Raw genomic sequence first — 230686 nt, 5'->3', positions numbered from 1 at the left:
ACTGTTTCCCCAGCGTGTCGATCGCGCGTCCTGGGACTTACCGCGTGGGAATTACATCTGTGCGACTCGCAACACCTTGTGTTGTTCCAATCTGTCGGCCACTAGGTGTAGTGTCTTCGGTACTGGAACACGGTGTGAAGCCACCACTGATCGGGCCCAAGGGAAGGGGTTACGAGCAGGGCTTTCTTCGCCAGATCCAGGAGTTTGCGCAGCATCACCGTTCGTGCACTGCATACGGATCACAGGCTGTGGATCAGGCATAGGAGAGGGAGAACCTAGATGACCGTCACCGTGTACACCAAGCCCGCTTGCGTCCAGTGCAATGCCACCTACAAGGCCCTCGACAAGGCCGGGGTGGACTACGAGATCATCGACATCTCCGAGAACGCCGAGGCGCGCGATTACGTCATGGCGCTCGGGTACCTGCAGGCTCCGGTCGTCGTCGCCGGTGAGGATCACTGGTCGGGCTTCCGTCCCGACCGCATCAAGTCGCTCGCCGTCGCGGCCGCCTAGGACTTCGCCGGAAGGAGGCGCCCATGCCCGAGCGGATCACTCCGGGCGGGCTGGTCTACTTCTCCAGCGCTTCGGAGAACACTCGTCGTTTCGTCGAGAAGCTGGGACTCCCGGCTACTCGGCTACCACTGCACACCGCTGAATCGCTGCGCGTCGACGAACCCTACGTGCTGATCACTCCCACCTACGGGGGTGGTCGGCACGTCATGGGGGGACAACGGTCCGACAAGGACCTCGTACCGCGGCAGGTCGCCAAGTTCCTCAACGACCCGCACAACCGCGCCCTGCTGCGCGGGGTGATCGCGGCCGGCAACACGAACTTCGGCGATACCTATTGCGCTGCGGGCGACATCATCTCGCGCAAATGCGGGGTGCCGTACCTGTATCGCTTCGAACTCATGGGAACCGCTGAGGACGTCGCGCGCGTCCGAGAGGGATTGGGATTGTTTTGGCAACAGCAACCACAGCACCGACCGGCAAGACTGCCCGCCTAGAGCAGTCCGCGGTGCGCGGCGAGGCAGGCGAGGTCCTCGACTACCACGCCCTCAACGCGATGCTGAACCTGTACGGCGCCGACGGCAAGATCCAGTTCGACAAGGATCGCGAGGCCGCGCACCAGTACTTCCTCCAGCACGTCAACCAGAACACCGTCTTCTTCCACAATCTCGACGAGAAGCTGGACTACCTGGTCAAGGAGAACTACTACGAGACCGAGGTGCTCGAGCAGTACTCCCGTGAGTACATCAAGGGCCTGTTCCAGCAGGCCTACGCCAAGAAGTTCCGGTTCCCCACCTTCCTCGGCGCGTTCAAGTACTACACCTCGTACACGCTGAAGACCTTCGACGGCAAGCGCTACCTGGAGCGGTTCGAGGACCGTGTGGTCATGGTCGCGCTGACGCTGGCCGCCGGCGACGAGGTGCTGGCGAGCAAGCTGGTCGACGAGATCATCGACGGCCGTTTCCAGCCCGCCACCCCCACCTTCCTCAACTCCGGCAAGAAGCAGCGCGGCGAGCCCGTGTCCTGCTTCCTGCTGCGCATCGAGGACAACATGGAGTCCATCGGGCGCTCCATCAACTCCGCGCTGCAGCTGTCCAAGCGCGGCGGCGGTGTCGCCCTGCTGCTGAGCAACATCCGTGAGCACGGCGCCCCGATCAAGAAGATCGAGAACCAGAGCTCGGGTGTCATCCCGATCATGAAGCTGCTCGAGGACTCGTTCTCCTACGCCAACCAGCTCGGCGCGCGCCAGGGCGCGGGCGCGGTGTACCTGCACGCGCACCACCCCGACATCTACCGCTTCCTCGACACCAAGCGCGAGAACGCGGACGAGAAGATCCGCATCAAGACGCTCTCGCTGGGCGTGGTGATCCCCGACATCACCTTCGAGCTGGCGAAGAAGAACGAGGACATGTACCTGTTCTCGCCCTACGACGTGGAGCGCATCTACGGCAAGCCGTTCGCCGATGTCGACGTCACCGAGAAGTACTACGAGATGGTCGACGACAAGCGCATCCGCAAGTCGAAGATCAAGGCGCGCGAGTTCTTCCAGACCATCGCCGAGCTGCAGTTCGAGTCGGGCTACCCGTACATCATGTTCGAGGACACGGTGAACCGGGCCAACCCGATCAAGGGCAAGATCACCCACTCGAACCTGTGCTCGGAGATCCTGCAGGTCTCCACCCCGTCGGAGTTCAACGACGACCTCTCGTACTCGAAGGTCGGCAAGGACATCTCCTGCAACCTGGGTTCGCTCAACATCGCCAAGGCGATGGACTCGCCCGACTTCGGGCAGACCATCGAGACCTCGATCCGCGCGCTGACCGCCGTCTCGGACCAGACCCACATCTACTCGGTGCCCTCGATCGAGCAGGGCAACAACGAGTCCCACGCCATCGGCCTCGGGCAGATGAACCTGCACGGCTACCTGGCGCGCGAGCGGGTCCACTACGGCTCCGAAGAGGGCGTCGACTTCACCAACATCTACTTCTACACCGTGGTCTACCACGCGATCCGGGCCTCGAACCTGATCGCCAAGGAGCGCGGCAGCGCCTTCGGAGGTTTCGCGGAGTCCAAGTACGCCAGTGGTGAGTACTTCGACAAGTACACCGACCAGGCGTGGGAACCCAAGACCGACAAGGTCGCCCAGCTGTTCGCCGACGCCGGCGTGCACATCCCGACCCAGGACGACTGGCGCGAACTCAAGGCCTCGGTCCAGGAGTTCGGCATCTACAACCAGAACCTGCAGGCCGTCCCGCCGACCGGCTCGATCTCCTACATCAACCACTCCACCAGCTCGATCCACCCGGTGGCGTCGAAGATCGAGATCCGCAAGGAAGGCAAGATCGGCCGCGTCTACTACCCGGCCCCGTATCTCACCAACGACAACCTCGAGTACTACGAGGACGCCTACGAGATCGGCTACGAGAAGATCATCGACACCTACGCCGCGGCCACCCAGCACGTGGACCAGGGCCTGTCGCTGACCCTGTTCTTCAAGGACACCGCCACCACCCGCGACATCAACAAGGCGCAAATCTACGCGTGGCGCAAGGGAATCAAGACGCTCTATTACATCCGCCTGCGCCAAATGGCCTTGCAGGGGACCGAAATCGAGAATTGCGTCAGCTGCATGCTATGAGCTGAGCACGTGACGAAAGGGCGGTCTCCTCGGGGAGGCCGCCCTTTCGTTTCATCCGATGCTGCCGAAGATGTCGAAGCAGCACCAGCCGCCGCGGAACCACTGGCGGATCAGTTGCCACAGGGACGGGTAGGTGCCGTCGGCGTGGCGCAGGCGCAGGCCGAACGAACACTTGCCGATCGTCGTGCGGGTGTACCGCTGGACCACGGTGCGGTGCAGGAAAGACGCGCCGAGCCAGGCGGCGATGCCGTAGAGGACGGCGGTGGTGCCGGTGGCGACGTACCAGGCGGTGACGCCGATCGCGGCGTGCAGCGCCATGTCGATGAGGAAGGCGGGGATCACCCCGGTCTCGCCGTCGTCGGAAGTGCGTCCGGTGAGCGGGAATTCGTCCCGGGGGCGCTGCGGAAGCGCGCCGTCGGCACGGACGAAGGTCAGTCGACCGTCGGCGTCGCGCTCGTAGCCGCCGGTCCGCTCGGAGCGCCGGGTGGGTGTCGTCGTGCTCATGTGGCCCAGCGTGGCCGACCCCGCTTAACAACCACCGGGTGCCGGCCTTGCCGTGGACGTTCTACCGCTGGGGGCTGCGAATCTGGCGTCCCACCCGCACATCGGCATCGGGTGCACGCTCAACTGGTGGCGGCGATCGCCGACGGCACGATCGAGGCGCACGATGTCGGCTGGGTCTGAGCCCGCCGGTGGGCACCACCGGCCCGCTACCGGGGAAGGGCAGCGGGCCGGTGACGCGTTCAGCCCGCTGATCCGGTGGACCAGGGGAATCCCGAGGCGGAGCCGCTGCCACCGTCGGCGGGCAGCTCGGCGCCGGCGGATCCGGGCCGGTGGACGCGGACGGTGACCGGCGCGGTGCCGTCGGCCACCACGGTGACCACCCTGGCCCCGGCGGGCGAGGTGACGTGACCGCCGGTGACCCGCACGTCGTAGCCGTCGGGCATGGCCAGGTCGGACACGTAGATCTCGGTGGGCGCCGACGCCGTGCCGGGGCGGTAGCGGTAGGCGAAATCGCCTGTCGCCGAGTCGAACACCATCGCCTCCGGGGTACCCGCGGTGGCGCGCGGGTACGTGCGGACCAGTTCGCGGCCGAGCTCACCCCGGAACGGATCGCCGTCGGTGCCGCGGTAGTGCCAGTAGTGCCAGCCGACGAAGCGTTCGTCGGCGCGGGTGGTGGTGTTGCGCAGCACCGCCGGGTCGCCGTCGCCGAATTCGGTGACCATCGTGGGGATGTCGGTGCGGCCGGTGAACGCGTCGATGTTCGACCAGGTCTTGTCCTGCTGCACCGGGCACACCGCGCGCAGTTCCTCGGGCAGGCCGAGGTAGATGGCCAGCTGGCTGGGGATGCAGTAGTCGTGTGGGGAGAACACGATGTTCGGGCTGGTGATCGGCGGATTCTTGCCGAGGTGACTCGGCATGGTCTCGTTCCAGGTGACATTCGGCTCCCAGAACACCGGCACCGCGCCGTTGCGGGCCCGCACCGCGTCGGTCAGCCGCTGCAGGGCGCGCTGGTACTTGGCGTCGAAGTCGGGACAGCCGTTCGGGAAGCAGGTGAGAAACGCTGTGCCGGGCCAGGGTTCGTTGAGCAGTTCGATGCCGAGCACGCCCGCGCGCCCGTTCATCCGCTCGGCGAGCGCGCCCAGCGCCGTGCCGAGATGGTCGAGGACGCCGTAGGTGTTGTTCCAGACCTCGTCCCACCCGGCGTTCATGCTCGGCATCAGGTAGTACAGCGGGAAGCCGGGATTCGGCTCACCCTCACCCGGCCTGGCCCGGATGGCCCATTCGGGAAACCCGTTGCCGTGCCAGATCTCGGACAATCCGTCCTGGTGATTGTCGAGCAGGGTGTAGATCCCGTGCGCGGCAAGGGTATCCACCACCGTCTCCACGCGATCGAGGTAGGCCGTGTCGACGACGCCCTTGGTCGGCATCAGGGCGTCGAAGGACACCCCGAGCCGCACGGTGTTGAATCCGTGCCGGGCGAGCAGTGCCGCCGCGTCGTCGTCGAGCGCGAAACCGTCACCGGCCTGCAGGTACGGCGCGTCCTTGTCGACGGTGTTCACCCCGTGCAGCAGCACCGTTCGCCCGTACCCGTCGACCAGCGCGGCCCCCTGCGCGCGCAGCGGTGTGAGCCCGGGCTCGGCCGCCACCGCTCCCTGCGCACCCCCGACCATCATGCCCAGGACCAGCGCCACGGCGACACCTACCCGCCCGGCTCGCAGCGATCGCCCGAGCCGCCGAATCCCCGCTACCGCCATGCGTTTCCCTCGATCCCGCGAAGTGGACAGGTGTTCATTTGAACGCTTGTCCAGGTCTTGGCGGGAGACCATAGCGGCACCACCCGGATGTGGTCAAGGACACAGATCCGGGTGGTCGCACCCGTATGGCGGCGGTCAGCGCAGGGCGGGGACGACCTCGCGTTCGAAGAGCTCGATGCCGGAGGTGTCGTAGGCGGCTTCGGGGAAGTTGAGGATGGCGTAGTCGAGGCCGAGATCCTTGACCGCGCCGAGGCGTTCGATGATCTGTTCGGGGGTGCCGACGGCGGCGCTGGTGCCGAACTGCTCGTGCACGCGGGCCTTGGCCTCGTCGGCGCCGAGGAAGGGGGTGTAGCGGTCGATCACGGCGGAAAGGCGTTCCTGGACTTCGGTTTCGGTGCTGCCGACCACCGCGTTGAAATTGGAGGTGCGGGTGATGGCGCTGAAATCGGTGCCCACCTCGGCGCAGTGCTCGCGCAGGATTTCCGACTTGTGGGTGAACTCCTCGGGGACGCCGCTGAAGTTGGTGTAGTCGGCGTACTTCGCCGCGATGCGCAGGGTCTTCTTCTCGCCGCCGCCCGCGATCCAGATCGGGATGCCGTTCTCCTGCAACGGCTTCGGGTGCACGATGGCGTCGTCGACCTGGTAGTACCTCCCGTCCAGGGTGGCCCGGCCGGTTCGCCACGCCTGCCGGAAGATCTGCACGCCCTCGTCGAGCCTGCCCAGCCGCTCACCGGCCGACGGGAACCCGTAACCGTAGGCGCGCCACTCGTGTTCGTACCAGCCGCCGCCGATGCCCATCTCCACCCGGCCGCCGGAGATCAGGTCGACGGTGGCGGCGACTTTGGCCAGGTAGGCGGGGTTTCGGTAGCTCATGGCAGTACACATCTGGCCGAGCCGGACGCGGGTGGTGCTGGCCGCGAACGCCGACATGAGCGTCCACGCCTCGTGGGTGGCCTCGTTCGTCGGCACCGGCACGGTGTGGAAGTGGTCGTAGACCCAGATCGACTCCCAATCGCTGCCCGTGTCGAACCGCTGGGCCAGTTCGCGCATCACCGCCCACTGGTCCGCCGGTTCGATGCCGACCAGGTCGAGCCGCCAGCCCTGGGGGACGAAGATGCCGAACCGCACGTGATTCTCCTCAGTGTGTCGATCGAACCGAATGTCGCGGCACCTCGCACCGCGGCTGCCCTGCCCACTTTCCCGACTGCCGCGCACCGAGGCAAGCATTGGACGCGCGCCGCGCTGAATCCTGGACCGGCGGATATTCGCTTGTCACCGACCACCGTCACGGTCATGCTGGCACGGGTATGAACGATATTCGACGACCACGCCTCGGCGTGGATTTCGGCCGGGTCATCCAGGGGGCGGCGCTCACGCCGGGTACCGCGGACACGGTCTTCCTCTCCGGCGGTTACGCCGAGGCCATGCGCACACCACCGACGCCCGGCGCCTTCGAGGTGCTGGCCCGGCTCGTGCCCCGCTTCGGCGGGCAGGCCTGGGTGATCTCCAAGTGCGGCCCACGGATCGAGGAACGCACCAGGCAGTGGCTCGACCACCACGACTTCGCCGCCCGCACCGGCATTCCCCGCGAGAATCTGCGCTTCTGCCGCACCCGCGCCGACAAGGCGCCGCACTGCGCGGAACTGGGCATCACCCACATGATCGACGACCGGCCCGACGTGCACCGGGCGCTGCGCGCGGTGGTGCCGCGGCTGTACCTGTTCGGCGCGCAGGCCGAACCGGCGCCGGACTGGCTGTGCCACACGCCCGACTGGCCTGCCGTCGAACGGATGATCGGCGCCGATCTGGACGCGGCCGGTCAGGCGCCCGGTTCGCCGTAGCTGGCGGCGATGTCCTTCGAGCTCGGCCACCGGCTGTAGGTCGGCGACTGCGGCCAGCCCTCGGGGCTGTCCTGCCATTCCTCCTGGCGGCCGTAGGGGAGCGCGTCGATCAGGCCGAAGGTGTAGGCGAGCTGTTCGGTGCCGCGGCCGTCGGTGTGCCAGCTGCGGTAGACGGTGTCGCCGTCGCGCAGGAAGGTGTTCACCGCGAAACCGGCGCCGGGGCCCGCGCCCATGTCGGCGCCGAACGGGCTGTCGTGGGTGGAGTACCAGGTCATGGTGTTGCCGACCCGCCGCTTGTAGGCGAGGGCCTCCTCGATCGGGCCCTGGGTGACGATCACGAACCGCGCGTCGTAGGCGGCGAGGAAGTCCAGCCGGGCGTATTGCGCGGTGAGGCCGGTGCAGCCGGGGCACTGCCAGGTGTTCCCGTCGGTCCACATGTGGTGATAGGTGATCAGCTGGCTGTGCCCGTCGAAGACCTCGGCCAGCGAGACATCGCCGCCGTCTTCGGCTTTCAGGGTGTAGGGCGGCAGTTCCACGGCAGGCAGGCGGCGGCGCTGCGCGGCGACCGCGTCGAGTTCGCGGGTCGCGGCCTTCTCGCGGATCCGGAGCTTGTCGAGTTCGGCCTGCCAGGTGTCGCGGTCGACGATGGCCGGGAGTGCGGTCATGGTGGTCCCCTCAATGTGTACGGCGTGCACATCTGCTATGTTCACACCGTAGACTTCAGCGGACGGGAGTGCAAGGGTTGGCCTACCATCACGGCGATCTCGCCGCGGCGCTGATCGATGCCGGGCTGGAGATGACCAGGTCCGGCGGCCCCGAAGCGCTCACGATCCGTGCCGTCACCCGCAGCGTCGGCGTCACCCCCAATGCCGCCTACCGGCACTTTCCCGACCGGCTGGCGCTGCTGCGCGCGGTGTCGGCCGCCATCGAGGCCACTATGGCCGCGGGCATGGCCGCCGGCCGCGAACCCGCGGCGCCGCGCGAGAGCTTGCGCGCGGTGGGGCTGGGCTATATCGCGTTCGCGCTGGCCGAGCCGGGCTGGTTCGCGGTGGCCTTCTTCGGTGCGGGTGACACCTCGCCGGACTCGGTTCGCGACTCGCCCGCCTATCTCGCCCTGGCCGACGCGCTCGACATGATGGTCCACGTCGGCGAGCTGGACCCGGCGGCGCGCGCGGCCGCCACCTGGAGCTGCTGGTCGACCGTGCACGGGTTCGCCGAGCTCGCGCTGCGCGGCCCGCTGCGGCATCTGGAGCGCGCCGAACTGTGGCGGCTGGCCGAGCGGGCGGTCGACACCGTCATCGCCGGACTGCCACGCGAGGTGTGATCGAGATCACTGTGACCAGTGGTACGCCTGCGTCGAGATGAAACCTCTGGGCTTCGCATGTATTCTGCAGGTGGAAGGGTGTGCCCGGTCGGGTACTCCGAGCGATCTGCACGGCGATGGCCTGCAGCGGCGACGAGGAGGTGGTGTTGCGATGCGCAGCGAACCCCCCAGTCGAAGGCCGCGCGGCGTCGCCCCTTCGTCCTCTCACTGAATTCCGGCCGATCCGAGTCGGCTGTGCGTGACGGTCGTGGCGGTGGACGCCCGCGGTGTGCACCACCGTTTCCCGATCCACTCTCGTAGCATCCCCGCGGTCTTGCCGCGGGCATGCGCGTTGTCGCGCCAGAGGACTGTCCCATGTCGCAGATCGACCTCGTCGAAGCCCGTCACGTAACCGCCGATTCCGCTGTGCCCGAAGCGGATTCGCCGCGCCTCGACACGAACAAGGGCGTCGAGGACCATGCGGTGACCGAGGCGCTGGAGATCCTGGCGGAATCGGTGCGCCACCTCGTCGAGACCCACCGGGTCGACGGCGCCATGAACTGGCTCGACAACCGCCCGCCGCACGTCATCGCCGACGCGCTGGCCCGGATGGACGCCGTGCAGGCCGGTGTCGTGTTCCGCCTGCTCGACAAGGATCGCGCGATCACCGTCTTCGAGGAGCTCGAGCCGGTCGACCAGCAGCAGATCCTGCAGGGCCTGCGCGAGAAGAGCTTTCGCGACCTGGTCGAGGCGATGGACCCCGACGACCGGGCCCGCATGTTGCACGAGGCGCCGGCCAAGGTGGCCAAGAAGGTGCTGGCCGGGCTGAGCCCGCGCGAGCGCCGGATGACCGCCGCGCTGCTCGGCTACCCCGAGGGCTCGGTCGGTCAGTACATGACGCCGGAAGTCGTCGCGCTGCCGGACAACCTGACCGTGGCCCAGGCGCTGAGCTGGGTGCGCGCCAAGGGCGGCAACGCCGAGACGGTGTACACGCTGCCCGTGGTCGACCGCGGTCGCAGGCTCACCGGCATCGTCGAGCTGCGGGAGCTGGTGCTGCACGCCCCCGACGCCATGGTGTCCGAATTGGTCGTCACCGAACCGGCTTTCGTGCGCGCCACCGACTCCGCGGAGAAGGCCGCCCGCCTGATGAGCTCCACCAACGACATCAACCTGGTCGTGGTGGACAGCGAGGACCGGGTGGTCGGGCTGCTCACCATCGACGACGCGATGGAGGTGCTGGAGGCGGCCGACAGCGAGGACGTCGCCAAGCAGGCGGGCTCGGCGCCCTGGGAGGGCCACTACATGGCCGCCAAGGTGTTCCAGCTCGCGCGCTACCGGGCGCTGTGGCTGATGCTGCTGCTGTTCGCCGCCACGCTCACCGTGAGCGTCACCGACATCTTCTCGGCGACGCTCGAGCAGGCCGCCAGCCTGGCGCTGTTCATCCCGCTGCTGATCGGCGCGGGCGGCAACGCGGGCGCGCAGGCCGCGACCGCGTGCGTGCGCGCGCTGGCCGTCGGCGAGGTGCGGGTCTCGGACCTGTTCAAGGTGATCTGGCGCGAATGCCGGGTCGGCCTGGTGCTGGGCAGCATGCTCGCCGCGGCGGGTCTGCTGATCGGCACGCTGTTCGTCGGACCCAAGGTGGCCGTGGTCGTGGCGATCACGCTGGTGATCATCTGTGGCTGGGCCGCCACCATCGGCGGCACGATGCCGTTGCTGGCCAAGAAGTTCCGCATCGACCCGGCCGTGGTGTCGGCGCCGATGGTGACCACCCTGGTCGACGCGACCGGGCTGATCATCTACTTCACCACCGCCAAGCTCGTGCTCGGAATCTGAGCGTGCCCCGAGCGTGCCTCCGCTGGCCTGGCCGAACAGGGTCCGGACCGGCCGGTCGGCTGGTATCGTCACGCCGCGATTGATTCGGCGAGCGGTCGAGGCGGATGGGGGCGCGATGATGTGGTCGAGGGTGTTCGGCGCCGGCGCCGGTGTACTGGCGGTGACGGCCGTCCTGGTGCTGGCGCCGGGGACGGCCTCTGCCGGACCCGCCGATTCGTCGTCTGGCGCGACCACCTGGCTGTGTCACCCCGCCGCGGGCGGCGACCCGTGTGATCTGCCGCTCGACACCACCGACCTCGGCACCGGCGAGGTCAGCGCGCCCGCTTCGGTCGCCGAGGCCGACAAGCCGGTCGACTGCTTCTACCTGTATCCCACGGTCAGCAATCAGGTCGCCCTCAACCAGGATCCGGTGGCCCAGCCCGAGGTACGGTCGATCGCGACATATCAGGCGGCCCGGTTCTCGAACCTGTGCCGGGTGTTCGCGCCGGTCTACCGGCAGGCGACCCTGCCCGCGCTGCCGCTCGCACTGGCGACTGGTGTCGATCTCACCCAGCCCGGGTACCAGGACATCGAGAACGCGTGGAACGAGTACCTCGCGACGGAGAACCACGGTCGCGGCGTTGTCATCATCAGTCATTCCCAGGGCACGCTGATGGCGCGCAGGCTCATCCGTGAGCACATCGATGGTGATCCCGCCCGGCGGTCGCTGTTGGTGGGTGCCCTGCTCATGGGTGGCAATGTGACCACAGCGCGGGGGAGTACCACGGGCGGGGACTTCACCACGATCCCGGTGTGTTCGCGGCGCGGTGAGTACGGCTGCGTCGTTGCCTATTCGGTGGCCCAGCAGGATCCGCTGTTGTCGTTCTTCGGCAATGCCGAGTTGAGCTTGATCTCGATGCGGTGGGGGTTGCCGTACGGGCCGGGCTACCAGGTCGCCTGTACCGACCCAGGTCTGCTCAGTGGTGACTACGGGCCACAACCCGTCACGGTGCCGACGGCACCGTACGCCTTCGGCATCATCTCGATCCTGCTGGGGTACACCACTCTCCCCGCGGCGCCGCCGCACTCGGATTCGTCGTGGACCTCGACCGCGACTCGCGGCACCGGGCAGTGCCGGGAACGCGGCGGATACAACTTCTACCAGCTCACCACTGCCGGCCCGGATCGGGTGAACGAGATCCCGCTGTTCGAATCGCATCTCGTCGACATCAATTTCGGCTACGACCGGCTGGTCGCCATCGCCGCCGAGCAGGCAGGGAACTGGGCCGCGGCGAACTAGGCGCCGGTTCAGGGGAACAGCGTCAGCGCCCGCGCCATCACGTCCCGGGCGACGTCGTCGGTCGACGCGACCACCTCCACGATGGGGACGCGCCGGCCGAACGCGGTCGATTCGGCGGGCAGCTCGGGGCCCACGGCGGCGGTGTAGATGGGAATCCTGCTGTCGTACACCGAGACCGAGCGATGTACGGTGCGGCCGTCGAGGTGTTCCTCGGTGCTGTTCGCGGCCAGGTACTCGGGCACCCGGTACTCGTAGCCGACAGTGATCTTCTCGCCCCGGTAGCCGAACAGGCACTGGGTCAGGCGCTGCTCGTCGCCGGGTACGGCGCCGTCGAGTTTCGCGCGGACGGTGCACGGGTCGGCGCCGAGCAGCACGGTGGGGACGGTGTCGGGGGAGGTGCCCTGCGGCGGGGACTGGCGCCAGCGGTCGATCATGCCGGGCATCAGCTCGTCGGCGACGGTGCACGGGTTGCGGCCCGGGGTGGACAGGCCGAGGTAGAAGGCGGCCCCGGCCGGGAAGGCGGCGGTCGCGCCGCAGGCGCGGGGTTCACCCGCGTCGCGGTCGGGGACCAGGCGCACGGTGACGTCGCCGAGCTGCCTGGTCACCCCGCGCCCGCCCGGCGTCAATCCGGGCAACAGGGTGGCGTGCCAGGTGAGCGTGCTGCCCTCGCCCGGGGTGGCGCTGCCGAGGATCGCCCGGCACGAATCGAGGCCGACGGTGACGCCGGTGACCTCACCCAGCGGCGCCAGCGCGTCGCGCGGCAGCACGGCGCACACGTCCACCTGACGGGTCGCCTGGGCCACCGCGTCGCGCCCGGCCTGGTCGCCGGGCACCTGCGACCAGAATTCCGGTGGCGGGGCGGGCATCAGCGGGGCCGGTGGGGGCGGGAGTGTGGCGTAGTCCGGGCTCGTGCCCTCGTCGTCGCCGCAGGCGGCGCAGAGCAGCAGCGCGGTGGCGGCCAGTGCGATCCTGCGGTCCATGAGCACCCCTGTCCTCGATCGAACCGGGCCCGGACGCACGCCCGACCACCGAGTCTGCCCGGGAGGGCAACCCGGCCGCAAACATCTCGTGCCGGTCGTTCCCAGAACGTTGTGACCGTCTCGGCCTCAGCGCAGCAGGGGCAGCGTCTCGCGCATGACGAGCTCCGCGACGGCCGAGTCGGCGGTGACCGAGACGGTCGGTACCCGCGGGCCGAGCAGGGCGTCGGCCGGGTCGGCGGCGAGCGCGGGACCGACCACCGCGGACAGCGAGGCGATGCCCGGCTGGGCGCCCGCGGTGTCGAATCGGTAGACCTGTCTGGCGCCGACCGTGAAGGCGGGCAGGTCGTCGCGGATGGAGCTCTCGGTGCTGTAGTCGTAGGTGATGATCGCCTCGTGGTCCCGCACGGTCAGCAGACAGGTGGTGACCCGCTGGCCTGCCACCGGCACCGTGACCCCGAGCAGCGGTGCCACCGCGCACGGGTCGGCCCCGGTGACGACGGTGCGGTCGGAATCGGGCGAGGTGCCCCGCGCCGGTTCCCCGCGCCACTCCACCAGCGCGATCCGCAGCAGCGCTTCGGCCGTAACACACGCGTCCTGTGGCGCCCGCACGCTCAGCGACAGGTCGGCGCCGGAGACGAACCGCGCCCAGGCCTGGCAGCTGCCGCGGACCTGCGGATCGGCCGAGGCCGGTGACTCGTCGTCGAACAGCACCCGCACATCGCCCATGGCCTGCTCGGTGACCGGCCCGTCCGTGATCGGCTCCGTGGTGAAGGCCACCCCGGTCGCCCAGGTCGCGTCGATGCCGGTGAGGTGCCCCTCGACGTCGATTCCGGCCCGGCACTGATGCGGGTCGGTGTTGTCGATCTCGCGCACCGTGCCCAGGCCCGCCAGCGCGGCGCGCGGCAGCAGCGCGCACACGTCGAGGGCGCGCACCTTCCGCAGCACCGCCAGCTTCTCCTGATCGGAGATCGCCGCGGTGGACCAGAACCCGCCCGTCGGCATCGAATCGGGCGCCTGGGCGCGCTGGCAGGCGGCCACGGTGACGGCCGCGAGGGCGAGCAGGATCAACCGGCGCACGTGATTCCTCCGGGAACAGGTCGGTGGCGGCGCGCGGCACGGTCTCGACCGCGGCCCGGTCCCTGCCGAACACCTCGATGGTGGGGACCTCGGGACCGAATGTAGCCGAGCCGCCGAAAGCGGCTGTCGCCGTGCGGGTCCGGAGACGGCGCACCGGCATGGACGAACCCCATGACCCGGGCGCCTGTCCGGAGATGGCCGCAGTTCGCCGGGTGTCCGGAGCGAAAGCGGAGCCGGGTGCGCGGTGGTCCGGTTCACGTCGCGGGATCGGCGCGGTGCGCATGGGGCGAATCACTGGCGATGCGATGGTGGCCGTGCGGCGCGCGTGCCGCACAATAGGGGCCGCGCGCGTGTGCGGTCGTCCGGTCGATCCGGGCGGGTTCGGCACGCCGCAACACAAGCTGTTGTGTTGGCGGGAGTTGTCACCCACTACGAGTAGTGTTCACGGTGAACGGGCTCGCGCACTGCGGCGGTGCGGGTAAACGGTGGAGGCAGAAAGGTGTGGAGGCGGAATGAAGCTCATCGATCGGGTAAGCGCCATCAACTGGAATCGGGTGCCCGATGAGAAGGACGCCGAGGTCTGGGACCGCCTGACCGGCAACTTCTGGCTGCCGGAGAAGGTGCCGGTGTCCAACGACATCCCCTCCTGGAACACCCTGACCCCCGACGAGAAGCAGCTCACCATGCGGGTCTTCACCGGCCTGACGCTGCTCGACACCATCCAGGGCACCGTCGGCGCGGTCTCGCTGATCCCCGACGCGCTCACCCCGCACGAGGAGGCGGTGTACACCAACATCGCGTTCATGGAGTCGGTGCACGCCAAGAGCTACAGCTCCATCTTCTCCACCCTGTGCTCGTCGAAGGAGATCGACGAGGCGTTCCGCTGGTCGGAGGAGAACCGCAACCTGCAGCGCAAGGCCGAGATCGTCCTGTCGTACTACAACGGCGAGGACCCGCTCAAGCGCAAGGTGGCCTCCACGCTGCTGGAGAGCTTCCTGTTCTACTCCGGCTTCTATCTGCCGATGCACTGGTCCTCTCGGGCCAAGCTCACCAACACCGCCGACATGATCCGCCTGATCATCCGGGACGAGGCCGTGCACGGCTACTACATCGGCTACAAGTACCAGAAGGGCCTGGAGCTGGTCTCCCAGGCCGAGCGCGACGAGCTCAAGAACTACACCTTCGAGCTGCTGTTCGAGCTCTACGACAACGAGGTCGACTACACCCAGGACCTCTACGACGAGGTCGGCCTCACCGAGGACGTCAAGAAGTTCCTGCGCTACAACGCGAACAAGGCGCTGATGAACCTCGGTTACGAGGGTCTGTTCCCGAAGGACGAGTGCGAGGTGAACCCGGCGATCCTGTCGGCCCTGTCGCCCAACGCCGACGAGAACCATGACTTCTTCTCCGGCTCGGGTTCCAGCTACGTCATCGGCAAGGCGGTCAACACCGAGGACGAGGACTGGGAGTTCTGACCGGATCGCATCCCGACGACGGCGGCGCACCCTGTTCGGGTGTGCCGCCGTCGCTCATTGCCCCCGTTTGCGCCAGCGCAGCGGCGGCATGCCGTAGCGGCGGTGGAAGGCGCGGTTGAACGCGGCCTCGGAGTGATAGCCGACCGCGCCCGCGATCCGGCCCACCGGTTCCGCGGTGGCGGCGAGCAGGTGGGCGGCGTGTTCGAGGCGGCGGTCGGCGACATAGGCGCCGGGTGGCTGACCGAGCAGCCTGCTGAACCGGTCGGTGAAGGCCGAGCGGGAGAGCCGGGCCAGCGCCGCCAGTTCGGCGACCTGCCACGGGTGGTCCGGGCGGTTGTGGATCGCGGTGAGGACCGGACCGAAGGCGGGGTCCAGCGCCGCGGTGAGCCAGCCGGGGACGGGCGTGTCACCGGCCGACCAGGCGCGCAGCGCGTGGATGAACAGCAGGTCGAGGATGCGTGAGATCATCACGCCCGCACCGGGTCTGGCGTCGGTCACCTCGACCACGAGCAGGTGCAGGCTCACCGTCAGCCAGTCGCGCTCGGCGCCGGCCCGGATCAGCACCACCGGCGGCAACACCGATAGCAGCGGGTCGGCGATCACCTCCTCCACGTCGAAGGTGCCGGTGATCCAGCGCGGTGCCGCCGGATCGGCCAGTTCGGCGACGCGGCGGAAGGTGTCGGCGGTGCTGAGCCCGCGTTCGGCGGGCACCGGCGTGCCCGCGCCGAGCACGTGCCGGTCACCACGCGCCAGCAGCGCCATATCGCCCTGGCGCAGGGTGTGGGTGTCACCGTCGACGTGGAGGTCGACGTCGCCGCGTTCGGCGATGTGCAGCAGCCGCAGACCGGGCGGAACGGCGATCGCGAAGGGCACGGGCGGAGCGCAGCGGACGAGCCGGTCGCCGCGCAGGCGCACGGTGTGCAGGATGTCGGACCATCTCATGGCTGCGAAGCCGACAGTTGTTCTGGTCCATGGTTTCTGGGGTGGTGCCGCGCACTGGGCGAAGGTGATCGTGGAGTTGGACCGGCGCGGGTACCCGGCGCTGCACGCGGTGGAGAATCCGCTCACCTCGCTGGCCGACGACGCCGAACGGACCAGGAAGATGGTGGCGCAGGTGGACGGCCCGGTGCTGCTGGTCGGCCATTCCTACGGTGGCGCCGTGATCACCGAGGCCGGTGACCTGCCCAATGTCGCGGGACTGGTGTACGTCGCGGCCTTCGCGCCCGACGCGGGGGAGAGTCCCGGCGCGATCAGCGAGCAGCACCCGCCCGCCGCGTTCGCGAACATCGCGCCCGATTCGGACGGCTACCTGTGGATCGCGCGGGACAAGTTCCACGAAAGCTTCTGCCAGGACCTGACTTCCGAGGAGGCGCTGGTGATGGCGGTGACGCAGAAGGCGCCGCTGGGCTCGACCTTCGGCGACACCGTCACCGCGCCCGCGTGGAAGGTCAAGCCCACCTGGTACCAGGTGTCGACCGAGGACCGGATGATCCATCCGGACAACGAGCGGCGGATGGCCGCGCGGATGAACCCGCGCAAGATCGTCGAACTCGACGCGAGCCACGCCTCGCTGGCCTCCCAGCCGGGCGCGATCGCCGACCTGATCGACACGGCGGCACTCGACGTCGCGAGCTGACCCGGCTACCCACCCCGGCGGCGAGCGCGAGAAAACCGGGCCGGGGCGGGACGGGGTCCGTAGCGTCGGTGCCATGAGCGACGAGATCTTCCCGTTCCGTATCGAAGTCGACGCGGCCGAACTGGCCGAGCTACGGCGCAGGCTGGCCGACACGCGCTGGCCCGCGCAGCAGCCGGGCGCCGAGTGGAGTCGCGGGGTGCCGGTGGCCTATCTGCGGGACCTGGCCGAATACTGGCGCACCGGCTACGACTGGCGGGCCGCGGAGGCCGAGCTGAACGGGTATCCGCAGTTCGTCACCGAGATCGACGGGCAGCGTGTGCATTTCCTGCATGTGCGCTCGGCGCGGCCGGACGCGACGCCGCTGCTGCTCACCCACGGCTGGCCGGGGTCGGTCGTCGAATTCCTCGACGTCATCGGCCCGCTCACCGATCCGGGCGCGCACGGCGGCGATCCCGCCGACGCGTTCCACCTGGTGATTCCGTCGCTGCCCGGCTTCGGCTTCTCCGGGCCGGTGCGCGAAACCGGTTGGGACGCGGCCAGAATCGGCCGGGCCTGGGTCGAGCTGATGCGGCGGCTCGGCTACGAGCGCTACGGCGCGCAGGGCGGCGACTGGGGCGCGTTCATCACCCCGGAGGTGGCGCGCGCCGGGGGCGACCGGGTGATCGGCGTGCACGTCAACGCCGCGACATTCGGTTTCCTGCCGTTCGGTCCGGTATCGGACGCGGACAAGGCCACCATGACCCCGGCCGAGCTGGCCCGGCTGGACCGGCTCGCGCTGTTCAAGGGCGAGGGCAACGGCTACTTCCGGATCCAGTCGACCCGCCCGCAGACACTGTCCTACGGGCTGCACGATTCGCCGGTCGGGCAGCTGGCGTGGATCGTCGAGAAGTTCAAGGAATGGACGTTCCCGGCCGACGGGCTGCCCGAGGCGGCGGTGGATCGGGATCGGCTGCTCACCAATGTGATGTTCTACTGGCTCACCGGCACCGCCGGATCGTCGGCGGCGCTGTACTACGAGTCGATGCACTCCCGGTCCTGGCCGAGCACCCCGCTGACGACGCCGACGGGGGTCGCGGTCTTCGCCGAGGATCTCGCGATCCGGCGCTACGCCGAGCCCAACGCGCACATCGTGCACTGGTCGGAGTTCGACCGGGGCGGCCACTTCGCGGCGATGGAGGCACCGGACCTGCTGGTCGGCGACATCAGGGCGTTCTTCCGCGCGCTGGGCTGAGTCAGCGGTCCCACGGGGCGCGCAGGCCCGGGTCGTCGAAGGCCGCCGCGGCCGCCCGGTACAGCCGGGAGATCCGGTGCTCGACGGTGGTGCGGTCGGCTTCGGTCAGGTCGGCCTGATCGAGGCGGGCCGCGGCATTGGCGACGGCGTGGAACACCAGTGTCGGCGTGCCGTCGATGATGTCGGCGACCGGGAATTTGTAGTCGGCCTCGGTGGCGGGATTGCCGCCGGGGCGCCGGTAGAGGTAGACGCTGGCGAGCTTGCGCGGGTCGCCCTTGGCCCATTCGAGGGCGTCGTGCTCGGCCCGGTGCCCGGTCCACTCGCGATCGCGCGGCGCCCACGGCAGATCCAGGTCGGCGGCGTTGTCGGATTCTGGAGCCATGTTCCCTCCTACGGTGGCGCCGTAGCGACGGCGCCCGAGTCGTGGAGCAGTGCCAGCCATGATAGCAATGGGCCTGCTACCAGCGGTTTGCCCAAGGAAATCGGGGTTTCCGAGCCGACGGCTTCCCGATGTAATCGGTGCATGACCGCGATCGGACAGCAGGCCACCCTCGGGACGATCCTCGGTCGCGGTGGCCCCGGACTCGCCCTGGTGGACGGGGACGAGCGCTGGACCTACGACGACCTGTCCGCCACGGCCAATCAGCTCGCCCGCGAGCTGATCACCCACGGGGTGGGCCCGGAGACCGTGGTGGTGCTGGCCCTGCCACGGTCGGCGCGGCTGGTGCGCGCGGTCTGCGCGGTCGCGGCGACCGGGGCGGCGATCCTGCCGGTGGACCTGCGGCAGCCGCAGGCCCGGCGGCGCTACCTGCTGGCCGACGCGGGCGCCGCGATCGGCATCACCACGCGGGCCCTGCTCGCCGATCTGCCCGCGTGGATCACCTGGCTGGTGCTGGACGATCCGGAGCTGACGGATCGCTGCGCGGGCCGCTCGCCGGCCGCGCTCACCGACGCCGACCGGCTGCGCCCCACCCACCTGGATCAGCTCGCCTACGTGCTCTACACCTCCGGGTCGACCGGTGCGCCCAAGTCGGTCGCGGTGACCCATCGCGGCCTGGCGCCGCTGGTCGCCGAGATCTCGGCGCGGCTGGGTGTCCTCGACGGCGCCCGCGTATTGCAGGTCGCCTCAACGGGTTTCGACCTGTTCGTGCAGGAGCTGCTGCTGACCTTCGCGCACGGGGCGACCGCGGTGATCGTGCCGCCGGAGATCACCGGCGGCGGTGAGCTCGACGAGCTGATCGCGGGACAGCGGGTGACGCACGCGGTGCTCACCCCCGGTGTGCTGGCCACGCTCGAGCCGACGCGGCACGCCGGCCTGCGCGGGGTGGTCGTCGGCGGTGACGTCTCGGATCCCGCGCTGGTGGCGCGCTGGGCGCCGGGCCGGACCTACGTCAACAGCTACGGCCCGACCGAGACCACGGTGTTCGTGTCGGGCGCCGTGCTGGACGCGGACGGGCCGGTCGTGCTCGGCTCGGTCTTCGACGGCTGGACCGCGCTGGTCCTCGACGATCGGTTGCGTCCGGTACCGGTGGGCGAACCCGGTGAGCTGTATCTGGCCGGACCCGGTGTCGCGCGCGGCTACCGGAACCGGGCGGGGGCGAGTGCCGCGCGCTTCGTCGCGGCACCGTGCGGTCCGCCGGGCACGCGGATGTATCGCACCGGCGACCTGGTGCGGCTGCGCCGCGGCGCGGCGGAGTCACTGGAGTTCCTGGGGCGCACCGACTTTCAGCTCAAGGTGCGTGGCATCCGGCTCGAGCCGGGCGAGGTCGACGCGGTGCTCACCGGGCACGAGACGGTGCGGTCGGCGATCACCGTCGGCCGGGAGAACCCCGCGGGCGCGCTGGTGCCGGTGAGCTATGTGTCGGCGGAACCCGGCCACGTGATCGACCTCGCCGCGCTGCTGACCCACGCCCGGGTCAGGCTCGCGGCGCACGCCGTCCCGGCGGCGGTGGTCGTACTCGACGCCTTGCCGTTGACGCCGGTCGGCAAGGTCGACCGGGCGGCGCTGCCCGCACCCGTCTTCGCCACGGGATCGGCTGCGGCACCGACGGATTCGACGGAACGCCTGATCGCCACCATCGTCGGCGGCCTGCTCGGCATGCCCTCGGTGGGCCCCGACGACGACTTCTTCGCCCTCGGCGGGAACTCGCTGCTCGCCGCCCAGCTGGGCGCCCGGCTCGCGGCGGCGACCGGTAAGCAGGTGCCGGTGCGCACCGTGTTCGACGCGCCGACCGTGGCCCGGCTCGCGGTGGCGGTGCGCGGCCTGTCGAAGGCCGCGCCGTGGCCGCCGGTGACTCGCCGGACCCGGCCGGATCCGCTGCCGCTCGCCCCGGCGCAGCGGCGGCTGTGGGTGGTGAACCGGATCGACACCCGGTCGCCGGCGGACAATATCGTGCTGGCGGTGCGGTTGCGCGGACCGCTGTCGGCCGACGCGCTGCGGGCCGCGTTCGACGATGTGGTCGAGCGGCACGAGCCGCTGCGGACGCGGTATCCCGACCGCGACGGGACCGGCGTCCAGCACGTGGTGCCTGTCGAGGAGGCGCGCACCGCCCTCGTCCCGATTTCGCTCCGGCCCGCAGCGCTGTCCGGCGCGCTGGCCGACTTCGGTGCGGCCGGTTTCGATCTCACCACCGAACTGCCGCTACGGACCGGGCTGTTCCGGCTCGGCGAGCAGGAGTACGTGCTCGCTGTCGTCGTGCACCACATCAGCGCCGACGGTTGGTCGCTGCGCCCGCTGCTGCGTGATCTGCTCGGCGCGTACACCGCCCGGCGCGACGGCACCCCGCCCGCGTTGCCGCCACTGCCGGTGGCCTACGCGGATTACGCACTGGCACAGCGGGATCAGCTCGCCGACGAGGCCGCCACCTTCGACGGTCAGCTGCGGTACTGGCGCGCCCGGCTGGCCGGGTCGGCGCCGCGGATGGAGCTGCCGGTCGACCGCCCGCATCCGGCGGTGGCCTCGGGACGCGGTGCGGTGGTCGGGTTCTCGTTCGACGCCGAGCTCAGCGCCGCCCTGCGCCGGCTCGCGGTGTCGCACGGCGCGACCCAGTTCATGGTGGTGCACGCGGTGTTCGCCGTCGCGCTGGCGCGGTCCGGCGCGGGGGAGGACGTCGTCATCGGCACCCCGGTGGCCGGGCGCGGCGGTCCCGAACTGGACGACCTGGTCGGCATGTTCGTCAACATGGTGGTGTTGCGCACGAGTGTCGGTCTCGCCCAGTCGTTCTCGGCGCTGCTCAGCCGGGTCCGCGATCTCGACCTCGGCGCACTCGCCCACGCCGACCTCCCGTTCGAACGGGTGGTGGAGGCGCTCGACCCACCGCGCACCCGGGCGCATCATCCGCTGTTCCAGGTGGTTCTCACGGCGGCCACCGAGGCGGGGCCCCTCGAGGCGGCCGGACTCCTCGTCGAGCCGCTCGAACCCGCCGATACACCGGCGAAATTCGACCTCCAGCTCACCCTGTCCGACCCTGCGGCCGACACCATCGGCTTGGCACTCACCTATGCGACGGACCTGTTCGATCGGGCGACCATCGTCCGGATCGCCGACACCCTCGCGCGGATCGCGCGCGCCGTCGCCGTCGACCAGTCGGCACCGGTGGGCGACATCGCCCTGGTCGACCCGGCCGGCACGGTCCCGCCCTCCACCCGTCCGGACCACCGGACCCTCGACGACCTGTTCGGCATCGCCGCGCACCGGCATCGGAACGCGGTGGCGGTGCGCGCGGGCGAAACCACCCTCACCTACGCGGAACTCGATGCCCGCAGTGCCGCGCTGGCCGCGGAACTCCGCGCCTACGGTGCCGGCCCGGAGCGGCGGGTGGCCGTTCTCGTCCCGCGCTCGGCCGAGCTGGTGGTGGCGATCGTCGCGGCGGTGCGCAGTGGTGCGGCCTATGTGCCGGTCGATCCCGGATATCCGCGCGAACGGATCGACTATCTGCTGGGTGATGCGCGGCCCGTCTGTGTCATCACCGAGGGGCTGAATGTCCAGCGGTGCGGCGAGATATTGAGCACCTCGCGGAGCGCTGAGGTACGGAGCGGCCCGGGCAGTGCTGAGGGGGTGGTCGGCATCGGCCGCTTGTCCGGAGTTCGCGCCGAGAACGTCGCGTACGTCATCTACACCTCCGGTTCCACCGGCGCACCGAAAGGTGTCGCGGTGGAACACCGACAGATCGTCGCGCTTCTCGAACGAACCCGGCGCCTGCTGTCGGTGCGTGCCGACGACGTGTGGGCGCTGTTCCACTCGGCGGCCTTCGACTTCTCCGTCTGGGAGCTGTGGGGCGCGCTGACCACCGGTGCCACCCTGGTCGTCGTCGATCATGACACCGCCCGCGCCCCCGAACAACTCCGCGAGCTCCTGGTCCGCGAACGAGTGACGATCCTCGGCCAAACCCCCTCGGCCTTCGCCGGACTCGATGAAGCCGATGACCGCACCATCGGCGGCGCCCGCGCCACCAGCGAGTCCGGTGACGCTCGTGCCTCTTATCGTGCCGACGAGACCGGCGAGGGCGGCGAGGCGGTTGGTGTCCTCGACACTGCCGCCACCCACGTCACGGACGGCGTTCGGAAGGCCGGTCATGCTCGTGTCTCCGGTGGTAGCCGGGTTCACGGCGGCGCACTTGCGCTGCGGTGCATCGTGTTTGGTGGTGAGGCTCTCGAGCCGCGTAGGCTCGCGGGCTGGCTGGAGCGGTATGGGGCCGAGGGGCCGCGGCTGGTCAATATGTTCGGGATCACCGAGACGGCTGTGCATGTCACTGCGGCGGCCATGACCGAGGTGGCGGGTGTGCGGGTGGGGAGTCCGATCGGGCGGCCGCTCGATGGGCTGGATGTGCAAATTCTCGATCGGCGGTTGCGGCCGGTGCCGGTGGGTGTCGTCGGTGAGATCTATGTGGCGGGTGCCCAGGTGAGCCGGGGCTATCTGGATCGACCCGGGCTCACCGCCGCGCGGTTCGTCGCGGACCCGGACGTGCGGGGTGGGGTGCGGTACCGGTCGGGGGATCTCGGGCGGTGGAACGCCGAGGGCACTCTCGAGTATTTCGGGCGGGCTGATCGGCAGGTCAAGATTCGCGGGTATCGCATCGAACCGGCGGAAGTCGAAGTGGCGCTGCTGGATTGCCCCGGTGTGCGGGCGGCGGCCGTGGTCGTTCGCGACGACGCGGCGACCGGTCGTCAGCTGATCGGGTATGTGGTGCCCGGTGACGAGACGGTGACCGGGCCCGAGGTGCGGGCGCGACTGCGGGACCGGCTGCCCGATCATCAGGTGCCCGCCGCGGTCGTCGTCATCGACGGGCTGCCGTTGACCGCCAACGGCAAGCTGGACCTCGCCACCCTGCCGGACCCGGACTTCGGGTCGACGGCGTATCGGGCGCCGCGGGGTGCGGTCGAGCAGCGCATCGCGGCGGTGTTCGCCGAGCTGCTCGGGCGCGAGCGGGTCGGCGCGGACGACTCGTTCTTCGATCTGGGCGGCAACTCGATGATCGCGACGCGGCTGGTGGCGCGCCTGCGGGACGAGCTCGCCGCCGAGATCGCCCTGGTGTGGCTGTTCACCGACCCGACTCCGGCGGGATTGGCCCGGCACCTGGCCACCGAGACCGCCGACGACGAATCCGCACTGGCGCCGGTGCTGGCACTGCGCGGCCACGGCAGCGGCGCGCCCCTGTTCTGTGTGCACCCGGTGGTCGGGTTGGCCTGGAGTTTCGCCGGGCTGTCCGGCGCGCTGGACTGCCCGCTCTACGGCATCCAGTCACCCGCGATCGGGGAAGATCTGGCGCAGCCGGAATCGCTGGACGCGCTGGCCGCCGACTACGTGGCGCGGATCAGGGCGGTGCAGCCGCACGGACCGTACCGGCTGCTCGGCTGGTGTGTGGGCGGCGTCATCGCGCACGCCATGGCGGTGCGCCTGCGGGACCTGGGTGAGCGGGTGGAACTGCTGGCCATGCTCGACTCCTTCGTCGGCGATGTGGGCTACCGCAACGACGTGCCGGTCACCGTCGGCGATCTGCTCGGCCAGTTCGGCACCGAGCACGAACTCGATACGCCCGTCACCGATTTCACGGCCGACGACGCCGTCGCCCTGGTGTCCACGCTGCCCGGCCCGTTCACCGTGCTCACCGAGGAGCGCGTGCGCCGGATGTTCGCCGGCATCCTGCACGCGCAGATCATCGGTGCCACCCACCGCCCCCGCGTCTTCGACGGCGACCTGTTGTTCTTCACCGCGGGCCGCGACGACCGCGGCGCGGGCCGGGCGGCGAGCGGATGGCGCCACCACATCGCGGGCACCATCACCGACATCGCCGTCGACGCCACCCACTGGGACATCACCGGCGCCCGCGCCCTGGAGACCGTCGGCCCCGCGCTGGCGGCCGCTCTCGCCGACCCGCCGCAGCGACGGGCGTGCTGACGATGGTCACGACCAGCCTGCGAGACCGTCGGCCCCGCCTTGGCCGCCGCCCTCGTCGACCCGCCGCAGCGACGGGCGTGCTGACGATGGTCACGACTCCTCATCGAGCGCGCGCTGCGGTGAGGGGAGACTGATGGTGGCGGAGGCCTTCGACGGGCCGGTGCCGCGCCAGCGGACAGGCTGACGGTGGCGGCGACCCCTCGTCGCCGCCACCATTGTCAGCCCAGTGCCGCGAGTCCGCGGCGGTCGATCTTGCCGGTGGGGGTGCGCGGCAGCTCGTCGACGAACACCACGTCGCGCGGGGCCTTGAAGCGGGCCAGCGCGGACTTCACGTAGGCGCGCACGGTGTCGGCGTCGAGGTCCCCGGCGCGGACGACGAACGCGGCCAGCCGCTGTCCGAACTCCGCGTCGGGCACGCCGATCACCGCCGCCTCGATGATGGCGGGGTGGGTGTAGAGCAGGTCCTCGACTTCGCCGGGGAAGACGTTCTCGCCGCCGGAGACGATCATGTCGTCGTCGCGTCCGTCGATGAAAAGCCTGCCGCCGGCGTCGAAATGGCCGAGGTCGCCGGTGCTCATCAAACCGCCCCTGAGCTGTTTGGAGCCGCCGCCGGAGTAGCCGTGGAAGGCGATCGAGTTGCCGACGTGCACGGTGCCAACCACTCCCGGCTCGGTGACCTCGGTGTCGCCGTCGAACAGCGCCACCGTGATCCCGACCGGCGCCTTGCCCACCGTGCCGGGCGCCGCGCGCCAATCCTGGGGTGTGGCGATCGTGGCGGTGCCGGTCTCGGTGCAGCCGTAGAAGTTGTAGATCACCGGGCCGAACGTCTCGATGGCCCGGGTGCCCAGGGCCGAGGGCAGCGCGGCACCCGCCGTGAAGACGATGCGCAGCGAGCCGGTGTCGGTGGCGGACAACGCTTCCGGGCCGAGATCGAGAATCCGCCGCAGCATGGTGGGGACCAGCACGATCATGTCGGCCCGGTGCTCGGCGATCTGGGCCAGGGCGCGGGCCGCGTCGAACTTGCCGTGCAGCACGACTGTCGAGCCCAGATTCAGCGCCAGGATGAACTGAGAGAGGGCGGTGCCGTGGAACAGCGGCGCGCACAGCAGCACGGTCTGGCCGCGCCGCAGCGGCACCCGGTCGACGAATTGCGCTCCGGCCAAGGGTGATTCGACCCGACGCGGCGCCCCCTTCGGCGTGCCGGTGGTGCCGCCGGTGAGCAGGACGAAACCGCCCTGCCGGGCCGGGACGGGTGCGCGTGCGCCGAGTTCGGCGCCGGCGGTGTCCAGCAGCGTGATGTCACCGAGGTCGCCGACGCGGGCGGCCAGTTCCGGATCGACGACCAGCGCGTCGACCTGTTCCCTGGCGAGCACATCGCGGAGTTGTGCCGCACCGAACCCGGTGTTCAGCAGGACCAGCCGCGCGCCGAGTTTCGCCGCCGCGGCGATGGTTTCGACCAGCCGGAGTCCGTCGGGGCACAGCACGCCGATGGTGTCGCGCGCGGTGTGTCCGTCGGCGTGCCAGCGGGCCGCGATCGCGTCGGTGCGCCGGTCGAGGTCGCGATAACTGACCCCCAAGTCGCCGTCGACGAGCGCGATGCGGTGCGGTGTGCGCCGGGCCGCGGTGCGGATACCGCCCGCGATCGGGCCGAAGACGCGCATCGCGCGGGCGGTGCGCACGAGTTCGTCGGGGCGGCGCAGGTCGACGAGCCCGGCGCGCTGCATGGCACGCAGCTGGCCGGTCATCGTCGCCGCGCGCCGCCGGAGCGCGGACGCCATCGTGACACTTCCTCGGGTCAGCACAGTGTCGGTCCCGGATCGGCGCCGGCGGTCACCGCGAGCAGCCAGGCGACGGTGCCGATCTCGGGCACGATCTCGGCGCTGATGTGCTCGGAGAACGGCACCCGGAACATGCGCAGGTTCGCCCCGCGCGCGCAGTAGCCCGCGACGATATCGTCGATGGCCAGCTCGGCGGGCAGCAACTGGTCGGTGGTGGAATGCCACATGAGCAGCGGGATGTCGGGGGTGTTCTCCGGTTTGCCGAAGCTCGCGGCGGACAGGCCCGCGTGCGCGGCGGCCAGTGCGGCGGCCGGGTCGGTGAGGTAGTCGGCGACCGGCCGCAGCAGGGTGGTGCCCACGGCGGTGTAGAGGCACCGGTCGGACAGGTCGGCGGCGACCTGCTTGCCCTCCGGCGTGAGGTAGGTCTGCAGGGCCTGGTCGAACTCGGGGTACTCGCGGGCCAGGCCGAGGATCGCCAGCCAGCCGGTGAAGTTGGCCTGCGGCTGCTGTCCCGAGATCGCGAACGGCGCGATGGCCACCTTGTCGCCCGGGATGCCGCCCTGCGCGCTGCCGCGAATATCCAGCTCGGGCGCGTAATGCTGCCGCTGCTCGGCGGCCGACGCCGAGGAGTTGCCGCCGCCCGAATACCCCCACAGACCCACCGGCGACGCCGCGAGGCCGAGCCCGCCACGCTGGGCGGCCCTGATGCCGTCGAGCACCATCCGGCCCTCGCTGGGCGACATAATCGTGTTGCGCTTGCCGTCGAAATCGGTGACGACCACCGCCGCGCCCGCGCTGAGGAACTGGGCCATCAGCGCGACCTCCTTCTGGATGCCCGCGCGCAGCGTGTACGAGGGGTTGCACTGCTGACCCAGGCTGTCGATCGCCTCCTGATACGAGATCAGCGGGCGCGCACCGGGTCCCAGCCACGGGATGCCCGGCATCAGCACGGTCGTCGCGGTGGCGATGGGGTTGTCGCGGGCGTCGGTGCTGCGCAGCAGCAGCTGGGTGGTGTGCACCGGGACCGGGATGCCCAGCGCGTAGGTCTGCACGACGCGGCTGCGGATCACGTCCCCGGGAGCGTAGGCGGCGAGGTCGGCGGGATCGTCGTACCAGGGGTCCTGCTGCGGAGTCGGCAGCGGCACGACCGCCGGATACACCTGTGCCTCGTTCGGCAACGGGGGGAGCTGGAAATCCTCGGCTCCGGCGGGACCGGCGGTCATCGCCAGCACGACGGCCAGCAGGGCGGGCACGCCGAAGCGCCGGGATCGGGGGGTGGCCGTGCTGCGCTGCATGGCATCTCCTTCGGTAGGTGATCCCGATTACAGCAGGTTCTCTTGTTAGTAACAAGAGGTCTTGTTCATATTGCGCGATCGGTAGGCTGAGCTGCGTGACGTCGACCGAGAAGAGTCCTGTGCGCTCCCGCCGCATCCAGGGGCTGGACGCCGAGCAGCGCCGCGCCCGCAGGCGTGAGCAGATCCTGGCCGCCGCGTTCGAGCTGATCGCCGCCGACGGCTACGTCAACACCGCGATCGAGCAGATCTGCCAGACCGCCTTCGTGGGCAACAAGGCCTTCTACGAGCTGTTCGACAGCAAGGAGGACTGCTACCTGGCGCTGCTGCAGCAGCTCACGGGCCGGGCGCAGACGCAGGTCGCCACCGCGCTGGCCGAATGCGAGGGCGGGCGCGAGGAAGTGGTGTCGACCGTCCTCGCGGCCTTCGCGCACTCGCTCGTGGACGATCCCCGCGTCGCCCAGGTGACCTTCGGTGAGGCCAGTGGCATATCGGCCAAGGTGGAACAGCAGCGCCGCGCCAACCGCCGCTGGGCCGCCCAGTTCCTCGAAACCCTCTGGCGCGACTACGCATTCGTCCCCGCCGACGGCATCGGCATCGACCTGCGCGCCCTCGCCGTCTCCACCATCGGCGGCCTGTTCGACACCGTCGCCGACTGGCTGCACCAAACCACCGCGGGCACCACCGGCGACATCGACACCCTCATCCGCGACCTCACCGCCTTCACCGACATCGTCCACCTCGGCCTCGCCGCCGCCGCGACCCGCTCGAAGGGCTAGGCGCACCGACGCGTCAGCCGAAGACGACGGTGGCGCAGGCGGTGAGGAAGAGGGCCTGGAGGGCGGTGCGGGCGGGGAGGGGCATGGATTTGATGCCGAGGTCGGCGTGGGCGGCGCGGATGTTGGCGGGGAACATCGTCAGCAGGAGGGTGAAGAGGCAGGCGGCCGCGACGGGGGCGGTGGCGGGGATGAGCAGGCCCGCGGCGCCTGCCAGCTCGAGGACGCCGGTGAGGGTGACCAGGGCGGCGGGGTTCGGCAGGCGGGGCGGGACCATGGCGATCAGGGCCGTGCGGCGGGGTTCGGTGAAGTGGGCGCTCGCCGTGAGGGCGAACATGGCGGCCAGGCCGATCGCGATGGCGCGGGGCCAGGAATCCAGCCACGCGAGGTCGGTGAGGTAGCCGATCAGCCTGGTCAGGGCGGTGATGACGACGAGAACGATGAAGGGGGCCATGGGGAACTCCTCGGGCGGTGCCGACTGGCCTGCTGCCAATCTTGACACTGACTAGATTGGCACCGGCGGGGGAACTTGTCAATGACAAGTTCGTCCGTCAGGATCGAGGCATGACCAAGACGGGGTATCACCACGGGGATCTGCGGGCCGCGCTGCTGGACTCGGCGGCCGAGCAGATCGCGGCCGAGGGCATCGAGGCGGTGTCGCTGCGCGCCCTGGCCCGCCGCGCCGGGGTCTCGCACGCCGCGCCCGCGCATCACTTCGGTGATCGGGCGGGCCTGTTCACGGCGCTGGCGATCGAGGGATTCGACCTGCTGGCAACGGAGTTGGCGGCGGCGGGCGAGGACATGCGCGAGGTCGCGGTCGCCTACATCCGCTTCGCGCTGGCCAATCCCGGCCGCTTCGACATCATGTACCGGCGGGAGGTGCTGCGCGCCGACGACCCCGACCTGGCGGCGGCCAGGGCGCGCTCGGGGGCGGCGCTGCGGGCGGGGATCGCCGAGTTGCAGTCCGGGCGGTCGGCCGATCGGCAGCGGTCCACCCGGCTCGCGGCCTGGTCGCTGGTGCACGGTTTCGCGACGCTGTGGCGGGAGGGTGCGCTCGACGGGTCGGAGCTGGCGTCGTCGGCGGATCCCGAACAGCTCGCGCGCGAGATGCTCGCTACGGTGCAGTTCGACTGAGCGTGAACCGCTTTCGCGCGGGCGGACGGCGGCGCGGTCCGCCCGCGCGGAATCTCCGGTCTACCGGGGCGGCGTCGCACCGGGACCCTGGCCACCGGGCGGCGGCGAGCCCGCGGGGCCACCACCGGGCGGCGAACCGGCGGGACCACCGGCGGGCGGCTGCCCCGGGGACTGGGTGTTCTGCGCCTTCGCCGCGACGCCGATGGTCAGCGCCACCGCCATCCCGGTGGCGGGAGTGCCGGTGACCGTCGCCAGTTCGGCGTCCCAGCCGTCGCCGAAGACAGTGTCCGAGGACAGCGACACCCCGGACATGTTCCGGACGCTGGCCGCGTACCCGGAGTCGGCGGCGAAGACGGACTCGCAGGCGTCTTGGGGCAGGGCGATCTGGGAGGTGAGGCGCGCATTGTCGCCCGCCACCGCGGTGGCCAGGGAGTCGTAGACCTCGAAGTGGATGTGCGGCCAGCGCCCGGCGTAGCAGGCCGGGAAGATCGAGGTGAAGCGGACCGTGCCCGCGTCGTCGGCCACCTGGACGCCGCGCAGATAGTTCTGGTCGGTGACGCCCTCGCTGTAGAGCGAGTAGCGGCCCTCCCGATCGCAGTGCCAGACGTAGACGGCCATGCCCGCACCGGCGGCACCGGCGGTCAGGTCGCGCAGGTTCAGCGTCAGGGTCATCGGAACGCCTTGGGCCACACCGGAGTACGCGCCGAAACTGGTGGTGAGATCGGAGCGCACCACCCCCGACTCGATCAGCACATTGGGGCCGTTGGACCCGTCACCGGGGTAGGGGCCCGCGGTTTCCTGCGGCGCCGCGGCCGGGGTGGCAGTCGCGGTCGCCGAACTCGTGCCCGCGTCGGTGACGCCCGAGTCCGTCGCGGACGCGCACGCCGCCGCGGCGGTCGCCACGCCCGCGACGCCGAGGACGCCCAGCATCCGCCGCCGCGACATCACCCGCAGGTCGTGTCCCAAACCCCGATCGTGGTCGTCCATCACCGCTCCTTCGCTCGTACCGTGTCGTCGACGACGCTAGGCGCGGGCACTGCGGTGGAACTGGGAACACGCTGGGTGTTCGCTGGGAACGGTTCAGTCGGTGACGTAGCCGTTGAGGCTGTTGCGCAGATCGGTGACGACGGCGCGGGCGGCGGTGAGGCCGCTGGTGTGCCAGACGCTGTCGTCGACGGCGAACACGCGCCGGTCGGTGGACGCGCCGAGCGCCTCGAACTGGTCGGACTTCAGCACCTGCTTGCCGTGGTCCTCACCGGCCTCGCCCGCGAACATCACGTAGATGATGTCGCCCTCGGCCTTGGTGGCCAGGTCGTCGGTGGTGATGTCGTAGGAGGTGCCGCGCTGCGCGGTCGGGCGCTGCACCCCGACGTCGGACAGGATCTGGGCGGCGAAGGTGTCGGTGCCCTGGACCTGGGTGGTGTCGGCGGTGAAGCGCAGCACCGAGGCCTGCGACTGGCGCGCGTTGATCGCGGTCCCCACGTCGCGGGCTTCGGTGAGGTAGTTCGTGAGCGCGGTGTCGGCCGCGCCGCGGCGGCCCATGCCCGAGGCGTAGGCGGCGAAGTCGGACTGCCAGCTGCCGCCGGAGCCGATCAGCACGGTTGGGGCGATGGCGCTGAGCGCCTCGTAGCCACCGGCGGCGGGGGCGACGTCGCCGAGGATCAGGTCGGGCTTCAGTTCGGCGATCCGCGCGGGATCGGGCTGCCCGATCGGGCCCACGCTGGGCACCTTCAGCACGCCGTAGCCCAGGTACATCGGCTGCGGCCGCTCACCGTCGAGGGTGACCGCGCCGGCGACCCGTTCCCACAGGCCCACCGCGCAGGCGGCGTCGAGCGCGGAACTGGTGAGCACCACGATGCGCTGCGGGTCGGCCGGGACCTCGGTGACCCCGGCGGCGTGGGTCACGCTGCGGGTCGCGCCCGCGGCCGGGTCGGGCGCGCTGGGCAGCGGGCACGCGGTGGCGGTGTCGCGCGCGACCCCGACGACGCCGGCGCCCGCGATATTGGTGGTGGTCCGCACGATCGTGCTCGCGTCGTCGTGCTTGTCCGCGCAGCCCGCGCTGACCACGGCGACGCACAGCAGCGCCGCGGCGGCGACGATGCCGCGCGAGCGGGCCGGGCGGCCCTGCTCGGCGGTGCGGCGGAATCGGGTGCGTACTCGGGCGCTCACCGGCATGCGCACGAGGGTACTGCGTGGCCGGTGCCGTGGGCGCCGCGGGTTGGCGGGCCGAACTCAGCGCCTGCTGGCGCGCCGGAACCCGATGGCGGCGGGGACCGCGAACAGCACGATCGCCCCCGCGCACCACAGCAGCGTGAGGGTGAGCGGGCGGGCGATCGGCCCGTGGTCGGACAGGCCGCGCATGGCGTCCACGGCCACCGACATGGGCTGGTTGCGCACGATCGGCTGGATCCAGGTCGGGAAGGCGACCAGCGGGACGAAACCGGTGCTGAAGAACATCATCAGCGAGGTCAGGATCGTGATGCCCTCCACCAGCGTGGCTTTCGCGGTGTAGACGGCGACGGCGGTGACGATGGTGGCGAAGGCCAACCCGAACAGCACCGGGATCACCAGGAACGCGATCGTGGCCAGCGGTCCCTGATGGAAGCGGAACCCGAGCACGAAACCGACGAGCACCACGGCGATGGTGCCGAGCACGATGCGGCAGCCCTCGGCCAGGATGCGCGAGGCCAGGCCCGAGGCGCGGTGCACCGGCAGCACCCAGAACCGGGCCAGCAGGCCGGCGTCGCGTTCGCGGCCGAGCAGGACACCGCTGGCCACGGCGCCCGAGAGCGCGCCGACGATGGCGACCATCGGCACCGACCCGTAGAGGGCGTCCTCGCCGGTGAACTTCGCGATCTGCCCGCCGACGACGATGTCGAGCATGATCAGCAGCAGGCACGGGATGAGCAGGGTTTCCAGCAGCGTCACCGGGTTGCGGGCCCAGCGCACCAGCAGCCGCTGGGTCTGGATCAGGGTGTGCCGGACGAGCGAGCCGAGCGAGGTCTCCGACCCGGTGACCTCGGTCCTGGTGCTGAGCAGTGCCATCACGCCCTCCTCGCGCTGAGCCGGATGGCCAGTGGGGCGCAGATCGCGAGCATGCCCGCCAGCCACAGCAGCGTCGGTCCCATCAGCGACCAGCTCACCGTGCCCGCGTTGCCCCCGGTGTCGCCCGCCAGCGCGCGCAACGCGGTCGCGAACTGCGAGACCGGCTGATTGCGCACGAACCACTGGATCCAGGTGGGGAACTGGCTCGCCGGCGCCAGCCCGGTGGACAGCATGCCGAAGATCAACGGCGGCAGCACCAGTGCCTGCGAGGTCGCTTCGGGACTGCGCGAGACGGTGCCGATGACATCGGCACCGAGGGTGAACGCGATCCCGATGACCAGCCCGAGCACCAGGAACCCGAGCGTGTGCAGCGCGTCGAGCCGGAACCGGAAACCGATCACATAGCCCGCCGCGACCGCGCCCGTCAACGCGATGACCAGCCGGAAGACGTTGGCCGACATCCGCGCCGCCACCGGGACCAGCGGCCGCAACGGCATCGCCCCGAAACGGCGGTTCAACCCCGCCACCGAGTCGGTGGCCGCGCGGAACGCCGCCGAGATGGCGGTGAACGCGGCGGCCTGCAACACCACCAGCGGCATCATGTACTGGGCGTAGCTGCTGAAGCCATTGCCGGAGAACATCATCACGGTCTTGAGCGGGATGTAGAAGCTGGCGGTGAACGCCGCGGGCGCCACGATCGAGGCCAGGATCTCCCCGGACTTGACCGAGGGGATGATCAGGCGCGTGGTCAGCACCCACCACTGCTGCACCGTGTCCGGTGCGGCACGGACGGTGGTGTGCCAGGTCGTGGCCGTCATGACACGGCCTGCGAGGGCTGCTCGGTGGAGGCCAGATGCCCGGTCAGCTGGAGGAACACGTCGTCGAGGGAGGGGCGGCGCAGCGCGATGTCGACCAGTTCGACCGAGGCGCTGTCGAGCCGGCGCAGCGCCTCGGCCAGCGTCTTGGCGCCGTCGGGGGCGGGGATGGTGATGCGATCGGATTCCGGGGTGAGCGCGGCCAGGTTCTCCGCGGGCAGCAGCGGCCCGAGCGCCGCGACGATGGCGGGCAGCTCCTCGAGATCCAGCGGCACGACCTCGCAATAGCTGCCGCCGGTGCGGTGTTTCAGCTCGTCGGCGGTGCCGGAGGCGATGACGACGCCGTGGTCGATGACGATGATCTGATCGCTGAGCGCATCGGCCTCCTCCAGGTACTGGGTGGTGAGCAGCGTGGTGATGCCCGCGTTCTTGAAGCCGCGCACCAGATCCCAGACGCCCTGGCGGCTCCGGGGGTCGAGGCCGGTGGTCGGCTCGTCGAGGAAGACCACGTCGGGCCGCACCACCAGCCCGCAGGCGATGTCGATGCGCCGCCGCATCCCGCCGGAGTAGGTGCCCACCCGCCGGTCGGCGGCCCGGTCCAGGTCGAATTCGGTGATCAGCTCCCTGGCCCTGGCCTGGGCGGCGGGTTTGCGCAGGCCCATCAGCCTGCCGAACATGACGAGATTCTCGTAACCGCTGAGCATGTCGTCGAGCGCGGCGTACTGCCCGGTCAGCATGATCGACCTGCGGACCGCGGCCGGATCCGCGACGACATCGTGCCCGGCGACGATCGCGCGGCCCGAATCCGGCGTGATGAGCGTGGACAAGACATTGACCATGGTGGTCTTGCCCGCGCCGTTGGGGCCGAGGATGCCGAGCACCTGCCCGGGCGCGGCCACGAAGTCGACGCCGCGCAGCGCGTGCACGTCGCCGAAGGATTTCGTGATCCCCTCGACCACCACACCCTCGGTGGCGGTCGGGGTCGGATGCGGGGCAACAGTGCGTTCGACGCTCATATCCGGTCTCCTGCTTCCATGTGGTCGTCCAGCACCGGCGCGATGACCGACAGTGCGTAGGGATTGGTCAGCTCGTCGTGCGTCACGGCCACGTCGTGGTTGACGATCGCGCCGGTCACGTAGGGGCGCCAGCCGTCGGGGCCCATCCATTCGCCCGGGTCGACCGCGGCCCGGAAGTAGAGGACGTCACCGTCGTAGACGGGGCGCTGGTAGCCGGTCCTGGTGCCTGCGGAGGCGTTGTAGGAGCCCGCCATGCGTTCGATGGTGCCCGCGTCGACGAGTTCGACGCCGCCGAGTTTCGCGGTGATCGCCTCGGCCGCTTCCTGTGCGGTGGCCGAGGCGGGGACGTCGTCGATGCCGAAGATCGAGCCGAAGGTGTTGATGAACGCGCCGGGGGTCAGGCGTTCGATGGTGTCGCCGTCGATGTCGGCGGTGTCGGTGTCCAGCAGCGCCACCACACCGACCTGTTCCCCGGCCGCCGCCAGCCGCACCGCCATGGCCTGGACGATCAGGCCGCCGAAGGACCAGCCCAGCAGGTGGTAGGGCCCGGACGGCTGGACGGCGCGGATCTCGCGCACGTACCGGCTCGCGAACTCCTCGATCGACCGCGCCGACGGTTCCTGACCGCTCAGGTCGGGGGCCTGCAGGCCGTAGATCGGCCGACCCGGTCGCAGTTGTTCGGCGAAACCCAGGTAGCTCCACGACATTCCGGAGGAGGAGTGCACGCAGAACAGGGCGGGTTTGTCGCCGCCGAGCCGGATCGGCAGCAGCACGTCGAGGCCGAGACCGGTCGGCGCGTTCGCGGGGGTGGCCGCGGCGGCCGCGCGGGCCGCCATGACCGCGGCTTCCTCGGCCGCGGCGCTCTCGGCGGCCGGGGTCGACGCGAAAGCCGCTGCCGCGCCGAGTGCTTCGACCCAGAGTCCGGCCAGCTCGGCGACCTCGGCACGGTCGAGCAGCCGGTCCGGATAGCCGAAGTCGGCGTGCAGGCGGTCGCCGAGGACCAGGGCGTTGATATCGATGGCCGCCTGCACCGGCACCGCGGCGTGCTCGCCCGCGTCGAGTTCACCGAACTCGTCGGTGGGCAGCCAGCCGAGACCTTCCAGACCGGCGGGGGTTTCGGCCGCGGTGTGCTTGCCGAGGTAGTTGACGCAGATCTGGCCGGGCAGCCGGGCGGGCAGCTCGGCCGCGGTCTCGGGGTTCAGGTAGCGCAGCAGACCGAAACCGATGCCCTTGTCGGGGACGCCGAGCAGGTCGTGCTTGGCCGCGCGGATGGCGGCGCCCATCGCCGGGCCGCCCGCGAACGCGTCGTCCACGTCGACACCGGCGAGGTCGAGCCGTACCGGGTACAGGTTGGTGAACCAGCCGATGGTGCGCGACAGGTCGGCGCCGGGCACCACTTCCTCCTGCCTGCCGTGGCCCTCGAGCCGCAGCAGCGCCGCGGATTCGGTCACGCCGCGGCGGGCCCGCCAGCGCACCAGGGCCAGCGCCAAGGTGGCCAGCAGCGCGTCGGTGACGCTGCCGTGGAACAGCCGCGGCAGGGTGGTGAGCAGGGCCGTGGTGACCTGTTCGTCGACCTCGATGTCGACGCGGCGCACGGTGTCGGCCCGGTCGATCGCGGGGTCGAGGTGGCGGTCGCCGAGCAGCGGGTCCGGTGTTTCGGCCACCTCGCGCCAGTAGCCGAGTTCGGCGCGCCGCCGCTCGCTGTGCGCGGCCTCGGTCAGCGCGTGCGACCAGCGCCGCATGGAGGTGCCGGTCTCGGCCAGCACGGGGGTCGCGCCCGCGGCGACCTGCGCCCACGCGCCGATCAGGTCCTGCACCAGGATGCGCCAGGAGACACTGTCGATGGCGAGATGATGCGCGACGACGATCAGCCTGCCGGGCCTGGTCCGCGTGCCGGCGGTGCCGACGGGATCGAGCCAGACGAACTGCAGCACGGTGCCCGCGGCGGGGTCGAGCCGGTTCATCGCGGAATCCAGTTCGATCTGGGCGTATTCGCGGACCTCCACCGGGTCGGCCGCGGCGTCGACCTCGGTGCGGTGCACCAGCGAGTCGACATCGATCGAGCCGGGCTCGGCGACCCGCAACCGCCAGCCGTCCGGATCCGTCCACAACCGCGCGCGCAGCATGTCGTGGCGGTCGATCACGGCGGCCAGGGTGGCGACGAGCTGGGCGCGGTCGATGGCGACCGGCAGTTCCAGCACCGCGGTCTGGGCGAAACGGTCGAAGTCGCCGCCGCGCTCGATCATGTACCGGACGATCGGGGTCAGCGGCAGCTCGCCGACTCCGCCGCCGGGCAGCTCCTCGAGTGCCACGACCGTCTCGGCCGCGTCGATCGCGGCGCCCAGCGCGGCCACCGTGCGGTGTTCGAACACCTGCAGCGGGGTGCAGTGCACGCCACGCAGTTTGGCCTGGGTGACCAGCTGGATCGCCAGGATGCTGTCACCGCCGAGCGCGAAGAACGAGTCGTCGACGCCGACCTGGTCGCGGCCGAGCAACTCGGCGTACACCGCGGCCAGTACCTCCTCGGTCGGGGTCGCCGGGGCGCGGTAGGGCATCTCCTCGGTGGCGAACACCGGTTCCGGCAACGCTTTCCGGTCGAGCTTGCCGACGGCGTTGACCGGGATGGCGTCCAGCACGACGAACGCGGCGGGCACCATGTAGCCGGGCAGGGTGTCCGCGGCGACGGCGCGCACGTGATCGAGGTCGAGCTCGGCGCCCGGCATGCGCACCAGGTAGGCCGCCAGCGCGGTCGCCCCGGTCGGGCCCGGCACGCCCAGGGTCACCGCGAGATCCACGCCGTCGATGCCGCCCAGCACCGCGTCGATCTCGCCGAGCTCGATGCGCTGGCCGCGGACCTTCACCTGGAAATCGGTGCGGCCCAGGTACTCCAGCGTCAGCGCGCCGGTGTGCGCGCGGGTCCAGCGCACCAGATCGCCGGTGCGATAGAGGCGTTCGCCGGGGGCGCCGTAGGGATCGGCGACGAAGCGGGCCGCGGTCAGACCCGGCCGGGCGTGGTAGGCGCGCGCGGTGGCGGTACCCGCCAGGTACAGCTCACCCGCGACGCCGACGGGGACCGGACGCAGCCGGTCGTCCAGGACGAGTGCCGCCGCGCCCCGGATCGGGGAGCCGATGGTGACCGGTTCCGACGCGGACAGCGGCGCCGAACCCGTTGCCCAGATGGTGTATTCGGTCGGGCCGTACAGATTCACCATGGTGCGGCCGACCGCGCCGCCGCACCAGCGGGCGACCAGATCGGGGCCGACCGCCTCGCCCGCCACCGCCAGGACCCGCACGCTCGACACCTCGGCGGGGTCGATGGTGGCCAGCGCCGACGGGGTGATCACCATGTGGGTGACCGACTCGGCGGCGATCAGTTCGGCCAGCGGCGAGCCACCGAAGACGTCCGGCGGCGCGATCACCGCGGCGGCGCCACAGCCGTAGGCCATCAGCGCCTCGAAGATCGACGCGTCGAAACTGGGCGAGGCCACCTGCAGCACCCGCGCCCGGTAGTCCAGTGCCAGGTCGGCCCGCTGGGCGGCGACCAGATCGGCCAGCCCGCGATGCGAGACCGTCACACCCTTCGGGGTACCGGTGGAGCCGGAGGTGTAGATCATCCAGGCCGGATTGCGCAGCCGGATCGGGGCGGGCAGGTCGGCGTCGGTGATCGCGCCCGCCGCGCTCGCCCGCAGCCGGGCGCCGATCTCGGGATCGTCGAGCACGAGCCACTCGGTGGTGTCGGGCAGGTGCGGCCGGTAGGCGGCGAGGGTGATCCCCACCGTGGCACCCGAGTCGGTGAGCATGTGGTCGATCCGGTCGGCCGGATGCTTCGGGTCCACCGGCAGGAACGCGGCACCGGCCTTGGCGGCGGCCCAGATCCCGATGTGCAGCGCGGCACAGCGCGGGAGACCCAGCGCGACAACCGTTTCGGTGCGCGCGCCGGCGCCGATCAGCAGGCGGGCCAGCTGGTTGGAGCGCGCGTCGAGCTCGCGGTAGGTGGTCGTGGTGTCGGTGACCAGGGCCGGGCGGTCGGGATGGGTGGCGGCGGTGCGGGTGAGCAGGCCGGCCAGGGTGGTCGCGCCCGCGGTGGCCGGACCGCGCACCGGGACCAGCTCCGCGCGTTCGGCGTCGTCGAGCAGGTCGATGTCGGCGACCCGCACGTCGATGTCGGCGACGACGGCCGCGAGCACCCGCTGCCACCGAGTCGCGAAGGCCGCCATGGTCGCCGGGTCGAACAGGTCGGTCGCGTAGGTCAGCACCGCCTCGATCCCGGCCGGGCCCGCGTCGGCGAATCGTTCGCGCAGGTCGAGGGTGAGGTCGAAGGCCGAGGAGCTGCGGTCCACGTCCTCCACCTCGAATCGCAGGCCCGGCAGTTCGAGCACCGGTTCGACGAAGTTCTGCAGCGACAGCGACACCTGGAAGATCGGGTGCTGCGCGGTCGAGCGGGTGGGATCGAGGGCGCCCACCAGCTGCTCGAACGGCACGTCGGCGTGCGCGAACGCGTCCAGGTCGGTGGAGCGCACCTCGGCCAGGACGGTGCGGAAGTCGGCGCCGGGGGCGATCGGGGTGCGCAGGGCCAGGGTGTTGACGAACATGCCGACCAGCTCGTCCAGTGCCGCGTCACCACGGCCGGCGACGGGGGTGCCGACGACGATGTCGCCGGTGCCGCCGAGCCGGGCCAGCAGCACCGCCAGCGCGGCGTGCACCACCATGAACACGCTCACCGAGTGCGCGGCGGCGAAGTCGACCAGCGCCCGGTGCAGTTCGGCGTCGAGCGCGAAGACGAGGTCGTCGCTGCGCATCGACTGCACGGCGGGCCGGGGCCGATCGCTGGGCAGCTCCAGGGCGTCGGGCGCCCCGGCGAGGGTGGCACGCCAGAACCGGATCTGCTGTGCCGCCAGGGAATCGGGGTCGGTGGCGCTGCCGAGCAGTTCGCGATGCCACAGGGCGAAATCGGCGTACTGCACGGTCAGCGGAGCGCGCGCCGGCGCGTGACCGGCGACCCGGGCCGAATAGGCGGCGACCAGATCGCCCGCCAGCGGCGCCATCGACGCGCCGTCGGCGCTGATGTGGTGCACCACCAGCACCACGACGTGCACCGGCGCGGCCTCGGCCGGCCGGTCCAGCCGGAACAGCGCGACCCGCAGCGGCGCTTCCCGGGTGAGATCGAAGCCGGTGGCCGCGAGGTCGGCGATCCGGGCCCGCAGCGCCGCACCGTCTTCGGTGTCGAGCAGCGGCAGCGCCGGAGCGGCGGTGTCGAGGCCGACGACCACCTGGCGCGGCCCGTCGGCGTCGGCCGGGTAGCGGGTGCGCAGGGTCTCCTGCCGGTCGACCACGTCGGCGAGCGCCTGCCGCATCGCCTCGACATCGAGGTCGCCGGTGAGGCGCAGCGCGATCGCGATGTTGTAGGCGGCCGAGCCCGGATCGAGCTGATTGAGCACCCACATGCGCTGCTGCGCGGGCGAGAGCGGGATCCGGTCGGGACGGATCCGCGACGCGAGCGCCGGGCGCCCGGTACCGCCGCCTTCGACCGGAACCACCCGGGCGGACAGCTGGGCCACCGTCGGCGCGTCGAACAGGTCGCGCAGCGCGATGGTGGAGCCCAGCGCCGAATTGACCCGCGCCACCACCTTGGTCGCGCTCAGCGAGTTGCCGCCGAGCTCGAAGAAGGACTGGTCCACGCTCACCCGATCGGTGCCGATCACCTCGGCGAACACCCCGGCGACGACCTGTTCGGTGGGGGTGCGCGGCGCCAGGTAGGGGCGCTGGGCGGCGGCGAAATCGGGCACCGGCAGTGCCTTGCGGTCCAGCTTGCCGACGGGGGTCAGCGGGATCTCGTCGAGCACCACGACATAGCCGGGCACCATGTAGCCGGGCAGTTCCGCGGCCACGGCGGCCCGCACCCGCTCGGTGTCCAATGCCACGCCCGGCGCGGGCAGCACATACGACACCAGCACGGTCGCGCCCGCGGGCCCGGCCCGGCCGATGGTCACCGCGTACTCGATCTCCGGGTCGCGCGAGAGCACCGCGTCGATCTCGCCGAGCTCGATCCGCAGGCCGCGGATCTTCACCTGGAAATCGCTGCGCCCCAGATATTCCAGCGCGAGGGTGCCCGCGTCCTCGACCCAGCGGACCATGTCGCCGGTGCGGTACATGCGCTCGCCGGGTCCCCCGTACGGGTCGGCGACGAACCGGCTCGCGGTCATCTCGAACCGGTTGAAATAGCCGCGGGCCAGCGCGGGCCCGGCCAGATACAGCTCACCCTGCACACCCACGGGCACCGGCCGCAGCCAGCCGTCCAGCACCACCACGGCCGCGCCGCGGATCGGGCCGCCGATGGTGACCGGTTCGCCGGGCACCAGCTCGGCCGGGCCGGTGGCCCAGATGCTGAATTCGGTGGGGCCGTACAGGTTCACCATCCGCCTGCCCACCGCCCACTTCTCGATCAGCTCGGGCGTGGCCGCCTCACCGGCGACCGAGAGCACTCGCAGCTCGGTGAGCTCGGTGGGTTCCATCGTCGCCAGCGCCGACGGGGTGATCACCGCGTGGGTGACCCGTTCGGTGCGCAGCAGCTGTTCGAGCTCGCCGCCGCCGTACACCTCCGGCGGCGACACCACCAGGCGGCCACCGGCCGAATGCGCGGTGAGCATCTCGAACACCGAGGCGTCGAAACTGGGCGAGGCGACCTGCAGGGCACTGGCCGACGGGTCGAGGGCCAGCGTCTCGCGTTGCGCGGTGGTGAGATTCGCGATGCCGCGATGGCTGAGCAGCACCGCCTTCGGCTTGCCGGTGGAACCGGAGGTGTAGATGAGATAGGCGGTGTGGTCGAGGTCGATGGGGCTGCCGCGTTCGGCGTCGGTGATCGGCGCGTCGGAGACCAGCATGGCCCGGCGCAGCGTGTTCAGGTCGTCGAGCAGCAGCCAGTCGATGGTGCCGGGCAGGGTCTCGCCCGTGGCCGTCACGGTGACGCCGATGGGCGCCTTGGAATCGGCGAGCATGTGCTCGATCCGCTCCACCGGATAGCTCGGGTCCAGCGGGACGAACGCGGCGCCGGTCTTGGCCAGTGCCCACACCGCCACCACCGATTCCAGCGAACGGGTCAGCGCGAGCACCACGAACACCTCGGGTCCCACCCCGCGCCCGAGCAGCACCCGGGCGAATCGGTTGGACCAGGCGTCGAGTTCGCCGTAGCTCATCCGCAGCTCGCCCGCGCTCACCGCGACGGCGTCGGGATCGATGCGGGCGCCCGCCGCCAGGATCTCGGGCAGGGTGCGCATCGGGACCGGCAGGTCGCCGCGGACCGGGGCGAGCGTCGCCAGTTCGGTGTCGTCGCAGTACTGCACCTGCGACACCAGGTCGTGCGGGTGGTCGGCGAGCTGCCCGAGCAGCCGGACGAACCGGTCCAGCAGGGACTGCGCGGCGGCGGTGCCGAGTTGATCGGCCATGAACTTCACCGTGATCCGCAGGGCGTCACCGGCCCCGGCTTCCCCGCGCAGCGGAATCACCATGAGGTTCAACGGGTATGGCGTCGCGTCGGTGCCCTCCACGTCCAGCACCCGCATCCCGGCGATATCGAGCGCCTGCGACAGGGCCTCGCGGTCGATCGGATACGACTCGAACACCGTGAGCGTGTCGAACAGTTCGGCCAGGCCCACCGCGCGGTGGATCGCGGCCAGGCCCACGTGCTGGTGATCCATCAGCCGGGCCTGTTCGGCCTGTACCCGGCCCAGCAGATCGGTGACCTTCTCCGCCGGATCCAGGGTCACCCGCACCGGGACGGTGTTGATGAACAGACCCACCATCTCCTCGACGCCGGGCAGCTCGGGCGGCCTGCCCGAGACCGTGCTGCCGAACACCACGTCGGTGCGCCCGGTGAGCATGGCCAGCAGCATCGACCAGGACACCTGGACGAGGGTGTTCACCGTGGCCCCCGCCGCCCTCGCGGCGGCTTCCAGGCGCGCCACGGCCTCGGCGGGCAGGTCGTGCGAGATCATGGCGGTCTCGGTGGAGGTGATGCCCGCCAGGGTGGGGACCGCGCGGGTAGGGGTGTCGACCCCGGCCAGGTACTGCTGCCAGGCCGCCAGCGACGCGTCCGGGTCCTGCTCGGCGAGCCAGGACAGGAAGTCGCGGTAGGAGCGGGCGGGCGGCAGCGCGGCGGCGTCGCCCGCGGTGACGTAGAGGGCCAGCAGCTCGCGCACCAGCAGCGGGGTGGACCAGCCGTCGAGCACCAGGTGGTGGTTGGTCATGATCAGCCGGAACTCTCCGGGCGCGGTCCGCACCAGGGTGAACCGGACCAGCGGGGGACGGGTGAGTTCGAAGCGGGTCAGGGCGTCGAGGGCCAGGATCCGGCTCAACTCGTCGGCCCGCTGCCCGGGGTCGGCGATCCCGGTGAGATCGATGTCCTCCCAGCGGATCTCGGCCGCGGCGAGCACCAGCTGACGCGGCCCGTCGTCGGTCTCGACGAACGCGACCCGCAGGTTCTCGTGCCGATCGATCAGCCCCTGGGCGGCGGCGCGCAGCCGGGCGGCGTCGACGGTGCCCGCGAGGGTGAGCACCGACTGCACCGTGTAGCCGTCGGCGGTGTCGGAGTCGTAGAGCGCGTGGAACAGCAGGCCGTACTGCAGCGGCGAGAGCGGCCACACGTCGGCGAGGGTGGGGTAGGCGGTCTCCCAGCGGTCGATCTGGGGCTGATCGACCGCGACGAGGGCGAAGTCCGACGGGGTGCGCCCGCCCGCGCCCGCGGTGCGGGCATGGGTGGCGAGCGCGTCCAGGGCGGCCGACCACAGGGCGGCCAGCTCGTCGACCTCGGCGGCGGTGAGCAGCCGTCCCGCGTAGGCCCAGGTGACCTCGAGACCCGCGTCGGTCAGGACGGCGTTGATGTCGACGACGGCGGCCAGCGGCGCCCGGTCGTCGTCGGTGGCGGCGAAACGCCGGGGCAGCCACGGACCCTCGCCGCCGGTGCCCGCCCGGCCGAGGTAGTTGAAACTCAGCTGGGGCGTGGGGGTGTCGGCCAGCGCCGCGGCGGTCTCGTCGTCCAGGTAGCGCAGGATGCCGAAGCCGACACCGCGGTCGGGCAGCGCGCGCAGCTGTTCCTTGGTGGCCTTGATCGCCGAACCAGCCGCGGCGCCGCCGGCGAACGCGTCGTCGAGATCGATCCCGGCCAGCTCGACCGCCACCGGGTACACGCTGGTGAACCAGCCCACCGTGCGGCTCACGTCGGCGCCGGGCAGCAGGGATTCGCTGCGGCCGTGCCCCTCCAGGGTCAGCAGCGCGCCGGTACGTTCCCGCCAGCGGCACACGGCCAGGGTGAGCGCGGCGAGCAGCACATCGTCGGCGCCGCAATGGAATCGCTCCGGCACGGTGGTGACGACGGCGTGCGCGAGCTCCGCGGGCACCGTGGTCTGGACCTGCGCCATGGTCGACACCACGTCGCGGGCGGGGTCGAAGGTGTCCGAGCCCAGCGCCGGGTCCGGGGTGGCGGCGATGCGCTGCCACAGCGGCAGCTCGGCGGACCTGCTGCTCGCCTGGTCGGCCTGTCCGTGCGCCCAGCGCCGGAACGAGGTGCCGACCGGCGCGAGCGCGCCACCGAAGGCGGCGGTCGCCAAGTCCGGCAACAGGATCCGCCAGGAGACACCGTCGGTGACCAGGTGGTGCAGCACCAGCCAGCACTGCGGATCGCCGTCGGCGCGGTCGAGCAGGACGACGCGGACGACCGCGCCCGCGGTGGGATCCAGCTGATCCGCGGCATCCTGGAGCGCGCGCTCGACATCGTCCGCGCCGTCGGCCCGCACCACATCGATCAGAGTGTCGGCATCCACCGAACCCGGTTCTGCCACCAGCCATTCCCAGTCGTCGCCGACGCGGCGCAGCGAGCAGCGGAGCAGGTCGTGGTGATCGAGCAGCACCTGCACCGCCGCCGCCAGCGCCGCCCGGTCGAAGCCGGCGGGCAGATCGATCAGGACGGCCTGGCCGTAGCGGCCCCAGCTGTCGCCGCGATCGAGCATGGCGTGCACGATCGGGGTCAGGGCCACCGCGCCGACCCCACCGCCGGGCAGCTCGTGCACGATGTCGACGGCCGACTCGCTCGCCACCGCCGCCAGCGCGGCGACGGTCTTGCGCTCGAACACATCCCTGGCGCTGAACACCAGACCCGCGGCCTTGGCCCGCGAGACCAGCTGGATGGAGACGATGCTGTCACCGCCGAGGGCGAAGAAGCTCTCGTCCACGCCGACCGCGTCCAGTCCCAGCACCTCGGCGAACAGCGTCGCCAGGACCTCCTCGCGCGGTGTCGACGGAGCCCGCCGCTCGACCGCGCGCGCGGTGAAATCCGGTGCGGGCAGGGCCTTGCGGTCCACCTTGCCCAGCGGGGTGAGCGGCATGCGGTCCAGCACAGTCACCACCGACGGCACCATGTAGGCCGGAAGACGTTCGCCGACAGCCGCTTTCACGGCCTCGGGATGGATGTCGGCGCCCGGTTCGGTGGTCAGGTAGGTCACCAGCGCGGTCGCACCGGTCGGAGTCTCCACCCCGAGGGTGAGGGCGAAGTCGATACCGGGCAGCGCCTGCACCGCCGCGTCGATCTCGCCGAGTTCGATGCGGAAGCCGCGCACCTTCACCTGGAAGTCGCTGCGGCCCTGGTACTCCAGGGTGACCAGGCCGTCCCGCTCGGTCCACCGGACCAGATCGCCGGTGCGGTACATCCGCGCGCCGGGGGTGTGCGGATCGGCGACGAACCGGCTCGCGGTCAGCCCCGTGCGGCGGTGATAGCCGCGCGCGACACCGGGCCCGGCCAGATACAGCTCGCCCACACTACCCGCGGCGACCGGCCGCAGCCACGGGTCCAGCACCAGGCCGGTGACACCGCGGGTGAGACTGCCGATCGTCACCGGCGCGCCCGGCACCAGCGGTGCGCTCAGGGTGGTGGTGATGGTGGTCTCGGTGGGGCCGTACCCGTTGAGCAGCGTGCGCCCCGCCCACTTCGCCACCAGCTCCGGCGGGCAGGCGTCACCGCCGACCACGATCGTGCGCAGCGCGGGCAGCGTCGCCGGATCCAGCGAACCGACGACGGCCGGGGTGACATTGAGATGGGTCACCCCGTGCGCGCGCAGCACCTGCGCGAGATCCTCACCCGCGTACGCCGAGGGCGGCACCACCGCCAGGCACGCGCCGCGCGTGAGCGCCACCAGGATCTCCTCCACCGAGATGTCGAAACTCGGCGAGACGGCATGGGCGACAACCGAACCGGTGTCGACCCCGAAACCGTCGCCCGAGCTCGCGACCAGGTTGGCCAGCCCGCGATGCGAGACCAGCACGCCCTTGGGCAGGCCGGTGGACCCGGAGGTGTAGATGACATAGGCCACCTGGTCCGGGCGCACCCGCGCGTTCCGGTCGCGGTCGGTGATCGGTTCGGCGCTCTGCGCGGCCACCCCGGCCACGGTGGCCTCGTCGTCGAGGACCAGCCAGTCCACCTGGTCCGGCAGGGATTTGCGGGCCTGCGCGTCGGTCAGGCCGGTGACCACACCGCTGTCGGTGACCATGTGTTCGATCCGGTCCGCCGGATAGGTGGGATCGATCGGGACGAACGGCGCTCCGGTCTTGGCCACCGCGATCGTCGCCATCACCGACTCCGCCGAGCGGGGAATCGACAGCGCGACACCGTGTTCGGGGCCTGCGCCCGCCGCGATCAGCAGCCGGGCCAGCCGGTTGGTGTACTCGTCGACCTCGCGATAGGTCGCCGACTCCGCCGCATCCCAGCGCAGCGCCACCGCGTCGGGGTCGAGCGCGGTCCCGGCGGCGAGAAGTTCCGGCAGCGTGCGGGTTTCACGCGATTCGGGGCCGCGGGCGGGCACCGTCAGCGCGGCTTCGGCGGGGGAGAGCACGGGCACCGTGGACAGCTCCGCGTCCGGGCCCGCCACCAGGAAACGGTGCAGGAACATCAGGAAGCGGGCATGGTGGGCGGCCAGGTCGGCCTCGCTGTAGAGGTTGCCGTTGCCCTGCAGATCGATGTGGGTGCTCTCGCCGCCGACACCGGGATACAGGTTGACGAACAGGTCGTCGATCAGCCCCGAGGTGAGTACGTGCAGCCGCCCCACCACCGGGCCGAGCGCGATCCGGGTGTCCACCATCATCAGGTTCACGGCCGGGCCGAACGAGGCCGCCTCGTCCATCGCCCAGCCCAGGTCGCGGACGATGTCCTCCTGGCGGTACCGCTGCCTGCGCAGCGCGCCGGTCAGCTCACCCTGCACCGCGCGGATCACCGCGCCGACCGTGGTCGTCGGGTCCATCCGCACCCGCAGCGGGACGACATTGGCGAGCATGCCGCCCGACCGGCGCAGCGTCGCCGAGGTGCGCGCCGACACCGGCAGGCTCAGCACCACCTCGGGCGCACCGGTCATCGCGGCCAGATAGGCGCCGAACGCCGCCACCACCGTGGGCGCCACGCCGGAGTTCACCGCGGCCGCCACCGTGTCCAGCAGTTCGGCGGTCTCGGCGGGCAGGGCACCGGAGACCCGGGCCGGATGTCCGTCGACCTCGGCGTCGCGGCCCGCCAGGTTCACCGGATCGGCCATCGCGGCCAGGTGCTCGCGCCAGTACTCCCGATCGGCGGCGAAGCGGTCGGAGCTGCGGTAGGCCAGGTCGGCCTCGACGATCTTCTCCAGCGGCTCCGCCTTGGCTCGCGGCGCCTCCCGGCCCTCGACCGCCGCGTTGTACAGCTCGCCCGCACGCTGCACCAGCGCCAGCGCGCCCATCCCGTCCAGCACGATGTGATGCATCCGCGAATACCAGAACCAGCGGTCTTCCCCCACCCGGAGCATGGCCAACCGGACCAATCGGTCGCGCATCATGTCCAGCGGGGCGGAGTACTCCGCGCGCATCCAGGCGTGCGCGGCGGCCACCGGATCGGGCTCGGACCGGAAGTCCAGCTCGTCCATGTCGTCGTCGAGGGTCAGGTCGACCAGCTGCTGCGGACCGCCGTCGACCTCGATCAGCCGCAGGTAGCCGGTGCCGAACTCGCGGCCGGTCCGGCGGACCGCGTCGACCAGCGCATCGTGGTCGATCGCGCCGGTCAGCTCGACGTACTGGGCGATGGAGATGGGCGTGTCACCCGCGATGTGCTGGGCGAACCAGATGCCGCGCTGAGCCGCGGACAGGGGGAAGGCGCCTGTGGGTGCCGCGGCATCCGGCACCCGCGAGGAAGACTGGGTCATGAGCAGACCTGCGTTCTCATGTCTGGAGCTCGGTATTCACCATGTGTCCCCGACCGGTCGAGCAGCTACCTGGTGGGTGGTAGTACTCGCCGCTGCGTACTCACAAGCTCCATTCTGAACCTGTGGGGGACCCGACGGGAACAGGTTCAGGAAGCCGCGCGCAGATCCGCGATGGACAGCGGCGCGTCCGAGCTGACCAGATACCGCTGTAGCGTCCAGCGGTCGTCGAGAACCAGCCAGTCGATCGCGTCGGTCAGTTCGGGCCTGCGGTCGGAGGTGGTGATGCCGTAACGGGCGTCCTGGGCGGTCGACGCGCCCTCGGACACGGACACGGGGGTCGCGCCGATCTTGCGCACCGCGGCCGCGGCGACGATCGCCTCGACATCGGCGTCGATCGCCAGCGCGATCCGGTCACCGATGGCGGCGCCCCGGGTGAGCAGCAGCCGGGCCAGCCGGTTGGCCCAGCGGTCCAGGTCGGCGTCGGCGAGATGTCCGTCGGCGACCGGAGCGCCGGACTGCCTGCGCGGCAGCTGGATGACATTGTCGGCGGCGGTGACCAGAGTGCTCATCGGATGTCTCCTCGAAGGCGAGTCGGCGGTGCTTTTCGGTACCTCTCCAATCTCGTCTCCGCGCGGCTCTTCCGACAGGAACCCCAGCGTTGGGGTGGGGACTCCCAGGGGGCGCGATTCCCACCCCAAGGTGGTGAACCCGGACGGGCGTCAGCCGAAGCCGATGATCTCGATGTCCTCGCCGTCGTGATCCATCGCGATCAGCAGGAGGGCGCCCGGAACGGTGGTGAAGCGCAGATACCTGGCCTCCGGTGCCACGGTGATCGGTCGGAACTGTGCCGCGCGGCCGGTCCGGTCCCAGGTGCGCAGCCCGTAGCCGTCGGAGTGGGTGACGCCGACTATCTCGCCGGGGAGCATCGCGGCCGCCTGGACGGACCGCCCCGATCCATCGGGTGTGGTCATGTCGAGCTGGGTCGGCACGGCGCCGTCGGCCGCGGGCAGGATCTCCCAGCGGCCGGGGATCGCCCGGCCGTCCGGGCCATCGGAGCTGACCAGGGCGTCGTCGTCCGCCGCCGGTACGGCACTGTTCGTGCGGCTCGAATCCGCCACGGCCGAGGTCAGCGGGCGGTTCGGCGGCAGGAAGAGTTCGGTGACGTCGCGGTCATGCCAGGCTTTGATCCAGACGAAGCCGCTGTCGAGAACATGGACATCGACAGGAATCGCCGATCGCAGCCGCGGCGTGGGGAATTCCCGCTGATCGCGCAACTCACCGGACTGCGGGTCGTAGGCGGTGACGACAACGGTCTGCGCGTCCGCCTCGCCGCACACCGCCGTTCGGTAGATCGCGGTCGAGATGGCAACGACCTGCGTGTTCGAGGAGGCGCACCCCGCCGCTTCGCGTGGGGTGATCCACATGATGCCGCCGGTCCTGGCGTTGTATCGGGTCACCTCTGCGAGGCTTGATGCTGTGGCGAGCAAGTTCCCGTGGACGGTGAAGTTCCGGTCGCGGGTGAAATCCGATTCGGTCCACAGGAGTTCGCCGGTGAACGCGTCGAACGCCATCCAGCCGCGCTTGCTCCAATAGGTCAGCACGACATCCTCGCCGCGCAGGGAAAGGGTCTTCGCCGGCACGTTGTCCACGGCGTAGCCGATGCGCCGGTAGTGCCAGCGTTCGGCACCCGTCGCCCCGTCGTGGAGCGTGATTCCGGCGCTGGTCGAGACCAGGAATCCGGTTCCGGCGGGGAGGACACGGACATCCTGGTCGGCCACGCGTGGGAGCTGCAGCCGGAACTTCTCCGGACCCAGGGCGGTGGGCACGGTGCTCACCGAGCTCCGCTCGGCCGTCACGTGATCGACCGCGCCGGTGTCGTCGCCCAGCGCGACCGCGATCCCGGCGGCGCCCAGCACCGGCACAGTGCCGACGAGCAGCGCCACCGCCATCGCCGGCCACCGGGGGAGGGCAGTCGGCTGATCCGCGCCCACCTCGACACGGCGACGCGGTCGCGCGGGCTCAGAGCCGGCGTCGGCGATCTCGACGCCGTGGCCGCCGGTGGGACGACCCACGCACCCGCTGATGCGCGTTGTCAGGCGCCACAGCACTCCGGCCACCAGCATCAGCGCCGACCCGAGAAGGACGAGCCCCAGCGCGGCTACCGCGGCCGGTACCCGCGGCGTGGCAACGAATTCCGTGGTCAGGTGCTGATACGTCGAGGGAATGTGCGAGGTCACCGCGAAACCGATCCCGACGATCAGCACACCGGCCAAGATGAGCGCGCCGTCCGTCGTGCTGTGCGCGCCGTTGCGGCGTCCACGAACCAGGAACACCACGCCGATCATGGTGAACGCAGCGGCGAAAACCAGTGCGCCGTAGGCCAATCGGGCCGGAAAGTCGCGGTCTTCCGCAGAGCTGTCGAACGGCACCGGGATCGGTGCGGCGACGAACTGGCTGTACAGCGCCAGTGCCACACCCCCGGCGAGGAGCGCGGCACCCGCCAGGCCCACGAGGATCGGCCACGGCCGGTGCGAAGGCGCGCGCTCAGAGGACTGGACGTCGGACATGTTCCCCCCGAAGAGAATTCGCTCGACGCCGCTACCCACTGGGCGTCGGGATCGACCCTAACCGAGCGACGGCGACACGAAAGTCGCACCGCCACCGTGCTGATCGCGTGGCACCGGTGCTCGCTGGGTCAGCCGAAGCCGATGATCTCGATATCGCGGTCGTCGCCGTCGGTCGTGATCACGAGCAGGGAACCCGCGGTGGCGGTGAGGCGCACGGTCGTTGCGCCGGGTCCGAACGTGACCGGGGTGGACGGTCCGGTGTGGCTGGTCATCCGGTCCCAGGTGCGGAGCGTGTGACCCTGATCCTGGACGCGCACGGTGTACCCGTAGTCGCCGGTGAGGATGACGACCTGGTCGGCGAGCAGTGCGGCCGCATCGGCGTGCTGCGAGTATCCGTCCGCCGCCCTCATGTCGTAATCGGTCGCGTCGATGCCCTCGGCCATCGTCAGCACCTCCCACCGATCGGCCCACCCCGGCCATATGGCCGGCGCGCTGCCCTGATCATCGGAGCTGACCAGTGCGGCGTCGTCCGCTGCGCGCACCTCGGCGTTCGTACGGCTCGAATCGGCGACGGCCGAGCTCAACGGCTGGTCGGGCGGCAGGTAGACGACGGTTTCGGCGACACTGAACCGGCATCGCACCCACGCGAAGCCGCTGTCGAACACGGCGATCTCGACCGGAGTTTTGAGATGCAGCCCGGGTGCGAGAAAACCGCGCTGGTCGCGAATGTCTCCGGAGCGAGGATCGAGTTCGGTGACATTCACCGCCGTACCGCAGTTCGCGGCGCGGTAGATCGCGGTCATGGTGGCGACGACGCTGTGCTTGCTCGTGGTGCATTCGGCCGGTCCGGCTGGGGTGGTCCACAGGGCGTGTCCGGATCGCGGGTCATAGCGCGTCACCCGTCCGTCCTCGGTGACGGAGGCCAGCAGGTGTCCGCTGACAACGAACCCCCTGTAGTTGCCGAAATCCGCATCGGCCCAGAGCGATTCGCCGGTGTCGGCGTCGAAGGCCAGCCATCCGCGCTTCTCCCAGAAGGTCAGCACCACACCGTCGCCCCGCAGCGAGATCGTCTTGGCCGCCAGGTTCCCCACCGTGTCGGAGCTGACCCCGAGGCGCCGGTAGTGCCAGCGTTCGGCGCCTGTCGCGCCGTCGTACGCGGTGATGCCGACCCTGGTCGAGACGAGGAATCCCGTGTCGGTGCGGAGCACTCGTGTGCCCTGGTCGGGTTCGACCGGCAGCTGGATACGGAACTTCTCCCGACCGAGAGTCGTGGGTACGTCGGAAATCGGGCCGCGCACGGCCGTCACGTGATCGACAGCGCCGCTGTCGTCGCCGAGCAGGACCGCGACACCCGTGCCGCCCAGCACCGAGACGACTCCGACGAGGACGGCCAGAACGATCGCACCGCGGCGGGGAGCCGAACCTGCCGGCTTCGCCACGAACCCGAAGACGAGCACCGCGCCGAGGGTGACGAGGCCGAGGGCGGCGATCGCGGACGGCACCCGCGTCGTCACGACGAAGACCGACGTCAGCCGCTGATAGGTCGAGGGGATGTGCGCGGTCACCGCGAACACGATGCCGCCGAACAGCACCGCCAGCAGCGCGAGCACCGCGCCCGCGGTGACGCTCGCGGCCCGCTCGTCGCCGCGGCGCCCCCAGCGCAGCACCACCACGCCGACCAGCGCCACCGCGCCGGCCAACACCAGCGTTCCCCGGACGAGGCGGAAGGGGAAATCGCCGGTTTCCGGGTAGCTGTCGAGCGGCACCGGAATCGGCGCGGCGACGAACTGGCTGTACAGCGCCAGCGCGACGCCACCGGCGAGGAGCACGGCGCCGATCACTCCGGCGACGATCGGCCAAGGCTTCTGTGGACGCGCGCGCTCGGTCGACTGATTGTCGGACATGTTCCCCCCCGCAAAGCACTGAATCGACACCGCCCCCACCGGGCGTCGGTCGAGACTAGCGCCAAGTGTGGCGGCGGGAAAACACGCCGCCACACCGCTCAGCGCGCGTTGCCGCCGATGCTGAAGTGGGCGCCGGTGGGGTCGGTGAGGCCGGCCAGGCGGCCGTAGGGGGTGTCCATCGGGTCGAAGACGACGGCGCCGCCGAGGGCGACGGCCTGGGCGGCGGTCTTGTCGACGTCGTCGGCGCCGAAGTAGGCCGTCCACGCGCCGGGGATGCCTTCGGGGAGGTGGCCGGTGGCGTCCATGACGCCGCCGAGCATGGGGGAGGTGGCGTGGATGGTGGTGTAGCGGAATTCGGGTGTGTCGGCGACGGCGAAGGTGTCGGTCCAGCCGAAGACCTCGCGGTAGAAGGTCAGCGACGGTTCGTAGGCGCGGGTCATCAGCTCGAACCAGGACGGCACGCCGTCGTGGTCGCGCCAGGTGCCGTCGGCCACGTAGCCGATCGCTTCGAACCCGGGGAACTCCCCGGCCTGCCACACGCCGACCCCGACGCCGCCGACATCGGCCAGCACCGCCATCGTGCCCAGATCGCCGACCGCCATCGGCGCGACGAACACGTTCGCGCCGGCGGCGCTCGCCTTCGCGGTGGTGGCGGCGGCGTCCTCGGACGCCAGGTAGACGGTCCAGCGGTCGGGGAACGGATCGCCGTCGTCGGGGACGCGGTTCATCGCGCCGGCGACGGCCTTGCCGTCCTTGCACAAGGTGGTGTAGCCACCGAATTCCTCGCCACCGCGTTCGGCGGTCCAGCCGAACAGCTCGCCGTAGAAGGCGATGGCGCGATCGAGATCGGCGGTGTACAGATCGACCCAGGTGGGATCACCGGGCTTGACGACGACGGACATGACGACTCCTCGGCTGCGGGGGAATAGCTCGACAGAGACGGTGGCGGGCGTGCCCACCGTCATCGATCATGACGCCTCGCCGGGCGAAAAGTCATCGCCGACAACCGTTGCACCCGCCCGACCTGCGGAGGAAGATCGACAGCGGTGCCGGTCCGGCGCGCCGCGGCTCGTCTACGGCGCGCTGAATACGACACAGAGTAGGACCCGCGCGGAATGCTGCGGCAGCACGGTTTACGATTCACTCCAACGCATGCTGACCGTCGTGTGTCTGGTGACGAGGACGGCGAGCCTGCGAGTGACGTACAGGCATCTTCAGGAGGATCAGTGACTGCGGTAGAGCCCAGGCCAGTCCCTCAGTTGGAAGCGACTCGACCGTATCCTGCTCGGACCGGGCCCAAGGGCTCGTTCCTGTACAAGGCGGTCACCACCACCGACCCCAAGGTGCTCGGCACCATGTACCTGGTGACGGCGATCAGCTTCTTCCTGGTCGGCGGTCTCATGGCGCTGCTCATGCGCGCCGAGCTGGCGCGCCCGGGTCTGCAGTTCCTCTCGCCCGAGCAGTTCAACCAGCTGTTCACCATGCACGGCACGATCATGCTGCTGTTCTACGCGACGGCGATCGTGTTCGGCTTCGCCAACATCATCCTGCCGCTGCAGATCGGCGCCCCCGACGTCGCCTTCCCGCGACTGAACGCGTTCAGCTACTGGCTGTACCTGTTCGGCGGCACCATGGCGACCGCGGGCTTCGTGACCCCCGGCGGCGCGGCGGACTTCGGCTGGACGGCGTACGTGCCGCTGACCGACATCCTGCACTCGCCCGGCGTCGGCACCGACCTGTGGATCCTGGGCCTGGCCGTGTCCGGTCTGGGCACCATCCTGGGTGGCGTCAACATGCTCACCACCGTGGTCTGCCTGCGCGCGCCCGGTATGACCATGTTCCGCATGCCGATCTTCACCTGGAACATCGCGGTGACCTCGGTCCTGGTGCTGCTGGCCTTCCCGCTGCTGACCGCGGCGCTGTTCGGTCTGGCCTACGACCGCCACCTGGGCGGCCACATCTACGACCCGGCCACCGGCGGCATCCTGCTCTACCAGCACCTGTTCTGGTTCTTCGGCCACCCCGAGGTCTACATCATCGCGCTGCCGTTCTTCGGCATCGTGTCCGAGATCTTCCCGGTCTTCAGCCGTAAGCCGATCTTCGGTTACACCACGCTGGTCTACGCGACCCTCGGTATCGCGGCGCTGTCGATCGCGGTGTGGGCGCACCACATGTACGCCACCGGCGCCGTGCTGCTGCCGTACTTCTCCTTCATGACCTTCCTCATCGCGGTCCCGACCGGTGTGAAGTTCTTCAACTGGATCGGCACCATGTGGCGCGGTCAGCTGACGTTCGAATCACCGATGCTGTGGTCGATCGGCTTCCTGGTGACCTTCCTCTTCGGTGGTCTGTCGGGCGTCATCCTGGCCTCGCCGCCGCTGGACTTCCACGTCACCGACTCGTACTTCGTCGTCGCGCACTTCCACTACGTTCTCTTCGGCACCATCGTGTTCGCCACCTTCGCGGGTATCTACTTCTGGTTCCCGAAGATCACCGGCCGCATGATGGACGAGCGCCTGGCCAAGTGGCACTTCTGGACCACCTTCGTCGGCTTCCACACCACCTTCCTGGTGCAGCACTGGCTGGGCGCCGAGGGCATGCCGCGTCGCTACGCCGACTACCTGCCCAGCGACGGCTTCACCACGCTGAACACGATCTCCACCATCGGTGCCTTCATCCTGGGCTCGTCGATGCTGCCGTTCGTGTGGAACACCTTCAAGAGCTACCGCTACGGCGAGGTCGTCACGGTGGACGACCCGTGGGGCTACGGCAACTCCCTCGAGTGGGCCACCACCTGCCCGCCGCCGCGGCACAACTTCTACGAGCTGCCGCGCATCCGCTCGGAGCGCCCGGCGTTCGAGCTGCACTACCCGCACATGGTCGACCGCATGAAGGCGGAGGCGCACGTGGGCTGGGGCTCGGGTAAGCACGCCACGCACGTCACCGAAGGCGCGCTGGCCAAGAAGTAAGAAACACCGGAAGACCAAGGGTGTGCACCTGCTGGGTGACCAGCAGGTGCACACTCTTTTTGTGGGTAATCGAACGGAGCAGATCGACTTGGCCGACACCACAGTTCTCGTGACCGTCACCGGCCCCGACCGACCCGGCGTCACGTCCGTGCTGCTGACGGCGCTGTCCAAGCATCAGGTGAGCCTGCTGGACGTGGAACAGGTCGTCATCAGGGGTCGCCTCACCCTGGGCGTGCTGGTGTCGTGCCCCAACGACGCCGAGGCGTTGCAGGACGACCTCGAAGAGGCGATGAACACCGTCGGCATGCAGGTCGACGTCTCGGTCGACGCGCAGATCGGCAAGCCGCCGATGTCGACGCACGCCGTCGTCGTGCTCGGCGCGCCCGTCACCGCGCACGCGTTCAGCGCGATCTCGCGGATCCTGGCCGCCCTCGGCGCCAATATCGACACCATCCGGGGCATCGCCGATTACCCGGTGACCGGCATGGAACTGATGGTCACCGCGACCGACACCGGCGCCGACACCGACTCCCGGCTGCGCACCGCGCTGGCCGACGTGGCCGTCGCCGAGCAGGTCGACATCGCCGTGGAACGGGCGGGCCTGGCCCGTCGGGCCAAGCGGCTCATCGTGTTCGACGTGGACTCCACCCTCATCCAGGGCGAGGTCATCGAGATGCTGGCCGCGCACGCCGGCGTCGAGGAGCAGGTCCGCGAGGTCACCGAGGCGGCCATGCGCGGCGAGCTCGACTTCGCCGAATCGCTGCGGCAGCGGGTGGCCACCCTCGAAGGGCTCGACGCCTCGGTGATCGACGAGGTCGCCGACCGCATCGAACTCACCCCCGGCGCCCGCACCACCATCCGCACGCTGCGCCGCATCGGCTTCCGCTGCGGTGTGGTCTCCGGCGGGTTCCGGCAGGTCATCGAGCCGCTCGCGCACGAGCTGGAACTGGACTTTGTGCAGGCCAACACCCTCGAGATCGTCGACGGCAAGCTCACCGGCCGGGTGGTCGGCGAGATCGTCGACCGGGCGTTCAAGGCCACCGCGCTGCGCAAGTTCGCGGCCGATGCCGGGGTGCCGATGGAGCAGACCGTCGCGGTCGGCGACGGCGCCAACGACATCGACATGCTCAACGCCGCGGGACTGGGCGTGGCGTTCAACGCCAAGCCCGCGCTGCGCGAGGTCGCCGACACGGCGCTGTCGCATCCGTACCTGGACGCGGTGCTGTTCATCCTCGGCGTCACCCGTGACGAGGTGGAGGCCGCCGACGCCCGCGACGGCGGGGTGCGCCGGGTTCCGCTGCTCGGCCGGTAGTGCCGCGCGTCGTCCCCGAAAGGGGACGGCGCGGCGTTAGCCTCCAGCGCAGGAGTCCTTCGGCGTTGGGAGAGTTCCGTGCTGCAGTGCGCATCGGTCCGCAAGTCCTCGGTCGTCCTGCTCGTCGTCGCGGGCCTGCTCAGCGGGTGCGGTGACGACGACGATGACGACGCCTACCTCTCCTCGACGACCATCACCCTGCCGACCACGGCGACCCCGGCGGCCGTCGGCCCGGTGGAGGTCGACCAGGGTTTCACCGGCAGCACGGTCGGCGTCGAGCTCGGGCAGGTCCTGCTGGTCCGGTTGCCGCAGAATCCCGACGATCACGGGCAGTGGACGCCGGTGAACGTGGAAGAGGGCGTGCTGCACGCCGAACCGCCGCAGTCCGAGGGGCTCAGCACGGTGTACCCGTTCCGTGCGGTCGGCCCCGGCACGGCCACCCTCCAGTTCGCCTACGGTCCCGCCGCCGAACCGCCGCTCGCGCCGGGACCGGAGTTCATCCTGTACGTGCAGGTCGACTAGCGGACCCCGGCCCGGCGCGGCGTCGTCGCTAGGCTGGGCGGGTTGACGGCGTCGGATGATCGGGTGTTGTGGGATGGGCAGCGCGGAGCTGAGCAGGGTGGAGACCGAGGAGCAGGTCCGGGACGATCCGGCCGCGTTCGCGGCGCGGCACGCCGAACTGGCGCGCGGCTACGGCGGTGGCGGCGATCCCGAGGATCCCGCGCTGGTCCAGGCGATGCAGATGGTCCTGCACATCCCCAAGGCCGACCCGCCCCCCCGCAGCGCGCTGCTGGAGGCCGCCGCCGCTGCGGCCGTCGCGGTCTGCCTCGACCCGCGCTCCGGCCCGGGCGGGGAGTGGGAGCCGCGGTATCTGGCGTGGAAGCGTTCCCGGATCAGGAAGGTGGCCCGGCGTGCCCGCGGCGCCCAGTGGCTGGCCGCGGGCGAGGTCGACGGGGTGACCGTGGAGGTCGACGGCGCCCAGGCCCGCGCCTTCGTCCCCGGCCCGGTCGGCGCGATCGATCAGCGCGTCCGCAAGCTGCAGATCGGCGGCACCGACCTCGAGCACGACGAGCCCGGCCCAGTCGACCCGACGTTGCCGGTGCTGTGGGTGAACGCCGCGCTGGAGATGTCGGTGGGCAAGGCCGCGGCCCAGGTCGGGCACGCGAGCATGCTGCTGGCCGGCGCGCTGCCGGTGGCGGCCGCCGCGGATTGGGCCGAGCGCGAGTTCCGGTGCGCCGTGCGCGATGCCGGTGCGCGGCAGTGGGCCGAGCTGGTCGCCGAGGTGAACGCGGGCCGTGCGGTGGCCGTGCGTGACGCGGGCTTCACCGAGGTGGCGCCCGGCTCGATGACCGTGATCGCGGTGCCCGCGACGACCACCTGACACGTCGTCGAATCCCGCGGTTCCGCTACGTATTTCGCGACCCGCCGTCGCGGTCGCGTGTATCCGATGCACCCTGGGGGTATACAAACCGTCGACCGTACGCATCGAGGCGCAGGGAGGATCCGCGATGATGACGACGATTGTGGTGATCCTGATCGGGTGGGTGCTGCTGTCGGTGCCGATCTCGCTCGTGGCCGCGCGGATGCTGCGTTCGGAGCCCGCACCGCGCCGTCATCCGGTGCCGACCAGCGAGGACGAAACCCACCCGGGCCGGTCGCTGCGCTGAGGGCGCCCGTGGTCCAAGATGGAGCGCGTGTCGCAACCCGATCCCGATCTGCTCATCGACTTCTCCGACGTGACCATCCGCCGCTCGGGCCGAACGCTCGTAGGCCCGGTCACCTGGCAGGTCGAACTCGACGAACGCTGGGTGGTGCTCGGCCCCAACGGCGCGGGCAAGACCTCGCTGCTGAGAATGGCCGCCGCCGAACTCCATCCGACCTCCGGCGCGGCGAATTTACTGGGCGAGACGCTCGGCCGCGTCGACGTCACCGAACTGCGACCGCGCATCGGTCTGTCCTCCGCGGCGGTGGCCAGCCGCATCCCGGTCGACGAGAAGGTCAGCGACCTGGTGGTCTCGGCCGGCTACGCGGTGCTGGGCCGGTGGCGGGAACGCTACGACGACATCGACACCGACCGCGCCGTCGACATGCTGGAAACCCTGGGCGCCGAACATCTTTCCGACCGCACCTACGGCACCCTGTCCGAGGGTGAGCGCAAGCGGGTGCTGATCGCGCGCGCCCTGATGACCGACCCGGAACTGCTGCTGCTCGACGAACCCGCCGCGGGCCTGGACCTGGGCGGCCGCGAGGAACTGGTGGAGCGGCTGGGCAACCTGGCCGCCGACCCCGACGCGCCCGCCATGGTCCTGGTGACCCACCACGTGGAGGAGATCCCGCCGGGCTTCACCCACGCCCTGCTGCTCAAGGAGGGCGAGGTGGTCGGGCAGGGCCTGCTCGAGGACGTGCTCACCGCCGCGAACCTCAGCGCGGCGTTCAGCCAGTCCATCGCGCTGGACCGGGTCGACGGCCGGTGGTTCGCCCGCCGGGCCCGGCGGGCGGGTCAGCACCGCCGCGCCTGATCCCGCCGCAGCGCCGACCAAGCAGGCGTTAGGGTGCAGAGGAGGGCGCCGGTCTGATCGGCGCTCTCCGGGCCATCCAGCGTGGTGCCCGACGGTGTGGTGGAGAGGGATCGGTATGAGTGAGTCCGTGGCGCCGGCCAAAGACGCGTCGACGGTGATTCTGGTGCGCGACGGCGCGGACGGCATCGAGGTCTTCCTGCAGCGCCGCGTCACCGGCATGGCCTTCGCCGGCGGGATGACGGTCTTCCCCGGCGGCGGTGTGGACCGCGCCGACGGCACCGCCGACATCGCCTGGACCGGACCCGAGCCCGCCTGGTGGGCCGAACGCCTGGCCACCACCGAACCGGCCGCGCAGGCCCTCGTCGCCGCCGCGGTGCGCGAGACCTTCGAGGAATGCGGTGTGCTGCTGGCAGGCCCCACGGCCGACACCGTCGTCGGCGACTCGTCGGTCTATCACGAGGCGCGCGGCAAGCTGGAGCGCCGCGAACTCTCGCTGGCGCAGTTCCTGACCGCCGAGGGCCTGGTGCTGCGCGCGGACCTGCTGCGGCCGTGGGCCAACTGGATCACCCCGAAGGCCGAGCCCCGCCGCTACGACACCCGTTTCTTCGTCGCCGTGCTGCCGCAGGGCCAGGACGCCGACGGCGCCACCACCGAGGCCGCGCAGGTGCTGTGGCGCACCCCGGCCGACGCGCTGGACAGCTGGCGGGCCGGTGAACATGTGCTGCTGCCGCCCACGTGGTCCCAGCTCGACGGCCTGCGCGGATTCGCCGACACCGCCGCGGTGCTGGCCGCCGAACGCGCGATCACCCCGATCATGCCGACCTACACCCCGACCACCGACGGCCCGCCGCTCACGGACTTCCCCGACAACGAGCGGTATTTCGCGGAGCTGCCGCAGCGGAGCGCACTGGGCGGCCGGTAGGTTTGGCCGCATGGCCGAATTCGTCACCCTCGAGCTGCCCGCCGAGCCCGCCGCTCGCGGCGTCGCGCTGCTGCGCATCGATCGTCCGCCGCTGAACCTGGTCGACGCCCAGCTGGCCCGCGAGGTGGCCGCGGCGGCGGCCACGGTGGCTGAGCACCCCGGGGTGGCCGCGCTCGTCGTCTACGGCGACGAGCGGGTGTTCAGCGCGGGCGACGAGATGCGCGAACTCGCCGAGCTCGACGCGGGCCAGGCCGCCGCGATGGCGGCCGATCTGCAGGCGGCGCTGGGCTGCCTCACCCGGGTGCCGCAGCCGACGGTCGCCGCGATCACCGGCTACTGCCTGGGCGCGGGTCTGGAGCTGGCGCTGGGCGCCGATCACCGGATCGTGGGCGACAACGTCAAGCTCGGCCTGCCCCAGATCAAGGCGGGCCTGATCCCGCTGTCCGGGATCCGCAGGCTCTCGCTGCTGATCGGCGCGAGCCGGGCCAAGGACCTCGTCTACACCGGTCGTTTCGTCGACGCCGAGGAGGCCGCCACGCTGGGTCTGGTCGACGAGGTCGTCGCCCCCGACGATGTCCTGGCCGCCGCGCGCCGCTGGGCCGAGCAGTTCGTCACGGCCGCGCCGCGCGCCCTGGCCGCCGCCAAGGCGGTCTTCGAGGCGGGCCCGCACGCGCACTCCACCGCGGTCACCGAATGGTCGGCGCTGTTCGACACCGACGACGCCCGCACCGGCACCCGCGCCTTCGCCGCCGAGGGCCCCAACAGCGCGGTTTTCACCGGGCGCTGACGGTCGGTCCGGTCGGACGACCAGTTGGAACGGCCGGAAACAAGACCGCCGATTGCGTGCTCAGGGTCTCCTATTACTCTTGGCGGTTATGACGGTTCACCCCGATGACCCGGCGCCGAACCCGCACGCCACCGAGGCCGAGGTCGAAGCAGCGCTGAAGGACACCAAGCTCGCCCAGGTCCTGTATCACGACTGGGAAGCGGAGACGTACGACGACAAGTGGTCGATCTCCTATGACGAACGCTGTATCGCGTATGCCCGCGGCCGGTTCGACCTCGCGGTCGGCCCCGCCCCGCTGCCCTACGAGCGGGCGCTCGAGCTCGGCTGCGGCACGGGGTTCTTCCTGCTGAACCTCATGCAGGGCGGCATCGCGAAGTCCGGCTCGGTCACCGACCTCTCGCCCGGCATGGTCAAGGTCGCGCTGCGCAACGCCGAGCACCTGGGCCTGGACGTGGACGGCCGCGTCGCCGACGCCGAGACCATCCCGTACGAGGACGACACCTTCGACCTGGTGTGCGGCCACGCCGTGCTGCACCACATCCCCGATGTGGAGCTCGCGCTCAAGGAGTGCCTGCGGGTGCTCAAGCCGGGCGGGCGTTTCGTCTTCGCCGGTGAGCCGACCACCGTGGGCAACTTCTACGCGCGCAAGCTGGGCCAGGCCACCTGGAAGGTGACCACCGAGATCACCAAGCTGCCGTTCCTGTCGGGCTGGCGCCGTCCGCAGACCGAGCTGGACGAGTCCTCCCGGGCCGCCGCGCTCGAGGCCGTGGTGGACCTGCACACCTTCGATCCGAGCGATCTGGAGAAGATGGCGAAGTCGGCCGGCGCGGTCGACGTGAAGGCCACCACCGAGGAATTCGCCGCCGCCCTGTGGGGCTGGCCGGTGCGCACCTTCGAGGCCGCCGTTCCCGACGAGAAGCTCACCATGGGCTACCGCATGGCGCAGTACCGCGCCTGGCTGGGCCTGAGCTGGCTCGACGAGAACGTGCTGCGCAAGGTCGTCCCGCGCGAGTTCTTCTACAACGCGATGATCACCGGCGTGAAGCCGGGCGCGGCGCAGAAGTAGGTGGGCTACCGCTTCGGCCGCGACGATGTCGCCTACCTGGGCAGCGCGGCGGGGATCGCCGCGCTCGCCGAGGTCGACCGGCTGGAGCTGACCTCCGCGACGCACCTGCGTGACATCGAGCAGGTGCGTCGCGCGCACGCCGAGCACGCGGCCGCGCTGATCGAGACGGTGCGGTTGCGGCGCAAGGCCGCGGCGAAGCTGCCCGGATCCGGCAGCTGGTTGTTCACCGACGACGCGCTGCAGCAGGCCACGCCCGCCCTGGTCGCCCGGCACCGGGCCGGTCGGCTCGCGGGCCGCGCGGTCCACGATGTCACCTGTTCGATCGGCGCCGAGCTGGCCGAACTCGTGCGCACGTGCCCGGCGGTACTCGGCAGCGATCTCGATGACGTCCGCCTCGCGATCGCCGCGCACAACCTCGGTGTCGCCCCGGTGCAGGCGCCCGATCCCGGCCTGTCGCCGGATGACCCCGCAGCCCCCGGTTCCGCGTCCGGCGCACCGGATCGCCTCTCGGTCACCGCTGCCGGGGCGGGTGGCCGGGCGTTCGATGGCCTCGGGCCCGGTGCTGTCGCGCTGGCCAGGGCCGACGCCCTCACCCCTACCTCTCGCGACACCGTGATCATCGCCGATCCGGCCCGGCGCGCGGACGGCCGCCGCACCTACGATCCCGCGAAACTCCAGCCGCCGCTGCCGGATCTGCTGGCCGCGTACGCGGGCCGCGACATCGCCGTGAAGTCGGCGCCCGGCCTGGATTTCGACCGCCTCGGCTGGGCGGGCGAGATCGAGATCGTCTCGCTCGACGGCGCCGTCCGCGAAGCCTGCCTCTGGTCACCCGGACTGGCCGAACCCGGCGTCACCCGCCGGGCGACCGTCCTCGATTCCCGGGGCGGTGCGACCATGCTCACCGACACCGCGCCCGACGACATCCCCGAGCGCGCCCCGGGCGAATGGATCGTGGACCCGGACGGCGCGGTGGTGCGCGCGGGCCTGGTGCGCCACTACGCCGCGAAACACGGCCTCTGGCAACTCGATCCACAGATCGCCTACCTGACCGGCGACACCGTCCCCCCGGGGATGCGCGGGTTCCGCATCGAAGACCGCTTCGAGCTGCGCGAGAAGACCCTGCGCCAGGAACTCGCCCGCCGCGACTGTGGTGCGCTGGAGATCCTGGTGCGCGGCATCGACATCGACCCCGACGCCCTGCGCAAGAAGCTCAAGCCGCGGGGTTCGACGCCGTACACGCTGGTGATCACCCGTGTCGGCCGCGCGGGTGTGGTCTTCCTCTGCACGGCGGTCGCGCCGACCGCCTGAGCTCAGGCTTCCATCTTCTTCACCACGCGCTGCACCGTGAGCCAGGTGCGGGTGGTGATGTCCTTGCCGTAGGTCTTCTCCAGGCGGGCCATGAAATCGGGGGTGGCGCCGGTGCTGTTGTCGATGACGGTGAGGAAGGCGCGCGCGTCGCGGTCATAGCCGATGACCTCGGTGAGCGGGTCGTCGGTGAAGGCGGTGGTGTCCGCGGCGCGCATCCGGTCTTTGAAGAAGGTGACCGTCAAATAGGAGCCGCGTTCGTGCGGACGGCCCTCGAACGGGTCGCGGTCGAGCAGCGCGCGCAGTTCCGGATGGCTGCGGATGATCGTGCCGCCGGGGATGCCCAGCTCGGCGGCCAGCGCTTCCTGGATGCGGTCCTCCAGACCGGCGGGCTCGTCGCCGGTGCGGAACACCAGATTGCCGCTGGTGAGCACCGAGGAGACCTTCTCGAACCCGAGCCCCTCGAGCACCCCGCGCAGTTTCTCGTTCCGCATGTTCGGGTTGGTGGGCATGATGCCCCGCAGCAGCGCCGCATAGCTCTCCACGCCGCCGACCGTACCGCCTGCCACCGACAGGCGGTACGGGACGGACTCAGGCCTGAGCGGTGGCGTTCTTCTTGCGCTCGATGTCGGCCAGGGCCGCGGCGTAGGCGGCGCGCTGGTCGGCGGTGGAGTCCCAGGCGACCTTGCGGTTCTTCACGACCTTGGCGGGCGCGCCGACGGCGATGCTGTAGTCGGGGACGTCGCCGCGCACCACCGCGTGCGCGCCCAGCACACAGCCGCGCCCGACCCGGGTGTCGCGCAGCACGGTGACCTTGGCGGCGATCCAGGTGTCGGGGCCGATCCGGACCGGGCTCTTCACGATGCCCTGGTCCTTGATGGGCAGGGTGATGTCGTCCATCCGGTGGTCGAAGTCGCAGATGTAGCACCAGTCCGCGACCAGGGTGGACTCGCCGATCTCGATGTCGAGGTAGGTGTTGACGACGTTGTCCTTGCCGAAGACCACCTTGTCGCCGATGCGCAGCGAGCCCTCGTGGCAGCGCAGGGCGTTGCCGTCACCGATGTGCACCCAGCGGCCGATCTCCATGCGGGCCAGTTCCGGGGTCGCGTGGATCTCCACATTGCGGCCCAGGAACACCATGCCGCGCAGCACGATGTGCGGGTTGGCCAGGCGGAATTTGAACAGCCGGTAGTACCGCACCAGGTACCACGGGGTGTAGGCGCGATTGGCGAGCACCCAGCGCAGCGAGTCCCTGGTCAGAAAACGGGCCTGCTGCGGATCGCGGCGGCGCGAACCGCGCCAGCGCGCGCTCAGCGGCGCGCCCCACATGCTCGTCACGAACTACTCTCCCGTCGTGATCGCACCGGGCCAGCCCCGGGGATTCGGTCATCGGTAACACAGAGTACTTTCGGAGCGCACGCCTACCGTGCGATACCCCGATCATCGGCTCTATTGAACAGGGAGATCAGCAGGTGCGAACTCGGACTCGCGTCGTGGCCTCGCTCGCTGCCGCCGGTGTGGTGGCCCTGGCGGGATGTGGCACCGATGTCGACGACATCACCGTCGGCTCCGGAAAGGGCTGGCCCGCAGTCCATCACGACGGGCGCAACGGTGGCGCGAGCCCCGTGGCCGGCGCGGAGTCGATGACCCTGAGCTGGTCGCGCCCGGTCGGCGGCCCGATCGCCCAGCCGCTGACCATCGGCCCCGAGGGCCAGATGTTCGTCACCACCAGCACCGGCAACTGCGCGATCTTCTCGTTCCAGATGCGCACCGGCCGCAAACGCTTCTGCAACCCGCTCGGCCCGTCGACGATCGAGGCGCCGACCGTGGTCGACGCGGTCAGCAACGTCTACGTGGGCGACGACGGCGCGGTGAACTCCTTCAACTACCTGGGCCAGCCGCGCTGGCGCACCCCGGTGGCCGGGGTACCGGTGGCCATCCAGTTCACCGGCGACGGCCGCGTCCTGACGGTGACCCAGTCCGGCCAGGTCGACGTCCTGAGCAGGCAGACCGGCGGCCGCGAGGTCCCGACGCTGCAGCTGCTCGGCGAACCCGACTTCCTGCGGCTGCCCGGCCTCACCCGGCCCGCCTCCGGCGACGGCCTCGACGACTGCCACACCGGCGGCCCGCGCTGCGCGGTCGCCAACACCACCGCCGTCGATCCCGAGACCGGCCGGTTCTTCGTCACCGTCTGGGAGCCCGGCAAGACCGCCGCCTCGCTGCGGGCGATGCGCTACGCCGACGGCAAGGTCGCCCAGGAGTGGAGCGCCGACATGCTCACCGGCGGCAGCGCCACCAGCCCCACCCTGTCCGGCGACGGCGACACGGTCTACGTCGGCGACAACAGCGGCCGCCTGATCGCGGTGAACGCCGAGGACGGCAGCACCCGTTGGACCCACGCCCTGGGCTGGATCCCCAGCGGCGGCATCTCCGTGGTCGACGACGTGCTCGTCCCCGCGGGCGACGAGGGCCACCTGACGGCCCTGCGTGACAGCGGCGACCGCGCCGACCTCGTCTGGGAACGCAAGGACCTCGCCCTGCGCGGCATCCCTGTCCAGACCGCGGGCGGCATCGGCTACACCGTCGCCGCCATCGGCGCGGGCCTGAGCCTGATCACCTTCGACACCGCCACCGGCAACACCGTCGACTCCGACGCCCTGACCGGCGCCACCGGCACCACCGTCGGCACCTCCGTCGGCCCGGAGGGCGAGGTCGTCGTGGCCACCCGCGTCGGCGAGATCTTCACCTTCACCCCCGACGCCTGACCTCAGTACGGGTGGGCGCGGTCGGCCCAGCGTGGGTCGAGTTCCCCGGTGAGGTGGCGGGGGAAGGAGACCCGGGTGGGGTCGCCGTCGGCGGTGTAGCGCTGGTCGGGGTGGGCGGCCAGCCAGTCCAGCCAGTGGGCCGAGTCGAACGCGACCGTGCCCCGGCCCGAGCGGATGCGCGGGACGCCGCCGGGGTCGACGGTGGCGAACGGGGCGGGGGCCGGATTCGAGCCGACCAGCATCACGGCGTCGAAGCGGTAGGCGGTGCCGTCCCAGCTGCCCGCGGCGGCCAGCGCGCGATCACGCGGGTGGATGCCCAGGGGGAGCGCCATCGTGCGCATCGTGACGCCCGGCGCGGCGTCGGTCACCGCGCGCACGTTCCGCACCAGTTCGCGCTGCACGCCGTCGGCGTCCAGGCTCGCGAGGTTCGCGTGATCGGCGGTGTGCGCGCCGATCTCGTGGCCGTGCGCGGCCAGCCAGGGCAGGGCCCGCGGATCGCCGCCGAAGGGCTCGTTGTTGACGTAGAAGGTGGCGACCGGGCGGAAATCCGGGTAGCGCGAACCGAATTCGGCCAGGATGCCCGCGGCGCTGTCGGGAACGACGTCGCCGGTGTCGGTGAAGGCGAGCTGGCTGCGGGTGGAATCGTCGAAGGTGAGCACCACCGGATGGGTGCCCGCGGGCAGCCCGATCTCGCCCGCGATGTACTGCGCGGCGGTCACCGGACGATAGCCCTCGCGGTAGAGCCGTTCCAGTTCGTCCCGGAATTCGCCTGGGGTCTGGTCGTATTCGCCTGCCGGGTGCGGTGTGATCTGGTGATACATCAGGACCGGAACCGAACCCAGTTCGTTGGCGGCGACCGCGGCCGGATCCGGTGGCGTCGGCGCCTGCGTGGTCACGGCGGGTGGCGTGGCGGGAGCGGGCGTTTCGGTCGTGCACGCGGTGAGCGCCGCGGCCAGCAGTAATCCCGGCAGGAGCCGGATCGTCGCGTCGGAACCAGCCACCATCGCGGCAATGTTACGCGGCGGCACAGGTTTTCCCTCGATCTTGCGATAACCGGCCGCCGCCGCCGTGACTGGGCCATAGTGACCTGGCAACCGGAGTGGAAAGTGGTGCGGGCGTTGGGATTGCGGATCCGGTCGGGTGAGCGGCGAGGATGGGCGACGATCGCCTCGGGGGCGGTCCTCGCGGCGGTGGTGGTGGCACTGGTGGCGGGTTTCGCGCTGAGCCGCTCCGGTGAGCAGGCCGCGGCCGACACCGTGGCGCCGGTACTGGAGGTGGCGCCGCCCGATCTCGTTCGCTCCTATCGCGCGCCGATCGTGGTGCGTGGTAAGGCCGTCGACGCGGTCACGGTGTCCATCGGCACGGACACCGTGGCACCGGCACCGGACGGCGCCTTCGAACTCTCGGTGCCGTGGGCGCCCGCCGTCGAGGTCGTCGCGGTCGACGCCGCGGGCAATCGCAGCAGCAGTACCGTCGTGACGGCGCTGGCGTTGCCGCGCATGCGGGCCGTGCATGTCACCGCGCACGCGTGGTCGCACGAGGGCCTGCGCGAGGCCGTGCTGGAGCTCGCCCGCGAGGGCCGGATCGACACCGTGCAGCTCGACATCAAGGACGAGGACGGCGTCGTCGGCTACGACTCACAGGTGCCGCTGGCCCGCGAATCCGGCGCTGTCGCCGCCATCTACGACGCGCCGTCGGCGCTGCGCCAACTGCACGACCTGGGCCTGCAGGTGGTCGGGCGCATCGTCGCGTTCCGCGATCCGACGCTGGCCGCGTGGGCCTGGCACAGCGGCAGGCCCGACTGGGTGATCCAGAACCCGTCCGGGCAGCCCTATTCCAGCCACTACGGTCCCATCGCGTTCACCAATGTGGGCCAGGCCGAGGTCCGCGGCTACAACATCGATCTCGCGGTGGAGGCCGCGCGGCTCGGCTTCGACGGTGTCATGTACGACTACGTCCGCCGCCCCGACGGCAGCCTGTCGAGCATGCGTTTCGCCGGGCTCACCGGGAGTCCCACCGACGCGGTCGCCGGTTTCCTCGCCGAGAGCCGCTACCCCGTGCACGTGGCCGGCGCGCACCTGAGCGCTGCCGTCTACGGCATCGCCTCCACCCGCCCCGAGGAGATCGCGCAGGACATTCCACGCATGGCCCGCCACCTCGACTTCGTGGCCCCCATGATCTACCCCTCGCACTGGAACGCCGGCGAATACGGCGTCGCGAACCCCAACGCCCAGCCCTACGACATCGTCTTCCGTTCCCTCCAGGACTTCCGCACGGTCACCGCGGGCACCGGCGCGAAAGTCATCCCCTGGCTCCAGGACTTCAGCCTCGGCGTCACCTACGGCGACACCGAACTCCGCGCCCAGATCGACGCCACCCGCGACGCGGGCATAGACGGCTTCTTCCTCTGGAACGCCGCCACCCGCTACCACAACAACGGCATACCCCCGGCCTGAGGTGGGGAGAGACACCGTCTCTACGAAATCCTCCCCGACCTCGAAACGCTGTGCTCTCGACTGACGCGACGTAATGCGGACTAGCGGTTGGCCTGTGCCCAAGCATCAAAGCCGTTCAGCAAGTCCTGGTAGAACTTCTCGTTGGGTACAGCGCCTGGATTCTGGCCGACATTGTAGAAGGCGGCATTGCCGAATCTGGCTGATGTGGAGGAGTTGAGATTCTTGAAGAATGCCAGCTTGCCCCGGCCGAACCCGACGAATATCCAGAAGACGCCGAGTGCGGCACTGTTCTGAAGCAATGTCCGGACCGCGGCTTTGTCGTCGGGCTCGTTTCCGACCTGCACGATCACCAATGCGGGATCGGATGCCATTGATTCCTGGTAGTGGTTGATCACGCAGCGCATTGCCTCATCGACCTGTCCCCATCCCCAGTCGACTTGCGTATGGAGTTGGGCGATCCGCCCGCGATAATTGTCGAGTCGCATCTCCTCGACGAACGGAGTCCTCTCGCCTGAGAAGACAATCGGCACCGTGCCGTCGTCATCGAGGTTCGCCGAGAGTGCGAGCACACGTTCCGCGAAAGCCTGAACAGCGAACGACTCGTACATCTCCTTCATTTCGTAGCTGTGGTCGAGAACCAGGTAGACGGCTGCGCGCTTGCCGCCGAGACCGGCGCTCATCAAGGCTTCGCCCGCCGAGCGCGCGACGGGCAGCAGCGCCGGTGCTCGACTGCCGATCTTCGTCAGATCTGGGCCGGCAGCAAGGGGTACCGGCGCATCGTCCTCGACGTCGACGCCGTAATCCGCGGCCAAGCCGGCCAGACCGGCAGCGTAGCCCTGCCCGATCGCCCGAACCTTCCACTCACCGTTTCTCCGGTACACCTCCGCAAGCACGACCACCGTCTCACGATCGGCGAAGTCCGGCGCTTGGAACTCGACAGAAGCACCGTCGGCGCCGGTCACCGTCAGCCGTGGGGATTTGGTGAAGACGGCGCCCGGGTGCAACGGGTCCGCGCTCGCGACCAGGACGACCTTGTCGACATCGACCGGGATGCTGTGCAGCGCGATGTCGATGGACGATCCAGCCAGGACGACACCGTCGTGGGACGGATTGTTGTAGAAGACCAGATCGGCGTCCGAGCGAACCTTGCGAGCGCTGCCGAGTAGTAGCGCTGAGACATCGATCGCGATCGTGGTGACGCCGACCGATAGCGTCACCTTGCCGCTGGTCAGAGTTGTGTTTTCGCCTTTGCTCAAGACAACGCCAGGCAACGTGGAACCCTTCGTGATCGTCATTGGGTCGGTAAGTGGTTACTCGCCGGGTTCGGCGGGGGTGATGTCGGTTTGGACCGGGGCCGCGGGAACCCATTCGCGCAGCGGCTGGACCACGCTGCCGTAGAACGCATCGGTCGCCGACGTCACGCTGGAGATGAAGCTGGCGGCGGTGCCGGAGCGTTTGCTGCCCATCGGAAAGGTCTGTTCGAGGGTGAACGAGACGATCGGGGTGGTGCGTCCTTCGGTGAGGGACTTCGGGTTCGCGCGGACTGTGTCGAGCAGTTCGCAGGTCTCGTTGCCGCGTTCGGCGAAGACGGCTTCGATCTGGAGGCGGCCGGGGGCGTCGGTGAGTTGCCTGGTCAGCCAGGAGACGCGGCGGGCCGCGGTGCCTTCGTCCGGTGCGGCGATCGTGGTGCGGCAGCGGACCTTGTTGGTGCGGATGTCGGCGACGACGGTCAGGTCGCCCGCGGTGTCGGGGATGCGCAACACGGCCTCGAACGAGCCGTCGGTGGCCAGCCGCTCGGCGACAGCGGCCGCGCGGGCCGCCGGATCGGTCCGGTGCTTGCGGGCCAGGATGTGTTTGACCTCGACACCGAGTTCGGCGGTCAGTCGCAGGGCGAGGTGCCTGCTCAGCGAGACCCATGTGTCGGCCACCGCGAAGGCCTTCTGATCACCCGCCCGCAGCGTGCCCGCCGTGACGGCGTCGCGCACCGTCACCCAGTGCCTGCCCATGTCGACGAATTCCGCGGCGCCCGAGCGCGGATGGTCGAGGAACCGCAGGAACTCGGCCAGGATCCAGGACTGCAACGGGTCGTCGATCCCGCCGTGGGACAGCAGCATCCTCGCCTCGTGGGCGATCTCGGCCCAGGACAGGTGGCGCAGGGCGACCTTCGTCAGCTTGCGGCGGTCCACCTGCACGGGCAGCTCACCCGGGCTCGCAGGAATGTCGTTGGACAGGCTGACGACGACGTCGTACTTCTTCCGCCGTGCGATATCGAGGTAGCTCTCGAGCTGGTCCTTCCTGAGCTTGCCCGTGCCCGTCTTCACTTCGAGCAGCCCGGTCCACTGCCGGGCTCCCCGGCTCACCTTCAGGACAGCGTCCGGGACGACCTTGGAATCACCCGCCTCGTACTGGACCTCGATGTACCCCTCGAAAGCGCCTGCGGGCGCGCCCATCCTGGCGCAGACCGCCCGGGCGAACGGTCGCACCGCCTGCATGGTCGCGATCAGCGCCGACGTCGTGCGCCGTTCCTGTTCCTCGCCCGCGCCCACACCGATGACCGAGAACAGCCGTGCGGGTTGCCAGCCCTCCGCCTCGGCCTGCCGGAATTCGATGGGCTTGGCCTTGCGGACCGGGCGCTTGGCGGTCCGGACGCCGGCGGCCCGCGTCGGTTCCGGCGTCGTTTCCGGTGGCGTCGGTTCGATCGGTGCTTCCTCCGGTGCTGGTTCGGCGTCGTCGATCGAGACACCGAAGTCCGTTGCCAGCCCGCTCAGCCCCGAATCCCAGCCCTGGCCGACCGCACGGACCTTCCACCCGCCGTCACGGCGATAGACCTCGCCGAAGACGAAGGCCGATTCGGTGTCGGCGTCGGCGGTCAGATACTCGGCCAGCGAGCCGCCTGCCGGATCGATGACGTGGAGAGCGAGTTTGCCGAGGTCGCCGAAGGTGCCCGAACCGACGCTGCCGGCCAGCGCGATGGTGTGCACCCGGTCGGGGACGGCGGAGAGGTCCAGGGCGATTCTGGCCTGCATGCCTTCCTCGGTCGCGCTCGTGCCGAGGAATCGCACCGAGCCGTCCGGGGATTCGGGCTGGTTGTAGAAGACGAAGTCCGCGTCCGAGCCGACCCGCCGGTCCGGGCCGAGCAGCAGCGCCGAGGCGTCGACCTCGATCGCCGGCTCGGGCCAGCCGATCAGGATGTCGATACGGTCGACATCCTCCGGCAGTGCGATGTTCTGGCCCTTGGACAACAGCGGAGACGACACAGCGGCAGCTCACCCTTCGAGACTCGGCACGACAATCACCCGCAAGGTGATGCAGCCGACCCGCTCGCTGACCCCCTTGCCGCACACCGCGATTCAGCGGCGATGCCGAGGATTGTCGGTACCGGGGACGGAGGTGTTACGCAGCTCACGTTTGAATCGTGGAAGCTACCGTGACCAGCTACGTCAACCCACCCAGGCCAGTGCGTCGCTTTCCGCCGACACCGGGAACACCCGGACTTCGGCGGGGATGAGGAAGCCGAAGAGGTGGACGGCTTCGCCGAGGGTTTTGTGGTCGGTGACCAGGGCGATGCGGCCCCAGGCGCTGCGGGGGACGCGGGCCAGTTTCATGTCCTGCCACATGGCGTCGAGGGAGTAGCGGTCGAAGTCGGGGCCGAGGACGTAGACGATGTTGACCGGCTGCTGGTGTCGCAGGGCCGCTTCGATGGCCGGGTCGAGGACCTGGGTGTAGTCCTCGGCGGTGACGGTTCCGGAGGCGCGGAAGCCGATGGTCGCGGCGGGCAGGTCGGGAATCGGCTGCAGGGGCATGGACGGCTCCTTCGTCGTGGTGTCGGCACCAGTGACGGTAGGGGCGGGCCGCGACGGCGGCGTCATGCGTTGTGGGTGAACTCGAGCTCGGCGCGCGCCGTCGGGACGGTCGCGCGTCGAGCGGCGCCTGCTACTTCGGGTCGCGCTCCGGTAGCGGCCGTTCCACGATGTCGGGGCGGCCCAGCGAGGTCCGCACCCGGCGTTTCGCCGCCGAGTACACCTGCGCGGTCTCCGCGGCGACCACGTCCCAGGCGAAGTCGGCGGTGAGGCGCTCGCGGGCGTTGTAGGCCCGGTCCTGCGCGGTGGCCGGATCGTCGAGGACGGCGCGGGCCGCGTCGACGAGCCCGTCCACGTCGGCCGGTTCGAACGACGCGCCGGTGACGCCATCGATCACGGCCTCACCCAGCCCACCGGCGGTGGAGGCGATCAGCGGCACGCCGGCGGCCGCGGCTTCGAGCGCGACGATGCCGAACGGTTCGTAGCGGCTCGGCAGCACGATCGCGTCCGCGCCGTGCAGCCAGCCCAGCAGTTCCTCGTGCCCGAGACTGCCCACGAACTGGACCGCCCTGGCCACCCGGTGCACCCGGGCGCGCTCGCGCAACCAGTCGAACTGGGTGCCCACGCCGGCCACGGTCAGCGTGGTGCCCGGGTGCGCGCGGCGGATGCGCGGCAGTGCCGCGATGGCGTCCTGCACGCCCTTCTCGTACTCGAGCCTGCCCACATACAGCAGCTTCGGCGGACCCGAGCGCGGCGCGCGCGGCCGGAAGGTCCACGCGCCGACATCGATGCCGTTGCGGATCACCGTGATCGGCGCGAGTTCGGGCCCGTACAGCCGCTCGACCTCGTCCTGCATCGACGACGAGCAGGTGATGAGCTGGTCGGCCTCGTTGGTCAGCCACCACTCCACCGAGTGGACCTGCTTGTTGACCCGGCCCGACACCCAGCCGCTGTGCCTGCCCGCCTCGGTGGCGTGGATGGTCGCCACCAGCGGCACGTCGTAGAACTCGGCCAGCGCGATCGAGGGGTGCGCCACGAGCCAGTCGTGCGCGTGCACCACATCGGGAGTCCAGCCCTCGCCGACGCCCGGTTTGCCGAGCGCCACACCGGCCCGGACCATGGCGTGGCCCATGGCCAGCGTCCAGGCGAGCATGTCCTCGCCGAAGTCGAAGCACGGCGGGTCCTCGGCCACCGCCACGACGAGCACACCGTCGGCGATGTAGGAGTGCGTGGGATGGGTGACCGAGTCGGTGCCCGTGGGCCTGCGGGCCAGCACGACGACCTCGTGCCCGGCCGCGGCCAGTTCCACCGCCAGGTGGTGGACGTGCCGGCCGAGTCCGCCGACCACCACCGGCGGGTACTCCCACGACACCATCAAAATCTTCATACGAATCCTTCAGCGGCGGCCGACGGGACAGCGGTCGGCAACCGCCGCGCGTCCAGACCTGGGAAGAATCCGTCGGCCGCGTTCCATCCTGCCGCGAGCCGGGCCGCTTTGGCGAACTGGCCGGCCCCGATGGCCTCGGCGAGTTCGCGCACCGCGTGCGCGTGCTCGTGCGCGCGGTCCCTGGCGTACCCGGCCGCGGAGTCCTTGCTCACCATGAACGCCCAGTCGCTGGAGACCGTCAGGATCGCCTCGCGCAGCAATTGGTCGGCGACCGGGTCGCGCAGCGCCGGGCCGGTGCCGCGGACTTTGTCGAGGGTGTCCAGAGCCAGCCGGACCACGTCGGCGTTGAGCTCGACGAGGTCGGCGACCTGGTCTCCCGCCCAGACCCGCCAGTCCTTGCCCGAGCCCCACGACGAGTCGGTGAGCTGCACAGGTTCGCCGACGAAGCCGTTGTCGCGGGCGTCGGCCAGGGTGCCGACGGTGACGCCGGCCTCGGGCAGCGCGCGCAGCACCTGCTCGAGCCATTCCGGGCCCTCGTGCCACCAGTGACCGAACAGTTCGGTGTCGAAGGCGGCCACGACGAGGGCGGGCCTGCCGATCCGCGCGGACTCCTCGATCAGCCGCGCGCGCACCGTCTCGACGAAGTCGGCGACGTCGCGGGTGACCGCCGCGGCGGCGAGTTCCGGATCGTAAGGGGCCTTGTCAGGACCGGCCACGGTTTTGCCGGTCACCCGCGACGGTTTGAGACCGGTCGCGTGGTCGTAGTGATGGAAATCGCGGTAGGCCGCCTGGCCCGGGTAGCCCTGTTTCGGCGACCAGACCCGGTAGCTCACCTGGAGGTCACGCCCGAAGGCGAGCACCTCGGAGTCGCGCACCGGCCGTCCGAGGGTCGTGTCGCCGCGCAGCGAGGGCCCGTCGACCATGAAATGCGTCACACCCGCGGCGTCGTAGCCGCGCTCCATGCCGGGGGTGTAGCCGCACTCGGGCGCCCAGATGCCGGTGGGGGTGGTGCCCCAGCGCAGCCGCGCGTCGGCCAGGCCCTCGGTGAGCTGGAACTGGCGCAGCCGCGCGTCGAGCAGCGGCTGGAACGGATGGGCCAGCGGGCCGCCGAGCAGCTCGATCGCGTCGGCGTCGATCAGCGAGCGCCACACCGGCGCGCTGCCGTGCCGCCAGTCGCGCTCGAACTCGGTCAGCGCCGTTGCGGCGAGCCGATGTTCGTGCCTGCCCAGCGCCACATTGCCCGACATCGCGGCCTCGTCGGCGCGCAGCTGCCAGTTGCCCAGCCAGTGGTGCATGCCCGCCAGCGAGTGCGGATCGTCGAGCTGGGCCGCCAGCACGGGAGTGATGCCCAGGCTCAGCAGATGCGTACGGCCTTCGGCGGCAAGGGTTTTCAAGACCCGTACCAGGGGCAGGTAGGACGCGGCCCAGGACTGGTACAGCCATTCCTCGCCCACCGGCCAGCGGCCGTGATGGGCCAGCCAGGGCAGGTGGGAATGCAGGACGAGCGTGAACTGACCCGGCACGGAGCCGGGCCGGGCGGAGCGAGAATCGGTCAACGCCGTGCCTTTTCGGCGATCGCGACGAGGTCCAGGCTCGCGTCGATGTCGCCGGCGCGCAGGTCGAAATCGTCGATGGTGACGGCGGCGACGTCGGCGGTGAGATCGGCGGGCCACGGCTCACCGGCCAGCGCGCGCTCGATCTGGGCGTCGATGAAGGACCCACCGTGCTTGGCGTCCAACGCTTTCAGGCTCGCGCCGTGGTGCACGCCGAGCATCTCGGCGACGGTGAAGCCCGCCTCCACCAGCAGCTCGGTCAGCTCGGCCGCGTTGAGTTCGCGGGTGTGGAACGGGTTGAGCGGGGTGTCGCGGCCGGGGGAGAAGGTGATCCGGTTCGGCGTGCTGATCAGCAGCTGCCCACCCGGGCGCAGCACTCGCAGGCATTCGCGCAGGAACTGCGCCTGATCCCACAGATGCTCGATGACCTGGAAATTCACCACCACATCGACGGATTCGTCGTCGAGCGGCAGCGCGGCGAGGTTGCCCTGGATCATCTCCACGCGCGGGTAGCGCGCGCGGACGTGCGCGACGGCGCCCTCGTCGTAGTCCACGCCGACGACACGCGCGGCCACGCCGGCGATCATGTCCGCGCCGTAGCCCTCGCCCGAACCCGCCTCGAGCACGGTCTTGCCTGCGCATCGGTCCAGCAGGCGGGCGTAGGCGATCTCGTGCCTGCGGAACCAGTAGTTCTCCTCCGCGATGCCGGGCACGGTCCGCTCACCGGTCAACGGCAGTGGTTCATGTGTGGCGGCCACGGGTGCGGCAGGGATCACAGCCTCGCTCATTGGTCCGACGTTACTGGTACCGCCGGTTCGCGCAGGTGCCGGGGACCGGTTGGGAACCCCTTGTGCATGTAGGTTACCCACGAGTAACTTAGCGTAGGGTAGTGTTCCGCTCTGAGCTACTCACACGGACGTACGGCCCAGCTCGTGCGGCCCACCACACACGTGTATCCAGAAGGAGGTCGACGAAGACCGATGCCGAACATCGTCGTACTCATCAAGCAGGTCCCCGACACCTGGTCCGAGCGCAAGCTCTCCGATGGTGACTACACCCTCGACCGCGAGGCCGCCGACGCCGTGCTGGACGAGATCAACGAGCGCGCCGTCGAGGAAGCGCTGCTGATCAAGGAGGCGCAGGGCGGCGAGGTCACCGTGCTGGCCGCCGGTCCGGATCGCGCCACCGAGGCCATCCGCAAGGCGCTGTCCATGGGCGCCGACAAGGCCATCCACATCAACGACCCGGCGATCCACGGCTCCGACGCCGTGCAGACCGCGTGGGTCCTCGCCGGCGCGCTCGGCCAGGTCGAGGGCGTCGAGCTGGTCATCGCCGGTAACGAGGCCACCGACGGTCGCGCCGGTGCCGTGCCCGCGATCATCGCCGAGTACCTGGGCATCCCGCAGCTCACCCACCTGCGCAAGCTCACCGTCGACGGCGAGAAGATCACCGGCGAGCGCGAGACCGACGAGGGCGTCTTCAAGCTCGAGGCGTCCCTGCCCGCGATCGTCTCGGTCACCGAGAAGATCAACGAGCCGCGCTTCCCGTCCTTCAAGGGCATCATGGCCGCGAAGAAGAAGGAAGTTCAGGTCTTCACCCTGGCCGATCTGGGCATCGACCCGTCGACCGTGGGCGTCGCCAACGCCGGCACCCAGGTCACCGGTGCCACCCCGAAGCCCGCGCGCACCGCGGGCGAGAAGATCGCGGACGAGGGCGAGGGCGGCAACCAGATCGCCACGTACCTCATCGGTCAGAAGATCATCTGATTCGGCCCGTCCGAGACTTCCCAAGGAGAAAGAACAATGGCTGAAGTACTTGTGCTCGTCGAGCACGCCGACGGTGCCGTGAAGAAGGTCAGCACCGAACTGCTCACCGCCGCCCGCACCCTGGGCGAGCCCGCCGCCGTCGTCACCGGCCCGGCCGGTAGCGCCGACAAGCTGGCCGCCGCGCTGGCCGCCGCGGGCGCCGAGAAGATCTACGTCGCCGAGTCCGACGACGTCGAGGGCTTCCTGGTCACCCCGAAGGTCGACGTGCTCGCCGGTCTGGTCGAGTCCGCCTCGCCGGCCGCCGTGCTGGTCGCCGCCTCCGCCGAGGGCAAGGAGGTGTCGGGCCGCCTCGCCGCGCGCATCGGCTCCGGTCTGCTCGTCGACGTCATCGGCGTCAACGGCGACGGCTCGGCCGTGCACTCCATCTTCGGTGGCGCGTTCACCGTCGACGCCAAGGCCACCGGCGACGTGCCGGTGATCTCGATCCGCCCGGGCGCCGTCGAGGCGGTCGCGCAGGCCGGCGCCGGCGAGCAGGTCGTCGTCGAGGTGCCCGCCCAGGAAGAGGGCGTCGTCAAGGTCACCGCGCGTGAGCCGATCGTCGGCGGCGACCGTCCGGAGCTCACCGAGGCGAGCATCGTCGTCTCCGGTGGCCGTGGTGTCGGTTCCGCCGACAACTTCGCGGTCGTCGAGGCGCTGGCCGACTCGCTCGGTGCCGCCGTCGGCGCCTCGCGTGCCGCGGTCGACTCGGGCTACTACCCGGGCCAGTTCCAGGTGGGTCAGACCGGTAAGACGGTCTCCCCGCAGCTCTACATCGCCCTGGGCATCTCCGGCGCCATCCAGCACCGCGCCGGCATGCAGACCTCGAAGACCATCGTCGCGGTCAACAAGGACGAAGAGGCCCCGATCTTCGAGATCGCGGACTACGGCATCGTGGGCGACCTGTTCAACGTCGCCCCCCAGCTGACCGAGGCCGTCAAGTCCCACAAGGGCTAGCGGCTCAGCCGGTACCCGGTGAGTTACCCCTGACTCGCCAGATCTGTCGTCGCGAGACGCGGATCTGGCGAGTTTCGGCGTTTCCGGACCGGTATGCCGGTCGCCTCGGTTCGATTGCCGGACGGAGAATCCGCAGGTCGTGGGTAGCATGATGGGCATGGCCATGCCCGGTGTCGAGCGTCCCGACCTCCCCGCGATGATGACGTGGGAGGAATTGGAGAGTCTGCCCGAGGAGGTCGCCGCTCAAATCGAGCTCTGGGACCGCCGGGTGGTGTGGGTGCGGCGCGGGCCGGGTGAACATCAGACCGCTATGCGACGGGTGACCAACGAAATCGAACGGAGTGCCGGGCGGGACACCGCCTCGCGGCCTGAAAGGTGCTGGCGAGTCAATCTCGAAACCAACGTCTTCTTCGGTCACAGCGGCAAGTCCGATTTCGTCACCCCCGACTTCCTCGTGCACCGCTGCCTCGCGCCAGGTGCCGATGTGCGCGCCGGCGACGCGATCCTCGTCGGCGAGGTGCTGTCCCCGTCGAACACGCTGACCGAGATCGAAGCGAAGAAGGCGCGCTACGCGGGCGCGGGCATTCCGTCGTACTGGGAAGTCGAGCTGGCCAAGGACCTCACCGGGATCGCCGCCCTGCGTGTGTACATCCTCGAAGTCGGCCACGCCGAGCTCCCGCCGGGCGTGCGCCCATTGCGCAACGCCAATTACCTCCTCGCGGGCGAGTGGGCCCCGGGCTCCGCGACCGGCATTTCGTTTCCTTACCCCTTTCCGATCGAGATGGGCTGGGCCGCACTGACATTCTGAGCGGCGGTTGTCTCGGGGATACGCTGTGATCGTGCAGATCGAATGGTGGGGCTGGTATCGGCGCGCGTTCTTCGACGAACGTTCGATCGCCGCGCGCGACCGGCTCGCCGACGCGGCCCGGGCGGGGCAGTGGGATGTCGTGGTCGAGATCGCCGATCGCGATCGCAGCGTCAACACGACCCGGGTCGGCGGCAATTCGGGGTTCGCGCCGTTGCATCAGGCGGCGTGGCACGGCGCGCCGGTGCCGGTGGTGGAACGGTTGCTGGAGCTGGGGGCTTGGCGCACGCTGCGCACCGCTGACGGCGAGACCGCCGCGGAGATCGCGGCCGCGCGAGGCCATGACGGATTGGCCGAGCGGCTCGCGCCCGCGTTGCGCCGCACCATCGACGCGACCGCGCTGGCTCAGCTCGAATGTCAGCTGCACGCGGTGATATTGGGCCGGGTGCTCGATCTCTGCCGGGAATGCGGCTTCCGGCCGCCGCCGCTGAGTCCGCTGCTCGAGTACCCCGGCGCGACGATGTGGGCGGCGATTCCCGGGATGTACGGCGGGTTCGCGATCGAACTCGACCCGGACGCCGACGAGCTGTCGGTGTCGAGCTGGTGCCGCGTGGCCGGTGGTTCGGGCGAGCGGCACCAAATTCGGCCCGACGGGTTCGAACTCGTCGAGAAGGGCTTCGTCTAGTCCCGCGCCGCGCAGGGATGCCGTGATGCCGGTGCCGAGGTGTCGCGGCCGGATCGGTCAGGGGGTGGCGGGTGTGTTCACCGGGCTGCCCAGGACCATCCATTTCTCGGGGTCGGTGAGGGGTTCGAAGCCGAACTTCTCGTAGAGGGCGTGGGCGTCGGCGGTGGCGAGCATGACGCGGCGCAGGCGGTACGGGGCGAGATGGTCGCGGACGGCGGCGATCAGGGCGACGCCGATGCGCTTGCCGCGGACGGTGGGGGAGACGTAGACGTCGCACAGCCAGGCGAAGGTCGTGTGGTCGGTGACCACCCGGGCGTAGGCGACCTGGTCGCCCGAAACACTGTCGTACACACCGAAATTGAGGGAGCCGGCGATCGCGCGGTCCTGGACTTCGCGGGGTCGGTCCATGGCCCAGTACGAGTCGGTGGACAGCCAGGTGTGTACTCGGGCGGCGTCGATGCGGGCGGTGTCGGCGGAGATCTCGTAACCGGCGGGGAGGTCGGGTGTCGGCGTGTCGGTCATCTGGGCAGAATTCCAGGACCGTCGGCGCCTGTCGAGTGGTTTCCGGCGCCCCGAGACGGACGCCGGGCGCGACGGCTCGGAGAACCGGGCACGGGCGATCGGGTGCGCGGGCATGGCACGCTGGTCGGGTGACGACAGTGCCGATCGAGGTGCCGCCGCAGGTCGAGGAGACCGTGCGGGAAGTGTTCGGAGACGCGGGGCGGCAGTGGCTGGCGGAGCTGCCCGGTCTCGTCGAAAAGCTCTGTGCGACGTGGGAGTCGACGGTGATCGGGCCCGCGTTCGAGGGCGGCACCCATGCGTTCGTCGCGCCCGTCCGGCGGGCGGACGGATCGGTGGCCGTGCTGAAGGTGCCCGTCGTCGACGAGGAGAACATCGCGGAGCCGACCGGCCTGTTCTGCTACAGCGGTGACGGTGCCGTACGGCTGTACCGGTTCGACGCGGACAGCGGCGCGATGCTGATGGAATGGGCGCGGCCGGGCGCACCGCTGCTCGAACAGCCGGGCTTCCCGAGCCTGGAGGGCAGGTCCGAGAACGCCGATCGTGTCCGCCTGGCCTGTGCGCTCCTGCGCCGGTTGCGGCGGGAACCCGGCGCCGCTGCCGACGCGTATCCGGCCCTGCCGAGGGCCACCGCGGTGGTGGCCGAGTGGGCACGGCGGCTCCGGAACCCCGAACCCGAACTCGCCGAAGTACTTCCGGCCGATCTGCGCGAGCAGGCCCTGGCCTGGTGCGCCCGGCTCGCCGAACCGCAGGGCCCGCTGCTGGTGGTCAACCGCGACACCCACCTCGGCAATATCGTCGCGGCCGAACGGGAACCCTGGCTGCTGATCGATCCGAAGCCCTACCTGGGCGAAGCCGCCTTCGACGCGGGCTTCCTCGGCATGATCCAGGTCCAGTCCGATCCCACCCCCGACCACGCGCGCGCCGTCGTGTCAGCGACCGCCCGCGACCTCGACATCCCGGCCGACCGGGCCGCGGGCTGGGCCTTCCTGCGCGCTGTCGAGGAGATCATCTGGTCGGTCGAGGACGACGACACCGAAACCCTGCCGCTGCACCTGGCCGTCGCCCACGCGCTGGCCTGCTGACAGGTGTCTACCCCCGGTGTAGCGCGTCGAGCAGGGTGTTGACGATCGGATTCTCCCTGGCGTCCTCCCGCAGCACCGCCGACACCGGGATCCGCAGCCGGTGGTCCACCAGGTCGAGGGTCAGCAGGCCCCTGGTCGGCCCCTCGTAGAGCACGGTCCAGGACTCGGGGCGGTTGAGCAGTTCCATGGTGGCGGTGTGGTCGGGCGGGATGGGCGGGCCGAAGGTGGGGCCGACGGGCAGATCGGCGAAGGCCGACCGGATCAGGGTGTGCAGCAGGACCTGTTCCTGCTCGGGCGGCAGCAGCAGGGGATAGGGGCTCAGGTCGGCCAGGGTCACCACGTCCTTGCCCGCCAGCGGGTGACTGCTGGAGATCGCGATCACCAGGTCCTCCACCCACAGCTGCTCCACCGCCAGCCCGGGCTGGTCGACGCTGCCGCGGATCAGCGCCAGATCGCAGTCGCCGTCGGCCACGGCGGTGATGCGCTGGCGGAACGGTTTGATGACGTATTCGATCTCGGCGTCGGGATGCGCGGCGCGGGCGGCGGCGATGGCCGACAGCGACCGGGCCGCGAAGGACATGTTCGCGGCCAGCCGGATCCGCGGGCCGGTGGTGCGCACCGCGGCCCGGATCGCCGACTCCAGGCTCAGCATCTGCTTGGCCAGCGGCAGCAGGCGCAGGGTGGCGTCGGTGGGGACCACGGCCCTGGTCGTGCGCTCGAACAGTTGCGCGCCGAGGTCACGTTCCAGTCTCGCGATCTGGTGGCTGATCGCGGACTGTGAGATGAAGCAGCGGTTGGCCGCCCGGCTGAAACTGAGCTCCTCACAGACCGCGACGAAGTACGCCAACTGGCGGAGTTCCACCAGGTACCTCCCATTTATTAGTTATGCAGATAAGAGTCATCTCCAGTATGCGCCCAGGCACTGGAAACATCTGCGTTCCGCATCGCGTTTACTCATATGAAAGGAATCGTTACCCGATCTTGGAGCGCACGATCATGGAACACACTGATGTCGTCATCGTCGGCTCGGGCTTCGGCGGCCTGGCAGCTGCCAAGCAGCTGGCCAAGTCACGGATCAACTACGTCTTGATCTCGAGCACGCCTGAGCACCTGTTCCAACCGCTGCTGTACCAGGTGGCGACCGGCGTGCTCGCGCCGGAGGAGATCGCCCCGCCGATCAAGAACGTACTGCGCCGCCACCCCGAGGCCGACGTCCGGCTCGGCAAGGTCACCGGCATCGACGCCGAGAACGCGGTGCTGACCTACGAGACCGCCGAGGGTACCCGCCAGATCGGCTACGGCTCGCTGATCGCCGCGACCGGCGCGAGCCAGAGCTACTTCGGCCGCGACGACTTCGCCGACAAGACCTTCTCGCTCAAGACCATCGACGACGCCCAGCGCCTGCGTGACCAGATCGCCTCGGTGTTCGCCGCGGCCGAGGGCGCCGACGAGGCCACCCGGCGCAAGCTGCTCAGCTTCGTGGTGGTCGGCGCCGGCGCCACCGGCGTCGAGGTGGCGGGCCAGATCAAGGAACTCGCCAAGCGGCACTTCCACCAGCAGGTCTCGGTGACCCTGGTCGAGGGCGCGAACGCGGTGCTGCCGCCCTTCGGCGGCGGGCTCTCGGAGTACGCGAAGCGCTCGCTCACCGACAGCGGCGTCGAGGTGCTGCTGGGCACCTTCGTCACCGATATCGACGAGGGCAAGGTGACCGTCAAGGACGCCGAGGGCATCGAACGCGGCATCGCCGCCGAGACCGTGGTGTGGTCGGCGGGCGTGCAGGTGGGCGGGTTCGCGACGCTGCTGGCCACCGCCACCGGCGCCCCGACCGACCGCGCGGGCCGCATCCTGATCAACCCGGACCTGACCGTCGGCGGCCACGCCGACATCTACGCCATCGGCGACATGACCTCGCTCAACGGCTACCCGGGCCAGTCGCCGGTGGCCATGCAGGAGGGTCGCCACGCCGCCGACATCATCCGGCGCAAGAAGGCCGCGGGCACCCCGTTCGTCTACTGGGACAAGGGCAGCATGGCGGTGATCAGCCGCTTCAGCGCCGTGGTGAAGCTCAACGAGCGCATCACCTTCCGCGGCACCATCGCCTGGGCGATGTGGCTGGCGGTGCACCTGCTGTACCTGGTGGGCTTCCGCAACCGCTTCGCGGCAGTGGCCTCGTGGCTGGTCGCCTTCATCGGCACCGCCCGTCCCGGCTTCGCCGAGGCCGAGCGCGACGAGCGCGCGGCGAGGAAGACCGAGCCGGAACCGGTCCGCACCGCAGCCTGACCCTCACCTCGATCGCCCCGCCGGGAACCCGGCGGGGCGATCGTTCGTTGGACGCGTGACTCGCGATGCGAGCCGCCGCACCGCGTTCCACGCTGTGTTCGGCCAGAAACCCGCAGGTGGGCGAACGCTGAGCGGCGCGGCGGTGAACGCCGGGTGTGACGGGGGTCTCGTTCACCGAACGGGCATCGGCGCGAAACTCACGCGTCGCTCCGATGCCAGCTCGGGCTGGCTTCATCAGCGGTATGACAATTTCGTCCGTGTTGACCGCCCCGGCGCCGGACTCCGGGGTGGGGAAGTCCCGCTACTCCCTGGTCGTCGCCTCCGATGCCGAGCACTGCGAAGCCGCCCAGCGCCTGCGCTACCAGGTCTTCGCCGCCGAGCCGGGATTCCGGATCCCCGACGACGGCACCGGTTTGGATGCCGACCGCTTCGACGAGCACTGCGACCACCTGCTGGTCCGCGACGAGTTCACCGAGCAGTTCGTCGGGTGCTACCGCATGCTGCCGCCGGACAAGGTGACCGCCGCGGGCGGGTACTACACCGCGACCGAATTCGATCTCACCCAGCTCGACCCGGCCGGACACCGGATCGTCGAGATGGGCCGGGCCTGCGTGGTGCCCGACCACCGCAACGGCTCGGTGCTCACCCTGATGTGGGCGGGCATCCTGCACTACATCCAGCTCACCGGCTACGACTGGGTGATGGGCTGCGTCTCGGTGCCCATGCAGGACAGTCCCGCCGATCCCGCGGGCGTGAACGTGCGCGGCGTGCGTGATCTGCTGCTGGGCCGCCACGCCGGTGACCCCGAGCGCCGCGTGCACCCGTACAACCCGGTCGTCGTCGACGGGCTCTCCCTCGACCAGCTGACCCCGCCGAGCCGCCCGAAGTTACCGCCGCTGCTGCGCGGATACCTACGCCTGGGCGCCGAGATCTGCGGCGAACCGGCCCACGATCCCGCGTTCGCGGTCGCCGACTTCGTCGCGCTGCTCGGGATGGAAACCATCAACACCCGGTATCTGGAGCGGCTGCAGAGCGCTGCCGCCAATTTCGACGGGAAGTAACCATCATGGTGTTCGACGCGCCGCCCGCCACCCCTTCGCACTCGTGGATGCCGTCGAGCCCCTGTGGGTCCGGCTGTATCGAACCGATCGACCAGGTCGGTTCCGCCCGGATGTTCGCGCGGCTGGCCGGCGTCATCGGACTGGTGCTCAGCTTTCCCGTCCTGACCGCGGCCACCCCGCGGTCGCGGCGGGAGAACCTGCAACGCCGCTACGCCCGCGCCGCGCTCGGGTGCCTGGGGATGCGGCTGCGCATCGTCGACAACCGCACGCCCGAGCAGGGCGCGTCGACGGCCGGGTTCGCCGATCCGGGCACCGCGGTGATGGTGGTGACCGGGCACATCGGCTGGGCCGACATCGTCGCGCTGGCCGCGGTCCAGCCGGTCAGCTTCGTCGCCCGCGCGGACATGGTCGAGTGGCCGGTGCTGGGCAAGCTGGCCCAGCTCACCCGGGTGATCCCGATCGAACGGGCCCGGCTGCGCGAGCTGCCGGACGTGGTCGGGCAGGTGGCCCGGCGGCTCGCCGACGGCAACCGGATCGCGGTCTTCCCGGAGGGCACCACCTGGTGCGGCCGGGCCTACGGTTCCCTGCGGCCGGCGATGTTCCAGGCCGCCGTCGACACCGCGACGCCGGTGCAGCCGGTCCGCCTGCGCTATCTGGACCGGCACGGGGTGCCGTGCACGGTGCCCGGTTTCGTCGGGACCGACACCTTCGCCGACTCGGCCGAGCGGGTGCTGCGCAGCCGCGGCATGATCGTCGAGATCGTGCTCGAGCCGCTCGAGTACCCGGGTCTGGATCGGCGCGAGCTGGCTCGGCGGTGCGAGGCCGCGGTGCGCGGGACCGACCGTTCGCGCCACGGCGTGCTCGACACCGAATGGATCGAGGCGGGCAATACCCGCGTGCAGGACCCCTCGCTGGATCGGTCCGTCGTAGCGTCCGCTACTGCCTGGTAACTATTTCGCATCGCACGACCGTCGCCGGGGATCACCGTCGTGATTCCCGGCGATTGCCGTGCGTTCCCGAGAATTGCCGAGAATTCGCAGGTCCGCCCCGGTGCGCGAAATCTCCGGAAAATGTGAAACAGTCACATCCGTCCCAAAGTTGTTCGCGCAGCGTATGACCTGCGTATGACATGGATTACATACCGGACAGTTGGCTATACCCACTTCGGCCAAGATGAAACCTTTGCGTTGCCGCTGCTCGAAAATTGATGTCATATTTGCGGTACCGTCACGCAGGATTTTCCCGATACCCCGGTGTACCCGAGAGTCCAGGCGAGGGTCGAACAGGGTGATCGCAGGGGTGATCCATGGTGAAGGGAAGCAATACCGGTGACCGAGCAAGCTTCTGGCGTCCGTCGTTCCGCCGCGCGCCGCGGCCGTCGCGCACCCGTATCCACGCTGCCCCGGCTGCTGGCCGCCGCCGTCGAGCGCGCCCCTGAGGCGCCCGCGCTGCACTGCGCGGGCGACAGCGTCACCTACACCGAACTCGACCAGCGGTCCGCACAGCTCGCCCGCGTGCTGATCGGCCGCGGAGTCGGTCCCGGCGACCGCGTGGTGCTCGCGCTGACCAGGTCCGTCGAGGCCATCGTGGCCCTGTGGGCGGTGGCCAAGACCGGTGCCGCGTTCGTCCCGGTGGACCCGCGGTATCCGGCCGACCGCGTCGCGCACATGCTCACCGACTCCGGTGCCGGCTTCGGTATCGCGCTCGGCGCCGACGCGACCCGCCTCGGCGCCGGACTGCGCTGGCTGGCCCTGGACGCCACCGAGTGCCGCGACGAACTGGCCCGCGTCTCCGACGAGCCGATCGCCGCCGCCGACCGCGTCCGCAGGCTGTTCGCCGACGACATCGCCTACATCATCTACACCTCCGGCTCCACCGGCGTCCCCAAGGGCGTCGCGGTCACCCACACCGGCCTGGCCGGGCTGTGCGCCGAGCAGATCCGCCGCTTCGGCATCACCGGCGACTCCCGCACCCTGCACTTCGCCTCGCCCAGCTTCGACGCCAGCATCCTCGAACTGCTGCTGGCCATCGGCGCGAGCTCGACGATGGTGATCGCCCCGCCCGACATCTACGGCGGCGACGAGCTGACCGAGCTGCTGCGCGCCGAGCGGGTCACCCACGCCTTCATCACCCCCGCGGCTCTGGCCGGAGCCGACGGGTCTGACCTGCCGGAGCTGGCCGGGATCGTCGTCGGCGGCGAGGCCTGCCCGCCCGATCTCGTCGCGCGCTGGTCGCCGGGCCGCCGCTTCTACAACCTCTACGGCCCCACCGAGACCACCGTCGCCGCCTCGATCAGCGACCCGCTGACCCCCGGCGACCTGATCACCATCGGCGGCCCGATCCCCGGCATGACCGCGCTGGTGCTCGATGCCCGGCTGCGTCCGGTGCCGGATCGGGTCCCCGGCGAGCTGTACCTGTCCGGGCCCGGCCTGGCGCGCGGCTACCACGAGCGCGCCGGGCTCACCGCGGCTCGCTTCGTCGCCGATCCGGTCACCGGCGGCAGGCTCTACCGCACCGGCGACCTGGTGAAGTGGGAGGCCGCCGCCAGCGGTGAACCCCAGCTGACCTTCCTCGGCCGCACCGACGCCCAGGTCAAGCTGCGCGGCTTCCGCATCGAGCTGGGCGAGATCGACGCCGTGCTCGCCGCCGACCCGTCGGTGCGCGTGGCGACCACGGTGGTGCGCACCCTGCCCAGCGGGGTCGACGCGCTCGTCGCCTATGTCGTGCCCGCCGCGGGCGCCGTCGTGGACCCGGCCGCGCTGACCCGGCTGGCCGAGCAGCGGCTGCCCCAGCACGCGGTGCCCGCGGCGGTCGTGCCGATCGAGCGGCTGCCGCTGACCCCGGTGGGCAAGCTCGACTACCGCGCGCTGCCCGAACCGGAGCTGACCGCACGGGTTTTCGCGGCGCCACGCACCCCCACCGAGGAATCGGTCGCCGCCGTGTTCGCCGAGCTGCTCGGCGCCGATCCGATCGGCCGCGACGACGACTTCTTCGCCCTCGGCGGCAACTCCCTGCTGGCCACCCGCCTGGCAGGCAGGCTCGGCGCCGTCACCGACGTCCGGGTGCCGGCGCGCACGGTCTTCGAACACGGCACGGTGGCCGAGCTGGCCGCCGCGCTCGACGCCCTGATCGGCGACGCGGCCGTGCGCCTGCCGCTGACCCGGCGCGAACGCGGCGAGCGGGTGCCGCTCTCGCTGGCCCAGCAGCGCATGTGGTTCATGGCGCGCCTGGACCCGGGGTCGGCTGCCTACAACATCCCGGTGGCGCTGCGGCTGTCCGGCCCGCTCGACACCGCCGCGCTGACCGCGGCGCTCGGCGACGTCATCGAGCGGCACGAGGTGCTGCGCACGATGTACCCCGAGTACGAGGGGCAGGGCTACCAGCGGGTGCTGCCGGTGGCCGAGGCCGGGCTCGAGGTGCCCGTCACCGCGCTCGCCGAGGCCGACCTGCGCGCCGCGCTCGCCCTGCTGACCGTCGGCGGCTTCGACGTGTGCGCCCAGGTTCCGGTGCGCGCGAAGCTGTTCCGGCTCTCCGACACCGAACACGTGCTGGCCGTGGTGGTCCACCACATCGCCACCGACGGCTTCTCCCTCGGCCCGCTCACCCGCGACCTGATGAGCGCCTACGTCGCCCGCGTCGGGGGAGCGGCTCCCGCATGGGCGCCGCTGCCGGTGCAGTACGCCGACTACACCCTGTGGCAGCAGGAATTGCTCGGCGCCGCCGAGGATCCCGAGTCGCTGCTGGCGACACAGCTCGGCTACTGGCGCGACGAGCTCGCCGGCACCCCGACCCTGCTCGAACTGCCCACCGACCGCCCGCGCCCGCCGGTCGCGGGCAGCCGCGGCGCCGCGCATCACTTCGCGCTGGACGCGTCGCTGCACCAGGCGCTCGACGACCTCGCGCGCCGCCACAACGCCTCGCTGTTCATGGTGGTGCGCGCGGCACTGGCCGTGCTGCTGGCCCGGGTGGCCGGCACCGACGACGTCACCGTGGGCGCCCCGGTCGCGGGCCGCGGCGAACCCGAACTCGACGAGCTGGTCGGCATGTTCGTCAACACCGTCGTGCTGCGCACCCGGATCGACGCGGCCGAATCCTTCACCGCGCTGCTCGACCGGGTCCGCGAGACCGACCTGGCCGCGTTCGCGCACGCCGATGTGCCGTTCGAACGTCTTGTCGCCGAACTGGATCCGCCGCGCACCCAGGCCCACCATCCGCTCTACCAGGTGGCGCTGTCGTTCCAGAACTTCGGCGGCACCCGGCTGGAACTGCCCGACCTGGTGGTCTCCGCGGTCGACCTGGGCGACGAGGTCGCACCGGTCGACCTGCAGCTGACCGTCGTCCCCACCGAGGAGTCCACGGGCCCGGCCGGGCTGCGCTGCTCGTGGCGCTACGCCACCGACCTGTTCGACGAGTCCACCATGGCCCTGCTCGGTCAGCGCCTGGCCGGGCTGCTGAGCGCGGCGGCCGCCGCCCCGGACCGGCCCGTCGGCGACCTGCCGCTGCTGACCGAGGCCGAACGCGTCGAGCCCGCCGGTGACGTCCGCCTGGTGCCGGACGTGACGCTGATCGACGCCGTGTCGGCGCAGGCCCTGCGCAGGCCGGCGGCACCCGCCGTCACCTTCGCCGGCACGACGCTGAGCTACGGCGAGCTGGCGAGCCGGATCAACCGGCTGGCCCGGCTGCTCGTCGCCACCGGTGTGGGGCCGGGCACGACCGTGGCGGTCGCCGTCCGGCCGTCGATCGAGCTGGTCGTCGCCATGTACGCGGTCTTCACCGCCGGTGGCGCCTACGTGCCGATCGACCCCGACGCACCGGCCGAACGTCGCGCCGACATCCTGTCGGTCGCCCGGCCGGTCTGCGTCCTCACCACCGTGGCCGACACCGTCGAGGTCGACGGCCTGCCGGTGATCTCGGTGGACCTGGTGGCGAGTTCCGGTGCGCTGGCGGCCTTCCCGGACCATCCGCTGACCGACGCCGACCGGCTGCGTCCGCTGCGCACCCTCGACCTGGCGTACGTGATCTTCACCTCGGGGTCGACGGGCAAGCCCAAGGGCGTGGGCGTGCCGCATTCGGCCATCGTCAACCAGGCCGCGTACATGGTGGGCGAATACCAGGTGGGTGCGGACGACACTGTCCTGCAATCGATCCCGTGGACCTTCGACGCCTCGATGATCGGTTTCGCGACACCGCTGCGGGCGGGGGCGCACATGGTCGTGGCCGCCGCGCACGGCCTCACCGATCCGGCCTACCTGGCCGATCTCATCGCGCGCCACCGGGTCACGGGCACCACGATCGTGCCCTCGGTGTTGCAGATGCTGCTCGAGGCCGCGCCGACGGGGTCGCTGCGGTCGGTGCGCGCGGTGTGGGTGGGTGGCGAGGCGCTGCCCAACGCCACCATCGCCCGCTTCACCGCCGCCACCGCGGGCAGGCTGCACAACCTGTACGGGCCGACCGAGGCCACGGTGTCCATCACCGCCGCCGACGTCACCGAGATCGGCGACCGCGTCGTCCCGATCGGCAAGCCGCACTGGAACTCCCGCGCCTACGTGCTGGACGCGCGGCTGCGGCCGGTGCCGGTCGGCACGCCCGGCGAGCTGTACCTGGCCGGCGCGCAGCTGGCCCGCGGCTACCTCGGCAGCCCGGACAAGACCACGGAACGTTTCGTCGCCGACCCGTACGGTCCCGTCGGCGAACGCATGTACCGCACCGGCGACCTGGTCCGCAGGCTGCCCTCCGGCGACCTGACCTACCTGGGCCGCACCGACGTCCAGCTCAAGCTGCACGGTCTGCGGATCGAGCCGGGCGAGATCGAGGCCGCGCTGCGCGCGCACCCGGGCGTCGCCGGTGCCGCGGTGACGGTGCATCACGAACAGCTCGTCGGCTATGTCGTCGCGGCGGCCGGTCACACCGTCGACCTCGCCGAGGTGCAGGCGAACACCCGAACCCTGTTGCCGCCGTATATGGTTCCGCACCGCCTGCTGGTTCTCGACGAGTTCCCGCTCGGCGCCACCGGCAAGCTCGACCGCAAGGCGCTGCCCGCGCCCGCGGTGGAGCGGCGCGCCTACCAGGAGCCCGCCACCGAGGACGAGCGGATCGTGGCCGAGGTGTTCGCCGGGATTCTCGAGCTGGACCGGGTCGGCCGCGACGACGACTTCTTCGTCCTCGGCGGCACCTCGCTGTCGGCGATCCGGGTTCGCGCCGCGCTGGCCGAGCGCCTCGGCATCGAGGTGCCGCTGCGGCTGCTGTTCAGCTTCCCGATGGTCGGCGACCTGGCGCTGGCGGTGCGCGACGAGTCCGCGGCCACCGCGGGCGGTCCCGACCCGGCCGCCGACATCGTCCTGGACCCCGCCGTCGACCCGATCGGCTGCGCGCCCGCGCGTCCGGGCGCGCCCGCCACCATCCTGCTCACCGGTGCCACCGGCTTCCTCGGCAGCTTCCTGCTGCGCGAACTGCTCGAGCAGACCGGGGCGAGGATCCACTGCCTGGTCCGCGCCACCGACGACGCGCGCGCGGTGGAGCGGGTGGTCACGACGGCCGCGAAGTTCGGCGTCGACCTGTCCGGCTATCGCGACCGGCTCGTCGGCGTGCCGGGCGATCTCGCGCAGCCGCGCCTCGGCCTCGACGCGGCGCGCTTCGCCGAACTGGCCGCGGGCATCGACGCGATCTACCACAACGGCGCGCTGGTCAACCATCTCGAGCCGTACGGCCGGATGCGCGCGGCGAACGTCGGCGGCACCACCGAGGTGCTGCGCCTGGCCACCACCACCCGGCTCACGCCGATCCACTACGTCTCGACGCTGTCGGTGCTGGCCGGGATCCCGCAGGCGAGCGGGATCCCCGCGGGCCTGCCCGGCTACGCGATGACCAAGTGGGTGGCCGAACAGCTGGTGCACACCGCGATCGAGCGCGGCGTTCCGGTCGCGATCTACCGTCCCGGCCTCATCACCGGTGACTCGCGCACCGGCGCCGCGCCCGCCGAGGACGCCTGGTGGACCATGCTGCGCGCGATGCTGGTGCTGGGCGTGGCCGTCGACGTGCGCGCGATCGGGGTGGAGATGGCCCCGGTGGACCACGTCGCGGCCGGCATCGTGCGGCAGTCGCGCGAGGCGGCCGCGCTGGGCAACATCTACCGGGCGGCGGGCGCCCAGGTGCCGCTGCAGGTCGTCTACGAGGAGATCCTGCGCCGCCACTACCGGTTCGACTTCATCGATCCGATGGAATTCGGCCTGACCCTCACCAGCGCCGCCGAGCGCGTCGACGCGGATCCGATCCTGGCCAGGGCCTCGGCGCTGAGCGGCAACTACGCCGCGGCCATCGCCCAGGCCGATCCGGCCGGTGTGCTGAGCGCGGTGGAAGCGGGGGCGCCCGCCGAGCCGTACCGGGGGCTGCCGATCGAGTTCCCCGCGGTGGACGCGACCGTCATCAGCCGCTATTTCGATCACTACATCGAGGTCGGCTTCTTCCCCGCGCCCGGCGCGGACAGCCTGACCCCGGCCTGACCGATCGTCCCGCGGGAGCCGTGCTCCCGCGGGACGCGGCGATCACTTCGCGTAGTCGTAGAACCCGCGACCGGACTTGCGGCCGAGGCGGCCCGCGTCGACCATCCGGCGCAGCAGCGCGGGCGGAGCCAGGTGCGGCTCGGCGAACTCGGCGTAGAGCGACTCCGAGGCGGCCAGGGCGATGTCGAGGCCGACGGTGTCGAGCAGGGTCAGCGGGCCCATCGGGTAGCCGCAGCCGCCCTTCATGGCCGCGTCGATGTCCTCGGCGGTGGCGTAGCCCGACTCGAGCATCCGGATCGCCGAGCACAGGTACGGGATGAGCAGCGCGTTGACGATGAAGCCGGAGCGGTCACCGGCCTGCACGGTCATCTTGCCGAGGGTGTTCTTGGCGTAGTCGGTGACGGCCGCGGCCGCCTCCGGCGCGGTGACCAGGGTCGAGATGATCTCCACCAGCGGCATCACCGGCACCGGGTTGAAGAAGTGCACGCCGACGACGCGCTCGGGGCGCTCGGTGGCGCCGGCGACCTTGATCACCGGGATCGAGGAGGTGTTGGTCGCCAGGACACCCTCGGGCTTCACGATCTTGTCCAGCTTGGCGAAGATGTCGCACTTGAGCGACTCGATCTCCGGCGCCGCCTCGATGACCAGGTCGCGGTCGGCCAGCTCGTCCATGTCCAGGGTGACCCGCACGCGCGCGATGGCGGCGTCGGCGTCCTCCTGGCTGATCTTGCCGCGGGCGACGCCCTTGCCGATCGAGGTCGCGATGCGCTGCTGCGCGGCCTCGGCGAATTCCGGCTTGGTCTCGAGCACGATGACCGAGCTGCCCGCCTTGGCACAAACCTCCGCGATGCCGGCACCCATGGTGCCGCCACCGATCACACCGATCAACTCCACTGTCACTCCCAATATCGCCTTGCCCTGCTTGTCCCGGGGATTATTTCACCCGGGCTGGCACTGAGTGCCACAGACCGGCGGAACCGCTCGTCAGCGGGGTCGGCGACCCGGCGAAGGCCGCCCCGGACTCGGCTGACGAGCGGGGCGGCCCAGCGCTTTTCGGTTACCGGGCCGGGGTGAGCTCCGGCTCGGCGTCCGGGTGCCGCCCGCGCCCGAGGACCGCGTGCCTGCGGCCGTAGGCGAGGTAGACGATGACACCGAGGGCCATCCAGATCACGAACCGCAGCCAGGTCTCGATCGACAGATTGAGCATCAGCCACAGGCAGGCCAGCGCGGCCAGGATCGGGACCACCGGCACGAACGGCACCCGGAACCCGCGCTGCAGGTCGGGACGGGTGCGCCGCAGCACCAGCACCCCGATCGAGACCAGCACGAACGCGACCAGCGTGCCGATGTTGACCATCTCCTCGAGCGTGCCGAAGTCGACGAACCCGGCCAGCAGCGCGCACACCACACCGACGAGCATCGTCAGCCGCACCGGGGTGCCCTTGCGGCCGGTCTGGGCCAGACCGCGCGGCAGCAGCCCGTCGCGCGCCATGGCGAACAGCACCCGGGTCTGCCCCAGGAACATCACCATGACCACGGTCGAGAGCCCGGCCAGCGCGCCGATGGCGATGATGTTCTTCACCCAGGTCGCGCCGTGGATGGCGAAGGCCGTGGCGAGGGTGGCGTTGCCGTCGGCGAGCTCGGTGTAGGACACCATGCCGGTGAGTATCAGCGAGACCGCGATGTAGAGCACCGTCACGATGGCCAGCGAACCCAGGATGCCGCGCGGCACGTCGCGCTGCGGGTTGCGGGTCTCCTCGGCGGTGGTGGCGACCACGTCGAAGCCGATGAAGGCGAAGAACACCAGGCTGGCCGCGGCGAGCAGCCCGTACCAGCCGTAGCTGGTGCCACCGGAGCCGGTGAGGAAGGCGAACAGCGACTGCCGCAGCCCCTCGGCCTTCTCCGACGGCTGCGACGGCGGGATGTAGGGCGTCAGGTTGGACGGCTTGAAGTAGGTCGCGCCGACCACCAGCACCAGCGCGATCACGCCGAGCTTGATCGCGACGGCGATGGCCGACACCCGCGACGACAGCTTGGTCCCGGTGGCCAGCAGCACGCCCACCACCGCGATGATCAGTACCGCGCCCCAGTCGAAGTGCAGCGACCCGATCTGCACCACCGGCGCCGATGACCCGAGCACATTGCCCAGATACTGCGACCACCCCTTGGCCACCACGGACACCGCGAGCGCGAACTCCAGGATCAGGTCCCAGCCGATGATCCAGGCGATCACCTCACCGAAGGTCGCGTACGCGAAGGTGTAGGCGCTGCCGGCCACCGGCACGGTCGAGGCGAACTCCGCGTAGCACAGGGCCGTGAGTCCGCAGGCGACCGCCGCGAACACGAAGGCCAGCGAGACCGCCGGGCCCGCCACGGTGCCCGCGGTGCGCGCGGTGAGGGTGAAGATGCCCGCGCCGATCACCACCGCGACACCGAAGATGGTCAGGTCCTTGGCCGTGAGGTCCTTGCGGAGCTTGGCGTCGGGGTCGTCGGTGTCCTGGATGGACTGCTCGACCGATTTGGTGCGGAACCAGCCGCTCGCGCTCGGCATCACAGCGACCGGGGGATGGCGTCGAGACGCCGTTCGGCGAATCGGTTGGCGGCGGCACCGGTGCCGATGCCCTCGGTGACCGCGGCGGCGATGATGTCGCGACAGCGCGGAAAGATGTCGGCGACTTCGGCTTCCACTTCGGCGGGGGCCGCGGCGCGCAGTTCGCCCGCCACCTGGATGAGCCCGCCCGCGTTGGCGACGAAGTCGGGCACCCAGGTGATGCCGCGCTCGGTCAGCGCCCGCTCCACCTCGGGGGTGGCGAGCTGGTTGTTGGCGGCACCGCAGATCAGCTTCGCCTCGATCGTCGCGGCGCTGCCGGGGGTGAGGGTGGCGCCCAGCGCGCACGGGGCGTACACGTCGACCGGTGCGGTGGACACCGCCGACAGCAGCCGCACGGCGGGCTGTTCGGCGGCGATGCGCCGCAGCGCGGCCTCGTTCACATCGGACACGCACACCTCGGCGCCGTCGGCCAGCAGCAGGGCGGTGAGCTCGCTGCCGACCTTGCCCACGCCCTCGACCCCGACCGTGCGACCCGCCAGTGTCGGTGCGCCCCAGACCGATTCGGCGCCCGCGCGCATGGCGTGGAAGACGCCGAGCGCGGTCAGCCGGGCGCTGTCACCGCTGCCGCCCGCGGCGACGCTGCGGCCGGTGACGTGCCGGGTGTGCCTGCCGATGACATCGAGATCGTCGGTGCTGGTACCCACATCGCCCGCGGTGATGTAGCGCCCGCCGAGGGTGTTCACGAAGCGGGCGTAGGCGGCGAGCAGGTCGGTGCTCTTCATGGTCGCGGGGTCACCGATGATCACCGCCTTGCCGCCACCGAGGTCGACACCGGCCGCGGCGGCCTTGTAGGTCATGCCCCACGACAGCCGCAGCACGTCCTGCAGGGCTGCCGACTCGTCGGCATAGGGGTAGAAGCGGGTGCCGCCCAGGGCGGGACCGAGCGCGGTCGAGTGGATCGCGATGATGGCCTTCAGCCCGGACCGGTCGTCCTCGCAGAACACCACCTGCTCGTGGGCGCGGGCGCTCAGTTCGTGCGATCGGCCGAAGACTCCCGCCTCGGTGTGCACAACGGTCACTGTCGATTCCTTTCGGTGTCCGCGCACCCCGGTCGTGCCGGGGGTGCGACGGTGGATGGTGCCGCGGGTGGGCGGCGCTGTCGTGCGCCACGCGGTCGTGGCGCGCCGGCGCGGCGGTGTGATCGCACCGGGGCGCCAGAGTCTCGCGGCGCACCGGAACCGGTGCGCCGCAGGGTGTCAGGACTGCAGGCCGAGCTCGCGCAGTCCGGCGTGGTAGAGCTCGACATTGGCGAGCTTGATGTCCTCGTAGCCGCGCACCACATCGGGCAGGGCGGCGGCCGCGGTGGCGGTGTCGTAGTTCCCGGTGCTCAGTTCCCCGGCCAGGCGCGTCACCAGGGCGGTGTAGTGCGCCAGCAGCTCCCGCTCCACCTTGCGGACGTGCGCGTACCCGAACGGGTCCAGCTTGGTCCCGCGCAGGAACTTGCCCTTGGCCAGGAGTTTCAGCGCCACATGCGATGTCGGCGCCAAGCCGATCTTCTTCCGGCGGCCCATGGCCCGCAGCACCGGCGGGTGCAGCTTGTAGGTGAGTTTCTCGCCGCCGGGCACCTGCGCTCGGACCTCGTCCAGGAAGGCCGGGTCGACCAGCAGCCGCGCCACCTCGTACTCGTCCTTGTAGGCGGTGAACTTGTACAGCCCACGCGCCACCGCCTCGCTGAACTCGGTCCGTTCGGTGACCGCGCGCTCCGCCGCCCTGGCCAGCTCGACGACCTCCACGTAGCGCCGCGCCACCGTGAGGTTCTGGTAGCCGACCAGGTTCGCCGCGCGCAGTTCCACCAGCCGACGCAGTTCCCCGTCGAAACCGGTGTGCGCCAGCAGTTCCGCGGGCACCACCGGCGGCGTGCGCCGCGGCCGCCCCTCATCGACCGCCGCGGCGAACGCCGCCGGATCCGCCACCGCGACCCGGCCCCACCGGAACGCCGCCACCGTGGCGGCCACCGCGACACCGTTGATCCCGATGGCCTCCTCGATCGCCGCCACCGGCAGGCGCAGCCCGCCGCTCTGCACGGCCGCGCCCACGATCAGGAAGTTGGCCGCGGCGGTGTTCCCGAACAGGGTCTGCGCGGCCGCGAGCGCGTCGAAGTGCTCGATCGAACGCGACACGGCGGCAAGGCGATCCAGCATGGTCGCGGTCTCGGGGTAGCTCGCCGACTTGTCGTAGACCATGTCGCCGGTCGGGGTCCGGCTCGTCGAGGCCACCGCCACGGTGCTCGCCGCGTTCCCGTACTGCAGGTAGCGCGCGTCGGTGGCGGTGAGCAGGTCCACGGCGAGCACACAGTCGGCGCTGCCGGGGGTGAGCCGGTTCGACGGCTCCAGTTCGGTGGTGGAGAAGCGCAGATGCGACACCACGGGCCCGGCCTTCTGGCTCAGCCCGATCTGATCCAGGCTCTCCACCTGGTACCCGGCCCGCAGCGCGGCGGTGGCCAGCACCTGGTTCACCGTCACGATGCCGGTGCCGCCGATCCCGGCGATCAGCACGTTCTGCGTGCGCTCCGGTGCGCCGAGACCGGGCTCGGCCACCGCGGGCGGCTCGGCGGGCTTGCGGCGCGCGGGCTTGCGCTTGCGTGTGTCCGGCGCCGTCTCCACCGTGACGAACGACGGGCAATCCCCGTCCAGGCAGCTGTAATCGGTGTTGCAGGAGGTCTGATCGATGCGGGTCTTGCGGCCGAACTCGGTCTCCACCGGCTGCACCGACAGGCAGTTCGACTTGGTGCCGCAGTCACCGCAGCCCTCGCACACGGCCTCGTTGATCACCACGCGGGTGCTGCGGACCGGCAGCGCGCCGCGCTTGCGCTGCCTGCGCGCGTCGGCGGCGCAGTGCTGGTCGTAGATGAGCACGGTGACACCCTCGATCTCGCGCAGCAGCCGCTGGGCCTCGTCGAGCCGGTCGCGATGCCACAGCAGGGTGCCCTTGGCGAGCGCTTTCCTGTTGTGCCGCTTCGGTTCGTCGGCGCAGATCACGATCCGCCGGACGCCCTCGGTGGTGAGCTTGTGGGTCAGCTGGGCGACGGTGAGCCCGCCCTCCACGTTCTGGGCGCCGGTCATCGCGACGACCTCGTTCCACAGCAGCTTGTAGGTGATGTTCACCCCCGCCGCCACACACGCCTGCACGGCCAGCTGCCCGGAGTGGAAGAAGGTGCCGTCGCCGATGTTCTGGAACAGGTGCGGCACATCGGTGAACGGGGCCTGCCCGATCCACTGGCTGCCCTCGCCGCCCATCTGGGTCAGCCCGGTGACGGCGCTGTCGGTGCGCCCGGACATGGTGACCAGCGTGTGACAGCCGATGCCGCCGCCACCGATCGAGCCGTCGGGCAGGGCGGTGGAGCGGTTGTGCGGGCAGCCGCTGCAGAAGTAGGGCGTCCGCTTGGCGGACAGGACTTCCAGCGGAAGTGGCGGCGGCGCGGCCCTTTTCAGCTCCACCCGCTCGCGCAGCACCCGACGCAGCGGGGCGAGCAGGCGTCCGGCGGTGAGCTCGCCGTCGACCGGCATCAGCCGGGCGCCACGCGCGTCCTGCTTGCCGAGGATGCGGGGCGCGCCGGGGGTGCCGTAGAGGATCTCGCGGATCTGGGTCTCGACGAACGCGGTCTTGTCCTCCACCACGATCACCTCCTCCAGCCCACGGGCGAACTCGGTGATCGCGGCCGGGCCCACGGGATAGGGCATGCCGATGCGCAACAGCCGGATCCCCGCCCGGTGCATGGCCGCCTCGTCGACGCCGAGATCGAGCAGCGCCTGCCGGACGGCATCGAATGTCGTTCCGGTGGCGGCGATCCCGACCTTCGCGTCGACCGGGTCGACCTCCACCACATCCAGACCGTTGGCCGCCGAGTAGGCGTGCACCATCGCCCAGCGCGGGCCGTACAGATCGGCCTCGGCCAGCACGCTGTCGGTGGGGGCGGCCATCGGCCGCTGCCGGTAGACGAACGGCGAACCCTCCCACCGCACTTCGGGCACCGTGACGGCGAGGTCGGCGACATCGCCGTCGACCGTCCACGCGCCGTCGGCGACATCGGCGACGATCTTGAGCGCCACCACACACCCCGAGGCCCGCGACAGCGCGATGCCCTGCATGCCCAGCGTGATGATCTCCTCGGCATTGCGCGGGAACAGCACCGGCACCCCCATGGCGGCCAGCGAGCGCTCGCTCACCGCGGGCACGGTCGAGGACTTCGACGCCGGATCGTCGCCCACCAGCAGCAGGACTCCACCGCGCGGGTTCACCCCGTACATGTTGGCGTGCCGGATGGCGTCGGTGGCCCGGTCCACGCCGGGGCCCTTGCCGTACCAGACGCCGACCACGCCGTCGTGGGTCGGCCGCCCGGCGGGCAGGTCGGCCTGGCTGCCCCACACCGAGGTCGCCGCCAGCTCCTCGTTGAGCCCGGGCACGAAGGTGATGTCGTGCTCGGTGAGCACCTCCGGCATGCCGAGCAGCATCTTGTCGACCCCGCCCAGCGGACTGCCTTGATACCCGGAGACGAACGTCGCGACCCGGCGGCCCGCGCGGATGTCGCGCACATGCTGTTCCACGAGCAGGCGGGCGATGGCCTGCACTCCGGTGAGCAGGACCGGGCCCGCCCCGGAGCGATAGCGATCGGCGAGGTCGTAGGGCGCGGCAGGCTCGGCCTGCGGACGGGCGGTCGCACAGACGACGCTGGTCATGGACACCTCACCACACTTTCCACAACCCAGATCGTGAGCTGCGATACGGAGGAACTTGCTATCGGTGCCGCGAAATCTGCCGTGGAGGGGCATGAGGTGTCAACAGTCAGTCGAAAAGTTGATCAGTTTGCTCAAAAGTGATCTGGACCACTGACGGGAATGCGTCATTCTGCTCGAGTGGGGGAGACCTGCGTCACATCACGGGGCGGGCGGCCGGTTCGTCAGATGCTCGACCAAGGGCAGGCTCCGGTACCCGATCGGGGTGGCCAGCGCCAGCATGGTCTCGGTGTGGTTCACGCCGTCGATGGCGTGCACCCGCTGGATGATCTCCAGCAGATCCTGCTGCGACCGCGCGGCGATCCGGACCAGCAGGTCGGCCCGTCCGGTCGTGGCGTGCACCTCGAGCACATGCGGGAAACCACGCAGCGTGTCGATGATCGGATCCATCTTGTTCTGATCGAGCTCGATCCCGAGGAACGCGTGCACCGCGAACCCGACGGCCTGCAGGTCGATGTCGGGCGGATAACCCCGCACCGCGCCCGAGGACTCCAGCCGCTTCATCCGCGCCTGCACCGTGTTGCGAGCAATGCCCAGCCGCTGGGCCAGCTCCAGGATCGGCGCCCGCGGGTCCGCGGCCAGCTCGGCCAGCAAGGCGGCATCGAGTGCGTCGAACTTGATGGTCATGCCGCATTCTGGCACGTCGCGGCGGTCGCTTTCCCGGAGCCGGACCCGGAGTTACCGTTGAGGATGGCCGAATCTGCGGACGTGATCGTCGTCGGAGCCGGACTCGCCGGATTGGTCGCCACGGCCGAACTGGTCGACGCGGGAAAACGGGTGCTCGTCGTCGAGCAGGAGAACGCGGGCAATGTGGGCGGCCAGGCGTTCTGGTCCTTCGGCGGGCTGTTCCTGGTGGACAGTCCGGAGCAGCGCAGGCTCGGGATCAAGGACTCCTACGAGCTGGCATGGCAGGACTGGCTCGGCAATGCCGGGTTCGACCGCGAGCGCGAGGACCGCTGGCCGCGCCGCTGGGCGCAGGCCTATGTCGAGTTCGCCGCCGGGGAGATGCGCGGCTGGCTGGCCGACCAGGGGTGGAAGTCCTTCCCGATCGTCGCCTGGGCCGAGCGGGGTGGCTACGGCGCGGACGGGCCGGGCAATTCGGTGCCGCGGTTCCACGTCACCTGGGGCACCGGTCCGCGGATCGTCGAGATCATCGAGACCCGCGTCCGCGCCGGCCTCGACCGGGGGCTGGTCACCTTCGCCTTCCGTCATCAGGTCGACGAACTGGTCGTCACCGGCGGCGCGGTCACCGGCGTGCGCGGCACCGTCCTCGAGCCCTCGGCGGCGGCGCGCGGCGTCGCGTCCTCCCGGAAGCCGGTGGGGGAGTTCGAGTTCGGCGCCCCCGCCGTGATCGTCACCTCCGGCGGGATCGGGCACAACCGGGAACTGATCCGCCGGAACTGGCCGGCACACGCGGGCCGCGTGCCCGAGCGCATGCTCGCCGGCGTGCCCGCCCATGTGGACGGGCGGATGCTGGAGATCTCGGAGCGCGCGGGCGCGAGCGTGATCAACCGGGACCGCATGTGGCACTACACCGAAGGCATCACCAACTACGACCCGGTCTGGCCCGACCACGGCATCCGCATCGCCCCCGGCCCGTCCTCGCTGTGGCTCGACGCGACCGGCACGCGCCTGCCGCCTCCGCTGTTTCCCGGCTTCGACACCCTCGGCACGATGCAGTACATCAACCGGACCGGCTTCGACCACACCTGGCTGGTCCTGGACCAGCGGATCATCGAGAAGGAGTTCGCGCTCTCCGGCCAGGAGCAGAATCCCGACCTGACCGGCCGCAGCATCCGCCTGCTGCTGGAGCGCGTGAAGAAGGGCGCGCCGGGTCCGGTCGAGGCGTTCAAGCGCAAGGGCTTCGCACCGGCTGCTCGATCCCAAGGCGGGCCCGCTGATCGCCGTCCGGCTGCACCTGCTCACCCGGAAGACGTTGGGCGGCTTGGAGACCGACCTGTCCGCGCAGGTGGTGCGACCGGACGGCACGACGGTCGACGGCCTGTACGCGGCCGGGGAGGTCGCGGGATTCGGTGGCGGCGGGGTGCACGGGTATCGCGCGCTGGAGGGCACGTTCCTGGGCGGGTGCCTGTTCTCCGGACGGGCCGCGGGCCGGGCGGTGGCCGGGCGGCTGCGAGGGCGGGCGCGGGACGGCGCAATTGTCTCGCGTCCCAGTATCCGGTGTCGTCGGATGATTTGCGCGAATGGCGCACGGACGTGCATCTTGACGCACGGAGGGTGAGCGCTTATTTTGGGCTGCGGGCTTTGAGGTGAGGGGGAATGCTGAAGTCCGTACCCATTGCCCGCTGAATCGGGGAATTCTTTAGGTTACGCAAGGTTTGTCGGCGTGTCGATCGAGCGTCGGGCCGGCATTGCGTGGCCGCGCTTCGCGTGCGTTCGGCCCGGTGTCGACGGTGAACTGGATAGGTGGCGCAACTAACTGTTCCGGCTCGTCATCGAGCGCGGAACAGTCTGACGGCCAACCGATTCCGTGCCGCCATGCGGCGCGCCGCATCGCACGGTCTTTTATTCTCGGAGGTTGAAAACAATGTGTGGAATTGTCGGCTGGATCGATTTCTCGACGGATCTCGAAACGCAACGACCGGTGGTGCGGCGCATGACCGATACGATGCGTTTCCGTGGACCCGACGCCGAGGGGATCTGGATTTCCGGACATGCCGCACTCGGTCACCGTCGACTGTCGGTCATCGATATCGAGGGCGGAATTCAGCCGATGGTCCGCGACCAGGTGGCCTTGACCTACAGCGGCGAGATCTACAATTTCCGGGAATTGCGTAAAGAACTGGAGGGCGCGGGCCACACGTTCACCACCAAGAGCGACACCGAGGTGGTGCTGCGCGCCTACCTCGAGTGGGGCATCGCCTGCGTCGAGCGCTTCAACGGCATGTTCGGGTTCGCCCTGTGGGACGAGCGCAGCCAGGAACTGCTGCTGGTCCGGGACCGGGTGGGCGTCAAACCCGTCTACTACTACCCGACCGCCCACGGGATCCTGTTCGGCTCCGAACCGAAGGCGATTCTGGCCAACCCGGCGGCGAAGCGAAAGGTCGATGTCGACGGCTTCGCCAATTTCCTTGTCCTGCAGGCGAATGTGACCGGCAAGACGCCGTTCGACGGCCTGCTGGAATTGCAGCCGGGCGAATTCCTGCGGGTCGGCCGGGCCGGGATCGAACGCACCCGCTACTACCAGCTGACCGCCCGCCCGCACGAGGACGACCTCGACACCACGGTGGAGACGGTCCGCGGCCTGCTGGCCGACATCGTCGAACGCCAGCTGGTCTCCGACGTGCCGATCGGGACGCTGCTGTCCGGCGGCATCGACTCCAGCCTGCTGACCTCGCTGGCGACCCGCTCCAACACCGCGGCCGATGTGGTGCGCTCGTTCTCCATCGACTTCGTCGGGCACGCCGGCTTCTTCGACACCGCGTCCGACGCCCTGCGCGCCACTGAGGACGCGCCCTTCATCCGCGAGGTGGTCGACTACGTCGGCTGCAAGCACGAGGGCATCGACGTGGCGACCGCCGCGCTGTGCGATCCCGAGGTCCGGCGGCGCGTACTGACGGCCTGGGACCTGCCGAACCACCTGGGCGACATGGACGTCTCGCTGTATCTGCTGTTCCAGGCGGTGCGGGAGCGCTGTACGGTCGCGATCTCCGGGGAGGGCGCCGACGAGGTGTTCGGCGGGTACCCGTGGCTGCACGACGAGAAGGTCCTCGACATCCCGGTCTACCCGTGGATGGCGTTCCAGCTGCTGCAGGGCACCCCGTCGACGTTCAGCCTGTTCGACGGCGATGTGCTCGCGCGCACCGCCCTGTTCGAGCGCGTCGGCGCGATGTACGCCCAGGGCGTCGCCGAAGCCCCCACCCTCGACGGCGAATCACCCGTGGACGCCCGGATGCGCGCGGCCAACTACCTCGACCTCACCCGCTTCATGCGCCCACTGCTCGACCGCAAGGACCGGATGAGCATGGCGGTCGGCCTCGAGGTGCGTGTCCCGTTCTGCGACCACCGCCTCATCGACTACGTCTTCAATGTCCCGTGGTCGATGAAACAGCGCGCGGGCGAGAGCAAGTGGCTGCTGCGCGCCGCCGCGGGCGACCTGCTGCCCGACTCGGTCCGCCACCGCCCGAAGTCGGTCTTCCCCGCGACCCTCGACACCGGCTACGACGACATGCTCCGCAAGGGCCTCAACCAGGTGCTGACCGGCGCCGACGAACCGATCCGGGAATTCCTGAACGCCGACGCGGCCACCGCCATCGTCGACGGCACCGACCCCGCCACCGGCTCCTGGGCCCGCCTGCGCACCGAGAGCATCCTGCGCGCCAACGCCTGGATCAAGGAATACGACGTCGACATGAGCCCGCTGTCCTGAAATCGGGGCGGGCTCCGGTCTTCGACGTGCCCGAGCTCACGGCCACGCCCAGGGAATACGGATTCGCGCCGCCTGATCCGGCCGGAGTAGCCGGATCAGGCGGAGACGTAGAATTGGTTACCGAGGCGGTAGGAGTCGACATGTCCATTCGCATCAGTACAGCCATCATCCGGGCCCTCGTGATAGCGGCGGGTACCGCCACTGTTTTCGGCGCGGCGGGCCAGGCATCCGCCGACGTCGAACCCGGCTCCTATACGTCCACGACATCATCGGGCGGCGTCGTGCTCCTGCAACGCGACGCGCGAGTCGAGGGCGGCGAGCTGGTCCTGATCGGGCGTTATCCCATTCGATCGACACCCGACGGTGGATACGTGGACCTTTTTCCCGGGCACCGAGTCGTCATGATCAGTGACGGGCAAGGCGGGTACCAGGGCCCGGCATATTTCGGCGGACTGGAGATCGGCTCCATCACCCTGACGCCGAAACGCTGAGGGACCCGCATCCCGAGCCCGTTGTCGGGGTTCCGGTGAGCTGGTAGTTCTGGTCGTCGGGCTCGGTGAGCATGCGGGTCAGGGTGTCGCGGTCGAAGGGCCACAGATCGATGGTGCCGCCGTGGGCCGTCAGCTCCGCGGCGTACTGAACCGAGATCGTGCCGATCGGCGAGTTCGGGCCGAGCATGGTGAAGAAGTTCGGAAACCCGGGAATGGCGGTCATCCGGTAGGCACGCGGTCCCTCGGCCCACGCGTCGTCGATCGTGGCGCCGTCGCGCCCGACGACCCTCATCGGCCTCATGTAGTTGTGCGCGGTGAACCCGGTGGCCAGGATCAGCAGGTCGGCGTCGTGTACGCGGCCGTCGGCGGTCCGGATGCCGTGGGGCTCGATGCGCTCGATCCCGTCGGGGACCAGGTCGGCGTTGGGTGCCGCGATCGCCCGGTAGTAGGTGTCGGACACCACCTGCCGCTTACAAAAGGGCTCGTCGTCGGGGGTCAGCGAGGCTCTGAGGCGGGGGTCGCGAACCTGGACCCGAAGGCTCGTGCGCGCGTACTCCTGCGCCAGCCGCCGACGCCACGACGGCCGGGTCATGATGTCGACCGCGAGGTCGGAGCTGCGCAGCAGTAGCCGATACAGCGCGGTGTTGAGCCTGGGCATACGGCGGAGTATCGCGCCGACGATCGCGGGTTGCGGCAGCCGCAGCGGCGCCCACATGACCCACTGCGGACTGCGCACGAAGTGGCTGATGCGCTCGGCCTCTGGTTGCAGTGCCGAAACGACCTGCACGCCGGTGGATCCGGTCCCGATCACGGCTATGCGACGCCCCGCAGTGTCGAGGCCGTCATCCCAGCGGGCAGTGTGCACGACGTCGAGGGTGACGCCGCCCTGCGGAAACCGAAGTCGGACCCGGACCATCCGGGCGCCGTGAGGATCGGAGCTCTTCGAAGCGATCACCGGGACCGAGCGCCGTTGCGACACGGTCGACGTACCGGCCGCCGAGGGCTCGGCAACACTGCCGAGACCACGCGGCGACGCGTCCTCCTCCGGAACGGACCGAGCAGGCGACGACTCGGCCCCGATGATCGCGATGTGCGCGTTGCCCTCGCCGCGCGCTTCCTGCCCGATGGACTTGACCCTCATCGTGTCCTGTCCGGGCGGTGACGCGTCGCGTCGCGGCGCGCTCTGCGGTGCTGGGCATGCGACACGCACAGAGGGTGACAGTGTCTCGTTGCAGCCATTCGATCGGCTACTTTGCGATCTCATGACGAAACGTGGTGGAGCGCTGGCAACGTCATCACGAAACGCGCGCCACCGCCGGGTCGTTCGTGACAGCGGATGTGCCCGCGATGTCCGGCGACGGTTTCCGCCACCAAGGCCAGCCCGATCCCGGTCCCTGCGGTACTGCGCGACGCGGTGACGAACCGGTCGAAGATCCGCTCGCGGTCGGCAGCGGGAACACCTGGACCTGCGTCGTCGATGGTGACCAGGATGTCGGCGAGTTCCCGGTCGACGGTCACGCTGGTGACGCCGGCGCCATGGCGGTTGGCGTTGACAACGAGGTTCACGATCGCGCGCTCGAGCCGAGACGTCGACCGAGAACCAGCCCTGGATCGTGTATTCGAAGGACCGCGGGTGCGTCGGCGTGGATCGACATGATCTGGGTCAGCAGCCTGGCCACCGACAGAGGCGCCAGATCGGATCGGTGAATTCCGGCCTCTGCCCGGGCCAGCGCGAGAATGTCGTCGAGGAGTCCTCGCAGGTAGGTGGTTTCCTCGATGAGCAGATCCAGCGCGGTCCCGGGACGTTCTGAGAGCTCGTCGCGATGCCCAGCCAGCACGGTGGCAGCAGTCGTGAGCGTCGTCAGAGGGGTTCGGAGTTCGTGGCTCAGGTCTGACCCGAGGCGGCGTTCACGCTCGATCCGGCGTTGTAGCGAATCGACCATGGCATTGAACGAGTCGACGGTCGTCGACAGATCCCGGTCGTCGGACGGCGCGAGACGAAGCTCCTGGTCTCCGGATGCGATCCGCGAGGCGGTCCTTGCCACCTGGCGGAGTGGGCTCAGCGCGTATTGTGCGGCCCAGCCGCCCAGCGCAGCGCCGAAGCCGCGAGCAACCGCCGTGCAGGCCAAGAGAATGGTGCGCAGCATCTGCAAGGTCGACTCGAGCTCGAGCAGGGGAGCGAACTCGTAGAGCACCGCATCACCGCGGCCGTTGACGGCCGCTGATGCCCGAAGGTAGGGCTGGCGGCCGACTGCGACACGGACCGTAGCGCTGGTGCTCTGGTCCGCGTCGGACACCGGCGGTGTTGCCAGGGGAGCCACCATCGGCGTCGACGATCGACCATCGCGAATCCCACCGCAACATCGCTATGGCTCCGGTCGACAGATTCAATCCCGCCAGGGCCTGCTCGCCGGTGACGTTCGGGTCGTCGAGTCGCCACCGCAGCAGCTCGGCGTGTACTCCGACAGCGCGGTCCACGGTACGTTCGCGCTGCGACTGCATGTAGTCGGCGCTGATCGTGTAGACCGAGACGACGAGCACGAGCGTGACCAGGCTCGCGCTGGTGATGAAGGCGACCATGACCCGCCCCCGCAGCCCCCGAAGCCGCGCCGACAGCCGAAGCCGAACCTGGTCAGGATTGGACATCGAGTCGATAGCCCAGGCCGCGCACAGTCACGATCAGTCTCGGATCGGCCGGGTCTCGTTCGACTTTTGTTCGTAGCCGTCGGACGTGAACGTCGACGATGCGTTCGTCGCCGAAGAAGCCGCGGTCCCAGATCTTGTCGAGCAGCATTTGTCTGGTCAGGACCAGACTGTCGTTCTGGGCGAGTTCACAGAGCAGACGGAACTCGGTGAGGGTGAGGTGGACGTCCTCACCCGAGAGCCGAAGCGATCCTCGTTCCGGGCAGAGCACCAGTCGATGCTCCGGCGATGGGTCGAGGACGAGTTCGGTGACTTCGCGCTCGACCACGGTGGCTCTCGCTCGCCTGCGCAGTGCACGGATCCGCGCGGTGAGCTCCTTGACTTCGAACGGTTTGGTGACGAAATCATCGGCACCGGATTCCAATGCAGCGACCACGTCGTGCGTGTCGTCGCGCGCGCTGACCACGATGATCGGTACGTCGTGGTCGCGGCGGATCTCGCGGATGCAGGTGTATCCGTCCAGCCCGCCCAGCATCAGATCGACCAGCATCACGTCGGGGATGCCGTGCGTGCGCACGGCATCGAGGGCCGCTTCGGTGCCTTCGGCTTCATCGACGGAATAGCCTTCGTCTTCCATCGCCAGCCGCAGTGAGGTGCGGACTCGGGTGTCGTCCTCGACGATCAGCAGGTGCATGGTCATCGGGGATCCTCCTGAGATCGATGCGTCCAGCGATCGAGGATCGTCGAGCATCAAAGGTTGTATCGGTCGTCAGCGAAATCCCCGGCTCGAGGGAATCGAGCCGGGGTTGCCGACCAGACTTCCCGGCGCACCTACCGCAAAGATGCCGCAAGGGGGGTACCGATGGCAAACCGAGGATGGCCGACGGAGGTGATCCCTGGCGCAGGCGGCGGGTGTGACGTTCGCGTGTCTCCCGTGCCCTGCACAATGCACTGGTCTCGGATCGTTCGATTGTCACGTGATCGCAAAACAGTCGCTCGGTTGATCACAATGTCAGCCCGTAAATCTGTTCGGACTCGGTCGGTAACCGACCAGGAACGACCGTGCCGCGTGTCGTTCCGGCGCTGGACATCGACACCCTCGCGATGGTCAGGGAAGCCCCCGCTGCTGGTGGTCATCTTGGACATCGTCTCGAGTGAGGAAGGTAGTGGGCTGCGACGTCGGCGGGGGAGGGTCTCGGGGAACGGCTCGCAGTTGGACTGTGGTTGCTTGCGCTGAGCTCGTGCGCGGTGCTGATTCGAATACTGGAGAAGTGTGTCGCAAGAACCTGAACCGATGATTCGGTTCACCGATGTCGAGAAGCGCTTCGGTAGGACCGTGTGCCTGGATCACCTCGACTTCGCAGTCGCGCCGGGTGAGTTCGTCACACTGATCGGACCATCGGGCTCAGGCAAAACGACCGCACTTCGGTTGTTGACGACCTGCGAGCAGCCCGACCGCGGAACGATTGAACTGGCGGGTGACTTCCTCAGCCACGAGTACGATGGCGATGCGCTGGTACCGGCTGGGGAAGCGCACCTGCGTGAGCGACGCCGACTCGTCAGCGTGGTGTTCCGACGATCCGGCCTGTTTCCCAGCATGTCGGTGTTGCGCAACATCACCCTCGGCCCGGTACGTAGCCTCGGCATCCCGAAAGACCTGGCCTACCAGCAGGCTAATCGACTGCTCGAGTTGGTCGGACTGGCAGACAGGGCCGAAGCCTCGCGATCGCAATTGTCCGCCGAACAGCAGCAACGGGTGGCCATCGCCCGAGCGTTGGCTATGGAACCGAAGGTTCTCCTGCTCGACGATGTGACTTCGGCACTGGACCCAGAACAGGTCACCGGTGTACTGCATCTTCTCACCGATATCGCTGCAGACACCGATATCACCTTCCTCTGTGCCACACACGACATGAACTTCGCCCGCAAGATATCGGACCGGGTGTTGGTGTTCGACGGCGGTCGTGTCATCGATTCGGGTCCGCCCGAGAAGATCCTCACCGATCCCGTCAGCACGCGGACCAGGCAGGTGCTGGATGCGATCATCGATGGAAAGTGAGCGTTGTCGGTGAGATTCGATCAGTGAGGACGTGATGAGCAGATCGGCTCTGGGGACGAAACTCGGCGCGCGAGCGCTACGTACTCGATGGCTGGTTCGTGCACCCATCTGGCTGTACCGGGCCGGCCTCGGCTTTCTGCTGGGGCAGCGGCTTCTGATGGTTCGGCACACGGGCCGGCGTTCCGGCGTCGCACGGTACGTGGTGCTCGAAGTGGTGGACCACCCCGCGAGCGACTGCTTCGTGGTCGTTTCCGGTTTCGGAACCTCGGCCCAGTGGTATCGAAATGTGTTGGCCGATCCGAAGATCGGGCTATGGATCGGTCGCCGACGTGACGTGTCGGCGACCGCGACGCCGATGACTGAAAAGGACTCCGCGACGACCTTGGACCGCTACGCCCGTGCCCACCCCAAGGCATGGGCGAAGCTGCGTGCGACGATCGAACGGGCGACAGGGGCGCCGGTCGCAACGCTTCCGATGCTGAGCCTGTGTATCGACGTCGTGGACCAGTAGGGAGGTTCGGGGATTCCTCAGGTCATGACGGTGTCGACGTTTGTCGCCAGCGTGGTGGCGATCGCCTCAGCGTCGCGCGCGAGATCGGCCAGCAGTTGTGCGGGTTCGTGGTTGTCGTGGATGGTGATACCACCCGCATCGACCTTGACGATGAGATTGCTCGTCCGGAAACGTATCTCGACCGACCCCGCGACCGTCCCGGTGACCCCACCGGGATATCGAGAGCTTGTCGTCAGGGCGTAGGCGGAGTCTCCGATACCCTTGCGCTGCACCGCACCGTGTGGTCGTCGCCGGTCGAAGAGGTTTCGGGTGTATTCCACGGGATCGGCAATGGTGTCCGCGGCGAGGATGACGGCGAACGAGACGAACAGATGGCGGCTGGTCGGGCGCAGCGACGCATCATCGAGCGGAGCCCACGCGCCGGAACCGGTGAAGATCGCGGCGCACCGCACGCCGATCGACTCCTCGTACAAGTCCGGATCGGGATCGGTGCTGACCCGATCGCGGTCTTCTCTCAAACCGCCGGCGAACTGATCGATGTCGGAGCGAGCGGGGTTCAGAGCGACCGCACAACTGCTCGGGACATGATCGAAACGTGGCTGCTCGACCACGGTTTCGGCGTTCGTGCACGAGACGGCGGCCAGCAGAGCGGCGCTGATGATCGCCATCGACACATAGGTGGACTCGAGCGAAGGCCGGATCGATTTTCTGTGCATCGTGGTCACCTTCCGCGTTGGGTGAGCGAATGCTGCCTCGGCTGAGATCGGCAGGTCAGTCCGTATCGGTGTACGCGATCGCCTCTGCGGCGACGATCCCCGGACTTTGATCGGGCGGAGTCGACGGTCGTCGCGGAGGGAGCTCTGGGTGCCGGTCGATCGGGTGCCGGTCCGGAGTGGGAAAGTCGGGAGCCGGATGGGTCGGGTCGATTCCCGAGGTCAGACGATGTTCGCGTCGTGCCGCTAGATACCGGTCGACCAACACACAGCACACGATGATCAGCAGCAAAGTCCAGCCGAAAGTGGCGCGGGAGTATTCGAGGTTACGGCCGAAGGCGGGCCACCGGAACAACAACCACGTCTCATAGGTGGTGAACGCGAAGATCGCCAGCCATGCCGGCCAGTTCCGTAGCAGTGAGCTTTTCATGACAACGGTGAACAGGAACGGAATCAGAAACATCGAGTAGTACTGCTGGCCGAGTGAACTCAGCGCGAACTCGGCTGTGAGCAGTACACCGGATGCGGTAGCGACGAAGAACAGTTCTTGATTCCGGTAGTAGTGCCACAGCAGCCACAGACTGATCGCGACGGTGACACCCACGAGCCCCCGTACCAGCAACGTCGCCATCGGCGGTATGTCGTAGTAGGTGGCGAAGCCCGAGATCGAGGAATTGTAGTAGTCACGGACCTGCAGGCTGTAGGGCAGGTTGTGCACGAAGTAGCGGCCGGGATCGACGGCCAGCGGCCACGCGAGGGCGGTGGCGGCGATCGGCAGCACGCCGGCGATCACGACGGTGGACCATTGGCGGCGCACCACAGCCAGCAGCAGCAGGGGAGCGAGGATCGGTTTGATCGCGATCGTCAAACCTAGAACCACACCGGCGGTAACGTCACGTCGTTGCAGGAGCAGGGTCAGGAACCCGACCTCGGCGAGGAAGAAGATCCCGTTGACATTGCCGAAAGTCAGCGTGTTGACCAGAGCTTCGGAGAGGAACAACGCGAAGTAGGCGACCGGCGCGAGCGGAGATCGCAACGAATAGCCGAACATCCGCAAGAGCAGATGGACGGCCAGGACCGCCGCCAAGAGATTGACAACCAGGAACACGATGCGCCCGGTCGCCTCGTCGAACAGTCCGATCGGGGCGAGCAGCAGGGTGCCACCGGGTGGGTAGAGGTAGTGCGGGTCGACCGAGGACAGGTTCGCGGTGTAGACCGGCTCGTGGCGCAGGAACGCATCGAGCGCGGTGTAGACAGGTTTGAAGTCGTTGGTGTGATGGCCGGGCAGAGCCTTCTGGAAGACCATGTCGGCCGCGACAACGAGCGCCAACGGCCACATCACCAGCCGCACCAGCTGCCCCGGGGCGGGATCTACGAGATCGAGGACCTTACCCCGCATCAGGCGAGGTGACCGGTCAGCTGGGGAATCGCATTGACCACGTGCTGAGCCCAGATCGGCTCCCCGATCCAGGTGAAACCCCAATCGCCTTGGGGGCGATGGAGTTTGCCGAGCACGAGGCCGGTGTAGGAGCGTGCACTCGCGAGGTCGATGCGCGCGAGCTCGGTGCCGGTGACATTATCGGTGACACGGCAGAAGCCGTTCTCGACCTGGTCGAATCCCTGCCCGGAGTAGCAGGTCACGATGAACACGATGGTGGTGACGTCGGGGGCGAGCCGGGTCAAGTCGACGACGATGACCTCGTTGTCACCATCACCGTCCCCGGTCACGCTGTCGCCGAGATGACGCATCGCCCCATCACGAGAAGTCAGTCGCTCGTGGAAGGCGGCATCGGAGAAGCGATTGCCGACGAACGCCAGCGCTGCGGCGTTGAGGTCGACGTCTTTGCTGTGCCGGCCGAACCGGCTCGCAGCACGGACAGGGTCCCACCCCAAGCCCATAGTGATGTGCCGGAGGGCATTGCGGCTGGTGTTGGGGACTGCTCCGGTCATGTGGTGCTCCTCATCGAGCGATCGGTAGATTCGTGCTGGCGGGGCCAAGGTGTCAACTCGACGGTGATGGGGGTTGGTAGACATCGGGAATGCCGTCGCCGTCGTCGTCGCGGGCTTCGATCTCGGCGAGGGTCCGGTAGACGCGGTTGCGGGCTCGCAGCACGATGGTCGCCAGGATCGCGGCAGTGACCGTCCCGAACAGCACGCCGATGCGGACATGGTCGCCATAGGTCGGATCACCGGCGAAGGCGAGCTCGCCGACGAGCAGCGAAACGGTGAAACCGATACCTCCGAGCAACGCCACTCCGGCGACATCGATCCAGGACAGTTCCGCGTCGAGCTCGGCGCGGGTAAGTTTCGCGGTGAGGTAGGTCGTGGCGGTGATGCCGATCAACTTGCCTGCGACCAAGCCGACGACAATGCCGATGGTGACTCGGTCGGCCAGCGAATCGGTGAGCCCGCCGAGTCCGCCGACGGTGACGCCGGCGGCGAAGAACGCGAAGACCGGTACCGCGAATCCGGCCGAGAGCGGGCGGATGCGATGTTCGAAGCGTTCCGCGGGCCCGTGCTCGGCGTCTTCACCTTTGCGCACCAGCACCGGGACGGTGAAGCCGAGCAGTACACCGGCGACGGTGGCGTGGACACCGGACAGGTGCACGAGCCACCAGGCGATCAGAGCCAGCGGCACGAGTAACCAGGGCGAGCTGATGCGGCGCTGCACCGCGAGGGCGAACAGCGCGATCGGAACGAGCGCCAGCGCGAGATAGGGCAGATCCAGCTTGCTGGTGTAGAAGACGGCGATCACCGTGACCGCCAGCAGGTCGTCCACAACGGCGAGGGTGAGCAGGAAGGTGCGCAGTGCCGTGGGCAGATGGGTGTTGATCACGGCGAGCACGGCGAGCGCGAAGGCGATGTCGGTCGCGGTGGGAATCGCCCAGCCGTCGAGGACGCCGTCGGGTCCGCCGCGGTTGACCAGGACGTAGATGATCGCCGGTACCGCCATGCCGCCGACCGCGGCCACCACCGGCAATGCCGCGCGGCGTGGATCGCGCAGATCACCGGCGACGAACTCGCGTTTGAGTTCGAGGCCGACGACGAAGAAGAAGATCGCGAGCAGCCCGTCGGCGGCCCATGCGCTCAGCGACAGATTCAGGTGCAGTGAGGACGGGCCGATATGAAAGTCACGCAATGCGCTGTAGGCGTCGGCCCATGGGGTGTTCGCCCAGATCAGAGCCAAGAGGGCAGCGCCGATCAAGAGCATTCCACCGACGGTCTCGCGGCGCAGCACCGAGGCGATGCGCCGCGATTCCGGCCAGCTACCGCGGGTGAGGACCTTGTACCGGGTCTTCGGTTCGGCCATCACTGCAGGAACACCCGCGCATCGACGGGGATCTGAATATTGATGTGATCAGAATGCGAAAGAAGTGGCAAGTGCTGGGTCCCGTCACCGATCGAACCCGTCTCGACCGAGCTCGAGCCGGGTTGCCGACCAGACTTCCCGGCGCACCTATCCGTAAAGATGCCGTAAAGGCCACCGTCACCGCAAACCGAGGCGTTCGGATCACGCTCACCCGAGTCGTTGCACCGCCGCGCTACAGCGGTGAAAAATCGCCTCGACCGGGCCGCGACCGACCCAGCGAGACCATGCCGTCGCCGCGGCGACGACGATCACGATGAATCCCGCCACCGCCGACCAGGACTGGACGGGCGCCCCGTTCGCGTCCAAGACCCAGATCCCGACGATGTGCGCGAGATAGACCGTCAACGACATGGAACCCACGGCCGCCAGCGGAAGCACCGGACGGCGCAAGGCGCGACAGCGATCGGTTACCGCAGACACCGCCACGATCAGTACCAGCGCGACGCCGGAGTTTCCGATCACCGACAGCGTGGTCTGGGTATGCGGTGCGGCGACGAGCAGCCACGACCAGTGCGCATGGTCGAAGTAGCCATCCGGATTGGCCCACCACAGAGAGGAGTCGCGCAGGGCCGGGTCCACGCCGGGAAATCGACGGAGCGCGACCCACGAACCCCCGTAGCCGATCACCGCCAATGCCACACCGGCCGCGGCCGCCGCCCCTCGTGACAACCAGTCGGCGAACTCGGTGCGACCGATCGCCATCCCGGCGAGGACCAGCGGGATCCAGGACAGTGCCGGGTAGGTTCCGGTCACGAACGGGTCGACAGAATCCGGAGCCACCCCTTCGACGAGGGGCCGGACGACGAACAGTACCTGCGGGCCGATCAACGCCCACGCCGCCGCGATCCATGCCAGGCGACGGGCTGAGAACCCACACATCGGCAGCACCATCAGCAAGTAAACGCCGTAGTAGGCGAGGATCACCTCCACCGGGGCGCCCGCCGCGGTCAATATGGTGCCGAGCGCGACCAAGATCCCGGCACGGACCAGCACCGCGATCCACGCCGCGCCGGCCGGCGTTCCCGGCTCGGCTCGATGCCGGTCGACGACCGCGATGAGCGTGACACCCACCAACACCGCGAACAACGCCGAGGAACGTCCATGGGCGACATCGACCGCGACATCGAGGCCGCTGCCGTCGTCATCGGGGCCCAGGTGCACGGTGAACATCCCGAGTACGGCGACGCCACGGGCCACATCGAGACCGAACCTACGCCTACCGACCGATACCAACCCTTGCCCTCGCCCGCGTGATCTGTTCGCTGGCAGACAGCAAACCCTTTGCGCTGCAACCTTACTCATTCCCGGAGCGCGGACCGGCCGACTGGTCGTAATGGACCCGGCGGATCGGGGCATGGTAGGAGACTAGTCATGTCCTGGTCATCTCCCGGTTCCCGAAACTCGGGCTCGCTCACTCCGGACTTCGATCCCGTCGATGCGGAGTCGATCTCGCCACCGCGGGGTCGGCGGCGATGACCGGTGTCAAGGTCGGGGCGGTGCGCACCAGCGCCGAGAGCCGCTCGACCGCGTCGGTGTACCGCGATGACCTGGATGGCTTGCGTGGTCTGGCGATCGCGCTGGTGGTCGTCTTCCATGTGTGGTTCGGCAGGGTCTCCGGCGGCGTGGATGTGTTTCTGGTGCTGTCGGGCTTCTTCTTCACGGGCTTGGTGCTGCGGCGGGCCGAACGCGTGGACTCGCCGTGGGCATGGGCGGTGGTGCGGCGAACCGCCCGACGGCTGGTACCGGCGATGGCGGTGGTGCTCGCCGCGGTCGTGGCGGCCACGATCGCGTGGCAGCCGTACACGCAGTGGTCGGCCACGACCGCCCAGGTGTTGGCGTCGACGCTGTATTTCCAGAACTGGCAGCTGGCGTGGACGTGGTCGGACTATCTCGCCGCCGATCCATCGGTCAGCCCGCTGCAGCACCTGTGGTCGATGTCGGTGCAGGGCCAGTTCTACGTCGCCGCCCTGCTCGCTGTCGCGGTGATCGCCCGGTGGTGCGTGAAGCCGGACCGTATCCGCCTCGTGCTCGGCGCGGTGGTGGTCGCGGCCGGACTCGCCTCGTTCGGCTACGCCACGTCCGGCACCGCGACGCACCAGGGCTGGAACTACTACGACACGTTCGCCCGGGGCTGGGAGCTGCTGGCCGGGGCCGGACTCGCGGTCGTCGCGCCGTATGTCGTGCCGGCGCGCCGGATCCGCGGCGTGCTGGCCGGGGCCGGTCTCGCGGGGGTGGTGCTGTGCGGCTGGCTGATCGTCGACGGCGCCAATCGCTTTCCCGGTCCGGCCGCGTTGCTGCCGGTCGCCGCCGCCGCGGCGGTGATCCTGTCGGCCGCCCATCTGCCGCCCGGTGACCGGCCGTGGCCGAACCGGATCCTGGCGCATCCGGTCATGCGGTGGCTCGGCGACCACGCATATCCCCTGTACCTGTGGCACTGGCCGATCTTGATCTTCTTCCTCGCCGAAAGCGGCAGCCCGCACGCGGATCTCGCCGAGGGCAGTGCGGTGATCGGGATCTCGCTCCTGCTCGCCTGGCTGACCCGCCGCTGGGTCGAACTACCGCTGCGACGCGGCGCGGACGCCGATCGAAAAGATCGCGGCGACAAGGGAACCCGCACGGTCTGGGCGGTGGTGGGGCTGCTGCTCGCGGCCACGATGGTGATCGCGGTCGGCTGGCAGAGCGCGATGCGCATGAGTTCGGCGTCGGTCGCCGGTGTCCTGGACTCGGAGAAGTACCCGGGCGCCGAGGCCTTGGCTTCAGGGGCGCCGACACCGCCGGAGCCGCTCAGACCGTCGGTGTTCGATGCGTCCGCCGATGCTCCGCCACCCACTGGAGACGGTTGTATCGCGGACTGGGACACCCGCGAGGTCATCACCTGCGCCTACGGCGATCTCGAGGCCGAACGCACCCTCGCGCTGGTCGGTAGTTCCCATGCCGAGCACTGGCTCCCGGCTCTGCAGGTCCTCGCCGAGGAGCACGCGTTCCGTGTTCAGGTGTATCTGAAGATGGGCTGCCCGCTCACGATGGACGCCGACGCCCTGTACAGGGGTGAGCCGAATCCGGACTGCCGGGACTGGTCCGCCGAGGTGATCGACCGCCTCGGCGTCGACCGGCCCGACTGGGTGTTCACCACCGGCACCCGACCCCGCGACGAGGGCGGCGACGAAACCCCCGACGACTACCTCGCCGTGTGGTCGGCACTGTCCGATCGTGGACTCAACGTGGTCGCGGTCCGCGATACGCCCTGGCTCCGCCGCGGCGCCGTGCGCTACAAAGCCACCGACTGCCTGGCGGCAGGCGGCGACCGCGTCACCTGCGGCATGCGCCGCGAGGAGGCCCTCGCCCCGGTCAACCCCGCCCTCGCTCCGAGCTCCGCCTTCCCCAGCGTGTTCCCCATCGACCTGAGCGACGCGGTCTGCGAACCGACCCTCTGCTCGGTGGCCGAGGGCAACATCTTGATCTACCACGACGAACACCACCTCACTGCCAGCTACTCGCGGTCGTTGTCGGGAGCGCTGGGCCGGGAGCTGCAGCCGATCCTGGGCTGGTGGTGAGACCCGGCCGACACGAGTGTCCGGCGGCGGCTCGGTCGCCGTGAGTCACTGGGGAGACGGTACGGTGCGGCTCGGGCCGGGTATGGAAGGAGACCACCAGGTGGCACGTACCGGGAACCGCCGGATGATCGTGGCCGCGGTGCTGGCCGTCTGCACGATCGGGTTGGGTGTTCGCGCCGCTGAGTTGTCGGCTCCCGCCGAGACGGTGGTCGCTGCTGAGACTGGGGCGGTGCCGCGAACTCCGGTGCGGATTGCCTACGCGGCCGCTGCCGACACTTTCGGCGACCTGTACCTGCCGCCCACCTCGCACACCCGCCTGCCGGTGGTGGTGTTGATCCACGGCGGCGGATGGGCGCAGAACCGAGGCCTCGGCCAGTTCGACGCGCATGCGCGCGCCTTGGCGGCCGACGGCGTCGCGGTGTGGAACATCGAATACCGCCGGGTCGGCGGCGAGGGGGGCTGGCCGACGACGCTCACCGACGTCGCCGCGGCGGTCGAGGCGCTGGCCGAGACGGTCGCGCCGAGTGTGGGTCACCTGCTCGACTTGCAGCGCGTGCACATCGCCGGTCATTCGGCAGGTGGTCAGCTGGCCGCCTGGGTGGCCGGGCGCCAGGCGAACAACGATCCTCGCCTGAGGATCCGCAGCCTGACTCTGATGGCGGCTGTGCTCGACCTGGAACTGGCTGTCACCGAGGGCCGTGATGCATTCGTGCCGAAGTTGCTCGGCGGCACCCCCGCCGAGGTGCCCGGCCGATACCATGTGGCTTCCCCGATTCACCAACTTCCCGCCCCGGGCCTGCGCGTCACCGCCTTGCACGGTGATCTCGATCGCGTGGTCGCACCGGTCCAGAGTCGCCGTTACGTCGACGCGCTACGGCGCACCGACATCGAGGCGGACCTGCAGATTCTGCCTGCCGTCGGGCACGCCGAGTTCGCCGATGCCACCACGACAGCCTGGAATGCCGCCCGCCGCAGCATCATCGGGCACGCGACCGCTGCGGGATGACGGAGGCAGGGTCAGGTCATGTCGGCGAAGCGCTCCACCTCTTCGATGCGGCCCGACACGATGAGCTGATCGCCCTCCGTGACGACGGAATCGGCAGTGGCGTAGGTGAATTCGCTGCCGCGATGTTTGATGGCGACGACGGTGATGTCGAAATGCTGGCGAAGCCCACTGTCGGTGAGGGGTTTACCGACAGCGGAGCGGGGTGCGGTGGTCTTGGCCATCGCGTAGTCGGTGTCGAACTCGATGTAGTCGATCATCCGCCCGGTGACCAGGTGCGCGACGCGTTCGCCCATGTCGTGTTCGGGGAGCACGACATGGTGGGCGCCGACACGTTCGAGAATCTGGCCGTGCTGGCGGCTGGTCGCTTTGGCCCAGATCTTGGGGATCCGGCAGTCCGACAGCAGCGAGGTGGTCAGGACGCTGGCCTCCATATTGGAACCGATACTGACCACCGCGTGCGGGAAGTCGGGCACGCCGAGTTGTTCGAGCGCGTCCATGTCGGTCGTGTCCGCGACCGCCACATGGGTCAGCTCATCGGAATACTGCTGCACCAGATGGGGATTGGAATCGATGGCCAGGACTTCTGATCCGTGCGTCACGAGTTCACGCGCCAAGGCACTGCCGAACCGGCCCAGGCCGATGACGACGACGCGGGTGCCGTGTTTGCGTGGTGTTCTACCCAACAATGGGGCGCTCCTCCGGTAGTTCGTATCGGCGGCCGCGATCACGGAGCGCGAGCGCGGTGGCCAGGGTGATGGGGCCGAGTCGGCCGAGAAACATCAAGGCGATGAGCACCAGCTGACCGGAGCCGGGGATATCGGCGGTGATACCGGTCGAGAGCCCGACGGTGCCGAATGCGGAGACCACTTCGAACAAGACCACGTCGAGGTCCATACCGGTGATCGTCAGCAGGGTGAGGGTGCCGATGACGACGGCGCCCACCCCGAGCAGGGCGACGGTGATCGCTTGCCGCTGCACCGGCGCGGCGAGGCGGCGATCCATGATGTGGACAGTCGGCTCGCCACGGACCTCGGCGACGATCACGAACGCCAGCAGCGCGAAGGTGGTGACCTTGATGCCACCCGCCGTGCCGGCGCTGCCGCCACCGATGAACATCAACACGTCGTTGACCAGCAGGGTGGAGGAATGCATAGCGCCGACATCGACGGAATTGAACCCGGCGGTGCGGGGGCTGAACCCGTGGAAACCGCCGACGAGCAGTTTCTGCAGGACGCCGAGCGGGCCCAGCGTCCCCGGGTTGGTCACTCGAACGCGATCACGGCGACGACAGCGACGAGGGCGAGCGCAAAGTAAGTGATCAGGGTGATCCGCGTGTGCAGGGACCATCGAAGATCGCGACCACGGCCGCGGGCGCGACGCCGTAGCGAGCGGGTGACCTCGAACACGACCGGGAAACCGAGCCCGCCGATGACCAGCGCGACGGTGATCGGGACGATGATCCACGGATCGGTCGCGAACCCCATCAGGCTGTCCTGATACAGCCCGAATCCGGCATTGTTGTACGCCGAGATGGCATGAAATACGCCGAGGTAGACGCCACGCCAGCCGTTCTGGTCGTAGCCGAAGATGAACCGGAAACTCAGCACCACCGCGACAACGGCCTCGACCGCCAGGCTCATCCGGATGACGCCGATGACGACGCGCCGGCTCTCGCCCAACCGTAGGGTCTTGGTCTCGGACGCGGCGATTAACTGCATCCGCAGGCCCATCCGCCGGGCGACCAACAAACCGAGCAGCGAGGCCAGGGTCATGATGCCGAGGCCGCCGATCTGGATCAGGCCGAGAATGACCAGCTCCCCGAACAACGACCAGTGGCTTTCGGTGTCGACCACGACTAGCCCGGTGACGCAGACAGCCGAGACCGCGGTGAACAACGCGGTGATGGGCGCGGTCACGGTTCTGGATTCGGCGGCCACGGGCAGCATCAACAGCAACGTCCCGACCAGCGTCGCGGCACCGAAGCCGAACACGACCAACCGAGCCGGATGGTGCGGACTCGGCAGGAGCCGTCGGACTATCTCCCTGGCTTCGGTGCGAGAGCGCTTCACCATCGCATTGGCCTGACTGTCGGCAAGGCGCGCCCACTGATCTCGCTGTGCTCGCGATCACCGGCTGATGCTGTTAGCGTTGAAGACCGGAGTGCCGGGAAGCCTGGTCGGCGAGTGATCGCTTGTGTCACGACCACGATCAGGAGCCGGCCATTGAGCACACACGTTGTCGTCATCGGATATGGAGCAATGGGCCGCAGCGCGGCCGAGCTGCTCGCAACCGACGAAACCCTCCGACTCACCGTGATCGACAGATCAGCCGAACGCGTCCGATTGGCTGGAGTCGAGGGCTTGTCCGCGGTGATCGGCGACGGACTCGATATTGATCTGCTCGAGCGAGTCGGCGTCGAAACCGCGGACAGTGTGGTGGTGGCAGTGGGCGACGACGAGGTCGCGGTCCGCGTCACCTCGATCGTGCGGGGCTTGAACCACGTCACGACGGTGTGTACCGCTGTCGATGACCCGGCTTGGGAGCAGCTCGCCCAGTACTTGGGCGCCGACCAAGTGGTGATCGCGAGTCGGCTGTGTGGGCGCTTGCTCGGCCGCGCCCGCGTCCAGCCATGGTTGCCGGGGCGGGTAGCGAGGTTCTTGTGGAGTCGGCCCGAGGTCGTTATCGCGGACCGATGTCCACGTGCCGATGAATCCGGACGCACGCTGTCGAGCTGCCCTCCGCTGGTTCTCGCTGCTCGACGCGACGGCCGGATGTTCTGGCGCGATGCGGAAGTCCAAGAGGAGGTGCGCTCTTCAGATCGATTGATGGTGCTCAGCCTCTCGTGGGGGCAGGGACACGCTGAGGGCTGAGAATTGCCCAGCGTTGTCGACCGCGCGTTGTCGGTGCCCGGCGCCTGTTGTGAGCGCACGGCGCCGAGCAGGCTAGGGAGTCGCCCGTTCTGGGTCCAGCTGACAGCGAACCATCGACTCGCGCCCGAGTGCGCGACTGCGGGGTTCTCGACGCTGGTGGAGAAATCACGGTGGGCCAGCCTAGCGGTGTCGGTCGCGGAGTTGTCGGCACGCGCCGTATGGATTCCGTCAAGAATGCGGCCGCTCGCTGGCAAAATCTGTCAAGAGCCGAGTGCGGCCACGGGATCGTATCCATGACGGTGGGGCCCCCGATTGCCTCGGCACGGGCGCGGCTACCGACGCACCGGAGGCCCGTAGCGGTAAAGGCGGCGGGCCCTCGGTGCGTGGCTCTGGATCAGCCGAGGTCTCGTTGGTTGAACCGGTAGAGCCCGATGGCGACCAGAATGAGGGACGCGGTCATCAGCACAGTGATGTCGCTGATGTCGATGCCGTTTCGAAGCGGTTCGCTGTCGATGTAGTAGTGGAACGGGGACAAATAGGCAGCCCAGCCGAGGCCGATCATGTCGGCGAAAGAGTGTGCGGCCCACGCTGTGACACCGACTACCGCGGTGATCGCGAACACGGTGCCCCGGTGGCCGGTGACAGCGCCGATCGCGGTGGCGAGCGCGCCGAAGCAGACGATGAGCAGAACAAGGTGTGTGCATTGCGCGGCGAACTGGCCGACACCGACCGAGGTGAGTTCGGCAGGGCCGCGTATGGCGAGCATTGCCAGCCACACCAGAACTCCGATTCCGGTCGCGGCGGTGACCAGGGCGGCGAAGCGCTGCGTGATGAGCGCGGTGCGCGTGATCGGGTGGGCGAGCATCAGATCCAGAGTGCCGGATTCCTCGTCGGCGGCCGAGACTCTGGCGCCGACGGCGGCACCGAAGAACATCGCGAGCAGGGGCACGATCAGCCCGAACACCGTGGACCCGAGGTACCCGGCGGCGGAGCTGATGTCGTTCATGTTCAGCGCCTCGCGCAGCCCTTCGGGCAGGCTTTCGGCTTGGGCGGCGCCGTTGGCCGCCATCTGCGGATAGAAGCTGGCGTAGGCCGCTGCGGCGACGGTGATGCCCGTGGCCCAGCCGAGCAGGCTGCGGCGGGAGTCGCGCAGGGTTTTGGTGAAGACGACGGTGCGGGCGGTGGCGACGGCGGGCTCGATCATGGGCCCGATCGCGACGGTGACAGACATGTGTTTCCTCTCAGGCCGCGGGCTGGGGTGCGGCTTCGGCGGCGGCGTAGTGGCTGTGGAAGATCTCGTCGAGGTGCGGTTCGCTGGTGGTCAACGACGAGACGGTGTGGCGGGCAGCGGCTTTCACCACGGCATCGGGTGATCCCGTCAGTCCGGCTCGCAGAATCGATCCGGTGGCGTCCAGCTGCGGGTCGACCAGGCCGGGTACCGAGCGGAACTCCTCGATGGTGACGGGATGAGCAAACGCGATCTCGATGTGGCGGATCGCGGCGGCGCGCAGGTCGGCGACGGTGTCGAGGGCGACCAGCGCCCCGTCGCGCAGAATGCCCACGCGGTCGGCGACCGCTTCGACCTCGTCCATGATGTGGCTGGACATGAACACCGTCTGGCCGTTGTCGGCGGCTTCGGCGACCAGGTCGAGGAAGGTCTGCTGGACGAGGGGGTCCAGGCCCGAGGTCGGTTCGTCCAGGATCAGCAGTTCGGGGGTGTGCATGAAGGCCTGGACCAGGCCGACCTTCTGGCGGTTGCCTTTGGAGAGGCTTTTGATCGTGGCGGTGGGGTCGAGTCCGAGGCGGTCGGAAAGCTCATCGATGCGCGGTTGCGGGACGCCGCCGCGCAGGTCGGCCAGGAAGCGTAGGCATTCACGGACTTCTGCCGCCCGTCGACGACGAAATCGCCGGCCAGATAACCGATGCGCCGCCGCATGGCGACCCCGTCGGTTCGGGGGTCGAGCCCGAGGACCGTCGCCGTTCCGGTGGTGGGCCGGATCAGGTCGAGGAGCAGCCGGATCGTGGTGGACTTGCCCGCTCCGTTGGGGCCGAGGTAACCGAACACCTCACCGGTTCGGACGTCGAGGTTCAGGCCGGTGAGCCCTCTCCGGGCGCCGTATGCCTTGGTGAGTTCCCGGATTTCGATGGCGTTGTTCATGCCTCGAACCGTATCAAGGTTTCAGAGATGTGTGAAGATTCAGAATGTTGGAAGTTGTCTGTACTATGTGGGCATGGATTCTGATCAGCGACTTCGCGATGCCGCCGAGCGACTGGCCTTGACCATGGCCCAGGGGGGCATGCAGAAGACGACGGCTCGGGTGATGACGGCTCTGCTCTACACCGAGCAGGAGACGATGACCGCCGCGGATCTGTGTGAGCGGCTCTCGATCAGTACCGGCGCGGTGTCGACGGCGATCAAGCAGCTGGCCCAGTCCGGGATGGTCGAACGGGTACCCGCGCCGGGCAGTCGGCGCGAGCACTACCGGTTTCCGAAAGGCGTTTGGGCGCAACTGTTCTCGCAGCAGAACGTGATGCTGAAGATCATGAAGGACGCCGCGCAGGAGGGGCTCGACGCGCTGTCGGGGGACTCGGTCACCGCCGAACGCCTCCATGAGATGCAGGACTTCTACGGCTATATGGAGCAGGAGATGCCCGCTCTCATCGAGCGATGGCGCGAGCGGGCCGAGGATCGAACCTGAGGCTGTTTCGGTAGCAACGATCGGCAGGGCTGACAGGAGGCGCCGATGGCGAGGTCGCGAGGAGTACTCGCGCGTGTTCGGCACGCGGTTTTCGCTCGGCATTCCCACCCGTGGAGCGCGTGGTCTCGGTGGGCGACAACGCCTGTACTGCTGGTTCCGGCGTGGACGCGAAAAGGGTCGCACGCGGCCGCTGTGGGCGTATGGTTCGCGGTGAACACGGTGATCTTCCCGGAACCGAAAGGTCCTCCAGTGTGGGCGACGAAAGCGATTCTCGGAGAGGAACTATGGCTCACCGGCCATCCCAGGGACGTGGCCGTGGCGGTTGACGCAGCAGCCACAGGGGCGGTGTTGATCGGACTGCTCGGGGCGTGGCACCGGCGGCCGATGCCCGCTGCTGCCGGAACCGGCGCGGCGATGCTGTTGTTGCTCGGATACTGGGAGCTCATGGCCGGCTACTACGACACACACCAAGCCGAAAGAGCGTAGGCGTCGACGTGGCCTCTGTCTACAAAAGCGCGAAGGCGCAACGCCTGATCCAGGACTGGTGCAGGAACCGCGTCGATGACTGGGATGTCGAGCATCGACGATGGGATGCGATGACCGCCGCGGGTGTCACCAGTGTCGTCGCCGCCGGACTGGATCAGGCTATGGCGCCGACGGTTGTGTTGGTGCCCGGCACCAACATGAACGGCGCGGTGTCGCTGCCCTTTGCCGAGAAGCTGGCTCGTCGATGGCCCACGCTCATCCTCGATGTTCCAGGACAGCCAGGACTCAGCGCCACTCGCCGTCCTCGCCGGAATCGAATGGCGTGGTACGGACAATGGCTGACCGAAGCGCTCGAGAACACGACTACCGGACCCGCCGTCGTCGTAGGCCATTCCCTCGGTGGTGCCATTGCCCTGGCCTGTCCGTCGCCGCAGATCGCCGGCCGGGTCCTCATTTCACCCGCGGGTCTGGTGCGGCTTGCCGTTGGGCCCTCGATCCTGGCCGCCACGATCCCGTGGCTCGCCCGCCCGACCACTACTCGCACGAACCGGCTCCTCAGACACATGCTGGCACCAGAACACGGAGTGAATGCGGAGCTCAGCGACTGGATGACGCTGGTAGCCCGCCACTGCCACAGCAGTCTGGCGCCGATGCCGCTTTCAGCGGCAACGCTGAACGCGGCCCGGGAGGGTGCACCCTGTCTGGTCGCTGCAGGCCGAGACGACACGTTCCTCCCCCCACGCCGAATCGGTCCCGCCGTCCGCCGCCGTCTGGACACAGAACTGCGCAGCGTGGCCCACTGTGGTCACCTCGGTCTCGACGAACAGCCGGACAAGATTGTCGCGATGGTGGCCGAAATCGTCACTCGCTTGGGCGGCGAGCCGGATGCAGGCCGCTGAGCGACACTTCATGGCAGGTTGTGTGACGGCGACCTCGGCGCTCGCGAACCGACGTCGAACCACGAGGCGGTGCCCGGCCGGATCGGCCTCCGTCGAGCATCGACAAGGTGTGAGAGGCGCTGAGTCGCCGGTATGTCGTCGAGATCCCCGACGCGCTGTCCGGGTCTGCTTGTTCTGCTGGTGAACTGGCAAGGCGAGCCCGATTGGAACGGTGCACTACGCAGGCTGAGGGTGCTGGCGCACGATCGCCTGGCCGACTCTTAGGTCGGCCGTGCAAACGTTGGCGGGTGTGCTGGCCGACGCGCAGCGGGAGTTGCTGGAGCTGCTGCCGGCCAGCTCGATGTCTGGTCGGACAGATCGCAGAGTCACCCCGATCCGTCCCGGCTATTTCCTCCGTTGATCAGCGATGGAACTGGAGTTCGTCGGACCCGCTGTCCGCACTCACCAGCAGTGCCAGCCAGTCAGCACCCGCACCCTGGGCCCAACCGACATACTGATCGATTTCCCGTCCCGTTTCGCGGTCGTAGATGATCGTGGTCGGTCGGCCGGAGAACTCGCCGATCCGAATTCGGCCGCTCACGATAACTCGATCACCGACCAGAAACGTCGCACGTTGGCTCGGGTAGGGATCGAAGCCCGGATCGGGTACCGACCACTTCTTCTGCCCAGTCTCGAGATCCAGTATTGACAAGGTGCCCTGGTCAGCGAATTCGCTGACCAGCAGAGATCGTTCGTCACCGTCTAGCGGAGTGCCGCGATCGGTGGCCGCCCAGATCGTGGAACCCGTTGCCAGATCGAACAGTTGGGGAGTTCCGTCAGCGGTGACGGCCGCTATCCTCGAGCCGTTGCCGATCATCTGGCCGAGCTCCGACCCGCTCAGCCTCTTTTGGCACTCGTCGTTCTCCTTGCGTCGGCCACCGTGTACAGATGCCGACCACTGCCGCGTTCCGGTCGAGCCGTTGATCGCCTCCAGGGCGATTTCGCAGAGGTACTCGTTCCTGTCGTGGTCGGTGTTGACGAGCAGTTCACCAACGCTGAAGGTGTACCAGGCGTGATTGGCGCCGCGTCCGGGGAGGACGTTGCCTGTGGTGGTGGCTACCGCGGCCCATGGCCGTTCCTTGGGACCGGCCATCGATGGCCCCACCCAAATAGGAAGATATTCCGACTCCGGTGGAGCCTGCTGGTGCCAGTTTCCGATCGCGTCGTCGCCGAGGGTGCCGCTGGCGGGGCGCGGCCACGTCGCCATGCCGTCGTCGATGTCGTGTCGCATCGTGGTGCAGCGCACGTCGGGCGTACCCATTGCCGTGCAGTGGGTCTGGTACACCGCGTCACCATAGACATTCAGGTAATTCGTGCTGGCCTGCCACCGAGTGCGGCCGGTGGCAGCTTCGATCACTTCGAACAGGGTCGGGTCACTGGATGCGGTGCGACGCTCGGACAGCACCACCAGCTCGCCGCTGATCCGATATTCGAATCCCCCTCCGCCCGTGATCTTCTGATCTCGGCGCCACCGCTCGTGGCCGGAGGCGCGGTCCACCGCGACGAACGAGGTCTTGCCCGGGGTGATGACCACGTCTCCCACCACAGCGACCTCCGCTGCGCCGACATCGAATTCAATCGACCACGCGGCAGGCCGGTTCACGGTCGTGGTGGTCGTCGTGGGCGTTGACGATGATGTGGGGACGGGGGAGGGGTACCCCTGCTGCTCCGTGCTGCACGCGCATGCGGAGGCGCCCAAGACCGCGACAACAACCGCGGCGGCGGCCGATCTACGCAAAGGCCCCTCTGCGCCGTCCTGCCGTGCCCCGTGCGGCGTTGTCGAGCTGGTCCGAGATGCGCCTTTGTGGTCGCCCGCGCCGAGAACCTCGATTGCAGAGGCCTTTGCGGCGATCATGCTTGCCCGCCGTTTCCTGTCACTGGGTTGCGAATATCTCGTGGCATTCCCTCACCACTGTCCGGCATCCAGGTGGCCGGTAACCTCGACGATAAAGCGCGCGGCGGCTTCCACTTGGCTATTCGAAATGCTGAGTGGACCGTCCTCTGTGCGCGTCTTATGGCCGTCATAAGCCTGCCATATCTTGAATTGGGTGTTGAATTCACCAACTCTTGTCGCCAGAGTTACGCCGGACAGGCCATCAGTAGAGTCCGACCTCTGGTCGTCCACGAACACAGTGCGGCCCGAGACATCGAGGGTTTCATCGAATCTCTTGACACCCTCCGCGGGATCAGGGGAAGAGTCAGACCGCGTTTGCCAGTAACCGATCTGGATACTGCCTTGTCGGACGGGGCAGTGGCCACCTATATCCATGGTGCCGTCCCGATTATCGAGTGGGTACACCCCCGCCTCATAGACCTTGAGTTCCCGGCCGAAGAACTGGAGTACTGCGTCACACATCTGACCGTGGGTGATTGAACTCGGCTTGAACGGCGGAGCAACCGTGGTCGTCGCCTCGACCGTGACAGGACGGTTCTCCGATGTGCAGCCTGCCGCGGTGAGACATGCTGCGAGGATGGCCATGCTGATCAGCTTCATGATGTTGCTACCACGACCGTAGTTCCTGGTTCCCAATCTGATTTATCCCCATCGCTCGTCGTCGCGTCGCCGATAACGTCACGCAGACCGCCCGTGTGTGCGGCAGAAACTGCTGTCGGCCATTTGTTGTTGTGTAGACCATCGATAATCGAGTAACTTTGACCGATCATGTTGTTCTCGGCGATCTTGGCGGCCGAGCTCGTTGCCATAGCGGAGACGACGCCCATGATCAAAGTCTTGAGGTTCTCCATCGTCACAACGAGGTTGGCCATGCTGTCGACATACTCGGCGATGTCCCACGGATTGATGACGATTTTTACCGTGGAGGAGGTCAGGTCCCCGACCAGTGCGGTAACTTCGGTCACCATTTCCCGTGACTTTTGGGCGAGCTCGACATACAATGTCAACTCGGACGATGCCAGATTTCCCAGGCTGGTCGCTATCTGCTCGCATGCCAGCGGAACGGATTCCAGGGCGAGTTTCTGCCTGTTTCGGATGCCGACATAAGCGGCTGCAGCGTCGCCGGCCCAATTCTGGCTGAGGTCCGTGTTGTCGAAGTCTGCCCTAGCGGCCTGCACGAGCCCTTTGAAATTTCGCCACTCATCTGAGATGGTAAGTAGCTGAACCGGAACTTCCAGATCTGGATCCGTCGCGTCTAGTTTCGTCCAGGCCTCCCGGATTGCCGCGTTTACGTTGTCCCGATCCTCGTACATGTCGCTGATGGCCTTTTCTGTGCCATAGGCGCTGAAGATTCCGGTGACGCTCGCATAGTTGGAACGCATCGAAAGTGCAAGAGCTCCACAGAATTCGTCCACTTTGTTCGGCAAGTTGCCGATGTCGTCGATGTTCGTTCTGATCGCGGTGATCTGGTCATTCAGTTGCTTCGTCAGCTCGGTCATTGTCAGCCTCCTGTCTGGCCTTGAAGGCGGCGCACTTCGGCTGCGAATGTCTCATCGCTCGCGGCATACTGCGTGAGTGCCTCCTCGAGCACGCTGGCGATCTCATCGAAAACCGCAGCACCTTCGTTTGCGCGGTCCCGGAAATAGGCTGAGGCAGGCTTGTACTTGCTCAACGCCTCATCGAACGGTCCGGTAGCGGCAGACACCCCTGAACTGGCCCGCCTGATGTTTGGATCAATTCGAGCTTGTTGACCATCGCGCTTGCGGCGCGAAGGTCTTCCGCGCCTGCGCGCCACATCTTGACGGCGTAGACCATCGCCTCGGCCGAATGTCTCAACTGGTCACTCATGTCACCCCACCCGTTCATTCAGTAGTCGAATCCTGTGACGGTCCAGGCCGTATTCGAGATCCTCGTCCGAATATCTGGAATAGTCACCGCGCGGCGAAAATTTTGGTCGCTGCTCGCGGATGATATCCGAACACCACAGGATTTCATCCGCGATCTGATCGGTATGAACGACCGCTGCCCACGTGGGCTGCACCGTAATCGAACGCAGATACCGCCGATTGCCGGTCAGTGAGACCGGTCGCCCACCGTAGTCCATGACATGTCCGCTAACCTCGTGCCAACTGCCGCAGTTCATGCTGCTGGAGACTGCACTGAATTGCTCCCAAGTCTCCGTTTCGAGAAGGACCATCAGCATCGTCCGTCGGTCCGGGACCGCGTTTACCGAAATCTCCCGCCGGGACGGCCGAGCGTGTCCGGAATAGGCGTGAGCCTGTCGAGTCGCTACTGCGTCTCGATAGGCAAGCATCAGTTCCTCGCTGACTTCGTGTGGCGCCACCTATCTGCTCCACCCGGTGCGGAAGTCGAGTCGAACAGGAAGGAACCCGTGATCGATGTCCATAGAGACGAAAGAGGAGCCGGATCTCTGCTGACGCTCATTCACAGCTCCTGCGTTACGTGCCACGCTCTCTGGCCAAAGGCTGGAGTTCGTTCGGAATTCCTGCGCCGTCGGCGGTGTCGAATGTCGATCGGCTGAGCCGTTCGTTGATCTCCAGGAGGCCTTCCACTGGGTGAGGGGCTCGTCGTCCCAGAACTCGTCCGGGTCGTCGTAGTGGTTGAACCATCCCTGAGTTGCCATCACCACACCTTGGAGCGCCGCCTGGGAACGGCTCATCTGTTGCATTTTGACGCGAATTCCCCCACCCAACCGCTGCGGCCACCGATCGGCTACCGCGCGGCCAAGTCTCGCTATGGACGAACTGTGTGTCAACTTGAGTAGGGGACAGTAGGACTCGTCTGCATGGCCGATCCCCATCAGGCTTGGCGCATATCGGCGTTGGGTTGAGTACGGTCGGGTCTCATCCGGATGCGGTCGATGAGAGCCGTGGACACGCAGAACTTGCCGGTCGCAACTGCGCGAGGCGTCGCTCCACCTTTCGTGCGACGCGAACCTCCGTGTCACCGCGACTTTCGCCTGCCTACAGGGCCAGCAAGTGTCTCTGCATCCGGGATCGTCTGTGAGACGAAATGCGCTATGGCTGATCTCCCACCCGCAACGTCCATGCATCGCTAGATCCCGGGTGCTGGGATCCTGGATTCTGGGTCGCGGTCGGATAGCGGCGGCGCTAGCGGCCGATGTTCCGGTGGTGCTGGTGCGCCATCGGGGCGGGCTGCTGGCGTACAACGCATCCTGGTCGCCGCAGTACCTCTCACACACGTGCGGTCGGTCGTCCGTGTGCACCGATGGTACTCGGAATCCCACGCGTCTCGTCCTCGACCAACAGCGCCGGGCCCCCGCATCGACGCTCGATCTGCAAGCCCTCAGCCCGCCGACTCGACGGTCTCAGCCACCTTCTCGTCCCCGCTTGGGGAATACAGATACCTGATACACGTGTTGAGAATCCTGGGTAAATCGTAGAAAAATCGTAGAAAACAGGGGGGTACCCCGAAGATGCCCAGGTCAGCGGTGGTATAGGCTTTGTCGGTCATGAAGTCGGCTTTTACGGGCCCGGTCACCGGTGCGCCCGACACGGTCTACCTCGACCACGCGGCCACCACTCCGATGCTGCCCGCCGCCGTCGAGGCGATGACGGCTGCGCTCACGACGGTGGGTAACGCCTCGTCGCTGCACGGGTCGGGGCGCGCGGCGCGGCGGTCGCTGGAGGAGGCGCGCGAGTCCGTCGCGGCCGATCTGGGGGCGCGGCCGTCCGAGGTCATCTTCACCTCCGGTGGTACCGAGAGCGACAATCTGGCGGTCAAGGGCATCTACTGGGGGCGCAGGGCGGCCGATCCGCGGCGCACCAGGATCGTCACCAGCGTGATCGAGCACCACGCGGTGCTCGACGCGGTGGAGTGGCTGGAGAAGCACGAGGGCGCGCGGGTCAGCTGGCTGCCCGTCGACGCCGACGGCATCGTCGCCCCGCAGACCCTGCGCGCCGAGCTGGCCGCGCACGCCGACGAGGTCGCGCTGGTCAGTGTGATGTGGGCCAACAACGAGGTCGGCACGATCCAGCCGATCGCCGAATTGGCCGCCGTCGCCCAGGAATTCGGCATCCCGATGCACAGCGACGCGATCCAGGCGGTGACGCAGCTGCCCGTCGACTTCGGCGCGAGCGGGCTCTCCGCGCTCAGCGTCGCCGGACACAAGGCGGGCGGACCGCACGGTATCGGTGTGCTGCTGCTCGGCAGGCAGGTGCCCTGCGTGCCGCTGATCCACGGCGGCGGGCACGAGCGCGACCTGCGGTCGGGTACCTCCGATGTGGCCGCGGCCGTCGGTCTGGCCGCGGCGCTGCGGGACGCGACCGGTGACCTGTCCGCGCGCGCCGAGCGGCTGCGTGTGCTGCGCGGGCAGCTGATCGACGGGGTGCACGCCGTGATCCCCGAGGCGATCCTCAACGGCCCGCTCGACGAGCGGCGGTTGCCCGGCAACGCCCACTTCACCTTCCCCGGCTGCGAGGGCGACTCGCTGCTGATGCTGCTCGACGCCGCCGGCGTGGAATGCTCCACCGGCTCGGCCTGCAACGCCGGCGTCGCCTCACCCAGTCATGTGCTGATCGCCATGGGGGTGGATCCGTGGCAGGCCCGCAGTTCGCTGCGGTTCTCGCTCGGGCACACGTCCACCGGGGCCGATATCGAGAGATTGCTGACCGTGCTGCCGCAGGTCGTCGACCGGGCCAGGGCCGCGGGCCTGGCCGGCGCTAGAGGAGGTGCCTGATGCGAGTACTCGCCGCGATGAGTGGTGGCGTCGATTCGGCGGTGGCCGCGGCGCGGGCCGTCGAGGCCGGCCATGAGGTGGTCGGGGTGCACCTGGCATTGTCGGCGTCGCCGGGCACGCTGCGCACGGGCTCGCGCGGCTGCTGTTCTAAGGAGGACGCCGGGGATGCCCGCCGCGCCGCCGACGTGCTCGGAATCCCGTTCTACGTCTGGGATTTCGCCGATCGCTTCAAGGAAGACGTGATCGACGACTTCGTCGCGGCCTACGCCGCGGGGGAGACGCCGAACCCGTGCCTGCGCTGCAACGAGAAGATCAAGTTCTCCGCCCTCGCCGACCGCGCGCAGGCGCTGGGCTTCGACGCGGTCGTCACCGGGCACTACGCCCGCCTCGACGACGGTGTGCTGCGCCGCGCCGTGGACGCCGACAAGGACCAGTCGTATGTGCTCGCGGTCCTCACCGCCGAGCAGCTGTCCCGGGCCATGTTCCCGGTCGGTGACACGCCGAAGCCGCAGATCCGCGAGGAGGCCGCCGCGCGCGGGCTGGCGGTGGCGAACAAGCCCGACAGCCACGACATCTGCTTCATCCCCTCCGGTGACACCCGCGCCTTCCTCGGCGCCAAGATCGGTATCCGCCCGGGCGCGCTCGTCGACTCCGACGGCACCGTGCTGGGCGAGCACGAGGGTGTGCACGGGTTCACCGTCGGCCAGCGCAAGGGCCTCGGCCTCACGCACACCGCCGCCGACGGCAAGCCGCGCTATGTCACCGGCATCGATCCCGAGTCGGGCACCGTCGAGGTCGGCTCGCTCGAAGACCTCCAGGTCGACACCGTCACCGCCGATCGCGCCATCTGGACCTCCGGCGTGCGCCCGGACGGGCCGGTCGAGTGCGTCGTGCAGGTGCGCGCGCACGGCGGCATCGCGCCCGCCGTCGTCGAGCCGGTGGGTGACGGGCTCGTCGCCCGGCTGCGCGAGCCGCTCAGCGGCGTCGCGAAGGGGCAGGCCATCGTGCTGTACCTGCCCGATGCCGACGGCGACACCGTGGTCGGCAGCGGCACCATCACCGGCACCGACCGGGCCGGCATCGTGTCGGGCGCGACCGGCGCCTCGGCTTGAGCCGGGCGACGACGCGAAAGGTGCTGAGCGCGTGACCCTGTGGCGCAGCGAGAAGCCGGAGCCGAGCAGCGCGCCGACACCGATCGACCCCCTGGCCGGCGGGATCGCGACGGCCGTCGGCTCCTGGCCGGGCACCGATCCCCGCGAGGCCGCGGCGACCATCATCGGTGAGCTGCCCGACCTGCCGCACCTGGTGGAACTGCCCGGTCGTGGTGTCGGCGCCGACCTGATCGGCCGGGTGTCGGCGCTGCTCGTGGACATGCGGTTCGATTCCACCACCCGCGGGTATCGACTGGCAGCGCGCCCCGGCGCGGTGTCCCGACGTGCGCGCGATCTGCTGCGCGCCGACCTCGACGCACTCGAAGAAGCCTGGGAGACAGCGGGTCTGGCCGGTGCCGGCCGCGTGGTGAAGGTCCAGTCGGCGGGACCGCTGACCCTCGCCGCCGAGGTGGAACTGCCCGGCGGTCACCGCGTGCTCACCGATTCCGGTGCGGTGCGCGACCTTTCGGAATCGCTGGCCGAAGGCCTGGCCCGGCACGCGGCCGAGGTGCGCCGCAGGCTCGGCGCCGAGGTGGTCGTGCAACTGGACGAACCCCAGCTCACCACGGTGCTCGACGGTTCGCTGCGAGGGCCGAGCATTCTCAATACGATTCGCGCGCTGCCCGAGCCCGAGGCGCTGCACATTCTCGACACGGTGATCACCGCGCAGTCCGGACCGGTCCTGATCCACAGCTGCGCGTCCCGTCCCGCCCTCACCACCCTGGGCCGGACCGCCGCCGCGGGCGTCGCCATCGATGCCGCGACGATCACCACCGCCGATCTCGACGCGCTCGGCGAGATCCTGGATTCCGGCCGCAAGCTCGCCCTCGGGCTCACGCCCACGTCGCCGCCCGCCGCGCCGGCCACCTGGCGCACCGTCGCCGAACCCGGTGTGCGGCTGGTCGACCGGCTCGGTTTCCCGCGCCGCCTGCTGGCCGAGCAAATCCTGGTCACCCCGGCCTGCGGGCTCGCCGGCGCCCCGCTGGCCTGGTCGCGCACGGCGCTGTCGCTCGGCCGGGACGCGGCCCGCGCGTTCGCCGAGGAACCGGACTCGATCACCGTCGACTGAGCCGCGGCCGGCCCCGCGACGTGCGGGAACGGTGCCCGGATGTGTCGGTGGGCTCGACTACTGTTCGGTGGGTGAGTGACAGCGACAGCGTGGTTTCCGTGAGTGCCGAGCCCGCCTCCTCCGAGCAGCGCGTGCAGTGGCAGCAGCTGGCCGACGAGGTGCGCGAGCACCAGTTCCGCTACTACGTGCGGGACGCGCCGATCATCACCGACGGCGAGTTCGACACGCTGCTGCGCCGGTTGCAGGCCCTCGAGGACACCCATCCCGACCTGCGGACCCCGGATTCGCCGACCCAGCTGGTCGGCGGCGGCTTCGCCACCGAGTTCACCGCCGTGGACCACCTCGAGCGAATGTTGTCGCTGGACAACGTGTTCGACTACGACGAGCTGCGCGCCTGGGCGAGCCGGGTGGAAGCCGAGACCGGCTCCGGCCTGCACTATTTGTGCGAGGTCAAGATCGACGGCGTCGCGCTGAACCTGGTGTACGAGCGCGGCAAGCTGGTGCGCGGCGCCACCCGCGGCGACGGGCGCACCGGTGAGGACGTCACCCTCAACGCGCGCACCATCGAGGACATCCCGGCCGAACTCACCCCGTCCGCGGAGTTCCCGATCCCGGAGCTGCTGGAAGTGCGCGGCGAGGTGTACTTCCGGCTCGAGGACTTCGAGACCCTCAACGCCCAGATCGTCGCCGAAGGTAAACCGCCGTACGCGAATCCGCGCAACACCGCGGCCGGGTCGCTGCGCCAGAAGAATCCCGCCGTCACCGCCCAGCGCAGGCTGCGGATGATCTGTCACGGCTTCGGCCGCATCGACGGCTACCGGCCCGATTCCCAGCACGAGGCCTACCAGGCCCTCGCGGCCTGGGGATTGCCGGTCTCCGAGCACACCCGGCTGGTCGAGGGCATCGACGCGGTCGTCGAGCGGGTGGCCTACTGGGGCGAGCACCGCCACGACATCGAGCACGAGATCGACGGCCAGGTCATCAAGATCGACGAGATGGCGTTGCAGCGCCGCCTCGGTTCCACCTCGCGCGCCCCGCGCTGGGCCATCGCCTACAAGTACCCGCCCGAAGAGGCGACGACCACGCTGCTCAATATCGAGGTCAATGTCGGGCGTACCGGCCGGGTCACCCCGTTCGCGGTGATGGCGCCGGTGTCCATCGCCGGTTCCACCGTCGCCATGGCCACCCTGCACAACGCCTCCGAGGTGAAGCGCAAGGGCGTGCTGATCGGCGACACCGTCACCATCCGCAAGGCGGGCGACGTGATCCCGGAGGTGCTCGGCCCGGTCGTCGACGCGCGCACCGGCGACGAACGCGAGTTCGTGATGCCGACGCACTGCCCCGAATGCGGCACCGAGCTGGCTCCGGCCAAGGAGGGCGACGCCGACATCCGCTGCCCCAACCAGCGGCACTGCCCCGCGCAGCTGCGCGAACGGGTCTTCCACCTGGCCGGCCGTGGCGCCTTCGACATCGAGGCGCTGGGCTACGAGGCCGCCAACGCGCTGCTCACCTCCGGCGCCATCGCCGACGAGGGCGACCTGTTCGCCCTCGACGAGCAGGCCCTGCTCGGTGTCCCGCTGTTCACCAAGCAGGACGGCGCGCTCTCGGCCAACGGCGCCCGGCTGCTGGAGAACCTGAACGCGGCCAAGGACACCGCGCTGTGGCGGGTGCTCGTCGGTTTGTCGATCCGGCACGTCGGTCCCACCGCGGCTCGCGCGCTGGCGGCCGAATTCGCGAGCCTGGAGCGCATCGAGGCCGCCACGGGCGAGGAACTGGCCGCCACCGACGGCGTCGGACCCACCATCGCCGCGGCGGTCGTGGAGTGGTTCACCGTCGACTGGCATCGCGCCATCGTCGACAAGTGGCGCGCGGCCGGTGTCCGCATGGAGGACGAACGCGACGACTCGATCGAACGCAACCTCGAAGGCCTGTCCATCGTGGTCACCGGCTCGCTGCAGACCTTCACCCGTGACGGCGCCAAGGAGGCGATCCTGGTGCGCGGCGGGAAGGCGGCGGGCTCGGTCTCGAAGAAGACCGCGTTCGTGGTGATCGGCGACGCGCCCGGCTCGAAGGCGGCCAAGGCCGAGGAACTCGGCGTCCCGATCCTGGACGAGGACGGGTTCCGGCGCCTGTTGGACGGCGGCCCCGACGCCGTGGCATCGGGGACCGAGGACGAGTAGCCGAGCGCGGTAGCGGTTCGGCGACCGCTACCGCGCCGGTGTCAGTTCGGGGTGACGGTGACGGTGTTGCCGATCTGGGTCTTCATGTCGAAGCTCGAGCACTGCCCGTTGCTGATCTCGACATGGCGCGTCGGCCGCTTCTTGATATTGGTCTGGATGTCGACGGCCACATCCGTCGACGTCATCGAGCACACCTTCGACACCGGCGCCTCGGTGTAGGACACCGACCCGGCCCCCTGACAGGTGTTGGTCTCGTTGCCGAGGAACACCCGCGCGGTCCCGTTCGGGCACGGATCGGCCAGCGCGCTCGGCGCGCTCAGCATCGTCACCGGCACCACCGCGCCCGCGGTCACCGCCGCGACGACAACTCCGCGAACCAACTTCCGAACCGCCATCGTGCGCACCCACTTCTCGTCGTCGACCGTCGCCGCGCGACCGGCGCGGCCGCGGTGCCCAGCATGCTAGTAGGTTCGCCGCGAACACGCCCGGTCATGCCGGGAGCCGCTCCCGTCCCCTAGTCTTGCGAAGAATCTCGGAGAGGCGGATCGGTGCTGCGTAGTTTTCAGGTGACCAACCACGGATCGCTGGCCGAGGCGCAGCAGTTGCGGTTGAGCAAGGGGGTCGGGGGACCGCTGGCGGTGCCGGTGACCGCGGTGCACGGGGTGGCGGCGGCGGGGAAGACCAGTCTGATCGACGCGCTCGCGCAGATGCGCGACGCGGTGCTGCATTCGGTGACGGGATGGGATCCGTACGCGGGTCCGGTGCGGCGCCCGCACCTGGGATTCGCGGCGCGGCCCACCGAGTTCGTGGCCGGGTTCGTCGCCGAGGGGGTGCCCTACACCTACGGATTCCGGCTGGACAACGCCGACGTGCTCGCCGAATGGCTCTACACCCATCCGCGTTCGCGCAAGCGGATCGTGTTCGAGCGCACCGGCGACTCGATCAAGATCGGGCCGATGTTCGAGGCCGCCCGTTACGGTGTCGCCGCGCTGGTCCCGCTGGTGCGGCCCAACGCGCTGCTGCTGAGCCTGGCCGGGCAGATGTACGCCGAGGCCCTGGTGCCCGCCTACCGCTGGTTCGCGGCGAACCTGTGCGTGCAGCAGGGCGAGGCCGGTGTCGACGAACTCGCCCACGACCTGGGCAGCCACATCTCCCGCTCGCCCGACAACGCCGCCCGGCTGCTGATGCTGCTGCGCACGGCCGACCTGGGCATCGAGGATCTGCTGATCGCCGAACACGATCCCATGTACGCCGACTACCTGCGTGACCTCGACGCCGAGATCGGCGCGATGGCAACGCAACTCGACCACGGCGGCGCCGACGCCATCCTGGTGGAACGGGAACTGAGCACCCTGCGGGCCGCGCGCGACGCGCTGTACCGGCGCATGGTCGACCGGCGTGGCGCCGGCCTGAGCGTGGTGCACGAGGGCATCGACGTCCCGTTCGAACTCGCCGACGAGTCCACCGCCACCCGCGCCCTGCTGCGCGTGCTGCCCGCCATGCTGGAGGCGCTCGACACCGGCCAGGTCCTCGCCGTCGACGACCTGGGCGCCGGCCTGCCGGTGGAGGAGACCGACCGGCTCGTCCAGCTGTTCCAGAATCCGGAGACGAATGCCCGTGGCGCGCAACTGATCTACACCACCGCCCAGCGCGCGCTGATCGACCGTGGCAACGGGCGCTCGCAGCGCACCCGCACGGCGGTCTGGCAGCTGCGCCGCGAGCGGGGCGTCAGCGAGCTCACCCCGCTGTGACCGGCCTGCCGCCCGCGCGCGCCTGCGCCTAGCATGGGCGGCATGCTCGAAGTGGTGATGGCGGCGGCCATGGTGACGATGCTGCTCGTGACACTCGGCGCCGTGCTGGCCCACCGGATCGGCCGCAGTGGCGGCGCGCAGCTGGAACAGGGGTCGCTCTACCTCACCGGCGTCAGCCCGCTGCCCGCGATGACCGGCGAGCACTACGTGACCATCACCGGCACCATCGTCGGGCCCTCGGTGGCCGGGGTTGTGGTGTATCGCCGCTTCGCCTGGGACGCCGCCCAGTGGCCCGCCATCGGTGACCAGCTCGTGGTCGCGTACCCGCCGCACAACCCGGACAAGTGGGTGGCCCAGCATCCGGGCCTGCGTCCCTACCTGGGCTCCTGAGCACGGGTGCGGGCGGGCTCACATCGAGCCCGGTGGGATCATGTCGTGATGCAGGCTAACGACCATCGGGACAGCGGTCTCGTCGTCCGGACCGCCCGTCCCGACGAATACGACGCCGTCGGCGCGCTGACCGTGCAGGTGTATGTCGGTGACGGCTACGTCGACCCGGACAACGAGTATGTCGAGGAACTGGCCGACGTCGCCCGCCGGGCCGCCGAGGCCGAGATCCTCGTCGCCGTGCACGAGGGCGCGGTGGCCGGTTCGCTCACCGTCGCGCGGCCGGGCACGCCGTACGCCGAGATCGCGCTACCAGGCGAACTCGAATTCCGGATGCTGGCCGTGGCCAAGGACGCGCGCGGGCTCGGCGTGGGAACGGCCTTGGTGCGCAGCGTGATCGACGAGGCGAAGGCGGGCGGCTACGCGGCGGTCGCGCTGACCACCATGGGCACCATGGTCGACGCGCACCGGATCTACGAGCGGCTGGGTTTCGTCGCCGTGCCCGAACGCGACTGGTTCACCCACGACGGGCTGCCGCTGTACGTGATGCGGCTCGCGCTCAGCTGAGCACGGTCGCGACGATGCCGGCCAGGTAGCCCAGCCGCGCCACTTCCGACGGCCGGAACTCGGGACCACCGGGCCTGCCGAGCAGCAGCGACTTGCCGGTGTTACCCAGCGGCGCCGCCGCCAGCTTGGTGTCCATGTCGCGCCAGATCTGCGGCACCCAGTCGGCCTCGCCGTCGAGCAGCGACGGCTTCTCCAACGGCATCCACGGTGCCGAACCCGCCTGTGTCTCCGGCGCACTCGGGCTGCCGACCACCCGGAAAGCGCCCGCCGGACCCAGACCGATGATGGTGGACCAGCCCACCCGCAGCACCCGGGGGACACCGTCGACGAGCACCTGCAGCCGATCGTCGCGGGCGCTGGCGACCTGGTCGATCAGCTCGAGCTCACGATGGGTGTCGAGCACGCCCGAGTACGGGCGGATCGAGTCGACGCTCACATCGCGCACGGACTCCGCGGCGGTGATGAGGGTGTCGGGCAGTGCGCCGGTGGGGACCTCGACCACCAGGTCGTCGATCGCGAACCCGGCGCCGCGCTCGACCACGTCGAGCGAGAGGATGTCCGCGCCGACTCCACCGAGGGCGAGTGCCAGGGAGCCGAGGCTTCCCGGACGATCCGGAAGTTGCACGCGGAGCAGGAATGACACGTGCGTTCCTTTCCTAGGCGGCCGGGGCGATTCGAGACGAATACCCGGTGACGCAATACTTACACCCCCGGACACGGGTTCTCGACTCGAAGTATGACCCCTGCGGCGTGACATGCGCGAACTTTCGCGCGAGGCGGGTGCGTCAGAGACCCGGCGACCCGCTCGATAGGCTGTCAGCTACTACTGCCTATATCGAGCCGAAAGGGGTCCCGCGGTGCCCGCAATCTCCCGTGACGAGGTCGCTCACCTCGCCCGGCTGTCCCGGCTGGCGTTGACCGACGCCGAACTGGACCAGTTCGCCGGTCAGCTGGATTCGATCCTCAGCCACGTGCGGACCATCTCCGAGGTCGCCGCCGACGTCCCCGCCACCGCGTCGCCGAACCCGACGACCAATGTGACCAGGCCCGACGTGGTCGTGCCCGGTCTGACTCCCGACCAGGCGCTGGACCAGGCGCCCGCCGTCGAGGAACAGCGTTTCCTGGTCCCGCAGATCCTGGGAGAGGGCGAATGACCGAGCTGACCACGCTGTCGGCGGCCGAGCTGGCGGCGAAGATCCACGGCGGCGAGGTGTCCTCCACCGAGGTCACCCAGGCGCACCTGGATCGGATCGCCGCGGTCGACGGTGAGCTCAACGCCTTCCTGCACGTCGCGGGCGACGAGGCGCTGGCCGCGGCCGCGGTGGTCGACGCCGCGCTGGCCGCCGGCGAGACCCCGGCCTCGGCGCTGGCGGGAGTCCCGTTGGCGCTCAAGGACGTTTTCACCACCACCGACATGCCCACCACCTGCGCCTCGAAGATCCTCGAGGGCTGGATGTCGCCGTACGACGCGACGGTCACCTCCCGGCTGCGCGCCGCGGGCATCCCGATTCTCGGCAAGACCAACATGGACGAGTTCGCGATGGGCTCCTCCACCGAGAACTCCGCCTACGGCCCGACCCGCAACCCGTGGGACAAAACCCGCATCCCGGGTGGGTCCGGCGGTGGCTCGGCCGCCGCGCTGGCCTCGTTCCAGGCGCCGCTGGCGATCGGCACCGACACCGGTGGTTCCATCCGCCAGCCGGCCGCCGTCACCGCCACGGTCGGGGTGAAGCCCACCTACGGCACCGTCTCCCGCTACGGCCTCGTCGCGTGCGCGTCGTCGCTGGACCAGGGCGGCCCGTGCGGTCGCACGGTGCTCGACACCGCGCTGCTGCACGAGGTGATCGCCGGTCACGACCCGCGCGACTCCACCTCCCGCGACGTGCCGGTGGCCCCGGTCGTGGCCGCGGCGAAGCAGGGCGCCACCGGCGACCTGAGCGGCGTGCGCGTGGGCGTGGTGCGCGAATTGCATTCCGACAGTTACCAGCCCGGCGTGCTGTCGTCCTTCGACGCCGCGGTCGCGGTGCTGAAGGAGCTGGGCGCCGAGGTGATCGAGGTGTCGTGCCCGAACTTCGAGTACGCGCTGTCCTCGTACTACCTGGTGATGCCGTCGGAGGTGTCGTCGAACCTGGCGCGCTTCGACGCCATGCGCTACGGACTGCGCGTCGGTGACGACGGCAACCACAGCGCCGACCAGGTGATGTCGCTGACCCGCGAGGCCGGTTTCGGTCCCGAGGTGAAGCGCCGCATCATCATCGGCACCTACGCCCTGTCGGCCGGCTACTACGACGCCTACTACGGTCAGGCGCTCAAGGTCCGCACGATGATCGCGCAGGATTTCGACAAGGCCTACGAGCAGGTCGACGTGCTGGTCTCGCCGACGAGCCCGTTCACCCCGTGGAAGCTGGGCGAGAAGGTCGACGACCCGCTGGCCATGTACCTGTCGGACCTGTGCACGCTGCCGACCAACCTGGCCGGGCACTGCGGCATGTCGGTGCCGTCGGGGCTGTCCGCCGACGACAACCTGCCGGTGGGTCTGCAGATCATGGCGCCCGCGCTGGCCGACGACCGGCTGTACCGGGTCGGCGCCGCGTACGAGGCGGCGCGTGGCGCGCTGCCGGTGCCCGCGGGTATCTGAGCGAAGCACCAGGGCGGGGTGCGCCGGGCCGGATGGGCTTGGCGCACCCCGTTTCTCAGATCTCGGTGGCCCGCTTGCCGACGCCGGCCGTCATCGCGCCGAAGCCCGCGCGCAGGTGCTTGCCGAGGGCGAGGTTCACCACCGGGCTGAGCCAGCCGGCCAGGGTGAACCGCGACTCGTAGCGGCAGCGGTCCGGGCCCAGCGGCACCACGGTGTGCGAGCGCAGGCTGTGCAGGGCGCCCAGCGGAACCGGCTTCATCGCGTAGCTGAACTCCACGCCGGGGGTGTGGGAGCGGATCCATTCGCGCTGTGGGCGGCGGTTGGGGCCGAGCTGCACCCGCATGTCGATCGGTGCGCCCGGCTCCAGCGTGGTGGCCGCCTCGTAGCAGAAGGTGTTCCAGTCGCCGTAGCGGTCGAAATCGGTGAGAACCTTCCACACCGTCTCGGCGGGCACGTCGATTTCGATCGTTTCGTCGATGACAAGGGCCATGCGGGAAAACTAGGACATGTTCTAGTTTTCGGCAAGTGGGTCAGGCCCAGCGCCGCCGTCGTTTGCGCAGCGCGTCGATGATGACCGCGGACGCCGCCGTCACCGCGAACAGCCCGAGCACGGTCCGCGCCAGCGGCCACAGGTTCGGCCGGTCGGCCGGGTCGGTGTCGGCGAAGACGTTCTCCACGACCGGGGCGCCGTACTCCTGCCTGCGCGAGTTCACGTCGACGGCGGTGAACGCGATGTCGGCCATCACCGAGCAGCGGGCCCGGGAGAACTCGTCGTCGCGCAGCTCGCAGGCGGCATGGATGCGCCGGTTCAGCGCCGCGTCCACCGAACGCCGCGCCCACTGGCCCAGCGGCTCGTCGACGCGCTCGGCGTAGCGCAGCATGTCGTAGCCGAGGTCGTGCGCCTTGCACGCCGCCGCGAACTCCGCGGGCAGGGTCACCGGGGAGGAGCAGCTGCCGTTCGGGTTCACCAGCAGCCCGTCCTGGCGGGCCGGGTCGTAGCCGAACTTGTAGCCGAAGTCGCGGGGGATCAGGCCGGTGGCGTCGGGATCGTCGTCGGTGAGCGCGCGGACCACCGCGGCCGCGGCCGCGTTCTCGGTGCCGCCACCGGGGGTGGTGCCCATCGCGCCGGGCGCCGACATCACGACCGCGGCGGCCATGGCCAGGCCCGCGGTACACAGGGCGACCCCGCTGCGGCGGCGATGGGCGACATCGGCCGGGGTACTCGACGCGGAGGCGGCGGAGACTGCGGTACGGGCACGGCAAGCGGCGGGTACCGGGCGAAGCGGGGTTTTCATGGCCTCCGACGGTATGGAGCGGGACCCACCGCGGGCATCCCGCTGCGGACCGGTTCTCGGGGCGCGCGGGCGGGTGACCCGGCGCCGGGGTCACACCAGGGTAGGGGGTGCGATCTCGCTCGTGGGTATGAGGTCCGCTGACCGGACGGTTCGTAGGCTCGAGGCATGTCAGGACACCTGCGCCCGGTGGCGCGCCGCCTCCCCGCCCACACGTGGTTCGACTTCGCGACCGTGGTGGTGGCGCTGATCCTGTACAGCATCGCCTGGCCCACCCTGTTCGTCACCCACGAGGTGCCCGCGCCGATGGCGCCGCTGCTGGCCGGGCTGGCGGTGTTCCCGATCCTGCTGGTGCGGGTCAATCCGGCGCTGGGCTGGGCGGTGTCGGCCGGGTCGGCGCTGCTGATCTCGCTCGGGCTGTCCCCGGCGGCGGGCAACGACCTGCCGTTCCAGGTGGTGCACGTCATCGTGCTGTTCGTGCTGCTGTTCGCGGTGTCGCTGCGGGCGGCGGTGCCGATCATTGTGGTGGCCTGGGCGGCGCAGTCGATGCTGTTCGCCACCACCATGCCGGGCTCGGCGGAGGGGCCGCTGTGGGGCTGGCCGATCGGGTTCGGCGCGCTGGTCCTGGTGGGCTATCTGGTGCGCATCCTGATCGCCTCGCGCCGCAAGCTGCTGCGGCAGGAGGAGGTCACCGAGCTCGAGCGCGCGCGCCGGGCGATCCTGGAGGAGAAGGCGCGCATCGCCCGCGACCTACACGACGTGGTGGCCCACCACATGTCGATGGTGGTGGTACAGGCCCAGACCGCGCCCTACCGGATCGCCGACCTCGACCCGGCCGCCCGCGGGGAGTTCGAGTCCATCGGCGCCACCGCCAGGACCGCGCTCAACGAGATCCGCGGCATGCTCGGCGTGCTGCGCAGCGACGGCCAGCTGCCCGAGCACGCGCCGCAACCCCGCGCCGCCGACATCCCCGAGCTGTGCGCGGCGGCCCAGCGGGCCGGGCTGCCGGTCGAGTGGTCGGTGCGCGGTGACCTCGACACGGTGCCCGAGACGACCGGTCTCACCGTCTACCGGGTGGCGCAGGAATCGCTGGCGAACGCGGCCAGGCACGCGGCGGGCGCGCCGGTGCGGGTCGAGGTGGGCGTGGATCCCGGCCTGGTCACCGTCGTCGTGCGCAACGGGCCGTCGGCGACCGTGCCGCGCCCCGGCTCCGGCGGCGGACACGGCATCGACGGCATGCGCGCCCGGGTCGCCGCGGTGGGCGGCGAACTGCTGGCCGGGCCGACCGCCGACGGCGGTTTCGAGGTCTCGGCGACGCTGCCCGTCGGGTAGACCCCGGGATCCGCGAAAGACTGGGAACCGCCGAGAGTCCGCGTCCTATTAGGGTGGTCGAGTGGCAATAACGGTTCTGATCGCCGACGACCAGGCGATGGTGCGGCAGGGGTTCGGGGCGCTGCTGGCCGCGCAGCCCGACATCAGCGTCGTCGGTGACGCGCCCGACGGCCGGGTCGCGGTGGCCGAGGCCAAGCGGTTGCGGCCCGACGTGGTCCTGATGGACGTGCGGATGCCGGAGATGAACGGACTCGACGCCGCCCGCGCCATCCTCGCGGCCGGCTTCGACCCGCCGGTGCGGGTGCTGATGCTGACCACCTTCGACATCGACGACTACGTCTACGAGGCGCTGAGCCTGGGCGCGAGCGGGTTCCTGCTCAAGGACGCCCCCGCCGAGGAACTGGTGCGCGCGGTGCGCGTCGTCGCCGACGGCGAGGCGCTGCTGGCGCCGACCATCACCCGCCGCCTGATCGCCGATGTCACCCGCAGGCGCACCACCCGTGCCCCCGCCACCCCCGCGCTGTCCGCGCTCACCCCGCGCGAACGCGAGGTGCTCGAACTCGTCGCCAAGGGACTGTCGAACACCGAGATCGCCGAGGCGCTGTTCGTGGCCGAGCAGACCGTGAAAACCCATGTCTCCAAGGTCTTCTCGAAGCTCGGCCTGCGCGATCGGGCGCAGGCGGTGGTGCTCGCCTATGAATCCGGTCTGGTCGTCCCCGGCTGAGCGGGGACGCTCAGCGCGGGCAGACGCCGCCGCGCAGCTCGCCCAGATGCCGCGACAGCAACAGCGCCATCCGGTCCAGCAGCGCGGTGGTGTCGTCGAAGGTGCCCGAATCCGCCTGGGCGGCAAGGGCCACCGCCAGCTGGCCGCTGCCGACGGGGACCAGGCCGAACTGGCGCACGGTGTAGATGCCGGTGTCGTCGTCGGGGCCCCAGCCGCCCTTGAACTCGGTGCCGTCGAGCAGGCCCAGACCCCAGCCCTGCTCCGGGGTGATCTCACCCATCAGCCTGGTGACGATCTCGGTCTCCGGCAGGCAGGGCAGCCGCGAGGCGAACCGGACCTGGTTGGCCAGCGACCATTCGGTGCCGCCGAAGGAGGTGTAGTCGAGCTCGGTGCGCAGGTTCGCCTTGCCGGTGGAGATGTCACCGGCCTCGTCGAGGACCTCCTGCACCGCCTCGGCCGCTTCCTCGCCGTCGCCGAGGGATTCCCACAGCGCGGCGGCGGCGTCGTTGTCCGACACCGTGATCGCGGCCTGGGCCATCTCGAAGATCGACTGGTCCTGGTCGTGGCGCAGCGCGGCCACGGCCAGCGGCACCTTGATGGTGGACCAGGCGATGCCGGTGGTCCAGTCGCCGTAGATCGTCATCCGGCCGCCGCCGACCGGCATCAGCGCCATCCCCACCTGGCCCGGCAGCTGCGACTGCAGCTGGGTGAACTCCGCGGCCAGCGAATCGGGCAGCATGATGGACAGCCCGGGATGCCAGGCGTCCTCGCTGTTCACGGTCACCGTCGGAGCGCTCACCGCGGTCGGTGTGCCGGGCGTGGCACACGCGGTGGACAGTGCGGCCGCAGCCAGCACCACACTCGGCAGCAGCCTGCGCAAGACAGCCGCCGTTCCGGTCGAACTCACCACCGAATCCTCCCCACCACCCACTGCGCGTCGGCGCCCTGCTTCGGCGGTGCAAACTACTCGTCGAGCACGCCCGGACGATACCGGACGCCTGCTGGCAAGTTTCACCGATTTTCGGCGAGAATTCGAATGAACGTGGTCACGCCCGTTTGTGGGTGCCATGCTGGTCCGCCACAGAGGCCGGAAGGGGGTCGCAGTGCTCGACATCGGTGAGGTGTTCGCCGGGTTCACCGTGGAGCGGGTGCTCGGACAGGGCGGCATGGGGACGGTGTACCTGGCCCGGCACCCGCGGCTGGACCGGTTGACCGCGCTCAAGCTGCTCAACCGGGACCTGTTCGCCGACGCCCGCATTCGCGCCCGCTTCGAGCGGGAGGCCGATCTGGCCGCCGGGCTCGACCATCCCGGCATCGTCACCGTCTTCGACCGCGGCGCCGAGGGCGAGCAGCTGTGGATCAGCATGCAGTACGTCGACGGGGTCGACGCCGCGACCGTCGACCCGATGACGCTGCCGCCGGAACGGGCCGTGCAGATCGTCGAGGGGGTCGCCGACGCGCTGGATTACGCGCACGGCAGGGGAGTGCTGCACCGCGACGTGAAGCCGGCCAACATCCTGCTCGCCCGGTCCAGCGGCGGCCAGGGCGAGCGGGTGTTCCTCACCGACTTCGGCATCGCCCGGCTGCGCGCGGACTCCACCCACCTCACCCAGCAGGGCATGTTCACCGCGACCCTGGCCTACGCCTCGCCCGAACAGATGACCGGCGCCGAACTCGACCACCGCTCCGACCAGTACTCCCTGGCCTGTTCGCTGTACTGGCTGCTCACCGGCATCGCCCCCTTCGACTCGCCCGACCCCAACGAGATCATCCGCGGCACCCTCCACCTCAACCCGCCACCCCTGGCCCTGCGCCGCCAAGGCCTACCCCAGGCCCTGGACGCCGTCCTCGCCGCCGCCATGGCCAAACACCCCGCCGCTCGCTTCGACTCCTGCACCGCCTTCACCAAGGCCGCCCGCCAGGCCCTCACCACCAACACCCCACCCGCCCTACCCCGTCCCGTCCCGAACCCACCCGCCTACTACGCCCCCACCTACCCTCCCGCGCCGAGACAGGCTGCGCCCCAAGCACCTTGGCATCCCTCCCAAGCGCCCCCAGTTGCCCCCGTGCCGCCTTACGCGCCGCCCGCCCCATACCCGGGCAGCCCACAGCAACCTGTCGCCGCCCAGCCGCCGAATTTCCCTCCAGCCGGTGGCCGGCCTGGGCCGCAGTCCGCCATCGCCCCTCCACCGAGTGCCCCTCCGGCGGGTGGCCAGCCTGGCCCCCAGTCCGCTGTTGCCTTGCCGTCAGGTGCCGCTCCGGCGGGTGGCCAGCCGGGGTCGCAGTCCGCTGTTGCCCTGCCGCCGGGTGCCGCTCCGGCGGGTGGCCAGCCTGGGCCGCAGTCCGCTGTCGTCCTGCCACCGAGCGCTCCTCCAGCGGGCGTTCAGCCTGGGCCGCAGCATCCTGTGGCACTGCCACCGAGTGCCGCTCCAGGCGGTCACGAGGCCGACCAGCAGCACCCTGTAGCTCAGCCGCCGAGCGTCGCTCCAGCCGATCGCCAGCCTGGGCCGCAATCCTCTGTTGCCCTGCCGCCGAGCGCCGTCCCGGGCGGTGGACAGCCCGGCCCACAGTCGGCTGTTGCCCTGCCGCCGAGTGCCCCTCCAGCGGGTGCGCAGCCTGGTCCACAGCCCCTTGTGTCACAGTCGCCGAGCGCTCAGTCGGATGGGGTGCCGCCCGGCCCGCAGGTCCCAGCCGCGCAGACGCCGGCCGCCGGTCAGCAGCCGCCATCTACCGCTGAACCTGCTGCCGTTCAGTCGCCGGGAGTTCCGTCCTCGGACTCGCAGCGGGCGGGCGATTCACCTGATGCGACACGGCAGTCCGCGGATGGGTCAGTGCCCGGGCAGGCGGCGGATCGGGATGTGGCCGTCGGTGAGAGCGATCCGGGCCGGGGGAGCGGAACGGGGCTCGAGTCCGGGCGACTTCCGCGCGCAGCGGCGGCTGGTGCGGCAGATGCCGTCCGTGCCGGTGATCGCGAGATATCAGCCCACAGAGGTGCTTTCGTCGCCGAGGGCGGGGACATCTCCGATTCGGCCGCGACTGATGTGGTGCCGATGCCGGATTCCGGTCAGCTGGATGCCGCTAACGCGAATGCGGTCACCGAGGTGACGGCGATCGCGGATGCGAGCCCGTCCGGCGGGGCGGTGCTCGGTGCGGAGGATGCCGTCGAAGGTGGGCAATCCGCCGGTCCGGCACCGGAATCGTCGGCACCGGCGGGATCGCCGGTCGACGCCACCGATGATGCGTCGAAGTCCGCGGTCCTCGCGGGCGGCGACTCGGCGCAGCCGCCCGAACATGCCGGTGAGCTCGGCGACGCGGACAGGTTCAAAGGCGACACTGACGCGGACAGGTCCGGAGACGTCGGTGGACCCGTCCCTCCGTCGGAATCCGGTTCGCCGCTTCTCAATCTGGACTTCGAGCCCGGCGGCTCCGCTGAAAAGCACGCGGACGCGGCGCAGTCCGCCCTACCCACATCGGACTCGACGGCGTCCGTCGCCCCACCGCCCACGGACGACCAGCCATCAGCGCGTATATCGCAGCCGGCGGGCGCTCCGCAGCCGGCGGGGGCACCCCAACCCTCGGAGACACCGCAGCCGGGGCCCGCCCAGCAGGCGAGGGTTGCCCCGCAGTCGGCGGTTGCGCCGCAGTCCACGGGCGACCAGCCGCCGGCAGGTATGTCGCCGTCGGCGGGGGCGTCGCAATCGGGGGCCGCCCAGCTGGCGGGGGCTGTGCCGCAGTCGGGGGATGCGCCGCAGTCTTCGGGCGACCGGCCGCCGGCGGGTATGTCGCAACCGGCGGGCGCTCCGCAGTCGGCGGGTGTGCCGCAGTCGGCAGGTGCACAGCTGTCGGGGAACGCGCCGCAAGCGGCAGGTGCGCCGCAGGCCGCAGGCGCTCCGCAGACGGGGGCCACCCCGCAAGGGGCAGTTGCCTCGCAGTCGGCGGGTGTGCCGCAGGCGGAAGCTGCGCCGCAGTTGGCGGGCGGGCCGCAGGTGGCGGCGGCCGCATCGCAGTCGAGGGCCGCTCAGCAGGCGGGCGCTGCGCCGCAGGTGGCAGGCGTGCCGCAGGTGGCGGGTGCGCCGCAACTGCCTGCCCCGCATCCCGGCATGGTGCCGAGTGGGCCGCGGATGCCTCCGCCCGGGGTGGGGCCGCGACCGTGGGGTGCGCCCAAGCGGAAGGTTTCGTGGGGGATTTCGCGGTTGCAGCGGCTGGGGTGGCTGGTGCTGGCGGCGTTGGTGGTGGCTCTGGTGACGTTGCTGGTCGCGCTGATCGTGGTGGTGTTGCCGGATGGCGACGAGGACGAGGCCGCCGCCGAGGGGGCTTCGAAAGGGCCGTCGAGTTCGGCGGTGACGGTGGGGGATTCGTTCGTCCAGAGCAGGCGGGTGTTTCCCACGCTGGTGCCGCAGGGGGCGGTGGCGGAGGGGCTGGGGTATCGGGGTGCGCGGTGTGCGGCGGTGCGTGGGGTGAGTGAGCTGCAGTGGAAAGAGCCCGCGCTGCAGTGGAATCCGATCAGCGCGGGCTGGCAGTGCGAGCGGACCGACAACAATCCGGGGTCGGTGAGTTATCTCGTGCTCGAGTATCCGACCGCGGCGCAGGCGCGGTCGGTGGTGGAGGCGCTGCCGTCGGCGGTGCGGTATCCGGGGGACAAGGACGGGGTGCCGTTCTCGCTGCGCCGCTGGGTGGTGCCCGATCAGGCCAGCAGCCGGATGCAGACCGCCCATCAGGTGGTGAGCTTCCCCGACGACTCCACCCGCGCGAGATACCTGATCGCGGTGAGCCGCCGGGGCAGCAGCGGGCAGGGCGGCGCGCCGCGGCCCACCGCCCAGGACGAGGTGATCGCCTGGTGGGACGACGTGCCACTGTGACGCGGCGAAGCTGACGAAAACCCGCCCGCCGCAGCGTCACCCGACAAGTGACGCCGCGGCGGGCAGGGGCTCAGTCCACCGCCAGTGCCGCCACGATCGGCATCCTGGCCGCGCGCAGGGCGGGCGGAATGGAGCCGAGCAGGGCCAGCCCCAGGGCGATGGCTCCGTAGACCACCAGCAGCGGGCTCGGCCGGTACACGATGTCGATGGTCATCGCGTGCCCGATCGCCACGGTCGCCAGATACTGCACGGCCGCCCCGACGACGAGTCCGATGGCGGCGCCGATGAATCCGATGCCCGCCGCCTCGGCGAGTACCGAGCGCAGCAGGAACTTGCGGTTGGTGCCCATGGCCCGCAACACTCCGAGTTCCCTGCGCCGCTCCAGCACCGACAGCATCAGCGTGTTGAGCAGCGCGACCGTGGCCACCAGGACGACGATCCACAGGATCATGTTGCTCATCGCCGCGCCCTGCTGGACGCTCGACGAGATGGCGTTCACCATGTCGGCGCCGGTGTCGACATGGATCTCCGACGGCACCGCCGCGCGCACCGCGGCCCGGGTGGCGACCGGGTCGGCCCCGGGCGCGAACTCGATCGACAGGATGGTCTCGCCGGGCCGCTGATACCACTCGCGCATCTGGTCCAGGCTCATCATCACCACGCCCGAGATGGCGGTGAAGTACGGAATCACCTGCAGCACCGGCACTTTCTTTTCGCCGGACGGGGTGGGCATGCTGATCTCGTCGCCGACGGACAGCTGCTGGGTGCGCGCCACATCGCGGGTGATCACGACGCCCTCGCCGCGCGCCATCTGGCTGATGACGGCCTTGTCGACCGCGCCGAGGCGGTCGTCCTCCGCGGACGGGGGATAACCCTGCAGCATCACGCGCCCGCCGCCGACGGTCGCGAACGCCATCTGCGCGGGCCGCGCCGCCGCGACGCCGGGAATGGCCGCGACCCGCCCGGCCAGTTCGGGCGGGAGCACCGGTCCGGTCGGGAACTGCTCGACCGGGCTGGCGCTCACATACAGGTCGGTGTCGCCGAGACTCTCGAACGACTTCGTCGCGGAATCGACCATATTGCCCGACGCGCCACCGAGGGCCACCACCGCGGCGACACCGATCATCACCGTCATCGCGGTCGCCCACACCCGGCGCGGCGCCCGCTCCAGGGTGGTGGCGCCGAGCGCACCGGGCGCGCCGAACCAGCGGGCGATCGCGGCGGACCCGCGCACGATCGGGCCGGTCGCCGCGAAGCACAGCAGCACGGCCGCCGCGAACGAGGTCGAGATGGCGCCGAGCGAGACGCGCCCGAGGTCGAGTACCGCCAGCGTGACGGCCACCGCGACGAGGCCCAGGCCACCGGCCAGCGCCGCCCACCGCAGCACCCCGCTCGACGCGGCGTTGTCGCTGGTCTCCACAGGGGCGAGCGCCTCCACCGGGGCCACCTTGTACACCTGCCGCGCCGCGATCGCCGCGGCCAGCACGGTGGCCACCACACACGCCGCGATCGCCACCGGCACCGCGTAGTTCGGCACCAGGAACTCGGTGCGGGCCTCGACCGACTGCACGATGGCCGCGGGCAGGTTCCCGATCGCGAACCGGCCCATCGCCGCGCCGACCACCGCGCCGATCGCACCACCGATCAGGCCCAGACTCGCCGCCTCCACGAGCAGATCGCGCACCATCGGCCCGCGCTGACCGCCGATCGCGCGCAGCAGCGACAGCGTGGGCCTGCGCTGGGCGACGGCCATGCTCATCGCGTTGTAAATCAGGAAGGCCGACACCATCAGCGCCGCCGCCGAGGACATCAGCGTGGAGTAGCGCATGATCTGGATCGCCCCGCCGGCCTGCGCGGTCCGCAGGCTGGGTTCGGCGACCACGGCGCGCCCGTCCACCACGGTGGTGAGTTCGGCGCGCAGCTGCGCCACGTCGGTGCCGGGCGCGGCGAGGATCTGCACCGAGTCGAGCTTGTCGACGCGGTTGAGCAGCAGCTGGGCCAGCGGCAGCGGCGCCGCGACCAGGTGGCCGCCGTTGAGCCGGTTGCTCGCCTCGTCGTCCAGGACAGCCGCCACGGTCGCGGTGCCCCAGCCGATGGGGATACTGTCGCCCTCTTTCAGGCCCATCGCGGCGCCGACCAGCACACCCTTCGGCGTGCTGAGCAGCTTGCTGGTGTACTTGGCCATCGGCGCGTCCAGGTCGCTGCCGAGCGCGGCGATGTTCGCGTCGGCGCCGATCAGCAGGGCCCGGTCCGGGCCCGCGCCGATCGTGCTGCGCAGCATCGGGACGGCCTTGGTGACTCCGGGCGTCGCGGCGATCCGGGTGAGCAACGCCTGGTCGAAGCCGGCGTCGGTGATACCGGTGACCTCGAGGACGCCGTCACCGGCCAGCCCCTGGGTCAGCCGGTCGACCGAGCCGGTGACCGACCCGGAGATGCTGAGCACCGCCACCAGCAGCGCCGCCGACACCGCCATCACCGCGGTGGACAGGAAGGTGCGGCCGAAATGCCGGAACAGTTCGCCGATGTTGAACAGCCGCAACCGATCCCAGGCCGCGATCATGCGTCCACCGTCGTCTGCACGAGGTCGTCGGCGCCGATCTTGCCGTCGTGCAAGGTGATCACCCGATCGCAATGGGCGACCGCGCCCATGTCGTGGGTGACCATCACCACCGAATTGCCCTGGGCGGTGATCTCGCCGAGCAGCGCCAGGATCGACGCGCCGGTCTTGGAATCGAGGTTGCCCGTGGGCTCGTCGGCCAGGATCAGCGGCGGATCCATGATCAGCGCGCGCGCCACCGCGACGCGTTGCATCTGCCCGCCCGACAGCTCGGCGGGCCGGTGCTGGGCCCGGTCACCGAGCCCGACCAGGTCGAGCAGTTCCAGCGCCCGTGGCTTGGCCTTGCGTAATCCGGTGCCGTCCAGCAACTTCGGCACCGCCACGTTCTCCCACGCCGACAGCGTCGGCAGCAGGTTGAAGAACTGGAAGACGAAACCCACCTGCTGCAGCCGGAACGCGGCCTGGCTGTCCTCGTCGAGATCGCCGATCTCGGTGCCGCGGAAGCGAATCGAGCCCTCGTCGGGCCGGTCGAGCGCGCCGAGCAGATGCAGCAGCGTGCTCTTGCCCGAGCCCGACGGGCCGATGATCGAGGTGAACTGGCCCGTCTCGATGCGCAGACTCACCTCGTCGAGCGCGCGCACCTGCTGATCGCCGACGCGGTACTGCTTGACCACCCGCGTCAGCTCCAGCATCGGCGGCTGCGGCGAATCGTTGTCCGGCATGTGATGTCCCCCAAGGGTTTCGGTTGTCGGGAAGTCAGCGCGCGAGGGCGCGGTCACGGGTAGTCTGCACGGTCACGGCGCGCGCGTCGAGAATTGCCCGCAGCGCGGGCTGCTCGGCGGCCAGTTCCAGATAGGCCTCGACCGCCGAATGTCCCTCGATCTCGGCCTGTTCCAGTTTGGCGCGCAGATGGTTGTTCCAGCGGTAGGCCAGGGCGTGCACCAGGCCGTCGGGTCCGCCGAAGAGACGGTCCACGTCGGTGAGTCCGTCGAAGAGGGCGGGGTCGTTCGGGTCGATCGCTGCCCTGGCGAGCACGGTGTGCACGATCTCGGTGCGTCGATGCTGATCGGTCCAGGTCATGGGCTTCACCTTCCGTGAGCGATGCCGCCAACGCTACGGTCGCCGCGCCCGGTATTCGTCGTGCCCGGGACCCGACTTCTTCTCCTACCCCGGTAGGAGGCCGGGCCCGTTCGCGGGACGATGACGGGCCGTATGCCCGGCGGCTAGCCTTACCTCATGGAGGTGAGTCACGCCCTGCCCGCGCACCCAGCGGATCGGCACAGCCGCTGGCGGCGGCTCGCCGACCGGCCGCGAGCCGGGATGCGGCGGGCGCTGGACACGGTGCGTGAACGCATCGAGGCGCTGCCCTACGACTACCCGCCCGCTGTGATCATCGGCGCCGACCTGGCCCTGCTGCTCATCACCGGCGCGGCCGTGCTCCAGCGACACGCCTACTTCCCCAGCCCGCTGCCCCTGGTGGCGATGGCCACCGCCTTCCTGCCCATCCCGCTGTTCGCGATCTTCGGGGTGAAACCGCATCCGGTGCTGCTGAAGGGCTCGGCGCTGCTGTCGTGCGCGCTGTTCCTGGTGCAGCCGGTGGAGGCCGATTTCGCGCCGTTCGTGCTGGTGATCGTCGCGGGTGAGGTGGCGGCGGTCGCGTCCCGCGGGCTGACCGTCGGATTCGCGTTGCTCGCGATCCTCGAACTGGTCGCCTTCGACCTGGCGGGCCACCTGCACTGGGGTGCCACCGGGCAGCGGCTGCAGGGCCTGCCGATGTACGCGCTCGGCATCATTCTCGGCGTCTTCGTCGGGGTGTTGCTGCAGTACCAGCGGCGCTTCCTCTATCAGGAACGTGAGAACCAGGCCATCCGCGCCGGTCACGCGGCCGACGAGGAACGGCGCCGGATCGCGCGCGAGGTGCACGACGTGATCGCGCATTCGCTCTCGATCACCCTGCTGCACCTGACCGCGGCCCGCCGCGCGCTGCAGACCGACGAGGACGTCACCGAGGCGGTCGAAGCCCTCGTCGACGCCGAACGGCTCGGCAGGCAGGCCATGGCCGACATCCGCCGCACCGTCGGCATGCTCGACACCAGTCCCGCCCTGCGCACCCCCGAACCCAGTGCCGCCGACCTCGACGAACTCGTCGGCGACTTCCGCCGCGCCGGCCTCACGGTCGAGTACGCGCGCACCGGCGACCTCGCCGGTGTCGAGGGCACCGTGGGGCACGCGTTGTACCGGATCGGGCAGGAGTCGCTGGCCAATGTCGCCAAGCACGCGCCCGGCCGTCCCGCGACGGTGCGCCTCGACGTCACCGCCGAGGCGGCCACGCTCGTCGTGATCAACGAGATGCCGGCCGGGCCACCCGCGCGCCGCGACACCGGCATGGGCCTGCGCGGCATGCGGAAACGGACCGAGCTGCTCGGCGGGACGATCAGCGCGGGCGCCGCCGACGACGGCTGGACGGTGCGGGCCCGGTTCCCGCTCAAGTCCAGCGCCTGCTCGACCATCACCGCCATACTGCCCGGTCTGCTCAAGAAGCCCCAGGAGGACCTGTGACGGCCGCCGCGCCGATCGACAATCCGGTCACCGTGCTCGTCGTCGACGACCAGGAACTGGTTCGCGGCGGCCTGCGCCGGATCCTGCGCCGTCGCGACGGATTCGTCGTCGGCGAATGCACCGACGGCGACGAGGTGGTGGCCGCGGTCGCCGCCGACCGGCCCGACGTGGTCCTGATGGACCTGCGGATGAAGCGCGTCGGCGGCATCGATGCGACACGGTTGCTGCGCGCCCGGCCCGACGCCCCGCCGGTCCTGGTCCTCACCACCTTCGACGACGACCAGTTGCTCTCCGGTGCCCTGCGCGCCGGCGCCGCGGGCTTCCTGCTCAAGGACTCGCCCGCCGAGGACCTGATCCGCGCGGTGCGCACGGTCGCCGCCGGCGGCGCCTGGCTCGACCCGTCGGTGACCGGGCGCGTACTCACCGCGTACCGGACGGTGAAACCGAGCGGGACCCGCAACGATCGCCGGCTCGCCGATCTCACCGCCCGCGAATACGAAGTGCTCGAGCTGATCGGTCGCGGCCGGGTCAACAGCGAGATCGCCGCCGAGCTCGGTATCTCGGAAGTCACCGTGAAAAGCCACGTAGGGCATATATTCGGCAAGCTGGACCTGCGTGATCGCGCGGCCGCGATCGTGTTCGCGTTTGACCACGGCGTGGTGGCACCGGGAGAATCCTCCTTCTGACGAGCAGGTCTTCGGGCATGCGAGAAGTGGGAGGCGGACGCTGGTGCAGGCACCTGGGTCACGGACGGGGAGCAGGTTCGGCCCGTACGAGTTGCGGTCGATGCTGGGCAAGGGCGGGATGGGCGAGGTCTACGAGGCCTACGACACCGGCAAGGACCGTGTGGTCGCCCTGAAGTTGCTGGCACCGGAACTGGCGCAGGACCCGGCCTATCAGGTCCGGTTCCGGCGCGAGTCGCAGGCCGCCGCGAAGCTGGCCGAGCCGCACGTCATCCCGATCCACGACTGGGGTGTCATCGACGGGGTGCTGTTCATCGACATGCGCCTGGTCCCCGGCACCGATCTGCGCACCGTGCTGCAGGCGGGCGGGCCGCTGAGTCCCGATCGCGCCGTCGCGGTGGTGGAGCAGATCGCCGCCGCCCTCGACGCCGCGCACGCCGGTGGGCTGGTGCACCGCGACGTGAAGCCCGCCAACATCCTGGTGACGCCCGCCGACTTCGCCTACCTCGCCGACTTCGGCATCGCCCACACCGAGGGCGACAGCGCGGTGACCCAGGCGGGCATGGCGATGGGCTCCTACATCTATATGGCGCCGGAACGATTCGACGTCGGCCCCATCTCGAACCGTGCCGACGTGTACTCGCTGGCCTGTGTCCTGCACGAATGCCTCACCGGCGCATCGCCGTTCCCGGCCGCCAGCATGAGCGTGCTGGTGCGCGCGCACCTGTCCGAGATCCCGCCGCGACCCAGCGAGGTCACGCCCGGGCTGCCGGTGACCCTCGACGAGGTCATCGCCCGTGGCATGGCCAAGGATCCCGCCGAGCGGTTCGCCAGCGCGGGGGCGTTGGCGGTGGCGGCGCGCCAGGCGCTGGCCGCGGCCGTCCAGGACGCTCCGCCGATGCGGGCCGCCGGGACCGGCGGTGCGGTGTCCGGGCCGGTCGGGTACGGGCCCGCGGGCACGCCGTTCAGCGCCCCGGGTGCGGTACCTGTCACCGGCGGTGTCGTATCCGCGCCGGTCAGTGGTCGTGGGCCCGCTACGTCCGGTCCGATTCCTGTCGCGGGCGGTTCCGCGTCCGGGCCGGTGGGTGGTCGTGGGCCCGCTACGTCCGGCGCGATTCCTGTTGCCGGTGGTGTGGTTTCCGGGCCCGGTGGTGTTCCGGGCGGCAAGGCGAGCGCGCCCGGTTCGCGGCCGGCCGGCCCGGGTCGCGACGCGGGGGAGACCCTGCGTGCCGCGCCCGGTGGTCCGGCGCGTGGCGGTGCGCGGGGTGCCGATCCGGCGCGGAACACGCCCGCCGGGGCGACGACCGGGGGACGCAAGGTTCCCGGCGAGGACGCGCCGGAGCAGGCGCCGACGCCGACCGGGGAGTTCCGGGTCGTCGGCGCGGTGACCGCGACCGGCGGCATCGAGACCTCCCGCAGCCAGACCACCGCGACCGGCGCCCAGCCGACGCTGATCATCCGTCCGCCCGCCGCCGCGGGCGCACCCGAAACCGCGGGCTTCCACCGGGTTCCGGTCGAGGGCACCGGCGAGGTCTCCATCCCCGCCGTGATCCAGCCGACCGGCCCCGCCGAGATCCGCGCCGCCGACACACATTTCACCCCTCTCCCGTCCGCGGACGCACCCCCGGCCCCCGAACCCCCGCCGGCCTACACCCCCGACCAGGGCCTGCCGAAAATGCGCCCGTTCCCCGACGCGCACCTCTACGACAACGCCACCCCGGGCGCGCCCTCGTCGCCGCAACCCCCTTTCCCGGCCCCGACCGGATTCGCCCCCGACCCCGGCCACACCCCGCCCCGCCTGGACCCCCCATCCGGCCCGATCCCCCAGCGCGGCGCCCCCACCCAGCGCTTCGCGGGTGATCCGGCTGACATGTCCCCAGCCGGCCCCGGTGCCTCCGGCCCGGTCCCGTTCGGCGGTGCGCCCACGCAGCGTTTCGCGGGTGATCCGGCCGGCGTGCCCCTGTCCGGTGCGTCCGGCCCGGTGCCGCTTCGTGGTGCACCCACGCAGCGTTTCGGCGGTGACCCCGCTGACGTCTCCCCGCCCGGCCCCGGCGCGTCCGGCCCGGTGCCGCTTCGTGGTGCACCCACGCAGCGTTTCGGCGGTGATCCGGCGGATCAGGACCCGACTGGTCATGGCCCGTCCAACTCGAGCCCGTTCGGCGGTGCACCGCATTTTGCCGGTGAGTCGGCCGACGTGTTTCAGTCCGGCCATGGCGGATCCGGTCCGGTGCCGCTCAGGGGTGCGCCCACGCAGCGGTTCGATGGCGTGGAGGATCCCGCGTCCTTCTCCGAGCCGAACTCCTACTCGGCTCCCACCTCGCAGTTCGGTGGCGATTCCGCGAGCCCGGACGGCCGATTCGGCTCCGCGCCGGACAGTTTCGGTGATGCGTCGAGTGATTCCGATGCGCGGCAATGGTTCGGGGATGCCGAGGCGGGCTCCGATCCCCGGTTCCCCTCTCCCGCCGGAGGTTTCGGAGACGGGACGGGTCCATCCCCGTTCGGGTCCGACGGCATCCACGCCGGCCCGAACCCGCGATTCGGCAGCGCCGCATCGGGTTCCGGGAATCAGTCGAACGATCCCGCCGCCCGGTCGGCGGCGACCCAGAAGTTCGACGGTGCGCGGTCGGGCCCGGTTCCTCGCCTCGGCGGTCCCGCCGACGGCTTCGACGGGCCGAACTCGGCTGCGACGCAGATGTTCAGTAGTGAACGGGCGTCCTCCGACGACTTCGACGGGCCGAATTCCGCTGCGACGCAGATGTTCAGTGGCGAACAGGCGACCTCCGATCGGTTCGACGACGATGACCGGTTCGCGGCGCCGACCGAGCAGGTCGGGAAGGCGCAGCGGGCCGCGGCGACCCAGGTGTATCGCGGTGGGCCGGAGGCGCAGTTCGGTCCGCCGACCGAGCAGTACGACCCGGCGGGCAGCGATCCGCAGCGGGCGGCCGCGACCCAGATGTACGGGAGCGGGAAGCCGGATGGACTGTTCGGTCCGCCCACCGAGCAGTACGACCCCGTGGCCGATCCGCAGCGGTCCGCGCCGACCCAGCACTACCCGGGCGAGCCGGATCCGCAACGGGCGCAGGCCACGCGGCAGTACCGGGGTGGCGCCGCGCCGTTCCCCGCGCACATGGCGCCCGCGGGCGACCGGTTCGACGATCCGGGGGCGTACTCCCAGTACGACGACCCGAATGCCGCCTACGGCGATCACGCCTACCGCGACCCGGCCTACGCGCAGGACCCCTACGGCCCCGATCCGGCCTACGCCGATCCGGCTTGGCAGCATCAGGATTCGCGGCCCCGTCGCTCCTTCCTGCTCCCGGCGCTGGTCGGCGTGCTGGCCGTGGTGGTCCTCGCCATCGGCGGCGCGATCGGCTGGCGGCTGATGTCGTCGGCGGATTCCGAGCAGACCGCCGCGGCGACCTCCGCGGTGGTGCCCACCGGCTCCGGCGGCGCGGCGCCGACGACCGCCCCGCGCGCGACGACCGCGGCCCCGACCACCTCGGCCGGTCCGGTGTCGCTGCCCGCGGGTGCCCAGCCGTGCGAATCCGCAGGCGCCACCGGTGCTTTCGCCAAGTCTGCGGTGGGCAGCACGGTCACCAGCTGCGGTTTCGCCGAGGCGGTCCGCGCCGCCTACGCGAGCGGCGGCACGAGCACGGCGCCGCGTCCGGTGGTGGCGACGTCCCCGGTGACCGGCCGCACCTACACGATGAACTGCGCCCCCGAGGGCAAGCTCGTCACCTGCACCGGCGGCGAGAACGCCGTGGTCTACGTGTACTGACCGTACCCGGCCGCGGATTCCGGGGGAGCCCGCGGCCGGTGCGCCTACTGCGACTGCCGGATGACCCGCTGGGCCGCGGCCTCGATGTCCGCGTCGCCGGCGGCGCTGAGGTCGAGCACGCCCACCCCGGCGATCCGGTCGGCCAGCGCGTGGTCCTTCTCCTGCAACCGCAGCACGAAATCCTCGGCGACATCGGACTTCCCGGTGCCGTGCCCGAGGACGACGAAGCGCTGCGCACCGATCTCCTCGATCAGCGCGGCGGCGAGCTCGTCGAAATAGCGCAGGTACACCTGGTGGTCGTCGTGCCCGGTGTGCCGTTCGACCGTGCGCAGGTGCCGGGCGGCGGGGTCGGGATTGCGGACGTCGCGTTCGGTGTCCTGTACCCCGGTGGCCGCGAGATCGAAGTCCAGGATGCGGGCACGTTCGGCGTCCATGGCGACCGCGAACAGCGATCCGGTGCCCTGCAGTTCCGGATGATCGGCCAGCAGCTTGCGCGCCTGCTCGATGTTGCCGACGGAGACGCGCCCGTCGTGTGGCCGGTGGAACACCTCGCGGTGCCCGTTCAGCCGGACCGCCAGCCGGTCCCCGGATTCCTGTTCCACCTCGTCGGCCAGGTCCTGCCAGAGGGTCACGAACCGGGACCACTCGAGGTCGCGGGGCGCCGGATGCCCGGTGATCGCCGCCAGCGTCTTGCGGGTATGCGCGTTCACAGTGTGCTCCTCGGCATCAATTCGACCGTGTGACAGTGACTTTCACGCTCTTCATGAGCGGCTGATCGCTTTCGGTGCTGAAGTCGCCGATCGCGCACAGCACGTTCATCTCCGGCATGTAGCCGGCCGCGCAGCCCGGCGGGATGTCGTAGGGCACCACCGTGTACCGGTGCAGCGACCGGGTGGACCCGTCGCGGGCGGTGCTGGTGATGTCGACCTCGTCGAACTCGGCCAGCCCGCGTTCGCGCATGTCCTCGGTGTTCATGAAGATCAGCGTGCGCAGATTCTTCACCCCGCGATAGCGGTCGCTGTCGGAGTAGACGCTGGTGTTCCACTGATCGTGGGAGCGCTGGGTGGCCAGGGTGAGTACGCCGGGTGGGTTGACGGTGTCGGGGAGGGTCACCGTGGCGAATTCGGCCTTGCCCGACGGGGTGAGGAAGATCAGTTCGCGCGCGGGCTGTCGGATCCGGAAGCCCAGCGGCAGCCGGACCCGGCGGTTGTAGTCCTCGAACCCGGGCAGGACTTTCGCCATCACGTCGCGGATGCGGTCGTAGTCCTCGATGTAGTACTCCCACGGCGTCCTGGTCTGCGGCAGTGCGGCTTTCGCGATGCCGGCCAGGATCGCGGGTTCGGACAGCAGATGCGGGGACGCGGGTTTCTTCATGCCCCGCGACATGTGCACCACCGCCATCCCGTTCTCCATCGAGGTGATCTGCGGCCCGCCGCGCTGCTCGTCGCGTTCGGTGCGGCCGATGCACGGCAGGATCAGCGCCCGCTTGCCGTGCACGACATGGCTGCGATTGAGCTTGGTGCTCACATTCACGGTGAACCCGCACTTGCGGTACGCCGCGAAGGTGTAGGCGGCGTCGGGTGCGGCGGCCACGAAATTGCCGCCCATGCCGAGGAAGAACTCCAGCTTGCCCGCCTGCATGGCCTGGATCGTCGAGACCACGTCGTAGCCGTTCGCGCGCGGCGGCTCGATCTTGCAGACCTGCGCCAGGCGGTCCAGGAACTCCGGGCTCGGCTTGTTGTCGATGCCGCAGGTGCGGTTGCCCTGGACGTTGCTGTGCCCGCGCACCGGGGACGGACCGGCGCCCTCGCGGCCGAGATTGCCGCGCATGAGCAGCACGTTGACGATCTCGCGGATGGTGTCCACGCCGTGCTCGTGCTGGGTGATGCCCAGGCACCAGCTGATCACGGTGCGGTCGGAGTCGCAGTAGATCCCCGCGGCCTTGCGGATGTCGCTCTCGCTCAGTCCCGACTGCCGCTGGATCTCGGCCCAGGTGGTGTCCTTCACCTCGCGCACGTAGTCGTCGAAGCCGACGGTGTAGCGCTCGATGAACTCGCGGTCGAGGGCCTTGGGGTCGGTCTCGGCTTCCTCCAGCACATGTTTGGCGATGCCGCGCATCAGCGCGAAGTCGCCGCCGATGCGGACCTGCAGATTGAGGGTGCCGGTCCTGGTGGGGTGGAAGGTGGCCATGGCGGTGAAGTCGTGCGGGATGATCGTGTTGCGCGCGCCCGCCTCGATCAACGGGTTCACGTGCACGATCTGTGCGCCGCGCTTGTACGCCTCGGCCAGGGCGGTGAGCATGCGCGGTGCGTTGGAGGCGGCGTTGATGCCCATCACGAACAGCGCGTCGGCCTTGTCCCAGTCCTCGATGTCGCAGGTGCCCTTGCCGGTGCCCAGTGCGGCCTGCAGCGCGCGCCCGCTGGCCTCGTGACACATGTTGGAACAGTCGGGCAGGTTGTTGGTGCCGAACTCGCGCACCATCAGCTGGTACAGGAACGTGGCTTCGTTGCCGAGCCGGCCGGAGGTGTAGAAGGAGGCCAGATGCGGGTCGGGCAACTCGCGCAGCGCCGTGCCGATCATCTCGAACGCGTCCGGCCAGCTGATCGGCACGTAGTGGTCGGTCTCGGCGTCGTAGACCATCGGGTGGGTGAGCCTGCCCTGGTCCTCCAGGTCGAAGTCGCTCCAGGTGGCCAGCTCGGCGACGGTGTGCGCGGCGAAGAACTCGGGGGTGCACCGCTTGTGGGTCATCTCCCAGGTGACGTGCTTGATGCCGTTCTCGCAGACGTCGAGCACCAGGCCGTCGGTGGCGTCGGGCCACGCGCAGCCGGGACAGTCGAACCCGTGCTTCGGATGGTTCATCTTCAGGATGGCTCTGCTGCCGATGAGCGGCTCGTGTTCCTTCAGCACCATGAACTTGCCGACGGCCAGCGCGGCGCCCCAGCCCGCGGCGGGATGGTGGTAGGGCTTCACCTTCGGGGTGTGCGGACCGTCAGCCATGCCATGTTCCCTTCGCCGAGAAGTACGAAGCCTGTCGGTGCCCGCTTGGGATTCTCTACCGCCGAGGTCACGGACGGGCGTAGGACGGGTCGCGGCCCGCCGACAACGCGCGTGTCGCGGGTGCCGGCCCGCGCGTCCGAGTGTCCGCCTGGTGGCGCCGCGGCGTCCAAGACGAACTTCCGCACCGTCGACAGGCCGCGGTTATCACCGCCGGTGGCGGGCCGAAAACCGGCGCTGACCCGCATTCGGGCGGTTTGACCCGCGCGTGGGCGGCCGGGAACGATGACTCCCGGCCCGGTGATGTTCCCGGGCGCGAGACGTCGGAGGAAAACCCTGTTGCGCGGTATGTCGACCCTGGAGCGCCCGTCGATCCGGCGGCTGACCACCGAGATCGACCATCTGCCCGCCGCCAGGGTGTTCGCCGGACTGGCGGTACCCGGGCTGCTGCTCATCGCCGCCGGCCGCACGGACCTGCTGATCTACGCGGTGTTCGGGTCCTTCACGGGGATGTACGGCTTCGCCGAGTCGAGCCGGCAACGGCTGATCCACCAGAGCGAAGCCGCGATCCTGTTGATCGGCGGGGTCGGCGCGGGCATCCTGCTCGCCCGGCTGCACGCCCCGCCCGCGGTGCTGGTCGGGTCGGTGGCGGCGTACGCCGCGGTCGCCTCGCCGGTGACCGACCGCCTCGGGCTGCGGCCGGAGGGCCCGTTCTTCGGCATCTTCGCCTTCGGCGCCGTCGCGATGGTGGCGGGGCGGGTACCCGATCCCGGTGCGGCCTGGCTGGTCTGCGCGCTCACCGCGGCGCTGTGCGTGCTGGTCGGCTACCTGGACTCCACCCGGCGCGAGCGTCGCGACCGGGCGTGCGCGCCGCGCCTGCCGATCCCGCCGCACCGCGTCGGCCGGGTGTCGACGGTGCAGGCGGGCCGCTACGCGCTGGCGATCTCGCTGGCGGGTGGCATCGGGCTGCTGCTCGGTGTCGGTCACGCGAACTGGGCGATGGCGGGCGCGGCGGTGCCGCTGGCCGCGGCCGACGCGCGCGGCCGGATCAGCCGCGGCGTGCACCGGGTCCTCGGCACCTTCCTCGGCCTGATCGTCACCGCCCCGCTGTTGCTGCCCGGACCGAGCCCGACCGTGCTGGCCCTGGCGATCATCGCGCTGCTGTATCCGACCGAGCTGTTCATGGCCCGCCACTACGCCGTCGCGCTCGGCTTCTTCACCCCGCTGATCATGGCGATGACCGAATTGGCCGATCCGGCCGATCCGCGCACCCTGCTCACCGACCGCGCGGTCGACACCGTGATCGGCGCCGCGGTGGGAATCGCTGTCGCGCTACTGATCCGCGAACCCGCCGCCGGCTTCGCGGCGCAGGTATGCGAACCGATGCATACTGGCGACATGGCTGACGACAACCAGTGGTACTACTGCATCAAGCACCATAAGGCCGAACAGGGCAAGACCTGCTGGTACGGCGACCGGATGGGTCCCTACCCGGACCAGGCCACCGCCGAACGGGCGCTCGAGATCGCCAGGGCCCGCAACAAGGCAGCCGACGCCGAGGACGACTGAGCTGGGTGTTCCGTCAACTCGAGTACTTCGTCGCCCTCGCCCGCGAACGGCACTTCGCCCGCGCGGCCGCGGCCTGTTACGTCTCCCAGCCGGCCCTGTCCGAGGCGATACGCAAACTCGAACGGGAACTGGGAGTGCCGCTGGTCCAGCGCGGGCGAACCTTCGAGGGACTCACCCCGGAGGGGGAGCGGCTCGTGTTGTGGGCCAGGCGGATTCTGGCCGACCGTGACTCGCTCGCGCACGAGGTACACGCGTTGCGGACCGGCCTCACCGGCGCGCTGCGGATCGGGGTGATCCCGGCCGCGTCCGGCACCGTCGCCCTGCTCACCGACCCCTTCTGCACCGCGCATCCGCTGGTGCGGATCCAGCTCGAGACCAGTCTGCGCTCCGGGACCATCGTCGAGCGGATCCGCCGGTTCGAACTCGACGCCGGCATCGTCTACGGCGACGGCGTCGACACCGCGGGCCTGACCCGCACCCCGCTCTACGACGAACGCCAGGTCCTGCTCGCGGGCACCGACCTGCTGGCGGGCCGGTCCGGGACGATCACCTGGTCCGAGGCGCTCGAGCTGCCGATGTGCCTGCTGCACAAAGGCATGCGCGGGCGCGACCTGATCGATGACGCCCTGGTGCCGCGCGGCCTGGTCCCGGCGCCACGGGTGGAGACCGACTCGGTGGTCGCGCTGCTCGCGCACGTGAGCACCGGCCGCTGGGCCTGCGTGCTGCCGCAGCCGTGGCTGTCGATCTTCCCGCCGCCCGCGGGCGTGCGGGTGCTGCGGCTCGACGACCCCGCCGTCACCGCGGGCATCGTGCTGGTCACCCCGGCCGTCGAACCGGGCTCGGTGCTGACCACGGCGCTCGTCGAGACCGCGCGCACGGCCGGACTCGACGACACGCTGCGACGTGCGGCGATGCGGCGCGACGAGTGAGCGCGAAATCGGCGGAACGGGCACTCGCGCTGAGTAGTGTCGGCGGACATGCGGAATCGGTTCGTGCTGTCGGCGGTGCGCCGCCTGGTCGGATCAGTCCTGGCCGGTGCGCTGGTGGCGATGCTCGTCGGCGCGACCGGGCACGTCGCACTCGGCGCGCTGGTCGGCATCACGGTCATGGCGACCTTCTTCGTCATCACGGGCTGGCTGGTGCTGTGGCCCATGGACGCCGAGCAGACCAGGGCGAACGTGAACCGGGAGGACTTCCAGCCGTTCCTCGAGGAGCTGGCGGTGGTCGCCTCGGCGGCGGGCGGCCTGGTCGGCATCGTGATGATCCTGGTGCTCGGCAAATCGGCGGAGGGACACGTCGCCGCGGCGACCGCGCTGGCCGGGGTGTTCGCCTCGTGGGGCGCGGTGCACCTGATGTACGCCGCGCGCTATGCCTTCCACTACTACGAGAAGCCCACGGGCGGTATCGATTTCAACTCCGAGATCCCGCCCGCCTACCGCGACTTCCTCTACTTCAGCTACAACCTCGGGATGACGTACCAGGTCTCCGACACCAGCGTCGCCAGTCCGGTGGTGCGGGCCATCGCGCTGCGGCACTGCCTGCTGTCCTACGCTTTCGGCACGGTCATCCTGGCGACCACGATCAACCTGGTCGTCGGCATCGCCGGCGGTTGAGCGAGGCCACCGCACCACGACCGAGGGGCACCACCAGATGAGCAGAGTCACCGCGCGGCGCAAGACCACCCGGCTGACCCCGACGGGCCGGATCCAGCGCCCGGACACCCTGGCCGTGGAGGAACCGCTCGAGATCCGCGTCGACGGGCAGTCGCTCACCGTCACCATGCGCACCCCCGGCAACGACATCGACCTGGTGCACGGGTTCCTGTTCGGCGAGGGACTCATCGGCTCGGCCGAGGACGTGGTCACCGCCCGCTACTGCGCGGGCACCGACAGCGAGGGCCACAACACCTACAACGTGCTCGATCTGCGGCTGCGCACCCCGGTTCCGGTGCACACCCGCAACTTCCTGACCACCGGCGCCTGCGGGCTGTGCGGCAAGTCCGCGCTCGACGAGGTGCGCACGCACACCCGCTATCCGATCCCGCACGACACCGCGCCGGTCCCGATCGAGGTGCTGTCGGGCCTGCCCGCGCAGCTGCGCGCCGGGCAGAAGGTCTTCGACGCCACCGGCGGGCTGCACGCGGCGGGCCTGTTCACCGCCGACGGCACTCTGCTCGCGCTGCGGGAGGACATCGGCAGGCACAACGCCGTCGACAAGGTGATCGGCTGGGCGGTGCTGGAGAACCGGATTCCCGGCCGCGACCTGATCCTGGTGGTGAGCAGTCGCGCCTCCTTCGAGCTCGCGCAGAAGGCGGTGATGGCGGGCATCCCGATCCTGGCCGCGGTGTCGGCGCCGAGCGCGCTGGCCGTCGATCTGGCGGCGGAGTCGGAGCTGACCCTGGTGGGGTTCCTGCGCGGCGAAACGATGAATATCTATTCCGGTGAACACCGTCTGACCTGAGCGTTTCGCGGTCGAACTGTGCGTTCGGCCATACTGCCCAGTACGGTGTCGGGATCGCTACCCCGGCATCGAAGCCCGGGGGGAGTTTAGAAACGAAGATGCTTCACATGATGACGAAAGATCGGCGCCGCGTCCCCGCGGCACTCACCGCGTTGCTGCTCGGCGTGGTCGTGCTGCTCGTCGCCGGCTGTGGCGCCGAGCCGAAGTCCGCGACGCCGCCCGCGACGACGACCACCGCCGCGGTCGTGGATCCCGGCGGGGAAGCGGGCAACGTCTCGATCGCGGTGCCCGGCAGTCTGGCCGGCGACTTCGCCGCGCTACAGCAGGGTTTCCGCGGCACCGTGGGGCTGGCGGTCATGCCGGTCGGCGGCGACAAGATGGTCACCTTCGGAACCTGGACCTCCGGCCCGGCCTGGTCCACGATCAAGGTGCCGCTGGCCATCGCGGCCCTGCGCAACAACGCCGCCTACAGCACCACGGCGAGCGCGGCCATCACCGCCTCCGACAACGGCGCCGCGGACACGCTGTGGCAGTCGCTCGGCTCGGGTGGTGCCGCGGCCACGGCCGTCCAGAACGTGCTGCGGGAGGGCGGTGACACCGTCACCACCGTGCCCAGCCAGCGCACCCGCGCCGACGCCTCGATCTACGGGCAGGCCGAATGGACGCTGGCCGACCAGGTCCGCTTCGCCGCGCACCTGCCCTGCATCCCGCAGAGCCAGCGCGTCGTCGGGCTCATGCAGCAGATCGTCCCGAGTCACCGCTGGGGTCTGGGCGCGTTCGGCAGCGCCGAGTTCAAGGGCGGCTGGGGTCCCGATCCGTCCGGGAAGTACCTGGTCCGCCAGTTCGGGCTCATCGATTCGCCCTCCGGCCGGATCGCGGTGGCCCTGGCGGCGCAACCGGATTCGGGCGCGTTCAACGACGGCATGAGCATGCTCGACAAGCTGGCGACCCTGCTCTCCGGTCACCTGGGCGACCTCGCCGGAGGTCACTGCGCCTGATCAGCCCCGGTGCGGCAAGATGAACGCCATGCGCATCGGAGTCTTGACCGGAGGCGGAGACTGTCCAGGGCTGAACGCGGTGATCCGGGCGGTGGTCCGCACCGCGAACGGCCGCTACGGCGACGCGATCGTCGGGTTCGAGGACGGTTGGCGCGGCCTATTGGAAGACCGCAAGATCCGCATCCACAACGACGACCGCACCGACCGGCTGCTCACCAAGGGCGGCACCATGCTCGGCACCGCGCGCACCAATCCCGACGTGCTGCGCGCGGGGCTGGGCCGGATCAAGCAGACCCTCGACGACAACGGCATCGAAGCGCTGATCCCGATCGGCGGCGAAGGCACCCTCACCGCCGCCAGCTGGCTCTCCGACGAAGGGGTGCCGGTGGTCGGCGTCCCCAAGACCATCGACAACGACATCGACTGCACCGATGTCACCTTCGGCCACGACACCGCCCTCTCGATCGCCACCGAGGCCATCGACCGGCTACACACCACCGCCGAATCCCACCAGCGCGTCATGCTGGTGGAGGTGATGGGCAGGCACGCGGGCTGGATCGCGCTCAACTCCGGCATCGCCGCGGGCGCCCACCTCACCCTGGTGCCCGAGGAGCCGTTCGACGTCGCCGAGGTGTGCGCGATGATCAAGAGCCGGTTCCAGCGCGGCGACAAGCATTTCATCTGCGTGGTGGCCGAAGGCGCCCATCCCGCACCCGATTCCGGGTTCGCGCTGCGTGAGGGCGGTATCGACGAGTTCGGCCACGAGCGGTTCACCGGGGTGGCCCAGCAGCTGGGCGCCGAGATCGAACGCCGCATCGGCAAGGAGGTCCGCACCACCGTGCTCGGCCACATCCAGCGCGGCGGCAGCCCCACCCCCTACGACCGGATCCTGGCCACCCGGTTCGGCGTGCACGCCGCCGAGGCCGTGCACGCGGGCCACTTCGGGCAGATGGTGGCGCTGCACGGCACCACCATCGGGCTCGTCCCGCTCTCGGAGGCCACCAAACAGCTCAAGCGCGTCCCGCCCGAACGGCTCGGCGAGGCGCAGGCCTTCTTCGGCTGAGCCGGTCCGCGCGGGGTCCCCGGCTTCGGCGGTGCGCGTCGGTACCGTTGCCGTATGCGCACCGGTCGAGTGATCGTTTCGGTTCTGTTCGTCGTCGCCGCGCTGGTGACGGGGTGTTCCTCGGACGAGGAGACGGATTCGGCCGTGCGGGGGCCGTGGCACGGCGACATCGCGGTCCCGGATCAGCCGATCGCGGTGGGGGTGACCTTCGCCGAGGACGGCTCGGCCACCATCGACATCCCGGTGCAGGGGGTGCGCGCGGCGCCGCTGGAAGACGTGCGCACCGAACCGGACCGGGTCGAGTTCACCATTCCCGACGCGCCGGGCGACCCGGGCTTCCGCGGCAAGCTCGACGGCGAGCGGATCACCGGCGACTGGGTGCAGTCCGGGCAGAGCCTGCCGCTGGTCCTGAGCCGCGGTCCCGTCGAGGGTGTGGCCCGGCCCCAGGACCCGACACCGCCGTACCCGTATCGCAGCGAGGACGTCACCTACCGCAGCGGTGACATCACCATCGCCGGCACCCTCACCGAACCCGAAGGTACCGGCCCGTTCCCGGCCATGCTGCTGATCACCGGCAGCGGCCCGCAGGACCGCAACGAGGAGCTGATGGGCCACCGCCCCTTCCAGCTGCTGGCCGACACCTTCACCCGGGCCGGCTACGCGGTGCTGCGCACCGACGACCGCGGTGTCGGCGGCACCGGCGGCGACCTGGACGAGGCCACCTACCCCGTCCTCGCCGACGACGCGGCCGCGGGCGTGGCCTTCCTGCGCGCCCGGCCCGAGATCGACCCGGCCCGGGTCGGGCTGTTCGGGCACAGCGAGGGCGGGTACCTCGCGCCGCTGGTGGCCGCCCGGCCCGACAGCAATGTCGCGTTCGCGGTGCTCATGGCGGGTCCGTCGGTGATCGGCGCGGACGTGCTGATCGAACAGAACAAGGTCATCATGGCGGCGGCGGGCGAACCGCAGGACAAGATCGACGAGCAGGTCGCCTACGTCACCCAGTGGTCGAACCTGCTGCGCGCGGGCGACATCGAGGGCGCCGCGACCTTCGCCCAGCAGCACAACGACTCGCTGCCCGAGGCCGACCGGGCGCCGCAGGAGGCCGTCGACTCCTTCAACACCCCGTACATGACCTCGTTCATCACCTACGACCCGAAGCCCGCGCTGGAGGCACTGCGGATCCCGGTGCTCGCCTTCTTCGGCGACAAGGACCAGCAGGTGCCCGCCACCCAGAACGAGCCGCCCATGCGGGCGAACCTGGCCGGCGCCCCCGACCCGACCGTGCACACCTTTCCCGGCGTCAACCACCTGATGCAGCCCACCGACACCGGCAAGCCCAGCGAATACGCCACCATCGAGACCACCATCGACCCGGCGGTGCTCACCTACGTCACCGACTGGCTCACCCAGCGCGTCCCGCCCCGGTAGAGCTTCCTAAGATGGGTAGCTATGAGCGAGCGCAGCGAGCGAACAAAGGGCGCAGCCGCCCGTGCGGTCATGCCGGAGCCGAGCGTCAGCGAGGCGCAGGCATGAGCGCACCCACGGTCGAGTTGATGGACTACGCCGATGTCATCTCCCGGTACGAGCCGGTGCTCGGCATGGAGGTCCACGTCGAGTTGTCCACGGCGACCAAGATGTTCTGCGGTTGCCCCACCGAGTTCGGCGCCGAACCCAACACCCAGGTGTGCCCGGTGTGCCTCGGCCTGCCCGGCTCGCTGCCGGTGGTCAACGAGCAGGCCGTCGAGTCGGCCATCCGGATCGGCCTCGCGCTGAACTGTTCGATCACCCCGTGGGGCCGGTTCGCGCGCAAGAACTACTTCTACCCGGACCAGCCGAAGAACTACCAGATCAGCCAGTACGACGAGCCGATCGCCACCGAGGGCTACCTCGACGTGGTCCTCGACGACGGCTCCACCTTCCGGGTCGACATCGAGCGCGCCCACATGGAGGAAGACACGGGCAAGTCGCTGCACGTGGGTGGCGCGACCGGCCGGATCCACGGCGCCAGCCACTCGCTGCTCGACTTCAACCGCGCCGGCGTGCCGCTGATCGAGATCGTCACCAAGCCGATCACCGGCGCCGGTGCGCGCGCGCCCGAGGTGGCCCGCGCCTATGTCACCGCGCTGCGCGAGGTGCTGCGCTCGCTCAACGTCTCCGACGTGAAGATGGAGCAGGGCTCGCTGCGCTGCGACGCCAACGTTTCGCTGATGCCGGTGGGCGCGAAGGAATTCGGTACCCGCACCGAGACCAAGAACGTGAACTCGCTCAAGAGCGTCGAGGTCGCGGTGCGCTACGAGATGCGCCGCCAGGCCGCCGTGCTCACCGAGGGCGGCGAGATCGTCCAGGAGACCCGGCACTTCAACGAAGCCGACGGGTCCACCTCCGCCGGTCGCCGCAAGGAGACCGCCGAGGACTACCGCTACTTCCCGGAGCCCGACCTCGAGCCCGTCGCCCCGGCGGCCGAGCGGATCGAGGAACTGCGCGCCACCATCCCCGAGTACCCGTGGCTGGTGCGGGCCCGCATCCAGGCCGACTGGGGGCTGTCCGACGAGGTCATGCGCGACCTGGTCAACGCGGGCGCGCTGGACCTGATCATCGCCACCGTCGACGCGGGCGCCCCCGCCAACGAGGCCCGCTCGTGGTGGGTCGCCTACCTGACCGAGAAGGCCAAGGAGCGCGAGGTCGCCCTCGCCGACCTGCCGATCACCCCCGCCCAGGTGGCCGCGGTGATCGCGCTGGTCGAGGCCAAGACGGTGAACAACAAGGTGGCCAAGCAGGTCGTCGACTTCGTCCTCGCCGGTGAGGGCGAGCCCGCCGCGATCGTCGAGGCCAAGGGCCTGGGCATGGTCAGCGACGACTCCGCCCTGCAGGCCGAGGTGGACAAGGCGCTCGCCGCCAACCCCGACATCGCCGAGAAGATCCGCTCCGGCAAGGTGCAGGCCGCGGGCAAGATCGTCGGCGACGTCATGAAGGCCACCCGTGGCCAGGCCGACGCCGCCAAGGTCCGCGAGCTCGTTCTCGCCGCCTGCGCGTAAGCACTGATACGGCAACGGCCCCAACCGGAATCCGGTGGGGCCGTTGCCGTCGGCCTAGTCGGGGCCGCCCGCTCCGCCCTGCGGGGGCGGGATGCGGACCACGCGGTCGTCGAATTCGCCCGGGGTGCCGTCGGTCTTGTTGACGGTGGTCACCCAGACGCTGCCGTCGGAGCCCGCCGCGGCGCCGAGCAGCTTGCCGTACTTGTCCTGGGCGATCAGGGTGGGCGCGGTGGTGACGGCCCAGGTGTTGGCGTCGGCGGCGACCGCGGCCAGCGCCTTGCCCTCCGACAGGGCCACGGCGACACCGTCGCCGGTGGCCGTGCAGCCGCCGACGCCGGGCCGGTCGGGCCAGGTCCAGGCGACGGTGAGGGCGTTCTCGGTGCTCAGGTGCTGGAGCCGGTCCTCGGCGGCGGTGCGGTCGGTGACCCACATGCCGTTCTTGCCGTCGCGGCACAGATCGCCCGCGGTGCCCAGGCCCGAGGCCACCACCTGCGGGGTGTTCGTCCCCGATGACGGGTTCTCCAGGCGCAACAGCTTGCCGCCGAGCGAGCCGGGATCGGCCGCGGCGCCCGGGTTTCCGGCGTCGCCGGTGAGCACCATCAGCCGGGTCGGCGTCGCCCATTCGATGGCGCCGCGATTGCCGGTGCCGCCCTTCGGGATTCCGGTGAGGATCTCCTTGGGCGCGCCGCCGTTGCGGGACAGCCGCACCACCCGGTTGTCGCTGCCGGTGGTGATGTAGGCGTACATCAGCCCGTCCTCGCCGAAGGTGGGGGAGAGCACGATGTCGGAGATGCCGCCGTCGCCGGAACCGTCGACCGGCACGCTCGCGACCTCCACCGGTGGCTCCTGCGGGGTACTCGCGTCGACCGGAGTGACCTGCAGGATGCGGCCGGTGCGCCGCTCGGCCACCAGCGCGCCGTCGCCGATCGGGATCAGCCCGGCGGCCGAATCCAGGCAGGTGGCGATGACGTTCGGGTCGGGGTCGATGCACGGGCCGGTCGGCCGCGGCGCCTGGGACGGCGGCTCCTGCGGTTTCCTGGGCTCGGCGTTGGACCCGCCCAGCGAGGGCTCGGTGGTGAACGGGCTCGATGCCGACTCGTCGAAACGGGCGCATCCGGCGAGCAGGACGGTGCCCAGTGCCACCCCGAGTGCCACGCGGCCCGCGAATACCGAACTCATGGCACAGACGTTACCGGCAGCCGGATGGGGCGGACACGCCTGTTCCGGGGAAGACCGGCGCACCGAGTCGGCACGTCATAGGGTGAGGCGGTGACCGACAAGTCGAATGACATTCCGAACGCCGATGGGCCGGCCTCGACCGGACCGGCTGCGTCGTCGGCGGGTCGCCCGGTGACCAGCCCGTACGATTCGCCGACCACGCAGATGCCGAAACCGGATCTGCACAAGGACATTCCGCGCACCGACGAGGACCTCGGGCTCGACCCCGGCGACGAGGTCCCCACCGCGGGCGCCGCGCAGGCGGCGGGCGGTGGCGACGACGGCTACGGCTACGCGTCCATCCCGCCCGCGGCCGCCGCGTCGGCGGGCACGGTCCGGCTGCAGCGCCGCAACCGGGAGCCGCGCCGCGGCACCCTCGACCTCGGCCTGTTCGTGCTGCGCCTGGTGGTCGGCTACACCTTCATCTACCACGGCCTGCAGAAGCTGACCGGCTGGTTCCACGGCCCCGGCCTGGACGGCACCAAGCAGATGATGGAGACCGGCGGCTGGGACTACCCGTCGCTGTCGACCGCGCTGGTCATCGCCGGTGAACTCGGCGGCGGCATCCTGCTCGTCCTCGGCCTGGCCACCCCGCTCGCCGCGGGCGCCGTGCTCGCCACGATCCTTACCGCGTGGATGTGGAAGCAGGGCATGATCGCCGGTTTCCAGTACAACGCGGGCACTCCGACCGGTGTCGAACTCGACACGATCCTGGCCGGCGCGTCCCTGGCGATCATCCTCACCGGCCCCGGCCGCTGGTCCTTCGACCGCGCCCGCGGCTGGGCCACCCGCCCGGCCTACGGCTCCTTCACCGTCGTCCTGCTCGCCATCGCCGCCGCGATCGCCAGCTACCTCTTCCTGCACGGTGGCAACCCACTGACGGGCATCGGCCCGTTCAACTGAGGCCGGAGGGCTGCGGCGGTGCGGGTTCGGCCAGGTGGGCGGTCATGGTGATCCGCACATCGGCCAGGAATTCCTCGAACCGCCGCAGCTCGGCGGGGGAGTATCTCCCCATCACCGTCTCCTCCACCTTCACCCCGAGTGGCCCGAAGAAGTCGTCGGCCAGGTCGTGGATGCGGGGAGTGCTGCGCAGGGTGACGATGCGCCGGTCGTCGTGCTCGCGGCTGCGGACGATGTGACCGGCCTTCTCGAGCCGGTTCAGCAGTGCGGTGGTCGCGCTGTTGGACAACGAGATGCGCTCGCTCAGCCGCGCGGGTGAGAGGGTTCCGCCGCGTTCCTCCGCGGTGAGGATCTCGATCAGCGCCTCGGCGTCGGTGGAGTGCAACCCGAGCCATGCCGCGAATCGATGGGTGAATTCGCGGTAGTTCGCGCCGTAGGCGCGCAGGCCCTCGTGGATCCGTTGATACCGCGCACCGGCGTCCGAGGGAGTCATGGGTTCCTTTCGCATCGGTTGACATCCTATTGCCCGCAATCTACTTTGACCATGGAAATATTCCACCATGGAAATAGGAGATGCGATGAGTCAAGAGTCGTCGTCCATCCGCCGATGGCTCGGCTTGATCGCCATCGCCCTCGGCGTCGCGCTGATCGTGGTCGACACCACGATCGTGAACGTGATCATCCCGTCGATCATCGAAGACCTGGCGACGGGTTCGACCGAGGCGCAATGGATTCAGGAGTCCTACGCGATCGTGTTCGCGGCGCTGCTGCTGGTGGTCGGGCGCATCGCCGACATCGTCGGGGCGCGCAGGGTGTTCGTCGCCGGTGTGGTCGTGTTCGGCGCGACCAGCGTCCTGGCCGGGCTCGCCCCCGGCGGCGGGCTGGTGATCGTCGCCCGGTTCCTGCAGGGCGCGGGCGCCGCGATGATCCTGCCGACCTCGCTGGCCCTGCTCAATGCCACCTTCACCGGTAAAGCCCGGGGTCAGGCGTTCGCGGTGTGGGGCTCGACGATCGGCGCCGCCGCCGCGCTCGGTCCGCTGCTCGGCGGCTGGCTGGCCGAACACGTGTCGTGGCGCTGGGCGTTCGGCATCAATGTGCCGCTGGCGGTGCTGATCGTGATCGGCGTGCTGGCCTGCATCGCGCCCTCCCCGAAGGTCGCGGGGCGACTCGACGTGCTGGGCGCGATCCTGTCGGTGCTCGGTCTCGGGCTGCTCGCCTTCGGCCTGGTCGAAGGCCGCACCTACGGCTGGATCAGCACCGTGCATCCGCTGGGGATCGGCGGTTTCACCTGGGGCGCCGGGCCGTCGCCGGTGCTGATCGCGCTGGTGCTGAGCGTGCTCGCGCTGGCCGGTTTCGTGGTGCGCCAGGTGCTGCTGCGCCGCGGTCCCGACGCCGACAAGGCGCTGATGGATCTGAGCCTGTTCCGGTTGGCCTCGTTCCGCAACGGCAATATCGCCACGCTGATCATCGGGCTCGGCGAGTTCGGCATCGTCGCGGTCCTGCCGCTGTGGCTGCAGTTCACCCTCGGCTACAGTGCCGTGCAGGCCGGGCTGGCGCTGGTGCCGATCGCCATCGGCAGTTTCCTCGCCAGCGGCGCCAGCTTCGGCATGGCGGGCAAGGCGTCACCGCTGAACATGGTCCGGCTCGGCCTCGCGCTCGAGGTCGTCGGCCTGGCCGCGCTCGCCTTCTTCGCCGCCACCGACAGTTCCTGGTGGGCGATCTCGCTGATCCTGTGCGTGTACGGCATCGGCGTCGGCTTCGCGACGGCCCAGGTCACCAATGTGGTGCTGGCCGAGATCCCCGAGAACGACAACGGCCAGGCCTCCGGCATCCAGAGCGCCTTCCGCCAGCTCGGTTCCGCGCTCGGCATCGCGGTGCTCACCACCGTGTTCTTCACCACGCTGAGCGCGCAGGTCGACGACGACCTCACCGCCGCGGGCCTGCCCCCGGCCCAGGCGCAGCAGTACGCGCACGCCGTCACCAGCAGCGCGGGCGCGGCGATCGAAGGCTTCGCCGACCGACCGGAGACGCGCGAGATCGCCGAGGCAGGCCGCACGGCGATGACCGACGGCATCACCCTGGGCGGCTACCTGGCCGCGGGCTTCGTCCTGCTCGGGTTGATCGCCACCGCCCTCATCCCCGCGCGCACCGGCGACGAGTCCGCTACGCCGACAACACAACCCGCGCTCGTGTGAAGACGGCATCGCGAGGGCGGTGGCGTCCGCACCGAGGATCAGGTCCGCCCCGCCGCACCGACATCCGACGGCGAAACCGCCGCTCGAACTCGCGAGAACACGGGTAACCCACGGGGAATCGGCTGAGCCCACCGACGAGAACGCCGCCGGTCGCATCGACGACCGGCGGCGCACTCGTATCTCGCCTCAGTTTCGAGCCGGGCGCTCAGGGCACCTTGCGGACGGCGCCCTTGTCGGCCGACGTCGCCAGGGCGGCGTAGGCGCGCAGCGCCGTGGTCACCGGGCGGACGCGGTCCACCGGCTGCCACGGGCGCTCCGAGGCGTCCATCTTGGCGCGGCGCTCGGCCAGGACCTCGTCGGAGACCAGGACCTCGAGCGCGCGGGTGTGCACGTCGATGCGGACGCGGTCGCCGTTCTCGATCAGGCCGATCACGCCGCCCTGGGCGGCCTCGGGGGAGATGTGGCCGATCGACAGGCCCGAGGTGCCACCCGAGAAGCGGCCGTCGGTGATCAGCGCGCACACCTTGCCCAGGCCCGCGCCCTTCAGGAACGCGGTGGGGTGCAGCATCTCCTGCATGCCGGGGCCGCCGGAGGGGCCCTCGTAGCGGACCACGATCACGTCGCCGGCCTGGATCTTCTTGCCCAGGATCATCGAGACCGCCTCCTCCTGGGACTCGACCACCACGGCCGGGCCCTCGAAGGTGAACAGGTCCTCGTCGATGCCCGCGGTCTTGAGGATCGCGCCGTCCGGGGAGATGTTGCCGCGCAGCACGCACAGCCCACCCTCGACGGTGTAGGCGTGCTCGACGTCGCGGATGCAGCCGCCCGCGGCGTCGGTGTCCAGCGAGGACCAGCGGTTGCTGGTGGAGAACGGCTCGACGGTGCGCACGCCGCCGGGCGCGGCGTGGAACAGCTCGAACGCCTCGTCGGAGGCCTTGCCGGAGCGGATGTCCCAGGTGTCGAGGTACTCCTCGAAGCTCGCGGTGTGCACGGTGGTCACGTCGGTCTCGAGCAGGCCGCCGCGGCGCAGCTCACCCAGGATCGCGGGGATGCCGCCGGCCCGGTGCACGTCCTCCATGTGGTAGTCGGAGTTCGGCGAGACCTTCGACAGGCAGGGCACCTTGCGCGAGATCTCGTCGATGGTGCTCAGGTCGAAGTCGATCTCGCCCTCCTGCGCGGCGGCGAGGGTGTGCAGCACGGTGTTGGTGGACCCGCCCATGGCCACGTCCAGGGCCATCGCGTTGCGGAAGGCCTTGACATTGGCCACGTTCCGCGGCAGCACCGAGGCGTCGTCCTCGCGGTACCAGCGGTTGGCGATGTCGACGATCACCCGGCCCGCCCGCTCGAACAGCGCGCGGCGGGCGGAGTGGGTGGCCAGCGTGGAGCCGTTGCCCGGCAGCGCCAGGCCCAGCGCCTCGGTGAGGCAGTTCATCGAGTTGGCGGTGAACATGCCCGAACACGAACCACAGGTGGGGCAGGCCGAGCGCTCGACCTCGTCGAGGCCCTCCTCGGACACGGCCTGGTTCGCGCTCGCCGAGATCGCGTGCACCAGGTCCAGCGGCGCGTGCGCGACACCGTCGACGACCACGGCCTTACCGGCTTCCATCGGCCCGCCGGAGACGAACACCGCCGGGATGTTGAGCCGCATCGCGGCGTTCAGCATGCCGGGAGTGATCTTGTCGCAGTTGGAGATACACACCAGCGCGTCGGCGGTGTGCGCGTTGGCCATGTATTCGACCGAGTCGGCGATGATCTCGCGCGAGGGCAGCGAGTACAGCATGCCGCCGTGGCCCATGGCGATGCCGTCGTCGACGGCGATGGTGTGGAACTCGCGCGGCACGCCACCGGCGGCGCGCACGGCCTCGGCGACGATGTCGCCCATGTTCTTGAGGTGCACGTGACCGGGCACGAACTGCGTGTAGGAGTTCGCGATCGCGATGATCGGCTTGCCGAAGTCGGAGTCGGTCATCCCGGTGGCGCGCCAGAGCGAGCGGGCGCCCGCGGCGTTGCGGCCGATGGTGGTGGTGCGTGAGCGGAGCGGTGGCATGGGGGAGTCCTCGTAGTGTCGCTGGGTGCGTCCAAGCGTGCGCGCAGGGGGCTGACCTGCGCCGCACAAGGCGAGTGCGCGGTGCGTCCGGCAAGCCTGCACGTTACTCCGGCGCGCGGTGGTCGCGTCGCGCCGGTGGTGCGTGCAAGGGAGTGCCGGAACCGGGGCTCGAGGCGGGAGTGTCGCTCCGGAGGATGTCGCCGCGGTGGTGCCGTCGGCGCGGGGTGCCCGGTGCCGTCAGCTTACCGGTGCAACCGCGCGCCGCACCGTGCCGATTCCCACAGTGACCGAGCGAACTCACTCGTCGGCGTCGGGCTCCTCGGCCTTCGCCTTCTCCGCCTCGGCCGCCCGCTCGGCGGCGACGCGTTCGGCCTCCGCCTGCTCGGCGGCGGCGAACACGTCGGGCAGGCGGCCGCCGGAGGCGTCGATCAGCTCACGCAGCCGGTCGTAACCCACCGCGGGCAGCCGTACCTCGGAGTCGTCGGCCAGCCGCGCCTTCACGGCGCCGCGCTTGGGGATGCTGATGCCCTTGACCTGTGCCCAGTCGAGGTGCTTCTTGCCGACCATCGTGCTCAGGTCCAGTCCCGCGTCGGAGATCGTGGTGTGCGTCCGCACGACCCACCAGATCGCCACGAGCGGGAGCAGCAGCAGCCACCACAGTCCCGCGGGCCACCCGACGAACGGGAAGAACACGCAGAACGCCAGGACCAGCACGCCGATGTAGGCCAGCCGCGGCACGCCGATCACATGCACGCCCGGGGTCGGGGTGCTCGCCTTGCGCGGCACCAGCAGCCAGACGACGACCGCGGTGGGCACGATCAGCCCGATCCGCAGGCCCAGCGACCAGTCCTGCACCGTGCCGACGACGACGAAGATCAGGTACGCGAGCACCACCGCGGCGATGGCCGCGAGCCTGCCCGGGCTCGCCGAGCGCAGACCGCCGGGTCGCGAGGAGCGACCCGTATCGGTTCCCTCGTCGGCGGTGTGGGACGATTTAGCCGGTGGCACGGACTGATGCGGTGATGACACCCTCCTATCCTCGCATCCTGGTACACGGACCCACGCAACCACTCACGTCCCACATAATGGGACGCCGAGAGTAGTCTGTTTGACTCTTCGGTCCACGCGCGCTTAACGTCGTGCACGTGAATCGAAACGAGTTGCTCGTACTCGGCCGGCGCGTCCAGCGTTGAGCCTGACTGCCTGAGTCGAATACGTCAGCTCGCGTTGCGACGCGCCACCCTCGAACAGCCATGCGCTGGTCGGGGGCTTTTTTGTGTTCGGGCATTACCCGATGCGCGACGGGTCGTAAGACACCGCGTGTCAGGCACAACTGTGTTGTCCGGGGTCAGAACGACAAAGTAAGGAACGTAGACGGTGAGTGCACCAACCGCACGACCCGGGCCATCGGCCCGCAGGTCAGCGCCTTCGGCGAACCAGCCTGCCGCTGGTAGCCCGGCGACCAACCCCACCCGCCGCCAGGTCGCGCCCGAGCGCGTCACCGGCGCCCAGTCGGTGGTCCGGTCCCTCGAAGAGCTCGACGTCGACACCGTATTCGGCATTCCCGGCGGCGCGGTCCTTCCTGTCTACGACCCGCTGTTCGACTCCACCAAGGTCCGCCACGTCCTGGTGCGCCACGAGCAGGGCGCCGGTCACGCGGCGACCGGTTACGCGCAGTCCTCGGGCAAGGTCGGTGTGTGTATGGCCACATCCGGCCCCGGCGCCACCAATCTGGTGACCCCGCTGGCGGACGCCCAGATGGACTCGGTCCCGATCGTGGCGATCACCGGTCAGGTGCCGTCGAGCCTGGTCGGCACCGACGCGTTCCAGGAAGCCGACATCTCCGGCATCACCATGCCGATCACCAAGCACAACTTCCTGGTCAAGGACCCGATCGACATCCCGCGCATCCTGGCCGAGGCGTTCTACCTCGCCGCGTCGGGCCGTCCGGGCGCCGTCCTGGTCGACATCACCAAGGACGCCCTGCAGGCTCAGACCACGTTCTCGTGGCCGCCGGAGATGCGGCTGCCCGGCTACCGTCCGGTCACCAAGCCGCACGGCAAGCAGGTGCGCGAGGCCGCCAGGATGATCCTGGAGTCCAAGTCGCCGGTGCTCTACGTCGGTGGTGGTGTCATCAAGTCCGACGCCTCGGCCGAGCTGCTGGAGCTGGCCGAGCTGACCGGCATCCCGGTGGTCACCACCCTGATGGCGCGCGGCGCGTTCCCCGACAGCCACACCCTGAACATGGGCATGCCCGGCATGCACGGCACCGTCGGCGCCGTGGCCGCGCTGCAGCGCTCGGACCTGCTGATCACCCTCGGCGCCCGTTTCGACGACCGCGTCACCGGTCAGCTGGACTCCTTCGCGCCTGACGCCAAGGTCATCCACGCCGACATCGACCCGGCCGAGATCGGCAAGAACCGCCACGCCGACGTCCCGATCGTGGGCGACGCGCGCGAGGTGATCGTCGAGCTGATCGAGACCCTCAAGGCCGATCCGCAGTCCGGCGCCGCCCCGCTGCTGAACCTCACCGAGTGGTGGGCCTACCTGAGCCAGATCCGCGACAGCTACCCGCTGGGCTGGAAGACCCCCAGCGACGGTTCGCTCTCGCCGGAGTTCGTCATCGAGACGCTGGGCCGCCTGGCCGGACCCGACGCGGTGTATTGCGCCGGCGTCGGCCAGCACCAGATGTGGGCCGCGCAGTTCATCAAGTACGAGAACCCGCGCACCTGGCTGAACTCCGGTGGCCTCGGCACCATGGGCTACGCGGTCCCCGCGGCCATGGGCGCCAAGATGGGCACCCCGGAGAAGGAGGTCTGGGCGGTCGACGGTGACGGCTGCTTCCAGATGACCAACCAGGAGCTGGCCACCTGTGCCGTGGAGGGCGTGCCGATCAAGGTCGCGCTGATCAACAACGGCAACCTGGGCATGGTCCGCCAGTGGCAGACCCTGTTCTACGAACAGCGCTACTCCAACACCGATCTGGGCACGCACACCCTGCGCATCCCGGACTTCGTCAAGCTGGCCGAGGCGCTGGGCTGCGTCGGCATCCGCGTGGAGAAGGAAGAGGACGTCGAGGCCGCCATCCGGCAGGCCCAGGCGATCAACGACCGTCCCGTGGTGATCGACTTCATCGTCGGCAAGGACGCCCAGGTGTGGCCGATGGTCGCCGCAGGCACCAGCAACGACGAGATCATGTTCGCCCGCGGCATCCGCCCGCTCTTCGACGAGGACGAGCAGGTCTCCGAGCCCGCCGTCATCCACGAGGCGATGGAGCGCGAGCAGGCGGCCTTCGAGAAGGGTTCCGAGGAATGAGCACCACCCACACCCTGAGCGTTCTCGTCGAGGACAAGCCGGGCGTGCTGGCGCGGGTCGCGAGCCTGTTCTCGCGCCGTGGCTTCAATATCGAGTCGCTGGCCGTCGGCGGCACCGAGATCCCCGAGATCTCGCGCATGACCATCGTCGTGACCGTCGACGATCTGCCGCTCGAGCAGGTCACCAAGCAGCTCAACAAGCTGATCAACGTCATCAAGATCGTGGAGCAGGACGCCGACGCCTCGGTGGCCCGCGAACTGATCCTGGTGAAGGTGCGGGCCGACGCCTCGGTGCGCACCCAGGTGATCGAGGCCGTGCAGTTGTTCCGCGCCAAGGTGATCGACGTCTCGCCCGACGCGCTGACCATCGAGGCCACCGGCACCCGGTCCAAGCTGGATGCCCTGCTGCGCATGGTCGAGCCCTACGGCATCCGCGAGATCGTGCAGTCGGGCGTGGTCGCAGTGGGACGCGGTCCGAAGTCGATCACGGCCACCCGCTAACTTTTCATCAACCAGAAATTATCCAGAAGGGACTCCACAGTGGCAGTCGAGATGTTCTACGACGACGACGCTGACCTGTCGATCATCCAGGGCCGCAAGGTCGCCGTGATCGGCTACGGCAGCCAGGGCCACGCGCACTCGCTGAGCCTGCGCGACTCCGGCGTCGACGTCCGCGTCGGCCTCGCTGAGGGTTCGAAGTCGCGGCCGAAGGCCGAAGAGGCCGGTCTGACCGTCGGCACCCCCGCCGAGGTCGCCGAGTGGGCCGACGTGATCATGGTGCTGGCGCCCGACACCGCCCAGGCGTCGATCTTCACCAACGACATCGAGCCGAACCTGAAGGACGGCGACGCGCTGTTCTTCGGCCACGGCCTCAACATCCACTTCGGTCTGATCAAGGCTCCGGCCAACGTCACCGTCGCGATGGTCGCCCCGAAGGGCCCCGGCCACCTGGTGCGTCGTCAGTTCGCCGACGGCAAGGGCGTCCCGGCCCTGATCGCCGTCGACCAGGACCCGACCGGCGAGGGCCAGGCGCTGGCGCTGTCCTACGCCAAGGGCATCGGCGGCACCCGTGCCGGCGTCATCAAGACCACCTTCAAGGAAGAAACCGAGACCGACCTGTTCGGTGAGCAGGCCGTCCTCTGTGGTGGTACCGAGGAACTGGTCAAGACCGGTTTCGAGGTCATGGTCGAGGCGGGCTACGCCCCCGAGATGGCCTACTTCGAGGTGCTGCACGAGCTGAAGCTGATCGTCGACCTGATGTACGAGGGCGGCATCGCGCGCATGAACTACTCGGTGTCCGACACCGCGGAGTTCGGTGGCTACCTGTCCGGCCCGCGCGTCATCGACGCCGGCACCAAGGAGCGCATGAAGGCGATCCTGGCCGACATCCAGTCCGGCGAGTTCACCCGCCGCCTGGTCGCCAACGTCGAGAACGGCAACACCGAGCTCGAGGGTCTGCGCAAGGCCAACGCCGAGCACCCGATCGAGGTCACCGGCGCCAAGCTGCGCAGCCTGATGAGCTGGGTCGACCGCCCGATCACCGAGACCGCGTAAGTTCTCGCTGTTTCCCGAAGGGCCCGTTCGCCACGCGCGAGCGGGCCCTTCGGCCGTTGTTTGCCCGGCCGCAGCTGGGTCACGGTCCGGCGCGGATCCTTGCTGCCGACCGGCGTTAGCGACAAAATTGCTCGATGACGAACAAGACGGTGGACGACTTCGCGGGCGAGGCGGTCGAGCAGGGGAAGGCGGCGCGCAAGCGGATCTCGCGCTCCCAGCTGGGGGAGTGGGGTGCCGGGCCGGACCGGGAGGACCCGGTCGCGATCCTGGAGCGTCAGGCCGAGACCAGGGTGCCCGAGCTGGTGCCGATCCGGTACGCCCGGATGAGCCTGTCGCCGTTCACCTTCCTGCGTGGCGCGCCCGCGATCATGGCCGCCGACCTGGCGCAGAGCGAGAACACCGGCCTCACCGTGCAGCTGTGCGGTGACGCCCACCTGTCGAACTTCGGTCTCTACGCGTCCCCGGAACGCAATCTCGTCTTCGACGTCAACGACTTCGACGAGACCCTGCCCGGACCGTTCGAATGGGACGTCAAACGCCTGGCCGCCAGCGTCGCCGTGTCCGCCCGCGACAACGGCTGCGACGACGAACGCGCCGGCACCGCGGCCGTGGCCGCCGCCCGCGGCTACCGCGAGACGATGCACATGCTCGCCGAGGCCGACAGCATGACGGTCTGGTACGAGGCGGTCGACGCCGACACGGTCGCGGCGCTGATCGAACGGCCCAAAACCCGCAAGCGGTTCGACAAGACCGTCAGCTCGGCCCGCAGCAAGACCAGCCTGCAGGCGCTGAACAAGCTCACCGAGCCCGACGCCAACGGCATCCCGCGGATCAAGAGCCAGCCGCCGCTGCTGGTGCCGATCGAGCTGGCCGACGGCAAGATCATCAAGGAGGTCTTCGCCGACTTCCGCCGCAGCCTCCCCGACGAGCGCCGGGTCCTGCTCGACCGCTACCGCCCGGTGGATCAGGCGGTGAAGGTGGTCGGCGTCGGCAGTGTCGGCACCCGCTGTTTCATCGCACTGCTGATGGACAAGGAAACGGGCAGCCCGCTGTTCCTGCAGATGAAGGAGGCCGAGACCTCGGTGCTCGCCCCGCATCTGAAGCCGAGCAAGTACCACCATCAGGGCCACCGCGTGGTGGTCGGCCAGCGCCTGATGCAGTCGGCCAGCGACGTCTTCCTGGCCTGGGCGACGGGTCCGGCGGGCCGTTACTTCTACATGCGCCAGTTGCGCGACATGAAGGGCTCGGCCGAGGTCGGCACCATGAGCCACCGCGAACTGGCCAGATACGCCGAGCTGTGCGGCTCGGTCCTGGCCAGGGCCCACGCCCGGTCCGGTGACCGCGTCGCCATCGCCGCCTACCTCGGCAAGTCCGACGTCTTCGACCGCGCCATGGGCGAATTCGGCCTGGCCTACGGCGACCAGACCCACGCCGACCGCCTCTCCCTCCTGTCCGCCATCGAGTCCGGCCGCATCACCACCGCCGAGCACGCCTACTGAGACCGCCGATCGCCGGTGGGCTCCGCCCGCCGTCGATAGACTGGTGAAATCCCAAGCCTCACAAGTCGATCGAGCGGCGGGCAATGAACGACGACTTCCTCTCGGCGAAGCCGCTGTGCTTCGTGCTGATGCCGTTCGGCACCAAAGGCGACCTCAACTCCACGGTAGAGTTCGACGATGTCTACGAGCAGCTGGTGAAACCGGCGGTCGAGGCGGCCGGAATGGCGTGCCTGCGGGCCGATGAAGAACAGCTGGGCGGCTTCATCCACACCGCGATGTTCGAGCGGCTGATGGTCTGTGACTATGCCGTCGCCGATCTCACCCAGGCCAATGCCAATGTCTACTACGAGCTCGGCATCCGGCACGCGGTACGCCCGTGGAGCACGGTCTTGATCTCGGCCAAGGGATTCAGGCTGCCGTTCGACCTCGCGCCCGACCGGGTGCTGCGGTACGGGCTGGACGATGCGGGCCGCCCGGACAGGCCGGTCGCCGATCGCGGCGGGCTGACCGGACGGCTCCGGATCGCCAAGGCGCGGCAGCAACCCGACAGCCCGTTGTTCGAGCATTTCACCGGACTCGGTTCACCGAAGGTGGACCCGGGCGACCTGCGTGCCTTCCAGGATCGCGTCAGGGTCTCGGAGGCGGTGCGCAGACAACTCGACGAAGCCCGCGAGATTGCCCGGCCGGGGGACGAGCAGGCGATCCGGCGGGGGATCGCGCAGGTGCAGCGTGTGCGCACCGCGATGGCCGACCTCGGCGCGTACGACGACGGGGTGCTGATCGATCTCCTGCTCGCCTACCGTGACTTCCGCAGGTGGCAGGAGATGATCGATCTCGTCGACGACCTGCCCGCCCACCTCGCCCGCAGCGCGACCGTGCGCGAACAGCGTGCCATCGCCCGAAATCGGCTGCAGCCCGGCAGCGTGCACGCCGAGACCGAATTGCGGGCGCTCGGTGCCGAATACGGCAACAGCAGTGAGACCCTGGGCATTCTGGGCCGCGTCTACAAGGACCGCTGGGCTGCCGCCCTCGGCACCCCGCAGGCCCGTGCGTACCTGCGCCTGGCGATCGACACCTATGTCGCTGGTTTCGAACTGGATTTCGACCCGTATCCCGGCGTGAACGCGGTGCATCTGCTGTGGATCAGCGACCGCGACGGCGTTCGCCTCAGGGAACTGCTGCCCGCCGTCGAATTCGCGGCCAAGGCGCGCATCCTCCGTGGTGGAGCGGGCTACTGGGACTACGCCACCATGATCGAACTGGCGATCTACGCCGGTGCGCTCTCCGACGCCGTGGATTGGCTGGAGAAGGCACTGGGTACCTCGCCCAGTACGATGGAGAAGGAAACGACACACACGACCATCACCCGGCTGCGCGCCTATTGCGCCGGGGACGACGAATGCTGGGACGCGTTGCTGGACGGATTGTCCCCGTCGCCGAATCCGGCGGAGGACGAGGGATGAGCTTGCCGAGCATCGTTCGGCTGGATGCCGTCGACGCCATCGACGATCTCGTGCGGTCGGCGGGCCTACCTGTCGGTCGCCCGGTTGTCGTGATCGTCGGGGGCGCGGCGGGTTTGCGCGTAGACCATGACAGCCGGCTGATGCATCTGCTGATGGAGCATGTGGTTCCGCTGGTGCAGCGGGTCGGCGCGGTCGTTGTCGACGGCGGCACCGACGCGGGCGTGATGCGGCTGGTCGGTGACGCCCGGCGCCTGGCCGCCGCCACGTTTCCGCTGGTGGGTGTGGCCTCGGTGGGCACGGTCGCCCTGCCGGACGCCGTCGCGCCGAGCGCGGACTCGGCACGAATCGAGCCCGGCCACACCGATCTGATCCTCGTTCCCGGCGATTCCTGGGGTGACGAGTCGCCGTGGCTGGCGGCTGTCGCAACCGCTATCGCACGCGATGCGGGATCGGTCACCGTGCTCGTCAACGGGGGCGCGATCGCCTACGCCGACGTACTGAACGGGCTGGCCGCCGGTCGCCCCACAGTGGTGCTCGCCGGGTCGGGCCGTGCGGCCGACGACATCGCTTCCGCTACACCCGTCGACGCCCGAGCGATCGAGATCGCGAGTTCGCCACTCACGACGATCGTTTCGCTGGACGACCCGTCGGCCGTCGCCGCCACCATCGCGGAGCGGCTGCTGCGCTGACCGGTCACTGGGCCGGCTTGTCCGTCTCCTCGTGCACCGCTGTCCAAGAGGCGTTCTCCGCGGCGAGGATCGCTTCGGTCCGGTCGGCGAGCACTCTGCGGCGCCCGGTATCGCGATACGGCCCGGTCTTGGCGAGGAAGAGATATTTCTCGCGCTTGAGGGCCTCGGCGGTAGCTCGGTAGCGGATCCAGTTCGACTGCCACTGATACAGCTGCAGCGCGCCTTCGGCCGCGACGACCGCCGCGGCGATACTCGCGGTGACCACCGCCGGCGCCGACAGCGCGGCCACCACCGGCAGTGCCGCCCCGACCACGATCTGTCCGAGCTTCACCCGCTTGTACCGGTTCTGCGCGCGCGTGGCGTTATCGCTGTACCACTTCAGTTGTCCGGTCAGTCGCGCCCACACCGCATCGTGGTCCGCGCCGGACTCGCCGTGCACGGGGTCTTCCACTCGGATGGTCATGGTCCTGCCTTCCGATTCACCGCTCGCGAAAGAACCGACTGACCGGTTCAATCCCGCTGCGGCAGAGTCGAATTGAGCCTCGCCCATCGAGAGTAGAGCAACATCGTGTCGATCGCAGGAGGCTGGGAAATGCGGAGCGACCATCGTGTGCGTTCGGGTTGATGGTGCTGCGCCGTGGCTCGCTCCGCCGCTGAGGCGTCGCGCCGATCGGCATCCGCGGGTATGGCCGGTGTCACTGTCGGTGGACTCGGTGACTCGCCGGCGCCGGCGACCCGCCTACACTGGTTACCGATGAGTAAGTTCTTTGCCTCGGTGGACCAGGTGACCGACCGGCTGACCGCGGCCGGCTATCTGCCGTCCCTGGATATCGCGACCGCGGTCTTTCTCGCCGACCGCCTCGGGAAGCCCCTGCTGATCGAGGGGCCCGCGGGAGTCGGCAAGACCGAGCTGGCCAAGGCGGTCGCCCAGGCGGTGTCGGCCGAGCTGATCCGGCTGCAGTGCTACGAGGGCATCGACGAGGCGCGCGCGCTCTACGAGTGGAACCACGCCAAGCAGCTGCTCCGGATCACCGCGACGACCGGGGAGAGCTGGGAGGGCACCCGCGACCACGTCTTCACCGAGGAGTTCCTGCTCGCGCGTCCGCTGCTGGCCGCGATCCGCAATCCCGAGCCCACGGTGCTGCTGATCGACGAGCTGGACAAGGCCGACGTGGAGCTGGAGGGACTGCTGCTGGAGGTGCTCGGCGACTTCCAGGTGAGCATCCCCGAGCTGGGCACGGTCACCGCGGTCCGCAAGCCGTTCGTCATCCTCACCTCCAACGCCCACCGCGACCTGTCCGAGGCGCTCAAGCGCCGCTGCCTGTTCCTGCACATCGACTATCCGACCGCCGAGCTGGAGAAGGCGATCGTGCGGTTGAAGGTGCCTGAACTGGACGCCGGACTGGCCGAGCCGGTGGTGTCGACGGTGAGCGCGCTGCGCCAGCTGTCGCTGCGCAAGGCGCCCTCGATCGCCGAGACGGTCGACTGGGCCAAGACCCTGGTCGCGTTGGGCACCAAGTCCCTGAACGCCGGCGTGGTCCGCTCGACGCTCGGCGTGCTGCTGAAGTACCAGTCCGATCACCGGACGGCGATCGAGCGCCTCGCACTCGACGATCCCGACGGCGTCGCGCGATGACCTCCGCGGTGGCGAGCGCCGACCGGCTGGTCGACTTCGTCGGCCTGCTGCGGGACCACGGCATCAGCGCCGGACCCAGCGAGACCGTCGACGCGGCGGCCGCGATCGTGGCCCTCGGCGGCGCCGATCCCGAAGTGCTGCGGTCGGGCCTGGCCGCCTGCCTGCTGCGCCGCAACGGTCAGCGCGCGGTCTTCGACCAGCTCTTCGACCTGTTCTTCCGCGGCATCGCGCGACCGGCGCCGCGCCCGAGCGCCGATCCGGATTCGGTGCGCGACCGGGTGGTGTCCGCGCTCGTCGACGGCGCCGACACCGCCGAACTGGCCAGAGAGGCGCTCGACACCTTCGGCGCCTACGGCGGGGCGGGGGAGACCGCGGGCCGGGTCAGCGGTGCGTCCGGCGCCGGGTGGTCGTCCTATCTGACGATGAAATCGCTGCGCCCACAGGAGATCTCCGAGGAGGTCGCCGAGACCATGGGCGGCTCGGGGCAATTCGACACCGCCGTGCACACCATCGAGGCGCGGCGCCGGGTCGACCGGTTCCGTGCCCAGGTGCAGACCGAGGCCCGCCTGCGATCGGCCGAACTGCGCGGCACCGACTACATCGCGCGTCGCGGCGTCGAGAAGTCCGGGGACAGTACCGATTTCCTCGGTGCCAGGGAACAGGATCTGGCCGAGATGCGCCGGCTGGTGCATCCGCTGGCCCGCAAGCTCGCGACCCGGCTGGCGGTGCGGCGCAAGAAGGCGGTGCGCGGCCAGATCAATCTGCGGCGCACCCTGCGGCGTTCGATGGCCACCGGCGGGGTGCCGATCGACCCGGTGCTGCGCGCCCGCAGGCACGGTCGTCCGGATCTGGTGGTGCTGGCCGATGTCTCGGGCTCGGTCACCGGATTCGCCGAGTTCACCCTGCAATTGGTGCAGGCGCTGCAGGACCAGTTCAGCAAGGTCCGCAGCTTCGGCTTCGTCGACACGTGTGCCGAGATCACCGGCTACTTCACCCCCGGCGAACCGCCGGCGCCGGGGTTCGCGCAGAACATCGTGCGCGAGGCGGGGGTGGCCCGGTTCGGGTCGAGCAACTACGGCGAGGCGTTCCAGGGCTTCGTCGACCACTATCTCGACGCGCTCGGCCCGCGCACCTGCGTGCTCGTTCTCGGGGACGCCCGCACCAACCGCACCGACCCGAATCTCGCCGCGCTGGAAGCGATGACCGACCGGGCCAAGGCGGTGTACTGGCTGAATCCGGAGCCGTCGCGCTCCTGGTCGACCGGTGATTCGGCCGCCCACGTCTACACCGAGGTGGTCGACATGCACGAATGCCGCAATGTGCGGCAGCTGGCCGAGGTGATCGGCCGGTTGCTGCCCGCGTGAGCCGGCGAGCTGCCCGGTGACCGGGCAGCTCGCCGAGGCTCATCGCGCGCTGAGGCTCACGACCGCGTACTCGTGCTCGCTCTTGGCCTGGTACTTGCCGTACCGGGGCTGCGCGCTGGTGATGGACTCCCAGGCGGTGGCCCGTTCGGCGCCGGTCAGCACCCGCGGGGTGACCGGGCGCGGCGCCTCGCCGGGCAGTTCGATCGTCGCCTGCTCGGGGTGTCCCATCAGGTTCAGGTGCCAGTCGGGGTGCCCGTTCTTCCCACCCGAGGCGACCAGCAGGTAGGTGCCGTCGTCGCCGGGGAACCACGAGATCGGGGTCTGCCGCGGTGCGCCGCTGCGCCGGCCGACGGTGTTGAGGATCAGCACGTCCATGCCCATGAAGGTGCCGTTGCCGCCGCGGATCTTGCGGTTCATCCTGGCGTTCATCCGGTGCTGCATCCACCGGGAGAAGCCGCCGTGCGAGTTCTTGGACTGGTTGGCAGACATCGTCGTGTTCCTTTCGGTTCGGGTGGGGTGCGGGGCTCAGCCCCAGGCGCCCGCGATCTGGCGGGTGGTGGCGTTGAGGCGGTTGAACATGTTGGTCACGCCGATCATCAGCACGATGGAGGCCAGCTGGCGCTCGTCGAAGTAGCTGGCCGCGGCGTCCCAGATCTCGTCGGTGACGGCGTTGGGACGGTCGGCCAGGCGGGTCGCGGCCTCGGCCAGCTCCAGCGCGGCGCGCTCCTCCTCGGAGAAGTACGGGGTCTCGCGCCAGGCCACCACGGTGGCGAGGCGGTCCTCGCTCACCCCGGCTTTGCGGGCGGTCTTGGTGCCGCCGTCGACACAGGCGCTGCATCCGTTGATCTGGCTGACCCGCAGGTGCACCAGCTCGAGGATCTCGCCGTCGACGCCACCGGTCTGCACGGCCTGCAGCACCTGCTGGATCGGGCCCATCGCGTCGGTCAGGACCATGGCGGGGTTCTTCATCCGGGACTGCATGATGTTCTCCTTGTTTCGTCTCTGTTGTCCGCTGCTCGCGGTGTGACTCGATAACAGCCGGTCGAGCACTGGAACACGATGGCCGTGGGACACTGTGGGACACTGGAAAACGGCCTTGACCTCCCGGTTGTCCTCGGGAAATTCGGTGTTGCGGGCCGGGACATGGAGTGGGAACGGTGGTTGTGCAACAGCAGGCGCGGGTCTATCCGCAGGACGAACTGGCCCAGCGCCTGCGCATGATCCAGGAGCTGTCCGGGCGGGGTGTGCGGGCGCTGGCCCGCGACACCGGTCTCAGCTCGTCGTCGCTGTCGCGCTATCTGAGCGGGCAGACGGTGCCGCCATGGCCCGCGGTGCTGGAACTGTGCCGGCTGGTCAAACGCGATCCGCGACCGTTGCGGCCGCTGTGGGAACGCGCGTCGAACCCGCTGCCCGCGCCGCCGAAGACGAGCCGCCAGGTCGCCCCGCCGAGCCCGCCCGCCGACGCCCCACCGCCGCCGCGCAACGATCTGCCCCGCGACGTCCCGGACTTCACCGGCCGCGAGCAGGCGCTGGCCGATGTGCTCGCGGCGGTCCGCGCCGACCGGGTGGTCGCGATCGACGGAATGGCCGGGGTCGGCAAGACCTCCCTCGCCGTGCACGCCGCCCACCAGCTGAGCGCCGAATACCCCGACGCCCAGCTGTATCTGGACCTGCACGGCTTCACCGACGGCCGCAGGCCGCTCGACCCGGACGCGGCGTTGCGGGCGCTGCTGGCCGCCTTGCAGGTGCCGTCGGAGAAGGTGCCCCAGGACGGCGGCGTGGAGCTGCGGGCGGCGTGCTGGCGCTCGGAGCTGGCCCGGTTGCGCGCTGTCGTGGTGCTCGACAATGTCGCCGACGCCGCGCAGGTGAGTCAGCTGCTGCCGGGCGCGGGGGAGTCGGTCGCGATCATCACCAGCCGCAATCGGCTGCTCGAGCTCGACGAGGTCCCTCCGGTGACGCTCGACGTGCTGACCGCCGAGGAGAGCGCCGAACTGCTGGCGCGGGCCAGCGGCGATCCGCGCGGACCCGACGGCAGGCTCGCGCGCGAACCCGAGCAGGCCGCCGAGGTGCTGCGGCTGTGCGGCAATCTGCCGCTGGCGCTGCGCCTGGCCGCGGCCCGGTTGCGGCACCGGCCGGGCTGGTCGGTCGGCATCCTGGTGGAGCGGATGGCCGAGGGGGCCAGTGAGTTCGACACCGCGTTCGGCATGTCGGTGCGTCAGCTCAATCGCGACCAGCGCCGCATGTTCCGGCTGCTCGGCCTGATCCCCGGGTCCACCTTCACCGACCATGTCGCCGCGGCGGTGGCCGACGTGCCGTTGCGCACCGCCCAGGCCATGCTCGAAGACCTGCTCGACGCCCACCTGGTGCAGCAGCCCGCCGACGGCCGCTACCGGCTGCACGACCTGGTCCGTCAGCACGCCCGCCAGGCCGGCGCCGAACACGACACCGACGCCGACCGCGACCGCGCGCTGCACCGCGTCCTGGACTACTACGTGCACACCGCCGCGGCCGCCGACGCCGCCATGCCGTTCCTCACCCCGACCCGGCCGGTCTCGGCGGGCACCGCGCCGCGCGATCTGCCGGTGTTCCCGCACCGCGACGCCGCGTTCTTCTGGTTCGTCTCCGAGTACACCAACCTGATGGCGGTGTTCTACGCGGCCGTCGAGGCAGGCGCCGACGTGCACGTCTGCGAGCTACCGCGGTTCATGCGCGCGTTCTTCGCCCGGCGTTGCGGCACAACACATCTCAATGCCCTGTTCGAACAGTCGCTGGCCGCCGCCGAACAGCTCGGCGACCCGCGTCAGCTCGCCGAAGCGCACAGCGACCTCGGTTTCGCCCGCTACAACGCGGGCCGCATGGCCGAGGCGGCCGCCGCCTACGCCGCGGCGGCCCCGCTGCTCGTCGCCGCGGGCGACCCGCTGCCGCGCGCAGAACTCACCATGCGCTGCGCCCATCTGCGCTGGGACGAGGGCGACACCGAGGAGCCCCTCGAACTGTTCCGCCAGGCCCGCGACCTCTACGCCACCAGCGGCTGTCCCACCAGCGCCGCCGACGCCATGGCCAGCGAAGCCTGGGCGATGCTGCAGCTGGGCCACCGCGAACAGGCCGCCGCTCTGGCCCGCGAGGCACTCGCCGTCCCGCCCGACGACCCGTCGTGGCCACCGTCGCTACAGGCCAAGATCACCCTCGGTGTCGCCATCGCCGCCGACGAGCCGGACGAGGCGCTCGCTCATCTGCGTGACGCGCTCGCCCACGCCCGCGCCGACGGCCACAAACACAACGAGGCCTGGTGCCTGAACTGCCAGGGCGTGGCCCTGCGGCGGATGGGCCGCTACGAGGAGGCCCTCGACAGTCACCGCGAGGCATTCGCCCTGCTCGACGACCTGTTCGAGGAGCACTGGAAGATCCACTTCCTGCACGGCTACGCCGAAACCTGCCGGCTGGCCGGACTGCCCGACGAGGCCCTGCGCCTGCACCGCCACACCCTGGAGCTGGCGCCGAAACTCGGCTACCGGCTCGAGGAGGCACTGGCGCACCAGGGCATCGCCGACGTGCTCGAACCGACCGACCCCGACGCCGCCGCCGACCATCGGGCGGCGGCCGAGGCGATCCAGTCCGAGCTCAGCCCATCGACTTCGCCCCGTCGAGGGATTCCCGGATGATGTCGGCGTGGCCGGAGTGCTGCGCCGTCTCGGTCATGATGTGCAGGAACACCCGGCGCGCGCTCCACCGGGCGCCGGGCTCGAACCACGGCGCTTCTGGCAGCGGCTGAGTCACGTTCAGGTCGGGCAGCGAGCGCACCAGCTCGTCGGTCCGCGCCGCGACCTTCTCGTATTCGGCCAGCACCCCCGCGAGGGTGTCCTCGGGCAGCATCCGGAAGCCGTCACCCCATGCCGCGATCTCCTCCTCGCTCATCGACTCGAAGTCGGGCGCGGCGGTGGGCCCGTCCACGATGAACTGCGCCCAGTTCGCCTCCACCGAGGTCACGTGCTTGATCAGCCCGCCCAGGCACAGTTCGCTGGCGGTGGTCCGCAGCCCGGCCTGCTCGTCGGTCAGGTCGCGGGTGGTGAACCGCAGGAAATGCCGGTGCTTGGCCAGCATCTCCAGCAGGTCGCTGCGCTCGGCGTCGAGGAGGGTGGAAGCGGTGGCGGTCATGAGCGGGATCCCTTCGTTGTCGGTATGAAAACCAAGGTAGAACCCATTGCGGTCACTTTCTGTCCGCAATCTGCGGAAGAATGAAAATATGGCCGACACGAGCGCACGCACCCTCCGTCTGCTGTCGCTGCTGCAGACCCACCGCTACTGGCCGGGCACGGAACTGTCCGAGCGCCTGGGTGTTTCGGCGCGCACCCTGCGCCGCGACATCGACCGGCTGCGCGAACTCGGCTATCCCGTGGACGCCCGCCCCGGTGTCGACGGTGGCTATCAGCTCGCCGCCGGCGCCGCGCTGCCGCCGCTGGTCCTCGACGACGACGAGGCCGTCGCCATCACCGTCTGCCTGCAGGCCGGTTCGCAGGGCGCGGGCGACGGCCTGGCCGAACCGTCGGTGCGGGCCCTGGCCAAATTGGTCACCGTGCTGCCCACCCGGCTGCGCCGCCGCGTCGACGCCCTGCGCGCCATGACGGTGTCCTCCGGCTGGAACGCCGTGCCGCTGTCCGACGTCGACCCCGCGGTCCTCACCGATCTGGCCCTGACCTGTCGTGGCGAGGAACGCCTCAGCTTCACCTATACCGCCGCGGACGGCCGCACCAGCACCCGCGAGGTGGAACCGCACCGCCTGGTCTCCCTGGGCCGCCGCTGGTATCTGGTGGCCTACGACCTCTCCCGCCACGACTGGCGCACCTTCCGCGTCGACCGCCTCAGCGCCTCCCGCACCACCGGCATCCGCTTCCGCCCGCGCGAACTCCCCGCCCCCGACGCCGCGGAGTTCGTCCGCGCGGGCATCGGTTCCCGCCGAACGGGTTACACCGTCACCGCCGAGATCGACGCCCCCGCCCTGGACGTGCACGCCCGCGTCGGCCGCTGGTGCCACATCACCGCCCTGCCGGACGACCGCACCCACATCGAGATGTCCGTCGACAACCTGGACTGGCCGATCCTGTTGCTGGGCAAGGTGGACGCCGATTTCCAGGTCCTCGGACCACCGGAACTCCGCGCCCGCCTGGCGGAGTGGGGGAGCAGGTTCACGACCTCCACCGCGACGGCGTAGCCGGGGGTGTTCAGGAGCAGGACGGGTCGTCGGGTGAACTCGGTTGCGCCGCACCGGCCGACGCGGTGGTGAAGGTCGCCGTCGCCGCGTACTGACAGATCCCCGCCGCGGCCGCCACGACGATCACGATCGCCGCCACTTTCCACCGAAAAGCACTGCGCGCCAAGATCGCGATCAGCCCGGCGAGGACCACCACGGTCCCCAGCAGCAGGCCCACGCCGAGCGAGGTGAGCAGCACCGCCGCGCCGGGCACCTCGACCGGACTCGCGCACCCGTCCGCGAGCATCTCCGCGTCCCGGCCCCGCCCGATGCGGTCCGCGACGAGCAGGGACGCCACCCCGCCGGACAACGCCATCCCCGCGGCACCCGCGATGACCAACGGTCCGCGTCTCACTACCAGTTCTCCTCGGCTCGGCTGACCCTCTCATTCTGAAGCCCGCCGCCCCGACCCGAGTACCCGGCCCGCTCCCGGAAACGCGAACGGGGCCTGTCCGCCCTCCGGCGAACAGACCCCGATCCAGCCACGCTCAGTCGCAGCTGCCGAACGCACCACGCGGCAACAGGTGATGCAGCCACTTGCGCAACGGGTTCTGGCCCAGGTGCAGCCCGTTGTCGTGATCGTGCCAACCACGATCGACGAACTCGACGCCCACCGGCGCCACCTCCGCCTGCGCCGAGGCCGGTCCGGCGACCCCGACCAGCGGTACCACCAGGAACGCTCCGGTCAGCGCGAGACGAGTGAGCAACCGACGGCCGGTCTGTTGATTCGAGAACACAGGTGAATCCTTTCGAGCAAACCTTGCAGGCCTACACCCTGCCCCAGATCCCCACTCCTGTCGCCCTTGGCTTTGTCAGGGGCGGTAACCATCCTGAGGGCGCGGCTGAGGCATGTTCGGCGGCGGGAACCCCTGTGGTGCCCCATAACCAGGCTGCGGCATCGCGGGCCGAGCCACCTGCGGAGGAATCTGCGCCCCCGGCCCGGCACCCATACCGGGTGGGACCCCGACCGGCGGCCGCGCGCCATACGGCGGCGCGCCGGGCGCCCAGCCCGGAACAGTCCGCACCCCGACCACGCCGCCGCACCACCGCCGCGTCGACGGCAATATCGCGAGCACGAACGTGATCACCGGGAACACCAGCAATGCCACCGAGAAGAACCAACTCACCTCGTGTTCCAGCGTGAACAACCCGTTGAACGTCGACTGTCCGAGCACTGCTCCCAGATGCCGCCCCACTGGTAAGCCGTAGTCCACCAACTGCACGACCACCGACAACGCCGACATCACGAACGCCGCGAATACCCCGACACACCCCAGCACCACCAGCGTGGGCCCAGCCTTCCGTCGCCGGAACAGCAGAATCGACCCGGCCAGCAACAGCGCCGTCGACCCTATGTCGACCACCAATGTCAATGCCGACACCACCGACACCCACCCCGGCGCGATTCCCCACCCGAACACCCCGGACTCGGACCGCACCATCGCCACGACCCCGGACACGACCCCGACCGCTCCCGCGATCCCACCCACTCCGGCAAGCGCCCCGGCGACCTTCGCCGTTCCACCGCTGGCCGGCCGCTGATCGGCAACCCTGTACACCTGGCCTCCTCGCCCTTTCCTGGTCGGCTCACGCTGCCGCGAGTCAGCGCCGCTGTCCCGCATCCCCGACCACAGCACGAGAAACCCCCGCCGCTTCTACTCCGTTACCCCACCCACCGTCCGATTACACGGCCGGTCGGCAACGGGCGCCGCGGAGTCATCCCGTCAGGGCATCATGGAGAAGTGAATCCTGTTGTGCAGCAAGTGCTCACGATGGTCGGCGTGCTGCTCGGCGCAGGCACCACCTTCGCCTTCGCGACCTGGACCGAGCGTTCGCGCTGGCGGCGGGCCGAGCAGAGCAAATGGGACAACAGCAGATTGACCGCCTATACCGAGTTCGCCCACGCGCTCAAGAGCTATGCGTTGATCTCGCAGCGGATGGCGGCCGCACGCGGATTTCCCAACGCCGGACAACCGATGGACCTCGACGAAGGCCTGGTGGCGCTCGTCGAAGCGGACTCGGAGAAGTCGTTGAAATGGGAGGTCGTTCTGCTGCTCGGATCCACCGACGCCGTAGCGGCGGCGCGGAGCTGGAACAAGGCGGTGTGGGAACTGGGCTATGTCGCAATGGGCACCGATATGTCGCACGACGAGTATGTACGCAGGTACGAGGAGGCGGGTCGTCTGCGCAACGATTTCTACGCCTGTGCGCGAGCCGATCTCGGGGTGCGTGGCGGTGAACTTCCACCCGGCAACAGAGCGTGGCTGCCTCCCGGCGTGCAGGTGACACGTGGCGCACTGCCTGGACCCGTGCGAACAGCGGAGCCGCCACCCTCCCTGTGATCCATCAGGTCAGCTCTGGCGATACCGCTGCATCCGCCGCCGGCGGAAGAACAACTGATCCACCTCCACCGGCGCCACCATCGCCGTGATCTCGGCCAACCGCGTGTCGTACTGATGCTCGTGAATGCACCGATGCAGATGCGCCCGCCGCTCGGGCCCGAGCCCCGACCACACCGCCCCGAACCGCCCCTGCGCTTCGTTGCCCGAGACCGCCACCAGATCCAGCAGCGCCGGCCAGCACCCGGTTTCCGTCGCCCGGGCCGGCAACTCCGCCACCGCCGTATCCGACAGCGCGGCCAGCGCGTACCCGACCACGCTCCGCACCCGATCGTCCATCCTGGCCGCGAGCGTGAACAACCCGCGCCAGCTCTCGGCGTCGCTGCGCCCGTCCAGCGGCGCCACCAGCCCCACACCCACCCCCGGATCGTCGAACACCGGATTCCCGACCAGCGTCCACAACCCCAGCGGCGTGAGCTGCCCGACGATGGTGAGCAACTCCGGCACCGCGTCCGCCCCGAGCGCGTTGCGCACCAGCACGGCGACATCGGCGGGCCGGGCATTGCCGAACAGCACGTCACCCACCCGGCTGATCACATCCGGCGCACACCGCGAGAACACCGACAGCGCCGCGTGTTGCAGCGCGGGCGTCCCCGCCAGCACCGCCTGCGCCATCCGCGGAACCCGCCGATGCGGCCCGTCGAGCAACTGCCGGATCACCGCGCTGAGCACCTCGGTGTCATACGAATACGCCGCCGAATGGATCAGCCCCGCGTCATCGGGCACCCCCGCCTCCACCGCGGCAATCAATTCCGTTGTGGCACAGGACAGGAACGGCCCCGCGGTGACGTAATCACATCGCCGCAGCAGCTCGTTGACGATCTCGACCACCGGCCCCGGCGCCGCCACATCGGCCAGCTCCATGATCGCCCGCGGATCCAGATACGGCGCGCAATCGGCCGCGTATCCGGGATCGAGCATCACCAACGTCTCGGCCGCCTTGGCCGGATGCGCGACGCCCACCGCGCCCGCCGCCCGTCCCGTAGTCATCGGCGGAACCAGCCGCTGCACCAACGGAATCGAGATCGACAACGGAATGAACGGCACCAGCGCGCTGATCCGCCGAAACGTCTCGGTGTGCTGATCGAACAGCACCCCCGAGATCTGCTGCTGCAACTCGTGCAACCGCTCCGCCCCCAGATACCGCAGATGCTGCACCCGCTGCGGATGCACATGCAGCGTGCGAGCCAGCAGGATCAACTGCGCCCGCGTCGTCAAATCCGTCATCTCCCGCCGAACATGATCTTCTTCGTCACCGCGCGAAACGGCCGGGGCAACGCCCCCAGCATCGAGTTGATCGACTTGTCCAGCGCCCCGGCCTCGAACACCACCGCCGCCCGCATCAACTCGAACAGATCCCTCGCCTCGTCAGCGGGCAACCGCTCCAACGCGGGCAGCGTCTCGGGCAACCCACGTTCCGGCTCTCGTCGGACACTCATACGGCTCCTGAACAACGCATCGATCTCGGCCCCCGAGCATGCCGCCTCTCTCCGCCCCCGATCGCGACTTCACGAATATCTGTGCACAGCAACGAAAACAACGGCACCAATACATGTGAACCGACGTCCCACCGACGAACTTCCATGGCATTCGTCTCTTGACATCCGTAAACTCCCGAGCACTCCGAATCGAAAGGCGTGCATGACTTCGAGTGGTGTGTTCCCGCCCCCACTGCCGCATTCCACCGCGAACCCCGAGGCCATTGCGCACTCCGACTGGAACGCCTTCACCACCGTCGAAGACCTCCGCGACCACTGGTCGGTGAAGCAATGGGCTCCAGGCCACACCGGGTGCTACTGGTACCTCACCCTCGACGACCCCGCCCTCCGCGAACTCACCGCCGACTACCAGCACAAACTGACACACCCAGCACTGGACCCCGTCCCCCTCGACGCCCTGCACCTCACCCTCACGGGAATCGGCAGCACGACCACCGTCACCGACACCCAGATCGACAACCTGATCCCCCTCGCCCAGGACCGCCTCGCCGACCTGCGCCCCTTCGACCTCACCTGCGGCCCCCTCACCGGCTCCCGCAGCGCCGTCCGCCTCTCGGTCTCCCCATGGGACCCACTCCTCGAGCTGCATCAGCTCCTCGTGACAGCCACAGCCGAATCGATCCCGAGCTTCGCCCCCACCGCGGCTACCCGCTGCAACCGCTTCCGCCCCCACCTCGGCATCGCCTACAACAACACCGACCGCCCCGCTGCCGAACTCATCGAAACAGTTGCCGCACTGCGCAATACCGATCCCGTCACCGTGCACGTCGCCCGCGTCGAACTGGTGGTGCTCCGCCGAGAAGGCCACAGCTATCGGTGGAACACTCACGCGGTCGTCCCAATCGGCCGGCTGTGTTCTGCCCTCACCCCACCCGCACCCCCCAGCTAGATTCTCCTGTCCGAACACCTACTCCCATGCCGCTTGCGGGCCGGCCACCGCGACCTCTTCTTCAGCGGCATCAGCTGGCACCGCCCGCGGCATCGCTGGCGCCCTGGGATATTCGGCCGACTCCGTTGCCGAATCCCTGACCGCGCACCTCAACACGGCGCGATCTTCAAACACCCCGCCTCTCTCCGCTGTTGTCAACCCAACCAAAGGGTTCTGCGGCTCATGGCTCGGACCAGCAAAGTGGTTCCTACCGTTGCCCGCCGCTGGAAAGTGCTCGGTTCAGAAGCGCGTCGGCGTCAGCGAGCCGTTCGTGATGCAGCAGTGGACGGAGGATTTGGAGTATCTCGCGATCCGCCCGCAGTCCCGCATAACTGATGATCGCGTCTACAGCATCCAGCAGCTCCAGATCACGGCAGGCGATGACCGCGCTGGCAGCTTCTTCCGGCGTGGCGTCAGTCCCGACGTGATGAATCAGGCGGCTCGAACTCTCGAGCTGGCCGGCCACGATGAAGCCCGCGAGGTCGGATGCCGGCGGCCACAGAAGTCCGCGGCTCGGCCACGCGATGTCGGCGTCGATGTGCCGGTCCCCTTCGCACAGGGGGACCGGCACATCGACGCCGACCGCGATTTCCCCCGCGTCGGTATCCAGGACGGTCGATTCAGCCGGCTCCGAAGGAAAAGCTGTCCTGCATTGGGGGCAGGCGACCGCGGCCAGCAGCGGAGCGGTGGTGGCATAGCCACCCGATCTGCCAGCGATCTCGAGGCGAAGTTCGACAAGGTGCTCCCAGGCGATGAGCCCGAGGTCTCTGTCGATCGTCGACGTGGCGAATTTGTAGATCTGCCTCAGCGTCGACTCTCGTGGACCGAACCTGTACTGGCCAGCGAGCAACCTCAGCACTGAGTCCTTACTGATTTCAGCGCCCCTGCTCAGCTCACGATGAGACTTGCGTGTACAGCACATCAACTTGCGTACTTCGAAGTAGAACCGGCGCTGGCCGGATGACCACGCATGGTCGAATTCGTAGTCCGAGCACTTGATCAATTCAGGTCTCCCCCGGGACGGATGGCGCACGACCGAATCCATTGTGATCGTCGGAACCCGGCAGGTAAACAGGTCGGGTGTCCTGACTTTCCCGTGCATATCCGGCTGTAAAGTCAGGACAGCAGATGACTTTCCATGCGTCAGATCGTGCTGTTGAGTTGATGGGGCCAGGCCGCTGGACCGATCCAGATCGGCGATCTCGTCCTGGTACATCGACCCGAGAGGACAGATTGCTGATGGCTATGCCTGCCTGGAACGACCCGAAGCTCGGAACCATGAAAGCCTGTGCGCTGTGGTTGGTGCACGAGGTCGGGGTCGGTGAACTCTTCACGAAGGGTCAGCTGAGAGATGCGTTTCCGGGCAAGTCTCAGGTCGACCGGCGGATGCGGGATCTCCGTGACTTCGGGTGGCGGATCGATACCAACCGCGAAGACGCGTCCCTGGGCCCGCATGAGCAGCGGTTCGTCAAACAGGGCGTAGCGGTGTGGGAACCGGGTAAGGCGACGCGGCCCGCTGGTGCCACGATCACCGCGGCCGAACGCTTCGAGGTAATGGTGAAGGACGGACGCAAGTGCCGTTCATGCGGTATCGGTCCGGGTGAGACCTACGCCGGCACCTACGTCTCGTCGCAGCTCGACGTTGCCCGCCGTGCAGTGAGGCTCCCCAATGGCGACACGACGGTACAGATGGTCCTCGAGTGCAGTCGATGCCGCATCGGGGGTCGTGACTCGGTCGCGGACCTCGGCGATGTACTGGACAGAGTCGATAAGCTGCCGGCCTATGAGAAGCAGATGCTGAGCCAGTGGATCGAGCGGGATGCGCGTGGTTTCAGCGAGGCCGAAGACCTGTGGGGGTTGTACCGGACGCTCCCCGCGGAGTCGAGGGACGAAGTTCGGGACCGCTTGAAGTAAACGCAGCGGCGCTCCGGCCCCAAGTCCACCAGATTTTATCGAGAGAGACTGCAGAAATGTTCACAGACTTTGGTGTTCCCCCCACTGCGGAAGCTGTTCGTGCAATGGTCGCGCAGCGGCTCGGCGACCTCGACCACAACGGCGGTGTCGCTGAGACCCTGACGCTGGAGTGGCGTGATGCACCGCTGCATGTCCAGGTCATCGACATGCCACTCAACGCGCTGTATTACAACCCCGGTACGCATCGGATTCGTGCGCAGCGCAGTCTGGACCGGGTCCGCGACGCGGCGCTGTCAGCTGATCCCTGGAGTCAGGAGAGCCAGGATTACCTGAAGCATCTACTCACCCGTCGGCCTGCGGATCCGAAGCAGCGAGACAACGATTTCGACAAGCTCGCGAAGCATCTCGAAGAGTTCGGCCAGATTGAACCCGGACTGATCACGCGCGACGGTGTCCTAGTTAACGGAAACACTCGTTGTGCTGCTCTGCGTGAAGGGGGAACTGCCACCAGCATGCGCGTTGGGGTTTTGCCGGCATCGTGCACCTGGGACGATATCAACGCGGTCGAGGTCTCCCTGCAGTTGCGGCATGACGAACGGCGTGAATACTCGTACATTAACCACCTCCTGGCTCTGGAGGAACAGCGCGACCAGCTTCAGCGCCCTATCTCGGTTATCGCGAGGGAGTTCCATACAACAACGCAGGTCTGCGAGAGAGACTTCTGGATTCTGGCTGAGTTGCGGAACTGCATCACACGCAGTCGTACCACTGGACAGGAGGCGATGCGCCTCGTGGACTTCGAACAGTCCAAAACGAAGCTTGAGGAGCTGTACCGGGTGTATCGCGAAGAGCTCAAGAAGAACAAGGAGCGAGCGGAGGTGCTGAAGGAGTCCCGGATCGCTGCGATCGTGCTGGAGTACGCCAAAACCGATGTCCGGTTCGTCGGAACCGATTTTCAGGAACGGTATCTTGACAAGGGGCTGATCGATGAATACGGGCGAACGGAGTCGGTCGCCGAAACGGCTCTTGCAATCCCAGGTTTGGGACGTAGCGTTAAGTCAGTCGGGGACCAAGTTGCAGTGGCACGATCAATTACCGACAAGCTTCTGCAGGCGAAAGCTGTCGAATCTGCTGGTGACGCGGTCGGGGAACTTGCCAAAACTGCTGCGAGTAAATTGATTTCGTCCTACCGGTCAGCCTTCGACGACGCCATCACCGTCGCAGGCCGGGACGCGATGCTCCGGAAGAAGCGCCTCGCGGCTCCTGATCGTGTCGTAGCGGCCTGTAAGGATCTCGAGCAGGCTGTCAACGATGTTGTGCTGGCGAGAGGCAACTCGAGTCTCGACGAAGACGCGTTCGACGATGCACTGATTCAGGTACATGCCGTACTCGAACAGCTTGCGATCGAGGCGCAGCGATCGGTCAAGATTCCTGGTAGCGGGCTCGACTGGCTCGCCACCGCGGTGGAAAACGGGCCTCGGTAGTAATGGCCAACGTTCAGAATAATCCCTCACTTCGCCTGCGGTTCGGGATGACCCGGATGCGCGTGGAACTTCTTACGACACCTGACTTCCAGCGTGAGTTTCAGCAGCTGGCAGCCCGGCTCAGCACTTCCGGCGCGAGAGGTCCCCTGTCTGCGGAAGTCGATCTCGATGACTTTCTCGTCAACCTGGGGGAGCTGGCTAGCTGGACCCATCCTGATGTGGAGTGGGCCGACGACCTGAGAGTTCTTGTCACCGGTGTCCTTGACGACACCGAGGCCGTCGAGCGCAACCTCGATGGGGCAACCGAGGACTCGGCGGACGTCGTTTATCCGGAATCGGTCGTCGGTTTGCTCGGCAGCGACTGGACCGGTGAGCTCACTTCGTTCCAGCAACGAGACATCGCCAGGCTCCTGTCGTTACGGCACGGAGCAAATTTCAGTGTTCCCGGTGCCGGCAAAACCCGTGTGGCCCTAGCCGTATACGCAGCGGCACGTGCTCGCGGTGAGGCGGAGCGGCTGCTCGTCGTGGGTCCGAAGTCGGCATACGAGTCCTGGGAGTACGAGAGTTCGTACTGCTTTGCGGAGCCGCTGCGCAGCGCCGTAACCGGTCGCTCCACCGATCCGCTTGCGGAACTCTGCATCGTGAATTACGAACGCCTGGATCGTTCGCTGGATACCCTGGCGAACTGGCTCCGGGCCAAGCCTTCGATGATCGTGCTGGACGAGGCGCACCGGATCAAATTGGGCGCGCGGGGCACGTACGGCTCGGCGGCTCTTGCCCTCGGCCCGTTGGCGAATCGTCGCCTGATTCTGACCGGAACGCCGGCACCGAACGGCGCCCGTGACTTGGAGAGCCTGCTGTCGTTCGTGTGGCCGGGCCACGGTAAACGGGCGGTGATCGAGGCTGTCGGCGGTGGTGATCTCGCGCGGGCCAGTGCCGTGCTCCGTCCGCTGTTCACCCGCACGACGAAGGATGAACTCGGGCTGCCTCCGTTCGAGCCACGGATCAGGTACGTGGACATGCCCCCAATCCATGCGGAGGTCTATGAAGCGCTCAAAGGCAACTACACCGCACGTGCCGAGAGTTCGCGAGGAAGCATCGAGGCACTCGGCCGGGCGATGCTGCGCATGCTGATGGCCGCGACGAGTCCGGCGCTGCTGCTCGAAGGCGCCAGCCGATATGAGCCACTGGAGTACCAGCTCCCGCCGTTGCAGCCTTCGCCGGGCGATTCGCTCTTCGATCTGTTCCAGAATCTTCCAAGCATCGAGTTGTCACCCAAGTACCAGGAAACCGTCAAGATCGTTGCCGACAACGCCCAGGCCGGCCGGAAGACCTTGGTGTGGACGACTTTTGTCCGTAGCTTGACCACGCTCGAAAAGCTTCTCGAAAACTTCGGTCCTGCGACCGTTTACGGCGGCACTCCGGACCGGGTCGAGCAGCTGCGGCGATTCCGGGAGGACCCCGACTGTCACGTCCTCATCTCCAACCCTGCGACGCTCGGTGAGGGTGTCAGCCTCCACCACGTCTGCCACGACGCGGTCTATGTCGACAGGGACTTCATGGCCGGCCGATTCCTGCAGAGCCTGGATCGCATCCACCGGCTCGGGCTCGCGCCTGATACCGAGACACGAGTGACAGTCCTCGCCACTCGCGGCACCGTCGACGAAGTGGTGCGTCTCCGTTTGGACGCGAAGCTGAGGTTCATGGCGGCGATTCTCGATGATCCCGATGTTCAGCAACTGGCCGATCTGGAGGAGGAGCCTGCCGTAGGTGCGGGCATGGACGCTGCCGACGTCCGTGCGCTCCTGCGGCATTTCGATGACGCGGTTGCTCCGGCCGAATAGGCATTTCCCGGGGAGCTACCAGGTAGCGAGCGACGCAGCGAGTTGCGTGTAGTCCAGCAGACGTCCCTGTTCGGTGACCTCTGCCCACGCATCTTGCTGTTCGCCTGTTCCAACTGCTGCTACGGCTTGGTTCATGGCGGGAAATGCCAGGTGGTAAGTGGCGTCGACTTCGCCAGTGCCGCGCGCGATCGATGCCAGCCGTGTCGGGAGCGGTTCTGCGGTGACAGTCACCAAATGAGGCAAGCGTCCTCGCCGATGCCGGATCATGTTGCCGTTTTCGTGCCGGATGTTCTGGACCCGGTCGGATCGGATGGTCCACTTGCACGCAAGCGCAGCATGCAACCAGGGATGCTCTGTCGCCGTCGGGGTGCCGAGAAGACCCACGAGAACGTCCGGCTTGATCAGGTAGTCGGTCCCGAGAGTGACGCGTAGGTTCGGATCGTTCGCAATCGCGCGGTCGATGGCGGCCAGATGCTGGTATTGCGCATAGTTGACGATGCTCTGCCCTTTGCGGACTTCCCACTTGCGTTCTGGATCAAGCCGCGGAAGCTCTGTGGCGAGGTCGGTCGCAACCTGGGTTTCGAGCAACCCACCCGGGTTGTCGGGCGGCTCCACGGGATCGGATGCACCGCCGTTGGGATTCGGGGCGGCCAGATACTCGAGCACTGCCGCCGACAGCCGGAGGCTCGACACACTGTCGGTATCGGCAGTGTTCGGTACCCACTGCCAGCCGAGTTTGTTCTTGCGACTGCGCTTCCACCCCAGCAGATCGGTTCCGAATGTCATCCCCATGGCTGCCAATCTAGCTCTGCCGGTGGGTTGCCGTGACCTCAGCTATCCGATCACCTACGATCGCTCATATGTTCGGGTCCCGATCGAGCTTGTCGACCACCGCGGTCAGTGCAGACGTGACCGGTTCGTGCTCCCACACCCGCACCACAGTCCACCCGGCCGTCGACAACGCGGTGTCCGCTTCTCGGTCCCGCTCGACGTTGCGGCGGAGCTTCGGTGTCCAATACCACTCATTCGTGGTCGGCGATCTGCCGTGCTCAGGGCATGCGTGCCAGAAGCAGCCGTCTACGAACACCGCAACCCGGCGAGCAGTGAACACGATGTCCGGTCTGACCGGCCTGCGACCCGCGACCGGGATCGGGAAGTCTTTCCGGAACCGGTACCCGAGCCGATGCAGTTCGCTTCGCAGCTCGACCTCTGGCTTTGTATCGGTGCGCCTGATTGCCCGCATGTTGCGCCCACGGCCAGGCGAGGATGCTGCCGGCACGCCGGTACGGCTGGCCGGCGTAAGCGGCGGCAAGTCGTCTCGATCCATCCTCCACCCAGCTTTCGACTGGCCTCTGACTGCACGGCATGATAGTCATCCGCGTCCCACAGGATCGCTCGATACATCACTTCGCAGAAGGGACACCGCGTGACCGAGCTCAGCGTCATCGAGATTTGCGCAGGAGCAGGCGGCCAGGCGCTCGGGCTCGAGCGAGCAGGCTTCGAACACAAGCTCGCCGTCGAACTCGACCAAACCGCTGCGGACACCATCCAGCGTAACCGTCCTCATTGGAAGGTCGAGGTCGGTGACGTAGCAAACCCTGCGGTGTTCAACCCGAAGGCGTTTTCTCCTGATGCCGAAGGTCGTGGCGGACGTCAGATCGATCTGCTCGCAGGTGGTGTTCCGTGCCCTCCGTTCTCCATCGCGGGAAAGCAGCTCGGAGCTAATGACGAGCGAGACCTGTTTGCCTGGGCCGTCGAGCAAGTTGATGTGGTGCGACCCCGCGCGCTGTTGCTCGAGAACGTCCGCGGGTTGAGCATGCCGCGCTTCGCCGGATATCGGCAGCATGTGCTGGATCGGCTCAGCCAGTTCGGTTACTCCGCAGAGTGGCGACTCATCCAGGCATCCGAATACGGGGTGCCCCAGCTGCGGCCGCGGTTTGTTCTCGTTGCCATGGCCTCCGAGGATTTTCAATATTTCAAGTGGCCCGAGGCGGCTGGTGAAGTCAGGACCGTCGGGGAGACGCTACTGCCGTTGATGATGGAACGTGGCTGGAAAGGCGCGGCTGCGTGGGCCGAGAAGGCAAACGGCATCGCTCCGACAATCGTGGGCGGATCGAAGAAACATGGTGGTGCTGACCTGGGTCCGACCCGGGCAAAGCGGGCCTGGGCAGAACTCGGTGTAGACGCCTACGGTGTGCACGATACGGCGCCACCCTACGACAAGCGGCCGATGACCGAGTTCGGTCCGAAACTGACTGTCGAGATGGTGGCGCGCATCCAAGGATGGGTCTTCGCCAAGGACGAAGCGCATCGGTCCGAGCTGGAGGATGCCGGGAACGGCGAGTTCGCGTGGATGTTCACGGGCAAGAAGACAGCTCAATACCGACAGATCGGCAACGCGTTTCCCCCTCCGGTCGCCAAAGCGATCGGCCTGTCTATCTCGCGCGCACTTCGACACATCGGTAACCCGATCGAGCGCAACGACGATCCGCTCACAGATCCGATCTACAAGGTTCTGCGTGACCAGGCTCAACAAGATCCGGACACGTTTCTCACCGCAGCGCAGATCATTCAGCGGGCGAAACTCTCCATCGATGATCCCGAAATCGACCGTCGAATTTCCTTGTTGGACAAAGATTTCGAGATCATCAAAGATGAGAGGTCCAGCGGTCTCGCGTATCGGATAGGCGAGTTCCGGGCGTTCACCGGTCAGGGTGATCACATTCGGCACGAGTACTACCGGAACCACATTTCGCGAGTGAGCTGACCTGACCGCTTCCGTGCCCATGCCTGGCGCTGGCGCGGACAATTACCGGGCTCGGGAAATTTGGCCGGTCCTGCTGATTGACTACAATGGTCGGGGTTGGATTTGGTGGACGGTTGCCGATCTGGGTGTTCAGCGCGGCCGCCGCCCCTGCCCAGATGCGGACGTGCATCGCTACTTTTGCCTCAGTTCGTGGCCCTGACTTTGATGGCGTCGTGGGAGATGAGGACGTCGTATTCGCCGGGGGTGGCTATGACGGCGTTGCCGTAGACGGATTTGACGAAGGGGGAGGTGTACCAGGTGCCGGAGTTCATGTCTTCGAAGAAGTCGCGGTCGGAGCCGTTGAGGAAGATGTGGGTTTGGGTGGTGGGTTTGCCGTCGAGGCGCTGGCCGTAGAGGCGGGTGAGTTTGTAGCCGGAGTGGAAACCGAGGGCGTTGACCCAGGGGTGGAGTTCGACGATGTTGGCCTGCATCGCCCAGAGGTTGCCTTCGACGCGGTGGGTGGTGCGGGTGTCTTCCTTGCCGTCTTCGTCGTAGATGGTGACGTCGAGGTCGAGTTGGTCGGAGTGGCCGGGGACGGACTTGGCGACGACGTGGGCGGCGGTGATCTCGCCGGACAGGCCCAGGTAGGTCTGGAGGAGGGTGGCGATCCAGAGCAGGACGGTGGCCACCAGGATGAGGGCCAGGGCTGGGATGCCTCGGCCTAGAACGGCTTTGGGGCCGCGGCGGCGGCGCGCGGCGAGGACGGCGGAGACGAGGAGGGCGACGGCGAGGGCGATCGTCGCGAGCAGGCCGAACTGGGCGAGCCCGAAGGTCACCGGGAAACTCATGGTCTGGGTATACCCCGAATACGGCTGCGGCAACAGGGATCCGGGTGTTCTGGCTAGGGTTGTCGCGGTGAACAGATATCGGGCGCTGATCGGGGTTCATCTGGTGCTGCTCGACGGGGACGGGCGGGTGTTGCTCGGGCGCAGACGCGATACGGGGTTCGGGGACGGGCTGTTCCATGTGCCGGCGGGGCATGTGGAGGTGGGGGAGTCGGCGGTGACCGGGCTCATCCGGGAGGCGCGGGAGGAGGTGGGGGTCGAGATCGACGCGCCCGATGTGGAATTCGCGCATGTGCTGCACAGCGCGGAGCGGGTGCAGATGTTCTTCACGGTGCGGCGGTGGCGGGGCGTGGTCGCCAACCGGGAGCCCGAGAAGTGTTCGGAGCTGCGGTGGTTCGATCCGGGGGCGTTGCCCGCCGAGATGGTGGAGTACTGCCGGGCAGGGCTGGGACAGGTGCTGGCGGGGCGGGTGTTCTCGGAGTTCGGCTGGGATTAGGCGGGGCGGCGGCGCAGGACCACCGCGATCGCGAACAGGCAGCCGAGGGCGATGGCGATCGAGACCGTGGCGGGGGCTGGGCCGCGGTTCAGGTCGGCGGTGCGGTACCAGGACGAGGAGTAGGCGAGGGTGCCGAAATCGCTGTTGCTCAACGCGACTCCCATCGACGGCACGAACAGCACCGACAGGCCGACGGTGCCGGAGGTGGGGCTGAGCGGGACGGCGGAGCCGACGCAGTAGCCGCCGACCACGCCCAGCGCGAGGCAGCCGATGGTGGCGTTCAGCGTCGCGGGCGGGTCGAGCAGATCGGTGAGCAGGACGAACAGGGCCAGGGCGACGACGCTGATCGCGGCGGTGAGCGGGCGTGGGCGGCGCAGGCCGAGCACGACGCCCGCGGCGAGCGTCGCCAGGGTGGCGACGTCGACCAGGGCGGGGCGGGGCAGGGTGATGACGAGACTGCCCGCGACGGCGAACGAGGTCATCAGCAGGACCAGGATGCCGTCGCGGTCGGGCAGGATCAGCGCGGCCAGGCTCGCCGCGGCCACCACGACGACCGAGCCGACGACCAGCGCGAGCAGGCTGGATTCGCGGGAGGCCACCGCCAGTGAGGTGGCCAGGATGGCCGAGAACGCGACCACGCCGGCGAAGACGGGGGCCAAGGGGATCGCGGTGTCCAGCGTCGAGCGCGGGGTGGTGGGCGTGGTGATCGCGAAGTAGACCAGGGCCAGCACGGTGGCGGCGATGAACCACAGTGGCAGCGAGCCGGCCAGGACGCCGTCGAGGCCGGAGGAGCTCTCGTCGGTGGGGGACTCGGTGAGGTCGCCGAGGACCGCGGCGCCGGGGACCGCGAAGACATAGACCGTGCGCTGGAGCCGGTCCTGCCAGACCGCGACGGCCAGGGCACCCAGGGCCATGCCCGCCAGCAGGGCGTCGACGAAATTGAGGGTCGGCAGGGACAGGCCGTCGAAATCGGCGTTGTCGCTGTGCGGGACCAGCAGCAGGTGACTGAGCAGGATGCCGGCCAAGGCGAGCAGCGCGGTCCAGCGGGCGGTGCGCCTGCTGCCGACGGCGACGGTGATCGCCGCGGTGATCACGGCGATGAACGCGGCGCCGGTCATCGCGCGCGGAATGTTGAACACGAGCAGGTCCACATGCCTGGCCTCGGCCAGGGCGGCGAAGCTGATCGGCAACATGATGACCAGTACGGCGACCGAGGTGGCCACGAAGACGGTCACCGCCTCGGCGGCGGCACGGACGGTGGCGGCGCTCGGCGACCGGCTCATCGGCGGAGTTTATCCACCCGCGACCGCGCCGAACCGCCACCCGGACGCCCACACGGTTCGTGTCGCCACCACCGGCATGCGACCATAAACGAAACGGCATGTCAGGCAAATGTTTCGGAAGGCTGGTCGATGGCGGGCGGCGTGGTGAGCTGGTTCGACAGCGGCAAGGGATTCGGGTTCATCACCCCCGACGCGGGAGGCGCCGAGGTGTTCGTGGAGTACACCGAACTCGTCGGCGAGGGATTCCGCACGCTGCGGTCCGGTCAGCGGGTGGAATTCGCGGTCAGGGAGACCCGCCGCGGGCCCGAAGCGCAGCAGGTGCGGGTGGTCTAGCGATCAGCAACCGATGACGGCGTAGATCGCGATACCGGTGGCGGCCAGCGCGGCCACCGCGCTGACGGCCAGCAGCCGGGAACTGAGCCGGTGCAGCCGGTCGTGCCGGGTGCGCAGGTCGAAGAAGCTGCCCGCGGGGTTGCCGTCGCCGACGAAATGCGACGCGGCCCGCGAGGCCACCAGGGCCGCGGTCGCCCGTGATTCGGCGATCGAGGCGGCGAGCAGCGCGAGCGCGCCGACGGCGACGGAGACGACGGCCGCGATGATGGCGTAGAGCATGTGGATCCCCCCGTGAAGACTCGGCTCAGCCGGCGATTTCTACCGCCCAATGGTCTCAACGGGGTCCGACATGTTCGCGCCGTCAGTTCTGGCCGCTGGGCCAGAAGCGGCTGGCACGCTGGCCGTGGATGGGGCGGGCGAGGTTGGGGTCTTCGGCCTCGGTGATGCCGACCTGCATCAGCAGCACCATGGTCACCATGCTGACGCCGATGATCAGCGGGGTGAGCAGCTGGGTGGCGGTGGCGCCGGTGGCGTGGGCGACATGGGCGCTGGTGTGGGCGCTCATCGAGAACATGCCGGTGTAGTGCATGCCGGTGACGGCCACACCCATCAGCAGCGCGGCGCCGATGGTGGCGAGCAGGCCGTGGACGTGCAGGGCGAACCACAGGGCCGCGGTGGCGGCGACGACGGCGATGACCATCGACAGCGCGACCACGACCGGGTCGTAGACGATCTCGATGTCGGTCTTCATCGCGTACATGCCCGCGTAGTGCATGGCGCCCACGCCCAATCCGGTGATCGTGCCGCCCACCGGCAGGGCCGCACTGTCCCAGCTGCGCCGCACCACGATCGACAATCCCAGCCACACCACCGCCATGGCGACGGCCGCGCTGAACAAGGTGATCGGGACGTTGTAGCGGATGGTCGCGCCGTGCACGGAGAAACCGAGCATCGCGATGAAATGCATGACCCAGATTCCGGTGCCGCCGAGTGCGATGGCGGCCGCGGTGAGCCAGCCGCCATGGCTGCCGGAGGCGCGCGAGCGAACCATGCAACGCAGCGCCAGCATCGACCCGAGAACCGACATGAGATAGGCGAGCAACGGGGTTACCCAGCCGTAGGTGAAATGGTTGATGTTCAGCACTCCGCAGCTCCTTGCGTGATTTCTCCGCGAGGTGTGTGCTCCCTCACAAACTCGGAAAGTACGCTGGTAGAGAATTTGCCGTACTGGGTTTCTGGAAAATGTCTAGGGACACTGACGGTGACCGGTCACGAAGCCGTGACGCGATGAGTGGTGAACCGTGCCAGTCGGTTTGCGTGACCGCGCTCGGCGAATCCGGCATCCGCACGGCAACTACCTCGGCATACGTCGAGCATCCACCCGGTACCAGGGGTAGCACCTGTGTGACGGCACCGAACGGTCATGGGCCCGGGTTGGCTTCCTCACAGTGCCCGAACACGAGTGTGGAGGAATTCGTCGGATCATGGCATTGTTGATGGCGAGACCGGGACCGGACTATTAGGACCTGGCTCGTCTACAGAAGGTTTAGAAATGGCTCAGGGCATTGTGAAGTGGTTCAACAGCGAGAAGGGCTTCGGCTTCATCGCGCAGGACGGCGGCGGACCCGACGTCTTCGTGCACTACTCGGCTGTTAGCGGCTCGGGCTTCCGCTCCCTCGACGAGGGCCAGCGTGTGGAGTTCGAGATCGGTCAGGGCCAGAAGGGCCCGCAGGCACAGGACGTTCGCGTCATCTAGTTCCTGCGCTGACCAGCGTATGAGTTGAAGCTCCGCACCGGACCGGTGCGGAGTTTCTGCGTTTCCGGGGGCGCTCAGCCCGCGGCGAGAGCCTCCGCGCGGAAGAACTCGTCGGTGATCGCCCGGGCCGCGGTCAGGTCGCGGGGCTCGCGGGACGCGAACACCGCTGTCGCCGTGTCGAATTCGGCGCTGATGAAGGCCGCGATCGGGGCCGGGACCGCGCCGGTGCCCATTTCCCTGGTCCGCGACTTCAGATCCGTCAGGTCGGTGACCGCGGCGACGAAGTCGGCGGGCAGCTCGCATTCGGCCAGCAGCGTCGGCAGATGCATCGGCGCCACCGCGGCGCCGGGATGCTCGCGCAACCAGCGCAGCGCCATGGCGGGCCGCAGCGCGTAGAACACCTTCTTCAGGCCGCCGTTGCGCTCGAACAGCGCGTACTGGCGTGCACCCAGGTGCAGGTAGTGCCGCGCCACCCGGTCGCGGTCGGCCACCTCGGCCGCCACGTCGCGCAGCCGGGCGCGGAACGCCGCGTCGCCGCGATAGACGATGGGTGACATCAGCCACTCGATCAGCACCGCGTTGCCCTGCACGAGCAGGCGCAACGCCTTGGCCAGATCCCAGCCGTTCACATCGAGTAGCCCCACCAGCGGGGTCTCGATCACATCCCGCGTGCGCCACGGCGACAGATAGGTCCCCAGGCCCGCCACGTAGACGAAGCGGCAGTCGTAGTCGGAGTCCGGTGAGGGGAAACCCCAAGCACGGCTGCCGCTTTCGATGGCGAGGCGGACGGTGACACCGTGCTCGGCCGCCACCCGGTCGAGCTCGGCGTCGACGGCGGCCACCACGGCCGGATCCATCGAGGCGGGGACGGTACGCAAGGACATGGCGCGATGGTAGGTGGCGCGACGTCCAGGGTTCACCCGGTTTTCGGGCAGGGGGGTAAGGGCACCCGAACCAACGCCGACTATCCTGGTCGGCGGAAACTGCCGACCCCTTTCTTCCCCAGGAGTACCCCACAGTGAGCCAAGCAGGCCGTCCTGTAGTTCTGATCGCCGACAAGCTCGCCCAGTCGACCGTCGACGCGCTCGGTGACGGTGTCGAGGTTCGCTGGGTCGACGGCCCCGACCGCCCGGCGCTGCTCGCCGCGGTTCCCGAGGCCGACGCGCTGCTCGTGCGTTCCGCCACCACCGTCGACGCCGAGGTCCTCGAGGCGGGCAAGAAGCTCCAGATCGTCGCCCGTGCCGGCGTCGGCCTCGACAATGTCGACGTGCCCGCCGCCACCGAGCGTGGCGTGATGGTCGTCAACGCGCCGACCTCCAACATCCACACCGCCGCCGAGCACGCCGTCACCCTGCTGCTCGCCGCCGCCCGCCAGATCCCGGCCGCCGACGCCACCCTGCGCGAGAAGACCTGGAAGCGCAGCAAGTTCAACGGTGTCGAGATCCTCGGCAAGACCGTCGGCGTCATCGGCCTCGGCCGCATCGGCCAGCTGTTCGCGCAGCGCCTGGCGGCCTTCGAGACCAAGATCGTCGCGTACGACCCCTACACCTCGCCCGCGCGCGCCGCCCAGCTGGGCATCGAGCTGCTGAGCCTGGAAGAGGTGCTCGAGCGCGCCGACTTCATCTCGATCCACCTGCCCAAGACGCCCGAGACCAAGGGCATGCTCAACGCCGAGACCCTGGCCAAGACCAAGCCGGGCGTCATCATCGTCAACGCCGCGCGCGGTGGCCTGATCGACGAGCAGGCGCTGGCCGACGCGATCAAGTCCGGCCACGTGCGTGCCGCCGGTCTGGACGTGTTCGAGACCGAGCCGTGCACCGACAGCCCGCTGTTCGAGCTGCCCGAGGTCGTCGTGACCCCGCACCTGGGCGCCTCCACCGCCGAGGCCCAGGACCGCGCGGGCACCGATGTCGCCAAGTCGGTGCTGCTGGCGCTGGCCGGTGAGTTCGTGCCGGGTGCGGTGAACGTCACCGGTGGCGCCGTCAACGACGTCGTCGCGCCGTGGCTGGACGTGGTCCGCAAGCAGGGCGCGCTGCTGGGTGCCATCGCCAACGAGCTGCCCGTCAGCGTCGAGGTGCAGGTCCGCGGCGAGCTGGCCTCGCAGGACGTGGCCGTGCTGGAGCTGTCCGCGCTGCGCGGTGTGTTCTCGGCGCTGGTCGAGGACCAGGTCACCTTCGTCAACGCCCCGGCGCTGGCCAAGGAGCGCGGCATCACCGCCGAGGTCACCACCGCCACCGAGAGCCCGAACCACCGCAGCGTCGTCGACCTGCGCGCCGTGTTCGGCGACGGCTCGACCCTGAACGTGGCCGGCACCCTGACCGAGCCGAACCTGGTCGAGAAGATCGTCAACATCAACGGTCGCAATTACGACATGCGCGCCGAGGGCCTGAACCTGGCCGTGCTGAACTACGGCGACAAGCCGGGCGCGCTGGGCAAGATCGGCACCAAGCTGGGCGAGGCCGAGATCGACATCCTGGCCGCGCAGCTGAGCCAGGACGTGGACGCCGAAGGCGCCACCGTGGTGCTGCGCGTCAACCGCGAGGTGCCCGCCGAGGTGCAGACCGCGATCGCCGAGGCCGTCGGCGCGTCGAAGGTCGTCCTGGTCGACCTGGCCTGAGTTGTGACGTCCCGGCCACCGGGACATCGGCAGCTGCGCGCCGTCACCTCACGGTGACGGCGCGCTCCTGTATCCGCGGCGCGGCTCGATCCGCCCCGACTTCGAACGGAGCTTGTTCATGAAACTCGCAGTCATCGCCGGTGACGGCATCGGTCCCGAGGTCATCGCCGAGGCGCTCAAGGTGCTCGACGTGGTCTCGCCCGGTGTCGAGAAGACCGAGTACGACCTGGGCGCGGCCCGCTACCACCGCACCGGCGAGATCCTGCCGGAGTCGGTGCTGCCCGAGCTCAAGCAGCACGACGCGATCCTGCTCGGCGCGATCGGCGACCCGTCGGTGCCCAGCGGCGTGCTCGAGCGCGGGCTGCTGCTCAAGACCCGCTTCGCGCTGGATCACCACGTGAACCTGCGTCCGTCGAAGCTGCACGCCGGCGTCACCAGCCCGCTCTCGGGCAACCCGGACATCGACTTCGTCGTCGTGCGCGAGGGCACCGAGGGCCCCTACACCGGCACCGGTGGCGCGATCCGCGTCGGCACGCCGCACGAGGTGGCCACCGAGGTCTCCAACAACACCCGCTTCGGCATCGAGCGCGTGGTCCGCTACGCCTTCGCCACCGCGCAGGCGCGCCGCAAGCACCTGACCCTGGTGCACAAGAACAACGTGCTCGCCTTCGCCGGTTCGCTGTGGCAGCGCACCGTCGACGAGGTCGCCGCCGAGTTCCCCGACGTGCAGACCGCCTACCAGCACATCGACGCCGCCACCATCCACATGGTGACCGACCCGGGCCGCTTCGACGTGATCGTCACCGACAACCTGTTCGGCGACATCATCACCGACCTGGCCGCCGCCGTCAGCGGTGGCATCGGCCTGGCCGCCTCGGGCAACATCGACGCCTCGGGCACCAACCCGTCGATGTTCGAGCCGGTCCACGGCAGCGCCCCCGACATCGCGGGCCAGTCCAAGGCCGACCCGACCGCCGCGATCCTGTCGGTCTCGCTGCTGCTCAACCACCTCGGCAACACCGAGGGCGCCGCGCGCATCGAGTCCGCCGTCGCCAAGGACCTGGCTTCGCGCACCGGCACCGCCTCCACCGTCGAGGTCGGCGACCGTATCGCCGCCATCGTCTGAGGACACCCGCAACGACCGAAGGCCCGCTCGGCTGTGTGCCGGAGCGGGCCTTCGGGCTTTCCGACGCCGAAGGCCCGCCACGGATCGCGCGGCGGGCCTTCCGCGTGCTGTGGGCGCACCGTCTTTCGATGGTGCGAATCCAGTTGCGACGCGGCTACTTTCCGGCTGCCCGTGGGACCAGCGGAACCGCGGCGGCGGCGGCGATCGCGGCGACGGCGAAGGCGGCCGGGAAGCCGGTGGCGGTGATCAGGAGGCCGAAAACCGGTGGGACGGCGGCGATGGCGAGGTTCTGGCCGGTGTTCTGGATGCCCAGGCCGCGGCCGCTCCAGAACGGGCCCGCGATCTCGGCCACCGCGGTGAAGGCCAAGCCGTTGTCCGACACCGAGATCACCGAGGCGGCCACCATCAGCGGGACGGCCATCCACCACCAGCCGGTCCACGCGGTGACGGTCAGCGCCGCCATCGCGACCACGGCGGCGATCGCCACCTGCCGCAGCGGGCCCAGCCTGCTGCCGACCCGGTCCGACCAGGCGCCCGCGCCGATCCGTCCCACCGCGCCCAGGAACTGGGTGGCCGTCATCAGCGCGCCGGCGGCGGCCAGCGACCAGCCCAGATCGCGGTGCAGCCACAGCAGCGCGAAGGTCCACAGGGTGGCCTGCGGGAAGACCAGCAGAATCGACACACCGTGGATGCGCCACAGGGTCGAATCGCCGCGATAGGGGTTGGCCCGGTCGGCGGACTTCGCCGGTGGCCGTGGCGGGTCGACGATGCCGACCAGACAACCCACCGCGGCCACCCCCGCCATCACCGCGGGCACCAGCAGCGCGGCGGGGATGCCGTGGTGCGCGGCGACCCAGGGGATGCTCAGCGCCGCCAGGCCGACGCCCAGGGGCTGGGCGGTCTGCCGGATACCCATGGCCAGGCCGCGCCGGTCGGGCGGGAACCAGCCCACGATCACCCGGCCGCTGGCCCCGTTGGAACTGGCCGCGCCGACGCCACCCAGGAACAGCAGCACGCCGAAGGCGACCGGATCGTCCACCAGCGCCGCGGCGACACCGGCGACGAACATCAGCGCGGTGCCCGCGACCAGCACCACCCGCTCGCCGATCCGGTCCACCACATAGCCCCAGGCGATCAGGGTGCACACCAGGCCGACGGTCGGCAGCGCCACCAGGGCGCCGGCGGCGGCCAGTGAGTCGCCGCGCGCGGTGAGCGCGGGCAGCAGGAACGGGGTGCCGTGGATGAAGATCGAACTCGAGGTCTGCGCGAACACGCCGAGGGCGAGCATCAGCCAGCGCCTGCCGTCGCTCATCCTGATCGCCTCGGCCGTCGGCCGCACCTCTGTCACGATTCTCACCTCGCCGGATTGCACGATTGCATCTCATTATTTGAGATTCATGTCTTAAGATCTGAACAACTGGTCTCACGGTACACCCGTGACCGCCGGATGACGCCCCCTGTTCCGGTGTCTGACAGATCACAGCGCGACACCTCGCCGCGGCGGGTGAATCCCGCACGCGGGCAGCGGCTTCGAATCACATCGGTGTGAGTTCGCTCGCACCGCCGTCGCGCCGGTATCGCCGCGTCCCTGCCGCGTTCGGGCAGGTGGGCGCGCCTCGATAGACTCCGGGGCATGCGCTTAGGTCGAGTTGCCAGTCCCGACGGAGTCGCGTTCGTCAGCATCGAGGGTGACGGAAGCGATGCCATCGCCAAGGAGATCGCCGAACATCCGTTCGGCTCCCCGACGTTCACCGGGCGGAGCTGGCCGCTGGCCGACATCCGCCTGCTGGCGCCGATCCTGGCGAGCAAGGTGGTCTGCGTCGGCAAGAACTACGCCGCGCACGCCGCCGAGATGGGCGGCGAGGCCCCGGCCGACCCGGTCATCTTCCTCAAGCCGAACACCGCCATCACCGGCCCGAACGCGCCGATCATCCTGCCGCCCAGCTCTTCCCAGGTCGACTACGAGGGCGAGCTGGCCATCGTGATCGGCCGTCCGTGCAAGGACGTGCCCGCGGCCAAGGCCGCCGAGGTGATCCTGGGCTACACCGTCGCCAACGACGTCACCGCCCGTGACCAGCAGCGGCACGACGGGCAGTGGACCAGGGGCAAGGGCTACGACACGTTCTGCCCGCTCGGCCCGTGGATCGAAACCGCGCTGGATCCAAGCGATCTGGAGATCGTCACCGAGGTCGACGGCGAGGTCCGGCAGCGCAGCCGCACGTCGCTGTTCCTGCACGACATCCCGAAGATCGTCGAATGGGTGACGACCGTGATGACGTTGCTGCCCGGCGATGTGATCCTCACCGGCACACCGGAAGGCGTCGGGCCGCTGCAGGCCGGTCAGAACGTGTCGGTCACCGTCGAGGGCATCGGCACCCTCACCAATCCCGTCGCCACCAAGCGCTGATACCGCGGAGAGAGAGTCATGACTGAAGTACGGGTCCGTTTCTGCCCGTCGCCGACCGGCACGCCGCACGTCGGCCTGATCCGCACGGCCCTGTTCAACTGGGCCTACGCCCGCCACCACGGCGGAACCTTCGTCTTCCGGATCGAAGACACCGACGCCGCACGCGATTCCGAGGATTCCTACCGGGCGATCCTCGACGCGCTGCGCTGGCTGGGCCTGACCTGGGACGAGGGGCCCGAGGTCGGCGGTCCCTACGAGCCCTACCGGCAGTCGCAGCGGCGCGGTCAGCACCTCGAGGTGGTGCGCAAGCTGGTCGAGGCCGGCGAGGCCTACGAGTCGTTCTCCACCCCGGAGGAAGTCGAGGCGCGCCACCGCGCGGCCGGTCGCGACCCGAAACTGGGCTACGACAACTTCGACCGCGACCTGAGCGCCGACCAGATCGCCGCCTACAAGGCCGAGGGCAGGGCTCCGGTGATCCGGTTGCGGATGCCCGACGAAGATCTCGGCTGGAACGATCTGGTGCGCGGCGAAACCACCTTCAAAGCCGGCACCGTGCCCGACTTCGCGCTCACCCGCGGTAATGGCGATCCGCTCTATACCCTGGTCAATCCGGTCGACGACGCATTGATGCGCATTACGCATGTATTGCGCGGCGAGGATCTGCTGTCTTCCACTCCGCGTCAGCTCGCGTTGTATGCGGCGCTGCGGCGGATCGGGGTTGCCGAGTTCACTCCGCAGTTCGGGCACCTGCCTTTCGTGATGGGGCAGGGCAACAAGAAGCTGTCCAAGCGCGACCCCGAATCGAATCTGTTCGTCCATCGCGACCGCGGATTCATCCCCGAGGGTTTGCTGAATTACCTGGCCCTGCTCGGCTGGGGTATCGCCGAGGACCGCGACGTGTTCTCGATGGCCGAGATGGTGGCCGCGTTCGACATTTCGACGGTGAATTCGAATCCGGCCCGATTCGACCAGAAGAAAGCCGACGCCATCAATGCCGAGCAGATTCGTCTGCTCGAGCCGGGTGATTTCGGCCACCGTTTGCGGGAGTTCCTGACCGCGCAGGGCCATATCGGGGCCGATGTCGACGAGAAGGCCTTCCTGGCCGCCGCCGAGCTGGTGCAGACCCGGATCGTGGTGCTCGGCGACGCCTGGGACCTGCTGAAATTCCTGTTCGTGGCGCCCGCCGACTTCGCGATCGACCCGGCCGCGGGCGGCAAGAACCTGGGCGCCGAGGCCGATCCGGTGCTCGACGCGGCGATCGCCGCGGTGGAGCCGCTGACCGAGTGGACCACCCCGGCCCTGGAAGAGGCGCTGAAGAAGGCCCTGATCGACGATCTGGGGCTCAAGCCGCGCAAGGCCTTCGCGCCCGTGCGGGTGGCGGTGACGGGCTCGCACATCAGCCCGCCGCTGTACGAGTCGATGGAATTGCTGGGCCGCGAGGTCTCGCTCGACCGGCTCCGTGCCGCCCGTGGCTGGGCGCCCGCCGCGCAGTAGTGCGTCCGGGGCGGTGCACGCACCGCCCCGGAACGGCCGAAAATAGGCTTCTGACCAGGCGATTTGTAGTTTACCCCACTGTGGCTGGTAATCTTCTCCTCGCCGCGGAACACGGCCTCGCAACACCGACAACCAGCCGGTGAGAGGGAGGTCGGACGTTTCCATCCTTGGGGTATGGTGTAATTGGCAACACAGCTGATTCTGGTTCAGCCATTCTAGGTTCGAGTCCTGGTACCCCAGCAAGATTTCACTTCGGTGAGATCGTCCTGGCCCCGTCGTCTAGCGGCCTAGGACGCCGCCCTCTCAAGGCGGTAGCGCGGGTTCAAATCCCGTCGGGGCTACAAAGAAAGACCCCCGGTCGAATTCGACCGGGGGTCTTCTTCGTTTTACAGCCGCTTGTGCAGCGCTTCGGCGGCGGCGACCAGATCGGCGGCCCAGCGCGCGCCCGGCCGCCTGCCCATCCGGTCGATCGGGCCCGACACCGACACCGCGGCCACCACGGCGCCCGCCGCGTCCCGCACGGGTGCCGAGACGCTCGCCACACCCTGCGCGCGTTCGGCGGCGCTCTGCGCCCAGCCGCGCTTGCGGACCTCGGCCAGCGCGCGATCGCCGAACACGGCGTCGGCCAGGACGGTGCGCTGCAACTCCGGGTCCGCCCACGCCATCAGCACCTTGGCCGCCGAGCCCGCGGTGAGCGGCAGCCGCGAGCCGACCGGCACGGTGTCCCGTAGGCCCACGGGCGGCTCCAGGGCGGCCACGCAGACGCGCGCATTGCCGTCCCGGCAGTACAACTGGACACTCTCGCCGGTGATCTCCCGCAGGCGGGGCAGAATGGCCCCTGCGGCCTCCACCAGTGGATCGGCGGCCCCCGCCGACAGTTCGGTGAGCGCGGGGCCGGGACGCCACAGCCCGTTGCCGTCGCGCGCCAGCAGCCGGTGCGTCTCCAGCCCGACCGCCAGCCGGTGCGCGGTGGCGCGCGGCAGGCCGGTGCGGGTGCACAGGTCGTTGAGACCGCAAGGCTCGTCCGCGACGGCGTAGAGCACCGCCACGGCTTTGTCGAGGACACCGATACCGCTATGCTGTCTCATAGAACGATACTAACGTCTCATATCTTGAGATTCCAAGTATGTCCGTCGAAAGGTGACCAAGCAATGGCCGAGCGCGCCCGCACACTGGCCGAGAAGGTGTGGGACCAGCACGTCGTCGTCCCTGGCGAAGGCGAAGGTTCCTCCCGCGAACCCGACCTGATCTACATCGATCTACACCTCGTGCACGAGGTGACCAGCCCGCAGGCCTTCGACGGGCTCCGCGCGGCGGGCAGGCCGGTGCGCAGGCCCGACCTCACCATCGCCACCGAAGACCACAACGTCCCCACGGTCGACATCGACAAGCCGATCGCCGACCCGATCTCGCGCACCCAGGTGGAGACGCTGCGGCGCAACTGCGCCGAGTTCGGCGTGCGCCTGCACCCGATGGGCGACGCCGAGCAGGGCATCGTGCACGTGGTCGGCCCGCAGCTGGGCCTGACCCAGCCGGGTATGACCGTGGTCTGCGGTGACAGCCACACCTCCACCCACGGCGCGTTCGGCGCGCTGGCGATGGGCATCGGCACCAGCGAGGTCGAGCACGTGCTGGCCACCCAGACGCTGTCGCTGCGCCCGTTCAAGACGATGGCCATCACCGTCGACGGCGAATTGGCGCCCGGCGTCACGAGCAAGGACCTGATCCTGGCCGTGATCGCCCAGATCGGCACCGGCGGCGGCCAGGGCTATGTGCTGGAATACCGCGGCGAGGCGATCCGCAAGCTGTCGATGGAAGCGCGGATGACCATCTGCAACATGTCCATCGAGGCGGGCGCCAGGGCCGGCATGATCGCCCCCGACGAGGTGACCTACGAATTCCTGAAGGGTCGCCCGCACGCCCCGCAGGGGGCCGACTGGGACGCCGCGGTGGCCGCCTGGGACGCGCTGAAGACCGACGAGGGCGCGGTTTTCGACGCCGAGGTGCACATCGACGCGAACGCGCTGACCCCGTTCGTCACCTGGGGCACCAACCCGGGTCAGGGCCTGCCGCTGGGCGACAATGTGCCGGATCCGGCCCAGATCGCCGACGAGAACGAGCGCGACGCCGCCGAGAAGGCCTTGCGCTACATGGACCTGACGCCGGGAATGCCGCTGCGTGAGGTCACCGTGGACACCGTTTTCGTCGGTTCCTGCACCAACGGCCGGATCGAGGATCTGCGGGCCGTGGCCGGGGTCCTGAAGGGCCGCCACGTCGCCGACGGCGTGCGGATGCTGGTCGTACCGGGCTCGATGAAGGTCCGCGCCCAGGCGGAAAAAGAGGGACTCGGCGAGATTTTCACCGCGGCGGGCGCGGAATGGCGCCAGGCGGGCTGCTCGATGTGCCTGGGCATGAATCCCGATCAGCTGGAGCCGGGTCAGCGCTGCGCCTCCACGTCGAACCGCAATTTCGAAGGCAGGCAGGGCAAGGGCGGCCGTACCCACCTGGTTTCGCCCCTGGTCGCCGCCGCCACAGCGGTCCGCGGCACCCTGTCCTCGCCCGCCGACCTGGGCTGAGCCCCGACCTCACGATCGAAGGAGAATCGTTATGGAAGCCTTCACTGTTCACAAAGGCATCGGGGTTCCGCTGCGCCGGTCCAATGTCGACACCGACCAGATCATCCCGGCCGTTTACCTGAAGCGGGTGACCCGTACGGGTTTCGAGGACGGCTTGTTCGCCGGTTGGCGGGCGGATCCGGACTTCATTCTGAACACCGAGCCGTACCGCCAGGGCAGCGTGCTGGTCGCCGGGCCGGATTTCGGCACCGGATCCTCCCGTGAGCACGCGGTGTGGGCGCTGTCGGACTACGGCTTTCGGGTGGTCATCTCGTCGCGTTTCGCCGACATCTTCCGCGGGAATGCGGGGAAGGGCGGCCTGTTGGCCGCGCAGATGTCACAGAACGATGTCGAAATGCTGTGGAAGCTGATCGAAGAACAGCCCGGCCTCGAATTGGTTGTCGACCTCACCGCACGCACCGTGACGGCGGGAACCGTCGTGTTGCCGTTCGATATTGACGACTACACCCGGTGGCGTCTGCTGGAGGGTTTGGACGACATCGGCCTCACGCTGCGGCGGGCCGACACGATCGGCGAGTTCGAAAAGGCTAGGCCGTCATGGAAACCCGTGACGCTGCCGGAGCCTATTTCGCAAGCGTAATCACCGGGGGCGATTGGCGGCGCATCCCTGGGGGCGGTAGCTGGACGTGTGCTAAACCACATGAATTTTGGCGTGGCACATAGACTCTTGCCCAAACTGGGTTTACCGTGGTACCTAGTCGGTCCGACGACGGGCCATTAGTCTGCGGAGGATTCAATGAACAAGGCGGAACTGATCGACGTTCTGACCGAAAAGTTGGGTACGGACAGGCGCACGGCTACTGCGGCCGTCGAGAACGTGGTCGACACCATCGTTCGTGCCGTGCACAAAGGTCAAAGCGTCACCATCACCGGTTTCGGTGTGTTCGAACAGCGCAAGCGTGCCCCCAGGGTTGCCCGTAACCCGCGTACCGGTGAAACCGTGAAGGTGAAGGCGACTTCGGTGCCTGCCTTCCGGCCGGGCGCTCAGTTCAAGGCGGTGATCGCGGGTAAGCAGAAGCTGGCCGCGTCCGGCCCCGCCGTCAAGCGTGGCGTGAACGCCCCGGTGGCGGCGAAGAAGGCGGCAGCGAAGAAGACGGCGGCCAAGAAGACCGCCGCCAAGAAGGCGACGCCGTCGAAGGGTCCGGCCAAGACCACCGCCCGCAAGGCAGCCACCAAGGCACCCGCCGCCAAGAAGACCACGACGACGGCGGCGAAGAAGGCCACCGCCGCCAAGAAGACCACGGCGGCAAAGAAAGTGACCGCGGCCAAGAAGGCGCCCGCGAAGAAGGTGACGGCGGCCAAGAAGACCACCGCCACCAAGGCCACGGCCGCCAAGACCACGGCCGCCAAGAAGGCTCCCGCGAAGAAGACTGCTGCGAAGAAGACAGCCACCCGTCGTGCTCGTTGATCCTGCCGCAGCGGGATCAGGTCGGGGAATGTGCACGTAGGCCGCATCACCCACCATTGGACCGAGAACGGCCCCGGGGAACCGGGGCCGTTTCGGCTGTTTCGGGGTGGGTGAGGCTCAGCCGGGGACGATTCCCGTCGACAGGGAACGGTCCATATGGTCGGCCGCGACCAATCGGTCGCCGACGAACGACAATGCCCAGACGCTGCCCTTGCGATTGCGCGCGGGTGGCAGGGTGAGCCCGCTGCGCGTGGCCAGCCAGTCGGTGAGATCGGGAATCACCCCGCCCTGGCTGCACACCACCGGTACACCCCGATCTGTTACCAACGACAGAAATCGTTGCCGGGCGGAGCTTTTCGCTGAATCGTAACCTTGCTCGGAAAACATTGGCTCACAATTGATTTCGACGTTCAGCTGTTCGGCCAACGGGGTCACGGTTTGGATACAGCGCAGCGGATCGGCCGAATGGATCTCGGATGCGCCGAACGCCAGCAGATTCGGTGTCAGCTCCTTCGCCTGCCGGGCACCGGCCGGCTCCAGCGGGCGCAACGCGTCGGGCCCGTCGAAGCGCGACCGCTTGCCCGCCTTGGCGTGGCGCACCAGCAGTACCGTGCTGGTCCGGGCGGGCAGCCGGGCGAACATCCGGACGACCTGACGGTCCATCGGATACGACAGCTGATCCATCAGCCGGTCGAGCGGGAACCAGCGCAGCTCGTCGACTTCGGCGTTGACGGCGAATTCGCCCGCCGCGGCCTCCGCCGCCCAGTAGTCGACCCGTTTGAGCTGACGATGCCCCGGAATCGGATACGTGACGTGGCCCAGATAGCGCCCCAGGGCGCACGGCAGGCCGGTCTCCTCACCGACTTCGCGGACTGCGGCCACCACCGGGGTCTCGCCGGGGTCGAGCTTGCCCTTGGGCAGCGACCAGTCGCCGTATTTCGGCCGGTGGATGACCGCTATCTCCGGCCCGGCGCCGCCGTCGCGCCACAGGACCGCACCCGCGGCATGGATATTGGGCCGCACCCTGGGATCGTGCATGGCGTCGCGTGCGTCCTCGTTCACGGCTGTTCGGGGCGGCGCAGCCGCATCAGGAACTGCTGGTGGTCGCGGACCTGGCCGGCGTCGGCCTCGACGGGGCTGGCCTGCCAGGTGCCGTCGGGGCCGAGCACCCAGCAGCGGGTCATCGGGTCGAGCGCGGAATCGAACACCGCGCCGAGCTGCTCGACCAGGCGCGGATCCTTCACCTGCACCATGACCTCGACGCGACGGTCGAGATTGCGGTGCATCATGTCGGCGCTGCCGATCCAGGTCTGCTGCTGCGCGCGGAACTCGATCACCCGCGAATGTTCGAGGAACCGGCCCAGGATCGAGCGCACCTCGATGTTCTCGCTCAGCCCCGGCACGCCGGGACGTAGCCCGCAGATGCCGCGCACCACGATCTGGACCGGGACGCCGGCCTGGGACGCGCGGTAGAGGGCGTCGATGATCTGCTCGTCGACGATCGCGTTGGCCTTGAGCCGGATCCGCGCGTCCGCGCCCTGGCGGGCCAGTTCGATCTCGCCCTCGATCCGCTCGATGATGCCCGCCCGCACGCCCAGCGGGGCGACCATCAGGTTGCGGTAGTCCTCCTTGCGGGAGTACCCGGTGAGCGAATTGAACAGGTCGGTCAGGTCGGCGCCGATCTCCGGCGCGGCGGTGAACAGGCCCACGTCCTCGTAGAGGCGCGCGGTCTTCGGGTTGTAGTTGCCGGTGCCGATGTGGCAGTAGCGGCGGATGGTGGAGCCCTCGCGGCGCACCACCAGGCAGGTCTTGCAGTGCGTCTTGAGACCGATCAGGCCGTAGACCACGTGCACGCCCGCCTGTTCCAGCGCGCGCGCCCACTTGATGTTGGCCTGCTCGTCGAAGCGGGCCTTGATCTCGACCAGCGCGACGACCTGCTTGCCCGCCTCGGCGGCCTCGATCAGCGCGTTGATGATGGGGGAGTCGCCGGAGGTGCGGTACAGCGTCTGCTTGATCGCCAGCACCTGCGGGTCGGCCGCGGCCTGCTCGATGAATCGCTGCACGCTGGTGGAGAACGAGTCGTACGGGTGGTGCACCAGCACATCGCCCTCGCGCAGCGCGGCGAAGACGTTGCGCGGGGTCTCGCGCTCACCGAAGGCGGGCGGCGTGGCCGGAACGTAGGGCGCGTCCTTGAGATCGGGACGGTCGACGCCGTAGACCTGCCACAGGCAGGACAGGTCGAGCAGGCCGGGCACCTGGATGACGTCGGCGGGGTCGACCTCGAGCTCGCGTAGTAGCAACTCCAGCATGTGCTCGGTCATGTCGTCGGAGACCTCGAGGCGCACCGGCTTGCCGAAGCGGCGGCGGGCCAGTTCGCGCTCCATCGCCTGCAGCAGGTCTTCGTCGCGGTCCTCGTCGACCTCGAAGTCGGCGTTGCGGGTGATCCGGAACGAATGCGTCTCCACCACCGTCAGACCGGGGAACAGCAGGTCCAGATGGGCGGCGATGAGATCTTCCATCGGCAGGAACGCGGCGATGGCCGAGGGCGCGGCGGTGCGGCGCACGCGCACGAACCGGTCGACGTTGTCGGGCACCTTCACGCGGGCGAAGTGCTCGCCGCCGGTGTCGGTGTCCTTCACCGTCACCGCGAGATTCAGGCTCAGGCCCGAGATGTAGGGGAACGGGTGCGCGGGGTCGACGGCCAGCGGGGTGAGGACCGGGAACACCTGGTCGGTGAAGTAGCCCGAGAGGCGCCGGCGCTCGTCGTCGTCCAGGTCGGCCCAGCCGATGAGGTCGATGCCCTCCTCGGCCAGCGCGGGATTCACCTCGTCGAGGAAGACGTTGGCGTGCCGCTCGGCCAGTTCCTGGGCGCGCGCGGTGATCATCTCCAGCTGTTCGGAGGGAGAGCGGCCGTCGGCCGAGCGCACCGAGAGGCCGGTCTCGGCGCGGCGTTTGAGGCCGGCGACGCGAACCATGTAGAACTCGTCGAGATTCGAGGCGAAGATCGCCAGGAACTTGGCACGTTCGAGCAGCGGCAGTGAGGCGTCCTCGGCCAGCGCGAGCACCCGGGCGTTGAAGTCCAGCCAGCTCAGTTCGCGGTTGAGATAGCGATCCCGCGGCAACCGCTGGGCGACCGGGTCACCGCCCGTGGCGACGGCGGCCGCAGGTGGCGGAGAAAGCGGAGACTGCTGCTTGATGGTTTCCGTGTCGCTCACGTTCTCAATCATCCCCTAAGGACCGGGCAGTCCGCAGCACGACACTGTCCGGTTCGTCCCACCCTGTCCAGGGTTCCGGCGATCGTTCAGCACACGGTGCGAACGGGATCACCCAGGTACGCGGGCAACCCGAATTCGCGGAGTGTGCGCGCGGTGTGCGCGCCGACGCCGAGCGCGCGGACGGTGTCGAGGTCGGCGGGTGTGTCGACGTCGCAACGCAGGCCGGGCCAGTGGCCTGCGAGCGGGTGGGCGCCCTCGGCGCGGTGCGCTCGCGCGGAGTCGGCGCCGAAGCGGGGGGCGAGCGCGGCGGTGGTGTCGCGGACCAGTAATGCCGCTGTGCCGGTGCCCGTGTGGTCGATCACCACCGAGCGCACGCCGTCCGGCGCGACGGTCAGCAGGTCGGCCAGTTCGGCGGGGCGTACCGCGGGCAGGTCGGCCTGCAGGGCCAGCAGATGGGCCGGGCCGTGCCGCTCGCGCACCGCGGCCGCGCCGGCGGCCAGCGCGGCGTTGAGCGGATCCGGTACGCCCACCGGCTCGTCGAGCACCTGGGCGCCGAGCTCGGTGGCGCGGGCCGCGAGCTGGGCGTCGGGGGTGACCACGGTCAGCGACAGCACCTCGGGCACGGCGAGCGCGGCCGCGGCGGTGTCGGCGAACATGGCCAGCACGAGCTGCCCGCGCTGCTCGGGAGTCAGCACGTGGGCCAGTCTGCTCTTGGCCCGGTCGATGTGCTTGACCGCCATCACGGCGTGCACGGTGTGCGGACGCATGGCACCAATCCTTCCATGGCATATTGAGCTGATGACGAGGGCGGCGGTTATGGGTGCGGGATCGTGGGGGACCGCGTTCGCGAAGGTGTTGGCGGAGGCGGGGACCGAGGTCACGATCTGGGCCAGACGCGGTGAGGTGGCGCAGGCGCTCGACAGTGAGCACCGCAATCCGTTCTACCTGCCCGGCGTGCAATTGCCACCGGTGCGCGCCACCGACGATCACCGGGCCGCGCTCGACGGCGCCGACCTGGTGGTCCTCGCCGTGCCCTCGCAGTCGCTGCGCGCGAATCTGGACCACTGGAAGGGCGACATCGACCCGGACGCGACCCTGCTGAGTCTGGCCAAGGGCATCGAGACCGGCACGCTGTCGCGGATGAGCCAGGTGATCGCGGAGGTCACCGGGGCCGAACCGGGACGCATCGCGGTGCTGTCGGGGCCCAACCTGGCCGGGGAGATCGCGCAACGCCAGCCCGCGGCCACCGTGATCGCCTGCGTGGATTCCGAACGTGCCGCCGCGACGCAGCGGGCCTGCGCGACCGGCTACTTCCGGCCCTACACCAACTCCGACGTGATCGGCTGCGAGATCGGCGGCGCGTGCAAGAACGTCATCGCGCTGGCCTGTGGCATCGCCTCGGGGATGGGGCTCGGTGACAACACCGTCGCCAGCCTGATCACCCGTGGGCTCGCCGAGGTCATCCGGCTGGGCGTGGCACTCGGCGCGCAACCGGTGACCCTGGCGGGGCTCGCCGGTGTCGGCGATCTCGTGGCTACCTGCACCTCGCCGCTGTCGCGCAACCGGTCCTTCGGATACGTCCTCGGTGAGGGCGGGTCGATGGAGGTCGCCCAGGAGGCGACCAATGGCCAGGTGGCCGAAGGTGTGAAGTCGTGCACATCGGTGCGGGCGCTGGCGGCCCGGCACGAGGTGGAGATGCCACTGACCGACGCCGTGCACCGGGTGTGTCACGAGGGGCTTTCGGTGAGCGAGGCGGTCGACAGTCTGCTGGGCAGGCGGATCAAGCCCGAGTAAGGCCGATAGCGCCGCGAACCGGGCAAACGGTTACGGTGACGTTCATGACGAACCGGATCAGGGTAGCCGTGGTGTTCGGCGGGCGCAGCAGCGAGCACGCCGTCTCGTGTGTGTCGGCGAGCAGTGTGCTGCGCAACCTCGATCCCGAGCGCTACGAGGTGGTGCCGATCGGCATCACCGCCGCGGGCGGCTGGGTGCTCGCCGAGGGCATCGGTGAGCTGGCGTTGAGCCACGGCTCGCTGCCCGCCGTCGACGCCGCGGGCACCGCGCTGACCCTCGCGGCCGATCCGAGCCGCGCGGGCGCGCTGGTCGCGCTCGACGAGCCGACCGCCGCGCTGGGCCGCGTCGACGTGGTGTTCCCGATCCTGCACGGCCCGTTCGGGGAGGACGGCACCCTGCAGGGCATGCTCGAGTTAGCCGGCGTCCCCTATGTGGGGGCGGGCGTGCTGGCCAGTGCCGCGGGCATGGACAAGGAGTTCACCAAGAAATTGCTGGCCGCCGAGGGCCTGCCCGTCGGCACCCAGGTGGTGCTGCGGCCCGGCACGGCCACCCTGACCGAGGCCGAGCGGGCCCGGATCGGGCTGCCCGCGTTCGTGAAGCCCGCCCGCGGCGGGTCCTCGATCGGCATCACCAAGATCACCGACTGGGCCGCCCTCGACGCCGCCGTCGCCACCGCGCGCGAACACGACCCGAAGGTGATCGTGGAAGCGGGCATCGTCGGACGCGAAGTCGAATGCGGGGTACTGGAATTCGCCGACGGGCAGGTGCGCGCCAGCGTGGTCTCCGAGATCCGGATGCCCGAGGCCGACGCCGCCGCCCCCGAGTTCTACGACTTCGCCACCAAATACCTCGACGACGTGTGCGAATTCGACGTGCCAGCCAAGCTCGACGACGATGTCGCCGAGCAGATCCGCGAACTGTCGGTGCGCGCGTTCCGTGCCCTGGACTGCCAGGGGCTGGCGCGGGTGGACTTCTTCGTCACCGCGGACGGCCCGGTGATCAACGAGATCAACACGATGCCCGGCTTCACCCCGATCTCGCAGTACCCGCGGATGTGGGAGGCGACGGGGATCGACTATCCGACGCTGGTGTCGACGCTCATCGAAACGGCCGTGGCGCGCGGTACCGGCCTGCGGTAGGCGGCGCGGGCCGCCGGCGTCACAACTCGCCCGGAGTCGGTTCGCGGGCGGGCAGTTTCGCGCGGATGATCTCGGAGACGGTCTGGATCGAGCCGGCGCCGGAGCCGTCGGGGACGGTCAGCGCGATGTAGGTCTCGCGGTCGACGGCGAACCAGGTGCCGACCTTGCCCACCTCGTCGCGGACCTGGAACCACTTCACGCCGTCGACCTCGGTCAGCGGGGACGCGCGGTTGAATTCCAGCGGCCGGTCCAGGCCGCAGCGCAGCACGACCGGCTCGCCGCCGTCGGGGTGCTGCCAGGCCCGGGTGGCGGGCGGGGCGGGTTCGACGAGGGTGGACTTGGTGTAGTCGCCCAGTTCGGCGGGCAGCGCGGGGAGCAGTGCCGCGCAGGCGGGGCCGTCGGCGGCCGGGGCGGGCACCGGGCCCAGTGCCAGCGGCTCGCGTTCGACGGGGGCGCGCAGGGCGATGAAGGCGGCGACGAGTACGCCGACGATCAGGATCACCGGGAGGGCGACCGCGGTCGCGATCAGCGCGGGGGAGTAGGGCGTCGACGCGTCGTCGTCGGCGGCGTCGGTCGCAGGCTGGTCGGCCGACGGTTCGGGGGTCTGGGCGTCCGGGGACGTGTCGTCCCGGTCGTCCGCTGTCGGGTCCGACGTATCCGCCGCCATAACCGTTCGGTCCTTCCGTTGTGTCCGATCGCCTCCCAGAGGGTACCGTCGGGGCGATTTCGTCCGACGGCAGCACAGCGGGAAGGGGCCGGTCATCAGCGAGGACAGCCGTCCGCAGACGGTGCGTGAGCTGGGCGAGTTCGCGGTGATCGACCGGATCACCGCGCAGCACGCGCAGGCGCCGCACGTGCTGCTCGGTCCCGGTGACGACGCCGCGCTGGTCGCCGCGCCCGACGGCCGGTTCGTGGTGAGCACCGACATGCTGGTCGAGGGCAGGCACTTCCGGCGCGACTGGTCGGACCCGGTGGACATCGGCCGCAAGGCCATCGCGCAGAACGCCGCCGACATCGTGGCCATGGGCGCGCGCCCGACCGCGTTCGTCGTCGCCCTCGGCTGCCCGGCCGACACCCCGGTGGAGGTGCTGGAGGGTATCGCCGCGGGCATGGCGGCCGAGGCCGGCCGGGCCGGTGGTTCCGTCGCGGGCGGTGACCTGGTGCGCAGCGAGCAGCTGGTCGTCTCGGTGACGGCGTTCGGCGATCTCGGCGGCCGGGCCGCGATCCTGCGCTCCGGTGCGGTGGCGGGCGACATCGTCGCGGTCGCGGGTGATCTCGGCTGGTCGGCGGCGGGACTGGCCGTATTGTCCGGCGGCGCCGACGCTTCCGATCCCGCCT

The 230686-nt window shown here is 69.6% G+C and carries 194 protein-coding genes, 2 tRNA genes and 1 pseudogene (1 of these 197 running past the window's edge); 101 read left to right on the top strand and 96 right to left on the bottom strand.

The window, feature by feature from the left end:
* Positions 1-279 precede the first annotated feature (279 nt).
* From EL493_RS27805 to nrdE, 3 genes are read left to right on the top strand one after another with little or no spacing between them, the layout of a single operon-like run.
* Complete coding sequence (locus EL493_RS27805; protein WP_019048455.1) at positions 280-513, top strand: redoxin NrdH; 234 nt, start codon at positions 280-282, stop codon at positions 511-513.
* Between the two features lie 23 nt (positions 514-536).
* Entirely contained in the window at positions 537-1007 is a 471-nt protein-coding gene (nrdI, locus tag EL493_RS27800; protein WP_019048454.1) for a class Ib ribonucleoside-diphosphate reductase assembly flavoprotein NrdI, read from the top strand.
* 59 nt (positions 1008-1066) lie between these two features.
* A complete protein-coding gene (gene nrdE / locus EL493_RS27795; protein WP_198041110.1) occupies positions 1067-3148 on the top strand; it encodes a class 1b ribonucleoside-diphosphate reductase subunit alpha in 2082 nt (693 codons plus the stop codon).
* A 51-nt stretch (positions 3149-3199) separates the two neighbouring features.
* Here the strand turns inward: nrdE and EL493_RS27790 are convergent, their stop codons facing one another.
* The 3 genes from EL493_RS27790 to EL493_RS27780 all read right to left on the bottom strand — a co-directional run bounded on the left by EL493_RS27790 (position 3200) and on the right by EL493_RS27780 (position 6534).
* The gene (locus EL493_RS27790) at positions 3200-3652 is read right to left on the bottom strand and encodes an RDD family protein (protein WP_019048452.1); all 453 of its coding nucleotides are present in this window, start codon (positions 3650-3652) and stop codon (positions 3200-3202) included.
* Between the two features lie 239 nt (positions 3653-3891).
* Positions 3892-5343 carry an endoglycoceramidase I gene (locus EL493_RS27785; protein ID WP_019048451.1) on the bottom strand — a complete coding sequence of 484 codons (1452 nt, stop codon included), beginning with the start codon at positions 5341-5343 and terminating at the stop codon, positions 3892-3894.
* A gap of 198 nt (positions 5344-5541) precedes the next feature.
* Positions 5542-6534: an LLM class F420-dependent oxidoreductase gene (locus EL493_RS27780; RefSeq protein ID WP_019048450.1), complete on the bottom strand. Its 993-nt coding sequence runs from the start codon at positions 6532-6534 to the stop codon at positions 5542-5544.
* A gap of 179 nt (positions 6535-6713) precedes the next feature.
* On the opposite strand from EL493_RS27780, the gene EL493_RS27775 reads away from it, so the two are divergent.
* A complete protein-coding gene (locus tag EL493_RS27775) occupies positions 6714-7247 on the top strand; it encodes a hypothetical protein (protein ID WP_036836516.1) in 534 nt (177 codons plus the stop codon).
* Here the strand turns inward: EL493_RS27775 and EL493_RS27770 are convergent.
* Positions 7226-7912 carry a DUF899 domain-containing protein gene (locus EL493_RS27770; RefSeq protein ID WP_019048448.1) on the bottom strand — a complete coding sequence of 229 codons (687 nt, stop codon included), beginning with the start codon at positions 7910-7912 and terminating at the stop codon, positions 7226-7228. The genes EL493_RS27775 and EL493_RS27770 overlap by 22 nt on opposite strands.
* Positions 7913-7989: 77 nt before the next feature.
* Between EL493_RS27770 and EL493_RS27765 the strand changes: the two genes are divergently transcribed.
* From EL493_RS27765 to EL493_RS27755, 3 genes are all read left to right on the top strand, one after another.
* A complete protein-coding gene (locus EL493_RS27765; RefSeq protein WP_019048447.1) occupies positions 7990-8571 on the top strand; it encodes a TetR/AcrR family transcriptional regulator in 582 nt (193 codons plus the stop codon).
* A gap of 354 nt (positions 8572-8925) precedes the next feature.
* Positions 8926-10383, top strand: a complete 1458-nt coding sequence (gene mgtE, locus EL493_RS27760; RefSeq protein WP_019048446.1) for a magnesium transporter — start codon at positions 8926-8928, stop codon at positions 10381-10383.
* A 115-nt stretch (positions 10384-10498) separates the two neighbouring features.
* Positions 10499-11662: a DUF3089 domain-containing protein gene (locus EL493_RS27755; protein ID WP_019048445.1), complete on the top strand. Its 1164-nt coding sequence runs from the start codon at positions 10499-10501 to the stop codon at positions 11660-11662.
* Between the two features lie 8 nt (positions 11663-11670).
* On the opposite strand, the gene EL493_RS27750 is transcribed toward EL493_RS27755, so the two are convergent.
* Both EL493_RS27750 and EL493_RS27745 read right to left on the bottom strand, forming a co-directional pair.
* On the bottom strand, positions 11671-12642 hold the full coding sequence (locus tag EL493_RS27750; protein WP_019048444.1) for a hypothetical protein: 972 nt from the start codon (positions 12640-12642) through the stop codon (positions 11671-11673).
* A gap of 126 nt (positions 12643-12768) precedes the next feature.
* A complete protein-coding gene (locus EL493_RS27745; protein WP_019048443.1) occupies positions 12769-13719 on the bottom strand; it encodes a hypothetical protein in 951 nt (316 codons plus the stop codon).
* 512 nt (positions 13720-14231) lie between these two features.
* Here EL493_RS27745 and nrdF point away from each other — a divergent pair.
* Positions 14232-15194, top strand: coding sequence for a class 1b ribonucleoside-diphosphate reductase subunit beta (gene nrdF / locus EL493_RS27740; RefSeq protein ID WP_019048442.1), 963 nt, complete (start codon positions 14232-14234; stop codon positions 15192-15194).
* A 54-nt stretch (positions 15195-15248) separates the two neighbouring features.
* On the opposite strand, the gene EL493_RS27735 is transcribed toward nrdF, so the two are convergent.
* A complete protein-coding gene (locus tag EL493_RS27735) occupies positions 15249-16136 on the bottom strand; it encodes an AraC family transcriptional regulator (RefSeq protein WP_019048441.1) in 888 nt (295 codons plus the stop codon).
* Here EL493_RS27735 and EL493_RS27730 point away from each other — a divergent pair.
* Together EL493_RS27730 and EL493_RS27725 are read left to right on the top strand one after the other, a co-directional pair.
* Positions 16135-16830 (top strand): alpha/beta hydrolase, encoded by a 696-nt coding sequence (locus tag EL493_RS27730; protein WP_019048440.1) that lies wholly within the window; start codon positions 16135-16137, stop codon positions 16828-16830. The two genes, EL493_RS27735 and EL493_RS27730, sit on opposite strands and share 2 nt — an antisense overlap.
* A gap of 73 nt (positions 16831-16903) precedes the next feature.
* Complete coding sequence (locus EL493_RS27725; protein WP_019048439.1) at positions 16904-18061, top strand: epoxide hydrolase family protein; 1158 nt, start codon at positions 16904-16906, stop codon at positions 18059-18061.
* A gap of 1 nt (position 18062) precedes the next feature.
* On the opposite strand, the gene EL493_RS27720 is transcribed toward EL493_RS27725, so the two are convergent.
* On the bottom strand, positions 18063-18443 hold the full coding sequence (locus tag EL493_RS27720; protein WP_019048438.1) for a hypothetical protein: 381 nt from the start codon (positions 18441-18443) through the stop codon (positions 18063-18065).
* 141 nt (positions 18444-18584) lie between these two features.
* On the opposite strand from EL493_RS27720, the gene EL493_RS27715 reads away from it, so the two are divergent.
* On the top strand, positions 18585-24458 hold the full coding sequence (locus tag EL493_RS27715; protein WP_019048437.1) for an amino acid adenylation domain-containing protein: 5874 nt from the start codon (positions 18585-18587) through the stop codon (positions 24456-24458).
* A gap of 218 nt (positions 24459-24676) precedes the next feature.
* Here EL493_RS27715 and EL493_RS27710 read toward each other — a convergent pair whose 3' ends face one another.
* The gene (locus EL493_RS27710) at positions 24677-26236 is read right to left on the bottom strand and encodes an AMP-binding protein (RefSeq protein ID WP_019048436.1); all 1560 of its coding nucleotides are present in this window, start codon (positions 26234-26236) and stop codon (positions 24677-24679) included.
* 17 nt (positions 26237-26253) lie between these two features.
* Entirely contained in the window at positions 26254-27531 is a 1278-nt protein-coding gene (locus EL493_RS27705) for a lipase family protein (RefSeq protein ID WP_019048435.1), read from the bottom strand.
* A 95-nt stretch (positions 27532-27626) separates the two neighbouring features.
* Here EL493_RS27705 and EL493_RS27700 point away from each other — a divergent pair, with 95 nt between their 5' ends.
* Positions 27627-28307 carry a TetR/AcrR family transcriptional regulator gene (locus EL493_RS27700; protein ID WP_036836515.1) on the top strand — a complete coding sequence of 227 codons (681 nt, stop codon included), beginning with the start codon at positions 27627-27629 and terminating at the stop codon, positions 28305-28307.
* 13 nt (positions 28308-28320) lie between these two features.
* Here EL493_RS27700 and EL493_RS27695 read toward each other — a convergent pair whose 3' ends face one another.
* The gene (locus EL493_RS27695) at positions 28321-28758 is read right to left on the bottom strand and encodes a DoxX family protein (protein ID WP_019048433.1); all 438 of its coding nucleotides are present in this window, start codon (positions 28756-28758) and stop codon (positions 28321-28323) included.
* A gap of 110 nt (positions 28759-28868) precedes the next feature.
* On the opposite strand from EL493_RS27695, the gene EL493_RS27690 reads away from it, so the two are divergent.
* Positions 28869-29438, top strand: a complete 570-nt coding sequence (locus EL493_RS27690) for a TetR/AcrR family transcriptional regulator (RefSeq protein WP_019048432.1) — start codon at positions 28869-28871, stop codon at positions 29436-29438.
* A 60-nt stretch (positions 29439-29498) separates the two neighbouring features.
* On the opposite strand, the gene EL493_RS27685 is transcribed toward EL493_RS27690, so the two are convergent.
* The 10 genes from EL493_RS27685 to EL493_RS27640 form a co-directional block, all read right to left on the bottom strand.
* Complete coding sequence (locus EL493_RS27685) at positions 29499-30425, bottom strand: dioxygenase family protein (protein ID WP_019048431.1); 927 nt, start codon at positions 30423-30425, stop codon at positions 29499-29501.
* A 93-nt stretch (positions 30426-30518) separates the two neighbouring features.
* Positions 30519-31613, bottom strand: a complete 1095-nt coding sequence (locus tag EL493_RS27680) for an ABC transporter substrate-binding protein (protein WP_019048430.1) — start codon at positions 31611-31613, stop codon at positions 30519-30521.
* Positions 31614-31670: 57 nt separating this feature from the next.
* A complete protein-coding gene (locus EL493_RS27675) occupies positions 31671-32483 on the bottom strand; it encodes an ABC transporter permease (RefSeq protein WP_019048429.1) in 813 nt (270 codons plus the stop codon).
* The gene (locus EL493_RS27670) at positions 32483-33301 is read right to left on the bottom strand and encodes an ABC transporter permease (protein WP_019048428.1); all 819 of its coding nucleotides are present in this window, start codon (positions 33299-33301) and stop codon (positions 32483-32485) included. Before EL493_RS27670 ends, EL493_RS27675 begins: the two co-directional genes overlap by 1 nt.
* A complete protein-coding gene (locus EL493_RS27665) occupies positions 33298-34314 on the bottom strand; it encodes a daunorubicin/doxorubicin resistance ABC transporter ATP-binding protein DrrA (RefSeq protein ID WP_019048427.1) in 1017 nt (338 codons plus the stop codon). The genes EL493_RS27670 and EL493_RS27665 overlap by 4 nt, the downstream gene beginning before the upstream one ends.
* The gene (locus EL493_RS27660) at positions 34311-47519 is read right to left on the bottom strand and encodes a non-ribosomal peptide synthetase (protein ID WP_019048426.1); all 13209 of its coding nucleotides are present in this window, start codon (positions 47517-47519) and stop codon (positions 34311-34313) included. The genes EL493_RS27665 and EL493_RS27660 overlap by 4 nt, the downstream gene beginning before the upstream one ends.
* 146 nt (positions 47520-47665) lie before the next feature.
* The gene (locus EL493_RS27655) at positions 47666-48088 is read right to left on the bottom strand and encodes an AMP-binding protein (RefSeq protein ID WP_019048425.1); all 423 of its coding nucleotides are present in this window, start codon (positions 48086-48088) and stop codon (positions 47666-47668) included.
* 150 nt (positions 48089-48238) lie between these two features.
* A complete protein-coding gene (locus tag EL493_RS27650) occupies positions 48239-50086 on the bottom strand; it encodes an outer membrane protein assembly factor BamB family protein (RefSeq protein WP_081722972.1) in 1848 nt (615 codons plus the stop codon).
* A 128-nt stretch (positions 50087-50214) separates the two neighbouring features.
* Positions 50215-51990 (bottom strand): outer membrane protein assembly factor BamB family protein, encoded by a 1776-nt coding sequence (locus EL493_RS27645; RefSeq protein WP_019048423.1) that lies wholly within the window; start codon positions 51988-51990, stop codon positions 50215-50217.
* 98 nt (positions 51991-52088) lie between these two features.
* Complete coding sequence (locus EL493_RS27640; protein ID WP_019048422.1) at positions 52089-52892, bottom strand: VOC family protein; 804 nt, start codon at positions 52890-52892, stop codon at positions 52089-52091.
* Between the two features lie 324 nt (positions 52893-53216).
* On the opposite strand from EL493_RS27640, the gene ctaD reads away from it, so the two are divergent.
* The 10 genes from ctaD to EL493_RS27595 all read left to right on the top strand — a co-directional run bounded on the left by ctaD (position 53217) and on the right by EL493_RS27595 (position 62873).
* Positions 53217-54959: an aa3-type cytochrome oxidase subunit I gene (gene ctaD, locus EL493_RS27635; protein WP_030203352.1), complete on the top strand. Its 1743-nt coding sequence runs from the start codon at positions 53217-53219 to the stop codon at positions 54957-54959.
* A gap of 82 nt (positions 54960-55041) precedes the next feature.
* Entirely contained in the window at positions 55042-56271 is a 1230-nt protein-coding gene (serB, locus tag EL493_RS27630) for a phosphoserine phosphatase SerB (RefSeq protein WP_036836557.1), read from the top strand.
* A 78-nt stretch (positions 56272-56349) separates the two neighbouring features.
* Positions 56350-56793: a protease inhibitor I42 family protein gene (locus EL493_RS27625; protein ID WP_019048419.1), complete on the top strand. Its 444-nt coding sequence runs from the start codon at positions 56350-56352 to the stop codon at positions 56791-56793.
* A gap of 73 nt (positions 56794-56866) precedes the next feature.
* Entirely contained in the window at positions 56867-57652 is a 786-nt protein-coding gene (locus EL493_RS27620) for a peptidyl-tRNA hydrolase (RefSeq protein ID WP_019048418.1), read from the top strand.
* A 127-nt stretch (positions 57653-57779) separates the two neighbouring features.
* Complete coding sequence (locus tag EL493_RS32545; RefSeq protein ID WP_019048417.1) at positions 57780-57938, top strand: hypothetical protein; 159 nt, start codon at positions 57780-57782, stop codon at positions 57936-57938.
* Between the two features lie 18 nt (positions 57939-57956).
* Positions 57957-58790, top strand: coding sequence for an ABC transporter ATP-binding protein (locus EL493_RS27615; RefSeq protein ID WP_019048416.1), 834 nt, complete (start codon positions 57957-57959; stop codon positions 58788-58790).
* A gap of 115 nt (positions 58791-58905) precedes the next feature.
* A complete protein-coding gene (locus tag EL493_RS27610; protein ID WP_019048415.1) occupies positions 58906-59712 on the top strand; it encodes an NUDIX hydrolase in 807 nt (268 codons plus the stop codon).
* A gap of 10 nt (positions 59713-59722) precedes the next feature.
* Complete coding sequence (locus tag EL493_RS27605; protein ID WP_019048414.1) at positions 59723-60499, top strand: enoyl-CoA hydratase-related protein; 777 nt, start codon at positions 59723-59725, stop codon at positions 60497-60499.
* An 88-nt stretch (positions 60500-60587) separates the two neighbouring features.
* A complete protein-coding gene (locus EL493_RS27600) occupies positions 60588-61565 on the top strand; it encodes a class I SAM-dependent methyltransferase (protein WP_019048413.1) in 978 nt (325 codons plus the stop codon).
* Positions 61566-62873: a THUMP-like domain-containing protein gene (locus tag EL493_RS27595; RefSeq protein WP_019048412.1), complete on the top strand. Its 1308-nt coding sequence runs from the start codon at positions 61566-61568 to the stop codon at positions 62871-62873.
* 2 nt (positions 62874-62875) lie between these two features.
* Here the strand turns inward: EL493_RS27595 and EL493_RS27590 are convergent, their stop codons facing one another.
* Entirely contained in the window at positions 62876-63415 is a 540-nt protein-coding gene (locus EL493_RS27590) for a DUF1697 domain-containing protein (RefSeq protein ID WP_019048411.1), read from the bottom strand.
* A gap of 46 nt (positions 63416-63461) precedes the next feature.
* Positions 63462-64199, bottom strand: a complete 738-nt coding sequence (locus EL493_RS27585) for an acyltransferase (RefSeq protein WP_019048410.1) — start codon at positions 64197-64199, stop codon at positions 63462-63464.
* Between the two features lie 143 nt (positions 64200-64342).
* Here EL493_RS27585 and EL493_RS27580 point away from each other — a divergent pair, with 143 nt between their 5' ends.
* Positions 64343-65635: an outer membrane protein assembly factor BamB family protein gene (locus EL493_RS27580; RefSeq protein WP_036836513.1), complete on the top strand. Its 1293-nt coding sequence runs from the start codon at positions 64343-64345 to the stop codon at positions 65633-65635.
* 2 nt (positions 65636-65637) lie between these two features.
* Here EL493_RS27580 and EL493_RS27575 read toward each other — a convergent pair whose 3' ends face one another.
* Positions 65638-66639 (bottom strand): polysaccharide deacetylase family protein, encoded by a 1002-nt coding sequence (locus EL493_RS27575; RefSeq protein WP_019048408.1) that lies wholly within the window; start codon positions 66637-66639, stop codon positions 65638-65640.
* A 102-nt stretch (positions 66640-66741) separates the two neighbouring features.
* Between EL493_RS27575 and EL493_RS27570 the strand changes: the two genes are divergently transcribed.
* Complete coding sequence (locus tag EL493_RS27570; RefSeq protein ID WP_022565505.1) at positions 66742-68091, top strand: putative glycoside hydrolase; 1350 nt, start codon at positions 66742-66744, stop codon at positions 68089-68091.
* Between the two features lie 80 nt (positions 68092-68171).
* Here EL493_RS27570 and EL493_RS27565 read toward each other — a convergent pair whose 3' ends face one another.
* The 6 genes from EL493_RS27565 to EL493_RS27540 all read right to left on the bottom strand — a co-directional run bounded on the left by EL493_RS27565 (position 68172) and on the right by EL493_RS27540 (position 75619).
* Complete coding sequence (locus EL493_RS27565) at positions 68172-69386, bottom strand: VWA domain-containing protein (protein WP_022565506.1); 1215 nt, start codon at positions 69384-69386, stop codon at positions 68172-68174.
* Between the two features lie 15 nt (positions 69387-69401).
* The gene (locus tag EL493_RS27560) at positions 69402-71348 is read right to left on the bottom strand and encodes a TerD family protein (RefSeq protein ID WP_019048405.1); all 1947 of its coding nucleotides are present in this window, start codon (positions 71346-71348) and stop codon (positions 69402-69404) included.
* A gap of 183 nt (positions 71349-71531) precedes the next feature.
* The gene (locus EL493_RS27555; RefSeq protein WP_019048404.1) at positions 71532-71894 is read right to left on the bottom strand and encodes a SpoIIAA family protein; all 363 of its coding nucleotides are present in this window, start codon (positions 71892-71894) and stop codon (positions 71532-71534) included.
* Between the two features lie 130 nt (positions 71895-72024).
* Positions 72025-73278 carry a glycosyltransferase family 4 protein gene (locus tag EL493_RS27550; protein ID WP_019048403.1) on the bottom strand — a complete coding sequence of 418 codons (1254 nt, stop codon included), beginning with the start codon at positions 73276-73278 and terminating at the stop codon, positions 72025-72027.
* Positions 73275-74834 (bottom strand): 1,4-alpha-glucan branching protein domain-containing protein, encoded by a 1560-nt coding sequence (locus EL493_RS27545; RefSeq protein WP_022565508.1) that lies wholly within the window; start codon positions 74832-74834, stop codon positions 73275-73277. The genes EL493_RS27550 and EL493_RS27545 overlap by 4 nt, the downstream gene beginning before the upstream one ends.
* Positions 74831-75619: a class I SAM-dependent methyltransferase gene (locus EL493_RS27540; protein WP_022565509.1), complete on the bottom strand. Its 789-nt coding sequence runs from the start codon at positions 75617-75619 to the stop codon at positions 74831-74833. The genes EL493_RS27545 and EL493_RS27540 overlap by 4 nt, the downstream gene beginning before the upstream one ends.
* 192 nt (positions 75620-75811) lie before the next feature.
* On the opposite strand from EL493_RS27540, the gene EL493_RS27535 reads away from it, so the two are divergent.
* From EL493_RS27535 to EL493_RS27520, 4 genes are all read left to right on the top strand, one after another.
* Positions 75812-76597, top strand: a complete 786-nt coding sequence (locus tag EL493_RS27535) for an electron transfer flavoprotein subunit beta/FixA family protein (protein WP_019048400.1) — start codon at positions 75812-75814, stop codon at positions 76595-76597.
* Positions 76598-76633: 36 nt separating this feature from the next.
* Complete coding sequence (locus tag EL493_RS27530; RefSeq protein WP_022565510.1) at positions 76634-77590, top strand: electron transfer flavoprotein subunit alpha/FixB family protein; 957 nt, start codon at positions 76634-76636, stop codon at positions 77588-77590.
* 148 nt (positions 77591-77738) lie between these two features.
* Positions 77739-78398, top strand: a complete 660-nt coding sequence (locus EL493_RS27525; RefSeq protein ID WP_019048398.1) for a Uma2 family endonuclease — start codon at positions 77739-77741, stop codon at positions 78396-78398.
* 31 nt (positions 78399-78429) lie between these two features.
* A complete protein-coding gene (locus tag EL493_RS27520) occupies positions 78430-79080 on the top strand; it encodes an ankyrin repeat domain-containing protein (protein ID WP_081722986.1) in 651 nt (216 codons plus the stop codon).
* Between the two features lie 57 nt (positions 79081-79137).
* Here the strand turns inward: EL493_RS27520 and EL493_RS27515 are convergent, their stop codons facing one another.
* Positions 79138-79602: a GNAT family N-acetyltransferase gene (locus tag EL493_RS27515; protein ID WP_019048396.1), complete on the bottom strand. Its 465-nt coding sequence runs from the start codon at positions 79600-79602 to the stop codon at positions 79138-79140.
* Between the two features lie 128 nt (positions 79603-79730).
* On the opposite strand from EL493_RS27515, the gene EL493_RS27510 reads away from it, so the two are divergent.
* Positions 79731-80684, top strand: a complete 954-nt coding sequence (locus EL493_RS27510) for an aminoglycoside phosphotransferase family protein (RefSeq protein ID WP_198041097.1) — start codon at positions 79731-79733, stop codon at positions 80682-80684.
* A gap of 7 nt (positions 80685-80691) precedes the next feature.
* Here the strand turns inward: EL493_RS27510 and EL493_RS27505 are convergent, their stop codons facing one another.
* Entirely contained in the window at positions 80692-81546 is an 855-nt protein-coding gene (locus tag EL493_RS27505) for a LysR family transcriptional regulator (RefSeq protein WP_019048394.1), read from the bottom strand.
* 134 nt (positions 81547-81680) lie between these two features.
* On the opposite strand from EL493_RS27505, the gene EL493_RS27500 reads away from it, so the two are divergent.
* The 4 genes from EL493_RS27500 (at position 81681) to EL493_RS27485 (ending at position 91524) form a co-directional block, all read left to right on the top strand.
* Positions 81681-82964, top strand: a complete 1284-nt coding sequence (locus EL493_RS27500; protein ID WP_019048393.1) for an NAD(P)/FAD-dependent oxidoreductase — start codon at positions 81681-81683, stop codon at positions 82962-82964.
* A gap of 242 nt (positions 82965-83206) precedes the next feature.
* Positions 83207-84025 carry a GNAT family N-acetyltransferase gene (locus EL493_RS27495; protein WP_030203338.1) on the top strand — a complete coding sequence of 273 codons (819 nt, stop codon included), beginning with the start codon at positions 83207-83209 and terminating at the stop codon, positions 84023-84025.
* A 5-nt stretch (positions 84026-84030) separates the two neighbouring features.
* On the top strand, positions 84031-84975 hold the full coding sequence (locus EL493_RS27490; RefSeq protein WP_019048391.1) for a lysophospholipid acyltransferase family protein: 945 nt from the start codon (positions 84031-84033) through the stop codon (positions 84973-84975).
* Positions 84976-85353: 378 nt separating this feature from the next.
* On the top strand, positions 85354-91524 hold the full coding sequence (locus EL493_RS27485) for a non-ribosomal peptide synthetase (protein WP_019048390.1): 6171 nt from the start codon (positions 85354-85356) through the stop codon (positions 91522-91524).
* Positions 91525-91566: 42 nt separating this feature from the next.
* On the opposite strand, the gene EL493_RS27480 is transcribed toward EL493_RS27485, so the two are convergent.
* The 5 genes from EL493_RS27480 to EL493_RS27460 form a co-directional block, all read right to left on the bottom strand.
* A complete protein-coding gene (locus EL493_RS27480) occupies positions 91567-92418 on the bottom strand; it encodes a 3-hydroxybutyryl-CoA dehydrogenase (RefSeq protein ID WP_019048389.1) in 852 nt (283 codons plus the stop codon).
* 163 nt (positions 92419-92581) lie between these two features.
* The gene (locus EL493_RS27475) at positions 92582-94075 is read right to left on the bottom strand and encodes an APC family permease (protein WP_019048388.1); all 1494 of its coding nucleotides are present in this window, start codon (positions 94073-94075) and stop codon (positions 92582-92584) included.
* Complete coding sequence (locus tag EL493_RS27470; RefSeq protein WP_022565513.1) at positions 94075-95154, bottom strand: Glu/Leu/Phe/Val dehydrogenase dimerization domain-containing protein; 1080 nt, start codon at positions 95152-95154, stop codon at positions 94075-94077. Before EL493_RS27470 ends, EL493_RS27475 begins: the two co-directional genes overlap by 1 nt.
* A gap of 177 nt (positions 95155-95331) precedes the next feature.
* Positions 95332-98811 (bottom strand): indolepyruvate ferredoxin oxidoreductase family protein, encoded by a 3480-nt coding sequence (locus tag EL493_RS27465; RefSeq protein ID WP_022565514.1) that lies wholly within the window; start codon positions 98809-98811, stop codon positions 95332-95334.
* A gap of 198 nt (positions 98812-99009) precedes the next feature.
* Entirely contained in the window at positions 99010-99495 is a 486-nt protein-coding gene (locus EL493_RS27460) for an Lrp/AsnC family transcriptional regulator (RefSeq protein WP_019048385.1), read from the bottom strand.
* 63 nt (positions 99496-99558) lie between these two features.
* On the opposite strand from EL493_RS27460, the pseudogene EL493_RS27455 reads away from it, so the two are divergent.
* The 3 genes and pseudogenes from EL493_RS27455 to EL493_RS27445 all read left to right on the top strand — a co-directional run.
* Positions 99559-101002: pseudogene (locus tag EL493_RS27455) on the top strand (FAD-binding dehydrogenase); the annotation flags it as partial.
* Between the two features lie 414 nt (positions 101003-101416).
* Entirely contained in the window at positions 101417-103258 is a 1842-nt protein-coding gene (gene asnB, locus EL493_RS27450) for an asparagine synthase (glutamine-hydrolyzing) (RefSeq protein WP_022565516.1), read from the top strand.
* 140 nt (positions 103259-103398) lie between these two features.
* Positions 103399-103749, top strand: a complete 351-nt coding sequence (locus EL493_RS27445) for a hypothetical protein (protein WP_019048383.1) — start codon at positions 103399-103401, stop codon at positions 103747-103749.
* Here the strand turns inward: EL493_RS27445 and EL493_RS27440 are convergent.
* The 5 genes from EL493_RS27440 to EL493_RS27425 form a co-directional block, all read right to left on the bottom strand.
* Positions 103727-104890, bottom strand: a complete 1164-nt coding sequence (locus tag EL493_RS27440; RefSeq protein WP_022565517.1) for a flavin-containing monooxygenase — start codon at positions 104888-104890, stop codon at positions 103727-103729. The two genes, EL493_RS27445 and EL493_RS27440, sit on opposite strands and share 23 nt — an antisense overlap.
* A 119-nt stretch (positions 104891-105009) precedes the next feature.
* A complete protein-coding gene (locus EL493_RS27435; protein ID WP_022565518.1) occupies positions 105010-105315 on the bottom strand; it encodes a sensor histidine kinase in 306 nt (101 codons plus the stop codon).
* Positions 105312-105944 (bottom strand): histidine kinase dimerization/phospho-acceptor domain-containing protein, encoded by a 633-nt coding sequence (locus tag EL493_RS27430; protein WP_022565519.1) that lies wholly within the window; start codon positions 105942-105944, stop codon positions 105312-105314. The genes EL493_RS27435 and EL493_RS27430 overlap by 4 nt, the downstream gene beginning before the upstream one ends.
* A 4-nt stretch (positions 105945-105948) precedes the next feature.
* Positions 105949-106395, bottom strand: a complete 447-nt coding sequence (locus tag EL493_RS32540) for a hypothetical protein (RefSeq protein ID WP_022565520.1) — start codon at positions 106393-106395, stop codon at positions 105949-105951.
* Complete coding sequence (locus EL493_RS27425; RefSeq protein WP_019048381.1) at positions 106382-107092, bottom strand: response regulator transcription factor; 711 nt, start codon at positions 107090-107092, stop codon at positions 106382-106384. The genes EL493_RS32540 and EL493_RS27425 overlap by 14 nt, the downstream gene beginning before the upstream one ends.
* 594 nt (positions 107093-107686) lie before the next feature.
* Between EL493_RS27425 and EL493_RS27420 the strand changes: the two genes are divergently transcribed.
* On the top strand, positions 107687-108451 hold the full coding sequence (locus EL493_RS27420; protein WP_019048380.1) for an amino acid ABC transporter ATP-binding protein: 765 nt from the start codon (positions 107687-107689) through the stop codon (positions 108449-108451).
* 34 nt (positions 108452-108485) lie between these two features.
* A complete protein-coding gene (locus EL493_RS27415) occupies positions 108486-108962 on the top strand; it encodes a nitroreductase family deazaflavin-dependent oxidoreductase (protein ID WP_019048379.1) in 477 nt (158 codons plus the stop codon).
* A 17-nt stretch (positions 108963-108979) separates the two neighbouring features.
* Here the strand turns inward: EL493_RS27415 and EL493_RS27410 are convergent, their stop codons facing one another.
* The 5 genes from EL493_RS27410 to EL493_RS27390 all read right to left on the bottom strand — a co-directional run bounded on the left by EL493_RS27410 (position 108980) and on the right by EL493_RS27390 (position 114347).
* On the bottom strand, positions 108980-109678 hold the full coding sequence (locus tag EL493_RS27410) for a hypothetical protein (RefSeq protein ID WP_022565521.1): 699 nt from the start codon (positions 109676-109678) through the stop codon (positions 108980-108982).
* A gap of 55 nt (positions 109679-109733) precedes the next feature.
* Positions 109734-111074 carry a glycosyltransferase family 87 protein gene (locus EL493_RS27405; protein ID WP_019048377.1) on the bottom strand — a complete coding sequence of 447 codons (1341 nt, stop codon included), beginning with the start codon at positions 111072-111074 and terminating at the stop codon, positions 109734-109736.
* Positions 111074-111625: a TerD family protein gene (locus tag EL493_RS27400; RefSeq protein ID WP_022565522.1), complete on the bottom strand. Its 552-nt coding sequence runs from the start codon at positions 111623-111625 to the stop codon at positions 111074-111076. The genes EL493_RS27405 and EL493_RS27400 overlap by 1 nt, the downstream gene beginning before the upstream one ends.
* Before the next feature lie 52 nt (positions 111626-111677).
* Positions 111678-112985, bottom strand: coding sequence for a Na+/H+ antiporter NhaA (gene nhaA, locus EL493_RS27395; protein WP_019048375.1), 1308 nt, complete (start codon positions 112983-112985; stop codon positions 111678-111680).
* Between the two features lie 207 nt (positions 112986-113192).
* Entirely contained in the window at positions 113193-114347 is a 1155-nt protein-coding gene (locus tag EL493_RS27390) for a DUF418 domain-containing protein (RefSeq protein ID WP_030203330.1), read from the bottom strand.
* A gap of 170 nt (positions 114348-114517) precedes the next feature.
* On the opposite strand from EL493_RS27390, the gene EL493_RS27385 reads away from it, so the two are divergent.
* Both EL493_RS27385 and EL493_RS27380 read left to right on the top strand, forming a co-directional pair.
* Positions 114518-116599, top strand: a complete 2082-nt coding sequence (locus EL493_RS27385) for an acyltransferase family protein (protein WP_019048373.1) — start codon at positions 114518-114520, stop codon at positions 116597-116599.
* Positions 116600-116723: 124 nt separating this feature from the next.
* Positions 116724-117605, top strand: a complete 882-nt coding sequence (locus tag EL493_RS27380) for an alpha/beta hydrolase family protein (RefSeq protein ID WP_019048372.1) — start codon at positions 116724-116726, stop codon at positions 117603-117605.
* An 11-nt stretch (positions 117606-117616) separates the two neighbouring features.
* Here EL493_RS27380 and EL493_RS27375 read toward each other — a convergent pair whose 3' ends face one another.
* From EL493_RS27375 to EL493_RS33970, 3 genes are all read right to left on the bottom strand, one after another.
* Positions 117617-118219, bottom strand: coding sequence for a potassium channel family protein (locus EL493_RS27375; protein WP_019048371.1), 603 nt, complete (start codon positions 118217-118219; stop codon positions 117617-117619).
* Positions 118220-118280: 61 nt separating this feature from the next.
* A complete protein-coding gene (locus EL493_RS33975; protein ID WP_324615689.1) occupies positions 118281-118871 on the bottom strand; it encodes a potassium transporter TrkG in 591 nt (196 codons plus the stop codon).
* A complete protein-coding gene (locus EL493_RS33970) occupies positions 118868-119596 on the bottom strand; it encodes a potassium transporter TrkG (protein WP_324615690.1) in 729 nt (242 codons plus the stop codon). The genes EL493_RS33975 and EL493_RS33970 overlap by 4 nt, the downstream gene beginning before the upstream one ends.
* 231 nt (positions 119597-119827) lie before the next feature.
* Between EL493_RS33970 and EL493_RS27365 the strand changes: the two genes are divergently transcribed.
* Complete coding sequence (locus EL493_RS27365; protein ID WP_162178096.1) at positions 119828-120475, top strand: NAD(P)-binding protein; 648 nt, start codon at positions 119828-119830, stop codon at positions 120473-120475.
* Positions 120476-120869: 394 nt separating this feature from the next.
* Here the strand turns inward: EL493_RS27365 and EL493_RS27360 are convergent, their stop codons facing one another.
* From EL493_RS27360 to EL493_RS32810, 3 genes are read right to left on the bottom strand one after another with little or no spacing between them, the layout of a single operon-like run.
* Positions 120870-121706: an ABC transporter permease subunit gene (locus EL493_RS27360; protein ID WP_019048368.1), complete on the bottom strand. Its 837-nt coding sequence runs from the start codon at positions 121704-121706 to the stop codon at positions 120870-120872.
* Between the two features lie 10 nt (positions 121707-121716).
* The gene (locus EL493_RS32815) at positions 121717-122253 is read right to left on the bottom strand and encodes an AAA family ATPase (protein WP_369495967.1); all 537 of its coding nucleotides are present in this window, start codon (positions 122251-122253) and stop codon (positions 121717-121719) included.
* Entirely contained in the window at positions 122178-122633 is a 456-nt protein-coding gene (locus EL493_RS32810) for an ATP-binding cassette domain-containing protein (protein ID WP_022565529.1), read from the bottom strand. The genes EL493_RS32815 and EL493_RS32810 overlap by 76 nt, the downstream gene beginning before the upstream one ends.
* 73 nt (positions 122634-122706) lie before the next feature.
* On the opposite strand from EL493_RS32810, the gene EL493_RS27350 reads away from it, so the two are divergent.
* Genes EL493_RS27350 through EL493_RS27340 form a run of 3 tightly spaced genes read left to right on the top strand, consistent with a single transcriptional unit; the run spans position 122707 to position 124559 of the window.
* Positions 122707-123174 (top strand): GbsR/MarR family transcriptional regulator, encoded by a 468-nt coding sequence (locus EL493_RS27350; RefSeq protein WP_030203321.1) that lies wholly within the window; start codon positions 122707-122709, stop codon positions 123172-123174.
* A gap of 45 nt (positions 123175-123219) precedes the next feature.
* Positions 123220-123660, top strand: a complete 441-nt coding sequence (locus tag EL493_RS33785; protein ID WP_074965610.1) for a DUF6653 family protein — start codon at positions 123220-123222, stop codon at positions 123658-123660.
* 8 nt (positions 123661-123668) lie between these two features.
* A complete protein-coding gene (locus EL493_RS27340) occupies positions 123669-124559 on the top strand; it encodes an alpha/beta fold hydrolase (RefSeq protein ID WP_022565531.1) in 891 nt (296 codons plus the stop codon).
* A gap of 400 nt (positions 124560-124959) precedes the next feature.
* Here EL493_RS27340 and EL493_RS27335 read toward each other — a convergent pair whose 3' ends face one another.
* From EL493_RS27335 to EL493_RS27315, 6 genes are read right to left on the bottom strand one after another with little or no spacing between them, the layout of a single operon-like run.
* Positions 124960-126453: an outer membrane protein assembly factor BamB family protein gene (locus EL493_RS27335; RefSeq protein ID WP_022565532.1), complete on the bottom strand. Its 1494-nt coding sequence runs from the start codon at positions 126451-126453 to the stop codon at positions 124960-124962.
* A gap of 51 nt (positions 126454-126504) precedes the next feature.
* The gene (locus EL493_RS27330; protein ID WP_022565533.1) at positions 126505-127092 is read right to left on the bottom strand and encodes a hypothetical protein; all 588 of its coding nucleotides are present in this window, start codon (positions 127090-127092) and stop codon (positions 126505-126507) included.
* Positions 127089-127991: a hypothetical protein gene (locus tag EL493_RS27325; RefSeq protein ID WP_022565534.1), complete on the bottom strand. Its 903-nt coding sequence runs from the start codon at positions 127989-127991 to the stop codon at positions 127089-127091. The genes EL493_RS27330 and EL493_RS27325 overlap by 4 nt, the downstream gene beginning before the upstream one ends.
* A gap of 2 nt (positions 127992-127993) precedes the next feature.
* Positions 127994-128164, bottom strand: a complete 171-nt coding sequence (locus EL493_RS32535) for a hypothetical protein (RefSeq protein ID WP_155982475.1) — start codon at positions 128162-128164, stop codon at positions 127994-127996.
* Positions 128161-128340, bottom strand: coding sequence for a hypothetical protein (locus tag EL493_RS27320; RefSeq protein WP_126405905.1), 180 nt, complete (start codon positions 128338-128340; stop codon positions 128161-128163). Before EL493_RS27320 ends, EL493_RS32535 begins: the two co-directional genes overlap by 4 nt.
* A 1-nt stretch (position 128341) precedes the next feature.
* Positions 128342-128689 (bottom strand): hypothetical protein, encoded by a 348-nt coding sequence (locus EL493_RS27315; protein ID WP_143104432.1) that lies wholly within the window; start codon positions 128687-128689, stop codon positions 128342-128344.
* 1296 nt (positions 128690-129985) lie between these two features.
* Between EL493_RS27315 and EL493_RS27310 the strand changes: the two genes are divergently transcribed.
* The 4 genes from EL493_RS27310 (at position 129986) to ligA (ending at position 135612) form a co-directional block, all read left to right on the top strand.
* Positions 129986-131212 (top strand): cysteine desulfurase family protein, encoded by a 1227-nt coding sequence (locus EL493_RS27310; protein WP_019048357.1) that lies wholly within the window; start codon positions 129986-129988, stop codon positions 131210-131212.
* Positions 131212-132324 (top strand): tRNA 2-thiouridine(34) synthase MnmA, encoded by a 1113-nt coding sequence (mnmA, locus tag EL493_RS27305; protein ID WP_019048356.1) that lies wholly within the window; start codon positions 131212-131214, stop codon positions 132322-132324. Before EL493_RS27310 ends, mnmA begins: the two co-directional genes overlap by 1 nt.
* 91 nt (positions 132325-132415) lie before the next feature.
* Positions 132416-133432 (top strand): methionine synthase, encoded by a 1017-nt coding sequence (locus EL493_RS27300; RefSeq protein ID WP_030203312.1) that lies wholly within the window; start codon positions 132416-132418, stop codon positions 133430-133432.
* Positions 133433-133503: 71 nt separating this feature from the next.
* Positions 133504-135612: an NAD-dependent DNA ligase LigA gene (ligA, locus tag EL493_RS27295; RefSeq protein ID WP_030203311.1), complete on the top strand. Its 2109-nt coding sequence runs from the start codon at positions 133504-133506 to the stop codon at positions 135610-135612.
* Positions 135613-135653: 41 nt separating this feature from the next.
* Here ligA and EL493_RS27290 read toward each other — a convergent pair whose 3' ends face one another.
* Complete coding sequence (locus EL493_RS27290) at positions 135654-136007, bottom strand: hypothetical protein (protein WP_126405901.1); 354 nt, start codon at positions 136005-136007, stop codon at positions 135654-135656.
* Between the two features lie 153 nt (positions 136008-136160).
* Between EL493_RS27290 and EL493_RS27285 the strand changes: the two genes are divergently transcribed.
* Genes EL493_RS27285 through EL493_RS27275 form a run of 3 tightly spaced genes read left to right on the top strand, consistent with a single transcriptional unit; the run spans position 136161 to position 138317 of the window.
* Positions 136161-137363, top strand: a complete 1203-nt coding sequence (locus EL493_RS27285; RefSeq protein WP_030203309.1) for an AAA family ATPase — start codon at positions 136161-136163, stop codon at positions 137361-137363.
* 42 nt (positions 137364-137405) lie between these two features.
* The gene (locus EL493_RS27280; RefSeq protein WP_232017256.1) at positions 137406-137753 is read left to right on the top strand and encodes a hypothetical protein; all 348 of its coding nucleotides are present in this window, start codon (positions 137406-137408) and stop codon (positions 137751-137753) included.
* Positions 137754-137801: 48 nt separating this feature from the next.
* Complete coding sequence (locus EL493_RS27275) at positions 137802-138317, top strand: GNAT family N-acetyltransferase (RefSeq protein ID WP_019048350.1); 516 nt, start codon at positions 137802-137804, stop codon at positions 138315-138317.
* Here the strand turns inward: EL493_RS27275 and EL493_RS27270 are convergent.
* Positions 138310-138960: an ACT domain-containing protein gene (locus EL493_RS27270; protein WP_019048349.1), complete on the bottom strand. Its 651-nt coding sequence runs from the start codon at positions 138958-138960 to the stop codon at positions 138310-138312. The genes EL493_RS27275 and EL493_RS27270 overlap by 8 nt on opposite strands.
* 214 nt (positions 138961-139174) lie before the next feature.
* On the opposite strand from EL493_RS27270, the gene gatC reads away from it, so the two are divergent.
* Positions 139175-139471, top strand: coding sequence for an Asp-tRNA(Asn)/Glu-tRNA(Gln) amidotransferase subunit GatC (gatC, locus tag EL493_RS27265; protein ID WP_019048348.1), 297 nt, complete (start codon positions 139175-139177; stop codon positions 139469-139471).
* Positions 139468-140955, top strand: a complete 1488-nt coding sequence (gene gatA / locus EL493_RS27260; protein ID WP_019048347.1) for an Asp-tRNA(Asn)/Glu-tRNA(Gln) amidotransferase subunit GatA — start codon at positions 139468-139470, stop codon at positions 140953-140955. Before gatC ends, gatA begins: the two co-directional genes overlap by 4 nt.
* A 55-nt stretch (positions 140956-141010) precedes the next feature.
* On the opposite strand, the gene EL493_RS27255 is transcribed toward gatA, so the two are convergent.
* On the bottom strand, positions 141011-141445 hold the full coding sequence (locus EL493_RS27255) for an SRPBCC domain-containing protein (protein ID WP_019048346.1): 435 nt from the start codon (positions 141443-141445) through the stop codon (positions 141011-141013).
* Positions 141446-141485: 40 nt separating this feature from the next.
* A complete protein-coding gene (locus tag EL493_RS27250; protein WP_022565542.1) occupies positions 141486-142250 on the bottom strand; it encodes a hypothetical protein in 765 nt (254 codons plus the stop codon).
* A gap of 165 nt (positions 142251-142415) precedes the next feature.
* Between EL493_RS27250 and EL493_RS27245 the strand changes: the two genes are divergently transcribed.
* Complete coding sequence (locus EL493_RS27245) at positions 142416-143579, top strand: sensor histidine kinase (RefSeq protein ID WP_051719565.1); 1164 nt, start codon at positions 142416-142418, stop codon at positions 143577-143579.
* A 61-nt stretch (positions 143580-143640) separates the two neighbouring features.
* On the top strand, positions 143641-144303 hold the full coding sequence (locus EL493_RS27240; protein WP_022565543.1) for a response regulator: 663 nt from the start codon (positions 143641-143643) through the stop codon (positions 144301-144303).
* A 10-nt stretch (positions 144304-144313) separates the two neighbouring features.
* Here EL493_RS27240 and EL493_RS27235 read toward each other — a convergent pair whose 3' ends face one another.
* The gene (locus EL493_RS27235; protein WP_174435968.1) at positions 144314-145210 is read right to left on the bottom strand and encodes a serine hydrolase; all 897 of its coding nucleotides are present in this window, start codon (positions 145208-145210) and stop codon (positions 144314-144316) included.
* Between the two features lie 196 nt (positions 145211-145406).
* Between EL493_RS27235 and EL493_RS33355 the strand changes: the two genes are divergently transcribed.
* The gene (locus EL493_RS33355) at positions 145407-149162 is read left to right on the top strand and encodes a serine/threonine-protein kinase (protein WP_022565544.1); all 3756 of its coding nucleotides are present in this window, start codon (positions 145407-145409) and stop codon (positions 149160-149162) included.
* Between the two features lie 70 nt (positions 149163-149232).
* Here EL493_RS33355 and EL493_RS27225 read toward each other — a convergent pair whose 3' ends face one another.
* Genes EL493_RS27225 through EL493_RS27215 form a run of 3 tightly spaced genes read right to left on the bottom strand, consistent with a single transcriptional unit; the run spans position 149233 to position 152799 of the window.
* On the bottom strand, positions 149233-151722 hold the full coding sequence (locus EL493_RS27225; protein ID WP_019048337.1) for an FtsX-like permease family protein: 2490 nt from the start codon (positions 151720-151722) through the stop codon (positions 149233-149235).
* Complete coding sequence (locus EL493_RS27220; RefSeq protein WP_019048336.1) at positions 151719-152441, bottom strand: ABC transporter ATP-binding protein; 723 nt, start codon at positions 152439-152441, stop codon at positions 151719-151721. Before EL493_RS27220 ends, EL493_RS27225 begins: the two co-directional genes overlap by 4 nt.
* 34 nt (positions 152442-152475) lie before the next feature.
* Positions 152476-152799, bottom strand: coding sequence for a hypothetical protein (locus EL493_RS27215; RefSeq protein ID WP_019048335.1), 324 nt, complete (start codon positions 152797-152799; stop codon positions 152476-152478).
* Positions 152800-152955: 156 nt separating this feature from the next.
* Here EL493_RS27215 and EL493_RS27210 point away from each other — a divergent pair, with 156 nt between their 5' ends.
* From EL493_RS27210 to EL493_RS33930, 3 genes are all read left to right on the top strand, one after another.
* Complete coding sequence (locus EL493_RS27210) at positions 152956-154278, top strand: sensor histidine kinase (RefSeq protein WP_126405899.1); 1323 nt, start codon at positions 152956-152958, stop codon at positions 154276-154278.
* The gene (locus EL493_RS27205; RefSeq protein WP_019048333.1) at positions 154275-154964 is read left to right on the top strand and encodes a response regulator; all 690 of its coding nucleotides are present in this window, start codon (positions 154275-154277) and stop codon (positions 154962-154964) included. Before EL493_RS27210 ends, EL493_RS27205 begins: the two co-directional genes overlap by 4 nt.
* A gap of 100 nt (positions 154965-155064) precedes the next feature.
* Positions 155065-158739, top strand: a complete 3675-nt coding sequence (locus EL493_RS33930; RefSeq protein WP_019048332.1) for a serine/threonine-protein kinase — start codon at positions 155065-155067, stop codon at positions 158737-158739.
* Between the two features lie 44 nt (positions 158740-158783).
* Here EL493_RS33930 and EL493_RS27195 read toward each other — a convergent pair whose 3' ends face one another.
* Positions 158784-159449, bottom strand: a complete 666-nt coding sequence (locus EL493_RS27195; RefSeq protein WP_019048331.1) for a hypothetical protein — start codon at positions 159447-159449, stop codon at positions 158784-158786.
* 16 nt (positions 159450-159465) lie between these two features.
* The gene (locus tag EL493_RS27190; RefSeq protein WP_019048330.1) at positions 159466-161736 is read right to left on the bottom strand and encodes an FdhF/YdeP family oxidoreductase; all 2271 of its coding nucleotides are present in this window, start codon (positions 161734-161736) and stop codon (positions 159466-159468) included.
* A 345-nt stretch (positions 161737-162081) separates the two neighbouring features.
* Here EL493_RS27190 and EL493_RS33780 point away from each other — a divergent pair, with 345 nt between their 5' ends.
* The 8 genes from EL493_RS33780 to gatB all read left to right on the top strand — a co-directional run bounded on the left by EL493_RS33780 (position 162082) and on the right by gatB (position 170858).
* Entirely contained in the window at positions 162082-163302 is a 1221-nt protein-coding gene (locus EL493_RS33780; protein WP_019048329.1) for an FUSC family protein, read from the top strand.
* Positions 163299-164231: a LysR family transcriptional regulator gene (locus EL493_RS27180; protein ID WP_036836508.1), complete on the top strand. Its 933-nt coding sequence runs from the start codon at positions 163299-163301 to the stop codon at positions 164229-164231. Before EL493_RS33780 ends, EL493_RS27180 begins: the two co-directional genes overlap by 4 nt.
* A gap of 48 nt (positions 164232-164279) precedes the next feature.
* On the top strand, positions 164280-164915 hold the full coding sequence (locus EL493_RS27175; protein WP_030203299.1) for a DUF1345 domain-containing protein: 636 nt from the start codon (positions 164280-164282) through the stop codon (positions 164913-164915).
* 37 nt (positions 164916-164952) lie between these two features.
* A complete protein-coding gene (fdhD, locus tag EL493_RS27170; RefSeq protein ID WP_019048326.1) occupies positions 164953-165762 on the top strand; it encodes a formate dehydrogenase accessory sulfurtransferase FdhD in 810 nt (269 codons plus the stop codon).
* 107 nt (positions 165763-165869) lie between these two features.
* Positions 165870-166760 carry a hypothetical protein gene (locus tag EL493_RS27165; protein WP_019048325.1) on the top strand — a complete coding sequence of 297 codons (891 nt, stop codon included), beginning with the start codon at positions 165870-165872 and terminating at the stop codon, positions 166758-166760.
* 28 nt (positions 166761-166788) lie between these two features.
* Positions 166789-167823: an ATP-dependent 6-phosphofructokinase gene (locus tag EL493_RS27160; RefSeq protein ID WP_022565548.1), complete on the top strand. Its 1035-nt coding sequence runs from the start codon at positions 166789-166791 to the stop codon at positions 167821-167823.
* 54 nt (positions 167824-167877) lie between these two features.
* Entirely contained in the window at positions 167878-169251 is a 1374-nt protein-coding gene (locus tag EL493_RS27155; protein WP_019048323.1) for an alpha/beta hydrolase family protein, read from the top strand.
* Positions 169252-169352: 101 nt separating this feature from the next.
* Positions 169353-170858, top strand: coding sequence for an Asp-tRNA(Asn)/Glu-tRNA(Gln) amidotransferase subunit GatB (gatB, locus tag EL493_RS27150; protein ID WP_022565549.1), 1506 nt, complete (start codon positions 169353-169355; stop codon positions 170856-170858).
* Positions 170859-170912: 54 nt separating this feature from the next.
* Here the strand turns inward: gatB and EL493_RS27145 are convergent, their stop codons facing one another.
* Positions 170913-172037 (bottom strand): PQQ-dependent sugar dehydrogenase, encoded by a 1125-nt coding sequence (locus tag EL493_RS27145; protein WP_019048321.1) that lies wholly within the window; start codon positions 172035-172037, stop codon positions 170913-170915.
* 171 nt (positions 172038-172208) lie between these two features.
* Between EL493_RS27145 and EL493_RS27140 the strand changes: the two genes are divergently transcribed.
* On the top strand, positions 172209-172979 hold the full coding sequence (locus EL493_RS27140) for a DoxX family protein (protein WP_198041094.1): 771 nt from the start codon (positions 172209-172211) through the stop codon (positions 172977-172979).
* Here the strand turns inward: EL493_RS27140 and EL493_RS27135 are convergent.
* The gene (locus EL493_RS27135; protein WP_019048319.1) at positions 172972-173469 is read right to left on the bottom strand and encodes a MarR family winged helix-turn-helix transcriptional regulator; all 498 of its coding nucleotides are present in this window, start codon (positions 173467-173469) and stop codon (positions 172972-172974) included. The genes EL493_RS27140 and EL493_RS27135 overlap by 8 nt on opposite strands.
* 85 nt (positions 173470-173554) lie before the next feature.
* On the opposite strand from EL493_RS27135, the gene EL493_RS27130 reads away from it, so the two are divergent.
* On the top strand, positions 173555-175171 hold the full coding sequence (locus EL493_RS27130) for a DHA2 family efflux MFS transporter permease subunit (RefSeq protein WP_022565551.1): 1617 nt from the start codon (positions 173555-173557) through the stop codon (positions 175169-175171).
* A gap of 205 nt (positions 175172-175376) precedes the next feature.
* On the opposite strand, the gene ilvD is transcribed toward EL493_RS27130, so the two are convergent.
* Both ilvD and EL493_RS33345 read right to left on the bottom strand, forming a co-directional pair.
* Positions 175377-177218, bottom strand: coding sequence for a dihydroxy-acid dehydratase (gene ilvD / locus EL493_RS27125; RefSeq protein ID WP_019048317.1), 1842 nt, complete (start codon positions 177216-177218; stop codon positions 175377-175379).
* Positions 177219-177515: 297 nt separating this feature from the next.
* Positions 177516-178247, bottom strand: a complete 732-nt coding sequence (locus EL493_RS33345) for a PH domain-containing protein (protein WP_198041093.1) — start codon at positions 178245-178247, stop codon at positions 177516-177518.
* A 348-nt stretch (positions 178248-178595) separates the two neighbouring features.
* On the opposite strand from EL493_RS33345, the gene EL493_RS27115 reads away from it, so the two are divergent.
* The 6 genes from EL493_RS27115 (at position 178596) to EL493_RS27090 (ending at position 185737) form a co-directional block, all read left to right on the top strand.
* Positions 178596-180533: an acetolactate synthase large subunit gene (locus EL493_RS27115; protein WP_030203292.1), complete on the top strand. Its 1938-nt coding sequence runs from the start codon at positions 178596-178598 to the stop codon at positions 180531-180533.
* On the top strand, positions 180530-181033 hold the full coding sequence (gene ilvN, locus EL493_RS27110; RefSeq protein ID WP_019048314.1) for an acetolactate synthase small subunit: 504 nt from the start codon (positions 180530-180532) through the stop codon (positions 181031-181033). The genes EL493_RS27115 and ilvN overlap by 4 nt, the downstream gene beginning before the upstream one ends.
* A gap of 51 nt (positions 181034-181084) precedes the next feature.
* Complete coding sequence (ilvC, locus tag EL493_RS27105; RefSeq protein WP_019048313.1) at positions 181085-182086, top strand: ketol-acid reductoisomerase; 1002 nt, start codon at positions 181085-181087, stop codon at positions 182084-182086.
* A 134-nt stretch (positions 182087-182220) separates the two neighbouring features.
* Positions 182221-183585, top strand: coding sequence for a DUF2252 domain-containing protein (locus EL493_RS27100; RefSeq protein WP_019048312.1), 1365 nt, complete (start codon positions 182221-182223; stop codon positions 183583-183585).
* Between the two features lie 83 nt (positions 183586-183668).
* Positions 183669-185048, top strand: coding sequence for a TRAFs-binding domain-containing protein (locus EL493_RS27095; protein WP_019048311.1), 1380 nt, complete (start codon positions 183669-183671; stop codon positions 185046-185048).
* The gene (locus tag EL493_RS27090; protein WP_019048310.1) at positions 185045-185737 is read left to right on the top strand and encodes a hypothetical protein; all 693 of its coding nucleotides are present in this window, start codon (positions 185045-185047) and stop codon (positions 185735-185737) included. The genes EL493_RS27095 and EL493_RS27090 overlap by 4 nt, the downstream gene beginning before the upstream one ends.
* A gap of 4 nt (positions 185738-185741) precedes the next feature.
* On the opposite strand, the gene EL493_RS27085 is transcribed toward EL493_RS27090, so the two are convergent.
* A complete protein-coding gene (locus EL493_RS27085; RefSeq protein WP_022565554.1) occupies positions 185742-186200 on the bottom strand; it encodes a DUF4231 domain-containing protein in 459 nt (152 codons plus the stop codon).
* A 291-nt stretch (positions 186201-186491) separates the two neighbouring features.
* Between EL493_RS27085 and EL493_RS27080 the strand changes: the two genes are divergently transcribed.
* Positions 186492-187373 (top strand): AAA family ATPase, encoded by an 882-nt coding sequence (locus EL493_RS27080; RefSeq protein WP_030203273.1) that lies wholly within the window; start codon positions 186492-186494, stop codon positions 187371-187373.
* Positions 187370-188737, top strand: coding sequence for a vWA domain-containing protein (locus EL493_RS27075; protein WP_019048307.1), 1368 nt, complete (start codon positions 187370-187372; stop codon positions 188735-188737). Before EL493_RS27080 ends, EL493_RS27075 begins: the two co-directional genes overlap by 4 nt.
* A 39-nt stretch (positions 188738-188776) precedes the next feature.
* Here the strand turns inward: EL493_RS27075 and EL493_RS27070 are convergent, their stop codons facing one another.
* Positions 188777-189226: a nitroreductase family deazaflavin-dependent oxidoreductase gene (locus EL493_RS27070; RefSeq protein WP_019048306.1), complete on the bottom strand. Its 450-nt coding sequence runs from the start codon at positions 189224-189226 to the stop codon at positions 188777-188779.
* Between the two features lie 36 nt (positions 189227-189262).
* Positions 189263-189718 (bottom strand): carboxymuconolactone decarboxylase family protein, encoded by a 456-nt coding sequence (locus EL493_RS27065; protein WP_022565555.1) that lies wholly within the window; start codon positions 189716-189718, stop codon positions 189263-189265.
* A gap of 176 nt (positions 189719-189894) precedes the next feature.
* Between EL493_RS27065 and EL493_RS27060 the strand changes: the two genes are divergently transcribed.
* Positions 189895-192399, top strand: a complete 2505-nt coding sequence (locus tag EL493_RS27060) for a tetratricopeptide repeat protein (protein WP_022565556.1) — start codon at positions 189895-189897, stop codon at positions 192397-192399.
* On the opposite strand, the gene EL493_RS27055 is transcribed toward EL493_RS27060, so the two are convergent.
* Positions 192359-192892 (bottom strand): DinB family protein, encoded by a 534-nt coding sequence (locus tag EL493_RS27055; protein WP_019048303.1) that lies wholly within the window; start codon positions 192890-192892, stop codon positions 192359-192361. The two genes, EL493_RS27060 and EL493_RS27055, sit on opposite strands and share 41 nt — an antisense overlap.
* 88 nt (positions 192893-192980) lie before the next feature.
* Between EL493_RS27055 and EL493_RS27050 the strand changes: the two genes are divergently transcribed.
* On the top strand, positions 192981-193946 hold the full coding sequence (locus EL493_RS27050; protein WP_019048302.1) for a helix-turn-helix transcriptional regulator: 966 nt from the start codon (positions 192981-192983) through the stop codon (positions 193944-193946).
* Between the two features lie 10 nt (positions 193947-193956).
* On the opposite strand, the gene EL493_RS27045 is transcribed toward EL493_RS27050, so the two are convergent.
* The 3 genes from EL493_RS27045 to EL493_RS27035 all read right to left on the bottom strand — a co-directional run bounded on the left by EL493_RS27045 (position 193957) and on the right by EL493_RS27035 (position 195544).
* The gene (locus EL493_RS27045) at positions 193957-194340 is read right to left on the bottom strand and encodes a hypothetical protein (RefSeq protein WP_022565557.1); all 384 of its coding nucleotides are present in this window, start codon (positions 194338-194340) and stop codon (positions 193957-193959) included.
* A 133-nt stretch (positions 194341-194473) separates the two neighbouring features.
* A complete protein-coding gene (locus tag EL493_RS27040; RefSeq protein WP_019048300.1) occupies positions 194474-194722 on the bottom strand; it encodes a hypothetical protein in 249 nt (82 codons plus the stop codon).
* Positions 194723-194797: 75 nt separating this feature from the next.
* Entirely contained in the window at positions 194798-195544 is a 747-nt protein-coding gene (locus EL493_RS27035) for a hypothetical protein (RefSeq protein ID WP_022565558.1), read from the bottom strand.
* 183 nt (positions 195545-195727) lie between these two features.
* On the opposite strand from EL493_RS27035, the gene EL493_RS27030 reads away from it, so the two are divergent.
* Complete coding sequence (locus EL493_RS27030) at positions 195728-196327, top strand: hypothetical protein (protein ID WP_022565559.1); 600 nt, start codon at positions 195728-195730, stop codon at positions 196325-196327.
* A 9-nt stretch (positions 196328-196336) separates the two neighbouring features.
* On the opposite strand, the gene EL493_RS27025 is transcribed toward EL493_RS27030, so the two are convergent.
* Positions 196337-197611 (bottom strand): hypothetical protein, encoded by a 1275-nt coding sequence (locus tag EL493_RS27025; RefSeq protein WP_030203249.1) that lies wholly within the window; start codon positions 197609-197611, stop codon positions 196337-196339.
* A complete protein-coding gene (locus EL493_RS32530; RefSeq protein ID WP_162178097.1) occupies positions 197608-197793 on the bottom strand; it encodes a hypothetical protein in 186 nt (61 codons plus the stop codon). Before EL493_RS32530 ends, EL493_RS27025 begins: the two co-directional genes overlap by 4 nt.
* Before the next feature lie 232 nt (positions 197794-198025).
* Here EL493_RS32530 and EL493_RS32525 point away from each other — a divergent pair, with 232 nt between their 5' ends.
* Positions 198026-198772 (top strand): 2'-5' RNA ligase family protein, encoded by a 747-nt coding sequence (locus EL493_RS32525; protein ID WP_022565561.1) that lies wholly within the window; start codon positions 198026-198028, stop codon positions 198770-198772.
* A gap of 247 nt (positions 198773-199019) precedes the next feature.
* Here EL493_RS32525 and EL493_RS27015 read toward each other — a convergent pair whose 3' ends face one another.
* Positions 199020-200027, bottom strand: a complete 1008-nt coding sequence (locus tag EL493_RS27015; RefSeq protein WP_126405897.1) for a hypothetical protein — start codon at positions 200025-200027, stop codon at positions 199020-199022.
* A 23-nt stretch (positions 200028-200050) separates the two neighbouring features.
* On the opposite strand from EL493_RS27015, the gene EL493_RS27010 reads away from it, so the two are divergent.
* The 3 genes from EL493_RS27010 to EL493_RS27000 are packed head-to-tail and all read left to right on the top strand — an operon-like array spanning position 200051 to position 204053.
* Positions 200051-200725 carry a hypothetical protein gene (locus EL493_RS27010; protein ID WP_019048292.1) on the top strand — a complete coding sequence of 225 codons (675 nt, stop codon included), beginning with the start codon at positions 200051-200053 and terminating at the stop codon, positions 200723-200725.
* A gap of 56 nt (positions 200726-200781) precedes the next feature.
* Positions 200782-202209 (top strand): ParB N-terminal domain-containing protein, encoded by a 1428-nt coding sequence (locus EL493_RS27005; protein WP_022565563.1) that lies wholly within the window; start codon positions 200782-200784, stop codon positions 202207-202209.
* A 56-nt stretch (positions 202210-202265) separates the two neighbouring features.
* Complete coding sequence (locus tag EL493_RS27000) at positions 202266-204053, top strand: DEAD/DEAH box helicase (RefSeq protein ID WP_022565564.1); 1788 nt, start codon at positions 202266-202268, stop codon at positions 204051-204053.
* 15 nt (positions 204054-204068) lie between these two features.
* Here the strand turns inward: EL493_RS27000 and EL493_RS26995 are convergent, their stop codons facing one another.
* Both EL493_RS26995 and EL493_RS26990 read right to left on the bottom strand, forming a co-directional pair.
* Entirely contained in the window at positions 204069-204845 is a 777-nt protein-coding gene (locus EL493_RS26995; RefSeq protein ID WP_022565565.1) for an NgoMIV family type II restriction endonuclease, read from the bottom strand.
* A 64-nt stretch (positions 204846-204909) separates the two neighbouring features.
* The gene (locus EL493_RS26990) at positions 204910-205296 is read right to left on the bottom strand and encodes a very short patch repair endonuclease (protein WP_019048289.1); all 387 of its coding nucleotides are present in this window, start codon (positions 205294-205296) and stop codon (positions 204910-204912) included.
* 183 nt (positions 205297-205479) lie between these two features.
* Between EL493_RS26990 and EL493_RS26985 the strand changes: the two genes are divergently transcribed.
* Positions 205480-206820 carry a DNA cytosine methyltransferase gene (locus EL493_RS26985; protein ID WP_022565567.1) on the top strand — a complete coding sequence of 447 codons (1341 nt, stop codon included), beginning with the start codon at positions 205480-205482 and terminating at the stop codon, positions 206818-206820.
* A gap of 182 nt (positions 206821-207002) precedes the next feature.
* On the opposite strand, the gene EL493_RS26980 is transcribed toward EL493_RS26985, so the two are convergent.
* Positions 207003-207647, bottom strand: a complete 645-nt coding sequence (locus tag EL493_RS26980; protein WP_019048286.1) for a hypothetical protein — start codon at positions 207645-207647, stop codon at positions 207003-207005.
* Positions 207648-207714: 67 nt separating this feature from the next.
* Between EL493_RS26980 and EL493_RS26975 the strand changes: the two genes are divergently transcribed.
* Positions 207715-208140 carry an NUDIX hydrolase gene (locus tag EL493_RS26975; protein WP_030203238.1) on the top strand — a complete coding sequence of 142 codons (426 nt, stop codon included), beginning with the start codon at positions 207715-207717 and terminating at the stop codon, positions 208138-208140.
* On the opposite strand, the gene EL493_RS26970 is transcribed toward EL493_RS26975, so the two are convergent.
* Positions 208137-209423 (bottom strand): GumC domain-containing protein, encoded by a 1287-nt coding sequence (locus EL493_RS26970; RefSeq protein ID WP_019048284.1) that lies wholly within the window; start codon positions 209421-209423, stop codon positions 208137-208139. The genes EL493_RS26975 and EL493_RS26970 overlap by 4 nt on opposite strands.
* Before the next feature lie 129 nt (positions 209424-209552).
* Between EL493_RS26970 and EL493_RS26965 the strand changes: the two genes are divergently transcribed.
* Positions 209553-209756 carry a cold-shock protein gene (locus EL493_RS26965; RefSeq protein WP_019048283.1) on the top strand — a complete coding sequence of 68 codons (204 nt, stop codon included), beginning with the start codon at positions 209553-209555 and terminating at the stop codon, positions 209754-209756.
* A gap of 3 nt (positions 209757-209759) precedes the next feature.
* Here EL493_RS26965 and EL493_RS26960 read toward each other — a convergent pair whose 3' ends face one another.
* Both EL493_RS26960 and EL493_RS26955 read right to left on the bottom strand, forming a co-directional pair.
* Positions 209760-210035 carry a hypothetical protein gene (locus EL493_RS26960; RefSeq protein ID WP_019048282.1) on the bottom strand — a complete coding sequence of 92 codons (276 nt, stop codon included), beginning with the start codon at positions 210033-210035 and terminating at the stop codon, positions 209760-209762.
* An 82-nt stretch (positions 210036-210117) separates the two neighbouring features.
* Positions 210118-210900 (bottom strand): MHYT domain-containing protein, encoded by a 783-nt coding sequence (locus EL493_RS26955; protein WP_019048281.1) that lies wholly within the window; start codon positions 210898-210900, stop codon positions 210118-210120.
* Positions 210901-211308: 408 nt separating this feature from the next.
* On the opposite strand from EL493_RS26955, the gene EL493_RS26950 reads away from it, so the two are divergent.
* Positions 211309-211512: a cold-shock protein gene (locus EL493_RS26950; RefSeq protein ID WP_019048280.1), complete on the top strand. Its 204-nt coding sequence runs from the start codon at positions 211309-211311 to the stop codon at positions 211510-211512.
* Positions 211513-211586: 74 nt separating this feature from the next.
* On the opposite strand, the gene EL493_RS26945 is transcribed toward EL493_RS26950, so the two are convergent.
* On the bottom strand, positions 211587-212396 hold the full coding sequence (locus tag EL493_RS26945; protein ID WP_030203234.1) for a nucleotidyltransferase domain-containing protein: 810 nt from the start codon (positions 212394-212396) through the stop codon (positions 211587-211589).
* 134 nt (positions 212397-212530) lie between these two features.
* Between EL493_RS26945 and serA the strand changes: the two genes are divergently transcribed.
* Together serA and EL493_RS26935 are read left to right on the top strand one after the other, a co-directional pair.
* Positions 212531-214129: a phosphoglycerate dehydrogenase gene (serA, locus tag EL493_RS26940; protein WP_019048278.1), complete on the top strand. Its 1599-nt coding sequence runs from the start codon at positions 212531-212533 to the stop codon at positions 214127-214129.
* A gap of 118 nt (positions 214130-214247) precedes the next feature.
* On the top strand, positions 214248-215255 hold the full coding sequence (locus EL493_RS26935; RefSeq protein ID WP_019048277.1) for a 3-isopropylmalate dehydrogenase: 1008 nt from the start codon (positions 214248-214250) through the stop codon (positions 215253-215255).
* 154 nt (positions 215256-215409) lie between these two features.
* Here EL493_RS26935 and EL493_RS26930 read toward each other — a convergent pair whose 3' ends face one another.
* Entirely contained in the window at positions 215410-216567 is a 1158-nt protein-coding gene (locus EL493_RS26930; protein ID WP_030202959.1) for an MFS transporter, read from the bottom strand.
* 321 nt (positions 216568-216888) lie between these two features.
* Here EL493_RS26930 and EL493_RS26925 point away from each other — a divergent pair, with 321 nt between their 5' ends.
* The 4 genes from EL493_RS26925 to EL493_RS26910 all read left to right on the top strand — a co-directional run bounded on the left by EL493_RS26925 (position 216889) and on the right by EL493_RS26910 (position 219497).
* The gene (locus EL493_RS26925; protein WP_019048275.1) at positions 216889-217662 is read left to right on the top strand and encodes a fumarylacetoacetate hydrolase family protein; all 774 of its coding nucleotides are present in this window, start codon (positions 216889-216891) and stop codon (positions 217660-217662) included.
* 18 nt (positions 217663-217680) lie between these two features.
* Complete coding sequence (gene gltX / locus EL493_RS26920; RefSeq protein WP_019048274.1) at positions 217681-219156, top strand: glutamate--tRNA ligase; 1476 nt, start codon at positions 217681-217683, stop codon at positions 219154-219156.
* Between the two features lie 168 nt (positions 219157-219324).
* Positions 219325-219396, top strand: a tRNA-Gln gene (locus tag EL493_RS26915).
* 28 nt (positions 219397-219424) lie between these two features.
* Positions 219425-219497: transfer RNA gene (locus tag EL493_RS26910), tRNA-Glu, on the top strand.
* Positions 219498-219542: 45 nt separating this feature from the next.
* Here EL493_RS26910 and EL493_RS26905 read toward each other — a convergent pair.
* Positions 219543-220244, bottom strand: a complete 702-nt coding sequence (locus EL493_RS26905) for an IclR family transcriptional regulator (RefSeq protein WP_022565571.1) — start codon at positions 220242-220244, stop codon at positions 219543-219545.
* A gap of 63 nt (positions 220245-220307) precedes the next feature.
* On the opposite strand from EL493_RS26905, the gene leuC reads away from it, so the two are divergent.
* From leuC to EL493_RS26890, 3 genes are all read left to right on the top strand, one after another.
* The gene (leuC, locus tag EL493_RS26900) at positions 220308-221732 is read left to right on the top strand and encodes a 3-isopropylmalate dehydratase large subunit (protein WP_019048272.1); all 1425 of its coding nucleotides are present in this window, start codon (positions 220308-220310) and stop codon (positions 221730-221732) included.
* A gap of 31 nt (positions 221733-221763) precedes the next feature.
* The gene (gene leuD / locus EL493_RS26895) at positions 221764-222372 is read left to right on the top strand and encodes a 3-isopropylmalate dehydratase small subunit (protein WP_019048271.1); all 609 of its coding nucleotides are present in this window, start codon (positions 221764-221766) and stop codon (positions 222370-222372) included.
* Positions 222373-222528: 156 nt separating this feature from the next.
* A complete protein-coding gene (locus tag EL493_RS26890; RefSeq protein ID WP_019048270.1) occupies positions 222529-223200 on the top strand; it encodes an HU family DNA-binding protein in 672 nt (223 codons plus the stop codon).
* Between the two features lie 117 nt (positions 223201-223317).
* Here the strand turns inward: EL493_RS26890 and EL493_RS26885 are convergent, their stop codons facing one another.
* The 3 genes from EL493_RS26885 to cofC all read right to left on the bottom strand — a co-directional run bounded on the left by EL493_RS26885 (position 223318) and on the right by cofC (position 227182).
* Positions 223318-224238, bottom strand: coding sequence for an NUDIX hydrolase (locus EL493_RS26885; protein ID WP_022565572.1), 921 nt, complete (start codon positions 224236-224238; stop codon positions 223318-223320).
* 20 nt (positions 224239-224258) lie between these two features.
* The gene (locus EL493_RS26880; RefSeq protein ID WP_019048268.1) at positions 224259-226427 is read right to left on the bottom strand and encodes an RNA degradosome polyphosphate kinase; all 2169 of its coding nucleotides are present in this window, start codon (positions 226425-226427) and stop codon (positions 224259-224261) included.
* Between the two features lie 74 nt (positions 226428-226501).
* Complete coding sequence (gene cofC, locus EL493_RS26875) at positions 226502-227182, bottom strand: 2-phospho-L-lactate guanylyltransferase (RefSeq protein ID WP_019048267.1); 681 nt, start codon at positions 227180-227182, stop codon at positions 226502-226504.
* A 31-nt stretch (positions 227183-227213) separates the two neighbouring features.
* On the opposite strand from cofC, the gene EL493_RS26870 reads away from it, so the two are divergent.
* Together EL493_RS26870 and EL493_RS26865 are read left to right on the top strand one after the other, a co-directional pair.
* Entirely contained in the window at positions 227214-228209 is a 996-nt protein-coding gene (locus tag EL493_RS26870) for an NAD(P)H-dependent glycerol-3-phosphate dehydrogenase (RefSeq protein ID WP_030202954.1), read from the top strand.
* A 44-nt stretch (positions 228210-228253) separates the two neighbouring features.
* On the top strand, positions 228254-229348 hold the full coding sequence (locus EL493_RS26865; protein WP_030202951.1) for a D-alanine--D-alanine ligase family protein: 1095 nt from the start codon (positions 228254-228256) through the stop codon (positions 229346-229348).
* 19 nt (positions 229349-229367) lie between these two features.
* Here EL493_RS26865 and EL493_RS26860 read toward each other — a convergent pair whose 3' ends face one another.
* Positions 229368-230015 carry a DUF3515 domain-containing protein gene (locus tag EL493_RS26860; RefSeq protein WP_019048264.1) on the bottom strand — a complete coding sequence of 216 codons (648 nt, stop codon included), beginning with the start codon at positions 230013-230015 and terminating at the stop codon, positions 229368-229370.
* A gap of 121 nt (positions 230016-230136) precedes the next feature.
* On the opposite strand from EL493_RS26860, the gene EL493_RS26855 reads away from it, so the two are divergent.
* On the top strand, positions 230137-230686 hold the 5' portion of the coding sequence (locus tag EL493_RS26855) for a thiamine-phosphate kinase (protein ID WP_019048263.1). 428 nt of this gene lie beyond the right edge of the window; only the first 550 of its 978 coding nucleotides appear in the window; the start codon lies at positions 230137-230139; the stop codon falls past the right edge of the window.

It is taken from the genome of Nocardia asteroides (assembly GCF_900637185.1).
GTDB classification, from domain to species: Bacteria; Actinomycetota; Actinomycetes; order Mycobacteriales; family Mycobacteriaceae; genus Nocardia; species Nocardia asteroides.
This window is presented reverse-complemented; position numbering and strand designations above follow the sequence as displayed.

Bases quoted from the DNA above. Each gene is read 5' to 3' on its own strand.
- EL493_RS27805 (WP_019048455.1), top strand. From the start codon at position 280: ATGACCGTCACCGTGTACACCAAGCCCGCTTGCGTCCAGTGCAATGCC.
- nrdI (WP_019048454.1), top strand. From the start codon at position 537: ATGCCCGAGCGGATCACTCCGGGCGGGCTGGTCTACTTCTCCAGCGCT.
- nrdE (WP_198041110.1), top strand. From the start codon at position 1,067: ATGCTGAACCTGTACGGCGCCGACGGCAAGATCCAGTTCGACAAGGAT.
- EL493_RS27790 (WP_019048452.1), bottom strand. From the start codon at position 3,652: ATGAGCACGACGACACCCACCCGGCGCTCCGAGCGGACCGGCGGCTAC.
- EL493_RS27775 (WP_036836516.1), top strand. From the start codon at position 6,714: ATGAACGATATTCGACGACCACGCCTCGGCGTGGATTTCGGCCGGGTC.
- EL493_RS27770 (WP_019048448.1), bottom strand. From the start codon at position 7,912: ATGACCGCACTCCCGGCCATCGTCGACCGCGACACCTGGCAGGCCGAA.
- mgtE (WP_019048446.1), top strand. From the start codon at position 8,926: ATGTCGCAGATCGACCTCGTCGAAGCCCGTCACGTAACCGCCGATTCC.
- EL493_RS27755 (WP_019048445.1), top strand. From the start codon at position 10,499: ATGATGTGGTCGAGGGTGTTCGGCGCCGGCGCCGGTGTACTGGCGGTG.
- EL493_RS27750 (WP_019048444.1), bottom strand. From the start codon at position 12,642: ATGGACCGCAGGATCGCACTGGCCGCCACCGCGCTGCTGCTCTGCGCC.
- nrdF (WP_019048442.1), top strand. From the start codon at position 14,232: ATGAAGCTCATCGATCGGGTAAGCGCCATCAACTGGAATCGGGTGCCC.
- EL493_RS27730 (WP_019048440.1), top strand. From the start codon at position 16,135: ATGGCTGCGAAGCCGACAGTTGTTCTGGTCCATGGTTTCTGGGGTGGT.
- EL493_RS27735 (WP_019048441.1), bottom strand. From the start codon at position 16,136: ATGAGATGGTCCGACATCCTGCACACCGTGCGCCTGCGCGGCGACCGG.
- EL493_RS27725 (WP_019048439.1), top strand. From the start codon at position 16,904: ATGAGCGACGAGATCTTCCCGTTCCGTATCGAAGTCGACGCGGCCGAA.
- EL493_RS27720 (WP_019048438.1), bottom strand. From the start codon at position 18,443: ATGGCTCCAGAATCCGACAACGCCGCCGACCTGGATCTGCCGTGGGCG.
- EL493_RS27715 (WP_019048437.1), top strand. From the start codon at position 18,585: ATGACCGCGATCGGACAGCAGGCCACCCTCGGGACGATCCTCGGTCGC.
- EL493_RS27710 (WP_019048436.1), bottom strand. From the start codon at position 26,236: ATGGCGTCCGCGCTCCGGCGGCGCGCGGCGACGATGACCGGCCAGCTG.
- EL493_RS27705 (WP_019048435.1), bottom strand. From the start codon at position 27,531: ATGCAGCGCAGCACGGCCACCCCCCGATCCCGGCGCTTCGGCGTGCCC.
- EL493_RS27695 (WP_019048433.1), bottom strand. From the start codon at position 28,758: ATGGCCCCCTTCATCGTTCTCGTCGTCATCACCGCCCTGACCAGGCTG.
- EL493_RS27690 (WP_019048432.1), top strand. From the start codon at position 28,869: ATGACCAAGACGGGGTATCACCACGGGGATCTGCGGGCCGCGCTGCTG.
- EL493_RS27685 (WP_019048431.1), bottom strand. From the start codon at position 30,425: ATGGACGACCACGATCGGGGTTTGGGACACGACCTGCGGGTGATGTCG.
- EL493_RS27680 (WP_019048430.1), bottom strand. From the start codon at position 31,613: ATGCCGGTGAGCGCCCGAGTACGCACCCGATTCCGCCGCACCGCCGAG.
- EL493_RS27675 (WP_019048429.1), bottom strand. From the start codon at position 32,483: ATGGCACTGCTCAGCACCAGGACCGAGGTCACCGGGTCGGAGACCTCG.
- EL493_RS27670 (WP_019048428.1), bottom strand. From the start codon at position 33,301: ATGACGGCCACGACCTGGCACACCACCGTCCGTGCCGCACCGGACACG.
- EL493_RS27665 (WP_019048427.1), bottom strand. From the start codon at position 34,314: ATGAGCGTCGAACGCACTGTTGCCCCGCATCCGACCCCGACCGCCACC.
- EL493_RS27660 (WP_019048426.1), bottom strand. From the start codon at position 47,519: ATGACCCAGTCTTCCTCGCGGGTGCCGGATGCCGCGGCACCCACAGGC.
- EL493_RS27655 (WP_019048425.1), bottom strand. From the start codon at position 48,088: ATGAGCACTCTGGTCACCGCCGCCGACAATGTCATCCAGCTGCCGCGC.
- EL493_RS27650 (WP_081722972.1), bottom strand. From the start codon at position 50,086: ATGTCCGACGTCCAGTCCTCTGAGCGCGCGCCTTCGCACCGGCCGTGG.
- EL493_RS27645 (WP_019048423.1), bottom strand. From the start codon at position 51,990: ATGTCCGACAATCAGTCGACCGAGCGCGCGCGTCCACAGAAGCCTTGG.
- EL493_RS27640 (WP_019048422.1), bottom strand. From the start codon at position 52,892: ATGTCCGTCGTCGTCAAGCCCGGTGATCCCACCTGGGTCGATCTGTAC.
- EL493_RS27620 (WP_019048418.1), top strand. From the start codon at position 56,867: ATGGGCAGCGCGGAGCTGAGCAGGGTGGAGACCGAGGAGCAGGTCCGG.
- EL493_RS32545 (WP_019048417.1), top strand. From the start codon at position 57,780: ATGATGACGACGATTGTGGTGATCCTGATCGGGTGGGTGCTGCTGTCG.
- EL493_RS27615 (WP_019048416.1), top strand. From the start codon at position 57,957: ATGGAGCGCGTGTCGCAACCCGATCCCGATCTGCTCATCGACTTCTCC.
- EL493_RS27610 (WP_019048415.1), top strand. From the start codon at position 58,906: ATGAGTGAGTCCGTGGCGCCGGCCAAAGACGCGTCGACGGTGATTCTG.
- EL493_RS27605 (WP_019048414.1), top strand. From the start codon at position 59,723: ATGGCCGAATTCGTCACCCTCGAGCTGCCCGCCGAGCCCGCCGCTCGC.
- EL493_RS27600 (WP_019048413.1), top strand. From the start codon at position 60,588: ATGACGGTTCACCCCGATGACCCGGCGCCGAACCCGCACGCCACCGAG.
- EL493_RS27585 (WP_019048410.1), bottom strand. From the start codon at position 64,199: ATGTGGGGCGCGCCGCTGAGCGCGCGCTGGCGCGGTTCGCGCCGCCGC.
- EL493_RS27575 (WP_019048408.1), bottom strand. From the start codon at position 66,639: ATGGTGGCTGGTTCCGACGCGACGATCCGGCTCCTGCCGGGATTACTG.
- EL493_RS27565 (WP_022565506.1), bottom strand. From the start codon at position 69,386: ATGACGATCACGAAGGGTTCCACGTTGCCTGGCGTTGTCTTGAGCAAA.
- EL493_RS27555 (WP_019048404.1), bottom strand. From the start codon at position 71,894: ATGCCCCTGCAGCCGATTCCCGACCTGCCCGCCGCGACCATCGGCTTC.
- EL493_RS27550 (WP_019048403.1), bottom strand. From the start codon at position 73,278: ATGAAGATTTTGATGGTGTCGTGGGAGTACCCGCCGGTGGTGGTCGGC.
- EL493_RS27540 (WP_022565509.1), bottom strand. From the start codon at position 75,619: ATGAGCGAGGCTGTGATCCCTGCCGCACCCGTGGCCGCCACACATGAA.
- EL493_RS27535 (WP_019048400.1), top strand. From the start codon at position 75,812: ATGCCGAACATCGTCGTACTCATCAAGCAGGTCCCCGACACCTGGTCC.
- EL493_RS27530 (WP_022565510.1), top strand. From the start codon at position 76,634: ATGGCTGAAGTACTTGTGCTCGTCGAGCACGCCGACGGTGCCGTGAAG.
- EL493_RS27525 (WP_019048398.1), top strand. From the start codon at position 77,739: ATGATGGGCATGGCCATGCCCGGTGTCGAGCGTCCCGACCTCCCCGCG.
- EL493_RS27515 (WP_019048396.1), bottom strand. From the start codon at position 79,602: ATGACCGACACGCCGACACCCGACCTCCCCGCCGGTTACGAGATCTCC.
- EL493_RS27500 (WP_019048393.1), top strand. From the start codon at position 81,681: ATGGAACACACTGATGTCGTCATCGTCGGCTCGGGCTTCGGCGGCCTG.
- EL493_RS27495 (WP_030203338.1), top strand. From the start codon at position 83,207: ATGACAATTTCGTCCGTGTTGACCGCCCCGGCGCCGGACTCCGGGGTG.
- EL493_RS27490 (WP_019048391.1), top strand. From the start codon at position 84,031: ATGGTGTTCGACGCGCCGCCCGCCACCCCTTCGCACTCGTGGATGCCG.
- EL493_RS27475 (WP_019048388.1), bottom strand. From the start codon at position 94,075: ATGCCGAGCGCGAGCGGCTGGTTCCGCACCAAATCGGTCGAGCAGTCC.
- EL493_RS27465 (WP_022565514.1), bottom strand. From the start codon at position 98,811: ATGACCAGCGTCGTCTGTGCGACCGCCCGTCCGCAGGCCGAGCCTGCC.
- EL493_RS27460 (WP_019048385.1), bottom strand. From the start codon at position 99,495: ATGACCATCAAGTTCGACGCACTCGATGCCGCCTTGCTGGCCGAGCTG.
- asnB (WP_022565516.1), top strand. From the start codon at position 101,417: ATGTGTGGAATTGTCGGCTGGATCGATTTCTCGACGGATCTCGAAACG.
- EL493_RS27445 (WP_019048383.1), top strand. From the start codon at position 103,399: ATGTCCATTCGCATCAGTACAGCCATCATCCGGGCCCTCGTGATAGCG.
- EL493_RS27440 (WP_022565517.1), bottom strand. From the start codon at position 104,890: ATGAGGGTCAAGTCCATCGGGCAGGAAGCGCGCGGCGAGGGCAACGCG.
- EL493_RS32540 (WP_022565520.1), bottom strand. From the start codon at position 106,395: ATGTCCAATCCTGACCAGGTTCGGCTTCGGCTGTCGGCGCGGCTTCGG.
- EL493_RS27425 (WP_019048381.1), bottom strand. From the start codon at position 107,092: ATGACCATGCACCTGCTGATCGTCGAGGACGACACCCGAGTCCGCACC.
- EL493_RS27420 (WP_019048380.1), top strand. From the start codon at position 107,687: ATGATTCGGTTCACCGATGTCGAGAAGCGCTTCGGTAGGACCGTGTGC.
- EL493_RS27415 (WP_019048379.1), top strand. From the start codon at position 108,486: ATGAGCAGATCGGCTCTGGGGACGAAACTCGGCGCGCGAGCGCTACGT.
- EL493_RS27410 (WP_022565521.1), bottom strand. From the start codon at position 109,678: ATGCACAGAAAATCGATCCGGCCTTCGCTCGAGTCCACCTATGTGTCG.
- EL493_RS27405 (WP_019048377.1), bottom strand. From the start codon at position 111,074: ATGCGGGGTAAGGTCCTCGATCTCGTAGATCCCGCCCCGGGGCAGCTG.
- EL493_RS27400 (WP_022565522.1), bottom strand. From the start codon at position 111,625: ATGACCGGAGCAGTCCCCAACACCAGCCGCAATGCCCTCCGGCACATC.
- nhaA (WP_019048375.1), bottom strand. From the start codon at position 112,985: ATGGCCGAACCGAAGACCCGGTACAAGGTCCTCACCCGCGGTAGCTGG.
- EL493_RS27390 (WP_030203330.1), bottom strand. From the start codon at position 114,347: ATGAGTAAGGTTGCAGCGCAAAGGGTTTGCTGTCTGCCAGCGAACAGA.
- EL493_RS27385 (WP_019048373.1), top strand. From the start codon at position 114,518: ATGACCGGTGTCAAGGTCGGGGCGGTGCGCACCAGCGCCGAGAGCCGC.
- EL493_RS27380 (WP_019048372.1), top strand. From the start codon at position 116,724: ATGATCGTGGCCGCGGTGCTGGCCGTCTGCACGATCGGGTTGGGTGTT.
- EL493_RS27360 (WP_019048368.1), bottom strand. From the start codon at position 121,706: ATGTCTGTCACCGTCGCGATCGGGCCCATGATCGAGCCCGCCGTCGCC.
- EL493_RS32810 (WP_022565529.1), bottom strand. From the start codon at position 122,633: ATGAACAACGCCATCGAAATCCGGGAACTCACCAAGGCATACGGCGCC.
- EL493_RS27350 (WP_030203321.1), top strand. From the start codon at position 122,707: ATGGATTCTGATCAGCGACTTCGCGATGCCGCCGAGCGACTGGCCTTG.
- EL493_RS33785 (WP_074965610.1), top strand. From the start codon at position 123,220: ATGGCGAGGTCGCGAGGAGTACTCGCGCGTGTTCGGCACGCGGTTTTC.
- EL493_RS27335 (WP_022565532.1), bottom strand. From the start codon at position 126,453: ATGATCGCCGCAAAGGCCTCTGCAATCGAGGTTCTCGGCGCGGGCGAC.
- EL493_RS27330 (WP_022565533.1), bottom strand. From the start codon at position 127,092: ATGAAGCTGATCAGCATGGCCATCCTCGCAGCATGTCTCACCGCGGCA.
- EL493_RS27325 (WP_022565534.1), bottom strand. From the start codon at position 127,991: ATGACCGAGCTGACGAAGCAACTGAATGACCAGATCACCGCGATCAGA.
- EL493_RS27320 (WP_126405905.1), bottom strand. From the start codon at position 128,340: ATGAGTGACCAGTTGAGACATTCGGCCGAGGCGATGGTCTACGCCGTC.
- EL493_RS27315 (WP_143104432.1), bottom strand. From the start codon at position 128,689: ATGGTCCTTCTCGAAACGGAGACTTGGGAGCAATTCAGTGCAGTCTCC.
- EL493_RS27310 (WP_019048357.1), top strand. From the start codon at position 129,986: ATGAAGTCGGCTTTTACGGGCCCGGTCACCGGTGCGCCCGACACGGTC.
- mnmA (WP_019048356.1), top strand. From the start codon at position 131,212: ATGCGAGTACTCGCCGCGATGAGTGGTGGCGTCGATTCGGCGGTGGCC.
- EL493_RS27290 (WP_126405901.1), bottom strand. From the start codon at position 136,007: ATGGCGGTTCGGAAGTTGGTTCGCGGAGTTGTCGTCGCGGCGGTGACC.
- EL493_RS27280 (WP_232017256.1), top strand. From the start codon at position 137,406: ATGCTCGAAGTGGTGATGGCGGCGGCCATGGTGACGATGCTGCTCGTG.
- EL493_RS27275 (WP_019048350.1), top strand. From the start codon at position 137,802: ATGCAGGCTAACGACCATCGGGACAGCGGTCTCGTCGTCCGGACCGCC.
- gatA (WP_019048347.1), top strand. From the start codon at position 139,468: ATGACCGAGCTGACCACGCTGTCGGCGGCCGAGCTGGCGGCGAAGATC.
- EL493_RS27255 (WP_019048346.1), bottom strand. From the start codon at position 141,445: ATGGCCCTTGTCATCGACGAAACGATCGAAATCGACGTGCCCGCCGAG.
- EL493_RS27250 (WP_022565542.1), bottom strand. From the start codon at position 142,250: ATGAAAACCCCGCTTCGCCCGGTACCCGCCGCTTGCCGTGCCCGTACC.
- EL493_RS27245 (WP_051719565.1), top strand. From the start codon at position 142,416: ATGTCAGGACACCTGCGCCCGGTGGCGCGCCGCCTCCCCGCCCACACG.
- EL493_RS27225 (WP_019048337.1), bottom strand. From the start codon at position 151,722: ATGATCGCGGCCTGGGATCGGTTGCGGCTGTTCAACATCGGCGAACTG.
- EL493_RS27220 (WP_019048336.1), bottom strand. From the start codon at position 152,441: ATGCCGGACAACGATTCGCCGCAGCCGCCGATGCTGGAGCTGACGCGG.
- EL493_RS27215 (WP_019048335.1), bottom strand. From the start codon at position 152,799: ATGACCTGGACCGATCAGCATCGACGCACCGAGATCGTGCACACCGTG.
- EL493_RS27210 (WP_126405899.1), top strand. From the start codon at position 152,956: ATGGAGGTGAGTCACGCCCTGCCCGCGCACCCAGCGGATCGGCACAGC.
- EL493_RS33930 (WP_019048332.1), top strand. From the start codon at position 155,065: ATGCTGGGCAAGGGCGGGATGGGCGAGGTCTACGAGGCCTACGACACC.
- EL493_RS27190 (WP_019048330.1), bottom strand. From the start codon at position 161,736: ATGGCTGACGGTCCGCACACCCCGAAGGTGAAGCCCTACCACCATCCC.
- EL493_RS33780 (WP_019048329.1), top strand. From the start codon at position 162,082: ATGTCGACCCTGGAGCGCCCGTCGATCCGGCGGCTGACCACCGAGATC.
- EL493_RS27175 (WP_030203299.1), top strand. From the start codon at position 164,280: ATGCGGAATCGGTTCGTGCTGTCGGCGGTGCGCCGCCTGGTCGGATCA.
- fdhD (WP_019048326.1), top strand. From the start codon at position 164,953: ATGAGCAGAGTCACCGCGCGGCGCAAGACCACCCGGCTGACCCCGACG.
- EL493_RS27165 (WP_019048325.1), top strand. From the start codon at position 165,870: ATGATGACGAAAGATCGGCGCCGCGTCCCCGCGGCACTCACCGCGTTG.
- EL493_RS27160 (WP_022565548.1), top strand. From the start codon at position 166,789: ATGCGCATCGGAGTCTTGACCGGAGGCGGAGACTGTCCAGGGCTGAAC.
- EL493_RS27155 (WP_019048323.1), top strand. From the start codon at position 167,878: ATGCGCACCGGTCGAGTGATCGTTTCGGTTCTGTTCGTCGTCGCCGCG.
- gatB (WP_022565549.1), top strand. From the start codon at position 169,353: ATGAGCGCACCCACGGTCGAGTTGATGGACTACGCCGATGTCATCTCC.
- EL493_RS27145 (WP_019048321.1), bottom strand. From the start codon at position 172,037: ATGAGTTCGGTATTCGCGGGCCGCGTGGCACTCGGGGTGGCACTGGGC.
- EL493_RS27135 (WP_019048319.1), bottom strand. From the start codon at position 173,469: ATGACTCCCTCGGACGCCGGTGCGCGGTATCAACGGATCCACGAGGGC.
- EL493_RS27130 (WP_022565551.1), top strand. From the start codon at position 173,555: ATGAGTCAAGAGTCGTCGTCCATCCGCCGATGGCTCGGCTTGATCGCC.
- ilvD (WP_019048317.1), bottom strand. From the start codon at position 177,218: ATGCCACCGCTCCGCTCACGCACCACCACCATCGGCCGCAACGCCGCG.
- ilvN (WP_019048314.1), top strand. From the start codon at position 180,530: ATGAGCACCACCCACACCCTGAGCGTTCTCGTCGAGGACAAGCCGGGC.
- ilvC (WP_019048313.1), top strand. From the start codon at position 181,085: ATGTTCTACGACGACGACGCTGACCTGTCGATCATCCAGGGCCGCAAG.
- EL493_RS27100 (WP_019048312.1), top strand. From the start codon at position 182,221: ATGACGAACAAGACGGTGGACGACTTCGCGGGCGAGGCGGTCGAGCAG.
- EL493_RS27095 (WP_019048311.1), top strand. From the start codon at position 183,669: ATGAACGACGACTTCCTCTCGGCGAAGCCGCTGTGCTTCGTGCTGATG.
- EL493_RS27090 (WP_019048310.1), top strand. From the start codon at position 185,045: ATGAGCTTGCCGAGCATCGTTCGGCTGGATGCCGTCGACGCCATCGAC.
- EL493_RS27085 (WP_022565554.1), bottom strand. From the start codon at position 186,200: ATGACCATCCGAGTGGAAGACCCCGTGCACGGCGAGTCCGGCGCGGAC.
- EL493_RS27080 (WP_030203273.1), top strand. From the start codon at position 186,492: ATGAGTAAGTTCTTTGCCTCGGTGGACCAGGTGACCGACCGGCTGACC.
- EL493_RS27075 (WP_019048307.1), top strand. From the start codon at position 187,370: ATGACCTCCGCGGTGGCGAGCGCCGACCGGCTGGTCGACTTCGTCGGC.
- EL493_RS27070 (WP_019048306.1), bottom strand. From the start codon at position 189,226: ATGTCTGCCAACCAGTCCAAGAACTCGCACGGCGGCTTCTCCCGGTGG.
- EL493_RS27065 (WP_022565555.1), bottom strand. From the start codon at position 189,718: ATGCAGTCCCGGATGAAGAACCCCGCCATGGTCCTGACCGACGCGATG.
- EL493_RS27055 (WP_019048303.1), bottom strand. From the start codon at position 192,892: ATGACCGCCACCGCTTCCACCCTCCTCGACGCCGAGCGCAGCGACCTG.
- EL493_RS27050 (WP_019048302.1), top strand. From the start codon at position 192,981: ATGGCCGACACGAGCGCACGCACCCTCCGTCTGCTGTCGCTGCTGCAG.
- EL493_RS27025 (WP_030203249.1), bottom strand. From the start codon at position 197,611: ATGACGGATTTGACGACGCGGGCGCAGTTGATCCTGCTGGCTCGCACG.
- EL493_RS32525 (WP_022565561.1), top strand. From the start codon at position 198,026: ATGACTTCGAGTGGTGTGTTCCCGCCCCCACTGCCGCATTCCACCGCG.
- EL493_RS27015 (WP_126405897.1), bottom strand. From the start codon at position 200,027: ATGTACCAGGACGAGATCGCCGATCTGGATCGGTCCAGCGGCCTGGCC.
- EL493_RS27010 (WP_019048292.1), top strand. From the start codon at position 200,051: ATGGCTATGCCTGCCTGGAACGACCCGAAGCTCGGAACCATGAAAGCC.
- EL493_RS27005 (WP_022565563.1), top strand. From the start codon at position 200,782: ATGTTCACAGACTTTGGTGTTCCCCCCACTGCGGAAGCTGTTCGTGCA.
- EL493_RS27000 (WP_022565564.1), top strand. From the start codon at position 202,266: ATGCGCGTGGAACTTCTTACGACACCTGACTTCCAGCGTGAGTTTCAG.
- EL493_RS26995 (WP_022565565.1), bottom strand. From the start codon at position 204,845: ATGGGGATGACATTCGGAACCGATCTGCTGGGGTGGAAGCGCAGTCGC.
- EL493_RS26990 (WP_019048289.1), bottom strand. From the start codon at position 205,296: ATGCGGGCAATCAGGCGCACCGATACAAAGCCAGAGGTCGAGCTGCGA.
- EL493_RS26980 (WP_019048286.1), bottom strand. From the start codon at position 207,647: ATGAGTTTCCCGGTGACCTTCGGGCTCGCCCAGTTCGGCCTGCTCGCG.
- EL493_RS26970 (WP_019048284.1), bottom strand. From the start codon at position 209,423: ATGAGCCGGTCGCCGAGCGCCGCCACCGTCCGTGCCGCCGCCGAGGCG.
- EL493_RS26965 (WP_019048283.1), top strand. From the start codon at position 209,553: ATGGCGGGCGGCGTGGTGAGCTGGTTCGACAGCGGCAAGGGATTCGGG.
- EL493_RS26960 (WP_019048282.1), bottom strand. From the start codon at position 210,035: ATGCTCTACGCCATCATCGCGGCCGTCGTCTCCGTCGCCGTCGGCGCG.
- EL493_RS26950 (WP_019048280.1), top strand. From the start codon at position 211,309: ATGGCTCAGGGCATTGTGAAGTGGTTCAACAGCGAGAAGGGCTTCGGC.
- EL493_RS26945 (WP_030203234.1), bottom strand. From the start codon at position 212,396: ATGTCCTTGCGTACCGTCCCCGCCTCGATGGATCCGGCCGTGGTGGCC.
- EL493_RS26935 (WP_019048277.1), top strand. From the start codon at position 214,248: ATGAAACTCGCAGTCATCGCCGGTGACGGCATCGGTCCCGAGGTCATC.
- EL493_RS26930 (WP_030202959.1), bottom strand. From the start codon at position 216,567: ATGAGCGACGGCAGGCGCTGGCTGATGCTCGCCCTCGGCGTGTTCGCG.
- EL493_RS26925 (WP_019048275.1), top strand. From the start codon at position 216,889: ATGCGCTTAGGTCGAGTTGCCAGTCCCGACGGAGTCGCGTTCGTCAGC.
- gltX (WP_019048274.1), top strand. From the start codon at position 217,681: ATGACTGAAGTACGGGTCCGTTTCTGCCCGTCGCCGACCGGCACGCCG.
- EL493_RS26905 (WP_022565571.1), bottom strand. From the start codon at position 220,244: ATGAGACAGCATAGCGGTATCGGTGTCCTCGACAAAGCCGTGGCGGTG.
- leuC (WP_019048272.1), top strand. From the start codon at position 220,308: ATGGCCGAGCGCGCCCGCACACTGGCCGAGAAGGTGTGGGACCAGCAC.
- leuD (WP_019048271.1), top strand. From the start codon at position 221,764: ATGGAAGCCTTCACTGTTCACAAAGGCATCGGGGTTCCGCTGCGCCGG.
- EL493_RS26890 (WP_019048270.1), top strand. From the start codon at position 222,529: ATGAACAAGGCGGAACTGATCGACGTTCTGACCGAAAAGTTGGGTACG.
- EL493_RS26885 (WP_022565572.1), bottom strand. From the start codon at position 224,238: ATGCACGATCCCAGGGTGCGGCCCAATATCCATGCCGCGGGTGCGGTC.
- EL493_RS26880 (WP_019048268.1), bottom strand. From the start codon at position 226,427: ATGATTGAGAACGTGAGCGACACGGAAACCATCAAGCAGCAGTCTCCG.
- cofC (WP_019048267.1), bottom strand. From the start codon at position 227,182: ATGCGTCCGCACACCGTGCACGCCGTGATGGCGGTCAAGCACATCGAC.
- EL493_RS26870 (WP_030202954.1), top strand. From the start codon at position 227,214: ATGACGAGGGCGGCGGTTATGGGTGCGGGATCGTGGGGGACCGCGTTC.
- EL493_RS26865 (WP_030202951.1), top strand. From the start codon at position 228,254: ATGACGAACCGGATCAGGGTAGCCGTGGTGTTCGGCGGGCGCAGCAGC.
- EL493_RS26860 (WP_019048264.1), bottom strand. From the start codon at position 230,015: ATGGCGGCGGATACGTCGGACCCGACAGCGGACGACCGGGACGACACG.